The sequence below is a fragment of the Streptomyces sp. NBC_00557 genome (assembly GCF_036345995.1).
In the GTDB taxonomy this organism is placed as follows: domain Bacteria; phylum Actinomycetota; class Actinomycetes; order Streptomycetales; family Streptomycetaceae; genus Streptomyces.
In genome coordinates this window covers 2,402,848-2,633,533 of the sequence record NZ_CP107796.1, presented here as the reverse complement: position 1 = coordinate 2,633,533, position 230,686 = coordinate 2,402,848, and the positions used below count along the sequence as shown (strand labels likewise).

Genomic DNA, 230,686 nt, shown 5'->3' with positions numbered 1-230,686 from the left:
CGCGCGGATCCATGCCGACGGCGCGGGCGACGTCCTCCGCCGCGACGGCCCGGGCGACGCGGTGCTCGCGCAGGGTCTGCGGCCGGCCGAGGAGTTCGCCCGGGGAACACCACAACACCCCGGCCAGCGCGGTCAGTTCCGGGTGGCTGGGGGTGTCGGTGCCGCGTTCCCAGGCGATCACCAGATCCGGGGTCGCGTAGGGCAGCCCGTACGAGGCCCGCAGACCGTAGGCGACGTGCTCGGGTCCCATGCCGAGCGCGGCGCGCAGCCTGCGGGCCGCCGGGGCGTTGAAGGGGGGAGCTGAGGGTTGGCGCACCCCGCACAAGCTAGGCGCGCCGTGACGGGATGGCTACGGTCGGTTCGGACAGGATCACGGATTGTCGGAACGCACAGGTCCGGCCGTTCGGTATGCAACGGACGCATCACCCTTGCGGCACCCCCCGTGACCGCCTCTCCCGCGCGTCCCTCGATCGCCTCCCGCTCACCCCTTGACCGCCCCGCCGAGGGCGAAGCCGCCGCCCAGCCGCCGCGCCACCAGCACGTACAGCAGGATCACCGGAGTCGAGTAGATGACGGAGAACGCGGCGAGCTGGCCGTACGCCACCATGCCCCGGTTGCCGAAGAAGTCGTTGATGCTGACCGAGGCCGGCATCTGGTCCGGGGTGAGCAGCAGCATGAACGGGACGAAGAAGTTCCCCCACATCATCACGAACGAGAAGACCGTGACGACCGCGAGCCCCGGGCCCATCAGCGGCAGCACGATCCGCACCAGGGACTGCGCCGAGGACGCCCCGTCCGTCCAGGCCGCCTCCTCCAGCTCCTTCGGCACCCCGTCCATGAAGTTCTTCATCAGCCAGATGGCGAAGGGAAGCTGGGAGGCCGCGAAGAACAGGATGGTGCCCTGGACGGTGTCGATCAGGTTCACCCGCACGAACAGCGCGTACACCGGCACCATGATCGCGGTGATCGGCAGGCTCGTCGCGAACAGGATCGTCAGCAGGAACGGCCGGTTGAGCCGGGACCGGAACCGGGAGAGCGGATAGGCGGCGAGAGCCGCGCAGGCGACGGTCAGCGCGGTGGCGCCGCCGCACAGGATCAGGCTGTTGAGCAGCGGGGTGTAGGTGATGTCCGGGGTGAGGATCGCGTCGAAGTTGCCCAGGGTGACCCCGTCCGGGATCCTCACCCGCAGGTCCGCGTGCGGATCCACGGAGGACAGCACCACCCAGGCGAGGGGCAGCGCGAAGGCGGCGGCCACCAGCAGCAGTGCCGCGTCGGCGGCGAGCCGCCGCGAGGTGCGTGCACGGGCCATCAGACCTCCGTCCGCAGCAGCCGGAGATACACCACGGAGAACAGGGCCCCGACGATCAGCAGGAGCAGGGCGACCGCGGTGCCGTACCCGATCATGCTGTTCTGGAAGGCCTGTTCGTACATGAACAGCGGCAGGGTCTGGCTCCTGTTCCCGGGGCCGCCCCGGGTCATCACCCAGATCAGCCCGAAGACGGACAGCGTCTGCAGGGTGTTGAGCATGAGGTTGGTGCCGATGGAGCGCCGGATCATCGGCAGGGTGATGTGCCACATCCGCCGCCAGCCGCCGGCCCCGTCCACCTCGGCGGCCTCCGTGATCTCCGCCGGTATCTCGTCCAGCGCGGCGGAGTAGACGAGCATCGAGAACGCCGTGCCGCGCCAGACGTTGGCGAAGGACACCGCCAGGATGGGCAGCGTGAACAGCCAGTTCTGGCGCGGCAGATGGAGCCAGTCCAGGATCGCGTTCAGCGTGCCCTCGCGCCGGAAGAACGCGTACAGCAGGAACCCGGCGACCACTTCCGGCAGCACCCAGGCGGTGACGACGATCCCGCCGGTGAGCGTGCGCACGGGTTTCGATGCCCGTTTCATCAGCGCGGCCAGCGCGAGCCCCAGGGTGTTCTGCCCGACGAGCGAGGACAGCACGGTGAACACCAGGGTCAGCCATACGGCGTTCAGGAACGCGTCGTCGCGGAAGGCCCGCCGGAAGTTGGCGAACCCCACGAACGACGCGTGCGCCTGACCGGTCAGCTGCAGGTCGGTGAAGGCGATATAGGCGCAGTAGGCGATCGGGCCGGCCAGGAAGAGCAGGATCAGCACCACGGCCGGGGTGAGGGGCAGCGCCCGGGTGATCCCGCGCCGGGCGTTCACTTGCGGACCACTTGGCCGCCGGTGACGTCCTTGAGCGTCGAGTCGTAGGTGCGCGCCGCCTGCTGCGCGGACGCGTCGCCCGTGGTGACGCTCTCCATGGCCTCCTGGATGGCCGTCGACACCTTCGGGTACGCCGGGTACGCGGGCCGGTAGTGGGTGCTGGAGACCAGGTCGGTGAAGAACTTGATGCCGGGCTGGGCGGTGGCGTACGACGGGTCGGCGGCGACGTCCTTGCGGACCGAGATGCCGGAGTTGGCGATGTACCACTTCTTGGCGTTCGCCTCGGTCTGCAGGGTCCTGATGAAGTCGAAGGCGAGATCGGGATGGGCGGCCTTGGCCGGGACGGCCCAGGTCCAGCCGCCGGACATGCTCACCTTGCCGGGCGCCTGCCCGTTCTGGGTGGGCATGTACGCCAGCCCCAGCTGCTTGGACCAGTCGGGCCACTCGTGTCCGCTGCCCGGCAGCCAGGCCTGCGGCAGCCACGAGCCGTCGAGGTCGATGCCGAGCTTGCCCTGGGGGAGCAGCTCGCCGTTGACGGCCGTGGCGAAGTTGGGGTCGAGGGCGTCGGAGACGTCCGGGCCCAGCTTCTCCTTGTAGACGGTCTCGACGAACTTCAGCGAGTCGGTGAAACCCCGGCTCCCCGCGATCCACTTCTTGCTGCCGCTGTCGTACAGGGGATCGCTCCTGCCGTCGCCGGTGCCGTACAGCAGCATCTCCATGCCCTGCATGGTGGCCCGCTCGCCCGCCGGCTTGCCGGTGTAGACGTTGAGCGGGGTGACGCCGGGGACCTTCCGCTTGATGGTCCGGGCGGCGGCGAGGATGTCGTTCCAGTTCCGCGGCTGCCAGTTCAGCGGCAGCCCGGCCTTCTTGAACACCCGCTTGTCGAACCACAGCCCGCGGGTGTCGGTCCCGTCCGGCACGCCGTACGTCTTCCCGTCCTGGCCCTGGGCGGCGGCCTTCGCGGTGCCGATGAACCGGCTCCAGTCCGGCCACTTGGCCAGATACGGGTCGAGCGGTTTCAGGTAGCCGCTGGTGATGTCGGAGTTGATGAGGAAGGTGTCCTCGTAGACCAGGTCCGGCGCGGTCCTCGGGGAGCGCAGCATCTGCTGGAGCTTGGTGTAGTACTCGGAGTCCGGGGCCTTGATGGGCACGAACTGGACCTTCTTCCCCGGGTGCTTCTTCTCGAAGTCCTTCTTGATCCCGGCGAGGTAGGTGTCCATCACCTTGACCGAGTTGTCGGTCGACTGCTTGTAGGAGACCTTCACGGTGTTCGGGTCGCTGCCGGAGCCCGAGCCGCACGCGGTGAGCGCGCTTGCGGCGAGAGCGGCGGTCAGGAGGGCGGAGAGAGCGGCGGTGGGGCGCACGGGCATGACCTCCTGCGGGCGCACGTGGGGGTGGCCTTGGGTGGTTGCCGTGCGAAGGTAAGAGGAGTGGTCTAGTCAGGTCAATGCGTGTGCGCGGGATTGGTCGATGCGGGTTGGCGGGTCGGCGGGTCCTGAAGTCAGCCCGCGGGCCGGGCAGTTCGGCGGGCGCCGCCGAGGCCGGCTTGGCCCGGCGGCTTCCGCGGGGCGTTGGCGCGGGTGAGGGCGAGACCGAGGCCGTGCGACTCCGTGGCGGCCTCGCTCGACGCGTGCGGGAAGCGGTCGCCGCCTGCCTGGACGCCCTGGCCGCGGCAGGACGCCCGCCGCACTCGGCCCGAGTCATCACGGCGCAGGCGAACCCGAGCGGGCGTGGTCGCACTGGCCGCGCGCCGCCGGGGCCTAGGACCGTGCGCGCGCCGCCCGGGACGCGGCGCATGTCCGCCGCACGGCCCGTATCCCCGCCGGTGTGCCGTCACGGGGCCCGGACTCCGCAGACCTCAGCGCCCCTGTGACACCCACCGGTACACCAGCTCCGGCCGGCCCACCTGGCCGTACAGCGGGCTCCGGGCGGCGCGGGACGTGTCGACCAGGTGCTCCAGATAGCGGCGGGCGGTGATCCGCGAGATGCCCACGGCCTCGGCGAGGGCGGCCGCCGTCAGTCCGTCGCCGGCGTCCCGCAGCGCGGTCGTCACCCGCTCCATCGTGGGTGCGCTCAGGCCCTTGGGGAGGGCCGCGGGCGAGGGGGCGCGCAGGGTGGCCAGCGCCCGGTCCACCTCGTCCTGGCCGCTCGCCTCGCCCGCCGCCGCGTGGAACTCCGCGTAGCGCACGAGCCGGTCCCGCAGCGTGGCGAAGGTGAACGGCTTCAGCACGTACTGGACGACGCCCAGGGACACGCCCTCGCGGACCACCGCCAGGTCCCGCGCCGACGTCACCGCTATCACGTCCGCGTGATGGCCGGCCGCGCGCAGCGAGCGCGCGAACTGCAGGCCGTGCACGTCCGGCAGGTTCAGGTCCAGCAGGAGCAGGTCCACGGCCGTGCGGTCCAGGACCCGGCGCGCCTGAGCGCCCGAGTGCGCCTTGCCGACCGCGACGAATCCCGGCACCCGGCCGACGTACATCACATGCGCGTCGGCGGCCACCGGGTCGTCCTCGACCACCAGGACGCGAATGGGCTGCCGTTCGTCCGTCATCTGCGCCCGCCCGCGGCCGTGCGCAGCGGCAACCGCACCTCGAACACCGCTCCGCACTCGCCGTCCTCGTCCGACTCCGCCACCGTCAGCACACCCTCGTGGCGGGTCACCGCCTGCCGGACCAGGGCCAGCCCGAGCCCCCGTCCGCCGGGCCCGGCCGGCTTCGTGGAGAACCCCCGCTGGAATACCAGGCCGGCATGGGCCGGGTCGAGGCCGGGGCCCGTGTCGGACACCCGCAGCACCACCTCGCCGTCCGCGGCGTACGCCGTCACCGTCACCCGTGCCCGGACGCTGCCCTGCGCCGCGTCCACCGCGTTGTCGATCAGGTTGCCGAGGATGGTGACGAGGTCCCGCGCGGACAGGTCGTCCGGGAGCAGGCCGTCGTCGAGGCGGCTGTCCGGGGACACCACCAGCTCCACGCCCCGCTCGTTGGCCTGGGCGGTCTTGCCCAGCAGCAGGGCCGCCAGCACCGGTTCGCTCACCGCCGCGACCACCTGGTCGGTGAGGGCCTGGGCCAGCTCCAGTTCCGCCGTGGCGAACTCCACCGCCTCCTCGGCCCGGCCCAGCTCGATCAGCGACACCACCGTGTGCAGCCGGTTCGCGGCCTCGTGCGCCTGGGAGCGCAGCGCCTGGGTGAAGCCCCGCTCCGAGTCCAACTCGCCCATCAGGGACTGCAGTTCGGTCACATCGCGGAGGGTGACCACCGTGCCGCGGCGCTCTCCGCCCGACACCGGCGAGGTGTTCACCACCAGCACCCGGGACTCCGTGAGGTGCACCTCGTCCACCCGGGGTTCGGAGGACAGCAGCGCGCCGGTCAGCGGGGCGGGCAGGCCCAGGCCGGCGACCGAGCGGCCGACCACGTCCTCCTCGCCGCCGACGCCCAGCAGCTCCCGGCCGCCGTCGTTGATGAGGGCCACCCTGAACTGCCCGTCCAGCATCAGCAGGCCCTCGCGGACCGCGTGCAGCGCCGCCTGGTGGTAGTCGTGCATCCGGCTCAGCTCGGCGGCGTTCATGCCGTGGGTGTGGCGGCGCAGCCGCGCGTTGATCACATACGTGCCCACCGCGCCCAGCAGCAGGGTGGCGCCGGCCACCCCGAGCAGCGCGGTGACCTGGTCCTGGACCCGGGCGCTGATCTCCTCCACCTTGATGCCGGCGCTGACCAGGCCGATGACGCGGCCGTTCTCCTCGATCGGGGTCACCGCGCGGACGGAGGGGCCGAGGGTGCCGGTGTAGGTCTCGGTGAAGGTGCGACCGTGCAGCGCCGGGCCGATGCGGCCGAGGAAGCGTTTGCCGATCTCCTTCCGGACGGGGTGGGTCCAGCGGATGCCCGCCGGGTTCATGATCGTGACGAAGTCGACGTCCGCGTCCCGCATGACCGTGAGCGCGTACGGCTCCAGGGCGGCCGTGGGATGGGGGGTGTGGATCGCGGAGCGGACCGAGGGGGCGTCCGCGATCGACCGGGCCACCGCGGTGACCTGCCGGACCGCCGCGTCCTGGGCCTGCCGCTGGTCGCTGACGTAGGTGAACAGCGCGTACCCGGCGACGACCACCGCTATCAGCACGGCCTGCATGGCGAACAGCTGGCCGGCGAGGCTGCGGGGCCGGGGGAGGGACGGGAAGCGCATGTCAGCAGTGTGCCTCTCCGGTTAAGTGTGAACTAAATGAACGGAAGGGTGACCGCCCTCACAGGGCGGGAGATAGTCACGGCATTCCCCGAACAGAGCCCGGACGTGAGCCGCACGCCGGTTGTTCACCGACGAAGACGTCAAGGAGGGCAGTCGTGGCCGCCAGCACCCCCGACACGGCACCTGCCGCACCCCGCGTGAAGCGGGACCGCACCCACTACCTGTACATCGCCGTGATCGTGGCCGTCGCGCTCGGCATCGCGGTGGGATTCGCCGCGCCGGACTTCGCCAAGGAGCTCAAGCCGCTCGGCACGGGCTTCGTGAACCTGATCAAGATGATGATCACGCCGGTCATCTTCTGCACGATCGTCACCGGCGTCGGTTCCATCCGCAGCGCCGCGAAGGTCGGCAAGCTGGGCGGTCTCGCGCTGACCTACTTCATCGCCATGTCGTTCGTGGCCCTGGCCATCGGCCTGGTGGTGGGCAACGTCCTGCACCCCGGTGCGGGCATGCACCTCACCGAGGCGGCGAAGCAGGCGGGCCACACCCAGGCCGCGAGCGGCAGCGAGGGGCTCGTCGACTTCCTGATGGGCATCATTCCGACGACCTTCGTCTCCGCCTTCACCGGCGGTGTGGTGCTGCAGACGCTCCTCGTCGCACTGCTGGTCGGCTTCGCCGTGCAGGCGATGGGCACGTCGGGCGAGCCGGTCCTGCGCGGTATCGGGCACATCCAGAAGCTGGTCTTCCGGGTCCTGTCGATGATCATGTGGGCGGCGCCGGTCGGCGCGTTCGGCGCGATCGCGGCGGTCGTCGGCGAGACCGGCGTCGAGGCACTGAAGGCCCTCGGCACGATCATGCTGGCCTTCTACATCACCTGTGTGCTCTTCGTCGGCCTGGTGCTCGGCCCGGTGCTCTGGTTCGTCGCCAAGGTCAACATCCTGAAGCTGCTGAGGTACCTGGGTCGCGAGTTCCTGCTGATCCTGTCGACCTCGTCCTCGGACACCGCCCTGCCGCGCCTGATCGCCAAGATGGAGCATCTGGGCGTGAGCCGCCCGGTCGTCGGCATCACCGTGCCGACCGGCTACTCCTTCAACCTCGACGGCACCATGATCTACCTGACCATGGCGTCCCTGTTCATCGCCGAGGCCCTGGGGCAGCCGCTGCACCTGGGCGAGCAGGTCACCCTGCTGCTGTTCATGATGGTCGCCTCCAAGGGCGCCGCGGGCGTCTCCGGCGCCGGGCTCGCCACCCTCGCCGGCGCGCTCCAGTCGCACCGGCCCGCCCTGGTCGACGGCGTCGGCCTGATCGTCGGCATCGACCGCTTCATGAGCGAGGCGCGCGCCCTGACGAACTTCGCGGGCAACGCGGTGGCCACGGTGCTGATCGGCTCCTGGACCAAGGAGATCGACAGGGCCCGCGTGGAGCGCGTCCTGGCCGGCGAGCTGCCGTTCGACGAGACGACGCTGGTGGACGACCACCAGGCCCCGGTCCCCGGGATGCCCGGACCGAGGGACGGGGAACTGGCCAAGGCCTGATCCCGCCCCCAGAAACTCCGGAGGCCCGGCCCCGCCTGAACCCGGGCCGGGCCTCCGGGCAGCCCGGCCCGGCGCGCTGACCGCCCCGCGCCGCCATGCACTAACGTGCCGCTCCGGATCGATACGGAACGGCACGTTCGCGCGTGGCGTCCGTATGTCCGTACGAACGAGTCGGCATCTGTTGGGAGGCACGGGGGATGAGCATCGACTGGGACCGGCGGACCTGCGCGCGCAAGGGGCATGTGACCTACGCGCCCGACGACCCCCGGCTGCGGATCCGGCTGCACGCCGAGACCGCGCTCGGGGACGTCTGGCGCTGTCTGCGCTGCGGTGACTTCGTGCTCGGCGAGCCGCACGGCTCGGGCCCGGCCGCGGACGCGCCGCTCGTGCCGCGCGGCAAGGTCCTCCGCGACCTGTTCATCCTCCGCTTCCTGGCGGTCGAGCGGGCCGTGCGGGGCGTGTTCATCGTGCTGGTCGCGGTGGCGGTGTGGAAGTTCAGCAACAGCCAGGACGCGGTGCGGCGGCTGTTCAACGAGAACCTGGACGTCTTCCGCCCGGTCTTCCGGCACTTCCACTACGACCTCGACCACTCGCCGGTCGTCGGCTCCCTCCAGAAGGCGTTCGGCTACAAGCACTCCACGCTGCTGCTGGTCGCCGCCCTGCTCCTCGCCTACGCGCTGATCGAGCTGGTGGAGGCGGTCGGCCTGTGGTACGCCAAGCGCTGGGCCGAGTACCTGACGGTCGTGGCGACCGCCGCCTTCCTCCCGCTGGAGATCTACGAACTCACCGAGAAGATCAGCTACCTGAAGATCGCCACGCTCGTCCTCAACATCCTCGCCGTGCTCTACATCGCCCTGGCCAAGCGCCTCTTCGGGCTGCGCGGCGGCCGTCGCAGGTTCGAGGAGGAGCGGCACAGCGCCTCCCTGCTGGAGGTGGAGGAGTCGGCCGGGGTGGTGCACGCGTAGGGCCGCCCGCCCCGGCCGCCGGTCCGGCGCGCTTGCCTTGACGCCGACGTCAACGCCTACGGTCGTAGGCATGCGAATCGGCGAGCTGGCCGCGCGGGCCGGGACCACGACCCGCACCCTGCGGTACTACGAGGCGCGCGGGCTGCTGCCGGCCCGGCGGGACGACAAGGGTCACCGCACGTACGACGAGGGCGACCTCAGGCTGCTGGAGCAGATCCGGACGCTGCAGGACTTCGGGTTCGAGCTCGAGGAGACCCGGCCCTTCGTGGAGTGCCTGCGCGCCGGGCATCCCGAGGGCGACTCCTGCCCGGCCTCGCTCCAGGTCTACCGGCGCAAGCTGGCGGAGCTGGACGCGCTCATCGGGCAGCTGTCGGCGGTGCGGGAGACGGTCGCCGGGCAGTTGCGGCGGGCCGAGCTGGCCCGGGACGCACTGGCCGCCGAGGCGCTGGTTCCGGGGGGTCCGGAGCCCGTGTGCGAGCTGGGAGGGCCTGCACGATGAGTCTGGTGAGCGGACTGACCGAGGTGACGGACGCGGATTTCGGCACGGAGGTGAAGGACTCGGACCTGCCGGTGCTGGTGCAGTTCACAGCCGACTGGTGCGGGCCGTGCCGGCAGCTGGCGCCGGTGCTGAAGGACATCGCCTTCGAGGAGGGTGACCGGCTGAAGGTCGTGCAGATCGACGTGGACCGCAATCCGGAGACGACCGTCGCCTACGGCGTGCTGTCGACGCCGACGCTGATGGTCTTCCGCGGCGGCGAGCCCGTGCGGTCGATGGTGGGCGCACGGCCCAAGCGGCGGCTGCTTCAGGAGCTGGCCGACGTGCTGTAAAGCGCGTCCGCGCACGAAAAAAATCCCCTGAGCAATTGCGCTCGGGGGATTTCTGTGCGTATATTCAGTGGTTCGCGACTTCTATTTGGATGGTCGCGGAGAACTCCACTGAGCACACTATATCCGGGCGGGAGCGGAATTGTCAAACGCGGAGTGGTCGAACAGCGAATTTCCAGACGATGAATTGCGTCGCGAGCAGGAATTCATCGACGGACTGTACGCGCGCGTGGACGTGCTGCGCGGCGAGGCCGAGTCCTCGGTCGCCGACGCGCTCGCCCAGGGCGACAAGCCCATGCAGGCCCGGCTCGAGCGGGACATCCTGGTCGCCGAGCGCTCGGGGCTGCTGGCCGCGCTGAACGCCGTCGACGGCTCGCTGTGCTTCGGCCGGATCGACCTCGCCGACGGCACCGGCCACCACATCGGCCGGATCGGGCTGCGCGAGGACGACGCCGAGCGCACCCCCATCCTGATCGACTGGCGGGCCGACGTCGCCCGCCCCTTCTACCTGGCCACCGGCCACACCCCGATGGGCCTGCGCCGCCGCCGGCACATCAGCACCGAGGGCCGGACCGTGACCTCGCTGCACGACGAGATCCTCGACCTCGGCGACACCACCCGCACCGGGTACGAGGACCCGAGCGGCGACGCCGTGCTGCTGGCCGCGCTGAACTCGGCGCGCACCGGCCGCATGAGCGACATCGTGCAGACCATCCAGGCCGAGCAGGACGAGATCATCCGGGCGCCGCACCGCGGGGTGCTGGTGGTCGAGGGCGGCCCCGGCACCGGCAAGACGGCGGTCGCCCTGCACCGGGCCGCCTACCTGCTGTACGAGCACCGGGAGCTGCTGGCCCGCCGGGCCGTGCTGATCGTCGGCCCCAACCCGGCGTTCCTCGGCTACATCGGCGAGGTGCTGCCCTCGCTCGGCGAGACCGGCGTGCTGCTGGCCACGGTCGGCGAGCTGTTCCCCGGCGTCAGGGCGACGGCCGCCGACACCCCCGAGGCCGCGGCGGTCAAGGGCCGCGCCGGCATGGCCGACGTGCTCGCCGCCGTCGTACGCGACCGGCAGGCCCTGCCCGACCCGGTGATCGCGATCGAGCACGACCGCGAGGTGCTGATGCTGGACGACGGCCTGGTGAGCGTCGCCCGCGAGCGCACCCGCGCCGCCAAGCTGCCGCACAACGCGGCCCGCGAGCACTTCGAGGGCCACATCCTCAACACCCTCACCGAGCTGTACGCCGAGCGCGTGGGCACCGACCCGTACGACGGCTCCAGCCTGCTCGACGCCGCCGACATCACCCAGATCCGCGACGAACTCGCCGAGAACCCCGAGGTCTGGTCCGCCATCGACCGGCTGTGGCCCCGGATCACCCCGCAGCGCCTGGTCGCCGACTTCCTCGCGGAGCCCGACGGCTACCTCCCCGCGGAGGACGCCGACGCGATCCGGCGCCCGGTGACCCGCGCCTGGACCGTCGCCGACGTGCCGCTGCTGGACGAGGCCGCCGAACTCCTCGGCGAGGACGACCGGATGACGCGGGCCCGCGCGGAACGCGAGCGCGAGACCCAGATCGCCTACGCGCAGGGCGTGCTGGACGTGTCGTACGCCTCCCGGACCTATGAGTTCGAGGACAAGGACGACGAGGAGTCGGAGGTGCTGTCGGCGCACGACATCATCGACGCCGAACGGTTCGCCGAACGGCACGAGGAGGCCGACCACCGCAGCGCCGCCGAGCGGGCCGCCGCCGACCGCACCTGGGCGTTCGGGCACATCATCGTGGACGAGGCGCAGGAGCTGTCGCCGATGGCCTGGCGGCTGCTGATGCGGCGCTGCCCGACCCGCTCGATGACCCTCGTCGGCGACCCCGCGCAGACCGCCGAGGCCGCGGGTGCCGGTTCCTGGGCGGACATCCTCGCCCCCTTTGTCGAGGACCGCTGGGAGCACACCCGGCTCGGCGTGAACTACCGCACCCCGGCCGAGATCATGGAGCTGGCCGCCGCCGTGGTCCGCGCCGAGCACCCGGACTTCGAGCCGCCCAGCTCGGTCCGCTCCACGGGGGTGCGGCCCTGGGTGCGGCGGGCGGACGGCGGCCTGCCCGAGGCCGTCGCCAAGGCGGTCGCCGAACTCACCCCGGCCGAGGGCCGACTCGCGGTCATCGCCCCGCGCGGGCTGCACCGCTCGCTGGCGGCCCGGCTGGACGGCGTCACGGCCGGCGCCGAGCCCGACCTGACCCGCACGGTCGTCCTGCTCGACCCCCGCCAGGCCAAGGGCCTCGAATTCGACTCCGTGCTGGTGGTGGAGCCCGGCGACTACGGCACGAGCGACCTGTACGTCGCCCTGACACGGGCCACCCAGCGGCTCGGGGTGCTGTACACGCGGCGGCTGCCCGAGGCGCTGGCCGGGGCGGTCACCGGGGCGTAGCGGTGGGCGAGGCGGACGGCGGCGGGTAGCTCGGGTGCAGCGAGGAGGGCAGCGGGGCCAGTTCCTCGCACAGCTCGGCCGGGAAGGCGGGCTCCCTGCGCCGCACCGCCGCGCATCCGCCGGCCGCGCTCTCGAAGAACGGCTTCCAGCCGGAGCGCTCCGCCCGGAAGAAGACACGGTCGCCGAGGGCGGCGGTGCAGGCGGGGTCCTTGGTGTCGTCGCCGCACGCCGGTCCCGTGCGCCAGGAGAAGTCCAGCACCAGCCACGTGCCGTCGCAGTGCTCGGCGTCGCGGTAGGTGTGCGCGGGCGCGCCGGCCGCCTTCAGGGCCTGGTCGTAGGAGGCGGGGCTGCAGCCGGTGCGCGGCGGGGTGCAGCCCAGCTCGCCGCACAGGCGCAGCGCGGGCGGCCTGGCGCCGTCGGCGGTGAAGACCGTGGAGTTGTCGACCACCAGCTTCCGCTTGCCCAGCGGCTCGGGCAGCCGCACCCGGACCGTGCCCGTGCGCTCCCTGACGCATCCGGAACGCCGGTCGCCGGACGGGGAGGTGAAGGTGATCTGCACATGGACGGCGCCCGGCACGGAGCCGTACCTGGCGTCGGTGTCCTCCGCCTTCAGGTTCCGCACGCAGGGGCGCTCGCCGCTGGGCAGGTCGGCGTCCAGGCTCACCGTGCGCCGGTCGGCGGCGAGCCGGGCCGCGGTGACCCCGGACGGCTCGGCGAGGGTCCACGGGATCGGCCCGGTCTCCGTGGCGGACACTCCGCCGGCTCCGCCTGCCACGCGTGTGCCGCAGCCGCCCAGCAGCAGGACGGCGGCGGCACACAGCAGGACGGTCACTGGTCTCCAGGGTCGCACGTGCCTCAATCCCCCCGTGTTGCACGCAGGTTGACCCGGACACTCTACCTACGCCGGCCGCAGCCACACCGTGGCGAGCGGGGGCAGGGTCAGCCGGATGCTCGCCGGGCGGCCGTGCCATCCCTGGGGTTCCGGCTTGATGATGTCGGGGGTGGTGACATCGCTGCCGCCGTACCGCCCGGCGTCCGTGTTCAGGCACTCGTGCCAGGCCGGGACGTCGTCGGGGACACCGAGCCGGTAGTCGTGCCGGACCACCGGCGAGAAGTGCGACACCGCGAGCAGCGGGGAGCCGGCGGCGTCCAGCCGCAGGAAGGCGAAGACGTTGTCGTCCGCCGCGTCCCCGGTGATCCACTGGAAGCCCGCCGGGTCGGTGTCCCGCTGCCACAGCGCCGGCGTCGCCCGGTACCGCCCGTTCAGGTCCCGTACGAGGTTCAGCACGCCCCGGTGATCGGCCTCGGCGCCGTAGGACGGGTCGAGCAGCCACCAGTCGGGCCCGTACGCCTCCGACCACTCCGAGCCCTGCGCGAACTCCTGCCCCATGAAGAGGAGCTGCTTGCCCGGGTGGGCCCACATGAAGCCCAGATAGGCGCGGTGGTTGGCGCGCTGCTGCCACCAGTCGCCCGGCATCTTCGAGACCAGGGACCGCTTGCCGTGCACGACCTCGTCGTGGGAGATCGGCAGGACGTAGTTCTCGCTGTAGGCGTACACCATCGAGAACGTCATCTCGTGGTGGTGGTACTTGCGGTGGATCGGCTCGTGGCTCATGTACTGCAGCGAGTCGTGCATCCACCCCATGTTCCACTTCAGCCCGAAACCGAGCCCGCCGAAGCCGCTGGGCCCCTTGTGGTGCGTGGGGCGGGTGACGCCGTCCCAGGCGGTGGACTCCTCGGCGATGGTCACCACCCCCGGGCAGCGCCGGTAGACGGTGGCGTTCATCTCCTGCAGGAACGCCACCGCGTCCAGGTTCTCCCGGCCGCCGTGCTCGTTCGGCGTCCACTGGCCCGGCTCGCGCGAGTAGTCCAGGTACAGCATGGAGGCCACCGCGTCCACGCGCAGCCCGTCGATGTGGAACTCCTCGCACCAGTACACGGCGTTCGCCACCAGGAAGTTGCGCACCTCCCGGCGCCCGAAGTCGAACTCCAGGGTGCCCCAGTCCGGATGCGCGGCCCGCAGCGGATCGTGGTGCTCGTACAGCGGACGCCCGTCGAACTCGGCCAGCGCCCAGTCGTCGCGCGGGAAGTGCGCCGGCACCCAGTCCATCAGCACCCCGATGCCGGCCTGGTGCAGCCGGTCCACCAGGTACTTGAAGTCGTCCGGGGTGCCGAGCCGGGCCGTCGGCGCGTAGAAGCCGGTGACCTGGTAGCCCCAGGAGCCGCCGAAGGGGTGCTCGGCGACCGGCATCAGCTCCACGTGCGTGAAGCCCAGGTCGCCGACGTACTGCGGGAGCTGCTCGGCCAGCTCGCGGTAGGTCAGGCCGGGCCGCCAGGAGGGCAGGTGCACCTCGTACACGGAGAAGGGCGCCTCGTGCACCGGGGTGTCCGCGCGGTGCGCCATCCACTCCGCGTCCGCCCACTCGTGCTCCGAGACGTCCACGATCGACGCGGTCGCGGGCGGCACCTCGGTACGGCGGGCCAGCGGATCGGCGCGCAGGGTGCGCGAGCCGTCCGGGCGGGTGATCTCGAACTTGTACGCCTCGCCCGCGCCGATCCCCGGCACGAACAGCTCCCACACCCCGGTGGAGCCCAGCGAGCGCATCGGGAAGCCGGTCCCGTCCCAGAAGTTGAAGGTCCCCGCGATCCGCACGCCCCGCGCGTTTGGCGCCCACACCGCGAACCGGGTGCCGGGCACGCCCTGATGGGTGGTGACATGCGCGCCGAGCGCCTGCCACAGCTGCTCGTGCCGGCCCTCGCCGATCAGGTGCAGGTCCAGCTCGCCGAGGGTGGGCAGGAACCGGTAGGGGTCCTCCGTCTCGTGGACCGTGCCGTCGTACGCGACGAGCAGCCGGTACCCGGGCACCTCGGTGAGCGGCGCCAGCCCGGAGAAGAAGCCGTCGCCGTCGTCGTGCAGCTCGGCCCGCAGCCCGTCGGCGACCACGGTGACGGCCCGGGCGAACGGGCGGAAGGCGCGGAAGGCGACCCCGCCCGGCACCGGGTGCGCGCCCAGCACCGCGTGCGGAGCGTGGTGGGTGCCGTGCAGCAGGCGGTCGCGGTCGGCGGCGTCCACGGGAGCGGGGACGACGGCCCGCGCGGCCGGGGCCGGCTCGGGTGCGCGCGCCGGGGGGACCCGCGCGGGCGCGGTCGCGGGAGCGGCCTTCTGCTCGGCCCTGCCCGTGCCGGACGTGTGCTTCGGCGTGGCTGACTTGTTGCGTGTCACGGACGAGCCTCCTGGTCTTCACACGGCGTCTTCACACGGCGTCTTCACACGCCGTCTTCCCACGGCGATGGGGTCTTCGCGCGGCGAGCCGGCCGTCACGCGGCGAGGCGACGGATCGCCGAGAGCGGTACGGGCAGCCAGTCGGGCCGGTGCCGGGCCTCGTAGACGACCTCGTAGACCGCCTTGTCGGTCTCGAAGGCCCGCAGCAGCACCGCGTCGGTACGCGGATCGCGGCCGGCCACCTCCGCGTACCCGCAGCAGTAGGCGGCCCGGCACGCGTGCGCCCAGTCCGGCGCGGGCGGGTTCACGGAGTGGGCGGCGTAGTCGAAGGAGCGGAGCATCCCCGCGATGTCCCGCACCGGCGGCTGCGGCATCCGCCGTTCGGCCGGCGGCCGGGCCGGCTCGCCCTCGAAGTCGATCAGCGACCACTCGCCGGACGGCGAGCGCAGGCACTGGCCCAGGTGCAGATCGCCGTGGATGCGCTGCGCGGTCCAGGTGTGGCCCTCGGCGGCGAGGTCGCCCAGCGCCCGGTAGGCGGAGCGCAGCCCGGCCTCGAACGGCCGCAGCGCCGGCACCGCCTGCACGGCCGCCTGAAGCCGCTCGGTCATCCCGCCGACCAGCGCCTCCATCTGCGCATGGCCGAGGGTGACCGTCGGCAGCGCCCGGGCCAGCGCGGTGTGCACCTCGGCCGTGGCCCGGCCCAGCGCCCGCGCCTCGGCCGCGAAGTCCTCGCCCTTGGCCAGCTCGCGCAGCGCCAGCTCCCAGCCGTCGCTCGCCCCGCTGACGAAGGGCTGGAGCACCGCCAGCACATACGACTCGGCGTCGATCTCGGCGTGCAGCCAGGCCGTCGGCGCGGGCACCCGGGGGCAGCCCTCCCGGGCCAGCGCCAGCGGCAGCTCCAGGTCGGGATTGATGCCGGGCTCCACCCGGCGCAGCAGCTTCAGGATGAACGTATCGCCGTAGACCACCGATGAGTTGGACTGCTCGGCGGTCATCAGCCGCGCCACCAGCCCCTCGCGTATCTCCTGGCGCGGATCCCGCTCGAAACACAGCCCGCCGACGCGGGCCCGGGTGCGCAGGGCCTCCAGGAGCACTTCGGCGGGCCGGGGATCGTACAGGGCCTCGTACACCGTGCGTCCGGCGAGCGGGCCGTCCTCGACGTGTCCGATCAGCGCGGGCGCCAGCCGGGGCGGCAGCGCCTCGCGCACGCCTATGAGCAGCTGGTAGCAGTCGCCCGGGTGCGGCGCGGCGCCCAGCACGGACGGCTGGTGGACGCGCAGCAGCAGGTGGTACAGGCCGAGCCGGCCGTCGGGCGGCAGCAGTTCGGTGACGGCGACGGGGGTGAACCCGGTGACCGGGCGGCCCTTGCCGGCGAACCAGCGCTGCCGCGGCAGCCACTCGCGCAGCAGGGGGTCCAGGGAGGCCAGGAGCGGGGTGGTGGTGCCGGACGAGGTGACCGTTTCCGCCATGGGCGTCACGTCCTTTTCCGGAAGCGCGAGGGGTATCACTGTTGCGTGCCCCGGGTGGGGCGGGGGAAACCGCCCCACCACAGGGGGTTCTACGCGGCGTCCTGCCGCAGCCGGAACCAGTAGAAGCCGTGCCCCGCGAGGGTGAGCAGGTACGGCAGCTCGCCGACCGCCGGGAAGCGGACCCCGCCGAACAGCTCGACGGGATGCCGCCCGTTGAACCGGCTCAGGTCCAGCTCCGTGGGCTGCGCGAAGCGGGAGAAGTTGTGGACGCACAGCACCAGGTCGTCCTCGTACTCCCGCAGGAAGGCGAGCACCGCCGGATTGGTGGACTGCAGCTCGGTGTAGGACCCCAGTCCGAAGGCGGGGTTCTGCTTGCGGATCTCGATCATGCGCCGGGTCCAGTGCAGCAGCGACGAGGGCGAGGACATCGACGCCTCGACGTTGGTGACCTGGTAGCCGTAGACCGGGTCCATGATCGTCGGCAGGAACAGGCGTCCCGGGTCACAGGACGAGAAACCCGCGTTCCGGTCGGGGGTCCACTGCATCGGCGTCCGTACGGCGTCGCGGTCGCCGAGCCAGATGTTGTCGCCCATGCCGATCTCGTCGCCGTAGTACAGGATCGGCGAGCCGGGCAGGGACAGCAGCAGGGCGGTGAACAGCTCGATCTGGTTGCGGTCGTTGTCGAGCAGGGGCGCGAGGCGCCGGCGGATGCCGATGTTGGCGCGCATCCGCGGGTCTTTCGCGTACTCGGCCCACATGTAGTCGCGCTCTTCGTCGGTGACCATCTCCAGGGTCAGCTCGTCGTGGTTGCGCAGGAAGATGCCCCACTGGCAGCCGGAGGGGATGGCCGGCGTCTTGGCGAGGATCTCGGAGACGGGGTAGCGGGACTCGCGGCGCACCGCCATGAAGATGCGCGGCATGACCGGGAAGTGGAAGGCCATGTGGCACTCGTCGCCGCCCGACTGGTAGTCGCCGAAGTAGTCGACGACGTCCTCCGGCCACTGGTTGGCCTCGGCGAGGAGCACCTTGTCCGGGTACTGGGCGTCGATCTCCTTGCGGACCCGCTTCAGGAAGGCGTGGGTGGCCGGCAGGTTCTCGCAGTTGGTGCCCTCCTGCTGGTACAGGTACGGCACCGCGTCCAGCCGGAACCCGTCGATGCCGAGATCCAGCCAGAACTTCAGCGCGGAGATCATCTCCTCCTGCACCGCCGGGTTCTCGTAGTTCAGGTCCGGCTGGTGCGAGAAGAAGCGATGCCAGTAGTACTGCTTGCGTACCGGGTCGTACGTCCAGTTGGAGGCCTCGGTGTCGACGAAGATGATCCGGGCGTCCTGGAACTGCTTGTCGTCGTCGGCCCAGACGTAGTAGTCGCCGTACGGACCGTCCGGATCGCGTCTCGACTCCTGGAACCACGGATGCTGGTCACTGGTGTGGTTCATGACGAAGTCGATGATCACGCGCATGCCCCGTTGGTGGGCGGAGTCCACGAACTCCACGAAGTCGGCCAGGTCGCCGAAGTCCGGGAGCACCGCGGTGTAGTCGGAGACGTCGTAACCGCCGTCCCTGAGCGGCGACTTGAAGAACGGCGGCAGCCACAGGCAGTCGACCCCGAGCCACTGCAGATAGTCGAGCTTGGCCGTCAGGCCCTTCAGGTCGCCGATGCCGTCGCCGTTGCTGTCCTGGAAGGAGCGGACCAGGACCTCGTAGAAGACGGCGCGCTTGAACCACTCCGGATCCCGGTCCTTCGCGGGCGTGTCCTCGAAGGTGTCCGGGACGGGCTCATTGACGATCATATTGTGGGTGACCCTCCGATCTGCGGGTTGGACGGTCGCAGGACGGTGAAGACATGCGCGGGCCTATGGCCCGGTTCGAGGCGCACATAGTTGGCCCTGCCCCAGTAGTAGGTCTCGCCGGTGAGCTCGTCGCGCACCGGCACCGACTCGTGCCAGTCCAGGCCGAGTTGCGGCATGTCCAACGAGACCGTGGCCTCCTGGGTGTTGTGCGGGTCGAGGTTGGCCACCACCAGAACCGTGTTCGACCCGCTCCGCTTCGAGTAGGCGATCACCGCGTCCTTGTCGGCGTGGTGGAAGTGCAGATCGCGCAGTTGGCGCAGGGCCGGGCTGCGGCGCCTGATGTCGTTGAGCCGGGTGATGAGCGGTGCGATGGTACGGCCCTCGCGCGCCGCCGCCTCCCAGTCGCGGGGCCTGAGCTGGTACTTCTCCGAGTCGAGGTACTCCTCGCTGCCCTCCCTGAGCGGGGTGTTCTCGCACAGTTCGTAGCCGCTGTAGATGCCCCAGGAGGGGGAGAGGGTGGCGGCGAGCACGGCCCGGACCTCGAAGGCGGGCCGGCCGCCGTGCTGGAGGTAGGCGTGCAGGATGTCGGGGGTGTTGGCGAAGAAGTTCGGCCGCATGTAGGCCGCCGCCTGCCCCGACAGCTCGGTGAGGTACTCGGTCAGTTCCTGCTTGCTGTTGCGCCAGGTGAAGTAGGTGTAGGACTGCTGGAAGCCGATCTGGGCGAGGGTGTGCATCATCGCCGGGCGGGTGAACGCCTCCGCCAGGAAGATCACGTCGGGGTCGCGGTCGTTGACCTCGGCGATGACGCGTTCCCAGAAGACGACCGGTTTGGTGTGCGGGTTGTCCACGCGGAAGATCCGCACCCCGTGGTCCATCCAGTGCCGCAGGATCCGCACGGTCTCGGCGACCAGGCCGTCCATGTCCGCGTCGAAGGCGATGGGGTAGATGTCCTGGTACTTCTTCGGCGGGTTCTCGGCGTAGGCGATCGTGCCGTCGGGCCGGTGGTGGAACCACTCCGGGTGCTTTTCCACCCAGGGATGGTCCGGCGAGCACTGCAGCGCGAAGTCCAGCGCGACTTCCAGGCCGTGGGAGCGTGCCTGGGCGACGAAGAAGTCGAAGTCCTCCAGGGTGCCCAGAGCGGGGTGGACGGCGTCGTGGCCGCCCTCGGGGGAGCCGATGGCCCAGGGCACGCCGACGTCGTCGGGGCCGGCGGTGAGGGTGTTGTTGGGGCCCTTGCGGAAGGTCGTGCCGATGGGGTGGACGGGCGGCAGGTAGACGACGTCGAAGCCCATGTCGGCGATCGGCTTCAGCCGGCGCGCGGCGGTGCGGAAGGTGCCGTGGGGGCGTTCGGCGGTGCCCTCGGAGCGGGGGAAGAACTCGTACCAGGAGCCGTACAGGGCCCGCTCCCGCTCCACCAGCAGCGGCATCGGGTCGGAGGCGGTCACCAGCTCCCGCAGCGGATGACGGGCCAGCACGTCCGTCACCTCCGGCGCCAGCGCCGCCGCGAGCCGCCAGGCGGCCGGGCGTTCCTCGTCCCGCAGGGCGCGCACGACGTCCAGGACGACCTGCCGCTCGGCCTCCGGCACCCCGGCCGCCGCCCGCTCGTACAGCCGGGCGCCCTCCTCCAGGACCAGCCCCGTGTCGATGCCCGCGGGGATCTTGATGCCGGCGTGGTGCCGCCAGGTGGTGACCGGGTCGGACCAGGCCTCCACCGTGTAGGTCCAGCGGCCCGGTTCACCTGCGGTGACGGTGGCGCCCCAGCGGTCGGTGCCCGGGGCCAGTTCGCGCATCGGCGTCCACGGCCCGGGCCGGCCGGCCGGGTCGCGCAGCACCACGTTCGCCGCGACGGCGTCGTGCCCCTCCCGGAAGACGGTGGCGGACACCTCGAACGACTCGCCGGTGACCGCCTTGGCCGGCCTGCGCCCGTGCTGGACCACGGGCCGTACGTCGAGGATCGGGATGCGGCCGAGGGTGGTGCCCCGGTGCCGGGGTACGGCGCCGCCCGGACCCGGCGAGGTCCCGGGGGAGCCGGTGACGCCGGCGGCGGCCTTTACGGACTTCTTGCCGAGAGTTTTCCCGGCCGTTTTCCCGACCGCCTTCTGAGCAGGCTTCGTGGCCGCCTTCTTGGCCGGTACTGCCTTCTTGGCCGTCTTCTGGGCCGTCTTCCTGGCCGGTTTCGCAGCCGTCTTCCCGGCCGTGTTCCCGGGCGTCTTCGAGGCCGTCCTGGTGGCCGCCTTCGTGGCCGTCTTCGTGACTGCCCTGGTGACTGCCTTCTTGGCCGCCTTCTTGGCCGCCTTCCTGGCCGGGCTGCCGGCCGGTTCGCCGGCCGGTTTCTTCGCCGCCGACGGGGCTGCCGGCTCTGCCGCTGCCGTGTCCTTGCTGCTTGTCGGGGGTGATGACGAGTCGTGCGTGGCGGGCATGACCGCTCCTGTCCGCGTCAACGAGGGTGTGGGCGGATGGATATGGGGAGGTGGGTCCTGCGGTGGTGCTGTGGGACGGCTGTGGGGTGTGTACCGGAGGAGCCTTCCCACCCTGTTCGGGTGGGCAATCCGGATACTTTGTTAACTACTCACGCGTATGTCCACCCGCAAGACCGGTCCCTTTCACCGGGTGCCCGCCGACCGCCCCTTAACGCCCCGACACCCCCGCCGTGCGCGTCCCCACCGACCCCCGGGTAACAACTACCGTCGAAGGTGACGACGAGACGTACAGCGCCGTGCGTCTCACTCCGCGACGCGTCCGAGGTGGAAGTGTGAAGGCGATCCGTCGGTTCACCGTCCGTCCCGTTCTCCCCGAACCTCTCCGGCCGCTGAGCGACCTGGCGCGCAATCTGCGCTGGTCCTGGCATGCGGAAACGCGCGACCTGTTCCAGTCCGTCGATCCCGAGGCCTGGGCCGCGGCCGGGGGTGACCCGGTGCGGACCCTGGGCCGGGTGCGCCCGGCCCGGCTGGCCGAGCTGGCCGGGGACCGGCGCTTCCTGCGCCGCCTCGGCGCGGTCGCCGACGACCTCGACGACTATCTGACCGGCGACCGCTGGTACCAGACCCAGGCGGCCGGGATGCCCGCCGCCATCGCCTACTTCTCCCCGGAGTTCGGCATCACGGCCGCCCTGCCCCAGTACTCCGGCGGCCTCGGCATCCTCGCGGGCGACCACCTCAAGGCCGCCAGCGACCTCGGCGTACCCCTGATCGGCGTAGGCCTCCTCTACCGGCACGGGTACTTCCGGCAGACCCTGTCCCGCGACGGCTGGCAGCAGGAGCACTACCCGGTGCTCGACCCCAACGAGCTGCCTCTCACCCAGCTGAAGGAGCCCGACGGCACCCTCGCACAGGTCTCGCTCGTGCTGCCCGGCGGCAAGGCGCTGCGCGCCCGGATCTGGCTGGCCCAGGTCGGCCGGGTGCCGCTGCTGCTGCTCGACTCGGACGTGGAGGAGAACGACCTAGGCGAACGCGGCGTCACCGACCGGCTCTACGGCGGCGGCAGCGAGCACCGGCTGCTGCAGGAGATGCTGCTGGGCATAGGAGGAGTCCGGGCGGTACGGACGTACTGCAGGCTGACCGGGCACCCCGAGCCGGAGGTGTTCCACACCAACGAGGGACACGCGGGTTTCCTCGGCCTGGAACGCATCGCCGAACTGTGCGCGCAGGGCCTGGACTTCGACTCGGCCCTGGAGGCGGTGCGCGGCGGCACCGTCTTCACCACCCACACCCCCGTCCCGGCCGGCATCGACCGCTTCGACCGGGAACTGGTCGCCAGGCACTTCGGCCCGGACGCCGAACTCCCCGGCATCGACGTGCAGCGGATCCTGACCCTCGGCATGGAGACGTACCCGGGCGGCGAGCCCAACCTGTTCAACATGGCCGTCATGGGACTCCGGCTGGCCCAGCGGGCGAACGGGGTCTCCCTGCTGCACGGCCAGGTCAGCCGGGAGATGTTCGCGGGCCTGTGGCCGGGATTCGACCCCGAGGAGGTGCCGATCACCTCCGTGACCAACGGGGTGCACGCCCCGACCTGGGTGGCCCCCGAGGTGCTGGGCCTCGGCGCCCGCCAGGTCGGTTCCGAGCGGGCCGAGGACGCGCTGACCGTCGGCGGCACCGACCGCTGGGACTCGGTCGCGGACATCGACGACCAGGAGATCTGGGAACTGCGCCGCACCCTGCGCGAACAACTGGTGCAGGAGGTACGGGAGCGGCTGCGGGCGTCCTGGCGGCAACGCGGCGCCGGAGACGCCGAGTTGGGCTGGATCGACGGAGTGCTGGACCCGGACGTCCTGACGATCGGCTTCGCCCGCAGGGTCCCGTCGTACAAGCGCCTGACGCTGATGCTCCGCGACCGCGACCGCCTGATGGAGCTGCTGCTGCACCCGGACCGCCCGATCCAGATCGTGGTCGCGGGCAAGGCCCACCCCGCGGACGACAGCGGCAAGCGCCTGGTCCAGGAACTGGTCCGCTTCGCCGACGACCCCCGGGTGCGCCACCGCATCGTCTTCCTCCCCGACTACGGCATGGCGATGGCGCAGAAGCTCTACCCCGGCTGCGACGTCTGGCTGAACAACCCCCTGCGCCCGCTGGAGGCCTGCGGCACGAGCGGCATGAAGGCGGCCCTGAACGGCTGCCTGAACCTGTCCGTCCTCGACGGCTGGTGGGACGAGTGGTTCCAGCCGGACTTCGGCTGGGCCATCCCGACGGCGGACGGCGCGGGCACCGACCAGGACCGCCGTGACGACATCGAGGCGGCGGCCCTGTACGACCTGCTGGAGCAACGGGTCACCCCGCGCTTCTACGAGCAGGGCCGCGCCGGCCTCCCCGACCGCTGGATCCAGATGGTGCGCCAGACCCTCACCCTGCTCGGCCCCAAGGTGCTGGCCGGCCGCATGGTCCGCGAGTACGTCGACCGCCTCTACGTCCCCGCCGCCCAGGCCCACCGCGCGCTGACCCCCGACACCGCGAGCGACCTGGCCGCCTGGAAGGCGCGGGTGCGTGCGGCCTGGTCCGCGGTGAGCGTCGACCACGTGGAGACGACGGCGCCGACGGCCACGGCGGAACTGGGGTCGACGGTGGGCCTGCGGGTGCGGGTGGCCCTCGGCTCGTTGTCCCCCGACGACGTCGAGGTCCAGGCGGTGTCGGGCAGGGTGGACGCGGAGGACCGCATCACGGACGCGACGGTGGTCCCCCTGAAGCCGACGGCAGCCCCCGACCTGGAGGGCCGCCTGCTGTACGAGGGCCCCCTGTCCCTGGACCGCACCGGCCCCTACGGCTACACGGTCCGCATCCTCCCGGCCCACCGCCTGCTGGCGTCGAGCGCGGAGATGGGGCTGGTGGCGGTGCCGTCGGAGGACGGGGTGGAGGGGGCGGGGGTGTTGTTGCGGTAGGCCGGGCGCGGCGGGTCCTCGGATCCGCCGCGCACCCGCGACCGTAAGTCGCCGTGCCGAAGGCACCGGAGCCGAACCCGCTCCGTACCCGCTCCCGCGGAGGACTGCTGATGCGCAGCGTGACCTATTCGATGGGCGTCTCGCTCGACGGCTACATCGCGGGGCCGGACGGCGACTTTCGCTGGACGGCGCCCGACGAGGAGGTCTTCCGCTTCGCCACCGGCGAGGTGCGGGCGCTCGGCGTCCACCTGATGGGGCGACGGCTGTACGAGACGATGCTGTACTGGGAGACCGCCGACCAGGACCCATCGCTCGACGACCCGATGCGCGAGTTCGCCGCGATCTGGAAGCGGCTCCCCAAGGTGGTGTTCTCCACCACGCTGCCGGCGGTCCAGGGCAACGCCCGCCTGGCCGCCGGCGGCCTGGCGGAGGAGATCGAGCGCCTGCGAGCGGAGCCGGGGGAGGGCCCCATCGCGATCGGCGGCGCGACGCTCGCCGCCGAGGCGGCCGCGCTGGATCTGATCGACGAGTACCGGCCGAGGGTCTACCCGGTACTGGTCGGCGGCGGCATTCCGTTCTTTCCCCGGCGGGAGCGCCGGGTGGATCTCGAACTCGCGGAGAGCCGCACCTTCGACTCGAGAGTGGTGTATCTGCGGTATCGGGTGGTGCGTTAGTGCGCTCTGAACTGCGATGTGGTCGGCGAAGCGCCCGCTTGTCAGTGGTGATCGCCATCATGGGGGACATGGCCCACCCGAACCTGACCACCGGCAGTATCTGGCGGCTCCACCACGGCGACCAGGAGTGGGAACAGGCACACACCCGCTGCGCCCAGATCCGCAGTGCGCTCCCCATGACGTTTCCCGACGGCAGCCAGGTCGCCGAGTTCATGCTGCACATCCACGACGACGGCACCGCCGGCTGGCGCCGGCACGACGAGCCCTTCGACACGGTGAACCAGTGACACGCTGGGCTCGCTGCTTCTGGGACGAGGAAGCCGTCTGGTTCTACTTCGAGCTGGACACCGACGGGCACGTGATCCGGCAGGTCGAGTTGCAGGAGCCCGGGGGCAAGGCTTTGGCCGCCGCATCGCTGGCCGAGTGGCAAGAAGCCCAGCGGGCCGGACGGCTGGCTGAATACGAGGGCGTCTACGGCCTGACCGCGGAGCTGCCCATCTCCGAGTGGGAGGGGCACGACCCGCAGTGGCTGTCGGCCGACGAGTTCGACATCGTTTGGTCGACGGCCCGCCGGCAGCTCCAGGATCGGCAGCGGTGACGTCTTTCCAGGCATTCACTGCTGCGGCGCCGTCCTGGCGAGACGAGGGTTCCCCGTCCCCGCTACGGCGTCTTCTTCAGTGCCTCGATGAAGAGGGTGAAGGATCCGGCCGGGACGGTGAGGGGGCCGGCGGCCGGGTTCTTGGAGTCGCGGATGGATATGTGGGTGGGGGTGGGGGCTATTTCCACGCAGTTGTTGCCGTCGTCGGGGCCCGAGTAGGACGACTTCCGCCAGTCGCCGGGGATGTCCATGGGATGCCTCACAGCTCTTGCGCCAGCTTGTGGATGAAGTCGCGCGACCGGTCGGGATCGAGCGCGACGGCCTCCACCTTACGGAAACGCGTTCGAAAGGCGCTGAGCTGGGCTTCGGAGTCGATGAAGGCCGAGCCGTGGGGTACGTCACGCACGACCGTGTCCAGCTTGGGAACAGAGCCGCCGACGTACGTCATGGAGCTGGCGGCCCTGGCGAAGCCGTCCAGGTCGAAGGGGATGACGCGTAGGGTGACGCCGTCCGCCGCGGAGCGTTCCAGCAGCTTGCTCAGCTGGGCCCGGGAGGTGGCACGGTCGCTGACTCTGATGCGTAGGGCGGCCTCATGGATGACCAGCTCGTACGGAACGGTGAGCTGCTGACGCCTCATGCGGTGCCGGACGCGCAACTCGAGCTCATCGCGAGTCAGTTCGGGAACTCGAGCGGAGAACACCGCGCGAGCGTAGTCCTCTGTCTGCAGCAAGCCCGGCACGTACAGGATGGCCACCTCACGGAGGAACGTGGCGTGGTGTTCCAGTTCGGCCAGGTCCAGGAACGAGTTGGGCAGCGAACCCCGGAACTCCTCCCACCAGCCGTGCGTCCGGTCGGTGGCCAGTGCCGCCAGGGCATCGACGAACTCGTCGTCGGTGCAGGCGTAGTGCGAGGCGAGACGACGTAGTCGCTGCTCGCTGACGCCCGCGAGCGCCGACTCGATATGGGTGATCTGGGCTGGGGCGACGCCGAGCAATGCGGCCGCCTGGCGGGAGTTGAGGCCCGCCGCCTCGCGGAGTCTGCGCAGCTCAGTCGCCAGGCGCAGCTGGCGTGCCGTTGGCTCGCGCCTCTTCACCATCGACTGGCTCTCCTCACAGGGCTGTTGGCGCAACTCGTTCGGCGTCAGGTTACGCGGTCGACTTGCCGCGTCCCTAGATTTAGATCTACCGTCGGTGACGCATCGCACACGCTGCGGAAGCGCACCGCTTCGTCCTGCCATGACGGCTGCGGCAGGCCACCGCCCCCGAAATCCTTATTCACTCACTGGAGTTGATGACGCATGCCCATGCCCGAAATCGAACCCGTCGAGTCCTGGGACTACACCCTCTGCATCCCCAACGACCTCAGAGCCGTGACGGTGTGCCGCCGCACGCTGCGGCTGATCCTGACGGTGCACGGTCTGATCGGCCTGGTGGACACCGCGGAGCTGCTGGCGGCGGAGCTGGTCTCGAACGCCGTACGGCACACGAAGGGGCCGGCCGCGTTGAGGGTGCGCCGTACGGCGGAGGGGATGGTGTGGATCGGGGCGTGGGACACCGACCCGGCGCCGCCGGACCCGCCGCGTCCGCTGGAGCAGGTGGCCGGGCTGGAGCTGGAAGACGGTCGGGGGCTGGGGCTGGTGCGGGCGTGCGCGCAGTACTGGGGGTGGCGGCCGGCGGCGCGGTTCGGGGACCGGGGCAAGTACGTGTGGTGCGAACTTGCGGCGGCCTAGCTCGTTGATCACGTCGTACAGAGAGGAGAGCTGATGGTCGGCTCGTCGCATGAGGCGCTGCACCGGATCTTCCAGAAGGATCCGGCGTTGCTGACGCGGGCGTTACAGCGGGTGCTGCACGTGCCCTTTCCCGAACCGAGGGAGATCGCGGCGCTGAACATCGATCTGACCGAGATCGAGCCGGTCGAGCGCCGGGTGGACACCCTGCTGCGGGCGGAGACGGACGAGGGCACGTATCTGCTGGTGGTGGAGTCGCAGGGGAAGGTGGACGAGCGCAAGCGGGGGAGCTGGCCGTACTACCTGTCGTACCTGTATGAGAAGTACCGCTGTGAGCCGGTGCTCATCGTGATCACTCAGAGCAGTGCTACGGAGCGGTGGGCCTCGCGCCCGATCCGGCTCGGTTTCCCGGGCTGGGAGTCGCTGACGGTACGGCCGCTGGTGCTGGGGCCGGACAACGTGCCGGTGATCGCGGACGAGCGGCAGGCGGAGAAGGACGTCCCCCTTGCGGTGCTGTCGGCCATGACGCACGGGCGGGGGCCGCGGGCTGCGGCCATACTGGAATCCCTGGCCGCCGCCCTGCGGACCATCGACCCCGACAGTGCCGCAGTCTTCGTGCAGTTCGTCGACTCCTGCCTGGTTGACCCCCAGGCGAAGCAGATGTGGAGGGACCTGATGACGGCGATCCAGTACTTCTGGCGACACCCGCTGGCGGAGCAGGTGCGAGAGGAGGGCCGGATCCAGGACCGCCAGGAGATGACCCTGCGCATCCTGGAATGGCGGGGCATCCCCGTGCCCGACTCCGTCCGTGAGCGAGTCATGCACTGCTCGGATCTGGACCAACTGGAGGTCTGGGCTCAGCGGGCGGTCCACGCCTCGCAGGCGACGGAGCTGTTCGCCGACGAGTGAGCAAGTGACCCTTGGGCCGCTCGCTTCCCCGTGAGCATCGTGCCTCCGCGAGGTGCGTCAAGGGCGCTCCGCGTCGCCTCCGGCGATGGCTCTCGGGGCCACCCTTGACCCACCTCGCTGCAGCACGGGGGAGAAGCGAGCGGGCGGGCCGGAAAGCGGTGGCTCTACCACGGGCTACTCCGGTGATGTGGCGTTCAGCCAGCGGTCCACGGCGTCGCGTGTCTCCTCGGGGATTGACTTGTCCTTGGCGAGTTTGACTCCCGTTTCTCTGAAGGACTGGATTCTGTGCGCCTCACGCAGGCAGACAATATCCGTCCAGACCTGACCTTGTGAGCCTTGAATGATGGTATTCCCGTCGGTAGACAGCATCACAAATTCTGGATGCCCCCAGCCGTACCCCGTAACGCCGAGTTGGGCGCCGGTTCCTGCGAGGTCCCACTCGGTCTGCAATGCTACGTGCGCCCACCACGAGGTGTTGGAATGCCTGGCTTCCAGGTCCCTGACAGCGATGAGGAACTGCGGATCTCCGGCCGCGAAGAAGCCTTGATCGGAGCAGAGCATGTATCATTGGTGATTCACTCGTTCCCGAAAATCTGTGACCTCATTGTCGATACTGGCAGCCCACTCCTGGCCATCGGCAGCGGTCGAGTTCGAAAAGGCCGCAAGACATGGTGGAACGAGTGGAGCGGAGCGGTCCGCCATGCCCAGATACTTGAGCCCCGCCGAGGCCAGGCTAGTGCTCAGTTCCGCTTCCTGCAGGGACCCCTCGGGTTGTCTAGTGCTGGACTATCGTCTCTTGACGTGGAGTGGGAGTCGGCGGACGGATCACGGCAACCCGTCAGTCGATGTAGAGAAGCGTTGTCTATACGTAGAGCAGTCGGCCCTGAATGCAGAGCTTCGGGAGTACCTGGATTTCCATCCGGCCAGTACATTCGCCCATGTGAAACTCGATCAAGATATGCGTTGCGGATGGAACGGAAGAGACGGTCAATCGAGTCGCGCCCTCACGGTGGACGTCAGACAAAACATCCCAGTTGGTGTCGGTCCAACGTATTCTGACCGACCTGCAGAAGATGTCGTAGGACAGAGTGACTGAATCGCCTTCCTTTCCTTGCCATGTGAGTGTGCGTGAGCCGCTTTCGTCTATCTCTGGCAACTTACCGAGTACGTCCAGGATCTCCTCGTCGCCCGGGACGACAAATTCCCGATACATCTCCTCATTCTCCCTCTTGCCGCACTCTCGGCAATGGCACTCGGCGGCGGATCGCACGCTGGGACCATGCTGAACTCCTGGCCGGTGCTGGCGGGGCGGCGGCCCCCTCGCGCTGTTCTTCCACCGAGTGGATCTGCAACTTGGCCGGCTGAAGTGCGTCCATGGTTGAGGTCACGGCGTGAAGAGGCCCAGGCCCGAGCAGTCGTCGCCGCCGGACGGGTCCGGGGCGTACAGCCAGTAGACGGTCAGGAGCAGGACGGCAGCCAGCAGCATGCCGAGCACGGCTGACACCGCTGCCATTCCGCGCCGTTCGCTGCGGGGGAGGGCGGCGAATGCCACTACCGCAGCGACGGCGCACGCGAGGCCGGCCCAGGACGTGATGTACATGCGGGCGGAGGGGCCCAGGTACCGGCAGTTCTGGAACGTGTCGGAGGCCCAGGCCAGGCGTGCGGCCAGCAGGACGGCGGAGACGGCCGCCAGCACGGGGACGAGCAGGGCGCGCCGGCGTCGGGGGGCGGAGCCCGTCGACCGGGTGGGCGAGGGCGCGTGGAGAGGGGGTGTCATCAGGGCCAATCCGGGTTGGGGCGGACGAACCGCAGGTGTTGTGCGCCTTCTCGCTTCCAGTGCCTTACAAGAGGTGGCCTGCTGTCAGCGGAACGGAATGGTCAGCCAGGGACTCTCGGGGTCGGACATCAGGATCTGGTGGGCGCTGACCATGTCCTCGTACCAGGGGCCGAACTCCTCCTCGTCGAAGTGGAGGGAGCGGCCGAGGATGTAGCCGGCGGAGAAGTCCCGCCATGACTTGTAGGACAGAGCGGCTGCGCGGCCGGCCTGGATGACGGCGGACTCGGCTTCCTTGAGCGTTCCGAACCGGGCTCCGAGCCCCCACCGGGCCATCTTCGAGGCGCGACCGAGGTCCCAGGCATCGACGGAGGAGACGTACCCGTTCTCGTCGAGCACGCCGTCCGCGCGCATGCGGGCCTCGTAGCGGGTGATGCGTCCGATGAGCCGGTGCACGCCCTCGATCCGGGCCTGGACCTCTGACTCGGGGCGGGGCTCCGTCTTCGTGACGCCCTCTTCGCTGACGACGACCGACCCTTCGGAGTTCGCCCGGATGACGTTGGCGGCGGCCTGCTTCCAGTAGCCCACGTCGACGTAGCCGCCGAAGTCCCGGGCGATCGTCCGGCGCAGGCGGAGGGCGAAGTCCCAGACCGAGCTGTGCTGTTCGCAGGCGAGGAGGTCGCGGAGGTAGTACTGCCACTCCTCGCGGCTGGTGATGCCCCACCACTCGCGGAGCCGGTTGCGCTCACCCGGGTATCCCGTGCCGTGCCACGCCATGGCGTTCCAGAAGGAGCCGTTGTGGACGCACAGGAGGGCACCGCAGGCGAGGCCGTGGGCGACGGCGCCCTGGAGGGGGCCGCCGAAGCGGAGGGTGCGCAGCTGCAGCGAACGCTTCCGGGGGGAGGCCTGTTGCCCGTACTGGGCCCAGGCCGACGAGTGCGGGGGCGCGGAGGGGAGGAACGCCTCGCACGGGCTGCCCGGGTTGACGACGATCTGGGGCGGGTCGGTCGGCTGCCACACCTTGGGGAACCACTCGAGGTACTTCCAGTCGAAGACGCGGTGGGGCTCCGGCGCGGGGAGCATGCCCTCGGTGTACACGGCCCAGATCCGGCCGCCGGCGACACGGGGATCGTGTCCGAAGACGACGTGCGTGGCGCTGGGCGTGGCATCCGCCTTGTCCTTCTGTATCTCGAAGAACAGCCGGCACTGCGCGAGCGTCCGGAAGTACGCCGCCCAGTCCTCACGCCGCTTGGCCTCGAACAACGCCTGCTCGATCTGCGACGGTGGTGTCCAGGCAGGGGGCGCCGCAGCCTCGAATCCAGCGGGTGGCGGACCGAACGACATGAGACTCGTTGACCTTTCTTGTACTCAAGTTCTGTTGAGCACCGTACCTACCAGATCCACGAAGCCATGGGAGGACCGAGGCCCCCCGAGTCGGCAGTGGTTCGCAGAGTTGTCGGGGCCCGCAACCAGTACGTCTAGAGAAAAGGGTCCGCATGACCCTGGGCTCCGTGCCGCTGGTGAATTGAGTTTCGGGTGTCACCACCTGATCGCGGGAGATCCCGCAACGAGGCTTTTGACCCGATGACATGCGAGGGACTTAATCAAGTATCGGGCTGAACGTCGACAAGTACGGCGCTGAGAGATCCGTCGCCCGCTAGATGGATTTGAGAATATTCGCACACCAATACTTGCGCGGTCTGCTTTGCGGGAAAGAACAATTTCGCCGTCCCGTGTTCCCGGGAAAAAGCAATTACCTCATTGGATGTGATGACTCTTGATTGAAATGTGGAATAATCGGGGTTGGTGGAGATTCCCCACGGGGAACGATCGAATGCAGGGATTCCTGTATCCGTCTTGGGAAGTGATAGAGGTGGGCTTGTGTCGGCTCTTCCGGGCGGTTCGTCGATGATCACTAGTTCCCGCATCATCCCGGATTGAGGGTCTATCTTGATCTCGACCTCCCCGCCGTTGCTGCCGCTGATCCTCCAGTACAAGGGCTGCAACCTACTGTCAGTGCCCCAAGTAATTGTCAAGGGCACATATGCATCACTCTCTACCTCGACCGTAGTGCACGTCAGCACGTCAACAGCCTTGAGCATTTGGTTTCCCTTCATCCTTTGTAAAGAGCGTGCACCAGCGCCGGGAGCGGGTCCTCCGGCCGCTTGCTGAACTTCAGTTCCCAGCCGCCTGCCTCCACCATCTTCCCCAACGGAATGCCGTCCTTCGTGGCGGCAACCACCGCTTGTTGGAGACTCTTGATCTGCACTTGGTTGATGAGGCCAATTTTATCGCGGGTTGCTAGTTCGGCAATCCTTCCTTGGGCGTACTCGTTCAGATGTTTCGTCGCGTTGGGGTGCACCCATACACGTTGATCCCCGGCCTGCATCTCGAAAGACTTCGGAATATCGGTCCCTGGGTAGTTCGACTGGGTAGGTTTCACGTCCTCCCAGACAGGCCTTTGATCGCAGTCCGGAGCCAGGCCGAGCACGTCGGTCCATGTGTGGGGATTATGGACGTATGCAGCGGGATTGGGGGCCGGTGTGAGACCAAGTGGATCAAGGATCAGATAATGGGCCGTTTCCGGGTCGTAGTGGCGAAAGTAGTTGTAATGGAGGCCGGTTTCGGGGTCGTAGTACTGGCCCGGGAAGCGTAGAGGGGTGTACGTCGTGCTGTTCGTCGACCACGCCGTCGTTCCCCACAGGGTGCTTCTGGTGCGCCAGGCTATGTCGCCCTGTTCGTCTATGAGTTCGTTCGGGGTGCCGACCAGGTCGGTGACTATGGCGAAGAAGCGGGAATCGATCTCCTCCTGGGGTGCGTCGGCCGCGGTGATGCGTTCCGTTTGGGTCAGGGGGCGCAGGCCTTGGTGGTCCCAGGTGAGGGTGACCGGGTGGGGGAGGTCGGAAGAGGTTGTGGTCTGTTCGCAGAGGGTGGTGCCGTCCCAGGTGAAGTCCACCCTCTCTACGACCGTTTCGCCGTCGGCCGCCATGCGGAGTTTGGCGGTGCGGCGGCCCAGGGGGTCGTAGGTGTAGCGCCAGCGGGTGCCGTCCGGGGTCACGACCGAGGTGAGGCGGTCCTCGGCGTCCCATTCGTAGCGCCAGGTGTCCGGCTTGCGGGAGAGGCGGGTTTTCTGGCGGAGGGTGATGCGGCCGAGTGCGTCGTGTTCGTAGCGGACGTTGCCGGCTCGGGTGATGCGGGTGCCCGCATAGGAGCGGGGGCCGGTTGCCTCGGCGCCCGGGTGGTCCGACGGCCAGGACGCCTGGGTCTGGTTGCCTGCCTCGTCGTACGCGTAGCGTTCCGTCCAGCCTGCCGCGTGCACTGCCGTCACCCGGCCCGTCGCGTCCAGGTCGAAGCGGCGCTCGCCGTTCAAGTGGTCGGCGATACCGATCACGTTGCCGTCGGCCCGGTAGGAGTACGACCGGTGCTGGATCAGACCGCCCTCGGCGCCGGTCACCGACTGGCCTGTCAGGCGGCCCAGCGTGTCGAAGGTGTGCTCGAGAGTGATCGTTGTGCCGACGCGGCGCGCCAGTTCGCGACCCGCTTCGTCGTACGTGAAGTCGATCGCCCGGCCGGACGCCACCATGTTCGTACGGTGACCTGCCGCGTCGTACGACCAAGTGGAGACCGCGCCTGTTGGCGTCGTGCGGCCCGTGCGGCGGCCCAGGGGGTCGTACGTGTACCTCACCGTGCGGTCATTGACCGTCTCCGAGACCAGGCGGCCGTGGCGGTCGCGCAGCAGGGTCAGGGTCGTGCCGTCCGGGCCGACAGCCTGGGCCAGTTGGTCCGTGAAGTCGTAGGCGTAGGTCGTCACCTGGCCTGCCGCGTCCTTGCGGAGCACCTGGCCCAGTTCGTTGCGTTCGAAGGACGTGACCTGGCCGAGGGCGTTGCGGCGGGAGAGCAGGCGACCCGCGGCGTCGTACTCGTACGTCAGTGTGCGGTCGTCGAAGTCCTTCTCGGACAGCAGGCGGCCGGCCGGGTCGTACGTGTACTCCCACGTCAGACCCTGCGGGTTGGTGACCTTCGTCAGACGCAGCTCCGCGTCGTGGGCGAACTCGTAGCGGACGCCGTCCGGGCCCGTGCGGGCCGTCAGCAGGTCGAAGTGGGTGTACTCGAAGTACGAGACGCCGCCCAAAGCATCCGTGTGGCTGGTGCAGTTGCCCTCGCCGTCGTACGTCCACGTCTCCGTCGTGCCATCGGGGGCCGTGCGGCGGGTCAGGTGGCCCTCGAGTGACCATTCCAGGCGGGTTGTCGCGCCGGTGGGGTCGGTGATCGTGGTCGGGCGGCCGAGGGCGTCTCGTTCGTAGCGGGTCACCGCGCCCAGCGGGTCCGTCACCTGCACGGGCAGGCCCGCGCGGTCGCAGACCACCGTGGTCGTGTGGCCCAGCGGGTCCGTGATCGATGTCAGGTGTCCGGCCTCGTCGTACGTGAACCGGGTCGTCTGGCCCGCCGGGTCCGTCACCGAGGTGCGGTTGCCCCGCTCGTCGTACGTCTGGCGGATCACCGTGCCGTCCGGGTTCACCACCTTCACCGGCAGGCCCAGGGAGTTGTACTCCGCCCGGGCCTCGCGGCCGTCCGGGCGGACCAGGCGGGTGAGGTTGCCCGCCTCGTCGTACTCGAAGGTGATCGTGTGGCCCAGCGGGTTCGTCGTGGAGAGCAGGCGGTGGTGACGGTCGCGGACGTAGCGGGTCGTCGCGCCCAGGGCGTCCGTCTCCGCGACCACCTGCCAGGTGCCGTTGACCAGGTAACGAGTGACGTGTCCCTCGGCCGTCGTCGCGGTCGTGGTCCGCAGGCCGGTTTCAGGGTCCCGTTCCCCGTAAGAGAAGCGGTGCGTCATATGGCCTGCTGTGCCGCCCTGCGCGATACAGCGGTCCTGGTCGTCGTACTCGTAGCTGTAGCTGCGGTCGTTCGTGTCCGTCCAGGACGTGACCCGGCCTCGGTCGTCGTAGGTGAAGCGGAGGGGCAGGCCGGAGGAGTTGTAGACCTCGGTGAGGTTGCCGTCCGTGTAGGCGAAGCGTTTCAGTTCCTCGCCGGTCGCGGTCAGGTGGTACGCCGTGATGCGGCCCGCGTCCGTGGTGATGCGGACGCCCTGGCCGGAGCCGGTGAACACGCCCACAGGGGTGCCCTCGGCGTCGTACTCGAACGAGATCCAGTTGCCGTTGCGGTCGTCTATCTGTTCCAGGACGGCCAGGCTGTCGCTTCGGTCGGCGAAGTGCCGCACCTGCCCGGTGTGCGGGTCGGTGATCGTGTAGCCGCCGTCAACCCGGTCCAGGGGCAGGCGCGGGCCGTGGCTCGCCACGGTGGGCACGCCGGGTGCCGGGTGCGGGTACGACAGAAGGAGGCCGTCCTCCGTGACGTAGACGACGCCCTCCGCGTCGATCTCGAGGCGCTGGTCCAGGGTGGAGGACCAGGACGGGCCGAACCAGCGGCCGAGGCGGTAGCCGGACTCCACGCGGCGGGTGAGGAGCAAGGGCAGCGTGCCGGGGAGGGTGACGTCCGTCTGCGGCAGGTACATCTTGCCGGTGGCCACGTTGACCGGGTCGCCGCATTTTTTCGTACTGCTCTCGTCGTGAGAGTGCTGCGGTGGGTCCTCGTGCACCGTCTCCCGGGGGGTCTTCCCGGCCGCGCTCTCCGCGCCCTCTCGGCCTGCCACCCCTTCCGCCGCCTCTCGTGCGAGGCCCGCTTCCGCCGCGTCCCGGGCCAGACCCGCTTCCACGCCGAGGCCGTCGGTGCCGAGGAACTGAGGGATGAGACGGCCGCCGAACTCGGACGGGTCCTTGCGGAACTCGGTCCACATGTTCTTCAGCGTGCGTTCGGGGTGGGCGGAGCTGGAGACCAGGCCGGAGAGCGTCATGCTGACGTTCTGCATGTAGGCCGCGGGGTGCGTGAGGTTGTAGGGATCCATCGGGTTCAGGCCGCGGGCGAAGTTGAGCAGGCCCGCGGTGCCCTTGAGGATGCCTCCCCCGACGTGGGCGAGTTCGGTGTTGACAGCCTGGTAGCCGTCGAGGAGGTCGTTGCCCAGGCGTTTCAGCGGGGGCGGTTCGGCCGGGGCGTGTGCGACGGCGGCCTTGACTTTGGCCTGTGCCTCCGAGGCGGCGGTGTTGCGCTGTTTGCGGGCCGCGGCGAGTTTGTGGGCGGCGGCCTGGATGTCGGCCTTGCCGGGGTCGTGGAACGGCTCCGGCTTCGGACCCGGGTCCTGGTTGGCCTTGACCTTGGCGTTGTAGGCGTCGACCTTCTTGTTGTAGGCGTCGGCCGCCGCCTTCGAGGCCTTCACGCCCTTGTCGTAGAGGGCGATCGCCTCCTTGGCCTCGCTCTGTGCCCACTTGACGGTGCCCGCGTACGACTCCAGGGCGCCGGCGGCCGCGTCGCAGGACTCGGCCGCCTGCGCCCACTTGGCGGGGTGCACGCCGAACTTCTTGCGGAAGGCGTCGCCGGCCTGCCCCTTCCAGCCCGAGGAGTCGACCTTCCGCATCCCCTGGCTGACCTTGTCGAAAGCGGCGTGGAAGTCCCTGAGGTGCTTGACGCTCTCGTGGATCTTCGCCGGGTCGCCGTGGACCAGGTCCGTGGGGTCGTCGCTCTGGCCGAGTTGCTGCTCGCCCGGTGTGGCGCCCAGGTCGGAGGCGATCCCGTCACCCCAGTGCTCCACGTCGTGGGCCCAGTCGTGTGCACCGACGTAGTCCAGCGCCTCGCCGAGCTTGTTGGTGGCGTAGTCGACGCCCTCGCCGACCTTCTTCTTGCCTTCGTCCCAGAGGTGCTCGCCCTCGCCCAGGAGCGAGTTGGTCAGGTCTCCCAGTCCCATCAGCCCTCACCGCCCTGCTGTCCGGCCGCCTTGGCGCGGGCCTCGGGAGAGGGGCCGAAGGTGTCGTCCAGGTAGTGGTTGTACTCCTGGTCGGAGACGCCGAACGCGCTGTGCAGGTTCTCCGGGTTCATGCCGGGCACGAGTCCGATGGTGTGCGAGGTCATCACGTCGCGGCCGGCGTCCTTCCAGCCCTGCGCGCTGTTGGCCAGGGCCTTGTCGAAGGAGGCCTGGCTGAAGTCGACGTTGCCGCCGTACACACCGGAGGTGGCGATGTCGCCCCAGCCCTTCTTCTCCACGTCCGCCTCGGAGGCGTACGGATTGCCGACGGCCGCGTTCTCGACGACCTTGAAACTGCCCTTCACGTACTGCTCGGTCTCGTAGTAGGTGCCCGCCGACAGGCCGGTCTTCAGCGCGAATCCGTTGCCCTCGTCGATCAGTGCTCGCACCCCCCACTCCCAGCGTTCGCAGAAGGACTTGAACTCGCTCGTCAGCCCCTCGTGGCCGAGTTCAAGTCCGGACAGGGCGATGTCACCGAAGCCGCGCCCGACCCCGGCCTCGCCGACCATGCCGAGTTCCTTCAGCTCTGCCAGTGCTTCGGTCAGGCCCTTGGCGATCAGGTTCAGACCGTCTGTGGACAGGTCCTTGCCGCTCCCGGTCACTGCACACCCCCCGTTCCACTGTCGATGTCCACGGCCGCCGCATCCGGCACGATCCCCGCCACCGGCGGGAACAGCACACCCTCGCCCTGGCTGCCTGCGTCCAGTGCGACCCCGCACGGCACCCCGACCGCCGGGACGGCGGCGTCCAGCAGCCGGGCGCCCAGCCACCGCTGGTACGGCCACGCCCGGTCTCCCTCGCCCCGCGCGACCGCGTAACGGGCCAGGGATGCCTCGTTCGAGAAGGCGAGGATCCAGCGGATGCCGCCGAGGTCGGCCACCAGGGGCGCGTCCTGCCCGTCCACCGGCACCAGCACGGGCGTACGCCGGAAGCGGCCGAGCAGGATGGCGAATTCGCGGCGTCTGCGACGGACTTCGTCCACCTCCAGGTGGGTGTCCTGGGCGTCGGCCGGAGTAAAGGAAAGTGAATGCTCCGGCAAAGACGGGGTGTTCGGGCTGCTCGGTGCGGGCGCCCCCGTGTCCTCGCACCCCGCCATCTCCGCGTACTCCGCCAGCTTTGACCTGCGTATACCTGCGGCCAGGCCGGCGTCACCCCCGTGTTCAGCCATACGCCGGATCATCACATTCGGGTGTTGCCGAGAGCAACGCGGCACAGCGGTCGGTGCACGGGTTGGCGGGAATACGACCCCTGCCCTCCCGCTGCCTCAGGCCTCGGACGTCCCCTCGCACAACCTCCGCAGTACCGTCCCGCAGCGGCGGGCGTACGCGTGCTGGAAGCCCCGGGTCGCCGGGCCGCCCGCCTTCGCGTACCACTTGGCCGGTCTGCTGAAGGCCGCAACCGTGAGCCAGACGGTGCCGTCGCCGGTGCGGTCGACCACGAAGGCCTCCTCGCCGCACTCGGGATGGCCCTCCAGGGTGCCGTAGGCCCAGCCGGCGCGGCGGGGTTCCTCCACCGTCCAGATGATGCGGCAGGGGGCCTTGACGAACCCGGCCAGGGTGATCGTGACGTCGACGCCGGGGGCGGCGCGGTCGGCGGCGGCGTCGACGCGCACGCCCAGGGCGCGGTGCATCTCCCAGGTGAGGAGCGCCTCGGCCGCCCGTTGGAAGAGCTTCTGGCCCTCGCCGAGCCGGGTGCGGACCAGCATGGGGCGGAAGCCGGGCGGGCAGAACGCCGGGTCGTCGCGGGTCGCGCCGACCGGCTCGTAGGTGAAGGGCGCCGAGGACATGGGTCACAAGGGTAGGGCGGCACCCGGAAGGGGTTCCTCCCGGGTGCCGCCCCGCCTCGGCTACGCCCGCACTGGCTCTCGGTCAAGCCCGCACTAGTTGACGTTGACCGCCGTCCAGGCCGCCGCCACCGCCTTGTACTCGGTGCTGGTGGAGCCGTACAGCGCCGCCGCCGCGCTCAGGGTGCCCGTGCGGGCCGCCTTGTAGTTCGTCGTCGACGTGAAGTACGTGGTCAGCGCCTTGTACCAGATCTGCAGCGCCTTGTCCCGGCCGATGCCGGTGACCGTGGAGCCGTTGGAGGTGGGCGAGTTGTACGTCACTCCGTTGATCGTCTTCGAACCGCTGCCCTCCGAGAGGAGGTAGAAGAAGTGGTTCGCGACGCCGGACGAGTAGTGCACGTCCAGGTTGCCGACCGACGAGGACCAGTAGTCGGCGCTGCCGCCGTCCTTGCTGGGCTTGTCCATGTAGCGCAGCGGGGTGCCGTCGCCGTTGATGTTGATCTTCTCGCCGATGAGGTAGTCACCGGGGTCCTTGGCGTTGTTGGCGTAGAACTCCACGCCGGTGCCCATGATGTCGCTGGTGGCCTCGTTCAGGCCGCCGGACTCGCCGCTGTAGTCCAGGCCCGCGGTGTTGGCGGTGACACCGTGGCTCATCTCGTGACCGGCCACGTCCAGCGAGGTCAGCGGGTCGGCGTTGCCCTCGCCGTCGCCGTACGTCATGCAGAAGCAGCTGTCGTCCCAGAAGGCGTTGACGTAGCTGCTGCCGTAGTGGACGCGGGAGTAGGCGCCGACGCCGTCGTTCTTGATGCCGCTGCGGCCGAACGTGGACTTGTAGAAGTCCCAGGTCTCCTGCGCGCCGTAGGCGGCGTCGGCGGCCGCGGTCTGGTCGGAGGAGGAGGTGGAGGCGGTGCCGGTGCCGAAGGTGTTGGTCGAGTTGCTGACCAGCGTGCCCTTGCCGGACGTCTTGCGGGCCAGGTTGTAGGTCTTGTGGCCGCCGCGCGTGGCGTCGGTCAGGTTGTACGACGAGCCCGACTGCGTGGTGGTGAGGCTGACGGTGCCGGAGTACAGGGTCTTGCCGGTGCCGGTCGCGTTCTCGACGCCCTGGTACTCGAAGAGCTTCTTGCCGGTGGCGGCGTCGGTGATGACGTGCAGCTGGTTCGGGGTGCCGTCGTCCTGCAGGCCGCCCACGACGGTCTCGTAGGCGAGGACGGGCTTGCCGGAGCCGGCCCAGATCACCTTGCGGGCGCCGTCGGCCGCGGACTTGGCCGAGCCCAGGGTCTTCGCGGCGGACACCGCCTGCTTCTCGGCCTTGGCGGCGGAGATCTGCGGCTTGAGCGAGGCCACCTTGATGGCCGCCTTGGCCGCCTTGGTGACACCCTCCGTCTTGCCCGACTTGGCGGTGTGGACGATCAGGTCGCCGCCGAGCACCGGCAGGCCCGCGTAGGTGCGCTCGTAGCGGGTGTGCACGGTGCCGTCGTTGTCTCTCACGACGTCCTTGACGATCAGCTGCTCCTTGGCGCCGAGGCCCAGCTGCCGCGCGGTGTCGGCGGCGCCGGCCTGCGCCTGCTGTATCAGGGAGGTGCGGGCGGCCGCGGACAGCGCGGTGGGCGCGGCGGCGAGGGCGTGGGTGCTGCCGGCGGCGGTCGCCGTCGTGGTCAGACCGGTGGCGAGCAGGGCTCCGGCGGCGACGGCGGTGGCGATGGCCAGAGTGGTGCGCTTGTGGCGCGCGTAGCGGGGAGTCACGCAAGCTCCTTCAAGTGGGGGAGTCCGGGCCAGCGTGGGGTTACTGGCCGGAGTTGTGGGGTGAAGCTGAAGCTGTGCGGCGGGTGAGGGAAGAGTGACATTAAGGGCGCGTACATGTCAGGACCCTCAAGTGATGTTGGCCGAAAACCGACTGTCCGAGAAACGTTGCGGGCGTGTTAACCGGTGCGGTCCAGAGGTGCCGGATGCTCGAACTGGGCCCTGTTTCCTGGACTTTCGCGGTCGGTTTACGGGAACGTCAGCTTCCAGCCGTTGATCGTTCCGGTGTCGTAGGTGGCCTGATCCTGCACCCTCAACGTCCACGTTCCGTCGGCCGGTTCGGCGGAGGCGTCGACCGTGTAGGTCTGCTTGACGTCGTCCGCCGAGTCGGAGGAGCTGAAGCTCTTCAGACGGTGGGCGGTGCCCGACGGGCCGACGAGGTCGATCACCAGGTCACCCCGCCAGGTGTGGGAGATGTCGACGCCGACCCGGAGGTTGGCCGGCGCGTTCCCGCTCCTGCCGGAAACCGTGATGGTGGAGGTGACGGCCGGTCCGTTGTCCGGGATGGCGACCGGGGTGCTGCTCTCGTACGTCGTACCGCCGCCGCCCCCTCCGCCGTCGGAGCGCGACCCCACCGCCACGGCCGCCCAGGCGTCCTGCACCGCCTTGTACTCGGCGCTGGAGGCGCCGTACAGCTCGCCGGCCGCCGCGAGGGTGCCGGTGCGGGCGCCGGCGTAGTCGGTGGTGGAGGTGAACTCGGTGGTCAGCGCCCGGTACCAGATCTGCAGCGCCTTGTCCCGGCCGATGCCGGTGACCGGAAGGCCGTCCGCCGTGGGCGAGTCGTAGCCGACGCCGTTGATCACCTTGGCGCCGCTGCCCTCGCTCAGCAGATAGAAGAAGTGGTTGGCGACGCCGGAGGAGTAGTGCACGTCGAGGTCGCCTACGCCGTCGTACCAGCTGTCCGCCGACGAGCCGTCCTTGCTGGGCTTGTCCATGTAGCGCAGCGGGGTGCCGTCGCCGTTGATGTCGATCTTCTCGCCGATGAGGTAGTCGCCGGGGTCCTTGGCGTTGTTGGCGTAGAACTCCACGCCGGTGCCCATGATATCGCTGGTGGCCTCGTTCAGGCCGCCGGACTCGCCGCTGTACTCCAGGCCCGCGGTGTTGGAGGTGACGCCGTGGCTCATCTCGTGTCCCGCGACGTCCAGGGAGGTCAGCGGGTCGTTGTTGCCGGAGCCGTCGCCGTAGGTCATGCAGAAGCAGCTGTCGTCCCAGAACGCGTTCACGTACGAACTGCCGTAGTGGACGCGGGAGTAGGCACCGACGCCGTCGTTGCGGATGCCCGAGCGGCCGAAGGCGTTCTTGTACAAGTCCCAGGTCTCCTGTGCGCCGTAGTGCGCGTCCGCGCCCGCGGTGGCGGCGTTGGAGTTGGTGCCGTCGCCCCAGGTGTCGCTGCTCTGCGAGAACAGCGTGCCGGTGCCGCTGGTGCGGTGGCTGAGGTTGTACGTCTTGTGCCCGCCGCGGGTGCCGTCGGTCAGCGTGTACGCCGAGCCCGACTGCGTCGTCGTCAGCGAGACCTGGCCGCTGTAGCGGGTGTTGCCCACGCCGGTCTCGATGCCCTGGTACTCGTACAGCTTCTTGCCGGTGGTGGCGTCGGTGATGACGTGCAGCCGGTTCGGGGTGCCGTCGTCCTGGAGCCCGCCGATCACGGTCTCCCAGGCGAGCACGGGCCTGCCGCTCGCCGCCCAGATCACCGTGCGCACGCTGTCCGCCGCGGACCGGGCGCCGCCCAGGGCCTTCGCCCGCCGCACGGCCTGCTTCTCTGCGGCGGCCCTCGGCACGGCCGGGGTGAGGCGTCCCACCTTCAGGGCGGCGTGCGTGGCCTTGACGGCCTCCATGGTCTTGCCGGCCTTGTCGCTGTCGACGATCAGGTCGCCGCCGAGCACCGGAAGACCGGCGTAGGTGCGCTCGTAACGGGTGTGCAGGGTGCCGTCATTGTCCTTGACCACGTCCTTGACGACCAGCTTCTCCTTGGCGCCGAGGCCGAGGGAGCGGGCGGTGGCGGCCTTGGCTGCGTCGGCGCGGCGGATCAGCGCGACGCGCTGCGAGGGCGTGAGCACGGCCGCCGTGTGGGCCCTGTCGATCCCGCCGGGCCGGGGCTTCGCCGGTGCGGCCTGCGCCGCGCCCGACTGGACGGCGGCGGCGACCAGGGCAGCGACGCCGGCGAGGGCGACGGCGGCGGTGCGACGCGGGGTGTGGGGGGTGCGTCTGCGAGAGGATCTGCTTCTCAACACTGACTCCTTCTGCGGGCCGCTGGTCGCGCGGCCGGGGAGACCGGACGGTGGGTCGGGGGCGTCCGGGCAGAGCAGGGCGGTACGCGGAACCATGTGCAGGCCGGCTCGCACGGAGCGGGTGGGGCTGTGGGGTTGCTGTGAGCCGGCTTTGGCAGCGTGACAGGGGATCGGCAGACCTGTCAGGAGCGCGTCACGAATATGGCCGGAAATGGTTCGTTGACCGGATGTTCATGTTCGGTATACGAACGTCCTCTTGCGGTACGGGAAAACGCCCCCCAGCGGTACGGGGATACGCCCCCTGGCGGTACGGGAAGAACGTCCCCCAGCGGTGCGGGAAAGGGACCGGGCCTACTTCTCCGCCGTGTCCCCGTGCCAGGTCCGCCACAGTGCCGCGTACGCGCCGCCGGCCGTCACCAGGTCCTCGTGCGTGCCCAGTTCCGTCAGGCGGCCGTCCTCCATGACCGCCACCCGGTCGGCGTCGTGGGCCGTGTGCAGGCGGTGCGCGATGGCGATCACCGTACGACCCTCCAGGACGGCGGCGAGGGCGCGTTCGGTGTGCCGGGCCGTGGTGGGATCCAGCAGCGCGGTCGCCTCGTCCAGGATCAGGGTGTGCGGGTCGGCGAGCACCACGCGGGCCAAGGCGAGTTGCTGGGCCTGGGAGCCGTCGGTGGACCGGCCGCCCGCGCCCAGCCGGGTGTCGAGGCCGTCCGGCAGCTCGCGTACCCAGTCGTCGGCGCCGACCGCCGACAGCGCCGCCCACAGATCGGCGTCCGTGGCCTCCGGCTCGGCGATCAGCAGGTTGTCGCGGACCGTGCCGAGGAACACGTGGTGCTCCTGCGTCACCAGGACCACCTGGCGGCGCAGCACCTCCGGCTCCAGATCGGCGACCGGCACCCCGCCCACCGTGACCGTACCGGCCCCGGGGCGGTCGACGCCCGCGAGGAGCCTGCTCAGCGTGGTCTTGCCGGCCCCGGACGGGCCCACCACCGCGAGCCGTTCCCCGGGCCGCACCGTCAGGTCCACGCCGCGCAGCACCTCACCGCCGCGCTCGTAGGCGTACCGGACCCCGCACACGTCGATGCGGTCGTCCACCGGCACGGGGGAGCGGGACGCGGCGGTGTCGCGGGGCGCCTGCGCCAGCCCCTCCACCCGGGCGAACGAGGCGCTGCTGCTCTGCAGTTCCTCGACCCGCATCAGGATCTGGTCCAGCGGCTCGGTGAACTGCCGCAGGTACAGCGCCGCGGCCACCACCGCCCCGACCCCGACCGCGCCCCGCTGGTGCAGCCAGCCGCCGAGCAGCAGCACGCCCGCCACCGGCACGGTGTACGTCACGTCGACCGCCGGGAAGAACACCGTCCGCAGGAACAGCGTGTAGAAGCGGGTACGGCGGGCGGCCTCCAGCACGTCCCGGCTCGCCGCGATCCGCCGCTGCCGCAGCCCGAACGCCTCGACGGTCCGGGCCCCGGCCGCCGTGGCGGCGACGACCTCCGCGACCTGGGAGGTGGCCGCGCCCTCGGCGAGATAGCCGTCCCGGGCCCGCCGCAGATACCAGCGCAGCGCCACCCAGATCGGGGTCAGCCCGAGCACCCCGAACGCCCCGAGCAGCGGGTCGAGCGCGAACACCGCCACCAGCACGAACAGCGCCTGCACGGTGTTGACCAGCAGCTCCGGGCCGACGTCCCGCAGGGTGGTGCCGACGATCGCCACGTCCGCCGTGCCCCGCGCGGTCAGGTCACCGGTGCCGGCCCGCTCCACCACGGACGCGGGCAGCGCCAGCACCCGCTCGACGTACTCCTCGCGCACCCGGGCCAGCGTCCGCTCCCCGAACCGGTAGCCCACGTACCGCGCCCAGCGGGCCAGCAGCAGCTGCGCCAGCGCGCACAGCAGGATCCACGGCGCGAGCCGGTCCACCGCGCCGACGCCCTGCCCGGCCCGCACGTCGTCCACGATCCGCCCGACCAGCCACGGCCCGACCAGTCCCGCGCCCGCCGCCAGCGCGTTCAGCAGCAGCGCGGCGGTGAACGCCCGCCCGTCGGCCCGCACCAGCCGCAGCGCGGCCCGCCGCACCCCCACCCGGTCCGCGACCGGCAGCAGCCCTTCCCCCGCCGTCACCGCGCGACCCCCTCCGTGTCGACGGCCTCCCCCGCGTCCGCGTTCCCTTCCGCGTCCGCGACTTCTTCCGTGTCCCGTGCCACCAGTGCCCGGTAACCCGGTTCCGTCGCGAGCAGCCGGCGGTGCGGGCCGCTCGCCGCGGCCTTGCCGTCGACCAGGAAGATCACCGTGTCCGCGCGGTCCAGCACCAGCGGCGACGTGGAGGTCACCAGCGTCGTACGGCCCTCCCGTGCCTCGCGCAGGCGGTGCGCGACCGTCGCCTCGGTGTGCGCGTCCAGCGCCGAGGTCGGCTCCACCGCCAGCAGCACCTCCGGGTCGGCGAGCAACGCCCGGACCAGCCGCACCCGTTGGCGCTGGCCGCCCGAGAGGCTGCGGCCCTGCCCGGACACCGGCGAGTCGGGGCCGTCCGGCAGCCCGCGTACGACATCCTCGGCGGCGGCCGCGTACAGGGCCCGGCCGAGCGCCGCCTCGTCGACGGGGCGCCCGGTCGCCACGACCTCCCGGAGCGGCCCCGCGAACAGGTCGGCCTCGTTGTCCGCGACCAGGATCCGCCCGCGCACGTCCGCCAGCGGCACCGCGTCCAGCCGTACCCCGCCCCAGGTGGCGTCGGTCGGCCCGAAGCGGCCCAGCCGGTCGACCACGGCGGCGGCCTCGGCGGGCCGGGCGGCGGCCAGCGCGGTCAGCCGGCCCGGCGCCACCCGCACCCCGGACGCCGGGTCGTGCAGTTCGGCCGGTCCCCCGGGCGCCGGCAGGGTGCCCTCGTCGGGTTCCGGCTCCAGCGCCAGCAGCCGTACCACCCGGCGGGCGGCCACCACGCCCCGGTTCAGGTCGTAGGCCATCTGCACGAAGAACGCCACCGGCCCGATCAGCACGGCGACATAGCCGTACACCGAGACCAGCTCGCCCACGGTGAGGGACCCCTGGGCCGTGAGCCGGGCGGCGAGCCAGGTCACCACGGCCAGGAACAGGGTGGGCAGGCCCACGCCGAGCGCCTGCACCCAGCCGGCCACCGCGCCCACCCGGTAGCCCTGGGCGCGCAGCCGCTGCGAGTCCTGCCGGAAGGCGTCCGCGAACAGCCGCTTGCCGCCGAGGCCGTTGAGGACGCGCAGCCCGCCCGCGAGGTCGCCGATGCGCGCGGTGAGCACGCCCTGCCGGTCCCGGTAGACGCTCTCCTCACTCTGCAGCCGTAACGTGAGCGGGCCGGTGACCAGCGCGAGCACCGGCAGCCCGAGCAGGACGACGGCGGCGAGCGGCGCCGAGACCGTCAGCAGCAGCCCGGCCACCACCACGTACACCACGGCGGAGCCGACGCCCGGCCCGATCACGGTCAGCGCCTGGGAGATGGTCTTCACGTCGCCGACCCCGATGGTCACCACCTCACCGGCCCCGGCCCGGCGCGGCAGCGCGGCCCCGAGCCGCACCACCTGCCCCATGACCACCTTCACCGTGCGGAAGTAGGAGTCCATCCGCACCCGGGTCATCGTGCGGTGCCGCATGGTGCCCAGCCAGGCGTTCACCGACCCGACCGCGAACATCACCGCGGACCAGGCGGCCAGCACCCCCGGCCGCCCCGGTACCAGCCCCTCGTCCACGGCCCGCGCCATCAGATACGGCTGCGCGGCCAGCAGCACCATCCACCCGCTGCCCAGCAGCGCCCCGGCCAGCGACCGGCCCGGCTGGCGCAGCACCAGCCACCACAGATAGCGCCAGCCGCCGCGCGCGTCGGGCGTGCCCGGATCCTCGTACGCGTCGATCATCCATCCCCCGATGGCTCGCCCCGCTGGGAGACGCCGAACCTATCGGGAACGGGCAAGCGCTTCCACGGAATATCGGCCGCCCGGGGCCTGTCCGGCCACGCGCCCCTAGGTCCTGTCGTCAAACTCCCGCCGTCCGCCCGGAGGGCGGGCCTCGCGGCGTCAGGTGCGTGCTCTGGGGGTCCCACCGGCGACGGGCCGGACGCGCAGGTCGTAGGACCAGCGACCGAGCCCGGCCCGGCCGAAACTCGGTGGGCGATGTCAGTGCCGGTCCGTACGCTCGCCAGTGATGCCCACGACACGTGCAACCACCGAGGACCGCTCCGCCGTTCGCACCCTGCTGCGGCTGTGGCCGTACGTCCGCCCCGTGCGGGTACGGCTGTTCACGGCCGCGTTCGTCGCGATCGTCGCCTCCTGCACCGGGCTGGTGATCCCGCTCGTGCTGAAGTGGATCGTGGACGGGCCGGTCGCCGGCCGGGACCCGGCCGGAGTCTGGCTCGGCGCGCTGTATCTGCTCCTGCTCGGGATCGCCGAGGCGATGCTGTTCGGCATACGGCGCTGGCTGGTCGCCCGCCCGCTGTCGCACGTCGAGGCGGAGATGCGGGCGGCCCTGTACGGCCGGCTGCAGCGGCTGCCCGTCGCCTTCCACGACCGCTGGGCCTCCGGCCAGCTGCTGTCGCGCGGCACCACCGATCTGATGCTGGTGCGCATGTTCCTGGCCTTCCCGCTGACGTTCCTGCTGGTCAACGGGGTCACCATCCTCGTCGGCGTGGTGATCATGCTGATGCAGGACTGGGTGCTGGGCCTGGTCATCCTCGGTCCCGCGGTCCCCGTGATGTGGACCTGCGCGATCTTCGAGCGGCGGTACGCGCTGGTGGCGCGGCGCGCCCAGGACCAGGTGGGCGACCTGACGACGGTCGTCGAGGAGAGCGTGCTCGGCATCCGCATCATCAAGGGCTTCGGCCGGCACCGCAGCCAGGCCCGGGCGTTCCGCGAACTGGCCCACACCCTGCGCGGCACGGAGCTGCACAAGGCGCGGCTGCTGGCGGTGATCTGGGGCGTCATCGTGACCCTGCCGGAGCTGGCCATCGGGGCGGCGCTGGTGCTCGGCGCGGTCCGGGTGGCCGACGGCGGGCTGTCGGCGGGCACCCTGGTCGCCTTCCTGAGCACCGCCCTCGCGCTGCGCTGGCCGGTGGACTCCATCGGGTTCCTGCTGGCGATGAGCCAGGAGGCGGCGACGGCGACGGAGCGGTACTTCGAGGTGATGGACGAGGTGCCGGAGGACGACGCGGCGCCATCCGGCAGGCGCGGGCCCGCCCGACCCGCCGGCTCCGGACTCCGCTTCGAGAACGTCTCGTTCCGCTACCCCGACGCACCCCCCGGCTCCCCGCCCCTGCTCACCGGCATCGACCTGCACATCCGCCCCGGCGAGTCCATGGCCCTCGTCGGGGCCACCGGCAGCGGGAAGACGACGCTCACCGCCCTCGTCCCCCGTCTGCACGAGGTCACCTCCGGCCGGATCACCCTCGACGGCGTCGACATCACGGCGATGCCCCGTGAGGAACTGCGCGCCAAGGTCGCCGTCGCCTTCGAGGAACCCACCCTGTTCTCCACGAGCGTCGGCGAGAACGTCCTCATGGGCGCCCCGGACGGCGCCGGGAAGCCGGACCTGGACCGGGCGCTCGCCGTCGCGCAGGCCGAGTTCGCGCACGCCCTCCCGCAGGGCACCGACACCCGCGTCGGCGAACAGGGCCTGAGCCTCTCCGGCGGCCAGCGGCAGCGCCTCGCACTGGCCCGCGCGGTGGTCGGCAGACCGGAGTTCCTGGTGCTGGACGACCCGCTGTCCGCCCTGGACGTGCACACGGAGGCCGCCGTGGAGGCCGCGCTGCGCCAGGTCCTCGCCGACACCACCGCGCTGATCGTGGCCCACCGCCCGTCGACGGTGCTGCTCGCCGACCGGGTCGCCCTGCTCTCCGGCGGCCGGATCGCCGCCGTCGGCACCCACCAGGAACTGCTGCGCACCAACGCCGAGTACGCGCATCTGATGTCCGGCGAACCCGCGTACGCCGGGGACACGGAGGACTCCCGTTGACGACCACGACCGCCTCCACCCCCACCGCCGAGGACGACGAACTCCCCGGCCCGCACCGGGACGGCGACGGCGGCGGTGACGTCTTCGACCGGGACGTCCTGCCCGCCCCGCCCGGCGCCACCGCCGCCCTGCTGCGCTCCCTGCTCGCACCGCTGAAGGCGCGGGTGGCGGTGACCACGCTGCTGCTGCTGTTGCAGCAGGCGGCGGTGCAGGCCGGCCCGCTGCTGGTGGCGTACGCCATCGACAACGCCGTACCGGCGTTCCGGGACCGCCGGCACGGCCCGCTGTTCGCGGTGGCGGCCGGCTATCTGCTGTGCGCGCTGCTCTCCGGCACCCTGCAGTTCGCGTTCATCCGGGCGTCCGCGCGGGTCAGCCAGGACGTGCTGCTGGACCTGCGGGACCGGATCTTCCGGCACGCGCAGGCGCTGAGCATCGACTTCCACGAGCGGTACACGTCCGGACGGCTGATCTCCCGCTCCACCACGGACGTGGAGTCGCTGCGCGAACTGCTCGACGACGGCCTCCAGGAACTGGTGACCGTCGTGCTGTCCTTCGTCTACATCTCGGCGATGCTGCTCTGGCTGGACCTCGGCCTGGGCGCGGTGGCGGTGGCGTCCTTCGTGCCGCTGTACCTGCTGGTCAGGCTCTACCAGCGCCGGGCGGCCCGGGTGTACGGGGCGCGGTCCACGGCGATCGCCAAGGTGATCGTGAAGTTCGTGGAGACGATGAACGGCATCCGCCCGGTGCGCGCCTTCCGCCGGGAGGCCGCCAACGACGCCGAGTTCGCCGTGCTCAACCGGCGGCACGAACGCACGAACGGCGACGCCCTGCTGGAGATGGCCCGCTATGTGGTGGGTTCCCGGCTGGTGGCGAACACGGCGGTCGCGGGGATCGTGCTGTGGGGCGCCTACCGGGTGGCGTCCGGCTCGCTGGAGCTGGGCGTGCTGGCGGCGTCGGTGCTGTACCTGCGGCGGCTGTACGACCCGATCGACCGGCTGGGGATGTTCCTGAACTCCTACCAGTCGGCGGCCGCCTCCCTGGAGAAGATCGCCGGGCTGCTGGCGCAGACCCCGTCCGTGCCGGAGCCGGCCACGCCGCGTGAACTCCCTCCGTCGAAGGGAGACTTCCCGGGCCGCGAGGTCGTCTTCGAGGGCGTCCGGTTCTCCTACCGCACCGGCGGCGAGGTGCTGCCCCGCTTCGACCTGACCCTGCCCGCCGGGCAGACGGTCGCCGTGGTCGGCTCCACGGGCGCCGGCAAGTCCACGCTCGCCAAGCTGCTGGCCCGCTTCTACGACCCCACCGAGGGCCGGGTCCTGCTCGACGGGGTCGATCTGCGCGAGCTGCCCGTGCCGGAACTGCGGCGCGGGGTGGTCATGGTGACCCAGGAGGCGTTCCTGTTCTCCGGCACGGTCGCCGACAACATCGCGATCGGCCGGCCCGACGCGAGCCGGGAGGAGATCGAGCGGGCGGCGAAGGCGATCGGCGCGCACGAGTTCATCAGCGCGCTGCCCGACGGCTACGACACCGACGTGCGCAAGCGCGGCGGCCGCATCTCGGCCGGGCAGCGCCAGCTGGTCGCCTTCGCCCGGGCGTTGCTCGCCGATCCGGCGGTGCTGATCCTGGACGAGGCGACCAGCTCGCTGGACATCCCCGGCGAACGGGCCGTGCAGCGGGCGATGGCGACCGTGCTGCGGGGCCGTACGGCGGTGGTGATCGCCCACCGGCTGTCGACCGTGGAGATCGCCGACCGGGTGCTGGTGATGGAGCACGGCCGGATCGTGGAGGACGGCCGCCCCGAGGAACTGATCGCCGGCACGGGCCGGTTCGCGGACCTGCACCGGGCGTGGCGGGACAGCCTGGCCTGACGGCCGCAGGCCGCCGCAGGCCGCGGGGCCGTCAGACCACGCGCAGCAGCAGCACCGACCGCTCCGGCACCGAGATCCGCGTCCCCGCCGGACGGACCGTGCCCGGCGCCTCCGCCTGGTCCTCGCGGGCGGTGTCCACGACCACCTCGTACCCGTCCGCCCAGGGCCGCCCCGGCAGGACGAAACCCGTCGGCTCCTCGCCCGCGTGCAGGATCGCGAGGAAGCTGTCGTCGGTGACCGGCGCGCCCCGCTCGTCGCGGCCCGGGATGTCCCGGCCGGAGAGGTACATGCCGAGCGTGGCGGCGGGGGCGTACCAGTCGCCCTCGGTCATCTCCTCCCCCCGCGCGGTGAACCAGGCCAGGTCGCGCAGCCCGTCCGCCGAGTGGGCGCGGCCCGAGAAGAAGGCGCGGCGGCGCAGCACCGGATGCCGGTGGCGCAGGGCGATCAGCCGGGAGGTGAGGTCGAACAGGGGCCGCCACGCGGGGTCGTCCAGCAGCGACCAGTCCAGCCAGCTCACCTCGTTGTCCTGGCAGTAGGCGTTGTTGTTGCCGCGCTGGGTGCGGCCGAGTTCGTCACCGGCCACCAGCATGGGCACACCCGTGGACAGCAGGAGCGTCGTCAGCAGGTTCCGCAGCTGGCGGCGGCGCAGCGCCCGCACCCCCTCGTCGTCCGTCTCGCCCTCCGCCCCGCAGTTCCAGGAGCGGTTGTCGTCGGTGCCGTCGCGGTTGTCCTCGCCGTTGGCCTCGTTGTGCTTGCGCTCGTACGACACCAGGTCGCGCAGCGTGAACCCGTCGTGCGCGGTGACGAAGTTGACCGAGGCGTACGGGCGCCGGCCGCCCCAGGCGTACAGGTCGCTGGAGCCGGACAGGCGGTAGCCCATCTCGCGGACGTCCGGCAGGGCGTGCCGCCAGAAGTCCCGTACGGCGTTGCGGTAGCGGTCGTTCCACTCCGTCCACAGCGGAGGGAACGCGCCGACCTGGTAGCCGCCCGAGCCGATGTCCCACGGCTCGGCGATCAGCTTCACCCGGCGCAGCACGGGGTCCTGGGCGATGACCGCCAGAAAGGGCGAGAGCATGTCGACGTCGTGCATCGAGCGGGCCAGCGCCGCCGCGAGGTCGAAGCGGAAGCCGTCCACGCCCATCTCGGTCACCCAGTAGCGCAGCGAGTCGGTGATCAGGCGCAGCACCTGCGGCTGCACGACGTGCAGGGTGTTGCCGCAGCCGGTGTAGTCGGCGTACCGGCGGGGGTCGTCCTGCAGGCGGTAGTAGCCGCGGTTGTCGATGCCCTTCAACGACAGCGTGGGGCCCAGCTCGTTCGCCTCCGCCGTGTGGTTGTAGACCACGTCGAGGATCACCTCGATGCCGGCCGCGTGCAGCGCGCGCACCATCCGCTTGAACTCGCCGACCTGCTGGCCCGTCGTACCCGAGGCGGCGTAGGCGGCGTGCGGGGCGAAGTAGCCGATGGAGTTGTAGCCCCAGTAGTTGGTCAGGCCCCGGCGCAGCAGGTGGTCCTCGTGCGCGAACTGGTGGACCGGGAGCAGTTCCACGGCGGTGACGCCCAGCCTCACCAGGTGCTCGATCGCCGCCGGGTGCGCCAGGCCCGCGTACGTGCCGCGCAGCTCCGGCGGAATCCCCGGGTGCAGCCTGGTGAAGCCGCGCACGTGCAGTTCGTAGATCACCGAGTCCGCCCAGGGCGTCTTGGGCCGCCGGTCGTCGGACCAGTCGTCGTCATCGTGGACGACGACGCCCTTGGGGACGTACGGCGCCGAGTCCCGGTCGTCGCGCACGGTGTCGGCGACGTACTGCTCGGGCCAGTCCCTGACATGCCCGTACACCTCCGGCGGCAGGCCGAACTCGCCGTCCACGGCGCGCGCGTAGGGGTCCAGCAGCAGCTTGGCCGGGTTCCAGCGGGCGCCGGTCCACGGGTCCCAGCGGCCGTCCACCCGGTAGCCGTACCGCTGACCCGGCATCACGCCGGGCACGAAGCCGTGCCAGATCTCGTGCGTCAGTTCGGTCAGCGGGATCTGCGTCTCCCGCCCCCGTTCGTCGAACAGGCAGACCCGGACCCCCTCCGCCCCGCCCGCCCACAGCGCGAAGTTGGTGCCCGCGACCCCGTCCGGGCCGACCCGGAACCGGGCCCCCAGGGGCGTGGGGGCGCCCGGCCACACCACGGGGGCCGGCACCGCGGCGCGCCGGGCGCCGTTCGCCACGGCCGGCCGCTGCCCGGTCCCGGCGGCCGGTTCCCCGGCCGGTGCCCGCTGCTCGGCTGCGCTCGTCACCTGTCGGCCCCTCTTTCAGTGGCTCGGCCCCGGGGCGGCGCGGGCGGGCCGGGCGCGTCCCACGGCGCCCGGCCCGCCCGGTACGGCTGCGCCCCGACGGCCGGGGCGCCCTCCGGATCGTGCCCTTTCAGCCGATCTGATCCGAAGGGCGCCCCTTCCGCACGGGCGCGGCGGCTCCCCAGCGTGTCGTCCTTCCCTCTGTTCTGCCCAGTGCGTGGGTCGCACTCACGTTTCCCCGGAGCGTGCGTGGTCGTTGAGTCCGCGTGAGGCATCGAGAAGGACGCGCGCGGCGCGCGGGAGCCGCGCTGGCCGCCGTACTGACATGGACGGCACTGCTGACAGGATGCTCGTCGGGCGGCTCGGGACCGCTCGGTCTCGACGCGGCGCCCGGCAAGCACCCGGCACCCGAGGACGTCATCCACATCACCCCCGACGACGGCAGCAGGGCCGTGCGCCCCGGCCGGCCGCTGCGGATCCGGGTCCCCGGCGGCCGACTGCAGAAGGTGACCGTCGTCCGGTCGCAGGACGCGCGGGACGCGCAGGCCGTGCCGGTCCCCGGGCGGATCAGCGCGGACGGCACGACGTGGCGGCCGGACGCGGACCGGCTGGTGCTCGCCGCCGAGTACACCGTCGACGTGGTGGCGCTGGACTCCGTGGGCCGCCGCTCGGCCCGGCACAGCACCTTCACCACGTTCGTCCCCGACGCGCGGTTCATCGGCTACGTCACCCCCGAGAACCACGCCGTGGTCGGCACCGGCATGATCGTCTCCCTGAGGTTCAGCCGGGAGATCGCCGACCGCGCCGCCGTCGAACGGGCCGTACGCGTCACCGCACGGCCCGGTGTGGAGATCCGCCCGCACTGGTTCGGCCGCAGCCGGCTCGACTTCCGCCCCGAGCGGTACTGGAGGCCCGGCACCGAGGTCACCGTCGACCTCAACCTGCGCGACGTCCAAGGGGCGCCCGGCGTCTACGGGCTGCAGGACAAGACGTTCTCGTTCACGATCGGCCGCAGCCAGGTCTCCCGGGTCGACGCGGCCCGGCACACCATGCAGGTGCTCCGGGACGGGCGGCTGCTCGCCACCGTGCCGATCACCGCGGGCGCCCCCGAGAACCCCACGTACAACGGCAGGATGGTGGTGATGGACATGCTGGAGGTCACCCGCATGGACAGCCGCACGGTCGGGTTCGGCGGCGAGTACGACATCCCCGACGTCCCGCACGCCCTCCGGCTCACCGACTCCGGGACCTTCGTGCACGGCAACTACTGGTCGCCGGACGCCCCGGGGCACGCCAACGTCAGCCACGGCTGCGTGGGCCTCAGGGACGTCAAGGGCGGCGGAGCGGACACCCCGGCCGGCTGGTTCTTCGACCGCAGTCTCGTCGGCGACGTCGTCGAGGTCGTGCACAGCGACGAGCGGACCGTCGACCCCGACAACGGGCTGGGCGGGTGGAACATGAGCTGGAAGGAGTGGAAGGCGGGCAGCGCGGAGAAGTAACCGTTGAGGGGCCCCGGTTCGGGCGGCGGCGCGGCGGCGGAAGTTGCGACGGAACGGTGACATTCGCCTGACACCCCGCCCATAACCAGGCGGTTAATATGCGCGCACCAGTGTGGCGGGGAGCGGACCTGACCAGGTCCGGCGAGGGGAGACAACTTGAACATGCGGCCTGTACGGGGGGCGTCGAGAGTGGGGCCGATGAGGGAGCCGCAGGGGCGCGCCGGTGTCGGGAGGGCGGCCGCGCGGAGGCCCGAAGGGGTGAGCACGGGCGGCCTCCCGACACCGGCTGAAGCGCCCCGGAGGCGAGCGACCGGAAAAGAGGGGCGGGGCCGTGGGGGAGTGGCGCTGATATCCGGGGCCCTCGTGCTCGCCCTCGCCGCGTGTGGCGGTGGCGGCGGCACGGGGGCCGACGGCAAGGGGAAGGACTCCAGCACCCAGCAGGGCAAGCAGCAGTCCGCCGCCGCCGTCACCATCTCGCCCAGGTCCGGCGCCACCGGCGTCGACACCAGCGGCGCGCTCAAGGTGAGCGTCGCGAAGGGCAAGCTGACCGAGGTCACCGTCAAGGACGCCAAGGGTCACACGGTCGCCGGCACCCTCACCGGCGGTGGCGCCTCCTGGACGCCCTCCACCCATCTCGCCGCGTCCACCACGTACACGGTGCACGCGGTCGCCAAGGACTCCGCGGGCCGCGAGGCCGCCGAGGACTCCCGGTTCACCACCCTGACCCCGAAGAACACCTTCCTCGGCTACTTCACCCCGGAGGACGGCTCCACCGTCGGCGTCGGCATGCCGTTCTCCGTGAACTTCACCCGGGGCATCACGCACCCGGACGCCGTCGAGAAGGCCATAAAGATCAGGACCGAGCCGGCCGTGGACGTCGAGGGCCACTGGTTCGGCAACGACCGCCTGGACTTCCGCCCGGAGAAGTACTGGAAGGAAGGCACCAAGGTCACCGTCGACCTCGACCTCGACGGTGTCGAGGGCCGCGACGGCGTCTACGGCAAGCAGCACAAGACGATCAGCTTCACGATAGGCCGCAACCAGGTCTCGATCGTGGACGCCAAGAAGCACACGATGAAGGTCACCCAGGACGGCAAGGTCGTCAGGACCCTTCCGGTCACCACCGGCAAGCCCGGCTACGACACCTGGAACGGCCAGATGGTCATCAGCGAGAAGCTGACCGTCACCCGGATGAACGGCGAGACGGTCGGCTACGGCGGCGAGTACGACATCAAGGACGTCCCGCACGCCATGCGCCTGACCACCTCCGGCACCTTCCTGCACGGCAACTACTGGGGCGGCGGCGCCTTCGGCAACTACAACGCCAGCCACGGCTGCGTCGGCCTGCGCGACGTGCGCGGCGGCTACGACGGCTCCACCCCGGCGGCCTGGATGTTCAACCACTCGATCATCGGCGACGTGGTGATCGTGAAGAACTCCCACGACCGCACGGTGGACCCGGCGAACGGCCTCAACGGCTGGAACATGCCGTGGGCGGACTGGACGAAGTAGGACCCGACCGACGTAAGGGGCCCGGTGCTGTGATCCACGGCACCGGGCTCACTGGCGTTAATCCCCGTTAACCTGCCTTCATGACCGTCTCTCTCGAAGTCGCCGAAGGCGTCGGAACCCTGCGTCTGGACCGTCCGCCGATGAACGCGCTGGACATCGCCACCCAGGACCGGCTGAAGGAACTCGCCGAGGAGGCCACGCGCCGCGACGACGTGCGCGCCGTGGTGATCTACGGCGGCGAGCGGGTGTTCGCGGCGGGCGCGGACATCAAGGAGATGCAGAACATGGACCACACCGCGATGGTCCTGCGCGCCCGCGCCCTGCAGGACTCCTTCACGGCCGTGGCCCGCATCCCCAAGCCCGTCGTCGCCGCCATCACCGGCTACGCCCTCGGCGGCGGCTGCGAACTGGCCCTGTGCGCCGACTACCGCATCGCCGCCGAGAACGCCAAGCTCGGCCAGCCCGAGATCCTGCTCGGCCTGATCCCGGGCGCCGGCGGCACTCAGCGGCTGCCCCGGCTGGTCGGCCCCTCCAAGGCCAAGGACCTCATCTTCACCGGCCGCCAGGTCAAGGCCGACGAGGCCCTCGCGATCGGCCTGGTCGACCGCGTCGTCCCGGCCGCCGAGGTCTACGAGCAGGCGCACGCCTGGGCCGCGAGGCTCGCTCAGGGCCCGGCGATCGCCCTGCGCGCGGCGAAGGAGTCCGTGGACACCGGGCTGGAGACCGACATCGACACCGGACTCGCCGTCGAACGCAACTGGTTCGCGGGCCTGTTCGCCACCGAGGACCGCGAGACCGGCATGCGCAGCTTCGTGGAGGAGGGCCCGGGCAAGGCCAAGTTCCGCTAGCAGGGGTGGTGTGATCTTTTCGCCAACTCCTCCGGGCGGCCTTGCAGTTGACGCGTCGTCTGGTCCGTGTCCCTCGATGGGGCGGTTTATGGGAGCCTTAACGCAGCCTTAAACCCGCGTTGTCGAGGGAGACCGACGATTGCCCGGAAGCGAGCCGTCTTCGCAGGTCAATCCGGCCCTACCGGTCGGTGACATGACGTCGGCATATGCCGGACGCCTGGCGGAGAGCGGGGGCGCGCAGGGGGCGTATTCCCCCGGAACGGCCCCGAAGACGGCTCCGGGCCGCCATCATGTTGGCATGGCGGGGCTGGAGGGCATCGAACAGCCGCGGGGACACAGCCGTGCGGCCGCGGCGCGCTGGTCGCCCACGGTCGAGGACGAACAGGCGCTCAAGGCGCTCGAACTGTTCGGCAACCCGACGGAGGCGGAGGTGCCGCTGCCGTCCCGCCCGGAGTCCGCGGCCACCGCCCGCCGGCTCGCCCAGGTCGTCGTACTGCGCACCTGGCGGCTCACCCCCAAGCTCACCGAGGACTGCGTGCTGCTCGTGTCCGAGCTGGTCGGCAACGCCGTACGGCACACCGGCGCCCGGGTCTTCGGCCTGCGGATGCGCCGCCGCCCCGGCTGGATCCGGGTGGAGGTCAGCGACCCCTCGCGCGGCCTGCCCTGCCTGATGCCGGTGCAGGAGATGGACACCAGCGGCCGGGGGCTGTTCCTCGTCGACCGGCTCTCCGACCGCTGGGGAGTGGACCTGCTGCCGAGGGGCAAGACGACGTGGTTCGAGATGCGGGTGGCCGACCGGTGACGCCGGCGTGACCTCCTCGCGGACACGACCCGAAATCATCCTTCTTTCGGGGCAATCGACGGTTTTCTTACCTGACGCCCCTTAAATGGTGCGGGTGACCACGACCAACCGACGCGAAGTGCTGCGCGCGGGCGCCGGGCTCGTCGCCGGCGGCGCGCTCGCCGCCGGTTGCGGCGCGGACCAGACCGCCCGGCCCGGTACCCCCGGCCCCACGTCCCCTTCCGCGTCCCCGTCCGGTACCCCCTCCGCCCCCCGCCAGGCCGGCGCCCACGCCGCGCCCGCCCCCCGCGCCTACCCCGGGCAGCCCGCCCAGATCACCCACGGCCCGCGCACCCGGCCCCAAGTCGCCCTCACCTTCCACGGCCAGGGCGATCCGAAGCTCGCCCACTCCCTGCTCACCGAGGCCGAGAAGGCCGGCGCCCGCCTCACCGTGCTCGCCGTCGGAACCTGGCTGGACGAACACCCCGACATCGCCCGCCGGATCCTCGACGGCGGCCACGACCTCGGCAACCACACGCAGCGCCACATCGCGGTCAACACCCTGCCCGAGGCGGACGCCCGCAGGGAGATCACCGACTGCGCGGACCGGTTGAAGCGGCTCACCGGGTCCATCGGCACCTGGTTCCGCCCCTCCCGCGCACCGACCGCCTCCCCGCTGGTCGCCCGGCTCGCCCGCGCCGCCGGCTACCCGCACGTGCTGTCGTACGACGTCGACTCGCTCGACTACACCCGGCCCGGCGCCGCCGCCGTCACCCGCAAGGTTCTCGCCGACGTGCGCGCCGGGTCGGTGGTGAGCATGCATTTCGGGTACCCGGACACGGTCGCCGCCCTCCCCGACCTCCTCCACGAACTCGGCCGCCGCGGACTGCGCGCGGTCACCACCACGGAGCTGCTGAGCTGATGCGAACCACGAAAGCCGCCCGCCTGCTGGCGGCCGGCGCCGTCCTCACCGCCCTGACACTGCTGTCCGCGTGCAGTACGGGTGCTCAGCACCACGGCAACGACGCCCTCGGCAGCAAGGCGCCGGCCCGCCCGGGCAACGGCAAGCGGCAGGTCGACGTGCTGCCCGGGATGCCGCCGGTCGACAACCCCAGGGACCTCTACGCGGCCGACCGCCCGAACCAACTCTCCCCGGTCGTCAAGGACTTCCCGTCCCGGGTGTACGTCCCCAACACCAACTCCAACACCGTCACCGTCATCGACCCCAAGACGTACGAGGTCATCGACACGCTCCGGGTCGGCCGCCAGCCCCAGCACGTCGTGCCGTCCTGGGACCTGAAGACCCTCTGGGTCAACAACGACCTCGGCAACAGCCTCACCCCGATCGACCCGCGGACCGGCAAGGCGGGCAAGCCGGTCGCCGTGCACGACCCGTACAACCTGTACTTCACGCCCGACGGCAGGTACGCCGTCGTGATGGCCTCCCGGGACCGCGAGCTGGTCTTCCGCGACGCGCACACCATGAAGGTCGTCAAGGCCGTGCCGGTCAGCTGCTACGGCGTCAACCACGCCGACTTCTCGCCCGACGGGCGCTACTTCATCGTCTCCTGCGAGTTCAGCGGCGAGATCCTCAAGGTCGACACCGCGAAGATGAAGGTCGTACGCCAGGAGAAGCTGCCGCACCCCGGAGCGATGCCGCAGGACGTCAAGATCTCCCCGGACGGCAAGCTGTTCTACATCGCCGACATGGTGGCGAACGGCCTGTGGATCCTGGACGGCGACAAGTTCACCCGGCCGAGGTTCCTCTACACCGGCAAGGGCGCCCACGGCCTCTACATCAGCCGCGACTCCCGCGAGATGTACATCTCCAACCGGGGCGAGGGCACCATCTCCGTCTTCGACTTCGCCAGGAACCGGCTCACCAAGAAGTGGCACCTGCCGGGCGGCGGCAGCCCCGACATGGGCGGCGTCTCCGCCGACGGCACCGTCCTGTGGCTGTCCGGCCGCTACAACGCGGAGGTGTACGCCATCGACACCCGCACCGGGAAGGAACTGGCCCGCATCAAGGTCGGCAGCGGCCCGCACGGCCTGGCCGTCTACCCGCAGCCGGGCCGCTACTCGCTCGGCCACACCGGCATCTTCCGCTGACCCCGGACCGGGCGGACACGCCGTCTCCGCGCACGAGGAGGACTTCGCCTGGGTGGTCGCCGCACTCCGTGCTCGTGCGGGCCGTTAATCTGACCTGCGTCAGTACGCCAGCACGGCATGAGAAACACAACCAAAAGGGGCGGATCGGTGGCGGACATCGAGGAAGCACGCAAGCAGTTCCAGCGGATCGACGCGGACGGTGACGGATTCATCACGGCCGCGGAGTTCAAGAGCGCCCTCGCGCAGGGCGGTGACTGGAACGTCACCGAGACCGTCGCGGAGGCCATCATCAAGCAGCGCGACCTCAACGGCGACAAGGTCCTGTCGTTCGACGAGTTCTGGGCGTACCTGAACAAGTGAGGCCTGAACGACCAAGGCCTGAGCACGTGACGCACGGCACCGCGTGACGCAGGGCGCAGGGGGCTCTCCCGGCGGGAGGGCCCCTTCGTCATGCCGTCACGCCCGTCACGCCCGTCATGCCCCGTGCTCGCCGACCTGTTCGCCGAGTTCGCGCCTGTCCTGTGGGAGGGCCCGCTGACCCTGCTCGACCTCACCCGCCTGCGCGAGCACGACGCCACCACCCACGACACCCCGCCTGATGGAGCCGAACCGCCACACCGGCAACATCGTCGTACGGTCGTGAGGACGTTCGGCCGATCGCCGCGGCGGCGGAATAGCGGCCGTACCGACGAGGTTGTCGCCGGACAGACGCATGCACACGCATGCAACGATCCCGGAAGGCGTGTCATGAAGATCGGCATCATCGGCGCGGGGAACATCGGCGGCAACCTCACCCGGCGGCTCACCGCCCTCGGCCACGACGTCACCGTGGCCAACTCCCGCGGCCCCGAGACACTCAGGGAACTGGCCGAGGAGACCGGAGCGACCCCGGTCCGGGCGGAGGACGCGGCAAACGGCGCCGAGGTCGTGGTCGTCACCGTCCCCCTCAAGGCCGTACCCGACCTCCCCTCCGGCCTGCTGGACGGCGCCGCCGAGGGGGCCGCGGTGATCGACACCGGCAACTACTACCCGCAGCAGCGCGACGGCCGGATCGCGGCCATCGAGGACGAGGGCCTCACCGAGAGCCGCTGGACCGAGCAGCACCTGGGGCACCCTGTGATCAAGGCCTTCAACGGCACCTACGCCCAGGACATCCTGGACCGCCCCCGCCCCGCGGGTGACCCCGAGCGCATGGCCCTCCCGGTCGCCGGCGACGACGAGGCGGCCAAGACCAAGGTCCGCGCCCTGATCGACGAACTCGGCTTCGACACGGTCGACGCGGGCGGCATCGACGACTCCTGGCGCCAGCAGCCGGGCACCCCGGTCTACGGCCTCCGCGGAAACAAGGAAGCCGTCAGGAAGGCCCTCGCCGAAGCCACCCCCGACCGCCCGGCAGACTTCCGCGGCTGACCCGCACTACGGCGTGGCCCACTCCTTCAGCGCGGCCTTGCTGGAGAAGTTGGCCACGTCCTTGTCGTGCGGGGTGCTGGTGTACTGGTGGAAGCGCCACTTGGCCTTGATGCGGGGGTGGCCGGCGGTGACGTAGTCGGCGATCCAGAGGCCGTCGCCGGCGTAGGAGGTCGTGTCGACCGTCAGCCAGAAATCGCGATTGCAGTAGAGCACGACCCGGTTGTGCGGCCGCAGGCTCTTCAGGGTGCGGATGAAGTGGTCCTTCTCCGCGTTGCTCGCGTGGGTGCCGTCGCCGGTGGTCTCCCAGTCGACCGCGAGGATGTCGCCGGCGCGCTCGGGGGCGTGCTGGACGAAGTACTCGGCCTGGGCGGTGATGTTGCCGGGCCACAGGAAGTGGTAGAAGCCGACGACCAGTCCGGCGTCGCGGCCTCTTTTGGTCTGGGCGCCGAGCCGCGGATTGACGTACGAACGGCCTTCCGTCGCCTTGATGAAGACGAAGGAGAGGCCGTCCGTGTCGTACGCGGAGGACTGGAAGGCGCTTACGTCGATGCCGTGCAACATGTAGGGGTTCTGCCCCTTGCGTCCCTGTCCGGAACCTCAGCTTCGGGTGGTCACCTCGCTGAGCACCGACGGTGACTTCGCCGACCAGTCGGAGGTGATGATGCTCGCGTGGTCCTTGGCCAACAGGGCGAGCCGTGCGGCTACTTCGGCGTCCGTGGGGTTGGTGGAGGAGATGGCGGGGGAGACGCCGGCGGCGTCGGTCATGATCGAAATGTAGTGGTTCGCGGAGTAGAACGACGTGTCGTACCCGTTGTTGACGTACGTCGCCGCGTCGCCGTCGAAGAACACGAACCAGGGGCGGATCGAGGGGTCGGAGGTCCAGCGGGCCGCCCGCGGGTCGCCGTTCGCCGCGCCCAGCACCGCCGGGAAGGCCTGGGCCTGTGCGATGTTCCCGGCGGCGTACAGGTCGCGCAGGTGGTCGCCGTACTCCTGGTCGGTCCAGTAGTGGTCGAAGGGGTTCTTCATCTCCACGGTGCCGGGGATGACCTCGAAGAGGAACTTGCCCTTGAGGGCGTCGCGGGAGGGCCAGGCGTCGGCCTTGGCGGCCGCGTCCAGGGTGCTGTGGGCGCCGCCCAGCAGGTCGGCCGGCTTGTAGACGCTGCTGCCGAGCTTCTGGCTGATCAGCGTGTCGAACTCGTCCGGGCCGAGCCCGGCGTTGTTGTTGAAGCCGACCTTCATCTCGATCTTGAAGACGATCGGCGGGTGGTCGGGGTGGAGCTGGTTCCAGGCCGCGATGTTGTCGAGGCAGCTGCCGAAGTCCTGGTCGCGGCTGGTGCTGTACAGCTGGCTCGGGGTCTTCGCGGTCTCGCAGTTGTTGTCGTCGCCCCACGGGTTGCTGTGGCTCACCCGCCAGCGCTTGGTGATGCTGTCCGCGTAGATGTCGATCTCGAGCAGCGAGGCGCCCGAGTCCAACGCCTGTGCGAAGTAGGTGTACTTGGACTTGTCGTACGCGTTGTGCGTGCCGATCGCTGTCGTCCCGGAGAACTTCGGCGCCGCCGCGTGGGCGTTGCCCGCCCCCGCCACCAGCAGTCCGGCGGCCCCCACGAGTGCCGCCAGTCGTCTCACCGCACCCATAGCTCAACTCCCCTTTGCTGTCGCCGAGTTGACGGCAGCGTAGGGGTGATCGGTTACTGCGCGGTAGCCCCTGGAGGAACATCAGCCACTCTCGAGCGGCGCGGGGCCGCTCTCCGCTGGCGGCTAGATTGCTAGCATGCTAGCCTCGCGGGTGTGGGTGATGAGGAAGTCAAGCAGTTCAACGTGTACCTGCCGATCGGGCTGATCAAGCAGGTCAAGTACCGCGCCATCGAGTCGGGCATGTCGTTGTCGGCGCTGGTCGCAGAAGCGCTGCGCGCCTACCTCGACGACGCCCATGGACCACGACAGCAGTCGACCGGGAAGGAAACCTGACATGGCGACCGAGGGCATCGAGGCCGTGTTCCTGGAGACCCACAACTGGGGGAAGGCGGCGAAGTTCTTCCAGTCGCTGGGCTACGAACTGGAGTTCGCGACGGATCACAACTCGGGCCAGTTCCGCAACGGTGAAGGCCCGTACGTGTTCATCGCCGAGGTCCCCGAGGACCAGGAGCCGCGCACGCAGATCGTGTTCAAGGTGCCGGACGCCGACGCCTTCCACGCCGGTCCCGGCGTCGAACTGGTCGCGCCGTTCGAGGACACCCACTTCGGCACCCGGATGACGACGGTCCGCGACCCCGACGGACGCCTGTGGAGCCTGCAGGCCCCGGCGGCGAAGTGACCCCGGCGGGAGGCGACGCGATGACGCACGAGACGCCGGACAACACCGCCGTGCGGTGCGCCCTGTGGCGGGCGATGCACGTGCTGGCCGACCCGCCGCCGCATGTGCTGGAGGACGAGATCGGCCTGCGGCTCGTGGCCCCCGGCGACGGCTGGCGCGACCGTCCGGACATGGACCCCGAGGCCACCCGCGGATTCCGGGCCGCCATGGTGGCCCGTGCGCGGTTCCTCGAGGACCTGGTCGCCGAGCAGGCGGACCGGGGCGTGGACCAGTACGTCCTCCTCGGCGCCGGCCTGGACACCTTCGCCCAGCGCGGACAGGGGGCCGCGTCCCGGGTGCACGTCTTCGAGGTCGACCAGCCCGGCACACAGATCTGGAAACGCCGGCGCCTGGTCGAACTCGGCTACGGCATCCCCGACCGGCTGCACCTGGTGCCGGTCGACTTCGAGACGGACGCCGGCAGCTGGCCCGACCGGCTCGTCGCGGCCGGATTCGACCCCGGCCGGCCCGCGGTCGTCGCCTCCGCGGGCGTCAGCATGTACCTCACCAAGGAGGCCACGGCGGCCACCCTGCGCCGGATCGCGGGCTTCGCACCGGGCTCGACCCTCGCCATGACCTTCCTGCTCCCGGAGGATCTGGTGGCCGAGCCCGACCGCCCCGGCCTGCGGGCGAGCCAGGAGGGCGCCCGGGCCTCCGGCACGCCGTTCCTCAGCTTCTACGCCCCGGACGAGATGCTCGCCCTGGCCCGCTCGGCCGGCTTCGAGGAGGCCCGGCACGTCCCGGGCACCGCGCTCGCCGACCGCTACTTCACCGGCCGCCCCGACGGCCTGCGCCCGTCGACCGGGGAGGACCTGCTGCTGGCCGGCACCTGAGCGCGGTCCGGCTCAGCACTCGATGATGTTGACCGCCAGCCCGCCCCGCGCCGTCTCCTTGTACTTGACGGACATGTCCGCGCCGGTGTCCTTCATGGTCTTGATGACCTTGTCCAGGGACACCTTGTGGGAGCCGTCGCCGCGCATGGCCATCTTCGCCGCGGTGACCGCCTTCACCGCGGCCATGCCGTTGCGCTCGATGCACGGGATCTGGACCAGGCCGCCGACCGGGTCGCAGGTCAGGCCGAGGTTGTGCTCCATGCCGATCTCGGCGGCGTTCTCCACCTGCTCGGGGGAGCCGCCGAGGACCTCGGCGAGCGCGCCCGCGGCCATGGAGCAGGCGGAGCCGACCTCGCCCTGGCAGCCGACCTCGGCGCCGGAGATGGAGGCGTTCTCCTTGAAGAGCATGCCGATCGCGCCGGCGGCCAGCAGGAAGCGGACCACGCCGTCCTCGTCGGCGCCGGGCACGAAGTTGATGTAGTAGTGCAGGACGGCCGGGATGATGCCGGCCGCGCCGTTCGTGGGGGCGGTCACCACGCGGCCGCCGGCCGCGTTCTCCTCGTTCACGGCCATCGCGTAGAGGGTGATCCACTCCATGGCGTGGGCCAGCGGGTCGCCCTCGGCGCGCAGCTGGCGGGCGGAGACGGCGGCGCGGCGGCGGACCTTCAGGCCGCCGGGCAGGATGCCCTCGCGGGACAGGCCGCGCTGGACGCACTCGCGCATCACCCGCCAGATCTCCAGCAGGCCCGCGCGGATCTCGTCCTCGGTGCGCCAGGCCCGCTCGTTCTCCAGCATCAGGGAGGAGATCGACAGACCCGTCTCCTTCGTCAGGCGCAGCAGCTCGTCGCCCGTGCGGAAGGGGTACTTCAGGACCGTGTCGTCCAGCTTGATCCGGTCCGCGCCGACCGCGTCCTCGTCCACGACGAAGCCGCCGCCGACCGAGTAGTACGTCTTCGTCAGCAGTTCGGCGCCGGAGGCGTCGTACGCCCACAGGGTCATGCCGTTGGCGTGGTACGGCAGGGCCTTGCGGCGGTGCAGCACGAGGTCCTTGCCGAAGTCGAAGGCGATCTCGTGCTCGGCCAGGAGCGAGATCCGGCCCGCCTGCCTGATCTTCTCCACTCGCTCGTCCGCCGTCTCCACGTCCACCGTGCGCGGGGACGCGCCCTCCAGGCCGAGCAGGACCGCCTTCGGGGTGCCGTGGCCGTGGCCGGTCGCGCCGAGGGAGCCGTACAGCTCGCAGCGCACGGAGGCCACCGAGGGCAGCAGGTCCTCGTTGCGCAGCCGGCGGGCGAACATGCGCGCCGCCCGCATCGGGCCGACCGTGTGGGAGCTGGACGGGCCGATGCCGATCGAGAACAGGTCGAAGACCGAGATGGCCACGGTCACTCCTCAGGAACAGGGGGATGGCGGGGCGCCCTCGCCGGTCCGGCCTCGGGCGCCCCACCGGGGACTTGCTTCGCCGGGACTACTTGTTCAGGCCCGGGTACAGCGGGTGCTTGTCGGCGAGCGCCTTCACGCGCGCCTTGAGGGCCTCCGCGTCGTACGACGGCTTCAGCGCCTCGGCGATCACGTCCGCGACCTCGGCGAAGTCCTCGGCCGTGAAGCCGCGGGTCGCGAGGGCGGGCGTGCCGATCCGCAGCCCGGACGTCACCATCGGGGGCCGCGGGTCGTTCGGGACCGCGTTGCGGTTGACCGTGATCCCGACCTCGTGGAGGCGGTCCTCGGCCTGCTGCCCGTCCAGCTCCGAGGCGCGCAGGTCGACGAGGATGAGGTGCACGTCGGTGCCGCCGGACAGCACGTTCACCCCGGCCTCACGGGCGTCCGCCGCCGTCAGGCGCTCGGCGAGGATGCGGGCACCCTCCACGGTACGACGCTGGCGCTCCTTGAACTCCTCCGAGGCGGCGACCTTGAAGGAGACCGCCTTGGCGGCGATCACGTGCTCCAGGGGGCCGCCCTGGAAGCCGGGGAAGACGGAGGAGTTCAGCTTCTTCGCGAAGTCCTTGCTGCGGGCGAGGATGATGCCGCCGCGCGGACCGCCGAGCGTCTTGTGCGTGGTGGAGGTCACCACGTCGGCGTACGGCACCGGGTTCGCGTGCAGGCCGGCCGCGACCAGGCCCGCGAAGTGCGCCATGTCGACCCACAGGTAGGCGCCGGCCTCGTCGGCGATCCGGCGGAACGCGGCGAAGTCCAGCTCGCGCGGGTACGCCGACCAGCCGGCGATGATCACCTTCGGGCGGTGCTCCTTGGCGAGCCGCTCGACCTCCGCCATGTCGACCAGGCCGGTCTCGGCGTCCACGTGGTAGGCGACCACGTCGAACTGCTTGCCGGAGAAGTTCAGGCGCATGCCGTGGGTGAGGTGGCCGCCGTGCGCCAGGTCCAGGCCGAGGATGGTGTCCCCGGGCTGGGCGAGGGCGAACAGGGCCGCCTGGTTGGCGGAGGCGCCGGAGTGGGGCTGGACGTTGGCGTACTCGGCGCCGAACAGCTCCTTGACCCGGTCGATGGCGATCTGCTCGGCGACGTCGACGTGCTCGCAGCCGCCGTAGTAGCGGCGGCCCGGGTAGCCCTCGGCGTACTTGTTGGTGAGGACGGAGCCCTGCGCCTCCATCACCGCGAGCGGCGCGAAGTTCTCGGAGGCGATCATCTCCAGCGTGGACTGCTGGCGGCCGAGCTCGGCGTCGACCGCGGCGGCGATCTCCGGGTCCAGCTCGTGCAGGGACGTGTTCAGGACGGTCATACGGCTACGACTCCTCAGCCGGCGTTCTGGGCGGTGTACTCGTCGGCGGAGAGCAGGTCGGCCGGCTCCTCCGTGACGCGCACCTTGAACAGCCAGCCGCCCTCGAAGGGGGCCGAGTTCACCAGCGACGGGTCGTTGACGACGTCCTCGTTGATCTCGACGACCTCACCGGTGACCGGCGAGTACAGGTCGGAGACCGACTTGGTGGACTCCAGCTCGCCGCAGGTCTCGCCCGCGGACACCGTGGAGCCGACCTCGGGGAGCTGGGCGTAGACGACGTCGCCGAGCGCGTTCGCCGCGAACTCGGTGATGCCGACCGTCGACACGCCGTCCTCGGCGGGCGACAGCCACTCGTGCTCCTTGCTGTAGCGCAGCTGCTGGGGGTTGCTCATGGCCTGAATTCTCCTGTACGCGCGGGAGTGATGATGAAGGGGGGACTGCTGGAGCCGCTGTGGGCGGCGGTGACGTGCGCGGGGTCACACAGTGGCCGCGCCCGGTGTCTACTTCTGGCGCTTGTAGAACGGCAGCGCCACGACCTCGTACGGCTCGTGGCTGCCGCGGATGTCCACGCCGACGCCCTCGGTGCCCGGCGCCGCGTGCGCCGCGTCGACGTACGCCATGGCGATCGGCTTGCCCAGGGTGGGGGAGGGGGCGCCGGAGGTGACCTCGCCGATCACCTCGCCGCCGGCGACGACGGCGTACCCGGCGCGCGGGACGCGGCGGCCCTGGGCGACCAGGCCGACGAGGACCCGTGGCGGGTTCTGCTCAGCCCTGGCCGCGGCCTCCCGGAGCGCCTCGCGCCCCACGAAGTCGCCCTCCTTGTCGAACTTCACCACGCGGCCGAGCCCGGCGTCGAAGGGGGTCAGCTCGGTGGTCAGCTCGTGCCCGTACAGCGGCATGCCCGCCTCCAGGCGCAGGGTGTCCCGGCAGGACAGGCCGCAGGGGACGAGGCCGGCGCCCTCGCCGGCCTTGGTCAGCGCCTGCCACAGCTCGACGGCGTGCTCGGGCTTCACGAACAGCTCGAAGCCGTCCTCGCCGGTGTAGCCGGTGCGGGCGATCAGGGCCGGGACGCCGGCGACGGTGCCGGGCAGGCCGGCGTAGTACTTCAGGCCGTCGAGGTCGGCGTCGGTGAGGGACTTCAGGATGCCGGGGGACTCGGGGCCCTGGACGGCGATCAGCGCGTAGGCGTCCCGGTCGTCGCGGACCTCGGCGTCGAAGCCGGCGGCGCGCTCGGTGAGGGCGTCCAGCACGACCTGGGCGTTGGAGGCGTTGGCGACGACCATGTACTCGGTCTCGGCGAGCCGGTAGACGATCAGGTCGTCCAGGATGCCGCCGTCGGCCCGGCAGATCATGGTGTAGCGGGCGCGGCCCACGCCGACGGAGGCGATGTTGCCGACCAGGGCGTGGTTCAGGAACGCGGCGGCCTGGGCGCCGGTGACGGTGATCTCGCCCATGTGGGAGAGGTCGAACAGACCCGCCTTCGTCCGCACGGCGATGTGCTCGTCGCGCTCGGAGCCGTAGCGCAGCGGCATGTCCCAGCCGGCGAAGTCGGTCATCGTCGCACCGAGCGCGCGATGCACGGCATCGAGCGCGGTGTGGCGGAGTTCAGTGCTGCTCATCGGTCGGTCGTCTCCCAGGGCAAAGCAGAACGGGCGAGGAACGTTCCTCCCCATCTGTCATCGGAACCTGAGAGGTTCGCCGGAACCGCCACGGGGGCGATCACGGCTTGCACCTTGGGTGGAGCCACTGGCGTAGAGCGGCCCGCTTTTCAGATGTGCCTCGCCCGCGCGGTAACGGGGCCTGAGAGATTCAAGGGAGGGACTTGCTCCTTCGGCGCCCCGGCATCGGTGCTGCCAGGGACTCTCCCGCGCGGATTCAAGCGGCCGGTATGCAGTTGGCGGCCACATCATCGCACGCCGAGCGGGCTTTTGTAACCGACCTGTGGCAGGCCACGGACGACGCCGACGACATCGCCCATTACCTTCCCTTTACGCACTGCGGGCAGGAAGATTACCGGACCGACAGGGGAGGACGATCACTGTGAACAGGACCCCGGTGTACGCCACCGCCACCACCGGCATCACTGTGCCGAGGCAGCGCCCCGCCCCGGCCCCCGTCGTCCGCGACCTGCGCGACCGCGCCGGCCACGGCCCGCGCACCCTGCGCTTCGGACCCCGCGACCTGGTCGTGATCACCGGCCTGCCCGGCAGCGGCAAGTCCACTCTGATGCGGCGCGCGGTCACCGGCCCCCGCGTCGACTCCCAGGACACCCGTGACCGCTGGGACGCCCGCACCCCCCGTCTCCTGCCGTACGCCCTCTACCGCCCGCTGGTCCGCCTCGCCCACTACGCGGGCCTGCGCCGCGCGCTGCGCACCGGCGAGGGCGTCGTCGTGCACGACTGCGGCACCCAGCCCTGGGTGCGCCGCTGGCTCGCCCGCGAGGCCCGCCGCCGCGGCGCCGCCCTCCACCTGCTGCTGCTCGACGTGGCCCCCGAGACCGCCCGCGAGGGCCAGCGCGAGCGCGGCCGGGGCGTCTCCGCGTACGCCTTCCGCCGCCACCGCCGTACGACCGCCCGGCTGGTCGCCGCGGTCGAGGCGGGCGAGCCGCCCGCCGGCTGCGGCTCGGCGACCCTGCTGGACCGGCCCGCGGCGGACGCCCTGCGCCGGATCGCCTTCACCGCATGAGGCCGCGAACGGATGTCCGAAGGTGAGGAACTGTCACAGCCACCCGCTAGCCTTCATGGCACAGCAGTGGTTCCCAGCAGGCGGTAGGCAGATGGACTTCCCGGCGGACTTTCCCGCGGACTTCCCGGCACAGGCGCACCCCCAGCCGCACGGCGGCTGGCCGGGCAACGAACTGGAGGAGGTGCTCTCGGCCTCCCTCGGCATGCCCGCCGCGGCCGGCCGGATCATCGAGGTGCTGGGCCGCAGCCTGCTGTGGGTCCCGCTGCCCAACGGCGGCGGCCCGGACAGCGGCCCGCTGGACCTGCCCTCGCTGGACATCGACGGCCAGGCCTACGTCCCGGTGTTCAGCTCCGAGGAGCAGCTGCGCCAGGCGGCCGGCTCCCACATGGCGTACGCCATCGCGCCCGCCGTGGAGTTCGCCCGCGGCCTGCCCCCGCAGATCGGCATCGCCGTGAACCCCGACGCGCTGATCGGCATCCCGCTGCCGCCCGCGGCGGTGGCCGAGCTGTGCCGGATCGGCCGCACCCCGCTGGACGGCCCGAACACCGGCGGCCGGGTCCGGCTCTTCGAGCCCGACTGGCAGGACGACCCGGTCGACTTCCTCTCCACCGCGTCCGCCGAGTTCGCCGAGACCGGCGTGGTCCGCACCGCCCGCCGCTGCCTGGCCGCGATCGAGACCGACGAGCCGGTCATGTTCGTGGGCGTCGAGCTCTCCCAGTGGGAGGGCGACCTGCGCGCCCTCCCCCTCCAGGCCCTCGGCAGAGCCCTCGGCAAAGTCCCGGTCAAGTGGCCGGTCAACCTGGTCCTCCTGGACGTCACGGACGACCCGGTGGCGGAGTGGATGAGGGAGAGGGTCCGCCCCTTCTATCAGTACGGCCACTGAGGCGCCCCGAAGGGGCGCGGGGCCGTGTCCGATATGCGGCTCCGCCGCGGGGCGCGCCGAGCCACCACGCACCCGCACCCGCGTACGCACCGGGGCGGCACCCCGGTGGGCGCTTAAGCTGTCCCCGAACGCGGGGCACAGAAAAGAGAAGGGCACGACAGGTGAGCGCGAGCCACAGCGGCAGCGTCAGCGTGGAACACGCGCTGCGCCAGGTCACCCCCGGCCGCTACGACGCCTACGAGGCCCTGCTCCGCGCCCTCGCCACGCCCTCCGCCGGCCAGATCTGGATGCTGCTGTGGCACGGCCATGCCGGCTCCCCGGACGCCCAGTACGGAAACATGGAGGTCGAGGGCTTCCAGTACGCCCCCTGCGTCACCTCCGCCCAGGAGCTGTCGGCCAGCGGCTGGAACCGGTCGTACGAGGTCGTCGACGGGCTCGACGTGGCCCGCACCCTCTACCCCGACCACTACGGCCTCTGGCTGAACCCGCACGCCCCGGGCGGCGGCGTCGGCATCCCCTGGCTGGACCTGCGCCGGATCGCCACCGGGCTGGACCGCCAGCCCGCCGGCCCCCTCCGGCTGAGCGAGCCCGGTATCGAGATCCCGCAGTTCTACGCCCTTCTCACGCAGAACGCCCACCGCACCCCGGCCCTGCGCTCCCTGCGCCGCGCCTGGGTGCAGCCGGCGCTCGGCGCGCCGTACCTCGCCATCGGCCTGGACGTGTACGACACCTCCCCGGCCGCCGTGGACTCGGTGCGCGCGATGATGCAGCAGTCCATCGGGGCGGTCCCGGAGGGCCTGCCGGTGTCGACGGTCGTGATGACCGACGACTACGACCCGGTCGTGATGTGGATGCGGGCCAACGCCCGCCCCTTCTACGACCGCGAGGCGCACGCGGCGCCGGCGCCCGCGGCCGGCCCCGGGTACGGCTACACCGGACCCCGGTCCTACTGAGCACCCGGATGCTGTGACGTCGGCCACAACGGTGCGCGCGCCCTCAACTACCCTTGATGTCCGCCCGATTCGGGCGAGGTGGCCGGTGATGCCCGGCGTCCGGCAGCCGATCTTCCCTGTTCGGATAACGGATTCCCCTAGGCGGCATCACGTTTACGCATACTTTCTCCGTCAGACCTGGCGCGTGATCGAGAGCCCGTTGAAGACTCGCCTCTCAAGACGCGAGGCCATCGATCCTGTGCTCGAACCAGGCACGGGACCAGCTGGCTCTCCAGGGCCGTCACCCATCGTGCGGCCGGCGCAGGTAAGTGAACCAAGCCGCCCACAGCGGCGGACAAAGGCCGGTCACCACCGGCGAGAGGGGTCAGGTCAACTGTGACCGCACCGATCGAGACCACCGGGGAAGAGGCTGCAGCGCCTCCCGAGTCCGTGCTCGCCGGGGCCAAGAAGAGCCAGATCGAAGGGCGTTCACTCAGCCAGATCGCCTGGACCCGGTTCAAGCGGGACAAGGTGGCCGTGGCGGGCGGCGTCGTCGTCATCCTGCTCGTGCTGATGGCGGTGCTCGCCAAGCCGATCGAGTGGATCTTCGGGCTCGACCCGGACAAGTTCCACCAGGACCTCATCGACCCGGCACTGCTCGCTCCCAAGGGCGGCTGGGGCGGCATGAGCCTCTCCCACCCGCTGGGCGTGGACCCGCAGTACGGCCGCGACATGCTCGCCCGGATCATCGACGGCTCCTGGGTCTCCCTCCTGGTCGCGGGCGGCGCCACCCTCCTCTCGGTGGTCATCGGAACCGTGCTGGGCGTCATCGCCGGCTACTACGGCGGCTGGGTCGACAGCCTCATCAGCAAGCTCATGGACACCTTCCTGGCGTTCCCGCTGCTGCTGTTCGCCATCGCCATCTCCGCCTCGGTGCAGGACGGCTTCTTCGGGCTCAACGGCCTGCCGCTGCGGATCTGCGTGCTGATCTTCGTGATCGGCTTCTTCAGCTGGCCCTACATCGGCCGCATCGTGCGCGCCCAGACGATGACCCTGCGCAGGCGGGAGTTCGTCGAGGCCGCCACCAGCCTGGGCGCCCGCGGCCCGTACATCCTGTTCCGCGAGCTGCTCCCCAACCTCGTCGCGCCGATCCTCGTCTACTCGACGCTGATCATCCCGACCAACATCCTCTTCGAGGCCGCGTTGAGCTTCCTCGGAGTCGGTATCGCTCCGCCGCAGGCCTCCTGGGGCGGCATGCTCAGCAACGCCGTGGACCTGTACACCGCAGATCCGCAGTACATGTTCGTGCCCGGACTGGCGATCTTCATCACCGTCCTGGCCTTCAACCTGCTGGGTGACGGGCTGCGTGACGCGCTCGACCCTCGCAGCAAGTGATCCATCGATAGAGGGGGCTTTCCTCAACGTGAAGACCAGAAGGGTTATCGCCGCCGTGGCGTCGGTCACGGCGCTCTCCCTGGGCGCGGCCGCCTGTGGCGGCGGGGGCGGCAAGAGCAGCAGTGGCGGCAGCGGCAGCAAGGACGCGGCGCTCAGCTCCATCGTCAACGCCTCGAGCAAGAAGGGAGGCACGGTCACGCTGGAGGACTCCGACGTGCCGGACTCCCTGGACCCGGGCAACACCTACTACGGCTTCGTGCAGAACTTCTCGCGCCTGTACGCGCGGACGCTCGTCACGTTCAAGCCGGCCGCCGGCAAGGACGGCCTCACGGTCGTCCCGGACCTCGCCGAGTCCCTGGGCACGCCCAGCAAGGACGCCAAGACCTGGACGTACCACCTGCGTCCGGGCCTGAAGTTCGAGGACGGCACCCCGATCACGTCCAAGGACGTCAAGTACGCGATCGAGCGCTCCAACTTCGCGCCCGAGGCCCTGTCCAACGGCCCGACGTACTTCAAGGCGTACCTGCAGGGCGGTGACAAGTACAAGGGCCCCTACAAGGACAAGAAGGGCCTGGACTCCATCGCCACCCCGGACGACCGCACGATCGTCTTCCACCTGAACCAGCCGTTCGCCGACTTCGACTACCTGGCGACCTTCTCCCAGACGGCCCCCGTGCCGCAGGCGAAGGACGACGGCGCGAAGTACGTCCAGCACATCGTGTCCTCCGGCCCCTACAAGTTCTCGTCGTACGAGGAGGGCGCCGGCGCCACCCTCGTCCGCAACTCGAACTGGGACCCGAAGACGGACCCGATCCGCAAGGCGCTGCCGGACAAGATCGTCGTCAAGTTCAAGGTCAACCCGGTCTCGATCGACAACGACCTGATGGCCGACAAGATCACGGCCGACATCGCCGGCGCCGGTGTGCAGCCGCAGACCCAGCCGAAGGTCCTCAGCGGCAAGTACGCCAAGCAGACGGACAACTCCTACGCCGGCGCCACCGGCTACATGGCGCTGAACCTGCACGTCGCGCCGTTCGACAACGTGCACTGCCGCAAGGCCGTGCAGTGGGCGGTCGACAAGCAGTCGGTGATCGACGCCATGGGCGGTGCGCCGAAGGGCGACGTGGCCACCACGCTGCTGCCGCCGTCGGTCAACGGCTACACCAAGTTCGACAAGTACCCGACCGCCGGTCACAAGGGTGACGTCGCCAAGGCCAAGGCCGAGCTGAAGCTGTGCGGCAAGCCGAACGGCTTCTCCACCACCCTGACGGCCCGCTCGGACCGCGCCTCCGAGGTCGCGGGCGCCACGGCCATCCAGAACTCCCTGAAGGCCGTCGGCATCAAGGTCGACATCAAGCAGTTCCCGTCCGGCAAGTACTTCTCGAACTTCGCCGGTGTCCCGAGCTACGTCCACCAGCACAAGCTCGGCATGATGATGATGGCGTGGGGCGCCGACTGGCCGACCGGCTACGGCTTCCTGGACCAGATCATCGACGGCAGCGCCATCAAGCCCTCGGGCGGCAACAACCTGATGGAGCTGAACGACCCGAAGATCAACGCCGCGCTCAAGGCGGCCATCGGCAACACCGACTCCGCGGCCCGCACCAAGGCCTGGGGCGACATCGACAAGATGGTCGCCGACAACGCCTCGGTCGTCCCGCTGATCTACCGCAAGAACCTGCTGATCAGGCCCACGTCCGCGACCAACGTCACGGTCACGCAGGCGTACCTCGGCATGTACGACTACCTGCTGCTGAGCTCCTCGAAGTAACAGCAGGCCGGATACCCCTGAAAGGCAGGTGAAGGCACCGGGTGGCCGGGGCGGACAGACCCCGCCCCGGCCACCCGGAGCCGCACAGCTGTGGCTGCGTACATCATCCGACGCGTCTTCGGCGCATTGGTACTGCTGCTGGTGGTCAGCGCAGTCACCTTCGCCATCTTCTTCCTGGTCCCCCGCCTGGGCGGCCAGACAGCCACCCAGCTGGCCACCCAGTACGTCGGCAAGGACGCCAACCGCGCGTCCGTCGCCGCGATCAAGCACAACCTGGGACTCGACCAGCCCATCTACATCCAGTACTGGCACTACATCAAGGGCCTGTTCGCAGGCGCCGACTACAAGTTCGGCCCCGATGCGACGCACTGCAACGCCCCCTGCTTCGGGTACTCCTTCAAGAGTCACGTCGAGGTGTGGCCCCAGCTCAAGGAGCGGATCCCCGTCTCCTTCTCGCTGGCCGTCGGCGCGGCGGTGATCTGGCTGATCTTCGGTGTGACGACCGGTGTCGTCTCGGCGCTGCGCAAGGGCAAGCCGGTGGACCGCATCTCGATGTTCATCGCGCTCGCCGGCGTCTCGCTGCCGATCTTCTTCACCGGCCAGGTGATCAACGCGCTCTTCGTCTACCAGTGGCCCATCTGGGACAGCACCGACTACGTGCCGTTCACCCAGAACCCGGCCGACTGGGCCTGGCACCTGCTGCTGCCCTGGATCAGCCTCGCGTTCCTCTTCTCCGCCACCTACGCCCGGCTCACCCGGGCGGGCATGCTGGAGACGATGAGCGAGGACTACATCCGCACGGCTCGCGCCAAGGGCCTCAAGGAGTCGGTGGTCGTCACCAAGCACGGGCTGCGCTCCACGCTCACCCCGATCGTGACCATCTTCGGCATGGACTTCGGCACCCTCGTGGGCACCGCGGTGCTCACCGAGACCGTGTTCTCCCTGCAGGGCGTCGGCGCGTACTCGATCCAGGCCATCAAGGACAACGACCTGCCCATCGTGATGGGCGTGACCCTGGTCGCCGCGTTCTTCATCGTCTTCTGCAATCTCGTCGTCGACCTGGTGTACGCAGCCATCGACCCCCGCGTGAGGTACTCGTGAGCAAGCTCGACAAGGCGGCGCTCGGCGAACCGGCCGGCACCGCCCCCTCCGACGCCGACGACGCGTTCCTCTCCGTTCGCGATCTGCGTATCCACTTCAACACCGACGACGGCCTGGTCAAGTCGGTGGACGGCGTCAGCTTCGACGTCAAGCGGGGCAAGACCCTGGGCATCGTCGGCGAGTCCGGTTCCGGCAAGTCCGTCACCTCGCTCGGCGTGATGGGCCTGCACCGCGCCGCCAACGCCCGCGTCTCCGGCGAGGTGTGGCTGGACGGCCAGGAACTGATCGCCGCCGACCCGGACGAGGTCCGGCGGATGCGCGGCCGCAAGATGGCGATGATCTTCCAGGACCCGCTGTCCGCGATGCACCCCTACTACACGGTCGGGGCGCAGATCGTCGAGGCCTACCGGGTCCACCACCAGGTCAGCAAGAAGGTCGCCAAGCAGCGGGCGATCGAGATGCTGGACCGCGTGGGCATCCCGGAGCCGGCCAAGCGCGTCGACAGCTACCCGCACGAGTTCTCCGGCGGTATGCGCCAGCGCGCCATGATCGCGATGGCGCTGGTGAACAACCCCGAGCTGCTCATCGCGGACGAGCCGACCACCGCCCTGGACGTCACCGTGCAGGCGCAGATCCTGGACCTCATCCGGGACCTGCAGAAGGAGTTCGGCTCCGCCGTCATCATGATCACGCACGACCTCGGCGTGGTCGCCGAGATGGCCGACGACCTGCTGGTCATGTACGGCGGCCGGTGCGTGGAGCGCGGTCCGGCCGACGAGGTGTTCGAGGCGCCCCGGCACCCCTACACCTGGGGTCTGCTGGGCTCGATGCCGCGGCTGGACCGGGAGGAGACCGAGCGGCTCATCCCGATCAAGGGCTCCCCGCCCTCCCTCATCAACGTCCCGTCCGGCTGCGCCTTCAACCCGCGCTGCCCGTACGCGGACATCCCGAAGGACAACGTCACCCGCACGGTCCGCCCCGAGCTGACCGAGGTCGGCAGCGGGCACTGGGCGGCCTGCCACATGACGCAGGAGCAGCGGGAGCGTATCTGGACCGAAGAGATTGCGCCGAAGCTGTGAGCGACGAAAAAGTGAGCATCCCCGCGCAGAGTGACGGTGCCGACGTGACCAAGGACGAGGCCGTCTCCGACGGCGAGATCCTGCTGAAGGTGACCGGGCTCCAGAAGCACTTCCCGATCCGCAAGGGCCTGCTGCAGCGGCAGGTCGGGGCGGTGCGCGCCGTCGACGGCATCGACTTCGAGGTGCGCAAGGGCGAGACCCTGGGCGTCGTGGGCGAGTCCGGCTGCGGCAAGTCGACCATGGGCCGGCTGATCACCCGGCTGCTCGAACCGACCGCCGGCACGGTGGAGTTCGAGGGCAAGGACATCACGCACCTCGGCGTCGGCGGCATGCGCCCCATGCGCCGCGACGTGCAGATGATCTTCCAGGACCCGTACTCGTCGCTGAACCCGCGCCACACCATCGGCACGATCGTCGGCGCGCCCTTCAAGCTCCAGGGCGTCGAGCCCGAGGGCGGCATCAAGAAGGAAGTGCAGCGGCTGCTGTCGGTGGTCGGCCTCAACCCCGAGCACTACAACCGCTATCCGCACGAGTTCTCCGGCGGCCAGCGCCAGCGCATCGGCATCGCCCGCGCGCTGGCCCTGAAGCCGAAGCTCGTGGTCGCCGACGAGCCGGTCTCCGCGCTGGACGTGTCGATCCAGGCGCAGGTCGTGAACCTGCTGGACGACCTCCAGGAGGAGCTGGGCCTGACCTACGTGATCATCGCGCACGACCTCTCGGTCGTCCGGCACGTCTCGGACCGGATCGCGGTGATGTACCTCGGCAAGGTCGTGGAACTCGCCGACCGGGACTCGCTGTACAAGGCGCCGATGCACCCGTACACCAAGGCGCTGATGTCGGCGGTGCCGATCCCGGACCCGAAGCGGAAGCACACGAAGAGCGAGCGCATCCTGCTCAAGGGCGACGTGCCCTCGCCGATCGCCCCGCCGAGCGGCTGCCGCTTCCACACCCGGTGCTGGAAGGCGACGGAGATCTGCCGGACCACCGAGCCGGCGCTCCTGGAGCTGCGGCCCGGCCAGCGGGTCGCGTGCCACCACCCGGAGAACTTCGAGGACCAGGCCCCGCAGGACACGGTTCTGCTCTCCGCGGCCAAGGAGGCGGCCGAGCTGGTCTCCGAGGAGGTCCTCGCGGAGTCGGCGGAGACGTCGGCGGCGGTGGCGGCGGAACTCTCCGAGGGTTCCGCCGGGGAGACCGCCTCCGAGGAGACCGCGTCCGAGGAGACCGCGTCCGAAGAGACCGCCCCCGAAGAGAACGCCGACGAGGGCGACTCCCAGGAGTCAACGGACAAGTAGTACATGACCGGTAAGGTCATGTACATGCCCGAGCGGGAGAGTGCAGGGTACGACCCATGGCATTCTCCCGTTCGGCACGTCTGGGGGCCCTCGCGACCGCGGCGGTCTCCCTCCTCGTCATCGGAGCCTCTCCCGCCCCCACTCCGGGCACCCCCGGCATCGGCGACGCCTACTTCCCGAACCTCGGCAACGGCGGATTCGACGCCCTGCACTACGACCTCGACGTCGCCTACGCGCCCGGCACCGGCCGCCTCGACGGCCGTACGACCCTCACCGCGCGCGCCACCCGGAACCTCTCCTCCTTCGACCTCGACCTCCAGCAGCTGCGGATCACCCGGGTCGACGTGAACGGCAGACGTGCGCGGTTCACCCGCGACGGCGACGAGATCACCGTCACCCCGCGCCAAAGCCTGCACCGGGGGCGGAAGTTCACCGTCACCGTCACCTACGGCGGCGTACCCCAGCCCCTCGGCGGACCCATCGTCTTCGGCTCCAAGTACGGCTGGATGAAGACCCCCGACGGCGTCTTCGTCGCCTGCGAGCCCAACGCGGCCTCCACCTGGTTCCCGTCCAGCGACCACCCCTCCGACAAGGCCACCTACGACATCCGGATCAGGGCGCCGAAGGGATTGACCGCCGTCTCCAACGGCCGGCTGCTCTCGACGTACGACAAGGGCGGCTCGACGTACACCCGCTGGCGCGAGTCGCGGCCGATGGCGACCTACCTCGCCACCGCCACCATCGGGAAGTTCGACGTGCGCACCGGCCGCACCCCGGGCGGCATCCCGGTCTACGTCGCCATCGACCCGGTGCTGAAGAACAGCAACGGCGTGGACGTGTACGCCGTCACCGCCGCCGCCACCGACTACTGGTCGAAGGTCTTCGGGCCGTACCCCTTCGAGGAGACCGGCGCGATCGTGGACGACATGCCCGAGGCCGGGTTCTCGCTGGAGGTGCAGAGCAAGCCCGCCTATTCGGCGGTGCGCAACGAGACGACCATCGTGCACGAACTGGCCCACCAGTGGTTCGGCGACTCGGTGAGCGTGGCGCGGTGGAAGGACATCTGGCTCAACGAGGGCTTCGCCACCTACGCCCAGTGGCTGTGGGCCGAGCACCAGGGCACCCGCTCCGCCCACGACTCCTTCCTCGCGGCGTACAACGCGCTGCCCGCCACCTCGTCGTTCTGGCAGATCAAGGTCGCCGACCCGCAGCGGGACACGATGTTCGCCTCCGCCGTCTACGAGCGCGGCGCGATGACGCTCCAGATGCTCCGCGAGCGCATCGGCGACAAGGCCTTCTTCCGGCTCCTGCCCGCCTGGACCGGACTCCACCGGTACGGCAACGCGGACACCGCCGGCTTCGTCCGCCTCGCCGAGCGGGTCAGCGGGCAGCGGCTGGACGACCTCTTCCGCACCTGGCTCTTCACCACAGGGAAACCCGCCCTGTGAGCCTGGCTTTGTAAGGTTCACAGCCCACGCCGGGTGAGAATGTAGGGGTGCAGCTCCAGCCCCTCTTCAGTCACTCCGTCCAGCACACGCTCGATGTCATCGGCATCTTCGTGTTCGCGATCTCCGGCGCGCTGCTGGCCGTCCGGAAGAACTTCGACGTCTTCGGCATCGCCGTCCTCGCCGAGGTGACCGCCCTGGGCGGAGGGCTGTTCCGCGACCTGATCATCGGAGCCGTGCCGCCGGCCGCCTTCACCGACCTCGGGTACTTCCTGACCCCGCTGCTGGCGGCGCTGGTCGTCTTCTTCCTGCACCCGCACGTGGAGCGCATCCAGACGGCGGTGCTGGTCTTCGACGCGGCCGGCCTCGGCCTGTTCTGCGTCAGCGGTACGACGAAGGCGTACGGCTACGGCCTCGGCCTGACCGCGTCGGCGACCCTGGGCCTCGCCACCGCCGTCGGCGGCGGCGTGCTGCGGGACGTGCTCGCCAACGAGGTGCCCTCACTGCTGCGCTGGGACCGCGACCTGTACGCGGTCCCGGCGATCGTCGGCGCCACGATGGTGGTGCTGTGCATCCGCTACGACGTGCTGACCCCGTTCACCAGCGGGCTGGCCGTCGTCACCGCTTTTGTGCTGCGCCTGCTCGCGATGCGGTTCCACTGGCGAGCTCCGCGCGCGTGGAACCGCCGGTCGACGGTGACCGAGGATTAGTCCCCGTGGTGCCGGTGGTCCCCGTGGTCCCGGTGGGTCCGGCGGCGGATCCGGTAAGAGAACCCGTGGATCCGGTAAGAGACCGGTCCTGGCCCCGGGCGCGGTTCTGGCCCATCTGGAGGGTCAGCCAGCGGAACACCGTGTCGACCTGGGGCCGCCACAGCGCCATGTTGTGGCCGCCCGCGCTGTGCGGCAGGAACACCACGTGCACGGTCGTGGGCGCCTTGGCGATGGCCTCGAGGGCCACGCCCGCCTGGTAGCCGTCCCCGGACTCGCCGGAGATGTAGAGCGCGATCCTGGGCGGTACCGGGGCCTTCTTCAGCAGCAGGTAGGGGTTGTTCTCGGCGCGCAGCACCGGGTTCTGCGCGGCGAGGGAGTTGCGCTCGCCGATCGGGTCGTTGTAGCCGGACAGGCTCACGGCGGCCCGGTAGCGGTCCGGGTGCGCCACGGCCAGCTTGACCGCGCAGTGCGCGCCCGCCGAGTACCCGGCCACGGCCCAGCCCTGCGGCGCCGGCTCGGCCCGGAAGTTGTCCATGACCATCTTCGGCACGTCGATGCTGAGCCAGCTGTCCGCGTTGACCTGGCCGGGGATGTTGGCGCAGCCGGTGTCGACGCCGGCCAGCAGGTTGGTGCGCGGGGCGACCAGGATGAACGGCGCCACCTGGCCGCTCCTCATCAGCGGCAGCAGCTGCTCATGGGCCTTCAGCGACCCGAACCACGCCTTCGCCGAACCGGGGTAGCCCGGCAGCAGCTCCACCACCGGGAACTTCCTGGTGCGGTAGGCCGGCTCGTCGTACTGCGGCGGCAGCCAGACGTAGACCTCGGCGTTCACCCCGGAGACCCGGCCCTTGAGCTGGGTGACCCGCACTCCGCCGGCCGCACGCATGCCGGGCCCGCCGGCCGCCGTGAAGGTCTGCCTGACCTTGGGCAACCGTTTCACCGCTATGCCGCCGGTCCCGTCGCTGCCCAGGTCCTGGGCCTGCTGGACGTGGTTGCCGGTGCCGAGCAGGTCGGCCCAGTTGTCGTACAGGTTGTTCTGGTTGTTGACCAGGACGAAGATCAGCGTGACGGCGGTGCCCTGGGCGAACAGCAGCATCGCCAGGCGGGCCGCGGCGCGCAGGGGCTTGGGCCCGCGCACCCGCGACCACAGGACGAGCGGCAGTATCAGTGCGACGACCGCCAGCACGACGGTCGTGTAGAGGAACGGAGTCCCGGTGAGGCTCATGTCCCCATAGAGGGAAAACGGAGGCCCGAGGTTGTGGACGTCTCCGGACACTTACTTAGAAATTGCCGGAACCTCACCCGGCAGGCGCAGCCCGGCTTGCGCGGTTCCGAGGCGTGGCTCCGGCCGCCATCCGCAGAAAGCTACCGCTTAGTAGTTACCTGTTGTACCGTTCACCCATGCCAGAAGCAGCTTCCGCAGCCTCCCCGTCGCGGGCCGTGATCGGCGACAGCGAGTTCGACCGCGACACCGCGGTCACCCGGCGCGGGCCAGGCGTCTACGACATCGACCTCTCGGCCGGCTGGACCATCATCAACGCCGTGAACGGCGGGTATCTGCTGGCCGTGCTGGGCCGGGCCCTCGCGGACACGCTCCCGCACCCGGACCCCTTCACCATCACCGCGCACTACCTGACCGCCTCCCAGCCCGGCCCGGCGGTGGTCCGCACCGAGACGGTCCGCACCGGCCGCACCCTGTCCACCGGCCAGGCCTCCCTCCTCCAGTACGACGACGAGGGCCGCGAGGTGGAGCGGATCCGCGTCCTCGCCTCCTACGGTGACCTCACCGCCCTGCCCGACGACGTCCGTACGACGGCGACGCCGCCGCCGATCCCGCCGCTGGACCAGTGCCTCGGCCCCGAGGACGGCCCCGCCCCCGTCGAGGGCAGTTCGGCAATCACCGACCGCCTGATGCTCAAGCTGGACCCGGCGACCCTCGGCTGGGCCCTGGGCGCGCCCTCCGGCAACGGCGAGATGCGCGCCTGGTTCGGCCTGGCCGACGGCCGCGACGCCGACCCGCTGTCCCTGCTGCTGGCGGTGGACGCCCTGCCGCCCACGGCCTTCGAACTCGGCCTGAAGGGCTGGGTCCCCACCGTCGAACTCACCGTCCACGTCCGCCGCCGCCCCGCCCCCGGCCCGCTGCGCGTGTCCATCACCACCCGCAACCTGGCCGGCGGCTTCCTGGAGGAGGACGCCGAGATCTGGGACAGCACCGACCACCTGGTCGCCCAGTCCAGGCAACTGGCCAGGGTCAGACTCGGCTGAGCGGCGAGGGCCGCCGGGCGTGCCGTGCGGCAGCGACCGCCGCCCCGTCCGCCACGCCGGCCACCCGGGGGCGGGCGGCGGGGGCCGCCGACGAGGCGGGCGGTGCGGCGGCGGCTGACCCGTGCACCCCATCACTTCGGCCGTGCGGATGCCGGGGCCTGGCCGGACCGGTGCGGTGCCCGAGCCCGTCCGGCGTGCCGGTGGCCCCGGGGGCGGGCGGCGGAGGACGTCGGCGAGGTGGGCCATGGGGTGGCGGCTTACCGGTGGCCGCCGTCACTTCGGCCGCAGCGGATGCCGAGGTCAGACCGGACGGTGCGGCGCCCGGGCCCGTCCGGCGTGCCGGGGGCGCGGGCCGGGCGGTCAGGGCGTCAGGCACGCTCCAGCGGGGTGCGGCCCAGCCAGGCGGCCAGCTGCTCGTAGACGTCCGCCTTCTCGCCGGCCTCGCGGGGGGCGTCGAAGGGGGTCTCGGCGTCGCGGGGCCGGGAGGCCGGGAGGACCCGGTGGGCGGTGGTGAGGGCGAACTCGGCGAGCTCCGGGTCGAGTTCGAGGGGGTGGCCGAGGGCTTCGGCGAGGTCCCAGGTGTGGGTCACGATCTCCATCACATAGCCGGACAGCGCCGCATGGCCCGGCACCTCGCCCCACGGCACCCGCACCGGGGACGTCATCCGCTCGTCGCTCTCCCACGCCTTCAGCACCCGGACGCGCACCTCGTCGTAGGCCGCGGGCCAGCCGTCGTCCGCGACCCCGTGGGCGACCGGCTCCACCGCCAGTCCGTCGCCGCCCTCGCCGACCACCGCGATCCGCCGGGTGCCGCCGACCATGTGGCTCAGCAGGGCCCGTACGTCGAACTCCGAACAGGGCGTCGGCGCGGTCAGCTGTTCGGGGCGCACCGTCTTGATCAGGGCCGCGGCCTGCTCGGTGGCGCGGGCGTAGACGGGGCGCGGGTCGGTGAAGCCGGTGGTGGTCATGGGATGCCTCCGTGTCCGTGCTCTTGCGTGAATCGGTGAGACCAGGATGGCGGGATAACCTGACAACTTCCGTCAACATTTGCCGGACGCCCGAACCCGGGCGATCCTGGGCCGCGTGAAGTCCGACCGGCTGCTGTCGATCCTGCTGCTCCTGCAGACCCGGGGCCGCGTCCCGGCGCGTGAACTCGCCGACCGGCTGGAGGTGTCGGTCCGCACCGTCTACCGGGACATCGAGGCGCTGTCGGCCTCCGGCGTCCCGGTGTACGCCGAGCGCGGCCGGCACGGCGGCATCGAACTCCTCGCCGGTTTCCGCACCGACGTCACCGGACTGACCGCCGACGAGTCCCGCGCCCTGTTCATCCTCGCCGCCCAGGGCGCCCACGCCGCCCTCGGCCTGGACGCGGCCCTCGGCTCGGCTCTGCGCAAGGTGATGGCCGCGCTGCCGGCGCCGTACCGGCCCGCCGCCGAGGTCACCAGCCGCCGCATCCTGGTCGACGCCACCCGCTGGAAGAGCGGCCCGCAGCAGGCCGTCGACCTGCAGGTCCTCCAGGACGCGGTGTTCTCCGACCGGCGCCTGAGGCTGCGCTACCGGCACAGCGGGTCGCGGGAGGCGCGGACGTACACCGTGGACCCGTACGGCCTGGTCGCCAAGGCCGGGACCTGGTATCTGGTCGCCGACCGGCGCGCGGCGCCCCGGCTGTTCCGGGCCGACCGGATCCGCTCGGCCCGGCCGCTGGACGAGCCCGTACGGCGCCGGCCGGGCGTCGAACTCGCCGACGTCTGGGAGGTGTTGCGCCGGCAGGTGGAGGAGATGCCGCACGGGATCGAGGTCACCGTGCGGGTACGGCGCGAGCGGCTGGACATGTTCCAGCGGATCACGGCCGCCCACCTGACCGCCCTGCCCGACGACGACGGCGAGAGCGACTGGGTGACCGCCCGGCTGGCCTACCCGATGCTGCGGGCGGTCCGCCAACTCCTGGTCTTCTCCGACCAGGTGGAGCTGCTGGACCCGCCCGAGGCGCGCGCGGAACTGCTGGCGGCGGCCCGCTGCGTCGCGGCCCTGTACCAGGGCGGTCCCGGCACCGGGGACTGACAGCGGCGGGCTCAGTCCAGCCAGTGGCCGCGGCCGATGGAGATGAGCCGCAACTGCCGGGCGGCGAGCCGGGTGACGCGCTCGCGTTCCTCCGGCGGGCCGTCCAGGGCCTCCAGGAACAGGGAGGCGGTGATGAGCATCTGGTCGACGTAGAGATGCGCGAGCATCAGCAGGTCGTCGTCGCTCCAGCCCGCGGCCTCGGGGTCCTTGGCCAGCTCGGCCTTCACCTCCTCGGCGAACCGGACCAGTTGGGCCTTGATGGCCTCCCGCACCGGCTGCACACCGCCGTGCCGTTCCCGGGCGATGAACCGGACATGGGCGGGGTACTCGTCCACGTGACGGGCGATCAGCCCGATGGCGCGCGCGATGCGCTCCTCGCTGTCGCCCGCCGTGGACACCGTCGTCCGCACCATCGGATGCAGGCTGCCCAGCGCCTCGTCGACCAGCGCCACCCCGAGGTCGGCGGTCGAGCGGAAGTGCCGGTAGAAGGCCGTCGGGGCGACGCCGACGGCCCGGGTGACCTCGCGCAGGCCCAGGCTGCTCAGGCTCTGCTCCTCCAGCAGCGCGAGCGCCGCGTCGAGGAACGCCTGGCGGGTCTTCTGCTTCTGGGCCTGCCGGATGCCGAGGGTGTGACTCATGTCATCCAGTTAACAACTGTTCTCCGGAATTGGAAACCGCTGAGCGCGGTACAGTAGAAGTCAGTGAACAACTGTTACTACAACTGTTCACCCAAACTTCACACCGGCTCGATTCACGAGGCAACTCGGAGGGGGGACCCGTTCCCATGCTGTTCCTCGTCGCCGCACTCATGCTGCTCGGTGTCGTACTGGGCACCGTCGCTCACGCACCGCTGACCGTCACCGCCGTCATCGCCGCCGGCATCGCCGTCTGGCTCGGCGCCTTCGCGATCCGCGAGCGCCTCGGCCGCCGACGCCGTACGTCGGCCAACTGACCGTCCGCACCGACTTCCAGGAGCTGAGCACCATGCATCTCACCGCACCGGTCACGAGCGGCAGCGAAACCCGTCCGGCCGCGCGGGACGCCGACGGCATGGCCGTGGCGTCCTTCATCCTCGGCCTGCTCGGCCTGCTCGTCCTCAACATCTTCCTCGGCCCGATCGCCATCGTGCTGGCCGCGGTCTCCCTCTGGCGCGGCACCACCCGCCGCGGCCGGGCCCTGCTGGGCCTGACCCTGGGCGTGGCCGACCTGGCCGTCCTGGCCATCGCGATGGAGGTCTCCCACACGCTGTCGTGGAGCCTGTGAGCCACGCTGTCGTGGAGCCTGTGAGCCCGGCACGACCCGTCTGACGCAGAGGGTGCCCCCGAGGACGACGGGGCAGCCGGCCCGCATACGGCGCGGAGGCGAGCGCGGGCACCCCCCGGGGCCACGGCGACCTCGCAGCCGAGGCAGGCGGCGGGGGAGCCGTAGAATCGGGACACCATGGCTTACCTCGACCACGCCGCGACCACCCCGATGCTCCCGGAGGCGGCGGAGGCACTCACCGCCCTGTTGAGCATCACGGGCAACGCCTCGTCCCTTCACGCATCCGGCCGGCAGGCACGCCGCACGGTCGAGGAATCCCGCGAGACCCTCGCCGAAGCGCTCGGCGCCCGCCCCAGCGAGGTCGTCTTCACCTCCGGCGGCACCGAGGCCGACAACCTCGCCGTCAAGGGCCTGTACTGGGCCCGCCGCGACGCCGACCCGGCCCGCACCCGCGTGCTGTCCAGCCCCGTCGAGCACCACGCCGTCCTCGACGCCGTCCACTGGCTCGCCGAGCACGAGGGCGCGACGGTGGAGTACCTCCCCGTCGACCCGTACGGCCGCGTCCACCCCGAGACCCTGCGCGAGGCCATCGCCCGCAACCCCGACGACGTCGCGCTGGTCACCGTGATGTGGGCCAACAACGAGATCGGCACCGTGCTGCCGATCCGTGAACTCGTCGAGACCGCCGCCGAGTTCGGCATCCCGGTGCACTCGGACGCGGTCCAGGCCTTCGGCCAGGTCCCGGTCGACTTCGCCGCCTCCGGCCTCGCCGCGATGACCGTGTCGGGCCACAAGATCGGCGGTCCCTACGGCATCGGCGCGCTGCTGCTCGGCCGCGACCAGAACCCCGTACCCGTCCTGCACGGCGGCGGCCAGGAGCGGCACGTGCGCTCCGGCACCCTCGACGTCCCCGCCGTCGCCTCCTTCGCCGTCGCCGGCCGGATCGCCACGGAGCGCCGCGCGTGGTTCGCCCGGGAGATCGGCGCCCTGCGCGACCGGCTGATCGACGCCGTCCTGAGCGCCGTCCCGGACGCGATCCTCGGCGGCGACCCGGCACCGGAGGGCCGCCTGCCGGCCAACGCGCACTTCACCTTCCCCGGCTGCGAGGGCGACTCCCTGCTGCTCCTGCTGGACGCCCAAGGCATCGAGTGCTCGACCGGCTCCGCGTGCACCGCGGGCGTCGCCCAGCCCAGCCACGTCCTGCTCGCCACCGGCACCGACCCGGAGCTGGCCCGCGGCACCCTGCGCTTCTCCCTCGGCCACACCTCCACGCAGGCGGACGTCGAGGCGGTCGCCAAGGCGATCGGCCCGGCGGTGGAGCGCGCCCGCGCGGCGGGCCTCACCTGAGACGCCGCACACAGCGAAACGGCCTACGAGGCGGGTTCCCTTCGCCGGTATTGTCCGGATCAGGTTCTGGGGGTCGCCGTCCGGTCCTTGCGGACCTTCCGGCCTCTCAGCCCGAGCGTCGATGTCGGCACCAGCGGAGATTTCCTGTACCTCTCCTTGAAGAGATCGTTCTTTCTCTCGCTGAAGTCGGCTACTCCGCTTGGGCTCCCTCACTCGTCTCGTAGACCTGTAAACAGGATAGAACCGCTCATACCGGATGAAAAAGGGCCTTGGCCTTGATTTTTTTCACCGATTCCCGGTCCCGCGGCCCCGTACCCTGAAAGGGTTATGACTGAGACCCCGCAGCGCCCCCTCCGCGTCCTCGCCGCCATGTCCGGCGGAGTCGACTCCGCCGTCGCCGCCGCGCGCGCCGCGGAAGCCGGCCACGACGTCACCGGCGTCCACCTCGCGCTCTCCGCGAACCCGCAGTCCTTCCGGACCGGCGCGCGGGGCTGTTGCACCATCGAGGACTCGCGCGACGCCCGCCGCGCGGCCGACGTCATCGGCATCCCCTTCTACGTCTGGGACCTCGCCGACCGCTTCCGCGAGGACGTGGTCGAGGACTTCATCGCCGAGTACGAGGCCGGCCGCACCCCGAACCCGTGCCTGCGCTGCAACGAGAAGATCAAGTTCGCCGCGCTGCTCGACAAGGCGCTGGCGCTCGGCTTCGACGCGGTGTGCACCGGGCACTACGCGAAGATCGTGCGCAACCAGGACGGCACCCGCGAGCTGCACCGCGCCTCCGACATGGCGAAGGACCAGTCGTACGTCCTCGGCGTGCTCGACGAGAAGCAGCTCGCGCACGCCATGTTCCCGCTCGGCGACACGGTCACCACCAAGGAGGAGATCCGCGCCGAGGCCGAGCGCCGGGGACTGGCGGTCGCCAAGAAGCCCGACTCGCACGACATCTGCTTCATCGCCGACGGCGACACCCAGGGCTTCCTGGCCCGGCGGCTGGGCAGGGCGGAGGGCGACATCGTCGACGAGTCCGGCGCGAAGCTGGGCACGCACGACGGCGCGTACGGCTTCACCATCGGCCAGCGCAAGGGCCTCCGGATCGGCACCCCGGCCCCCGACGGCAAGCCCCGCTACGTCCTGGACATCTCCCCGGTGAACAACACCGTCACCGTCGGTCCCGCCGAGGCCCTGGACGTCTCGGCGCTCACCGCGATCCGGCCCCGCTGGTGCGGCGCCGCCCCCACCGGCCCCGGCACCTACACCGCCCAGCTGCGCGCGCACGGCGGCGAGACCGAGGTCACCGCGGAGCTGGTCGGCGGTGAACTGCGCGTCACCTTCGCCGAGCCGGTCCGCGGCGTCGCCCCCGGCCAGGCGATCGTCCTGTACGACGGCACGCGCGTGGTCGGCTCGGCGACGATCGCGGCGACCACGCGCGCGACCGCCGCCGCGGTGCGGACCGCGTAGGGCTTCGCGGGCCGGGCTACTTGTCCCCGCCCGCGAAGAACTCCGTCAGCACCGGCCCCAGCACGTCCGGTTCCACCATGTGCGTCTGCCCCGGAAGCACCCGGTAGGTGCCCTGGGGCACCGCCTCGGCGACGGCCTGGTTCGCGCGGTGCATCCACTCCGGGCTCGCGCCGCCCGCGACCGCCAGCACGGGGACGGAGATCGCGGCCAGCCGGTCCCGGGGGAGCAGGCCGTCGCCCATGACCGCGTCGTCGTGCGCGAGGCTCGGCGCGACGGCCTCCATGCCGGCCCACATCGGCGACTGGCGGGCGCCCCGGATCACCTCCTCGCCGAGGCCGGTGAGCCGCAGGAACAGCTCCACCGCGTCGCCGCGCCGGCCCTCCGACAGGGCCTTGTTCAGCTGCTCCTTGTAGACGGCCTCCCGCTCGGCGCCGCCCTGGAGGAAGTCCGCGTACGGCACCTCGTACACGGCGGCCCGGCCGGCCGGCAGCCCGCTCGCCAACGCCTGCAGCACCAGCGCGCCGCCCGAGGAGACCCCGAACAGCGCCGCCTCGCCTCCCACCGCGTCGATCAGCGCGGCCAGGTCCTCGACCTCCCGCTCGACCGCGTAGGGCTCCGTGTCGCCGCTCCCGCCGCGGCCGCGGCGGTCGTAGACGACGGCAGTGCAGTGGCCCGCGAGCCGCTCGGCAAGGGGCGCGAGGGTGCCGCCGGTGGACATCGCGCCGCTCACGAGGACCACCGTCGGCCCCTGACCGGTCACTCGGTACGCGAGCGCGGTTCCGTCCCGCGAAGTCGTCTTCTTGTCCATGTCGGCTGAGACTGCCGTACCGGCACGGACTCATCGGTCACGACACGTCGACGTCGTAGAAGCAGAAGTGGTCCTTGATCTGCGCGACGCCCGGCTTCGGGTCCGGGTACGCCCACACCAGGTCCGGTGCGTCCGGCAGCGACCAGTAGGACGCCGTGCCCTTGAAGGGGCACACGGTGTGCGTCTCGGACGGGGTCAGCAGGTCCAGGCGCACGTCCTCGGCGGGGATGTAGTAACGGTCCGGACAGCCGGTCTCCCGGAGCACCAGCGGCCGGTCGGTCTCCGCGAGCACCTGGCCGCCGCGCACCACGCGCACGTGCCGCTCGCTCTCGTCGACGGTGATCGTGTGTCCTTGGGTCATACCTGGACAGCACCGGCGGGACCGCGCTTCTTCCCGCTTTCGGCGGGGACCGTACGGTAGGGGCCATGAACATCTGCGTCTTCCTGTCCGCCGCCGACCTCGACGAGCGTTACACGCGCCCCGCGCGCGAGTTCGCGGAACTGATCGGCAAGGCCGGTCACACGCTGGTGTGGGGCGGTTCCGACGTGGGCCTGATGAAGGTCGTCGCGGACGGGGTGCAGGACGCGGGCGGCAGGCTGCTGGGCGTCTCGGTGGAGTTCCTCGCCAACAAGGCGCGGCCCGGCGCCGACGAGATGATCGTCGCCGCGGACCTCGCCGAGCGCAAGAGGCTGCTGCTGGAGAAGGCCGACGCCGTGGTGATCATGGTGGGCGGGACCGGCACCCTGGACGAGGCCACCGAGATCCTGGAGCTGAAGAAGCACGGCCGCACCGGCAAGCCGGTCGTCCTGCTGAACACGGCGGGCTTCTACGACGGCCTCAAGCAGCAGTTCCGCCGCATGGAGGACGAGGGCTTCCTGCCCCGTCCGCTGTCCGAGCTGGTGTTCTTCGCGGAGGAGCCGGTCGGGGCGCTGGCCTACCTGGAGGAGCAGTTCGGCGTGCAGTGATGCGAGCATGGCGGGCATGGCTACTCATGTGATCACCGGGGCCGGTTCCGGCATCGGCGCGGCCGTCGCCCGCCGTCTGCACGCGCGCGGGGAGGATCTCGTGCTGCACGCGCGTGACGCGGGCCGCGCGAAGGAACTGGCGGCCGAGTTCCCCGGCGCGCGCACGCTGGTGGGCGACCTGGCCGACCCGGACCGGCTCTCCTGGGCGTTCTCCCACCAGAGCCTGCCGGACCGGGTGGACTCCCTGCTGCACATCGCCGGCGTCGTCGACCTGGGCGAGGTCGGCGAGCTGACCACCAGGTCCTGGCACCACCAGCTCAACGTCAACCTGATCGCCCCCGCCGAGCTGACCCGGCACTTCCTGCCCCAGCTCCGCGCGGCCCGCGGCCATGTGATCTTCGTCAACTCCGGCGCCGGCCTGAACGCCCACGCCGGCTGGTCCGCGTACGCCGCCTCCAAGCACGGCCTGAAGGCCCTCGCCGACTCCCTGCGCCACGAGGAGCACGCGAACGGCGTCCGGGTCACCTCCGTCTACCCCGGCCGCACGGCGAGCCCCATGCAGGCCAAGGTCCACCGGCAGGAGGGCAAGGAGTACGACGCCTCCCGGTGGATCGACCCCGAGTCGGTCGCCACGACGATCCTCATGTCCCTGGACCTCCCCAGGGACGCGGAGGTCAACGACCTGACGGTACGGCCGGGACGGTGATCTCGCTGCGGGTGGGGAGGGGCGCCGGTGTTCGGCATACGCTGCCGGGGTGAGTGAGAAGAGCCAGTTCACCTTCCCGGGGGCCACCGGTGTCGGGTCCATGCCCGGTGTCGATGCCAGGGAAGCCGCCAAGACAGTCACCGGCAGCTTCGAGGACTTCCCCTTCCTGCCCGAGCTGCCCGCACGCGGGCCCGGCGCCGACATGATCGGCCGTACCGCGGGCATGCTCGTCGAGCTGTACGCGCGCGTGGAGCCCAGCGGCTGGCGCGTCGGGGACCGGCCGGGCCGGGACACCAAGCGGGCGCGGTCCTGGCTGGGGGAGGACCTGGACGCCCTGGAGGAGTTCACGCAAGGGTACGAGGGCGACCTGAAGGTGCAGGCGGTCGGCCCGTGGACGCTGGCCGCCTCCCTGGAGCTGAAGAACGGCGAGGCCGCCCTCTCCGACGCCGGCGCCTGCCGGGACCTCGCCGCCTCCCTCGCCGAGGGACTGCGGCTGCACCTCGCCGAGGTACGGCGCCGCGTCCCCGGCGCCCGGCTCGTGCTCCAGCTCGACGAACCCTCCCTCACCGCCGTGCTGCGCGGGCAGGTCCGCACCGCCAGCGGCTACCGCACGCACCGCGCCGTCGACCGGCAGGTCGTGGAGGCCACCCTGCGGGACGTGGTCGGGGCGCACGGCGACGGGCCGGTGATCGTCCACTCCTGCGCCCCCGACGTGCCGTTCGCGCTGCTGCGGCGGGCCGGCGCGGCCGGTGTCTCCTTCGACGCCTCGCTGCTCACCGAGCGTGACGACGAGGCGATCGGCGAGGCCGCCGAAGGGGGCACCCGGCTGTTCGCCGGCGTCGTGCCGGGCACCGACGGCCCATTGTCAGACCCTGCCGGTAGCGTCATGGGTGTCAGGACGCTGTGGCGCAGGCTGGGCCTGCATCCGGGACTGCTCACCGAGGCGGTCACGGTCACCCCGGCGTGCGGACTGGCGGGCGCTTCCCCCGCCTACGCACGCCAGGCGCTCGCCCACTGCGTCCGGGCGGCGAGATCCCTCGCGGACAACCCAGAGTAACGGGAGGAAACACGGTGGCCGGCGACAAGCAGCAGGCGGAGACGGCAGTGCCCGCCGAGGCACGTGACAGGCACGCGCAGCTCGCTGAGCAGATCGAGGAGCACCGCTTCCGGTACTACGTGAAGGACGCTCCCGTCATCAGCGACGCCGAGTTCGACCAGCTCCTGAAGACTCTGGAGGCGCTGGAGGAGCAGTATCCGGAGCTGCGCAGCCCGGACTCCCCGACCCAGAAGGTCGCGGGGTCGTACGAGACGGAGTTCACCGCGGTCGAGCACCGCCAGCGCATGCTCTCGCTCGACAACACCTTCAACGACGAGGAACTGGCCGCCTGGACCGAGCGGATCGCGCGCGAACTCGGCGACCAGGAGTACCACTTCCTGTGCGAGCTGAAGGTGGACGGCCTCGCCGTCAACCTCACCTACGAGAAGGGCCGCCTCACGCGCGCGGCCACCCGGGGCGACGGCCGCACCGGCGAGGACATCACCCCCAACGTCCGCACCATCGCCGAGATCCCGGACCGTCTGCGGGGCGACAAGGTGCCCGACCTGGTGGAGATCCGCGGCGAGGTCTACTTCCCGATGGAGAAGTTCCTCGAGCTGAACGAACGCCTGGTCGCCGCCGGCGACAAGCCGTTCGCCAACCCCCGCAACGCCGCCGCCGGTTCGCTGCGCCAGAAGGACCCCCGGGTCACCGCCACCCGCCCGCTGCACATGGTGGTCCACGGCATCGGCGCCCTCGAGGGCTTCACGGGCCTGACCCGCCTCTCCCAGGCCTACGACCTGCTGAAGACCTGGGGCCTGCCCACCTCCCCGCACAACAGGGTGGTCGACGACCTCGACGGCGTGCGCGCGTTCATCGCCCACTACGGCGAGAACCGCCACTCCGTGGAGCACGAGATCGACGGCGTCGTCGTCAAGCTGGACGAGATCCGCCTCCAGGGCCGCCTCGGCTCCACCGCGCGTGCGCCGCGCTGGGCGATCGCCTACAAGTACGCGCCGGAAGAGGTCAACACCAAGCTCGTCGACATCAAGGTGGGCGTCGGCCGCACCGGCCGGGTCACGCCGTACGCCCAGGTCGAGCCGGTCACGGTGGCGGGCAGCGAGGTGGAGTTCGCCACCCTGCACAACCAGGAGGTCGTCAAGGCCAAGGGCGTCCTCATCGGCGACACGGTCGTGCTGCGCAAGGCCGGTGACGTCATCCCGGAGATCCTCGGCCCGGTGGTCGACCTCAGGGACGGCAGCGAGCGGGAGTTCGTGATGCCGGGCGAGTGCCCCGAGTGCGGCACCCCGCTGCGGCCCATGAAGGAGGGCGACGTCGACCTGCGCTGCCCCAACGCCCGCACCTGCCCTGCCCAGTTGCGCGAGCGCGTGTCGTACCTCGCGGGCCGTGAGTGCCTGGACATCGAGCACTTCGGCGCGGTGGCCGCCGCCGCGCTCACCCGCCCGCTGGAGCCGGCCGACCCGCCGCTGGTGGACGAGGGCGACCTGTTCGACCTGACGGTGGAGAAGCTGCTGCCCATCAAGGCCTATGTCCTCGACCCCGACAGCGGCCTGCCCAAGCGGGACCCCAAGACGGGCGAGGAGAAGGTGGTCACGGTCTTCGCCAACCAGAAGGGCGAACCGAAGAAGAACACCCTCGCCCTGCTGGCGAACATCGAGGCGGCCAAGCAGCGCCCGCTGGCCCGGTTCCTGAACGGCCTGTCCATCCGGCACGTCGGACCGGTCGCCGCGCAGGCCCTCGCGCGCGAGTTCCGCTCCATCGACCGCATCGAACAGGCCACGGAGGAGGAGCTGGCCACCACCGACGGCGTCGGCCCGATCATCGCGGCCGCGCTCAAGGAGTGGTTCGCCGAGGACTGGCATCGCGAGATCATCCGCAAGTGGAAGGCCGCCGGAGTCCCGCTGGAGGACGCCTCGACCGGCGAGGACGAGGGCCCGCGCCCGCTGGAGGGGCTCACGGTCGTCGTCACCGGCACCCTGGAGCACCACACACGGGACGGCGCCAAGGAGGCACTGCAGAGCCGGGGCGCGAAAGTGACCGGATCGGTGTCGAAGAAGACCTCGTTCGTCGTGGTGGGTGACAACCCCGGATCGAAGTACGACAAAGCCGTGCAATTGAAGGTTCCGGTGCTGAACGAGGACGGTTTCGGCGTCCTCTTGGAGCAGGGCCCCGAAGCGGCGGCCGAAGTCGCGCTTTCGACCGGGGAGTAGCGGTTGAAGGCCACCCGATCGGCGCATATCAGTTGCATACGGGTGGCCCGGGCGCTTTCGGGCGACCGTCGACGACCGGTGCCCGTGGAAGCCTTCCGCGGCCTACTGTTGAGATGTGCACCTGCCGTGCCCGGCTGCGGTTGGGGCATCCCCGTGCGCTTCCGGCGTGCGGGGAAGGGTTCTTCAACGCGGAGCTGCTGATGGCTGTCGGACATCGGGCCGCGTGGCGTGGGCACCGCCGGCTGTGAGAGGGACGGGAATGGAACCGACCGAGAGCGTCGCCCCTGACTCACGGCTGCGCCTGCGCCGTCGCGCGGGCACAGGGCGGACGACCCGATGGACGGGCACCCGGTGGGCGGGAGCCCGGTGGACGACAGGGACCCGGTGGACACCGCGGACCCACGGACGCACCCCCGGCCAGGCCCGTACGGCCCGGCCGGTCGCCGCCGCCGACATCCACCCGCCGATACCCGTGGCCCTCGAGCCCGCCCCCGGCCTGAGCGGTGCCGCGCCCGGACGCCGCCTGTCCTGGCCCACCCTGCCCGCGGCCGTCACGGCCGCCGCCGCGCTCGTCCTCGGCGCCGGTTTCTACCGCGCCTTCACCGGCCACCACGCCCTCTTCCCGAGCGGCACCGCCGGCTGGTCGCTGGCCCTGCTCACCGGTGTCATCGTCGGCCACCTCGTCATGCTGGGCCGCGCCCGCTGGTGGGGCGGCACCGGCTCCGGTGCCGCCCTCACCCTCGCCGTGCTGCTGCTGTACGGCTGGGTGCCCGCCGGCATGGTCAGCCTCACCGTCGTCGTCCTGGTCGGCATCGCCCGCCGCCACCGCTGGCGGCAAGGAGTGCTGCACGGCGCGGTGGACATCCTCGGCATCGGCGCCGGCGCGCTGCTGCTCCGCGCGTTCGGCCGCGTCCCGAGCGTCGAGACGCCCTGGCGGCCGGACGGCTGGAGCGTCGCCGCCGCGCTCGAGATCGCCCTCGCCGCGGGCGTCTACCTCGCGGTCAGCCGCGGCCTGCAGTGGTACCTGCACGCCCCGCCCGGCGGCAGAATGCCCACCGTGGCCCGCACCGCCGTGGTCAGACACGGCCTCGTCGCCGTCGCGCTGCTCGGCATCGCACCGCTGCTGTGCGTCGTCGCCGTCGCCCAGCCGATCCTGCTCCCGCTGTTCGCCATCCCCCTCATCGCCCTGGACTCCACGCTGTGGATCGCACGCGCGCGTGCCGAGGAGCAGCTGCGCGACCCGCTCACCGGGCTGCCCAACCGGCAGTGGCTGCTGGAGCGGATCTGGACGGCCCTCGACGACGCCGAACGCATCGATGCTCGCTCCGCGCTCATGCTGATCGACCTCGACCGTTTCCGGTCGGTGAACGACACCCTCGGTCATCTCGCCGGTGACCGGCTGCTGCTCCAGATCGCCGACCGGCTGCGGCTCGCCCTGCCCCGCGGAGCGGAGGCCGCGCGGCTCGGCGGGGACGAGTTCGCGGTGTTACTGCCCGTCGCCGACTCCACGACCTCCGCCACCCGCATCGCCCGCGGCCTGGTCGCCGCGCTCAGCTCGCCGCTGGACCTCGACGGGCTCACGCTCGTCCTGGAGGCCAGCGCCGGCGTCGCCGTCTTCCCCGACCACGCGCTGGACGCCGAAGGGCTGCTGCGCCGCGCCGACGTGGCGATGTACCAGGCGAAGAGGGACCGTACCGGCGTCGAGGTGTACGAGTCCAAGCGGGACTCCAACACCCCGGACCGGCTCGGCCTCCTCGGGGACCTGCGCCGGGCGCTGGACGCGCACGAGGTGCAGCTGCACTACCAGCCCAAGGTCCGCTTCGACGGACAGGTCGCCGGCCTGGAGGCGCTGGTCCGCTGGGTGCACCCCGAGCGCGGGAAGGTTCCGCCGGACGAGTTCATCGCGATCGCCGAGTCCTCCGGGCTGATGCCCCATCTCACCGAGTACGTGCTGGAGACCGCGCTCGGGCAGGTCGCCCAGTGGCGCGCGCAGGGGCTGCGGGTCCCGGTCGCCGTCAACGTCTCCCCGCGCGACGTCCACACGCCCGGGTTCGCGGGCTCGGTCGCCGCGCGGCTGGCCCGGCACGGGGTGCCCGCGGGGGCCCTGCAGCTGGAGATCACCGAGCATGTGCTGCTGGAGGACCCGCAGCGGGCCGCCGACACCCTGGCCGCGCTGACCGGGCACGGCGTGAAGATGTCCCTGGACGACTTCGGCACCGGGTACTCGTCGCTGGTGCATCTGCGGCGGCTGCCGGTGAGCGAGCTGAAGATCGACCGGTCGTTCGTGGCGCGGCTCGCGGTCGACGCCGAGGACGCGGAGATCGTGCGGTGCACCGTGGACCTGGCGCACTCGCTGGGGCTTCTCGTCGTCGCCGAAGGGGTGGAGGACGACGAGACGTGGGAGCGGCTGCGGGACCTGAGGTGCGACGCCGTGCAGGGCTGGCTGGTCGCCGCGGCGATGCCGCCGGACGAGACGACGGCGTGGCTGCGGGCGCGGGGTTCCCGGGGATGGCAGCGGCCGCGGGCCGCGTTGCCCGCCGCCGAGTAGTCCTCCCACCGCGGCTCGGCGCCGTCGGCGTCGTGTCCGGGATGCGTCCCGCCCCTTTGATCGTTGTACTGATCGGCGGCGGACTCGTCGGGGTCCGGCCGGTACTCGAGGGCTCAAGGGGGACCCCAGCCATGTCACTGTTCGTGCCGAAGTTCGAAGACTCCGTGATCGTCCGGGAGGCCGAGGCCGAAGTCGTCGGCGCCGCGCCCACCACCATCCGCCTGCTGGCCGACAGCAGTGCCACCGGCGGCGCCCTGTCCACCCAGCGCGTCACCCTCAGGGCCGGCGCGGACGGCGCCAAGCCGCACTGGCACGACAACTCCGCCGAGATGTTCTTCCTGCTCGACGGCGCCGCCGACATCCTCTCCGGCGAGGACGTCGTCACCGCCGGGGCCGGCGACCTCGTCATCGTCCCGCCCGGCAAGCCGCATGCCTTCGCGGCCGTACCGGGGGCCGACGCCGACCTGCTCATCGTCATCACCCCCGGCGTCGAGCGCTTCGAGTACTTCCGGCACCTGCAGCGCATCCGCCTGGGCGAGGCGACTCCGGAGAGCATCCTGGAGGTCCAGGACCTGTACGACAACCACTTCCTGCACAGCGAAGCCTGGGCGACGCGCCGGAGCTGACGGGGCGGGACCGGGCCGGCACGCCGGAGCTGACGGGCGGGACCGGGGAAACCGTTTCACGGCCACCCCAGCCCGCCCCATAGGATTGAGCCCAAACCACACACACTCACCCCAGAGGATCGCTGCATGCCTGGCATCACGCGCGAGGAGGTCGCCCACCTCGCCCGGCTGGCGCGTCTGGAGCTGAAGCCCGAAGAACTCGACCACTTCGCGGGACAGCTGGACGACATCATCGGCGCGGTCGCCCGCGTCAGCGAGGTCGCCGACCAAGACGTACCGCCGACCTCGCACCCGCTCCCGCTGACGAACGTCATGCGCCCGGACGAGGTCCGTCCCTCGCTCACCCCCGAGCAGGCGCTCTCCGGCGCCCCCGCCCAGGAGCAGCAGCGTTTCAAGGTGCCGCAGATCCTGGGGGAGGAGTGACCGCCATGACCGACAGCAACATCATCAGGCTCACGGCCGCGCAGATCGCCGAGAAGATCGCCTCCGGCGAGCTGACGGCCGTCGAGGTCACCGAGGCCCACCTCGCCCGGATCGAGGCCGTCGACGAGAAGGTGCACGCCTTCCTGCACGTCGACCGCGAGGGCGCCCTCGCCCAGGCCCGCGCCGTGGACGAGAAGCGGGCCCGCGGCGAGAAGCTCGGCCCGCTGGCCGGCGTCCCGCTCGCGCTCAAGGACATCTTCACCACCGAGGGCGTGCCCACGACCGTCGGCTCGAAGATCCTCGAGGGCTGGATCCCGCCGTACGACGCGACGGTCACCAAGAAGCTGAAGGCCGCCGACGTCGTCATCCTCGGCAAGACCAACATGGACGAGTTCGCCATGGGGTCGTCGACGGAGAACAGCGCCTACGGCCCGACCGGCAACCCCTGGGACCTCACGAAGATCCCCGGCGGCTCCGGCGGCGGTTCCTCCGCCGCGCTCGCCGCCTTCGAGGCCCCGCTCGCCATCGGCACCGACACCGGCGGCTCCATCCGCCAGCCGGCCGCCGTCACCGGCACCGTCGGCGTGAAGCCGACGTACGGCGGGGTGTCGCGGTACGGCATGGTGGCCTTCTCCTCGTCCCTCGACCAGGGCGGCCCCTGCGCCCGTACGGTCCTGGACGCGGCCCTGCTGCACGAGGTCATCGCCGGGCACGACCCGCTGGACTCCACCTCCATCGACGCCCCGGTCCCGCCGGTCGTCGAGGCGGCCCGCAACGGCAGCGTCGCGGGCATGCGGGTCGGCGTGGTCAAGCAGTTCCGCGGCGAGGGCTACCAGGCCGGTGTCATCCAGCGCTTCGACGAGTCGGTCGAGCTACTGAAGGAGCTGGGCGCCGAGATCGTCGAGCTGGACTGCCCGTCCTTCGACCTCGCCCTGTCGGCGTACTACCTGATCGCGCCGTCCGAGTGCTCCTCCAACCTCGCCCGCTTCGACGGCCTGCGCTACGGCCTGCGGGTCGGCGACGACGGCGGCCACTCGGCGGAGGAGGTCACCTCCCTGACCCGCGAGGCCGGCTTCGGCCCCGAGGTCAAGCGCCGCATCATGCTCGGCACGTACGCCCTGTCGAGCGGCTACTACGACGCGTACTACGGCTCCGCGCAGAAGGTCCGCACGCTCATCACGCGTGACTTCGAGAAGGCCTTCGAGCAGGTCGACGTGATCGTCTCGCCGACGACCCCGACCACCGCCTTCCCGATCGGCGAGCGCGCCGACGACCCGATGGCGATGTACCTCGCGGACCTGTGCACCATCCCGACCAACCTGGCGGGCAACGCGGCCATGTCCCTGCCCTGCGGTCTCGCCCCGGAGGACAACCTCCCGGTGGGCCTGCAGATCATCGCCCCCGCGCTGAAGGACGACCGGCTGTACAAGGTGGGCGCCGCCGTCGAGGCCGCCTTCGTGGAAAAGTGGGGTCACCCGCTGCTGGAGGAGGCACCGTCGCTGTGAGCAAGCTGTCGAAGGCCAAGGACTTCAAGAAGTCCAAGTCCGGTACGTACCTGTCCATGGCCACCACCGCGTTCGGCGCGATCGGTGTCGCCAAGCAGATCAAGAAGGCCCGCGCCGAGCACGACACGCTGCGGCTGATCGACGCCACGGTCTCCGCCGTGGCGATCGTGACCGGTCTCGCGATCCTCTGCCGCGAGCTGAAGCGGCTGGGCGACGACGACGTCCTGCTGGGCTGAGAGGGAAGTTTTCACCGTGACCACCACGACCGACCTGGTGTCGTACGAGGACGCGCTGGCGTCGTACGACCCCGTCATGGGCCTCGAGGTCCATGTCGAACTCGGCACCAAGACCAAGATGTTCTGCGGCTGTTCGACCGCGCTCGGCGCCGAGCCGAACACCCAGACCTGCCCCACCTGCCTCGGCCTGCCCGGCGCGCTCCCGGTCGTGAACAAGACCGGCGTCGAGTCGGCGATCAAGATCGGTCTCGCGCTGAACTGCGAGATCGCCGAGTGGTGCCGCTTCGCCCGGAAGAACTACTTCTATCCGGACATGCCGAAGAACTTCCAGACCTCCCAGTACGACGAGCCGATCGCCTTCAACGGCTACCTCGACGTGCAGCTGGAGGACGGCGAGACCTTCCGCGTGGAGATCGAGCGCGCCCACATGGAGGAGGACACCGGCAAGTCCACCCACGTGGGCGGCGCGACCGGCCGTATCCACGGCGCCTCGCACTCGCTGCTGGACTACAACCGCGCGGGCATTCCGCTCATCGAGATCGTCACCAAGCCGATCACCGGGGCCGGCGAGCGCGCCCCCGAGGTCGCCAAGGCGTACGTCCGTGAGCTGCGCGAGGTCATCCGTGCCCTCGGCGTGTCCGAGGCCCGCATGGAGATGGGCCAGATGCGCTGCGACGTGAACCTGTCGCTGATGCCCAAGGGCGCCGACAAGTTCGGCACCCGCTCGGAGACCAAGAACGTCAACTCGCTGCGCTCGGTGGAGCGCGCGGTGCGCTTCGAGGTCATGCGCCACGCCGCCGTGCTGAACGGCGGCGGCACGGTCGTGCAGGAGACCCGCCACTTCCACGAGGACACCGGCTCCACCACCTCCGGCCGTACGAAGGAGGAGGCCGAGGACTACCGGTACTTCCCGGAGCCCGACCTGGTCCCGGTCGCGCCCTCGCGCGAGTGGGTCGAGGAGATCCGCGCGGCCCTGCCCGAGCTGCCCCTGGTGCGCCGCAACCGGCTGCGCGAGGAGTGGGGCGTCTCCGGCACCGACATGCAGGCGATCCTCAACGCGGGAGCGCTGGACCCGATCGTCGCCACGATCGAGGCCGGCGCCGACGCCGCCTCCGCCCGCAAGTGGTGGATGGGCGAACTGGCGCGCAGCGCCAACGAGTCCGGCAAGGCGCTGGACGAGCTGCCGATCACCCCGGCGCAGGTCGCCCGGGTCGCCGAGCTGGTCGCGAAGGGCGACCTGAACGACAAGCTGGCCCGGCAGGTCATCGAGGGCGTCCTCGCGGGCGAGGGCACCCCGGACGAGGTCGTCGACAAGCGCGGCCTGAAGGTCGTCTCCGACGAGGGCGCGCTGACCGCCGCCGTCGACGAGGCCATCGCCGGCAACCCGGCCGTCGCCGACAAGATCCGCGGCGGCAAGGTGGCCGCGGCCGGCGCCCTGGTCGGCGCGGTCATGAAGGCGACGCGGGGCCAGGCCGACGCGGCCCGCGTGAAGGAACTGATCCTGCAGAAGCTGGGCGTGAGCGAGGGCTGAGCCCCCGCCGGCCCGTTCGTACGGCCCCGGAGGGCGAGACCTCCGGGGCCGTACGCATGCCCCAAGTCACTCGCGCGGCGACAGAGTTCGCGGATCTGTCCTGTGATGTCGCTCCCAGCGCTGTGAATAAGCCCACGAACGCGTCAAACGATCATGTTCACCTGCAAGAGTGTCCTCTGATTGCACATGCGTTCTTTGCGGGCTGTTCAGTTTATGGATGATCGTTCCCGGCCAAAGATCCACAAATCGTACTTCTGGGAGCTCGTCCGTGGCAGACCTCGCGCGTTGGTGTGTCCGGCATCGGCTGATCGTCGTGCTGCTGTGGCTGCTCGCCTTCGGCGGGGTTACCGCGGGCGCCGCCGTGGCCGGTTCGCCGTACTCGAACGCCTATGACGTTCCCGGCACCGAGGCCGGCCGCGCGACCCAGCTGCTCAAGGAGGGCTTCCCCGGCCTGGGCGGGGACAGCGACACCGTCGTCTGGCACACCGGCTCCGGCAGCGTCCGCGCCGCCGGCGTCGAGCAGACCATGACCCGCACCCTGGACCGGATCGCCGCGCTGCCCGGCATCGCCTCGGTGGACGGCCCGTACGGCCGCCAGGGCGCCCACCGGATCAGCGCCGACGGCCACACGGCCTACGCCACCGTCACCTTCACACAGGAGGCCGAGCACATCGGCAAGGCGGAGGCGGAGGCCGTGGTGCACACCGCCAAGGCCGCCGAGGGCCACGGGCTGCAGGTGGAGCTGGGCGGCAGCGCGATAGGCCTCACCGCGTCCCCGCGCGAGCACACCGCCGAGATGGTCGGCGTCCTCGTCGCCGCCGTCGTGCTGTTCCTCGCCTTCGGCTCGCTCGCCGCCTCGGCCCTGCCCATCGCCACCGCGCTGGTCGGCGTCGGCACCGCCTACTCCGGCATCGGACTGCTCGGGCACGCCATGACGGTCGCCGACTTCGCGCCCATGCTCGGCATGCTCATCGGCCTCGGCGTCGGCATCGACTACGCGCTGTTCATCGTGACCAGACACCGGCGCGGACTCAAACGCGGCCTGGGCGTCACCGAGGCCGCCGTGAACTCCGTCGCCACCACCGGACGCGCGGTGGTGTTCGCGGGCGCGACGGTGTGCATCGCGCTGATGGGCATGCTGATCCTGCGCCTGAGCTTCCTCAACGGGGTCGCCGTGGCCGCCTCGTTGACCGTGGTGCTCACGGTCGCGGCCTCGGTCACCCTGCTGCCCGCCCTGCTGTCGTACATCGGCTCCCGGGCCCTCAGCCGCCGCGAGCGGCGCCGGCTCGTCGAGCACGGGCCGCGCCCGGAACTGCCCACCGGCTTCGCCGCCCGCTGGTCGGCGCTGGTCGAACGCCGCCCCAAGCTGCTCGGCTCGCTCGCCGTGGTCGTCATCGCCGTACTCGCCCTGCCGACCTTCTCCCTGCACCTCGGCACCTCCGACCAGGGCAACGACCCGAGCACCTCCACCACCCGCAAGGCCTACGACCTGCTCGCCGAGGGCTTCGGGCCCGGGGTGAACGGACCGCTCACCCTGGTCACCCGGGTGGACGGCGCCGACGGCGGGCTGGCCCTGGACAACCTCGACACGACCCTGCGCGCCACCCCGGGCGTCGCCTCCGTCACCCCGGCCACCTTCGACGCCGGCGGCACCACCGCCTACCTCACCGTCGTCCCCACCTCGGCGCCGCAGTCCCAGCAGACCAGCGACCTCGTGCACCGGCTGCGCACCAAGGTGCTGCCGCGGGCCGAGACCGGCACCTCCCTGCACATCCAGGTCGGCGGGGTCACCGCCGGCTACGACGACTTCGCGGCCGTGATCGTCGGCAAGCTGCCGCTGTTCGTCGGCGCGGTCATCGGGCTCGGCTGTCTGCTGCTGCTCGTCGCCTTCCGGTCGCTCGGCATCCCGCTGAAGGCCGCGGCGATGAACATCGCCGCCGTGGCCGCCGCGTTCGGGATCGTGGTCGCCGTCTTCCAGTGGGGCTGGGGCAGTGAACTGCTCGGCCTCGGCCGGGCCGGCCCGATCGAGCCCTTCCTGCCGGTGATCATGGTCTCGGTCCTCTTCGGGCTGTCCATGGACTACCAGGTCTTCCTGGTCAGCCGGATGTACGAGGAGTGGCTGGAGACCGGCGACAACCGGCGCGCCGTCCGCGTGGGCCTCGCCGAGACCAGCCGGGTCATCAACTCCGCGGCGGTCATCATGATCTCCGTCTTCCTCGCCTTCGTGCTCAGCGGCGACCGCGTGATCGCCATGTTCGGCATCGCGCTCGCCTCCGCCGTCGCCCTGGACGCCTTCGTCCTGCGCACCCTGCTCGTGCCCGCGCTGATGCATCTGCTGGGCGCCGCGAACTGGTGGCTGCCCGCCTGGCTGGAGCGCCGCCTGCCGCATCTGAGCATCGAGCCGCCCGAGTGCCGTGCCGCCCATGAGAGGCTCGAGGGCGTTTCTGTGGCGGATCTGCGGGAGGACGATCAGCGCGATGTACGCGATATCCCTGGGTGACGACGGCGCGGAACTGCGGCCCCTGGAGGTGTGGCACGCCGAGGAGGTGCTCGCAGGCATCGACCGCGGACGGGAGTTCATCGGCCGGCACATCGGGCTGGCCGGCGTGGTGCACGATCTGGACGGCGCGCGTTCCTGGCTGAAGTCGTACGCCGACAAACGCGCCGCCGACGCCGGCAGCGTGCACGGGATCTGGCTGGACGGGACGCTGGTCGGCGGTGTGCTGTTCCGGGTGTGGGACACGCCGAGCGGGGTGTGCGAGGCCGGGTGCTGGCTGGAGCCCGCGGCGACCGGGCGCGGACTGGTCACCCGGGCCATGCGGGTGCTGCTGGACTGGGCCTTCGACCAGCGCGGCATGCACCGCGTGGAGTGGCACGTCTCCTCCGCCAACGAGCCGAGCATCAACGTGGCGCGCCGGCTCGGCATGACGCGCGACGGCGTGCTCCGCGAGAACCACCCGCACCACGGGGTGCGCGCGAGCACCGAGATCTGGTCGCTGCTCGCCCGCGAGTGGCGCGCGGCACACGCGCGTGGCGTGCCCGACGATCATTAAGGGGGCTCTCAGACAGGGTCCGTACGGTGCCCGGCATGGCTACGAAGACACAGGAAGGCGCCACGGCCGGCACCGAGGCGCAGGACGACGACACGGCGGTGGAGGCCGCCGGTACCGAGGAGGGGACCGCGCGGGCGCAGTCCCGTGAGGACGGCTCCGGGCAGCCGGACGCCGCCGAGGACGCGACCGCGGAGGCGAAGGCCGCCGAGGCGAAGGCCGCGGAGGAGAAGCCCGCCGAGGGGAAGGCCGCCGGGGAAGGGGCCCTCGAGGGGGACGCCGCGGGGGAGGAGGCCGCCGCGGACGTGGCCGCCGCTGAAGGGGCCGCCGAGGAGGCGGCCGGGCGGGAGAAGGCGCCCTCCGGGGTCGGGCAGGGCGCCGGTGCCGTCGTCTCCGCCGCGCTGGGGTTCGTCTCGCTCAGCGGCGGCTGGATCGGCACCGTCGCGGGCGCCCGCGAACAGCTCGTCGGCCAGCTGCGGACGTCGTCCACCGCGAGCGTCGCCACCCAGATCAAGGCGGTGTACGGCAACGCCTGGCACAGCACCGCCCTGTGGGCCGGGCTGTTCGCGCTGGCCGCGCTGCTCACCGGTGTCGTCGTGCTGGCCCGGCCCGCCTTCGGCACCCCCGGGCACCCGCAGGCCCACTGGATCAAGTCGGTCGCCTGGGGCGGTGTCTCGCTCGGTGTCATCGGCCTGCTGCTCGCGGTCCTGAAGTACTCCGACGCCCTGCTCGCCCTGCCCTCGACAAGCTGAGCAAGCCGCAGGTCCCCAGGGGCGCCTCAGGGAATCCATGAGCACCTTACGGACTCCCTGAGGCCCCTTACGCGCGCGTGCCGCCCGTACGCGGTCCCGAAGATGCGGAACTCTCCCGATGCGGCGCACCCGGCTGGGAGACGAAGGTGAAGGCATCGCAGAACGCGACGCACCACACCGGCTCTCCGCGAAGGGACACGCCATGATCGAGTTCGACTACCACAAGGTGCGCTCCGCCGAGCTGATCCGCGAGGCCGAGCAGGCACGGCTGGCCCGCGCGGTCGCCCGGGCGCAGCGCGCCGCCCGCCGCGCGGGCTCGGCCGGCTCCGAGGGCGCGGCCGCCGAGTCCCATACCGGCCGGCCCCGCCGGCACCGGCTCCCACGCACCGCGTGACCGCCACGGCGGCGGAGGGGGCCGGGACGGAGGGCGGCCGCACGGGGGTCGGCCGCCTTCCGGACCGCCCGGGCCCGGGTCGTACGACCGTCCACCCCGGTCGTACGACCCGTCCGTCCGGGACTACGACCCTTCCGACCATTGGTACGACGATCGCACCGGACTTGTGGAAAACCGCTGCCCCGCCGTCCCGGTCCCGTGCGATGCTCGGGCCCGTGGAGACCAGGTCCGTCAGTCCCGTGTTCGTCGGCCGCACCGACGAGCTGGGCATCCTGAACGACGCGCTCGCCCGCGCCCGCGCCGGCGAGCCCCAGGCGCTGCTGCTCGGCGGTGAGGCGGGAGTCGGCAAGACCCGCCTCGTCGAGGAGTTCGCCGCGCTCGCCGGCCGGCACGCGGTCGTCGCCGTCGGCGGCTGTGTCGAGATCGGCGCCGACGGGCTGCCGTTCGCGCCCTTCGCCGCCGTGCTGCGCACCCTGCGGGACGCCCTGCCCGAGGAGTTCGCCGCCGCCGCGCGCGGCCAGGAGGAGGAGCTGGCCCGCCTGCTGCCCGACCTCGGCGAGGCCGGCGCCGGCCACCACGACGAGCAGGGCATGACCCGCCTGTTCGAGCTCACCGTCCGGCTGCTGGAGCGGGTCGCGGCCGAGCGGCCGGTGGTGCTCGTCCTGGAGGACCTGCACTGGGCCGACGCCTCCACCCGCCACCTCCTCGCCTACCTCTTCCGCACGCTGCGCACGGGCAGGCTCCTCGTCCTCGCCAGCTACCGCTCCGACGACATCCACCGCCGCCACCCGCTGCGCCCCCTGCTCGCCGAGCTCGACCGGCTGCGCACCGTCCGCCGCATCGAACTGGCCCGCTTCACCCGCGAGGAGGTCGGCGGCCAGATCGCCGGCATCCTCGCCGCCGAACCCGACCCCGCCCAGGTCGACGAGATCTTCGAACGCTCCGACGGCAACGCCTTCTTCGTGGAGGAACTCGCCGTCGCCGCCCGCGACGGCTGCTGCGCCGGCCTCACCGACTCCCTGCGCGACCTGCTCCTGGTCCGGGTCGAGGCGCTGCCCGAGAGCGCTCAGCGGGTCGCCCGTATCGTCGCCGAGGGCGGCTCCACCGTGGAGTACCGGCTGATCGCCGCCGTCGCCCAGCTCGGCGAGGACGACCTCATCGAGGCGCTGCGGGCCGCCGTCGGCGCCAACATCCTCACCGTCACCCCGGACGGCGACGGCTACCGCTTCCGGCACTCCCTGGTCCGCGAGGCCGTCGCCGACGACCTGCTGCCCGGCGAACGCTCCCGCCTCAACCGCCGCTACGCCGAAGCACTGGAGGCCGACCCCACGCTCGTCCCGGCCGACGCGCGCGTGATGCGCCTGGCCAGCTACTGGTACCACGCCCACGACCCCGCCAAGGCCCTCCCGCCGTCCTCGACGCCTCCGTCGTGGCCCGCCGCCGGCACGCCTACACCGAGCAACTCCGGCTGCTGGAGCGGGCGATGGAGCTGTGGGACAGCGTCCCGGAGGAGGTGCGCTCGGCCCTGCGCCCGGTCGACTACACCGAGGTCTATCCCCCCTGCGGCTGCGACCCGGCCACCACCCCGCTGCGCTACCTGGACCTGATGGCCGAGGCCGCCGTCGCGGGCCGCTTCGGCGGTGAACGGGAACGCGCGTTGAAGATCACCAAGCGTGCGCTGCGCCTCCTGGAGGACGAGCCGGACCCCCTGCGCGCCGCCTGGTTCTGGATCCAGCGCTCCCGCCTGGTGCAGGCCCAGGCCCGCGGCGACGGCCGGCAGGAACTGGCCACCGCCCAGGACCTGGTGCGCGGCCTGCCGCCGTCCGAGGTGCACGCCGAGGTGCTGGCCCTCGCCGCCAACTGGTCCATGCTGCACCGCCCCGGACCCGAGGCCTTCGCCGCCGCCCAGCGTGCCGTTGAGTACGCGCGCATGGTCGGCGCCCGCGAGATCGAACTGCACGCCCGCCTCACCCTGGGCTGTCTGGAGGTCGACTCCGGCGACACGAAGACGGGCCTGGCCCGGATGCGGCAGGTGCTGCGGGACACCCTCGCCGAAGGCGTGCACCAGGTGGCGGGCCGCGCCTACGTCAACCTGCCCTCCCAGTTGCAGGGCATCGGCCGCGACCGGGAGGCCGTCGTCCTCATGCGCGAGGGCATCGCCTTCGCCCGCGCCCAGGGGCTGCTGGACTCCGAGTCCTGGATACGCGGCAACCTGGCCGAGGCCCTGTACGCGCTCGGCGACTGGGCGGAGGCCGCCGAGGCCGCCGCCCACGCCTCCCGGGCCGGGCACAGCGCCAAGACCCGCGGCACCGGCGCCCTGCACCTGGCCCACCTCGCCCTGGCCCGGGGCGACCTCGCCGAGGCCGGCCGCCAGCTCGCCGCCGCCCGCGCCCACTACGGCACGCACGACCCCATGCCCCAGCAGTCCCTGCCGCTGGCCCGGGTCGCCCTCGGGCTCGCCGCCGAGGAGGGCCGCACGGCCGACGCCCGCGCCGAGCTGCTCCGGGCCCTGGACGACGGCTTCCCGCCCGGCACCCAGCGCTACGCCTGGCCGCTGCTGCGGGCCGCCGCCGGAGCCGAGGCCGAGGCCCGCGCCCTGCCCGCCGCCGAGCCCGGCCGCGCCGAGACCCTCGACCGCCTCGGTGAGGCCGTACGGCACCTCGCCACCGGCGCCCCGCTCTGGCGGGCCTACGAACAGTGGACCCGCGCCGAGCTGCGCCGCGCGCAGGGCACGGACACCGCCGACGACTGGTCGCCGGTCGTCACCGCCTTCGAGTGCCTGGACCGCCCCTACGACCTCGCCCGGGTCCGCCACCGCCTCGCCGCGGCCCTCCTGACCGACGGCGGTGACGACGAACGCGATCGCGCGCTGGAACTGCTCCGGCTCGCCGCGGCGGTCGCCGCCCACCTCGACGCCCGTCTGCTCGCCGACGCCGTCGCCCGGCTCGCCCAGCGGGCCCGCCTCACCCTGACCCGCCCGCCCCGGCAGGCCCTCGCCCCGGCCGACCCGGCCGCGGCCCTCGGGCTCACCAGCCGGGAGCGGGACGTGCTGCGCCTGGTCTCGGCGGGCCGCACCAACCGCCAGATCGCCGAGGAGCTGTTCATCTCCCCGAAGACAGCGAGCGTCCACGTCTCCAACATCCTGAGCAAGCTCGGCGTCTCCGGCCGGGGCGAGGCGGCTGCACTGGCCCACCGGCTGGGGCTGTTCCCGCTGGGGGACGAGGAGCGGCTGGTCGCGGGATGAGGACGGCAGGCCGTGAGCGGCGGGGACATCCGTATCCACGTCTCCGTGGCGGTCCTCGGTCAGTCGCTCACGGACGACGAGCAGCGGCTCACCGCACCCGCACTTCCAGCACCCGGTCGTCGCCCTTCGCGGGCCGGCCCCGGCCGTCGGTGTTGCTCGTCACCAGCCACAGCCTGTCGCCGCCCGCCGCGACCACCGTGCGCAGCCGGCCGTACCTGCCGGTCAGGAAGGCCTGCGGCGGCGCCGAGGCCCGGATGCCGTCGAGCGGGACGCGCCACAGCCGCTCGCCCTTGAGGGCCGCCATCCAGATCACGCCGTTCACGTAGGCGATGCCGCTGGGGGAGGCGTCGTCGGTGTGCCACTGGGCCAGCGGGTTCTGGAAGGCGGGGTCGGAGGACCTGCCCTCGGCCTTCGGCCAGCCGTAGTCGCCGCCCGGCTTGATGGCGTTCAGCTCGTCCCAGGTGTCCTGGCCGAACTCCGAGGCGAACAGGCGCTGCCGGCCGTCCCAGGCCAGGCCCTGGACGTTGCGGTGCCCGTACGAGTACACCGGCGAGCCGGGGAACGGGTTGCCCGGAGCCGGCTCGCCCTCCGGGGTCAGGCGCAGGATCTTGCCGCCGAGCGACTTCCTGTCCTGGGCCAGGCCCCGCTCGCCGCTCTCCCCGGTGCCCGCGTACAGCATGCCGTCCGGTCCGAACGCGATCCGGCCGCCGTTGTGGATGAAGCCCTTGGGAATGCCCTTGAACACCGTGTCCGGGGCGCCCAGTTGCTCGCCGGCCGGCTTGTGCTCGTCGTACAGCATGCGGACGATGCGGTTGTCCGAGGCCGAGGTGAAGTAGGCGTAGATCATGTGGTCCGAGGCGAAGCCGGGGGAGAGGGCGATGCCCAGCAGACCGCCCTCGCCGGCCGGGGCCACCCCGGAGACCGTGCCCAGCTCGGTCGTACGGCCCGTCCTGTCGTCGATCCGGACGATCGTGCCGTCGTCGCGGGACGACACCAGCAGCCCGCCGCCGGGCAGCGCGGCCAGCCCCCACGGTGTCTTCAGGTCCCTGGCCACGGTGCGCAGCACCTTCACCGAGCCCTTGGCCGGCGGGGGCGGGGCGGTGGCCCGGCCGGAGGGGGCCGTGCCCGGTGCCGTACCCGCGGCCGGCGTGCGTCCGGCGCCGGACGAGGGCCCCGGGCCGTCGGAGGAGCAGCCGGCCGCCAGCAGCAGGGCGGCCGCGGCCAGCACGGCCGGCACAGCGCGTCGTCGCACGATCATGGTCCCTTCGAGGCGGTGGTCCAGCGGCGGGTGCCCGCTTGCGTACACCGCCAGCCTCCCCGGGTTCCCGCTCCGGCACCACCGGTCCCGCGAACCCGTCAGTCCCAGGACCCCTGCGCCGCCGGCAGCCGCGCTATCTCCGCCAAGTCCTCCTCGGTCAGCCGCAGTTCGCTCGCCGCCGCGTTCTCCGCCGCCCACCGTTCCCGCTTGGCGCCGGGCAGGGCGATCACATGGCGGCCCTGTGCCAGGACCCAGGCCAGCGCCACCTGGGCCGGGGTGACGTGCTCGCCGTGCCGGCGGGCGATGCGGCGCAGGCCGGCGACGATCGGCTGGTTCGCCGCCATCATCTCCGCCGTGAAACGGGGATGCCGGGCGCGGACGTCGTCCGGCTCGAAGCCCTCGCCGGGAGTCAGCGTGCCGGTCAGGAAGCCGTTGCCCAGCGGCATCGCCGCGAGGAAACCCACGCCCCGCGCCTCGCACCACGGCAGCAGCGCCCGCAGCGCCTCCGGCGACCACACCGACAGCTCCGCCTCCACCGCGGCCACCGGGAACACCTGCTGCACCCGCTGCAACTGGCGCAGGGTGCCGTCGTGCAGCCCGGCCTCCGAGCGGCGCCCGCCGCGCGCCCCCACCGCGCACAGGCCCAGCGCCCGCACCTTGCCGGCCCGCACCAGGTCGGCCATCGCGCCCCAGGTCTCCTCCACCGGCACCTCCGGGTCGGCGCGGTGCAGCTGGTAGAGGTCGATCACGTCGGTCTGCAGGCGCCGCAGCGAGGCGTCGCAGGCCCGCTTCACATATCCGGGGCGGCCGTTGGCCACGATGTGCTGCTCGCCCACCAGCAGCCCCACCTTCGTGGACACGAAGGCCTCCGCGCGCCGCTCCTTCAGCACCCGGCCCAGCAGCAGCTCATTGGTGAACGGGCCGTACATGTCCGCCGTGTCCAGCAGGGTCGAGCCCAGGTCCAGCGCCCGGTGCACGCATCTGAGCGACTCGTCGCCGCGCTGCCGGGAGGTGCTGTACGCCCAGCTCATCGGCATGCACCCGAGTCCGACGGCCCCCACCGCGAGCGCCCCCGCGCCGATCGTCCTGCGCTCCACCTGCTCGTGAACCTCCCTCAGCCCGGCCCCCAACCTAACCTCTGCACGCGCGCGTGCCTGACATAGCCTCCTTGCCATGAGTGCTGACGTCTGGATTCCCATCGCGCCCGAGGAGATCGAGGGACTTCCCGCCGGGCCCCGGTACCTGTTCTGGGACGGGGGCGAGGACGGCGAGCAGCCCTTTCCCGGCGACCCGGCGGACTGCGTCGTGTACGTGGTGCCCTACATGAAGCGGTGGCAGGTCAAGGTGCGCCCGCTGGAGCATCTGACGAACGTCAGGGTGGTCCAGACGCTGACGGCCGGGGTGGACGACGTCACCGCCCGGCTGTCCGTCATCCGGCCGGGCGTGCAGCTGTGCAACGCCCGCGGCGTGCACGAGGCGAGCACCGCCGAACTCGCGCTGGCCCTGACGCTCGCCTCCCTGCGCGGCATCCCCGGCTTCGTCCGCGCCCAGCAGCAGGAGCGCTGGCAGAGCGCGTTTCATCCCTCGCTCGCCGACAAGTCCGTCCTCATCGTCGGCTACGGCGCCATCGGCGCTGCCATCGAGGACCGGCTCGCGCCCTTCGAGGTCGCGCGGGTGGCGCGCGTCGCGCGCTCTGAGCGCACCACGGCGCGCGGTCCGGTGCATCCGCTCACCGAATTGCCCTCTCTGCTTCCACACGCCGATGTCGTGATCCTCTCCACGCCCTTGACGGAGCAGACGCGTGGCCTGGTGGACGCCCAGTTCCTGGGGCGGATGAAGGACGGCGCGCTGCTCGTCAACGTCGCCCGCGGCCCGGTCGTCGACACCAAGGCGCTGCTCGCGGAGCTGGAGAGCGGCCGGATCACCGCGGCCCTCGACGTCACCGACCCCGAGCCGCTGCCGCCGGGACACCCGCTCTGGCAGGCCCCCGGCGTGCTCATCAGCCCGCACGTGGGCGGGCCCACCTCGGCGTTCCTGCCCCGCGCGAAGCGGCTGCTCGTGGACCAGCTGACCCGGTTCGTGAACCGGGAGCCGCTGCGCAACGTGATCCTGACGACAGGGGTCTGATCCGCTTCCGGCACCCTGCGCAACCCCCCGGACGCGGGCCGTACCCGCATCCGCGCTGGTCGTCACGGAGCGTAGAGAAGCTATGTCCCTGAGTGACGATCCTGGTGTATCGTCCCGGAAGGGGCAGCGCCGCCGACCGTTGGGCGCCGGGGATGGACATTTCAGATTTGTGAGGGGGGCGACGGGCGATGCACGGCCTATGGACGAGCGATCCGACGCGGCGGAGCCGCCGACGGCGACCCTGGCGCACGGCCGCGCGCAGACGCGGCCACCACACGGGCCACCACAGCCATCACCAGCGCCGGCACAGCGGCCGCAGGAGGCACGCGCACCCGGCGCACCGGCACCGGGACCCGGGAGCGGCGCGGACCGGGAGGCCCCGGTGAGTGCGCCGCCCTCGCTGACGACCGCCCTCGACCCAGCGGTGCGCGCACCGCACCCGCAGCCGGCCCCGCCGCCGGGCCGCCCGCCCGCCGGGGAGGGCGCCCGCACGCGGGAGCAACTCGTCCTCGCCCTCGTCTGCGCGGCCTACGCCGTCGGGGCCGCGTTCGACTGGGGCACGGACGAACTGGCGTTGATCATGGGCGACTTCGGACTGAGCGCCGCGGCCGGCGCCGCCGCCGTGTCCTGCTTCGTGTACGCCCGCAGTCCGCGCGTCCGCTTCCGCTCGGCCTGGCTGCTGTTCGCCCTCTCCTCGATGATGGCGTCCCTCGGCAACGCCGTCTGGGGGTGGTACGAGGTCGTCCTCGGGCAGTCCGTGCCCAGCCCCAGCTATGCCGACCTGTTCTTCCTGTGCTTCGCGCCGCCCGCCATCGTGGGCCTGCTGGTGCTCGCCAAACGGCCGGTGACCAAGGCCGGCTGGATCTGCCTGGCGCTGGACGCCTGGCTGATCGGCGGCTCGCTGCTCACGCTGTCGTGGAGCCTGGCGCTCGCCCAGGCGGCCCGGTTCGACGGACCGAGCGTGGCGCACACCGCGCTGTCGCTGGCGTACCCGCTGATGGACATCGCGCTCGTCAGCATGGTGCTCGCGCTGCACTTCCGCCGCTCCCCGGGCAACCGCACGGCGGTGAACACCGCGATCGGCGCCCTCGCGCTGACCGTGATGTGCGACGCGCTGTTCACCTCGCCCCTGCTGCACAGCAGCTACCACTCCGGGCAGCTGCTGGACGCCGGCTGGTTCTCCGGTTCGCTGCTGCTCGCCTACGCCCCCTGGGCGGCGACCCGCCGCAAGGGCGCGCGGACGGCGCACGTACCGGACGGGCACACGCGCGTGGTCCACGAGCACCTGCCCGGACAGCGCGGCACCGGCCACCACCACGTGTCCGTGCCCACCCCGGGAGGCGAGCACAGCCGCTATCCGGCCGGCCGGCCGCTCGCCGGCTCCCTGGCCGCCCTCACCCCGTACCTCGCCGCAGCCGTGTGCACCCTGGGCATCCTGTACAACGTCCTCAACGGGCGCCGGCCCGACCACGTCGTGCTGATCACCGCGGGCGCCGTGGTGCTCGCGCTCGTCATCCGGCAGGGCATCATGCTGCTGGACAACATCACCCTGACCCAGGAACTGGCCCAGAAGGAGAACCACTTCCGCTCCCTGGTGCAGGGCTCCAGCGACGTCATCATGATCGCCGCGCCCAACGGCGTCCTGCGGTACGTCTCCCCGGCCGCCGCCGGGGTCTACGGCCGCCCCGCCGAGGAACTGGTGGGCACCGAGCTGGCCGCCCTCATCCACCCGGAGGACCTGGGCTGCGTGGTGCACGAGGTGCGCCGCTTCCTCGCCGCCAGCCCGCTGGAGGAGCCCACCACCCGGATCGAATGCCGCTTCCGGTCCGGCGACGGCGGCTGGCTCAACGTGGAGTCGACCGTCAACCGCCACCACGGCGGCCTGATCTTCAACAGCCGGGACGTGACCGAGCGGGTCCGCCTGCAGGCGCAGTTGCAGCACAACGCCGAGCACGACCCGCTGACCGACCTGCCCAACCGCGCCCTGTTCACCAAGCGCGTCCAGCAGGCCCTGTCCGGCCGCCGCGCGACCGACCGGGGCACCGCCCTGCGCGGTACGGCCGTGCTCTTCATCGACCTGGACGGTTTCAAGGCCGTCAACGACACGATCGGACACCAGGCCGGCGACGAACTGCTCGTCCAGGCCGCCCGCAGACTCCAGGACGCGGTCCGGCACGGGGACACCGCCTCCCGGCTGGGCGGCGACGAGTTCGCGGCGCTGATCGTCGGGGACGGCACCCGGGAGAGTGCCGCCCGGGAGCGGAACATCCTGGAGCTCGCCGACCGCCTCAGGGTGACCCTCTCCCAGCCCTACGCCATCGAGGGCCGGGACGTCCGGGTCAACGCCTCCATCGGCGTCGCCTTCGCCGAACCGGGCCTCGGCGCGGGCGAGCTGCTGCGCAACGCCGACCTCGCGATGTACCGCGCCAAAGCGGCCGGAAAGGGCCGGGTGGAGCTGTACCGGCCGCAGATGCAGCAGGACGTCGTACGCAAGGCGGAGCTGGCCACCCGGCTGCGCGCCGCGCTGCACGACGGCGAGTTCGCACTGCTGCACCAGCCGGTGGTGCGCCTCGGCGACGGCCGGATCACGGCGGTCTCGGCGCAGGCGCGCTGGCGCTCCTCGCAGGGGGTGCTGTTCACCCCGGCCGAGTTCCTGCGGATGGCGGAGGACGGCGACAAGACGGCCGAGCTGGACCGCTGGATCCTGCGGGAGGCGATCGAGCAGGCCGCCGAGCGGGCGGCGAGCGGGACCGTCGTCCCGGTGGCGGTGCGCACCAGCGCCCGGCGGCTGCTGGACCGCTCGATGCCGCCCGGCTCCGTGGAGGCGCTGCTGACCCGGCACGGGCTGCCGCCCGGCGCGCTGGTGCTGGAGCTGTCCGACATCGATCCGCGGGTCGGCCTGGACGAGCTGGAGCGCCGGCTGACCGCGCTGAGCCGGCTCGGGGTGCGGATCGCGCTGGACGGCTTCGGCAGCGGCCACGCGGCCATCACCGCCCTCAGAAGGCTGCCCGTGGACATCCTGAAACTCGACCGCAGCCTGGTCGAGGGCGTCGTGGAGTCCGCGCGGCTGTACAAGATCACCAGTGGTCTGCTGCGGATCGCCGGCGATCTCGGGCTGCAGTCCGTGGCCGAGGGCGTGGACCTGCCGGAGCAGGTCGTCGCGCTGCGCGCGATGGGCTGCACCCACGGGCAGGGCATGGTCTTCGCCGGCCCGCTGGACGAGTACCGGCTGCGCCGGGCGCTCGGATCCGGCCACTACCCGGTGCCGCACCCGCCGGCCGAGCCGGCGTTCGCGGGCGCCGCGGAGGTGAACACGCCATGGAAAGGGGTGAGTGAACCGCAGGGGCGCTCCAACGTGTACACAGGAGGCGTGACGGCCGTCGTCGGAGGCGGTGGCGCCCTTCGTTCACATCCTGAGACTCCCGTCCCACCTACTTGACATGTGGTGCGCGTCGGGGGGAGGGTCAGTGCCATGCGCACCCGAATTCTCGTACTTGGACAGCGCGTCGGCTGAGCTGGGACCCACCGGAGGACCTTCCGGAATCCCCAGCGACCTCACCGGCGCGCTCCCCTCGCTTGCCTTGCGGCACGAGGGGTTTTTTGTTGCACGAGTGCCGTTCGTGCAGCGCTTGAACTCCGCCCAAACCTCGCAAAAACCCTCAGCATCGAGAAGAGAATGCCGATGACCGAGCAGGCCACCGGGGCCCATCCGCAGCCGCGGCCCCGATCCGGAGGACAGCAGTCCGCCCCCGTCGAGCACGTCACGGGTGCGCAGTCCCTCATCCGCTCCCTCGAGGAGGTCGGCGCTGACACGGTATTCGGCATTCCCGGCGGCGCGATCCTGCCGGCGTACGACCCGCTGATGGACTCCACCCGGGTGCGCCACGTGCTGGTCCGCCACGAGCAGGGCGCCGGCCACGCGGCCACCGGCTACGCCCAGGCCACCGGCAAGGTCGGCGTCTGCATGGCCACCAGCGGCCCCGGCGCCACCAACCTGGTCACGCCGATCGCCGACGCCCACATGGACTCCGTGCCGCTGGTCGCGATCACCGGCCAGGTGGCGTCCTCGTCCATCGGCACGGACGCCTTCCAGGAGGCGGACATCGTCGGCATCACCATGCCGATCACCAAGCACAACTTCCTCGTCACCAAGGCCGAGGACATCCCGCGGGTCATCGCGCAGGCCTTCCACATCGCCTCCACCGGCCGCCCGGGCCCGGTCCTGGTCGACATCTCCAAGGACGCCCTCCAGGCGAAGACCACCTTCACCTGGCCGCCCACCATGGACCTGCCCGGCTACCGGCCGGTGACCAAGCCGCACGCCAAGCAGATCCGCGAGGCGGCCAAGCTGATCACCTCCGCCAGGCGGCCGGTCCTCTACGTCGGCGGCGGCGTCCTCAAGGCGCGGGCCACCGCCGAGCTGAAGGTCCTCGCCGAACTCACCGGAGCGCCCGTCACCACCACCCTGATGGCGCTCGGCGCGTTCCCCGACAGCCACCCGCTGCACGTGGGAATGCCGGGCATGCACGGTGCGGTCACCGCCGTCACCGCGCTGCAGAAGGCCGACCTGATCGTCGCCCTCGGAGCCCGCTTCGACGACCGCGTCACCGGCAGGCTGGACAGCTTCGCCCCGTACGCCAAGATCGTCCACGCCGACATCGACCCGGCCGAGATCGGCAAGAACCGCGCCGCCGACGTGCCGATCGTCGGCGACGCCCGCGAGGTCATCGCCGACCTGATCCAGGCCGTGCAGAAGGAGCACAGCGAGGGCCACAAGGGCGACTACACCGCCTGGTGGAGCGACCTGAACCGCTGGCGCGAGACCTACCCGCTCGGCTATGACCAGCCCGAGGACGGCTCCCTGTCCCCGCAGGCGGTCATCGAGCGCATCGGGCAACTGGCGCCCGAGGGCACGATCTTCGCCGCGGGCGTCGGCCAGCACCAGATGTGGGCCGCGCACTTCATCCAGTACGACAGGCCCGCCACCTGGCTGAACTCCGGCGGCGCCGGAACCATGGGCTACGCCGTCCCGGCCGCGATGGGCGCCAAGGCCGGCCGGCCGGAGCAGACCGTCTGGGCGATCGACGGCGACGGCTGCTTCCAGATGACCAATCAGGAACTGACCACCTGCGCGCTGAACAACATCCCGATCAAGGTCGCCATCATCAACAACGGCGCCCTCGGCATGGTCCGCCAGTGGCAGACCCTGTTCTACAACCAGCGCTACTCCAACACCGTGCTGCACTCCGGCCCCGACGACATCAACCCGGAGGCGAAGGGCACGCGCGTGCCGGACTTCGTGAAGCTGTCCGAGGCGATGGGCTGCGTGGGCCTGCGCTGCGAGCGCCCGGAGGACCTGGACAAGGTCATCCAGGAGGCGAACTCCATCAACGACCGCCCCGTCGTCGTCGACTTCATCGTCCACGAGGACGCGATGGTGTGGCCGATGGTCGCCGCCGGCACCTCCAACGACGAGATCATGGCCGCCCGGGACGTCCGCCCCGACTTCGGCGACAACGAAGACGACTGAGCGAGAGAGACGTAAAAGACCATGTCCAAGCACACGCTCTCCGTCCTGGTGGAGAACACCCCGGGCATCCTGGCCAGGATCGCGGCCCTGTTCTCGCGGCGCGGCTTCAACATCGACTCGCTCGCGGTCGGCGTCACCGAGCACCCCGACATCTCCCGCATCACCATCGTGGTCGGCGTCGAGGACCTGCCGCTGGAGCAGGTGACCAAGCAGCTCAACAAGCTCGTCAACGTGCTGAAGATCGTCGAGCTGGAGCCGGGTCAGGCCGTGCAGCGCGAACTCGTCCTCGTGAAGGTCCGCGCCGACAACGAGACCCGCTCCCAGATCGTGGAGATCGTCCAGCTGTTCCGCGCCAAGACCGTCGACGTCTCCCCGGAGGCCGTCACCATCGAGGCCACCGGCTCCAGCGAGAAGCTGTCCGCCATGCTGAAGATGCTCGAGCCGTTCGGCATCAAGGAACTCGTCCAGTCGGGCACGATCGCGATCGGCCGCGGCGCCCGTTCGATCACGGACCGTTCGCTGCGCGCGCTCGACCGATCGGCATAAGGCTGGAAACGGGCGGTCGGCGCGCCGCCGCCCGCCCGTATGCCGAGACCCCCAGACTTCCTTCCCACCCACCGTCATACGGTGGGACGCACAACCTGCACACCAAGGAGAGAACCCAAAGTGGCCGAGCTGTTCTACGACGCTGACGCCGACCTGTCCATCATCCAGGGCCGCAAGGTCGCGGTCATCGGCTACGGCAGCCAGGGCCACGCCCACGCGCTGTCGCTGCGCGACTCCGGCGTCGACGTGCGTGTCGGTCTGCACGAGGGCTCCAAGTCCAAGGCCAAGGCCGAGGAGCAGGGCCTGCGCGTGGTCACGCCGGCGGAGGCCGCCGCCGAGGCCGACGTCATCATGATCCTCGTCCCGGACCCGATCCAGGCCCAGGTCTACGAGGAGTCCATCGCGCCGAACCTGAAGGACGGCGACGCGCTGTTCTTCGGCCACGGCTTCAACATCCGCTTCGGCTTCATCAAGCCCCCGGCCGGCGTCGACGTCTGCATGGTCGCCCCCAAGGGCCCGGGCCACCTGGTGCGCCGTCAGTACGAGGAGGGCCGCGGCGTTCCGTGCATCGCCGCGGTGGAGCAGGACGCCTCCGGCAACGCCTTCGCGCTCGCCCTGTCGTACGCCAAGGGCATCGGCGGCACCCGCGCCGGCGTCATCAAGACCACCTTCACCGAGGAGACCGAGACCGACCTGTTCGGCGAGCAGGCCGTCCTGTGCGGTGGTACGGCCGCGCTGGTGAAGGCGGGCTTCGAGACCCTGACCGAGGCCGGCTACCAGCCCGAGATCGCCTACTTCGAGTGCCTGCACGAGCTGAAGCTGATCGTGGACCTCATGTACGAGGGCGGCCTGGAGAAGATGCGCTGGTCCATCTCCGAGACCGCCGAGTGGGGCGACTACGTCACCGGCCCGCGCATCATCACCGACGCCACCAAGGCGGAGATGAAGAAGGTCCTCGCCGAGATCCAGGACGGCTCCTTCGCGAGGCAGTGGATGGACGAGTACCACGGCGGCCTGAAGAAGTACAACGAGTACAAGCAGCAGGACTCCGAGCACCTGCTGGAGACCACCGGCAAGCAGCTGCGCAAGCTGATGAGCTGGGTGAACGAGGAGGCGTAAGCCTCATGTCAGGGGGCCGGGGCAAGCTGCTCCGGCCCCCTTTCGGTCACCCCGGGCGGCGCCGGGTCGAGGGCGACCCCGAGCGTTGTCCACCCCGTCCAGCCCCGGACGGGTGATACTTCCGCAGCGGCGCAAACCGACGCCCGCGGCGCAACTAGACTGCTGCACAACATACGCGTCAGGCCCACAGCGTCGTGCGTCTTCCGCGGCTAGCCCCCCTCCTCCGCCTGCGGCCGTCGGGACGGCCGTCCGCATGCTCTGGACTTGTGAGGACCTCACGTGAGCTCGAAACCCGTCGTACTCATCGCTGAAGAGCTGTCGCCCGCGACCGTGGACGCACTCGGCCCGGACTTCGAGATCCGGCACTGCAACGGAGCGGACCGAGCCGAGCTGCTCCCCGCCATCGCCGACGTCGACGCGATCCTGATCCGTTCCGCCACCAAGGTCGACGCCGAGGCCATCGCCGCGGCGAAGAAGCTCAAGGTCGTCGCCCGCGCCGGCGTCGGCCTGGACAACGTCGACGTCTCCGCCGCCACCAAGGCCGGCGTGATGGTCGTCAACGCCCCGACCTCCAACATCGTGACCGCCGCCGAGCTGGCCTGCGGTCTGATCCTCTCCACCGCCCGCAACATCCCGCAGGCCAACGCCGCGCTGAAGAACGGCGAGTGGAAGCGCAGCAAGTACACGGGCGTGGAGCTGGCCGAGAAGACCCTCGGCGTCGTCGGTCTCGGCCGCATCGGCGCCCTGGTCGCCCAGCGCATGTCCGCCTTCGGCATGAAGGTCGTCGCCTACGACCCCTACGTGCAGCCCGCGCGGGCCGCGCAGATGGGCGTGAAGGTGCTGTCCCTGGACGAGCTGCTGGAGGTCTCCGACTTCATCACCGTCCACCTGCCCAAGACCCCCGAGACCCTCGGCCTGATCGGCGACGAGGCGCTGCGCAAGGTCAAGCCGAGCGTGCGCATCGTCAACGCCGCGCGCGGCGGCATCGTCGACGAGGAGGCGCTGTACGCGGCGCTGAAGGAGGGCCGGGTCGCCGGCGCCGGCCTCGACGTGTACGCCAAGGAGCCGTGCACCGACTCCCCGCTGTTCGAGCTGGACCAGGTCGTGTGCACCCCGCACCTGGGCGCCTCCACCGACGAGGCTCAGGAGAAGGCGGGCATCGCCGTCGCCAAGTCCGTGCGCCTCGCCCTCGCCGGCGAGCTGGTGCCGGACGCGGTGAACGTCCAGGGCGGTGTCATCGCCGAGGACGTCAAGCCGGGGCTGCCGCTCGCCGAGCGCCTCGGCCGGATCTTCACCGCGCTCGCCGGTGAGGTCGCCGTACGCCTCGACGTCGAGGTCTACGGCGAGATCACCCAGCACGACGTGAAGGTGCTGGAGCTGTCCGCGCTCAAGGGCGTCTTCGAGGACGTCGTCGACGAGACCGTGTCGTACGTCAACGCGCCGCTGTTCGCGCAGGAGCGCGGCGTCGAGGTGCGGCTGACCACCAGCTCCGAGTCGAGCGAGCACCGCAACGTGGTCACCGTGCGCGGCACGCTCGCCGACGGCGAGGAGGTGTCGGTCTCCGGCACGCTGGCCGGCCCCAAGCACCTGCAGAAGATCGTCGCGGTCGGCGACTACGACGTCGACCTCGCCCTCGCCGACCACATGGTGGTGCTGCGCTACGAGGACCGTCCCGGTGTCGTCGGCACCGTCGGCCGCATCCTCGGCGAGGCGGGCATCAACATCGCCGGCATGCAGGTCGCCCGTGCCGCGCAGGGCGGCGAGGCGCTGGCGGTGCTCACCGTCGACGACACGGTGTCCCCCGGCGTGCTGGCCGAGGTCGCCTCCGAGATCGGCGCCACGTCGGCCCGGTCGGTGAACCTCGTCTGACACTGCTGTGCAACGCCGGGCGGGCTGACGAAGGTCAGCCCGCCCGGCGTTCTGTTCCGCCCTACTTCTCCCCGGCCGCGATCCTGCGCAGGCTCACCGCCGCGCCCACCGCCGCCAGGGCCAGTACCACCGCTCCGGCGACCGCCGCGCCGTGCATCCCGGTGGTGAACGCCTCCCGGGCGGTGGCGAGCAGGGCCGCACCGGCCGGGCCGGGCAGGTGGGCGGCCGCGGCGAGGGCGTCGCCCAGGGTCTCGCGGGCCCCGGCCGGGGCACCGGCCGGCATCTCGTGGCGGTAGATCGCCGTACCGATCGAGCCGAGGACCGCCATGCCGAGCGCCCCGCCGAACTCGGCGCTGGTCTCCAGCAGGGAGGAGGCGGTGCCCGCCCGCTCCACCGGGGCGGCGCCCAGGGCCAGGTCGGTCAGCTGGGACATGATCGCGACGACCCCGCAGGCGAGGACGCCGGCCCCGGCCAGGGCGAGCCAGAGCGCGTCGGTGCCGACGAGGGCGAGCATCGCGTAACCGGCCGCCATGGCCGCGAAGCCGCCGGCGACGACGTATCCGCGGTTCACGCCCCGCTGGACGAGCTGTGCGGTGACCGGGCCGGCGAAGCCGATGAACACCGAGGGCAGCAGGCTCCACAGGGCCGCCGCGAGCGGGCTGTAGCCGAGGACCGACTGCAGGTACTGCGTGGTGAAGACGGCCGACCCCATCATGCCGAGGCTGCCGATCAGGTTGAGGACCAGCGCCGGGCCGAAGCCGCGGCCCCTCAGCAGGGCCGGCGGGATGAGCGGCGAGGCGGCCGTGCGCTGCCGCTGGACGAACAGGCCGGTGAAGAGCAGGCCGACGGCCACGGAGACGACGTACAGCGGGTGCCAGCCCTCGGACGGGATCTCCTTCAGGCCGTAGATCACCGGGAGCACGGCGGCCATCGACAGCGGAACGCTCGGCCAGTCGAAACGACCGGGGTCCGGATTCCTGGACTCCGGCAGCAGCACCGGGCCGAGGAGCAGCAGCAGGGCCATCGCGGGCAGGTTGACCAGGAACACCGAGCCCCACCAGAAGTTCTCGACGAGGATGCCGCTCATCACCGAGCCGAGCGCGATGCCGCCGGTCATCACCCCGGACCACAGGCCGATCGCCTTCGCCCGCTGGGCGGGGTCGGTGAACATCGTGCGCAGCAGGGCCATCGTGGACGGCATCAGGGTCGCGCCGCCGATGCCGAGGACCGCGCGGGCCGCGATGAGGGTCCCGGCGCTGTCGGCGTAGGCCGCGAGGAGCGAGGCGCCGCCGAAGGCCGCGGCGCCCGTCAGCAGGAGCTTGCGGCGGCCGACGCGGTCGCCGAGGGAGCCCATCGTCATCAGCAGGCCGGCCAGGACGAAGCCGTAGATGTCGTAGATCCACAGCTGCTGGGTGCCGCTCGGGTGCAGGTCCGCGCTGATCGCGGGAGTGGCGAAGTACAGGACGGACACGTCCATCGAGACCAGCAGGAGCGGAAGCATCAGCACGCCGAGAGCGGTCCACTCGCGGCGCCCGGCGCGGACGGGGGCGGCGCTGTCGGCGCCGACCGGGACGTTCGTGCTCGTCGAGTTCGTCATGCCGAGGACTATACGAGCGTCTTAAACGCTTGTCTAGGACGAATGTATAGGTCATGCGTCTGGGACAGCTGTATGGACGGGCGGTAGGGTGAGCGTATGGGACACCGTGAGGATCTGCTCGAGGGCGCCAAGCGCTGCCTGCTGGAGAAGGGCTTCCTGCGCACGACGGCGCGGGACATCGTCAAGGAGTCGGGCACCAACCTCGCCTCGATCGGCTACCACTACGGCTCGAAGGCCGAGCTGCTGGTGCAGGCCTACATCTCGCTGATCGAAGGCGTGGGGGAGCAGTTCGACCCCGGGCTCGGCGGAACGGTGACGCAGCCCCCGCGATCGCTCGAGCGCTTCCGGGAGGTCTGGACGAGCATCATCCGCACGGTCCCCGAATCGCGGCCGGTCTGGCTGCTCAGCTTCGAGCTGATGTTCCAGGACGATCGACTGGACCAGGTGCGCAAGCTCCTCGCCGAGGCGCAGAAGGAGAGCCGGGCCGGACTCGCCGCCCTGTTCAGCGGCGTCCCCGAGGCGGACCTCGACCAGGAGGCCGTGGAGACCGAGGGCCGCCTCTACCAGACCCTGCTCAACGGCCTCATGGTCCAGTGGCTCTTCGACCCGGACTCGGCGACCACCGCGGAGCAGCTGACGGAGGGCCTGCGGCGGGTGATCGAGGGAGCCGGCCCCGGCTGACCGCCGTCAGCGCCGCCCAGGGCGTCGGTCGCGCACCGCGGGCCCCAGTGCGGCCAGCATCAGCACCGCGGTCAGGACGAACCCCCGGGAGTACCCCGTGCACGCCGCGAGGAGGCCGAACCCCGCGGCGCCCACACCCATGCCGCCGTCGTAGGCGAGGTTCCACAGCGCGGTGACCGTGCCGTACGACGGGCGGGTCACGCGGCTGTACATGAGGGCGAGAGTGGCGTTCTGGGCGATGCCGAAGCCGGTGCCGAAGACCGCCGCCCCCGCCAGTACGGCGACCGGGCTGGAGGTCGCCGCCAGCGCCGCCAGCCCGGCCGCCGACACCACCAGACCCGGAAGGATCAGCCGCGCGGAGCCCCGCCGGTCGCCGTACCGCCCCGCCGCCCACCGGGCCCCGGTCGAGGCGCCGCTCTGCACCAGCAGCGCCGCCGTCGCGAGCCCGGCCGACCCGCGCGGAACCGCCAGCGGCAGAAACGTGACCAGGATTCCGGCGGCGAGCGCGGTGGCCGCGAACACCACGGTGGGCCGCCGCAGCCCGCCGGCCCTCAGGGCCTCCAAGACGCCGAGCGCCTCGGCCTCACGGACCCGCGTCCCGCTGCCGGGTGGGCCGGCCTCGCCGGAGACGGCCCGGCCCTCGCCGCCGAGCGCCGCCTCCTCCTCCTGCTGCTCCTGCGCGCGGGTGCACGTCCCCTCGCCGTGGGGCACTTCCCCCTGATCTCCGGTACCGCCTGCCGCGCCGGCGAGCGGTGCGCCCTTCGCCGTGTCCGGTTCCCGGAGGCCCGGCACCGTCGGGATCGTCACCAGGGCCGCCAGGGCCGCGGCCGTGGTGACCGGGGTGTAGCCGACGTGGACGGTCAGCCACACGCCCAGCGGGAGGGCGACGAGGGACGGCACGCCGCCGACCACGCCGACGAGGGCGAGCCCCTCGGCCCTGCGCCGCGCCGGGATCAGGGCCGCGGTCAGGGCGCCGCCGGCGACGAGCGTGAGGGCGAAGCCGAGGCCGCGCACCAGACAGACCGCCGCGGTCCACAGCGGGCCGGGGGAGAGGGGCAGCGCCAGGGCGGGCGCGCCGAGCAGGAGGAGCCCGGCCGCCAACGGGCCCCGGTTGCCGTACCGGCGCAGGATCCGGGGTCCGGACAGTTCGCCGAGCACCGTCGACAGCATCATCGCGCCGGTCGCGAGACCCGCCCCGCCCCGGCCGGCATGCGCGGGCACCGCCGACAGCAGCAGGAAGAAGCTCACCGTGGCGCCCACCATGCTCACGAACCGCAGCAGCAGGGCACGGTTCAGCAGGGGCGGCCGCTCGGGGCAAGTCCCGGTCCGGATCAGGGAGTTCGTCATGCCGCCGACGCTAGGCGGCGACCGGCCCCCCGGTAAGCTCCAATTCCATGGCTGTGCAGTGGGCCGGTCGGTCCCCCGAGTTGCTGCTGACCGTCGACCGGAGCAGCGGTGAGCAGCTGCGCGTCCAGCTGGAGCGGCAACTGCGCGACGCGATCCGCACCGGCCGGCTGCACACCGGCGAACGCCTCCCCTCCTCCCGCGAACTGGCCCGCTCGCTCGGCCTGTCCCGCGGCCTGGTCCAGGACTGCTACGCCCAGCTGCAGGCCGAGGGCTACCTGGTCACCCGAGCCGGCTCGGCCACCCGGGTGGCCCCCTGCGGCCCCGCCGCCCCGGCTGTACCGCCGCCGGCGCCGGTCCCCGAACGGCCCCGCCTCATCGCCGACTTCCGGCACGGCGTACCCGACCTCGCCTCCTTTCCCCGCGCCGACTGGCTGTGGGCGGTCCGGGAGGCGGCCCGCCGGATGCCGACCGCCGACCTGGACTACGGCGACCCGCTCGGCAGCCGGGAGCTGCGCACGGTCGTCGCCGCCTACCTGCGCCGGATCCGCGCGGCCGCCGCCGACCCGGACCACACCCTCGTCTGCTCCGGCTACGCCCAAGGGCTCGCCCTCACCCTCCAGGCGCTGGCCGGCGCGGGCGTCCGCACCGTCGCCCACGAGGACCCCGGCAGCCCTGCCACCGCGACCGCGGCCATCCGCGCGGCCGGCCTCACCCCGGTCCCCGTCCCGGTCGACGCGCACGGCGTCGACGTGGCGGCCCTGGCGGCGACCGGCGCCCGCGCGGTGATCGTCACCCCCGCCCACCAGTGGCCCACCGGAGTCCTCCTCGCCCCGGAACGCCGGCACGCGCTGCTCGCCTGGGCGCGGCACCGCGACGCGTACGTCATCGAGGACGACTACGACGCCGAGTTCCGCTACGACCGCGAACCGGTGGGCGCACTCCAGGGCCTCGCGGCCGACCGGGTCGTGTCGATCGGCACGGTCAGCAAGTCCCTGGCCCCCGCCCTGCGGATCGGCTGGCTGCTGTCCCCGCCCGCGCTCACCGCCCGGCTCGCCGAGCTGAAGCGGATCGCCGACCGCGGCACCCCCACGCTCGACCAGCTGGCCCTCGCCCTGCTGATCGAGTCCGGCCGCCACGACCGTCATCTGCGCCGGATGCGCCCCCTGTACGCGGCCCGCTGCAGGGCGCTGCGGGCCGCCCTCGCCGAGCACGCGCCGAAGGTGCGCCTGACCGGCCTCGCGGCGGGATTCCACGCGGTGGCCCACCTTCCCGCGGGGGCCGACGAAGAGACGGTGGTCGCGCAGGCGCGCGCCCGCCGCGTCGGCCTCTACGGCATGAGCGCGAACCGCGCTTCCCGCGCCACCGAGCCGCCTCGACTGGTCCTCGGCTTCGGCAACGTGCCCGAGCGGGCGATCGCGGAGGGGATCGCCGTGGTGGGAGACCTGCTCGGCTGAGGGCCGCCCGAGGCGGTCGTGAGGCGGGCCTCCCAGCGGTCTCCGCGGAGGGCTCCGGGGCCGCTACAGCCGGGCCCGCTTCAGGGCCATGTGCAGCAGGAGCCGGTCCTCGCCGTCGTCCAGGTCCAGGCCGGTCAGCTGCTCGACGCGGGACAGCCGGTAGTACAGGGTCTGGCGGTGGATGCCGAGTTCGGCGGCGGTGCGGCCGGCCTGCCCCGCGCAGTCGAGGAAGACCTCGGCGGTGCGGGCCAGTTCACGATGGGCGGGGACGAGGAGCGGGCCGACCACGGGATCGTGCGCGGCCTGCGCCGGCAGCGCGGTCAGCAGCCGGTACGGCCCGATGCGCGCCCACTGGGCGACCGGCCCGAACCGGGGCTCGGCCAGCGCGGCACGCGCCGCGGCGGCGGCCTCCTGCCAGACCGTCCCCAACTCCGCCAGCCCGACGCGGGGTTCCCCGATGCCGGCGGCGCACCGGGGGACTGCGGCCTGCCGCATCGCCGCCGCCCCGGCGAGTCCGGCGGCGGCCGCGGCCGCCGCCCGGGCCCCGGCCCCGCGCGCGGCGCCGTCCGGCACGCCCCCCGCGCTCCCCGGCACCCCGCGCACCGCTTCGGCCTCCTTCAGCAGCCGCGCGGCCGCCGCCGTCGCGGGCGCGCTCACCTCCGTCGCCCGCAGGCGCACCAGCAGCGCCAGACTCTGCGCCGCCGCTCCCCAGGGCAGCGTGCACAGCGCCGTGGCGTGCGGGATCGTCCGGGCGGCGGGGGCGTCGTCCGGGTCGGCCGACGGCCAGGGGGCGACGCACACCAGGGTCACGGGGCCGTCGGCACGGGGGCCGAGCGCGGTGCGCAGTTCGGCCACCGCCATGTCCTGCTGCCAGCCGCGCTCGGCGGTGAGCACCGCCCGCAGCTCCCGGCTCAGCCCGGCCCCGGCCTCCGCCTCGTCCGCGAGCAGCGCGCCGATCCGGCCGGCCACCTCCATCGCGGCGGCCAGCTGGGCGTCCGTCGGCCCGGGGTCGCCGTCCAGCAGCCAGACGTAGCCGAGGACGACACCCCGATGGCGCACCGGCAGGCAGATCCGGCCGCGGTAGACCCCGGCCTCCGGGCTCGGCGGGATCCGCACCGGGCCGGTCGCGCGGGTGATGCCGAAGCCCTCGAACCACGCGCGCACGGTCGCGGTGGAGCGCCGGGTCAGGATCGAGCGGGTGCGCACCGGGTCCAGCGCGGAGGGGTCCAGCTCGTCGTCGCTGTCGTACGCGCCGAAGGCGATCAGCTCGAAGTCGCGGTTCTCCAGGGTCGCCGGGACCCCCAGCAGCTCGGAGATCTCGTCGACCAGCTCCTGGTAGTCGCCCTTGAGGCCCTTGAAATCCGCCGCCACCCGGCTATTCTCCCTCATTTTCCGGCGGCCTTCATACATCTGTCTGAGATCCCGTGCACGGATGCGTGACAGCTGTCGATGGCCCAGGATCGAAGAGATCCTTAGGTTTCACGGTGGTTCTCCGTGCCGTACCCGAAACGTCGGGTAATGGCTTATTTGATGCTTGTCTGTGGAGGTGCCCCGTGCTGGGTCCCGTGATTCTCGCCGCGTCGCGCAGCGACCGGATGCGACGCCTGATCTCGGCGGCCCCGGTGACCAAGCAGGTCGTCGACCGCTTCATCCCCGGCGAGACCGTCGACGACATCGTGCCGATCATCGAGGACCTCACGGGCCGGGGCCTGGAGCTGACGATGGACGTCGTCGGCGAGGACATCACCACCCCCGAGCAGGCCACCGCCGCCCGGGACGCCTACCTGCAGCTGATCGACCGCCTCAAGCCGCTGGGACTGGGCGAGAAGGTCGAGATGTCGGTGAAGCTGTCCATGTTCGGCCAAGCGCTGGAGGGCGGCCACGAGCTGGCCCTCGCCAACGTCCGCCCGGTCGTCGAGGCCGCGGCCGCCATCGGTACGACCGTGACGCTGGACGCCGAGGACCACACCACCCTCGACTCGATGTTCGCCATCCACGAGGAGCTGCGGAAGGACTTCCCGAAGACGGGCTGCGTCATCCAGGCCTACCTCTTCCGCACCGAGGACGACGCGCGCCGGCTCGCCGCCTCCGGCAGCCGCGTCCGCCTGGTGAAGGGCGCCTACAAGGAGCCCGCCGAGGTCGCGTACCAGCAGAAGCACGAGATCGACAAGGCGTACGTCCGCATCCTGCGGATCCTGATGGAGGGCGAGGGCTACCCGATGATCGGGTCCCACGACCCGCGCCTCATCGCCATCGCCCAGGAGCTGGCCCACCGGGCCGGCCGCAAGCTCGACGAGTACGAGTTCCAGATGCTGTACGGCATCCGCGGCGAGGAGCACCTGCGGCTGGCCGCCGAGGGCCACCGCATGCGCGTCTACACCGCCTACGGCACCGACTGGTACGGCTACTTCATGCGCAGGCTCGCGGAGAAGCCGGCGAACCTGCGGTTCTTCCTCCGCTCCATGGTCAGCAAGGGCTGAGCCAGCCAACACCCGCTCACGCACAAGGAGTTACCGATCTCATGGACGCTGTGACCCAGGTCCCCACCCCGGTCAACGAGCCGGTGCACGGCTACGCCCCCGGTTCGCCCGAGCGCGCCCGGCTGGAGGCCAGGCTCAAGGAGCTGGCCGAGAACCCGATCGACCTGCCGATGACCATCGGCGGCGAGAAGCGGATGGGCGGCGGCGAGCCGTTCCAGGTGGTCCAGCCGCACAACCACAAGTCCGTCATCGGCACCGGCCGGCACGCCACCCAGCAGGACGCGCGGGACGCCATCGACGCGGCGCTCGCCGCCGCCCCGGCCTGGCGCGCGATGTCCTTCGACGACCGGGCCGCGATCATCCTGCGCGCGGCCGAGCTGCTCGCCGGCCCCTGGCGTGAGACGCTCGCCGCCTCCACCATGCTCGGCCAGTCGAAGACCGCCCAGCAGGCGGAGATCGACACGCCCTGCGAGCTGGTCGACTTCTGGCGCTTCAACGTCCACTACGCCCGCCAGATCCTCGCGGAGCAGCCGCCGGCGAACTCCCCGGGCGTGTGGAACCGCCTCGACCACCGTCCGCTCGAGGGCTTCGTCTACGCGATCACGCCGTTCAACTTCTCGGCGATCGCCGGCAACCTGCCCACCGCCCCGGCCCTCATGGGCAACGTCGTCGTGTGGAAGCCGTCCCCGACGCAGACCCACGCCGCCGTCCTGCTGATGCAGCTGCTGGAGGAGGCCGGGCTGCCCAAGGGCGTCATCAACCTCGTCACCGGCGACGGCATCGAGGTCTCCAAGGTCGCCCTGGAGCACCGCGACCTCGCGGGCATCCACTTCACCGGCTCGACCAAGACCTTCCAGTACCTGTGGAAGACGGTCGGCAACAACATCGAGAAGTACCGCTCCTACCCGCGGCTCGTCGGCGAGACCGGCGGCAAGGACTTCCTGGTCGCCCACCCGAGCGCCGACCGCGCGGTGCTGAAGACCGCCCTGACCCGCGGCGCCTTCGAGTACCAGGGCCAGAAGTGCAGCGCGACCTCCCGGGCGTACATCCCGGCGTCGATCTGGAACTCCGGCTTCAAGGAGGAGTTCGCCGCCGAGGTCGACGGGCTCACCATGGGCGACGTCACCGACCTGTCGAACTTCATCGGCGCCGTCATCGACGACCGCGCGTTCGAGAAGAACAAGGCCGCGATCGACCGCGCCAAGTCCGACCCGGCCTGCGAGATCATCGCGGGCGGCAGCTACGACGACTCGGTCGGCTACTTCGTCCGCCCGACGGTGATCGTCTCCACCGACCCGGAGAACGAGATCTTCCGTACCGAGTACTTCGGTCCGATCCTCGGCGTCTACGTCTACGAGGACGACAAGTACGACGAGATGCTGACGCAGATGGAGTCGGTGTCCGACTACGCGCTCACCGGGTCGGTCATCGCCAACGACCGCGCCGCGGCGGCGTACACGATGGAGAAGCTCCGCTACGCCGCGGGCAACTTCTACATCAACGACAAGTCGACCGGCGCCGTCGTCGGCCAGCAGCCCTTCGGCGGCGGCCGCGCCTCCGGCACCAACGACAAGGCCGGCGCCCCGCAGAACCTGCTGCGGTGGACCCTGACCCGGGCCATCAAGGAGACCCTGGTCCCGCCGACCGACTACACCTACCCGCACATGGGCTGATCCTCCGCCCTCCCCGAACACGGGCCGGGAAGCCTGCCACCGAGCAGGCTTCCCGGCCCGTTTCCATGAACCGCCGGTCACCGGGCGCGGACCGCGGGACAGTGGGCCCATGACGGTCCGACTGCGCCTCGCCCACACCGCCGACCTCGAACCCGGCGAACTCGACGCCGCCCGCGCCCTGCTGGAAGAGTCGTTCGGCGGGGACTTCTCCGACGCCGACTGGGACCACGGGCTCGGCGGGATGCATGTGCTGGTCCAGGACGGGAGCGGGCTCGCCGCGCACGGGTCCGTGGTGATGCGGCGCGTCCGGCACCGGGGCCGCTGGCTGCGCACCGGGTACGTCGAGGCCGTCGCCGTACGGCCGGACGCGCGGCGCACCGGACTCGGCCGGCGGGTGATGGCCGAGCTGGAGCGGATCATCGACCGGGCGTACGAGCTGGGCGCGCTCTCGGCGAGCGAGGACGGGGCCCGGCTCTACACCGCCCGGGGCTGGCTGCGCTGGCCCGGCCGGGTGCACGCCCTCTCCCCGGACGGGATCGTCCGGCTGCCGGACGAGGAGGGAGACGTGTTCGTCCGGCCCGCGCTCGCCGGCCCCCTCAACCCGGCCGGCGAGCTGGTCCTCGACTGGCGGGACGGAGACGTCGCCTGACCGGACGTCAGCCGGCCGCCCGCACCAGGACCTCGCCCGTGTTGCCGCCGCGCAGCATCAGCAGGACTGCGGTTCGTGCACGCGCGCCTGGTGGGCCGCCCAGGACTGGATCCCGGCGGCCAGGGTCAGCGCTGGGGGACGACGGGGCGGTGCTGTCCATGGCGGGCAGCGGCCTTTCGCGCGAAAGCGCAGGTCAGGGCGGTGTGACGGGGAGCGCCGTCTCAGATAGTAGGAAGTCCGAGTAATTGTGCAGACAGAACCGGGTCGCTCCCTTACGTTTGTAGAAGCCGAACGTCTCGCTCGATCCAGCGAATGGCGGTCGTGAGCCGGGCACCCGTGCAGGCAACCCCTGCGGCCCGTGCGCTCCCCGCCCCTTCCGGCAGCTCGTCAACCCTCATCGCCGTGCTCCGTGTTTGCCGAAGGAGTCGATTTCCATGGCCGAGACGACCGTCCGCCGCCGAGTCCGCCACGTGACCCGCACGAGTGAGTCCGACCGCAAGAACGCCGCCGCCGCCCTCCAGCGCGCCCTCGACCGCCGCGACAACGGCGGCGAGACCGGACACTGAGCACGCGTCCGGTGCCGTCCGCGCTCGTCCACATGATGGACGGAGCGTGTCATCACCTGGGACGAGGAGTAGGGTGCCCGCATGTCTCGCAGCATCGATCTCGCAGTGATCCCCGGGGACGGCATCGGACAGGAAGTCGTGTCCGAGGGTCTCAAGGTCCTCTCCGCCGTCCTGCCGCAGGATGTGAAGCTGGAGACCAAGGAGTACGACTTCGGCGCCAGGCGCTACCACGCCACCGGTGAGACCCTCACCGACGCCGACCTGGAGCAGCTGAAGCAGCACGACGCCATCCTGCTCGGCGCCATCGGCGACCCGTCGGTGCCGTCCGGCGTTCTGGAGCGGGGCTTCCTGCTCAAGCTGCGCTTCGCCTTCGACCACCACGTCAACCTGCGGCCGAGCAAGCTGCTCCCCGGCGTCGCCACCCCGCTCGCCGGCCAGCCGGAGATCGACTTCGTCGTCGTCCGTGAGGGCACCGAGGGCCCCTACACGGGCAACGGCGGCACCATCCGCAAGGGCACCGAGCACGAGGTCGCCACCGAGGTCTCCGTCAACACGGCCTTCGGCGTCGAGCGCGTGGTCCGCGACGCCTTCGCCCGCGCCCAGGCCCGCCCGCGCAAGAAGCTCACCCTCGTCCACAAGAACAACGTGCTGACCTTCGCCGGTCACCTGTGGACGAACATCTTCAACAAGGTGGCCGAGGAGTTCCCCGAGGTCACCACCGACTACGTGCACGTCGACGCGGCCACCATCTACCTGGTCACCGACCCGGCCCGGTTCGACGTCATCGTCACCGACAACCTCTTCGGCGACATCATCACCGACCTCGCCGCGGCCGTCTCCGGCGGCATCGGCGTCGCGGCGAGCGGCAACATCAACCCCTCCCGCGAGTTCCCCTCGATGTTCGAGCCGGTCCACGGCTCCGCGCCGGACATCGCGGGCCAGGGCAAGGCCGACCCCACCGCCACGGTCCTGTCCGTCGCCCTGCTGCTGCGCCACCTCGGGTACGACGCCGAGGCCGACCGCGTCGACGCCGCGGTCGCCGCGGACCTCACCGAGCGCGCCTCGCTGGGCGCCCGCAGCACCTCCGAGATCGGCGACGCGCTCGCCACCCGAGTAGCCGGCTGACCCGGCGCTCCCACGCAGAAGCCGCCGGGTCGGACGACCGCCCGGCGGCTTTCCCCTGTCCCCGCCGGGTGCCACCATCGACCCCGGGCCGCTTTCACCCCCGTTCCTTCGGCCGCCGGCCCCGCGCGATAATCGAACGCGGAGCCGCGGTATGAGGGAAAGCTCGGACGTCCTAACACCGGTCTGACCAGGCCGATGACGGGCGTGAGCGCGGCCCGTCACTACAACCGGTGAAGGACAACCACTCATGACGACGCCCACGATCGAGCTCAAGCCCTCCGCCAGCCCCCTCGCCGCCGCCGAGCGCGAGGCGATCCTGGCCGACCCCGGGTTCGGCCGCCACTTCACCGACCACATGGTGACGATCAGGTGGACCGAGGGCCGCGGCTGGCACGACGCCCAGCTCGTCCCGTACGGCCCGATCTCCCTCGACCCGTCCACCCACGTCCTGCACTACGGCCAGGAGATCTTCGAGGGCCTCAAGGCCTACCGCCAGCCCGACGGCTCGATCGCGCTGTTCCGCCCCGAGGCGAACGCCCGCCGCTTCCGCAACTCCGCCCGCCGCATGGCCATGGCCGAGCTGCCCGAGGAGCTGTTCATCGCCGCGCTGGACGCGCTGCTCACCCAGGACGCCGACTGGGTCCCGCCGCACGGCGGCGAGCAGTCGCTGTACCTGCGTCCGTTCATGTTCGCCACCGAGGCCGCGCTCGGTGTGCACCCGGCGAACGAGTACCTGTTCATGCTCATCGCCTCGCCCTCCGGCTCCTACTTCGCCGGCGGCGTCAAGCCCGTCACCATCTGGGTCTCCGAGGACCACGTCCGCGCCGTCCCCGGCGGCACCGGCGACGCCAAGACCGGCGGCAACTACGCGGCGTCCCTGCTGCCGCAGGCCGAGGCCGCCGCGCACGGCTGCGACCAGGTCGTCTACCTCGACGCGGTCACCCGCACCAAGGTCGAGGAGAGCGGCAGCATGAACGTCGCCTTCGTCTACGGCGACCGGATCGTCACCCCCGCCCTGACCGGCTCGATCCTGGAGGGCATCACCCGCGACTCCCTGCTCCAGGTCGCCCGCGACCTCGGCTACACCGCAGAGGAGGGCGTGATCACGCTGGAGCAGTGGCGCGCGGACGCGGCCTCCGGCGCCCTCACCGAGGTCTTCGCCTGCGGCACGGCCGCGGTGGTCACGCCGATCGGCCACGTCAAGACCAAGACCGACCAGTGGACCCACGGCGACGGCACCCCCGGCGAGGTCACCCTCCGGCTGCGCGAGGCCCTCCTCGGCATCCAGCGCGGCGTGACCGAGGACAAGCACGGCTGGATGCACCGGATCGGCTGACCGGAGGACCGGCTCGTTCCCCCGCCGCACCCCTGCTCCCGCCACGGCCGGGGAACAGGGGTGCGGTTGGCGGGCGGGGCACCTGGGTATCTCACCCATCCCACGGGGGGTCGCGCGGCCCCCGCGTGCACGGGTCCGGGGGGAGACGCCGCAGGGTGAACGCATGGTCGCCGATACCTAGGCTGCGCTGGTTATGGCGGGCGTTTCGCACCCCGCGCCGCCCGCAGAGCCTCACGGCGCTGCTCGCGCTGGCCGGCTGTGCCGCCCTGCTGCTGTGGCGGGCCTCCGCCATGGACGCCTACGAGCAGAACCTCGCCCTCAACCTGGGCACCGACCTCGTCGGCGTGGTCATCACCGTCTTCGTGATCGGCCCGCTGATCTCCCGTGCCCAGGAGGGCCGGGTCCGTGAGCACACCCGGCTCGACTACGAGTGGTTCGCCTCCCAGGTGCACGGCGCGACGGCGTGCGTGAAGGTGCTCGACACCTTCTCCAACCTGTTCGGGCCGCAGTTCTCCGAACGCCTGTTCCGCGGCGTCAAGGCGGCCACCGCGCACGGCGCACGGGTGCAGATCCTGCTGCTGGACCCCGACTCGCTCGCTGTCATCCTGCGCGGCCGGGAACTCGGCGAGCAGAGCGCCGACATCCGCCGCGACATCATGCGCAACCTGCGCACCCTGGACCGCTTCGCGCGCCGCCTGGACGAGGGTTCCCGGGCCCTGCTCGAGGTCCGCCTGTGCCAGACGTCCCCCGGTGTCACGCTCTACCGCTGGGACGAGCGCTGCCTGGTCTCCTTCCTGACGGTGGGCCGGCTCTCCGGCGAGGGCGTCCAGCTGGAGGTCGCCGTCCGCTCCCCGCTCGGCACCTTCGTGGAGCAGCGCTTCGACGAGCTGTGGGGGCAGAGCAAGCCGATGGAGCACTTCACCCGGCTGCCGCTCACCCTGGTCGACGCCACCGACGGCCGCAGGGAGTTCCGCTGCCCCTTCGTGTCCGTCGAGGACCGGCTGTACGTCGCCGGGTCCGACCTGGTGTCGTACCTGGCCCGGCACCGCCTCGACCAACTCTCCGCGCACAGCGAGGCCTTCACCGTGCGGGGCGGCCACGAGCTGATCGTGGTCGACGACGAAAGTCCCCTGCACGCGTTGCTCCTCCAGAAATTCGCGGAGAAGTACGATGCGTCGGCGGCCGCCTTCGTGGAGTTGCGACCGCCGGTCCTGGTCACGGAATAGAGGCCCTGGCACACATGAGTTCAGCGCACCACCCTGCTCCGCACGCGAACCCCCGGTTCCGCGCCTTCACCCCCCGTGACCTGGACGGCCTGCTGGACCGGGTGTCGCTGACGCCCGCCGAACGGCTCGCCCTGCGGGCCGTGTCCGCGGTCCTGCCGTTCCGCACCAACTCCTACGTGGTGGACGAGCTGATCGACTGGTCGGCCGCTCCCGACGACCCCGTCTTCCGGCTGACGTTCCCGCAGAGCGGCATGCTGCCCGCGCACGACCTGCGCCGGATGGCGGACCTGCTGGCGCGGGACGCTCCCCAGGCCGAGGTCCGGCGGGCCGCGCACGAGATCCGGATGCGGCTCAATCCGCACCCCTCCGGCCAGCTCGACGCCAACGTCCCCGTGCACGACGGCCGCCGCCTGACGGGGCTTCAGCACAAGTACGCCGAGACCGTGCTGATCTTCCCGCGGCAGGGCCAGACCTGCCACGCCTACTGCACGTACTGCTTCCGCTGGCCGCAGTTCGTCGGGGAGTCCGAGCTGCGGATCGCCACCGACGACATCGCCGCCACCGGCGCCTATCTGCGCGCCCACCCGGAGGTGAGCAGCACGCTCGTCACCGGCGGCGACCCGCTGGTGATGAGCACCGAGGTGCTGCGCCGCTACGTGGAGCCGCTGCTGGAGATCGACACCGTCCGCTCGGTGCGGATCGGCACCAAGTCCCTGGCCTTCTGGCCGTACCGTTTCCTCACCGACCGGGACGCCGACGACCTGCTCCGGCTCTTCGAGAAGGTGGTGGCGAGCGGCCGCCATCTGGCGCTCATGGCCCACTTCACCCATCCGAGGGAACTGCGCCCGGCGGTGGTGCGGGAGGCGATGCGCCGGGTGCGGGACACCGGCGCGGTGATCCGCTGCCAGGGGCCGCTGGTGGCCGGGATCAACGACAGCGCCGACGTGTGGGCCGAGCTGTGGGAGGAGACGACCGCGCTGGGGGCGGTGCCGTACTACCAGTTCGTGGAGCGGGACACCGGCCCGCAGGGCTACTTCGCGGTGCCGCTGGCCCGCGGGTACACGATCTTCCGGGACGCCCACGCCCGGGTCTCCGGGCTCGCCCGCACGGTGCGCGGGCCGGTGATGTCCGCGATGCCGGGCAAGGTCTGCGTGGACGGCGTCGCCGAGGTCGCGGGCGAGAAGGTCTTCGTGCTCCACCTCATCCAGGCCCGCGACCCCGAACTGGTCGACCGGCCGTTCTTCGCCGCGTACGACGAGGGAGCGACCTGGTTCACCGACCTGAAACCGGCGTTCGGCGCGGAACGGTTCCTGCCGGGGCTGGAGGTGGGGTGACATGGGGACCTCGTCGGACCAGCCGACAGCCACGGTCGCCGGGCTGGCACTCGCCGTTGCGATCTTGCTCGCGACGGTGGCCGGCCTCTCCGCGGTGATCCTCAAGATGGTCACCGGAAACCGGCTCGTCGAGGCAGTGACCGCTGGCGGGCTGACCTTTTCCACTGCCCTCGCAGTCACACTCCCGTCGCTCACAGCACTTGGCCTGCTGCAGCACTGACCGCGTCCGGCTCGCCCTCGCCGCGCATCGAGGCCGGGCGGGAGCCGAGTGACAGGTACACCAGTCCGCCCACCGCGCCGGACAGCAGGAAGCCACGACGTCATCGCGGACTGCGCGTTCCAGGCGAGGGGGGTCCCCCGGGCGCGGGCGAAGCCGAGCGTTGGCCGACGACCGAGCCGACCAGCCGGCCCCGGACCCCGGCCGTGCCGACCACCGTGCCGGCGATGATCGCGCTCACCGACGCCCACCAGCCGAGCCCGCTGTTCCATCGGCACGGCCGGTCCCCTTCGACCGCTGCCTGCCGGTTTGAGCGACGTTCAATGTGATGTGATGCCCTGTCCCCGGTCAGTGCTTCTGTTTCACGAATTCGGCGTTTAGAGTGTCGCTCTAAAGTATGGAAGGCAAGGAGGTGCCGCCTCGTGAGACTGACCCCCACGGAACGCGACCGGCTGCTGCTCTTCGGGGCCGCCGAGCTGGCCCGTGCCCGCCGGGCCCGCGGGCTGAGGCTGAACGTGCCGGAGGCGACCGCACTGATCGCGGACACCGTGTGCGAGGCGGCGCGCGACGGCAGGCGGCTCGCCGAGGCCATCGAGGCGGCCCGGTCCGTGCTCGGCCCCGACGACGTGCTGCCGGGCGTCGCCGACGTCGTCACCGAGGTGATGGTCGAGGCGGTCTTCGACGACGGCTCCCGGCTCGCGGTGGTCTCCGACCCCATCGGCGGTGGCCTCGGACCGGACGCCCCGGGCGCGCTGCTGCCCGGACCCCGGCACGCCGACCCCGAGCCGGCGCTGCGGCTCACGGTCACCAACACCGCGACCGTGCCGGTCTCCGTCACCTCCCACTTCCACTTCTTCGAGGCCAACCCGCGCCTCGACTTCGACCGCGCCGCCGCCTACGGCATGCGCCTCGCCGTGCCCGCCGGGTCGTCCGTGCGGTTCGGGCCGGGGGAGAGCGAGGAGGTCGGTCTCGTGCCGATCGGCGGCGAGCGGATCGCGACCGGCTTCGCCGGACTGGTCGACGGGCCGCTGGACGCGCCCGGCGCCAAGGAGGAGGCCCTGCGCCGGGCCGCCGCCTGCGGATACCTCGGTGTCACGGAAGGAGACCAGGAGCGATGAGCCGCTCGAAGGGACGCGAGGTGAGCCGGGCGATCCACATCGACCCGCACGCCTACGCCGCCACCCACGGCCCCCGCGCCGGCGACCGCATCCGCCTCGGCGACTCCGGGCTCACCGTGCGGGTGGAGTCCGACTCCCAGCGCCACGGCGACGAGTTCCTGGCCGGTTTCGGCAAGACCGCCCGCGACGGACTGCACCTGAAGGCCGCCGCCGTCCGCGAGACCTGCGACGTCGTCATCAGCAACGTGGTGGTGATCGACGCCGTGCAGGGCATCCGGAAGGTCTCCATCGGCATCCGGGAAGGCCGGATCCACGCCATCGGCCGCGCCGGCAACCCGGACACGCTCGACGGCGTCGACGTCGTCGTCGGCACCGGCACCTCGATCGTCTCCGGCGAGGGACTGATCGCCACCGCCGGGGCCGTCGACACCCACGTCCACCTGCTGTCGCCGCGCATCATGGAGGCGTCCCTCGCCTCCGGCGTCACCACGATCATCGGGCAGGAGTTCGGCCCGGTCTGGGGCGTCGGCGTCAACTCGCCCTGGGCGCTGCGCCACGCCTTCAACGCCTTCGACGCCTGGCCGGTCAACATCGGCTTCCTGGGCCGGGGTTCGTCGTCGCACGACGCACCGCTGGTGGAGGCGCTGGCCGAGGGCGGCGCCTGCGGGTTCAAGGTGCACGAGGACATGGGCGCCCACACCCGTGCCCTGGACACCGCCCTGCGGGTCGCCGAGGAGCACGACGTCCAGGTCGCCCTGCACAGCGACGGGCTGAACGAGTGCCTGTCCGTGGAGGACACCCTGAGGGTGCTGGAGGGCCGGACCATCCACGCCTTCCACATCGAGGGCTGCGGCGGCGGACACGTCCCCAACGTGCTGAAGATGGCCGGCGTCCCCAACGTCATCGGCTCCTCCACCAACCCCACCCTGCCCTTCGGCCGGGACGCGGTCGCCGAGCACTACGGCATGATCGTCTCCGTCCACGACCTCAAGCCCGACCTGCCCGGCGACGCCGCCATGGCCCGCGACCGCATCCGCGCCGGCACCATGGGCGCCGAGGACGTGCTGCACGACCTGGGCGCGATCGGCATCACCTCCTCCGACGCCCAGGGCATGGGCCGGGCCGGCGAGACCGTGCGCCGCACCTTCGCCATGGCCGGCAAGATGAAGGCCGAGCTGGGCCCGCTGGAGGGCGACGGCGACGGCGACGACAACGCGCGCGTGCTGCGCTACATGGCCAAGCTGACCATCAACCCGGCCATCGCGCACGGCCTCTCCCACGAGGTCGGCTCGCTCGAGGCCGGCAAGCTCGCCGACATCGTGCTGTGGCGCCCGGAGTACTTCGGCGCCAAGCCGCAGCTCGTCCTCAAGTCCGGCTTCCCGGCGTACGGCGTGACCGGCGACCCCAACGCGGCCACCGACACCTGCGAACCCCTGGTGCTGGGCCCGCAGTTCGGGGCGTACGGCGCCACGGCCGCCGACATCTCGGTCGCCTTCGTCGCCCGGGCCGCCGCCGACCAGGGAGGCGACACGCTGCCGACGCGGCGCAGAAGGGTCGCTGTGCGCGGCACCCGGGGCATCGGCCCGGCCGACCTGCGGCTGAACTCCCGTCTCGGAGCCGTCGACGTCGACCGGCGCACCGGCCTGGTCACCCTCGACGGCGACCCGCTCAGCTCCGAGCCCGCCGACTCCGTCTCCCTCAACCGCCTGTACTTCCTGTGAGGATCACCATGTCCGCTGCCGCCGACGGCTTCCGCATGCCCGCCGAGTGGACCCCGCACGAACGCACCTGGATGGCCTGGCCGGGCCCCAACCCCACCTTCGACGACCCGGACGACCTCGCCGCTTCCCGGAATGCCTGGGCTGCCGTGGCCCGCGCGATCCGCCGCTTCGAACCGGTGACCGTGGTCTGCGGCCCCGGCCAGTCCGCCGAGGCGCAGGCGCTGCTCGGACCGGACGTCGAGACCGTCGAGCGGGAGCTGGACGACGCCTGGATGCGGGACATCGGTCCCACCTTCCTCACCAACGGGCGCGGCGAACTCGCCGCCGTGGACTGGACGTTCAACGGCTGGGGCGCCCAGGGCTGGGCCCGCTGGGAGCACGACGCCAAGATCGCCGCGTATGTCTCCGACCTCGCGGGCGCGAAGAGCTACAGCAGCGCACTTGTCAACGAGGGCGGCGCGATCCACGTGGACGGCGAGGGCACCGTGCTGCTCACCGAGACCGTGCAGCTCGGCCCCGAGCGCAACCCGCACTGGTCGAAGGAGGAGGCCGAGGCCGAGATCCACGCCCAGCTCGGCACGAGCAAGGCGATCTGGCTGCCGCGCGGCCTGACCGCCGACTATCCCCCCTGCGGCTTCGGCACCCTCGGCCACGTCGACATCGTGGCCGCCTTCGCCCGGCCGGGCGTCGTGGTGGCGCACTCCCAGCCGGACCCGGCCCACCCCGACCACGAGGTCACCCGGGAGGTCATCGGCATCCTGCGCTCCCAGACCGACGCCCGGGGCCGCGCTCTGGAGGTCGTGGAGGTCCCCGCCCCCACCGTGCTGGAGGCCGACGGCCACTGGGCCGACTACTCCTACATCAACCACTACCTCTGCAACGGCGGCGTCGTGCTGTGCGGCTTCGACGACCCGCGCGACGAGATCGCCGCCGGGATCTTCCGCCGCCTCTTCCCCGAGCGGACGGTGACCCTGGTGGACGCGCGTACGATCTTCGCGGGTGGGGGCGGCATCCACTGCATCACCCAGCAGCAGCCGAAGGTCTGAGCGCGTAGGAGACATCGATGGCCGGTGCGGCACGGGCGCGGAGGAACGCGCCGCCGCGCGAGGAGGTCCTCGCGGCCGCCATGGACATGATCGCCGACCGTGGTCTGGAGAAGCTCACCATGGCGGCGCTCGGCCGCGAGGTCGGCATGAGCAGCGGCCACCTCCTGTACTACTTCCGCTCCAAGGACGAGCTGCTGCTGCGGACCCTGGAGTGGAGCGAGGGCCGGCTCGGCGCGGAGCGGGGCCGGCTGCTCACCGGCCCCGGCACCGCCCGCGAGCGCCTCGCCGCCTACGTCGACCTGTACGTCCCCGACGGCCACCGCGACCCGCACTGGACCCTCTGGCTGGAGGTCTGGAACCGCTCGCAGAACGCCGACGACGACGCACGCGCCCGCCAGTCCGCCATCGAGGGCGCCTGGCACCGCGACCTGGTCGCCCTGATCGCCGAGGGGATCTCACGCGGCGAGTTCCGCCAGGTCGACGCCGACCGCTTCGCGACGAGGCTGCGCGCGCTGCTGGACGGGTTCTCCATCCATGTGGCCATCGGGCTGCGCGGCGCCGACCGGGACCAAGTGCTCGCGCACGTGCGGGAGTTCATCGAGGAAGGGCTCACAGCGGTTCCCTGAGGGGCGCGGGGCCGCGTGGAATCGTTTCCTCCGCGGGCGGGCATGTACCGGCCCATGGGACCACAACACTGGAAGAAGATCTGGGTCGGTTCGGCGGGGAACATGGTCGAGTGGTTCGACTGGTTCGTGTACGCGAGCTTCGCCACCTACTTCGCCGGCGCGTTCTTCCCGAAGGGGAATCCCACCGCCCAGCTGATGAACACCGCCGGCATCTTCGCCGTCGGCTTCTTCATGCGCCCCGTCGGCGGCTGGCTGCTGGGCCGGGTCGGGGACCGCAGAGGCCGCAAGGCGGCGCTGACGCTGACCGTGACGCTGATGTCGGCGTCGGCGATCCTGATCGCCGTCGCCCCGACCTACGCGGTGGCCGGCTACGGCGGCGCGCTCGTCCTGCTCGTCGCCCGCCTGCTGCAGGGCCTGTCCGTGGGCGGCGAGTACGCGGCCAGCGCCACGTACCTGACCGAAGCCTCCGACCCCAGGCGGCGCGGCTTCGCCTCCAGCTTCCAGTACGTCTCCATGACCGCCGGACAGATCGTCGGCCTCGGACTGCAGATCATCCTCCAGCGGACCATGTCGGACGGCGCCCTGCACAGCTACGGCTGGCGGATCCCGTTCGTCGTCGGCGCGTTCGGCGCGGCCGTCGTCTTCTATCTGCGGCGCAGCATGCTGGAGACCGAGGTCTACGAGGAGGACACCTCGCGCACCGAGGAGCGCGGCACCCTGCGCGCCCTGTGGCGGCACCGCCGGGAGGCGCTCCTGGTCATGGCCCTCACCATGGGCGGCACGGTCGCGTACTACACGTACACCACCTATCTGACCAAGTACCTGTCCAACTCCGCGGGCCTGTCCAAGCAGACGGCCACGCTCGTCTCCTTCACCGCCCTGATCGTCTTCGCCGCCCTCCAGCCCCTCGCGGGCGCCCTGTCCGACCGGATCGGCCGCCGCCCGCTGCTCATCACCTTCGCCGTCGGCTCCACCGTCCTGACCGTGCCGATCATGACGTTGCTGCGGCACGCCGGCGGCTTCTGGCCGGCCCTCGGGCTCGCCCTGCTCGCGCTGGTCGTCGTCACCGGCTACACCTCCATCAACGCCTGCGTGAAGGCCGAGCTGTTCCCGACCGGCGTCCGCGCCCTCGGCGTGGCCCTGCCGTACGCCCTGGCCAACGCCCTCTTCGGCGGTACGGCGGAGTACATCGCCCTGTGGTTCAAGAGCGCCGGAATCGAGTCCGGCTTCTACTGGTACGTGGCGGGCTGCGCCGCCGTGTCCCTGGTGGTCTACGTCACCATGCGGGAGACGAAGGACCTGGACCTCGCCCGAATGAGGGACCGTACGGATACCAGTCTGACGCCCGCATCCTGAGACGGACGGCGAGCCGGGGGCGGGACTGTGCCAGACTGCCCCCGTGCTCTCGTTCGCCATGATTATTGGCAGCAGGCGCGCCGGTCCGCAGTGACCACCTCGTACGACCAGGTGCGGGTGGCCACCGTCGTCCTCGACCCGCGCGCAGACCTCTCGCACCCGCGAGGGGTTTTTTCGTTTTCCGGCCCCACCCACGGCCGGAAGCGGTGCGCGAGGGACCATTGGGGGGACGGTGGAGCCGGTCATTCCGGTAAGACCGAAGATCCACAACAGGAGCCTTGAGACCATGACCGAGACGGCAACCAGCGAGCTCGACGACTCGTTCCACGTCTTCGACACGACGCTGCGCGACGGGGCGCAGCGCGAGGGCATCAACCTCACCGTCGCGGACAAGCTCGCCATCGCACGGCACCTGGACGACTTCGGCGTCGGCTTCATCGAGGGCGGCTGGCCCGGCGCGAACCCCCGTGACACCGAGTTCTTCGCCCGCGCGCAGGCGGAGATCGACTTCCGTCACGCCCGGCTCGTCGCGTTCGGCGCCACCCGCCGCGCCGGCGCGAAAGCCGCCGAGGACCCCCAGGTGAAGGCGCTGCTCGACTCGGGCGCCCCGGTGATCACGCTGGTCGCCAAGTCGCACGACCGGCACGTGGAGCTGGCGCTGCGCACCACGCTGGACGAGAACCTGGAGATGGTCCGCGACACGGTGTCGTACCTGCGGGGGCAGGGCCGTCGGGTGTTCGTGGACTGCGAGCACTTCTTCGACGGCTACCGTGCCAACGCCGAGTACGCCAAGGCCGTCGTCCGCACGGCCGCCGAGGCGGGCGCCGACGTGGTGATCCTGTGCGACACCAACGGCGGCATGCTGCCTGCCCAGATCCACGCGGTCGTCGCGACGGTCCTGGCCGACACCGGGGCCCGGCTGGGCATCCACGCCCAGGACGACACCGGCTGCGCGGTGGCCAACACGCTCGCGGCGGTGGACGCGGGCGCCACGCACGTGCAGTGCACGGCCAACGGCTACGGCGAGCGCGTGGGCAACGCCAACCTCTTCCCGGTGGTGGCCGCGCTGGAGCTGAAGTACGGCAAGAAGGTGCTGCCCGAGGGCAGGCTGCGGGAGATGACCCGGATCTCCCATGCCATCGCCGAGGTCGTCAACCTCACTCCCTCCACGCACCAGCCGTACGTGGGGGTGTCGGCGTTCGCGCACAAGGCGGGTCTGCACGCCTCCGCGATCAAGGTCGACCCGGACCTGTACCAGCACGTCGACCCCGAACTGGTCGGCAACACCATGCGCATGCTGGTCTCCGACATGGCGGGCCGGGCCTCGGTGGAGCTGAAGGGCAAGGAGCTGGGCATCGACCTGGGCGGCGACCGGGAACTGGTCGGCCGGGTCGTCGAGCGGGTCAAGGAACGCGAACTCAAGGGCTACACCTACGAGGCGGCGGACGCGAGCTTCGAGCTGCTGCTGCGCGCCGAGGTCGAGGGCCGCCCGCTGAAGTACTTCGACGTGGAGTCCTGGCGGGCCATCGTGGAGGACCGCCCCGACGGCACCCACGCCAACGAGGCGACGGTCAAGCTGTGGGCCAAGAGCGAGCGGATCGTCGCCACGGCGGAGGGCAACGGCCCGGTCAACGCCCTCGACCGCGCGCTGCGCGTCGCCCTGGAGAAGATCTACCCGCAGCTCGCCAAGCTGGACCTGGTCGACTACAAGGTCCGCATCCTGGAGGGCGTGCACGGCACCTCCTCCACCACCCGCGTCCTGATCTCCACCTCGGACGGCGCCGGCGAGTGGTCCACGGTCGGCGTGGCGGACAACGTCATCGCCGCGTCCTGGCAGGCGCTGGAGGACGCGTACACCTATGGCCTGCTGCGGGCGGGCGTCGAGCCTGCCGAGTAGTCATAGTGGAGGCATGACCCACGCTGACGTGCTGTCCCGGGCCCGTGCCGCGACCCGGCTGCCCGCCCGGGACCTGGAGCGGGCACGGCGCTTCTACGCCGACGTACTCGGCCTCGAACCCGTCGACGAACGCCCCGGCGGGCTGCTGTACCGGTGCGGCGGGACCGAGTTCGTCGTGTTCCGCTCCACCGGCGCGTCGCCCGGCACCTTCACCCAGATGGGCTTCGAGGTCGACGACCTGGAAGCGGTCGTGGCCGAGCTGAGGCGGCGCGGGGTGGTCTTCGAGGACGTGGACGCGCCCGGCTTCCGCACCCGCGGCGGCATCGCCGAGATCGAGGGCAACTACCCCAGCAAGGGCGCCCGCGGCGAGCGGGCCGCGTGGTTCCGGGACAGCGAGGGCAACCTGCTCGGGATCGGCCAGCCGGTCCGGTAGACGTCGGCGGGCCCGGCCCGGTGGCGTCGGCGGGCCGGTCTGGTGGGCGTGATGGGCCTGGCTCGGTGGCGTCGGTGGGCCCGGCTCGGTGGCGTCGGCGGGCCGGTCCGGTAGGCGTCAGTAGGCCCCGCCTGGCGGTCTCGGCGGGCAGGTCCGGTAGACGTCAGTGGGCCCGGCCCGGTGACCTCGGCGGGCCGGTCTTGGGGGCGTCGGTGGGCCGGTTGGGTGGGCGTCGGCCGGTCTGGTGGACGTCGGTGGCCTGGCTCGGTGGCGTCGGTGGGCCGCGTCCGGCGGGCGTCAGCAGGCCCTGCCCGGCGGGCGTCGGTGGGCCCGGTCCGGTAGGCGTCAGTAGGCCCCGCCCGGCGGTCTCGGCGGGCCGGTCCGGTAGACGTCAGTGGTCCCGTCCGGCGCGCGTCAGAGGGCCGGTCGCCCGGTTCTCAGGGTGCCCGCCAGATGTTGTCGAAGGCCGCGTTCTCGATGCGGCGCCGCTCGCGTACGGCCCCCAGCTCGGTCACCGCGTCGCCGACCGCGACCAGGACGGTGACGACGGACTCGTCGCCCGGTTCCTCCTCGGGCGGCCGCTCGCCCTGGATGCCCAGGGTGGCGGCGAGCCCGGCGAGGACGGGCTCGCGGGACCACCAGCGGTCGGCGGCGTGCCGGCGGGCCGGGGTGTCGGCGGCCGCGGCCTTGTCCGCCCGGTGCGGCCAGCGGTGCGACTTGCCGGACAGCTGCCCGCCTGCGTCGAGCACGTCCCGGTAGGCCGTGGCCAGCCCCTCGCCCCGGCGCCAGAGCCAGTCCTCGACCGTCTCGTACGGCTCCGCGCGCCGCAGCGCGGCCCCGGCCTCGTCCAGCATCCGGTCACCCGTGGTCAGCACCGGGCCGGGCACGATCCGCTCACCGTCCAGGGTGAGCGCCCGCGCCCCGAGAAGGTCGATCAGCTCGGCCCCCGCCAGCGCCAGCGACAGATCACCCGCCTCGACGGGATGGTCGCCGGGCACGTCGAGACTGACGAGGAACAGATCCTGCGGTGTGGTCATACCCACCACCATGGTCCGTGGGCGCCCGATGCGCACCACGCCACACCCGTCCCGCTCAGCAGGACTCCTCGGCGAGCCGCTCGAAGGAGCGCCGGCTCATCGCCCGCCCGTCCGCCCACACCTGGCCGGGCCGCAGCCGGGCGATCCGCTCGGCGGTGAACTCCACGACCGCGTTGTAGGAGTCACCGGTGACGTAGTGCCCGAAGCCCAGGGTGTAGTGGTGCCCGGGCAGCAGCTCCTGCCGGCCGCGGTGCCGGGCGTGCCAGTCCCCGGGCGGGGCGAAGAGCGGGAACTCGGTGTCCCCGTGCAGCCCCTCGCTCCGCGAGTCCCACCCGGTGGTCACGGGCCCGTCCCCGCCGCCGCGCGGCCGCCCCTCGAGGGACGGGCCCTGGTAGGCGTCGTCGCCGCACGGACGGAACACCGCGTACGGCGTCCCGTCCGCGCCGACGCGCACGCCCGCGAGCGGCAGGTCGACGGCTCCGCAGCCGCTCAGCAGCAGCATCCCGCCGGCGATCCCCGCCGCCACGGCCCCCGTGCGCCTCATGCGTCTCCTACCGCAGTGTCCACTTCTGGTTGGCGGCCCCGGTGCACGACCAGATCTGGGCCCGCGCCCCGTTCGCCGACGAGTTGTCGGTGACGTCGAGGCACTTGTCCGCCGCAGTGTTGACCACGTCACCGGTCGAAGAGTTGTACGACCACTGCTGGGCGCCGGTGCCGTTGCAGTCGTACAGCTGCACCTTCGCCCCGTCCGCCGTCGAACCCGAGGTCACGTCCAGGCACTTGCCGAGCGCCTGGACCGACCCGTCGGGCTGGACCGTCCACTGCTGGGCCGCCGTGCCGTTGCAGTCGTAGAGCTGCACCGCCGTGCCGTTGGCGCTCGAACCGCCCGCCACGTCGAGGCACTTGCCGGCCAGGCCGACGAAGGAGCCGGTGCGGGCGCCGCCGCCGGACTGGGTGCCGGACCAGGTGAAGGTGGCCGAGGTTTTGCCGGGCAGCGAGTAGGTCGCGTGTTCGGAACCCCAGTCGATGGTGACGGTCTGCGCCGAGGAGGAGCCGTTGTAGGCGATCAGCGCCTTGCTGCCGTCGGGGTTGCGCCAGGCCACGTTCGGCACGGTGGTGGACGCCGTCGAGGCGATGCGCTGGGCGCCCGGCCGGACGAACTTGGTCAGGTGCCCCATGTCGTAGTACTCGACGGTGTAGTCGACCGTTCCGCTCGCGCCGTCGCCGTTGTGCACGGTGATCAGCCCGGTGCAGGTGCCGCAGCCGCCGTTGTGCGGGCCCATGTTCTGGTCCACGGCCAGCGACCACTTGGTCACCGACTTCGCCCAGTTGCGGGTGTAGTCGATGATGTTGGACATGTCCTCGCGCTGCTGGTCGGCGATCCAGGTGCCGCCGGAGTGCTCGGTGCCGAACGCGTCCAGCGACGGGTACTTGTCGTGGATCGTGGTCTGCTCGGCGACGTCACCGCCGTAGCCGTGCCAGGCGATCCCGGCGAAGTTGGGGTGGTTGCGGATCGCCGGGTCGTCCACGGACAGGGCCGCGTAGGAGTCGTAGGTGTCCCAGTTCCAGTCGTGCGCCAGGACCTTGGTCGACAGGCCCGCCGACTGCAGCTGCGGCAGCAGGTCGTTCTTGAGGAAGTACTGGATGCCGGAGGCGTTCCAGCTCATCGACGGGTAGCCGGAACAGCACGTGGGCTCGTTCTGCGGGGTGACGTACGAGACGTTGATCCCCTGGTTCTTGTACGCCTGGAGGTACTTCACGAAGTACGAGGCGTACGCGCCGTAGTCCTCGGCCTTGAGCCAGCCGCCGTTGAGGGAGCCGCTGTCCTTCATCCAGGCCGGCGCGGTCCACGGCGAGGCCATCACGGTCAGGGACGGGTTGAGCTGGAGCGCCTGCTTCGTGAGCGGCACGACGTCGGCGAGGTCATGGGCGATCGAGAACTTCGCGAGGGACGGGTCCGTCTGGCCGGACGGCACGTCGTCGTACGTGTAGCCGTACCGCGCGAGGTCCGAGGCGCCCATCGGGTTGCGCAGGAACGACAGCCCGATGCCGTCGGTCGGCGAGAACAGCTTGCGCATGGTCGCGTCCCGGGTCGCCTGGGACAGCGCCCCGCTGCTGTTCATCAGCCAGGCCGCGGTGTCCGTGAAGGACGCTCCGCCGCCGGTGAAGGTCTGGTAGCGGGTGTTCTCGTCCACGGTGATGTTCGTGCCGCTGCCGCCGGCGCCGGACTGGAAGGCGAACGGCGTCTGGGCCTGCAGGCCGCGGACGACATGCCGGCCGGCGGAGTCGTCGGTGGTGGTGAGCCAGGCCGTGACCTGCTCACCGGCCGCGTGCGCGGGGGGTACGGCGGCCGTGAAGCCGGCTGCGGAGAGCAGCCCGGCCAGCAGCAGCCGGACCGTGCGGGGGGTTCTCCTCATGGTGCGTCGCCCTTCCTCTCGGGTCGACTGTGGGGGTCGCCGCAAGGGACAACTGCCGCGCCGTCTTGACGGGTTGGCGAGCCGTTAGTTAACTCACGGCGTGATCTAAGTCATGAGTGAACCATGAGAGCCGAGGGAAGGTCCATGCCGAGAACCGCCCTGCTCGTCTCCGGGGCTCTGCTCGCCGCCCTGTTGCCCCTGTCCGCCGCGGCGCACGCCGCCGACGACCCCGCGCCGACCCCCGTCGACCGCTTCGAGGGCGAGGTGCCCTTCGCCTCCCAGCCCGCCGACGGCATCTTCACCTGGGGAAGCGACGCCGACGACCCGCCCGCCCTGCGCCTCGCCGACCGCGCCGACGCCCCGGAGGGCGCCAAGGTCCTCACCGGCGCCTACGACATCAGCGGCTACGGCGGGTTCACCCATGACTTCGCCGCGGACCAGCCGGCCCACGACTGGTCCGCCCACCAGGGCATCCGCTTCTGGTGGGAGGGCCGGGACAACGGCCGCAAGATCTCCTTCGAGATCAAGGACGGCGGCGCGAACGGCGAGGCCTCCGAGCTGTGGACGACCTCCTTCACCGATGACTTCACCGGCTGGAAGCAGATCGAGATCCCCTTCACCCACTTCCAGTACCGCACCGACTACCAGCCCGTCGGCGGCATCGACCACGTCCTCGGCCTGACGCGGATGTGGGGGTACGCCGTCACCCTTCCGGCCGGCACCAAGGGCGACTTCGCCATGGACGACGTCGAGCTGTACGGCAGGGCCGACCAGGCCCTGCACGCCTCCGTCACCACCGACGCGCCCGTCTACCCCGTCAGGGCGGGCGGCACCGCCGAGGTCAGGGTCACCCTGGCCACGACCGGCGACCGGCCCGTGGACGACCCGGTGACGGTCGCCTACGCCACCGGGGACGGCACCGCCACCGCCGGCCGGGACTACACCCCGGTCGAGGGCACCGTCACCTTCCCGGCCGGCACCGCCTCGGGCGCCACGCGGACCATCGAGGTGCCCACCCGGCACGACCGGGTCCCCTCGGCCGCGAGGACGATCCCGCTGAAGCTCACGGTCACCGGCGCCAAGGCGCCCGCCGAGACCCCGCAGGTCGTGATCGACGCGCACGGACTGCCGTACCTCAACGCCAAGTTGCCCGTGAAGAAGCGGGTCGCGGATCTGCTGTCCCGCATGTCCCTTCAGGAGAAGGCCGGGCAGATGACCCAGGCCGAGCGCGGCGCGGTCGGCGGCGGCGCGGACATCGCGGCGTACTCCCTCGGCTCGCTCCTGTCCGGCGGCGGCTCCACGCCCACGCCGAACACCCCCCAGGCCTGGGCCCGGATGATCGACGGGTTCCAGCTCCGGACGCGGGCCACCCGGTTCCAGGTCCCGCTGATCTACGGCGTCGACGCGGTCCACGGCCACAACAACCTGGCCGGCGCCACGATCATGCCGCACAACATCGGCATCGGCGCCGCACGGGACCCCCGGCTCGCGTACGAGACGGGCTCGGTGACGGCCGCCGAGGTGCGCGCCACCGGCATCCCGTGGGACTTCGCGCCCTGCCTGTGCGTGAGCCGCGACGAACGCTGGGGCCGCTCCTACGAGTCCTTCGGCGAGGACCCGGCCCTCGTGCAGTCCACGGAGACCATGATCCAGGGCCTCCAGGGCCGCGCCGACGGCCGTGACCTGAGCCGGAACGACAAGGTGCTGGCCACCGCCAAGCACTTCGCCGGCGACGGCGGCACCGCCTACGGCTCCTCCACCACCGGCACCTACACCATCGACCAGGGCGTCACCACGGTCACCCGGCAGCAGCTTCAGGACATCCACCTCGCGCCGTACCAGACCGCCGTCCGGCGGGGCATCGGCACGGTCATGCCGTCGTACTCCTCCCTCGACATCGCCGGCGACGGCAAGGGCGCGGTGAAGATGCACGCCCGCGGCGACATGATCAACGGCGTGCTCAAGGACCGGATGGGCTTCGGCGGCTTCGTCATCAGCGACTGGAACGCCATCGACCAGCTCCCCGGCGACTACGCCGCGCACGTCCGCACGGCGGTGAACGCGGGCGTCGACATGATGATGGTGCCGTACTCCTACAAGGACTTCACCGCCACGCTCGTCGACGAGGTGAAGGCGGGCCGGATCAGCGAGAAGCGGATCGACGACGCGGTCTCCCGCATCCTCACCCAGAAGTTCAGGCTGGGCCTCTTCGAGCACCCCTACGCCGACACCTCCGGCGCCGCCGCCATCGGCTCCCCGGCACACCGCGCGGTCGCCCGCCGGGCGGCGGCCGAGTCGCAGGTGCTGCTGAAGAACAGCGGCGGGCTGCTGCCGCTGAAGAAGAGCGAGAAGGTGTACGTCGCCGGGTCCAACGCCGACGACCTCGGCAACCAGACCGGCGGCTGGACCATCACCTGGCAGGGCGCCTCCGGCACCCACACCCAGGGCACGACCATCCTGCAGGGCATGCGCGACGCCGGCGGGAACGTCACCTACTCCAAGGACGCCTCCGCCCCGACCGGCGGCTACGACGTGGGCGTGGTCGTCGTCGGCGAGACCCCGTACGCCGAGGGCGTCGGCGACGTCGGCAACGGGCACAGCCTCCGGCTGTCGGCGGCCGACCAGGCCGCCGTGGACAAGGTGTGCGCGGCCATGAAGTGCGTGGTGCTGATCGTCTCCGGCCGCCCGCAGCTCGTCGGCGACCGGCTCGGCGAGATCGACGCACTCGTGGCGTCCTGGCTGCCCGGCACCGAGGGCGAGGGCGTCGCCGACGTCCTCTACGGCAAGCGGCCCTTCACCGGGCAGCTCCCCGTCACCTGGCCGAAGTCCGAGTCCCAGCTGCCGATCAACGTGGGCGACGCGTCGTACGACCCGCAGTTCCCCTACGGCTGGGGCCTGACCACCCTCACCGACGTACCCAGGGGCGGTGCGGCCACCCTGAAGGCGCTGGGCGCAGCGGCGACGGCCGCCGAGCGCAGGGGCGACGACCGGGCCGGACGCGAGCTGGTGACCACGGCGCGGCTGCTCGTGCAGAACCGGGTGGGAGAGCGGATGACGCAGGCGGTGGCCAAGCCGTTCGCCGACGCCGATCACCTGCTGCTGACCGGGCGGTACGGGAAGGCGGTGGAGAAGCTGAGCGAGGCGTACCGGGCGGCGTAGCCCTGCCCCTATGACCGAGTATGGGAGGCTTCGGGTAGCGTCGAAGGATGAAGGCCGTCCTGCGGAACCGAAGCCTCCCCGCACTGCTGCTCGCCGTCCTCGCCCTGGTGGTGGCGACCGCCTTCGCCCCCGGGGCGAGCGCGGACACGAGCGTCTCCACCGTCGCCCAGGCCCTTCGCAAGAGCCCGGTCTACGTCGACCCGGCCGCCTCGGGCCAGTTGTCGAAGGCCGACGCCGACGCCCTCGCGAAACGCATCGAGGACGCCGACAAGCCGCTGTTCATCGCGGTCCTCCCGGCCGGCTACCCGACCGCGAACCTCTTCTCCGGCCTGCGCGCGGCCACCGGCATCACCGGCCTGTACGGCATCCGCCTCGGCGACCGCTTCGACGCCCGCGCCGACTCCTCCGTGATGTCGGCGACGGCCCGGCAGAACCTGGTGAGCAGCGTCCAGGGCGAGTCCGCCAAGGCCCAGCTCACCGACTTCACCGACCGGGCGCTGGCCCACATGGGCGGCCACGCCCCGAAGAGCTGGGGCGGCAGCGGCGGCGGATCCTCGGCCGCGGCGCTGATCGCGGTCGCCGCGGTGCTGGTGGCGGGCGGCGCCGGCGCCTACGCGCTGGTGCGCCGCAACCGCCGCAGGCGCGACGAGGAGCAGCGGGCCGCGCTCGACCGGCTGCGGGTGGTGGTGGACGAGGACATCACCGCCTTCGGCGAGGAACTGGACCGGCTCGACTTCCAGCCGGGCGAGCCCGGCGCCGACGACGCGATGCGCGCCGACTACGCACACGCGCTGGACGCCTACGAGACGGCGAAACAGCGCATGGCCGCCGCGCGGCGGCCCGAGGACGTCCGGACCGTCACCGAGGCGCTGGAGGACGGCCGGTTCTCCCTGGCCTGCCTCGCCGCCCGCCGCGCGGGCCGCCCGCTGCCCGAGCGCCGCCCGCCCTGCTTCTTCGACCCGCGCCACGGCCCCTCGGTGACCGACGCCACCTGGACCCCGCCCGGCGGGGCGCCGCGCCAGGTCCCCGTCTGCGCCGCCGACGCCACCCGGCTGGCCGACGGCCGCGACCCCGTCGTCCGCGAGGTCGACACGGACTACGGCCGCCGCCCCTACTGGGACGCGGGCCCCGCCTACGGCCCCTGGGCGGGCGGCTACTTCGGTGGCGGCATCCTCCCCGGCCTCCTCGTCGGCACGCTGCTGGGCAGCATCATGGCCACCCCGTCGTACGGGGCCGACTACGGCTACGGCTACGGGGACTTCGGGGACGGGTACGGCGGTGACTTCGGCGGCGACTACCAGGGCGGCGACGTGTCCGGCACCGACTTCGACGCGGGCGACTTCGGGGGCGGGTTCGGCGACGGCGGAGGGTTCGGCGGCGGTGACGGAGGCGGCGACTTCGGCGGAGGGTTCTAGGGCGCGGTCCGGCCCCGGCTGTCCGTCTCCGGCGTCTCCAGCGACCCCAGCCGCTCCATCACCGCCGCCGCGAGGGCCAGCACGCCGCGCTCGGTCTCGCCCAGGGTGCCGAGCGCCCCGGCCAGCCAGGCGTCGCGGTCGGCCATGTCCTGCTCCAGGGCCGCACGGCCGGCCTCGGTGAGCGACAGCACGGACCGGCGCCGGTCGTCCGTGCCGCGCTCCCGCACGATCAGCCCCTCGGCCTCCAGCTCGGCGTAGACCCGGGTCAGCGACTGCGGCCGCTGCCGCTCCGCCGCCGCGATCTCGCCGGGCGTCGCGGGCCCGTACCGGTGGAGGTACCCGAGCACCGCGAGCTGGTTGGGGCTGAGGCTCCCTTCCCCGCGCTCCTGCCGCAGACGCCGGTTGAGCCGGACGACGGCACGGCGCAGACGGGCCGCTTCGGAGAGGTGATCCATGCCGAGATAGTACGCGCAAGCTTACTATTAGGTGGCTCGGAGTGGCTGTATCGTCGGGGAGTGCGCGAAAAACTCATACGCAATGCGTACGAATCTCTGCTGGCGATGACGGCGGTCCTGCTGTGCTGGGGAACCGTCCTGTGGCTGGAGGGCGCGGCCGGGCTGCACACCGACGTGCTCGTCCTGGCGGTCGCCCTGACCCTGACCCTGTTCTCGACCCAGCGCACCGCGTCCCCGCGCCGCAGGCTGGCGGCGCTCGTGCTGCTGCCGGCCACGGCCGCCGGCGCCCAGTTGCTGGGCCGCCTGATCATGCACCACTACGCCCTCGGCGCCGCCGTCTACACGGCGGGCATCTCCCTGTGCATCTGGATCCGCCGCTACGGCCCCGCCGCCACCAGGGCGGGCACGCTGCTGACCCTGCCGTTCGTGGCCCTGCTGGTCGTCCCCGGCCCTGCCCTGCCGCCCGGGACCGAGAGCGGGCTGGTGAGCTGGTTCTGGTCGGCCGTGGTCGGCGTGCTGGCGTGCCTCAGCGTCTGGCTGGTCCAGGGGCTCGGCGACCGCTACGGCCCCTGCAGCCCGGAGCCCGAGCGGGCCGCACCTCGCCGGGTGTCGCGCCTGCACCCTCGCCCCAGCACACGGATGGCGCTGCAGATGGCGGCGGGTGCCGCGGCGGCGTTCGGCTGCGGCCGGCTGTTCTTCGACGACCACTGGCCGTGGGCGGTGCTGACGGCCTACGTCGCCGCGAGCGGCAACCGGGGCCGAACCGATGTACTGCGCAAGGGAATCGAGCGGTTCGCCGGTGCGTCCGTGGGCACGCTGCTGGCCACCGGCGTGGCGGCCGTCGACGTCACCGGGCACGCGGCGATGGCGGTGATGTTCGCGGTCCTGGCCGTCACCCTGTGGCTGCGCCCGCTCAACTACGGCTACTGGGCAGCCGGAATGACGACCGCCCTGTCCCTGCTCCTCGGCTACTTCGGCCAGGACGCGGTGAGCCTGCTGCCGACCCGGCTGGCCGCGATCGCGCTCGGCGCCGGCCTGTCCGTGGCAGCGGCGTGGTGGCTACTTCCCGACCAGCGCCGCCGCCCGCAGGAACTCGCTCCACGTCGCGGGAGAGAGAGTGAGGACAGGGCCGGCCGGCCGCTTTGAGTCACGGATGTGGATGGTGGTGGGGGTGGTGGCCACTTCGAGGCAGTTGCCGCCTTCACTGCTGCTGTAGCTGGACTTGCGCCACACGAAGGCGAGTTCGACACAGTTGCCGCCCTCGTTGCTGCTGTAGCTGGACTTGAACCAAGCGAGTGCTGCGGTGTTCATAGCTCTTCTAGCAGTCCCTTCAGGAGGCGCTCACTCTCGCCCGTAGAGAGTGCCTGTGACCGCAGCATTCCATACTTGAGGTGGTAATCGCTGACCTCCTCGGGATCGTCGATCATGAAGCTCGCGCGCTGCACCTCCAGGTAGACGAGGCGTTCGTGCTCGGGTGTCTCCAGCAGCGTCATGGGCCCCGCCAGTCCGGCGTGGGGCATGCGGTCCATGGGCATGATCTGCACACTCATGTGGATGGGCTCGGTGTACTCCAGGATCTGCCGGATCTGGGCCCGCATCACGTCCGGGCCGCCAACCTGCCGACGCAGGATGCTCTCCTCCATGATGAAGTGACCGACAGGTGGCCGCTCGCGCTGCCAGATCAACTGCCGTTCCATGCGGGCCTGCACCCATTGCTCGGCCGTCTCGCTCACCAGCGCCGGGTAGCGGGAGTCGAAGGCGGCGAGGCAGTACTCCCTGGTCTGAAGCAATCCAGGCACCATCTGGGTCTCGTAGGCCAGGATGTTCACGGCCTCCTGCTCGTGATCCACCAGCCCCTGCGCGAACTGAACCACCCGATCCCGAACCGGCAGCTTCTCCAGCAGCACCGCCAACGCCCCGCCCGTGTCCAGCACTTCGTCGAACTGCTCGGCGCGGTGCGGCTGCAGCGCGAGCCGCCCCTGCTCGATGGACGCCACGGTGTCGACGTGGAGGTTGACCTGCTCGGCCAAACCCTCCTGTGAGAGGCGGGCGTTCTTTCGGTAGTGGGCGACCAGCGCGCCCACCGCTTGCCAGGTACCGACCTTCTTGGGCATGCGTGTGCCATTCCCCGGTGCCGTACGGAAGTCCTCGTAGTGGAGCCGTAGAGAAAAGCTCTACGACCTCACTCAGTGGTCCAATCTAGTCACGGACGGTGACGCTCGTCCCGTGAACGAGGAAACTCAACTGGGCGAGATGCGCGTGGCGTTCTTCCGGCGGGACCGCAGGTCGGTAGGTGCGGCAAGGGAGTTCACGCGGACGGTGATGAAGGACTGGCGGAGGCGGGCGCGCGAGGACGATGTGCTGTTGTGCGTCAGCGAGTTGGCCACCAACGCCCTGCTGTACGGCGTGCCGCCCGGCCGGGGTTTCTCCGTGCGGCTGTGCCTCCTGGACGGCGTGCTGAGGCTGGAGGTGCATGACAGCGGGCCCGGCGCGGTGCGCCCGAGGGAGCCGGACCCGGAGTCGGAGGGCGGCCGGGGTCTGGTGCTGGTGTCGGCGCTGGCCGACAAGTGGGGCGTGGGGGAGCGGAACCCCGGGAAGTCCGTGTGGTGCGAGTTCGCGGGGTGACCGCATCCGGGCCGGCGGCGCTCAGGCCTGCTTGATGGCGGAGATCTCGAAGTTCAGCTTGATCTTGTCGGAGATCAGGACACCACCGGTCTCCAGGGCCGCGTTCCAGGTCAGGCCCCACTCCGAGCGCAGGATCTCCGCCTTGCCCTCGAAGCCGACACGCTCGTTGCCGAACGGGTCCTTCGCGGCGCCGTTGAACTCCAGGTCGATGGTGATCGGCTTGGTCACCCCGAGCAGGGAGAGGTCGCCGGTGATGCGGTACTCGTCGCCGCCCAGGGCCTCCGCCTTCGTGGAGCGGAACGTCATGACCGGGAACTCGTCGATCTTGAAGAAGTCGGCGGACTTCAGGTGGCCGTCCCGGTCGGCGTTGCCCGTCTCGATGCTCGCCATCTGGACGTCGATCGTGGCGGTGGACCGGCTCGGGTCCGCGCCGTCCAGGTGCAGCGTTCCGGTGAAGTCGTGGAAGGCGCCCTTGACGTTGGTGACCATGGCGTGCCGGGCGGTGAAGCCGATCGTGGTGTGCGCCGGGTCGATCGTGTAGTCGCCGGTCAGCGCGGAAAGGTCGGTGCTCGTGGCGGTCGGCGCGGCCGGGGCCGCGGCGGTGCTGTCCTTGCGGCTGAAGATGCCCATGTCGTACTCCCAGATCAGTTGAACGTTAAACCAAGTCGGTAGGTACGACGGTAGACCCATCCGGTTCGGTTTTCAACATCATCCGCAGGGTGATTTCGCCGTCGCGCGGAGTGATCTCGTGCGCCCTCTGGCGGACGCGCGTAGAACTCGGGCACCATCTGCGTGCACCACCTGCACAGCCGCCCCACTGGAAGCACGGCCCGACGCAGGAAAGGTCCCCCATGAAACTCGCCAGACCCATGCGGCTCCGCTCCGTCCTGACCGCGCTCGCCCTGGTCGTCGCCCCCGGTGTCGCCGTCGTCGGCACCGCCACCGACGCCTTCGCCGTCACCAAGATCAGCCAGGCCACCGCCGAGTCGATGTTCCGGCAGGTCGGCATCACCTGGTCGTCCTCCGGCAACTGCACCGACCGCTACAACTCCACGTGCACGTCCTTCGAGCAGCTCAACCTCGCCACCGCCCAGGGCGCCCAGACCCTGAAGCGGGCCAGCGGCTGCGCCCTCAACATCACCGGCGGCACCGAGACCGGCCATGCCTCCGGCACCTACTCGCACTGGAACGGCTACAAGCTGGACTACAGCAAGAACACCTGCGTGACGTCGTACATCAAGAACAACTTCAGCTACATCGGCCTGCGCGGCGACGGCTACCCGATGTGGCAGTCCGCCTCCGGCAACGTCTACGCCGACGAGGGCACCCACTGGGACGCCCTGTACTACAACTGCGGCGGCTGCTGAGCGGAGCGAGGAAGATGGCGGCCGGTCCCGTCCTGCGGTGGCCGGCCGCCGGTCTTTTGTCCGGTATCGTCGGTGCGCCGGGCCGGTGTGCTCCGTTCGGAGGACCGCCGTCCGGGGTCCCCTGTCACCCCGGCGATGGCATGCCAGGGCCACGAATGTGAGGTGGCTCTCCGGTGACGTCTTTGTGGCCCCTCTACAACACCGACGCCCTGTGAGCAGTCGGAACGGCTGCATGCGGCCGTGGTTCTGTTCACTGCTACCAGGAAAACGGGCCGGAGACTGTACGGAGTCGACGGCTCGCTTTCCTTGGTGTCCTTCGTAAGGTCGCTACATGACCGTTTTGGAAGAGACGACGGGTGAGCCGACCGGCGAGCCGACGGACGCGCGCGGGCGGGTCGCCGAGCTGCACGAGATCCGTGCGCGGGCCGTGGCCGGCCCCAGCGAGAAGGCGACCGAGGCGCAGCACGCCAAGGGCAAGCTGACGGCACGGGAGCGGATCGAGCTGCTCCTGGACCCGGGGTCCTTCCAGGAGGTCGAGCAACTGCGCCGGCACCGGGCGACCGGGTTCGGGCTGGAGGCGAAGAAGCCGTACACCGACGGTGTCATCACCGGCTGGGGCACGGTCGAGGGCCGTACCGTCTTCGTCTACGCGCACGACTTCCGGATCTTCGGCGGCGCGCTGGGCGAGGCCCACGCCACCAAGATCCACAAGATCATGGACATGGCCATCGCGGCCGGCGCGCCCCTGGTGTCGCTCAACGACGGCGCGGGCGCCCGCATCCAGGAGGGCGTCTCGGCCCTCGCCGGCTACGGCGGCATCTTCCAGCGCAACACCAAGGCCTCCGGCGTCATCCCGCAGATCTCGGTGATGCTGGGCCCGTGCGCGGGCGGCGCGGCCTACAGCCCCGCCCTGACGGACTTCGTCTTCATGGTCCGCGAGACCTCGCAGATGTTCATCACCGGCCCGGACGTGGTCAAGGCGGTCACCGGCGAGGAGATCACGCAGAACGGGCTCGGCGGCGCGGACGTGCACGCGGAGACCTCCGGCGTGTGCCACTTCGCGTACGACGACGAGGAGACCTGCATCGCCGAGGTGCGCTACCTCCTGTCGCTGCTCCCGCAGAACAACCGCGAGAACCCGCCCCGGGTGGACTCCTCCGACCCGGTCGACCGCCGCTCCGACGTCCTGCTGGACCTGGTCCCGGCCGACGGCAACCGGCCGTACGACATGGCCAAGGTCATCGAGGAGATCGTCGACGACGGCGAGTACCTCGAGGTCCACGAGCGCTGGGCCCGCAACATCATCTGCGCCCTCGCCCGCCTCGACGGCCAGGTGGTCGGCATCATCGCCAACCAGCCGCAGGTACTGGCGGGCGTCCTGGACATCGAGGCGAGCGAAAAAGCTGCGCGCTTTGTCCAGATGTGTGACGCTTTCAATATCCCGATCGTCACCTTCCTGGACGTGCCGGGGTTCCTTCCCGGTGTCGACCAGGAGCACGGCGGAATCATCCGCCACGGCGCGAAGCTGCTCTACGCCTACTGCAACGCGACCGTGCCGAGGATTTCGCTGATCCTGCGCAAGGCGTACGGAGGTGCCTACATCGTCATGGACTCCCAGTCGATCGGCGCCGACCTCACCTACGCCTGGCCCACCAACGAGATCGCCGTCATGGGCGCCGAGGGCGCCGCGAACGTCATCTTCCGCCGCCAGATCGCCGAGGCGCCGGACCCCGAGGCCATGCGGGCGCGGATGGTCAAGGAGTACAAGGCCGAGCTGATGCACCCGTACTACGCGGCCGAGCGCGGCCTCGTGGACGACGTCATCGACCCCGCCGAGACCCGTGAGGTCCTGGTCAAGTCGCTGGCGATGCTGCAGTCCAAGCACGCCGACCTGCCCTCCCGCAAGCACGGCAACCCCCCGCAGTAACCGAGCGGACCCGCCGCGGCAACCCCGCGGACCCCTCTCTCACGGAGACTGAGACCCATGAGCACTCCCGACATCCGCGTCGAGAAGGGCCACGCCGAGCCCGAGGAGGTCGCCGCCATCACGGCCGTCCTCCTGGCCCGCGCGGCCGCCCGCCCCGCCCCCACGGCCCACCCCCACCGAGCCCGCGCCAGGGCCGCCTGGCGCCGCCTCGAACGCGAGCCCGGCTTCCGAGCCCCGCACAGCTGGCGCTGAACCCCGGCCCCGCACTGACGAGAGCCGCCGACTCCGGTCCCCGGAGCCGGCGGCTCTCGCCGTGCACTAGGCCGGCACGGTCCAGAACCCCGAATCCTCTGCCGGCGGGGGCTTGGGGACCCAGCTGCTGCGATCCGCCCCCGGCCTCCAGTCCGGAACGTTCCCGCCGAAATGGATCATGAAGGCCCAGTAGCGCTCTTCCTCGTGCAGGACGAGGCTGTCCTCGTCCGACAGGTCCTGCCCGTGCCACTGCGCATTGATCCGGGCCACGGCCTCCGCGCGCGAGATCCCGAACTCCGAGACCATCTCATCCGCGATCCCGTCCAGGAACTCGAGAGTCTCGGGCGAGGCGGGCATGGTGAACGTCGTAGAACCCTTTTCGTGCAGGCACCTCAACTACTGAGGGGCGGCAACCTCAAGGTTGCCGCCCCTCAGATGCACAACATGACCGGTAGGTTACCGAAGCCGCGCCATCAGCGCGTGCTCGACCAGGGTGATCAGCGTCGACTTGGCGTCGGCGCGGTGGCGGGCGTCTGTGGTGATGATCGGGGTGTCGGGGCCGATCTGGAGGGCCTCGCGGACCTCGTCGGGGCTGTAGGGCTGCTGGCCGTCGAAGCCGTTGAGCGCGATGACGAAGGGCAGGCCGCTGTTCTCGAAGTAGTCGACGGCCGGGAAGCAGTCGGCGAGGCGCCGGGTGTCCACGAGCACCACCGCGCCGATCGCACCGCGGACCAGGTCGTCCCACATGAACCAGAAGCGGTCCTGACCGGGGGTACCGAAGAGGTAGAGGATCAGGTCCTGGTCCAGGGTGATGCGGCCGAAGTCCATGGCGACGGTGGTCGTCGTCTTGTCTCCGGTGTGGGTGAGGTCGTCGATGCCGGCCGAAGCGGACGTCATGACGGCCTCTGTGCGCAGCGGGTTGATCTCCGAGACGGCGCCGACGAACGTGGTCTTGCCCACGCCGAAGCCGCCCGCCACCACGATCTTCGCGGAGGTGGTGGAGCGGGAAGGACCGCCGCTAGAGCTTGCGAAGTCCACTGAGCACCCTTTCGAGCAGTGTCACGTCTGGCTGGCCACCGGCGTTCTCGTCGCCGCCGGGCTGATGGATGGCGACCAGGCCCGCCTCCGCCAAGTCGGCGACGAGGATCCTGGCCACGCCGAGGGGGATTGTCAGGAGCGCGGAGATTTCCGCTACCGACTTGATCTCTCGGCAGAGGTTGCAGATCCGCTGATGCTCGGGCAGCTGGCCCTGCATCTGGTGCGGAGCGGCGGTGGTGTGCACCAGCGCCTCGATGGCGAGCTGGTAGCGCGGGCGGGTCCGGCCGCCGGTCATGGCGTACGGACGCACCAAGGGGTTGTTGGCCGCCGTGGCCGGCGCCGGCTCGGGGCGGCGCTGCGGCTGCACCGGCTGGATGCGCGGGGCCGGCGGCTGGTCGTACGGAGAAGGGCCGGGGCCCTGCGGGGCGTACGGCTGGCGGTGGCTGGGAGCGGAGGGGAAGTTGTACCGGTTCGCCGAGCCGTCGCCCTGGCCCTGGGCAGGGCCGTACGACCAGTTGCCCGGATGCGAACCGCCTGGGGGTGTTGCCACTTTCTCCTCCTCCGACTGTGCCTGGCGCCCATCGCTGTGCACCGCGTCCCGAAACCTTACGGCCCCGGGACGCGAATACGCACCGTCCGATTCCTAGTTGAGAAGGCTGCCCTGGAGCTCGGCGCGCAGATCCGGGGTCAGAACCGTGCCCGCGCGGTCCACCAGAAGGGCCATCTCGTACCCGATGAGGCCGATGTCCGCCTCCGGGTGGGCCAGCACAGCGAGGGACGACCCGTCGGAGATGGACATGATGAAGAGAAATCCCCGCTCCATCTCCACAACCGTCTGGTTCACGTTGCCGCCCTCGAAGATGCGCGAGGCACCGGCGGTCAGCGAGGTCAGACCGGAGGCGACGGCCGCGAGCTGGTCGGCGCGGTCGCGGGGGAAGCCTTCGGACATCGCCAGAAGGAGTCCGTCGGCGGAGACCACCACCGTGTGGGACACCCCCGGGGTGTTGTCCACGAAGTTGGTGATCAACCAGTTCAGGTTCTGTGCCGCCTGGCTCATCGGGCTCACACTAACGCTCCTGGTTGTAGGTGCTGTCAGGACCGAAGCCCTGGCCGTTCGTTTCACTGCCTGCGCTGCGTCCGCGCTGGACGCCCCTGCGCAGGTTGCTCAGCCTGCCCCGGACGTCCTCCGGGGCACGGGAGACCTGTGGGCCCCCCTGGGGGGTGGATTCGGCGGAACCCGAGACCAGGTTGGCCTTGGGCACCCGCCTGGGCAGTCCGGAGGCGGTGACCCCGCCTGCCTTGGGCTTCCGGAGCTGCGCCGCCTGCTGCCACCGCTCGTCGTTCTGCGAGCGCCAGCCGCTGTCGCCGCCTGCCTCCGGAGCGGGAGCCGGCGTTTCCTGCTGCACGCGCGCCCTGCCGGCCGCGGTACCCGAGCCGTTGGAACCGCTCGCGACGGATCCGCGGCGGGGCAGCCCGGCGTCGGTCAGCTCGTGTGCGGCGGGAGATGCCGTTCCCGGACGGTCGAAGCCTACGCGGTCCGGCTCACTCGCGTCAGCAGCCTGCGAGGACTCCGTTTCCGGAGCGTACTGGGACGGATAGCCGTTCTGGTAGCCGTCCTGCTGAGGCTGCTGCGGCCAGTCGTCCTGGTACGACGGGCTCGCGGCCGGCTCGGCGTACGCCGGCTCCGGGTAGCCGCCGTTCGCGGAGTAGCCGTCGTTCGAGGAGAAACCGTCGTTCGAGGAGTAGCCGTCGGTCTGCGGCAGCTCGCCGCCCGGGGCGTAGTACTGCTCCTCGTAGGGCTTGTCGTACGACGTCGCCTGCGGCGCCGCGTGGGCGCCCGTGGACGACTCGGAGTACGGCTCCTGGTACGCGGCCTGCTGCTCCTGGTACGAGGGCTCCTCGTACGCCTGCTGCTGCTCCTGGTAGGCGCTCTGCCCGTCGAACAGCGGGTCCTCGTAGGCGGGCGTCTCGGCGGACTCCTCCTGCGGCCCGCCGGGCTGCCGGTCGTGCGACTGGGCCTCCAGGGCCGCCCGGCGCTCCTCGCGCATCAGGGAGCGGCCGACGGGGTCCAGTTCACGGATGTCGTCGGGGACGTCGGCGTACCGGCTGTCGTCGAAGCCGAGTTCCGCGGCGGTGCGCATCGGCTGCAGCTGGCTGAAGTTCTCACCCTGGAACTGCTGCTCCGGGATGATCTGCGAGACGGTGAACTCCTCGCGGTCCAGCGGGGTCTCGCCGCCACCGCCGTGCGTGATCGCGTCCGGCAGCATGACCAGCGAGGTGGTGCCGGCCTGCTCGCCCGAGGGACGCAGCTGGACGCGGATGCCGTGCCGGTCGGACAGCCGGCCGACCACGAACAGGCCCATGCGCTGGGAGATCGCGGCGTCCACGGTCGGCGGGTTGGCCAGCTTGTGGTTGATGTCCGCGAAGTCCTCGGCCGTCAGGCCGATGCCCTTGTCGTGGATCTCGATCATGATGCGGCCGTCGGGGAGACGGGTCGCGGTGACGCGGACCTTGGTCTGCGGGGAGGAGAACGTGGTGGCGTTCTCCAGCAGCTCGGCCAGCAGGTGCACCAGGTCGGTGACCGCGCGGCCGTGGATCTCGGCCTCGGGGACGCCGGACAGCTCGATGCGCTCGTACTGCTCCACCTCGGAGGAGGCGGCGCGCAGCACGTCGATGAGGGGGACCGGCTGGTCCCAGCGGCGGCCGGGCTCCTCGCCGGCGAGGACCAGGAGGTTCTCGCCGTTGCGGCGCATACGGGTCGCCAGGTGGTCCAGCTTGAAGAGGTTCTCCAGCTGGTCCGGGTCGGCCTCGTTGTTCTCCAGCTCGGTGATCAGGGTCAGCTGGCCCTCGATCAGCGACTGGTTGCGGCGCGAGAGGTTGGTGAAGATCGCGTTGATGTTGCCCCGCAGCAGGGCCTGCTCGGAGGCGAGCCGGACCGCCTCGCGGTGGACCTGGTCGAAGGCGCGGGCGACCTCGCCGATCTCGTCCTTGGTGGTGATCGGGATCGGGGCGACCCGGGTGTCGACCCGGCCGGGGTCGGTGCGGGAGAGCTGGTCGACCAGCATCGGCAGGCGCTGCTCGGCGATGCCGAAGGCGGCGTTGCGCAGCTGGCGCATCGAGCGGCTCATCTGGCGGGCCACGGCGCCGGCCAGGATGAAGGCGAGCAGCAGGGCGACCACGACGACGGCGCCGGTGGTGATGGCGGAGGTCTTGGCGTCGTCGGCGATGCCGGAGGCCTCGTTCACCGCCTTGTCGGCCATGTCCGACTCGATCTTGCGGTACGCGTCGAACTTGAGGGTGTTGGCCGCCCACCAGTTCTCGGGGGTGATGCCCCTGGCGGCGAGCTGCTGACGCGCGGCCGGGCTGGTGGAGTCCAGCGTGGCGAGGGCCGCGACCATGTCCTTCGCGTCGGGCGGCGCCACGTAGTTCGGGTTCTTGGCCTTGGCCTCCTGGACCATCGCCTTGGCCTTGGCCTGGATGTCCGCCTTCTCCGCGTCCAGCCGGTCCGCGTCGGCCTGGGTGCCGCCGCCGAGGTACTCCTCGACGGCGATGCCCTCCAGGTAGGCGTAGGAGGAGAGGGCGACGCGCTGGCTCGCCAGGTTCCCGGCGTCCGGGCCCGGCTTGACCAGCATGTGCATGCCGATGGAGCGCTCCAGCGACAGCGCCGCCTTGGTCAGCGAGATGGCGTAGACGGTACGGCCGTAGGAGGTGATGTTGCCGGTGCCCAGGCCCAGCTCGTTGGCGAACTCCATCAGCGGGTGGGCGACCCTGACGTAGCCCTCCTCGGTCTGCACGCCCGGGAACGACTTGGAGGTGTACGCCCCGGCGCGCAGTGTCTGCAGAAACGGCTCGGCCTGGCGGAACAGCTTCAGCCGGCGCTCCAGGCCGGACTTGTGCGGCATGCTCTGCGTGGCCTGGTCGAAGGCGTCGGCCGCCTTGTCGGTCTGGTTGCGGGCCTGCGCGACGATCGCCTTGTCCGTGGCGGTCTCGGTGCCCTTCAGCAGGGGGGCGGCGGTGACGTCCCGCTCGTTGTAGAGGGCGTCGGCGTACGACAGCGACGCGCGTACCAGACGCGCGGTGTTCTCGGCGTCGCGTGCCTGCTGCCAGGTGTCGATCGAGGTCTTCACCTGGAATCCGCCCATGACGAGGCCGACCGCCACGGGTATCAGCAGAATGGCGTTCAGCCTGGTCGGCACCCGCCAGTTGCGCGGAGAGAACCGGCCGCCGCTCGGCGCGGGAGTGGCCGCCGGCTCCGCACCGGTTACCGGGCTGGGAGCCGCAGCGCGCGGCGGCGGGGTGAAGTTGCCCCGTGCCGACGGCTCGGGACCGTTCTTGCTTCGCCTCACTCGACCAACAACCTCTCGGCGGTCGGCACCTACGTCGTGCCGCAGTCTCTCAGAGCCCGTTTCGTCGTCGACAGTTGAGTACGTCTTTGACTATTGGGCAGTTCAGGCATTCCAGCACGCGGACCAGCGCTCTTCCAAACAGTGGAAACCCCGCCGTGATGCTCTTGTAAGGCCCAGATAAAACGGTCATAAAGAGCGAGCCCCAGCAAAATGCGGGGGGATTGTGAGCGCAGCGACACGGCCCGACCGCGCGGCGTGCTGATGCCGGGGGATTCCTCTGCCGAACTGTTATGAACACCGGAGCCGACCGTGTCAAAGGCCACAGTCGGCTCCGAGGTTCCTTTACGACAACTGCCGTATGTGACGTCGCACTTGAGTGCGGACGCCGGTGCTTACTTGAGCCGCGCCATCAGCGCGTGCTCGACCAGCGTGATCAGCGCGCTCTTGGCGTCGGCCCGGTGCCGGGCGTCCGTGGTGATGATCGGCGTGTCCGGACCGATCTGCAGCGCCTCCCGCACCTCCTCCGGAGCGTACGGCTGCTGGCCGTCGAAGCCGTTGAGCGCGACGACGAAGGGCAGGCCGCTGTTCTCGAAGTAGTCGACGGCCGGGAAGCAGTCGGCGAGGCGCCGGGTGTCCACGAGCACCACCGCGCCGATCGCACCGCGGACCAGGTCGTCCCACATGAACCAGAAGCGGTCCTGACCGGGGGTACCGAAGAGGTAGAGGATCAGGTCCTGGTCGAGGGTGATACGGCCGAAGTCCATGGCCACCGTGGTGGTGGTCTTGTCCCCGGTGTGGGTGAGGTCGTCGATGCCGGCCGAAGCGGACGTCATGACGGCCTCTGTGCGCAGCGGGTTGATCTCCGAGACGGCGCCGACGAACGTGGTCTTGCCCACGCCGAAGCCGCCCGCCACCACGATCTTCGCGGAGGTGGTGGCCCGGCCCCCGTCAGAGCTTGCGAAGTCCACTGAGCACCCTTTCGAGCAGCGTCACGTCCGGTGCGCCGCCGTTGTTCTCGTCGCCACCCGGCTGGTGGATGGCGACCAGGCCGGCCTCGGCGAGGTCGGCGACCAGGATCCGGGCCACCCCGAGCGGCATGGCCAGCAGTGCGGAGACCTCCGCGACCGACTTGACCTCACGGCACAGGTGGCAGATGCGCTGGTGCTCCGGGAGCAGCCCCATGAGCGCTGCGGGGTCCGCGGTGGTGCTGATCAGCGCCTCGATCGCGAGCTGATAGCGCGGCCGGGTCCGGCCGCCGGTCATCGCGTACGGACGGACCAGCGGCTGGTCGCCCTCGTCCCCGTACGGCTCCGCGTACGGATCATGATGGGCGGTGGGCGGGGTCATCGAATCCTCCGGGCGGGACAGCAAGTCGGTCAGTCAAGCCGTCGGACGGGGCCGGTGGGGGGATTGTGGCGGCCGGACGGTGTTTTGGTGAGGTGGGTGGTGCCGGGGCCGTTCAGTGGAGCAAACTGCCCTGCAGTTCGGCGCGCAGGTCCGGGGTGAGTACCGCCCCTGCGCGGTCGACGAGCAGTGCCATCTCGTAGCCGACAAGGCCGATGTCGCACTCGGGGTGGGCCAGGACCGCGAGGGACGACCCGTCCGAGATGGACATCAGGAAGAGGAAACCGCGCTCCATCTCGACGACCGTCTGCGCCACGTCGCCGCCCTCGAAGATCCGGGATGCCCCGGCGGTCAGCGAGGTCAGGCCGGAGGCGACGGCCGCGAGCTGGTCGGCGCGGTCGCGCGGAAAGCCTTCGGACAGTGCCAGCAGAAGGCCGTCGGCGGAGACCACCACCGTGTGCGACACCCCGGGGGTGTTGTCCACGAAGTTGGTGATCAACCAGTTCAGGTTCTGTGCCGCCTGGCTCATCGCTCTCAACTAACGCTCCTGCTGGTGAGTGGGGCTCGGGAAGCTGCCGGTCTGGCCGCTGCCGGCCTGACGGCCCTGAGCGATGCCCCGACGGAGGTTGGTCAGCCGTCCGCGCACGTCGTCAGGCGCACGCGAGACCTGCGGACCGCTTTGGTGCTGTTGCTGCTGAGCCGTGCCCGGGACGAGGTTCGCCCGGGGCACCCGGCGCGGCAGGCCGGAGGTGGTGACACCGCCCGACGCGGGCTGCCGTACGCGCTCGGCCTGGCGGACGAGTTCGTCGTTCGGCGAGGTGCGCCAGGAGCCGGTGGTGGAGGAGCCGTTGGCAGTGCCGTTGGCGCCGCCGTTGCCGTTCGTGCCGCGCTGCGGGGCCGACGCCTGCTGCTGCGGCGCGGACGACGCCTGCGAACCGCCGTGGAACCAGTTGGTCTCCAGCGTGTCGTACAGCGGCGTACGGCCGTCGCCCGGGCCGGTGGCCGGCGGCAGCGCCTCCGGCTCACGGTGCTGCGGCTGCGGGGCGGGCGGGCGCGGGGCGCCGAAGCCGTCCCGGCCGGCCGGCTGCGGACGCTCGAACTGGCCGGTGTGGGCCGGGTCCTGGCGTCCGGGCAGGGCGTGCCGGCCGGTGGAGCTGCCGTCGTAACCGCCGTCGAAGCCCTGCGCGGCCGGGAACTGGCCGGTGCCGCGCGCCGGGTCGTCCTGGCGGGGCGCCGGCGTGCCGAAGACGTCGGGGCGGACGAACTGACCCGAGCCGGAGTCCTGCCGGTTGCCGGGCCGCTCGAACCCGCCGGGCAGCTGCGGGGCCTCGGGACGCTCGAACTGCCCGGTCTGCTGCGGGTTTCCGGGGCGCGGGAACTGGCCGGTCTGACCGGGGCCGTCCGGGCGGGCGTACTGGCCCGTCTGCTGCGGGCCCTCCGGCAGGGCGTACTGACCCGTCTGCCGGGGGCTGTCCGGGCGGGCGTACTGGCCGGTGTTCTGCGGGCTGTTGAAGTCCGGGCGCGGGAACTCGCCGGTGGCGGACGGACCCTGGGCGTCGATCCGGGGTATCTCCGCGGTCGAGCCCGGACCCTGCCGGTCGTCGACGCGCGGCATGCGCGCGGTGTGCGCCGGGTCCTGCTCGTCGTGGCCGCGCGGCGCGTCCAGCGAGGCACGCGACAGCGGCGCCTGGGCGTCGCCCCAGTCCGGGGTGCGCTGGTCGCCGCCGGGCAGTTCGCCCCGCGCGCCGCCACGCGGCGGCAGCTGCGGCTGGCGGCCCTGGTCGGAACCGGCACCGGGCCGCTGCGGGCCACGGCCGCCGAAGGCGTCCTGCTGCGGGCCGCCCGGGTTCGCCGTCTGGAGGTTCTGCGGCGCGCCGGGCGCCTGGCCGCCGAAGCCGCCGGCACCGGAACCCGCGGGCACCGGCCGGCCCTGCGGGCCACCGAGGCCGGGACCGCCGGGGCCGCCCTGAGGACCGCGGGCGCCGGGACGGCCGCCCTGGCCGGTGCCGGGCAGCGCCGCCCGGGGTCCCTGGCCGGCGCCCACCTGGCCGCGCGGACCGGAACCGGCGCCGAGGGCGCCGCTGTTGTTGCCGGCCGCCTGACGGCGGGCCGCGGCCGCGCCGGCGGCGGCCTGCGCGGCGGCCGGGCCACCGGTGCCGACGGGCGCGCCCGGCTTGCCCGGAGCGGGCTTCCTGCCGCCCTGGGCCACGTCGACGGGCAGCATGACCAGCGCGGTCGTACCGCCGGAGTCGGACGGGCGCAGCTGGATGCGGATGCCGTGCCGCTGGGACAGACGGCCGACCACGAAGAGGCCCATGCGGCGGGAGACGGAGACGTCCACGGTGGGCGGCGAGGCCAGCCGCTCGTTGATCGCCGCGAGGTCCTCGGGGGACAGGCCGATGCCGGTGTCGTGGATCTCGATCAGCACGCGGCCGTCGGGCAGCGCGTGACCGGTGACCTTGACCTTGGTCTGCGGCGAGGAGAACGAGGTCGCGTTCTCCAGCAGCTCGGCGAGCAGGTGCACGAGGTCGTTGACGACGCGGCCCGCGACCTCGGTGGTGGGGACGGAGGCCAGCTCGATGCGCTCGTACTGCTCCACCTCGGACGCGGCGGCGCGGAGCACGTCGACCAGCGGGACCGGCCGGGTCCAGCGGCGGCCGGGCTCCTCACCGGCGAGGACGAGGAGGTTCTCGCCGTTACGGCGCATACGGGTGGCGAGGTGGTCGAGCTTGAACAGCGAGGACAGCTGGTCCGGGTCGGCCTCGCGGGACTCCAGTTCGGAGATCAGCGACAGCTGGCGCTGGATCAGACCCTGGGAACGGCGCGAGAGGTTGGTGAACATCGCGTTGACGTTGCCCCGCAGCAGGGCCTGCTCGGCGGCGAGGCGGACCGCCTCGCGGTGCACGTCGTCGAAGGCCGCGGCCACCTGGCCGATCTCGTCCCGGGAGTGCACACCGACCGACTCCACGGAGGTGTCGACGTCCTGCGGGTCGGACTCCGACAGCTGCTTGACCAGCTCGGGCAGCCGGTCCTGGGCGACCTTGGTCGCGGTCTCCTGCAGCCGGCGCAGCGAGCGGATCATCGACCGGGCCACGACGAAGGCGCCGACCAGCGACACGCCGAGCACGAGGAGGATCAGCGCACCGGAGATGATGGCGTCACGCTGGGTGGCGCTCTTCAGCTCGCGGGCCTTCTGCTCCATCTCCTCGAGCAGCGTGTGCTCGATCTTCTTCATCTGCTCGATCTTGGTCGAGCTGTCGTCCACCCAGTCGCGGTAGGAGCGCGCGTTCAGGCTCTGCAGGCCGTCGGAGGAGTCGAAGACGCGCTTGGCGTAGGTGTCCGCCGCCTCGATCGTCGGGTTGCCCTCGTCGATCGGCTTGAGGAGTTCCTCGGCGTTGTTGTTCGCGTAGATCTTCCGGAAGATCGCGATCTCGGAGTTCTCGCTCTGGTACGCCGACTGGCCGTAGAGGCGGTCGTTCGTCGACAGGTCGCCCTTGGTGGTCGTGGTCGCGGGCAGCGCGGCGGCGATCGTGGCGCGCTGCACGGAGGCGTACTCCTTGGCGGTGGAGAAGGCCGCCAGGGCGCGGGTGCGCGAGATCATCTCCGGGTTGCTGGACGCCTGGGCCATGTCCTGGGACAGGTCGATCAGCTGGGTGATCAGCCGGTGGTAGGCCTCGATCGTCTGGGTCGAGTTGCCGTGCTGCTGATACGCGCCCTTGCGGATCTTGGCCAGCTGGTCGAGCTGGTTGAAGATGCCGACGAGGTTGTCGCGGACGCCCTGGAGCTGGCCGTCCTTGCTGGCGTCGTCGATCTCCTGGGTGGAGTTCTCGAAGTTCGCCAGAGCACGGTCGGTCTTGTCCCGGTAGCCCTTGACCGTGTAGTCGCTCGCGTTGAGGCCGTGCGCCAGCGGGCCGGCCGACTGGTCGCGCTCCTCCTGGAGCGCGGCGGCGAGTTCGGTGGCCTGCTTGGTCATGTCCGTCAGCAGCTTCATGTTGTCGAGCTGCTGGATGTCGGTGATGTTCTGGTCGATGCGCAGCGCGCCCAGCGAGGTCGCCGCGACCACGGGCAGCGCGAGCAGCGACACCAGGCGCGTGGAGATGCGCCAGTTGCGCAGGGCCAGGCGCGAGCCGGGACCGCTCGGGCCCTTGGCGGGCTTGATGGCCGGCGTGGGGGCGGCACCGGAGCCGCCGGCCGCCGTGGCCGTCGACGAGGACGACACGCCGGGGCGTCCGGGGCGGTCACCTCCGTCCGCCGTAGGGGCCGGGCCCGGGTTCTGGGCGTGCTGGGGCGAGGAGCTGCCCTTCATGGGGCCAGTTCCGTCGTGCGACTCCGGCTCCGCCGAAGCGCTGCCATCCCTCTTGAAACGTCCCTGCACTAGCGTCGCAACCTCTGGACCAGGCACCCCCCCGCGTGAACGGAGGGACACGGTGTCGGCGTTGTGGAGAGCGCCCTGAATACGCCCCCCGATGGTCTTGAGTGACCGGCGCGTTCCCCCTGTCTCGCCCGCCACTCGGCGCGGCTTCGCGCCCCCTGTGCGCCGGCTCGATCCCGCGGCGGTCCGTGGAATTCCAGCACAGTGCCGGATCTCCAACAAGGGCCGTGCCCCTAGCTGTGACCTAGGTGACGGGCTGTGAGTGCGGTGTCACCTGCCGTGGAGGCTTATCCCGGATGTAACGGACATATCTCTGCGAGTCGGCGGCGGCTCCCGAGTGTCTGAGTCGCCATGATCAGGAGCGGAATGATGGCTTCAGGGGGTCAATGTCCGTTTCACTGGACCGGATTGCCGGTCGGGTTTGACCGGTTTGTCCGCGAGGTCGTGAGCAAACTCACACGCAGACGGTGAACAGTTGGCGCCTTCGGCGGGGAATCCGCTGTTTAGCCTGACGCTTTACAAGAGGGACGCATCTGTAAGCCCGCCGACACAGAACTAGGACTCGTACAACCGTGAAGACGACGATGATGTTCCACAAGATCGCCAACCCGCGTCGCACGACCCTGGCGCATCTGAAGGACGCCGGCGAACTCGAGACCCCCGACCTGCCGGAGCACTCCGTCGATCTCCCGACCCAGACGGCCAACCCCCGGCGCACGGTGCTGGTGGACGTCCCCGCCGGCGCGTCGGCCCCGGCAGAGTAGCCGAGGGGCCGCCCCGGCCCCCGGCGGGGGCCGCCGCGCCCACTTGTCCACGCCACGTACGGGCCGCCGGTGCACACCGGCGGCCCACCCGTATGACCGCTCCTTTTCGGCGGAAGTGCGCGGTCCGACCGGTTAACCTGGGGCGACAGCACGCCGGTTCTCTAGTCAAGGGGCGCAAGCATCCCGTGCGCATCGCCAGGTTCTCCATCGACGGGAACGTCGCCTTCGGCGCGGTCGAGGGCGACAAGCAGGACGAACTCGTCCTCGACATCATCAAGGGCATCCCGTTCGCGGACTTCGAGCTGTCCGGTACGAAGGTGCCGCTGAGCAAGGTCAGGCTGCTTCCGCCGGTGCTCCCCAACAAGGTCGTCGCGTTCGGCCGCAACTACTCCGAGCACGCGCGCGAGCTGGGCAACGAGGTCCCGGACGCCCCCTTCGCCTTCTTCAAGCCCTCCACCTCGGTGATCGGCACCGGCGACGAGATCCAGTACCCGCCCTTCTCCGAGGAGCTGCACCACGAGGCCGAGCTGGCCGTCGTGATCGGCCGCATGTGCCGCGAGGTGCCGCGCGAGCGCGTCAAGGACGTGATCTTCGGCTACACCTGCGCCAACGACATCACCGCCCGCGACGTGCAGAAGCGCGAGAAGCAGTGGGCCCGGGCCAAGGGCTTCGACACCTCCTGCCCGCTCGGCCCCTGGGTGGAGACGGACCTCGACCTCGAGCGCGCCAACGACCTGACCGTCCAGCTGACCGTCAACGGACAGCAGCGCCAGCTCGGCCGCACCAGCGAGATGATCCACCCCATCGAGGACCTGGTCGTCAACATCTCCGAGGCCATGACCCTGCTGCCCGGCGACGTCATCCTCACCGGCACCCCCGCGGGGGTCGGCCCCCTGAACGTCGGCGACGAGGTCGCCGTCACCATCGAAGGCATCGGCACTCTCACCAACAAGGTTGTCAAGCGTGGCTAGCGCACCCGGCTCACCCGTACGCGTCCGTTTCTGCCCCTCGCCCACCGGTAACCCGCACGTGGGCCTGGTCCGCACCGCCCTGTTCAACTGGGCGTTCGCCCGGCACCACCAGGGCACCCTGGTCTTCCGCATCGAGGACACCGACGCGGCCCGCGACTCGGAGGAGTCGTACCGGCAGCTGCTCGACGCGATGCGCTGGCTCGGCTTCGACTGGGACGAGGGCCCCGAGGTCGGCGGCCCGCACGCGCCGTACCGGCAGTCGCAGCGCATGGACATCTACGCCGACGTCGCCCGGAAGCTCCTGGACGGCGGCTACGCCTACCACTGCTACTGCTCCCAGGAGGAGCTGGACACCCGCCGCGAGGCCGCCCGCGCCGCCGGCCGGCCCTCCGGCTACGACGGCCACTGCCGCGAGCTGAGCGCCGAGCAGGTCGAGGAGTACCAGGCCCAGGGCCGCACCCCGATCGTCCGGTTCCGGATGCCCGACGAGACGATCACCTTCACCGACCTGGTGCGCGGCGAGCTGACCTTCACGCCGGAGAACGTGCCGGACTACGGCATCGTGCGCGCCAACGGCGCCCCGCTGTACACGCTGGTCAACCCGGTCGACGACGCGCTGATGGAGATCACCCACGTGCTGCGCGGCGAGGACCTGCTGTCCTCCACCCCGCGCCAGATCGCGCTCTACAAGGCGTTGATCGAGCTGGGCATCGCCAAGCAGGTCCCGCAGTTCGGCCACCTGCCCTACGTCATGGGCGAGGGCAACAAGAAGCTGTCCAAGCGCGACCCGCAGTCCTCGCTGAACCTCTACCGCGAGCAGGGCTTCCTGCCCGAGGGCCTGCTCAACTACCTGTCGCTGCTGGGCTGGTCGCTCTCCGCGGACCAGGACATCTTCACGATCGACGAGATGGTCGCCGCCTTCGACATCTCCGACGTCAACCCCAACCCGGCCCGCTTCGACCTCAAGAAGTGCGAGGCGATCAACGGCGACCACATCCGCATGCTGGATGTGAAGGACTTCACCGAGCGCTGCCGCCCCTGGCTGAGGGCCCCCTTCGCGCCCTGGGCGCCGGAGGACTTCGACGAGGCGAAGTGGCAGGCGATCGCGCCGCACGCCCAGACCCGGCTGAAGGTGCTGTCGGAGATCACCGACAACGTCGACTTCCTCTTCCTGCCCGAGCCGGTCTTCGACGAGGCGTCGTGGACGAAGGCGATGAAGGAGGGCAGCGACGCCCTGCTCCGCACGGCGAAGGAGAAGCTGGAGGCGGCCGACTGGACCTCCGCGGAGTCCCTGAAGGAGGCCGTCCTGGCCGCCGGCGAGGCCCACGGCCTCAAGCTCGGCAAGGCCCAGGCCCCGGTCCGTGTCGCCGTCACCGGCCGTACCGTCGGCCTGCCCCTCTTCGAGTCCCTGGAGGTCCTGGGCAAGGAGAAGACCCTGGCCAGGATCGACGCGGCCCTCGCGAGGCTGAGCGCCTAGCCGGCGCACACGCCAGGGGCGGCATCCGGTGTGTTCCGGGTGCCGCCCTTCGCCGTCCCCGCTGCGGACACGTAGGGTGTGACATCCATCACGCGCTGCGACCGGCCCGGCGGCCCGGTTCCCCGGACGCGCCCGGCGGCCGCGGGTTACGGTCGGACCGTGAGCATCAGAGCCGTGGTCTGGGACGTGGACGACACGCTGTTCGACTACACGACCGCCGACCGGGAGGGCATGCGGGCGCACCTGGCCGCGGAAGGGCTGCTCGCCCGGTACGCGACCGCGGAGCAGGCCCTCGCCCGGTGGCGGGAGGCCACCGACGCCCAGTGGGCCCGGTTCTCGGCGGGGGAGGTCAGCTTCGAGGGGCAGCGGCGCGACCGGGTGCGGGTGTTCCTCGGCGAGGCGGCGCTGACCGACGCGGAGGCCGACGCCTGGTTCCAGCGCTACCTCGGGCACTACGAGGCCGCCTGGAGCCTCTTCCCGGACGTCCTGCCCGCCCTGGAGGCCCTCTCCGCCAGCCACCGGCACGCGGTGCTGTCCAACTCCAGCCTCGCGGTCCAGGAGCACAAGCTGCGCACCCTCGGCCTGCTCCACCGCTTCGAGGCCGTCCTGTGCGCCGCCGAGCTGGGCGTCTCCAAGCCCGAGGCCGGCGCCTTCCTGGCGGTCTGCGACGCCCTCCGGCTGCCTCCGCACGAGGTGGCGTACGTCGGCGACCACCCGGAGATCGACGGGCGGGGCGCCGCCGAGGCCGGGCTGCTGTCCGTGTGGATCGATCGCGGAACGGTCTCCGTCAGGGGCGCGGGAGAGGCCGTGGCGCACCGGATCTCGTCCCTCGCCGAACTCCCGGCGCTCGTCCGCGCGGATACCCGTTTTGGAGCCCCGTCCACCTTCGGGTAATGTTCTTCCTGCGCCGAGGGGAGCGGGCCGGAAGGCCGGAGCCCCGAGGAGCAAGCTAGAACGAGACCCCGCAGGGGCTTGAGTTCCAGTGGCCTATGGTGTAATTGGCAGCACGACTGATTCTGGTTCAGTTAGTCTTGGTTCGAGTCCAGGTAGGCCAGCTCGCAGAGCTTATCTGCAAAGCCCCCGTTGTGTAGCGGCCTAGCACGCTGCCCTCTCAAGGCGGTAGCGCCGGTTCGAATCCGGTCGGGGGTACTGATCCTGATCTTGTCGGGATCGCTAGGGCCCCCGTTGTGTAGCGGCCTAGCACGCCGCCCTCTCAAGGCGGTAGCGCCGGTTCGAATCCGGTCGGGGGTACTGACTGGTCTAAACCATCATTGGTCTATGGTGTAATTGGCAGCACGACTGATTCTGGTTCAGTTAGTCTTGGTTCGAGTCCAGGTAGACCAGCTCGGACCTGCGGAAACGCAGCGTCCACGCCCCCGTTGTGTAGCGGCCTAGCACGCCGCCCTCTCAAGGCGGTAGCGCCGGTTCGAATCCGGTCGGGGGTACGCACAGGGAAGGCCCTCCACCTCGGTGGGGGGCCTTCGCCGTGCCCGGCGCCGGTCACTCGAAGCCGTAGCGGCGCCCCGACTCCTCCTCCTGGGCCAGCCGGCGCAGGGCCTGCAGCATCGGCTCGGTCAGCACCGAGCCGAGCACCGCCGTCTCGGCCTTCTCCGCCTCCGAGGGGTGCGTCTCCACGAAGTCCAGATCGAGTTTGGCCACCTGGTGCATCAACTTGGCGTAGGACAGGAGCAGTTCATGCCCCCACTCGTAGCCGAGCCGGCGGAACGCGGCCACCGCCACCACCAGGGAGCGGTACGAGGGGGAGATCGTCGTCAGCAGCTTCGCGTTCGACCAGCCCAGCTGGTCCAGCAGCTCGTCCACCTCCCGGTGCGCCGCCTGCACGAACACGTCGTTCTCGTCCGGCTCCGGCACCTGCGGCAGCGCCCACAGGGCCGCGCCCAGCCGGATCGTGCGGCCCAGGGCGTAGTCGTCGACGTGGCGCAGCACCTCCCGGACCGTGGCCACCGGAAGCCCGCCGACCTGGATCATCGCGCGTACCAGCCGCAGCCGGCGCAGGTGCCCGTCGTCGTACTCCGCCGTCGTGGGGTTGACCTGGCGGCCCGGCGGCAACAGGCCCTCGCGCAGGTAGTACTTGATCGTCGCGGTGGACACACCGCTGCGTCTGCTCAGTTCGGCCAGCCGCATGTCTTGCGCTCCTTCTTGGATAACGGCACTATCCAAGCACTGGCACTTGGATAGCGCCGCTCGCCAACGAGGGGGAACAGTCATGGTGTCCCGTACGACCGCCGACGCGAAGGGCGAGGTCGTCGTCCTGCTGATCGGCATGCGCATCAACCGCTTCTGGGCCGTACATCTGTGGCTGCCGGTGATGCTCGCGATGTTCCGGATGCTGCGGGAGCTGGAGAAGGACCCCGCGCGGGGCCTGCGCGGCCGCGTCATGCTGACGGCGTCGCCGCGCACGTACTACGTCGTGCAGTACTGGGAGTCCAAGGAGAAGCTGTACGGCTACGCGACCGCGCCGGACGCCTTCCACCACACGGCCTGGGCCCGGCTCAACCGCATGGAGCGGACCGGAAAGCTGCGCGGGCAGGTCGGGATCTGGCACGAGGCGTACGTCGTGCCGGAGGGCTCGTACGAGGCGGTCTACGGGGACATGCCGGCGTTCGGGCTGGCGGCCGCGCACGGGCAGATCCCGTTGGAGAAGCGGGGGCGGTACGCGAAGGACCGGTTCGCCCACCGGTCCCAGCAGCCGCCGGTGGCCGAGAAGACCGGCTGAACCGGAGGACCGGGGGGATCGGGGGAGCGAGGAGGGCCTGCCGCGGCGTTGAGGCAGGCCCTCCCCGGCGTTTCCGGCGGGCCGGGGTCAGCCCGAGCGGCGCAGGGCCTCCGAGAGGCGGGCCGCGGCGTCGATGACCGCCTGGGCGTGCATACGGCCGGGGTGGCGGGTCAGGCGCTCGATGGGGCCGGAGACCGACACGGCGGCCACCACGCGGTTGGACGGGCCGCGCACCGGCGCGGAGACGGACGCGACGCCCGGCTCGCGCTCGCCGATGGACTGGGCCCAGCCGCGCCGCCGTACGCCCGACAGGGCCGTCGCCGTGAAGCGGGCGCCCTGCAGGCCGCGGTGCAGGCGCTCGGGCTCCTCCCAGGCGAGCAGGATCTGCGCCGAGGAACCGGCCTTCATCGTGAGCGTGGATCCGACCGGGACGGTGTCCCGAAGGCCGGACAGGCGTTCCGCCGCGGCCACACAGATCCGCATGTCACCCTGGCGACGGTAGAGCTGCGCGCTCTCGCCGGTGACATCGCGGAGGTGGGTGAGCACGGGGCCCGCCGTCGCGAGCAGGCGGTCCTCGCCGGCCGCCGCCGCCAGTTCCGCGAGGCGCGGGCCGAGGATGAAACGGCCCTGCATGTCGCGTGCCACCATGCGGTGGTGTTCCAGGGCCACGGCCAGGCGGTGAGCCGTGGGTCGTGCCAGTCCGGTGGCGCCGACCAGGCCCGCGAGGGTGGCCGGACCGGACTCCAGAGCGCTCAGGACGAGGGCCGCCTTGTCCAGAACGCCGACGCCGCTACTGTTGTCCATGCAACGATACTCGCGTCTCACTCTGTGAAACGCAAGTTCAATTTTCCGTGGAACGCGCCACTCTTGAATCACACAGCGGCCCGCGGACCAACGGGCCCGGCGGTGGACGCCCGGAATCACGACTTTCAGGGGCCCCTCAAGGGCAGTCGCCGCCTCCCCAGGATCTCTAGTTGGGCCGGTGGCCGTATGCCGGCCGGAGGGAAAGCGATGGGTAGGACACTCGCGGAGAAGGTCTGGGACGACCATGTCGTCCGGCGCGCCGAGGGCGAGCCCGACCTTCTCTACATCGATCTGCACCTGCTGCACGAGGTGACCAGCCCGCAGGCCTTCGACGGGCTGCGCAAGAACGGCCGCACGGTCCGCCGCCTCGACCTCACCATCGCCACCGAGGACCACAACACCCCGACCCTCGACATCGACAAGCCCATCGCCGACCCCGTCTCCCGGGCCCAGCTGGAGACGCTGCGCAAGAACTGCGCCGAGTTCGGCGTGCGCCTGCACCCGCTGGGCGACGTCGAGCAGGGCGTCGTGCACGTGGTCGGCCCGCAGCTGGGCCTGACCCAGCCCGGCACGACGGTCGTCTGCGGCGACTCGCACACCTCCACGCACGGCGCCTTCGGCGCGCTGGCGTTCGGTATCGGTACCTCCCAGGTCGAGCACGTGCTGGCCACCCAGACGCTCCCGATGGCCCGCCCCAAGACCATGGCCATCACGGTCGAGGGCGAGCTGCCCGAGGGCGTCACCGCGAAGGACCTGATCCTCGCCATCATCGCGAAGATCGGCACCGGCGGCGGCCAGGGCTACATCCTGGAGTACCGCGGCTCCGCCATCGAGAAGCTCTCGATGGAGGCCCGGATGACCATCTGCAACATGTCGATCGAGGCCGGCGCCCGCGCGGGCATGATCGCCCCGGACGAGACCACCTTCGCGTACCTCAAGGGCCGCCCGCACGCCCCCGAGGGCGCCGAGTGGGACGCGGCCGTCGCGTACTGGAAGACGCTGAGGACGGACGACGACGCCGAGTTCGACGCCGAGGTCGTGATCAACGCCGACGAGCTGTCGCCGTTCGTCACCTGGGGTACCAACCCGGGCCAGGGCGCGCCGCTTTCGGCGTCCGTCCCCGACCCGGCTTCGTACGAAGACGCTTCGGAGCGCCTCGCCGCCGAAAAGGCCCTGGAGTACATGGGGTTGGAGGCCGGCCAGCCGCTGCGCTCCATCAAGGTGGACACCGTCTTCGTAGGCTCCTGCACCAACGGCCGCATCGAGGACCTGCGCGCCGCCGCCGCGATCCTGAAGGACCGCAAAGTCGCCGACGGCGTACGGATGCTGGTCGTCCCGGGCTCCGCGCGGGTGGGTCTGCAGGCGGTCTCCGAGGGCCTGGACGTGGTCTTCAAGGAGGCCGGCGCCGAATGGCGGCACGCGGGCTGCTCGATGTGCCTGGGCATGAACCCCGACCAGCTGGCCCCGGGTGAGCGCTCCGCGTCCACCTCCAACCGCAACTTCGAGGGCCGGCAGGGCAAGGGCGGCCGTACCCACCTGGTGTCGCCGCAGGTCGCGGCGGCCACCGCCGTCCTGGGCCACCTGGCCTCCCCGGCCGACCTGTCCGACACCTCTGTGCCCGCTGGAGTCTGATCAGTCATGGAAGCATTCACCACGCACACCGGCCGGGCCGTCCCGCTGCGCCGCTCCAACGTCGACACCGACCAGATCATCCCTGCTCACTGGCTCAAGAAGGTCACCAGGGACGGTTTCGAGGACGGGCTGTTCGAGGCCTGGCGCAAGGACCCCGAGTTCGTCCTCAACCGCCCCGAGCGGCAGGGTGCGACCGTCCTGGTCGCCGGCCCCGACTTCGGCACCGGCTCCTCCCGCGAGCACGCCGTCTGGGCGCTGCAGAACTACGGCTTCAAGGCCGTGATCTCCTCCCGCTTCGCCGACATCTTCCGGGGCAACTCGCTGAAGAACGGCCTGCTCACGGTCGTGCTGGACCAGAAGATCGTGGACGCGCTGTGGGAACTCACGGAACAGGACCCCACTGCTGAGGTCACTGTGGACCTTGAGGCTCGTGAGGTGCGAGCCGAGGGCATCACCGCCGCCTTCGAGCTGGACGAGAACTCCCGCTGGCGGCTGCTGAACGGCCTGGACGACATCTCCCTCACGCTCCGGAACGAGCCCGACATCGCCGCCTACGAGGCCAAGCGGCCGTCGTTCAAGCCGAGGACGCTCCAGGTCTGATCCACCCCGCCCACGGGTCGCGTTTCGGCCACTCCGACATCCCTTCCGTACCCCCGGTCGCCACGATCGGGGGTACGGCCGTGTCTGCACCCGAACGGCCCCCTGAGCTTCTCACCCCGCCCTCAACTTGCCACGTTACGAAGGTCGTTGACTGGGTACGTGAGTGCTGGGACCGCGTCCTTCGCAAGTGCCTGGAAGGCCATTCGAGGCGGGAGTTGCCCCCTGCGCAGGCGACAACTCGCCCCAGATGGCACAATCTGTGCATGGGACACGACGGCCAACTCCAGCTCTATACGGCGGTCGCGAACCAACTCAAGGAAGCGCACGCAAGGGTGCGCGCACTGCAAGTCCCGGAGGGCGTACGGATGGCGCTGACCCGGAAGCTGCTGGTCATTACGGCCGCGGCCAAGCACGATCTCGCCGCGGCGGCAAGGCGGCTCGAGCGGTTCAACGCGGACCTCGACGAGGGTCGGATCCCCGACGAGGACCGCTGACCGGCCCGAGATCGCCGAGTCCGCTGCGGCACGAGGGTGATAAGCCCGTTTCGTGTTTGATTTGCGGTATATATCTGCCTAACGTGCGAAAAAGCTTGAACACTTTCGTTCTGGCGATGTCTCCGAAGGGGAAGACGTGAACAAGGCGCAGCTCGTAGAAGCGATTGCCGACAAGCTGGGTGGCCGCCAGCAGGCCGCCGACGCTGTCGATCATGTCCTGGACGCCATCGTCCGCGCGGTCGTCGCGGGCGAGCGGGTCTCGGTCACCGGCTTCGGGTCCTTCGAGAAGGTGGACCGCCCCGCCCGCTACGCCCGCAACCCTCAGACGGGCGAGCGGGTTCGGGTCAAGAAGACCTCCGTCCCGCGGTTCCGCGCCGGCCAGGGGTTCAAGGACCTGGTGAGCGGCTCGAAGAAGCTGCCGCGCGGTGGCGAGGTCGCCGTCAAGAAGGCGCCCAAGGGCAGCCTGTCCGGCCCGCCGCCCACCATCTCCAAGGCCGCGGGCAAGAAGGCCGCCGCCAAGAAGGCGGGCGCGGCGAAGACCACCGCCGCGAAGAAGACGACCGCCAAGAAGACGACGGCCGCCGCCAAGAAGACGACGGCGAAGAAGGCGCCCGCCAAGAAGACCACGGCGACCGCCAAGACCACCGCCGCGAAGAAGACCACCGCCAAGAAGGCGACGGCCAAGAAGGCCCCGGCGAAGAAGGTCACCGCGAAGAAGGCCCCGGCCAAGAAGTCGACGGCCCGCAAGACCACCGCCAAGAAGGCCACCGCTCGCAAGGCGACGTCGTAAGACGCCGAGGCACTCACGCGCCGGGCCGGACTCCTCCGGGGAGTCCGGCCCGCGGCGTGTGTAAGGGCGGTTACAGCGTTTGAAGGGTTACGAGAGTGATCCGCAGGGCGTCCCCCCGCCCCTCGGTCTCGATCCGCACGCGCTGCCCGGGACGCAGCAGGCGCAGGCCGCCCTTGTCGAACGCCGCGGCGTCGAAGGGCACGGGGGTGCCGTCGTCGAGCAGCACCTGCCCGCTGCGGGTTTCGGGGTCGTACGTGTATGCGGTGGCTTGCATGGCAGCAGCGTAGTGCTCGTGGCGGGCACGGGTTTCGCCGCAGGGGTGCGGCCGGCCGCGGGCCTCGGGCGCCCTCACGGCTCCGGGATCAGCAGCCCCGCCGACACCGCCGCCGTGTACGGTCCGACACCCAGCGCCAGCGCCGCCCGCAAGTCGTCGCCGGTGTCCACGTCCTGCCGTACCGAATCGACGCCGGACAGCAACAGTTCCGCCGCACCCGAGGCCCGGTGCCGGGAGCGGGAATCCACCCCGAAATCCGGCTGCAATTCCGCGTCCGGCCCCGCGGCCAGCAACGTCGTGCCAACCCCCGCGGCATCCGGGAGAAAGGCCCGCGGGAAATGCGCCGCCGCGCCGAGTACGACGGCCAGTTCCGCCGGACGCAGCGCGGGCAGATCCGCGTTCAGGGCCGCGACGGGCGCGCGCGGACGCGACTGCCGTACGACCGCCGCCCCGTGCGCCAGGGCGGCGTTCAGACCGCTCGCCGGCGCGTCCGGGACGATCCGCGCGCCCAGTGCCGCCAGCTCGCGCCCCGCCAGCTCGTCGTCCGTGACGACCGACACATCCGCCACCGCCGCGCACGCCAGCGCCGCGCTCACCGTGTCCTGCGCGAACGCCAGGGCCAGCCCCGGCCGCACGCCGTCCGCCGCGGTGTCCGAGAGCCTGCTCTTGGCCCGGGACAGGGGTTTCAGGGGGATGACCAAGGTCCACTGCACCGGCGTACCGTCCCTTACTCGTCACGATCATTGTCCCCGGGCCCTGAGGCCGTCCGACGCTCGGGGCGTACGGTGTCCTCGACAGACCGGCGGCTCGGAGCGACACTTGTGCGGCCCCCCGCCGGGGTGACAGCCCTAGAGGAAGGTGTCCTTGTGCCCCGCCGCAGAATCGGCTTCTGGTACCGCTTCGCCGCGGTGATCTGCAAACCGCCGCTGGTGGTTCTGATCAAGCGGGACTGGCGTGGAATGGAGCACATTCCGGCCGAGGGCGGATTTATCACCGTGGTGAACCACAATTCCCACGTGGATCCCTTCGCGTACGCGCACTATCAGTACAACACCGGACGGGTTCCGCGATTCCTGGCGAAGAGCGGGCTTTTCAAGAAGGGATTCGTCGGCGCCGCCATGCGCGGCACCGGGCAGATCCCCGTCTACCGCGAGTCCACCGACGCGCTCAGCGCCTTCCGCGCCGCGATCGACGCCGTGGAGCGCGGCGAGTGCGTCGCCTTCTACCCCGAGGGCACCCTCACCCGCGACCCGAACGGCTGGCCCATGACCGGCAAGACCGGCGCCGCCCGGGTCGCCCTGCAGACCAAGTGCCCGGTCATCCCGGTCGCCCAGTGGGGCGCCAACGAACTGCTGCCGCCGTACGCGAAGAAGCCCAACCTCTTCCCGCGCAAGACGCACCACGTGCTCGCGGGCCCGCCCGTGGACCTCTCCCGCTTCTACGACAAGGAGATGACCCCGGAGCTGCTCAAGGAGGCCACCGAGGTCATCATGGCGGCCATCACCCGCCTGCTGGAGGAGATCCGCGGCGAGAAGGCGCCCGAGACCCGTTACGACCCGCGCCGCGAGCGGATCGAGCAGCGGCGCCGCACCCAGGCGCAGACGGCGCAGATCAGGGGCAAGGAACCGGAGGGGCAGGGCAAGTGAGCAAGGCGGTCAAGGCGGCGGTCATGGGCACCGGCTCATGGGGCACCGCCTTCGGTATGGTCCTCGCCGACGCGGGCTGCGAGGTGACCCTGTGGGCCCGCCGCCCCGAGCTGGCCGAGGCCGTCAACTCGACCCGGACCAACCCCGACTACCTGCCCGGTGTCGAACTCCCGGAGAACCTCCGGGCCACCTCCGAGGCCGCCGACGCCCTGCGGGACGCGGACTTCACCGTCCTCGCCGTTCCCTCCCAGACCCTGCGGGCCAACCTCGCCGAGTGGGCCCCGCTGCTCGCCCCGCACACCGTGCTCGTCTCCCTGATGAAGGGCGTCGAACTCGGCTCGGCCATGCGGATGAGCGAGGTCGTCGAGGACGTCGCCAAGGTCGGCGCCGAGCGCATCGCGGTCGTCACCGGGCCCAACCTGGCCCGGGAGATCGCCGCCCGCATGCCGGCCGCCGCCGTCGTCGCCTGCACCGACGAGGCCGTCGCCCGGCGCCTGCAGGCCGCCTGCCACACGCCGTACTTCCGGCCGTACACCAACACCGACGTCATCGGCTGCGAACTGAGCGGCGCGGTCAAGAACGTCATCGGCCTCGCGGTCGGCATCGCCGACGGCATGGGCCTCGGCGACAACGCCAAGGGCTCGCTCATCACCCGCGGCCTGGCGGAGACCACCCGGCTCGGCATGGCCCTCGGCGCCGACCCGCTGACCTTCTCCGGACTCGCCGGGCTCGGCGACCTGGTGGCGACCTGCTCCTCGCCGCTGTCCCGGAACCACACCTTCGGCACCAACCTCGGCAAGGGCATGACCCTCGAGGAGACCATCGCGGTCACCAAGCAGACCGCCGAGGGCGTCAAGTCCTGCGAGTCCGTGCTGGATCTGGCCCGCCGGCACGGCGTCGACATGCCCCTCACCGAGACGGTCGTCGCCATCGTCCACGAGGGCAAGTCGCCGGTGGTCGCCGTCAAGGAGCTGATGTCGCGCACCGCCAAGCCCGAGCGGCACTGAAACGGCCTGGTCCACGACGCTGAGCGACCGGCCCGGGGACACGCAGTCACGGCGGCCGAGCGGGCGCTGACTCGGGGGATACCACCGGGTACTCTCAACGCGATATGAGCACCGAGAACCTTCCCCACAGCCCCGAGCAGCCGTCGCGCAAGCCGCGCGTGGCCGTCGTGTTCGGCGGGCGCAGCTCCGAACACGGGATCTCCATGGTCACCGCCGGCGCGGTCCTCAAGGCCATCGACCGGTCGAAGTACGACGTCCTGCCGATCGGCATCACGCGGGAGGGCCGTTGGGTGCTCACCGCCGACGAGCCGGAGCGGATGGCCATCACCGACCGCCGGCTGCCCGCGGTCGAGGAACTGGCGGAGTCCGCCGACGGCGGCGTGGTGCTCCCGGTCGACCCGGCCAGCCGCGAGGTCGTCTACAGCGAGCCCGGCGCGGTGCCCAAGGCGCTCGGCGAGGTCGACGTCGTCTTCCCGGTGCTGCACGGCCCGTACGGCGAGGACGGCACCCTCCAGGGCCTGCTGGAGCTGTCCGGGGTGCCGTACGTGGGCGCCGGTGTGCTCGCCTCGGCCGTCGGCCAGGACAAGGAGTACATGAAGCGGATCTTCACCTCCTACGGGCTCAAGGTCGGCCCCTACGTGGTGATCCGGCCGCGCGAGTGGGAGCGGGACGAGTCCGCCGCCCGCAAGAAGATCATCGACTTCGCCGGCGAGCACGGCTGGCCGCTGTTCGTGAAGCCCGCGCGCGCGGGCTCGTCCATCGGCATCACCAAGGTCGACGACCTGTCCGGCCTGGACGAGGCGATCGCCACCGCGCAGGCCCACGACCCGAAGATCCTGGTCGAGGCCGCCGTGCGGGGCCGCGAGATCGAGTGCGGCGTCCTGGAGTTCGAGGACGGGCCACGCGCCTCCGTGCCGGCCGAGATCCCGCCGCCGGACGCGCACGCGTACTACGACTTCGAGGCCAAGTACATCGACTCCACGCCCGGCATCGTCCCCGCGCCGCTCACCGAGGAGCAGACCGACGAGGTGCGCGAGCTCGCCGTGCAGGCCTTCGAGGCCGTCTCCTGCGAGGGCCTGGTCCGCGCGGACTTCTTCCTCACCGAGGACGGCGAGTTCGTGATCAACGAGATCAACACCCTGCCCGGCTTCACGCCGATCTCGATGTACCCGCAGATGTGGCAGGCCAGCGGCGTCAGCTACCCGGAGCTGATCGACCGCCTGGTGCAGGCCGCGCTGCGGCGCCCGACCGGGCTTCGCTGAGCCCGCGCGCTCACTTCATGGAGGCGATCCCCTCGGGGATCGCCTTCTTCACTGCCGGGGCGAGACCGGTGAGGACCGCCGTGCCCTCGTCCTGCGCGGACATCCCCTGGGGCAGGGTGATCTGCGCATAGGCGACGCGGTTGGCGGTGGTGAACCGCCAGGTGCCGTCTCCCTGCTTCTCCATCAGCCAGTCGACGCCGTCGACGCCGCCCGCGATCGCGTCGGGGTCGCCGCCCTCGGCCACCTTCGGGTCGATCATCTTCGGCGGCCGTACGACACCGCAGCGCAGTATGATCGCCGGGTTTCCCCAGCCCGCCGTGTAGGCGGACCGGGGTGCGGGGTCGTCGCGGCGTCGCCCGTCGAGCTGGTCCGGCAGGATCCGGTGCAGATCCCGGCACACCGCCGCCGTCCTCGCGTCGGGGCTGGGAACCGCGACGGTGGCGCTGTCGTCTGCTGAGGAGCAGCCCGCGACCGCGATCAGCAGCGAGGGCGCGAGCAGGGCGAACGGCCGGTGACGGAAGATGTTCACCGGCCAAGCGTAGACGGGGGCTACAGATGCACGACCGGACAGGTCAGGGTGCGGGTGATGCCGTCCACTTGCTGGACCTTGGCGACCACCATGCGGCCGAGGTCGTCGACCGTGTCGGCCTGAGCGCGCACGATGACGTCGTACGGTCCCGTCACGTCCTCGGCCTGGATGACTCCAGGGATCTTGCTGATCGTCTCGGCGACGGTCGACGCCTTGCCGACCTCCGTCTGGATCAGGATGTACGCCTGTACCACGGAACCTCCAGGGCGGCCACGAGGATCATGTGGGGAAAAGGAACGCCACGGTATCGCGTCGCCGCTCCCCGCGGGGAGACCTGCGGGAACCGGGCTTGCGCGCCAGGGTGCAGGCACGACCGAAGTTGACGGTCCCGCGATCGTCTCCACGGCCGGGCGGACCGTGTCGGCGGTCAACGGGACCGTAACGACAGTCACCTCGACCGTATCGGGGACACTGATGACGCGCGAGTGGACACGGCATGGCAGAGAAGGGGAGCAAGGGCGATGAAGGGCACTGTTGGTGAGCTCGGGGAGTTCGGGCTCATCAGGGAGCTCACCTCCCGTCTCACCACCACCCCGGCGGTCCGGATCGGGCCCGGCGACGACGCCGCGGTGGTCGCCGCTCCCGACCGGCGGGTGGTGGCGAGCACCGACATCCTGCTGGAGGGCCGGCACTTCCGCCGCGACTGGTCCACGGCGTACGACGTCGGGCGCAAGGCGGCGGCCCAGAACCTCGCGGACATCGCCGCCATGGGCGCCGTACCCACCGCCCTGCTGCTCGGCCTCGTCGTCCCCGCCGAACTGCCGGTGACGTGGCCGAGTGAGCTGATGGACGGTCTGCGCGACGAGTGCCAGGTCGCGGGCGCCTCCGTGGTCGGCGGCGACGTGGTGCGGGGCGACACGATCATGGTGTCGATCACCGCGCTCGGCGATCTGCGCAACCAGGAGCCCGTCACGCGCGCGGGGGCCCAGCCCGGCGACCTGGTGGCCGTCACGGGCTGGCTGGGCTGGTCCGCGGCCGGTTACGCGGTCCTCTCCCGCGGTTTCCGCTCCCCGCGCGCCTTCGTCGAGGCCCACCGGCGCCCCGAGCCGCCGTACCACGCGGGCCCGGCGGCGGCCGGGCTCGGCGCGACCGCGATGTGCGACGTCAGCGACGGGCTGATCGCCGACCTCGGGCACATCGCCGAGGCCAGCAAGGTCCGCATCGACATCCGCTCCGGCGCGATCGACATCCCCTCGCAGATGAACGACATCGGGCAGGCCGTCGGCGTGGATCCGCTCCAGTGGGTGCTGACCGGGGGAGAGGACCACGCGATCGTGGCGACCTTCCCGCCGGACACCAAGCTCCCGGCCCGCTGGAAGGTCATCGGCGAGGTCCTCAACCCCTCCGCGCTGCCCCAGGTCACCGTCGACGGGGCGCCCTGGACCAGCAAGGGCGGCTGGGACCACTTCGGGGACATCGAGTCATGAGCCTGCCGAGGGTGCTGACCGTGGCCGGCTCCGACTCCGGCGGCGGCGCCGGCATCCAGGCCGACCTGAAGACGATGCTCGCGCTCGGCGTGCACGGGATGAGCGTGATCACCGCCGTGACCGCGCAGAACTCGCTGGGCGTCCAGGGCGCCTGGGAGCTGCCCGTGGAAGCGGTGCGGGCCCAGTACCGCAGCGTGGTGGACGACATCGGGGTCCAGGCCGTGAAGACCGGGATGCTGGCCTCGGCGGAACTGGTCGAGGCGGTCGCCGAGTTGATCTCCGGCACGGACGCGCCGGCCGTGGTCGACCCGGTGGGCGTCTCCAAGCACGGCGACCCGCTGCTCGCCGCCTCCGCGCTGGACTCCGTGCGCACCAGGCTGCTCCCGGCGGCCACGGTGGCGACGCCGAACCTGGACGAGGTGGCCCAACTCACGAGGGTCCGCGTGGAGTCGGAGGGCGATCTGCGCCGGGCCGCGGCGGCCGTGCTGGAGTACGGGCCGCGGTGGGTGCTGATCAAGGGCGGCCATCTGTCCGGCGATGCCGTGGACCTGCTCACGGACGGCTCGGCGGAGCACTGGCTGCGCGCCCCGCGCCACGACAACCGGCACACGCACGGCACGGGCTGCACGCTGGCCTCCGCGATCGCGTCGGGGCTGGCGAAGGGCCTGAGCGTGCCGGAGGCGGCCCGTGAGGCCAAGGAGTACGTCACGCGGGCCATCGCGGCCGGCTTCGCGCTCGGAGCGGGGATCGGGCCGGTGGACCACGGGTGGCGGCTGCGGGAGTGACCGCGGGTTGCGGCTACGGCAGGGACCGCCGCGCGTACGGCGGATCCGGGTACGGCAAAAAGCCGGCCCACCGTGAGGTGGACCGGCTCAGTGCAGCGAACCAGGCAATGGCCGCGCGCGGATGGGGGTCCCCCCGCTCGAGCGGAGTCGAGAGTGGGGGATGTAGCGTCAGCGCCCGACCTTGCCGGCCTTGATGCACGAGGTGCAAGCGTTCACGCGCTTCGGCGTCCCGCCGACCACGGTACGCACACGCTGGATGTTCGGGTTCCAGCGGCGGGACGTACGGCGGTGCGAGTGCGAGATGTTGTTGCCGAAGCCCGGCCCCTTGCCGCAGACGTCGCAGTTGGCAGCCACGGGTCACTCCAAAGACTTCAGATGCACTTACGGTTAATCCCGGCATGCCGGGATCGAGATCCTAAGACCTGAGATCTTGAGTGGCGCTGCCAGGGGAATGGCCCGATCAGGATCGGGCAACCGGAGCAGCATACAACGGCTGCGCCCGTACAACGAAACTACCATGGCAGCTCAGGGCCGGCTCACGGCCCTCTTCCGGTGGACGCCCGTACGGGGTCTACGCTGCGTCCCACGTACGGCCGGCTCAGGGAGGCGCAGGTGGCGCAGGTGCCGCAGACATTCTTCGATGCTCTCGCGGTGCGCACCTGGTGCGGTCGGGCGCTCGGGGCTCTGGGGCGCGCGCGTGAGGAGATCGACGCGATCAACGTCTATCCGGTGGCCGACGGCGACACCGGAACGAACCTCTACCTCACCGTGGAGTCGGCGGCGACGGCCGTGGAGGCGGTCTTCGCCGGGTACGAGACGGGCGCCGGGGAGCCCTCGCTGGCGGACACCGTGCAGGCGATGGCCCACGGGGCGCTGATCGGGGCCCGCGGCAACTCGGGGACGATCCTGGCGCAGCTGCTGCGCGGCATGGCGCAGGTGCTCGGCGACGAGGGGGAGGGGGCGCGCGGCGACGGCGCGGGGCTGCGGCTGGCGCTGCGGCGGGCCGCCGACTCCGCCCGGCAGGCCGTGGCCCATCCCGTCGAGGGCACGGTGCTCACCGTCGCCTCGGCCGCCGCGGACGCCGCCGAGGAGGCGGACGGCGACTGCCGGACGGTCGCGCGAGCGGCTTACGACGGCGCGTGCACGGCCCTGGCGGCCACCCCGGCCCAGCTCGCCGTGCTCGGCCGTGCCGGAGTGGTCGACGCGGGCGGCCGGGGCCTGGTGACGGTGCTGGGCGCGCTGGTGGAGACGCTCACGGGCGAGACGGTACGGGAGGCTCCCGCGGCGGCACGGGAGGCGTCCGCGTCGGAGGCCTGCTCGGCGTCGGAGGCCTGCTCGGCGTCGCGGGAGGGTGCGGCGGCGCGGGAAGGTGCGGCAGCAGGGGAAGGGGCGGCGGTACGCGGTGCGGCGGCGGTTCCGGGGAGCCGGGCGGAGGGCGGGACGCCGGCCGTGGGGGACGCGCCCGCGGTTCCGGAGAGCCGGGCCGCGGGCGGGACGGCTGCCGCGGGGGAGGCGTCGGGGGTGCCGGGGTGCCGGGCCGCGGGTGAGCTCTCCGCCGTGCGGGAGATTCCTGCCGTGCGGGAGGCGGCCGAGGCTCCGGGCGCCGTTTCCGGTGGGCCCGCGCGCGTGGGCAGCGCGTCCGGTGCGGACGTGTGCGCGGATGACGCCGGCACCAACGGGCCCGCCTACGAGGTGATCTATCTCCTGGAGGCCGACGACACGGCCGTGGCCCGGCTCCGGGACCGCCTCGACGCCCTCGGCGACTCCCTGGTCGTGGTGGGCGGCGACGGGCTGTGGAACGTCCATGTGCACGTCGACGACGCCGGCGCCGCCGTGGAGGCGGGCGTGGAGGCCGGGCGGCCGTACCGGATCCGGATCACCCACTTCGGACTCGGGGACGTGCACACCGGCGGCGAGCGGCCGCCGCGCGAGCGTGCCCAGCGAGCCGTCGTCGCCGTCGTACCGGGCGAGGGCCTGGCCGGGCTCTACACCGAGGCGGGCGCCACGACCGTGCTCGCGCGCCCCGGGGAGCCGCCCGCGAGCGGGGAGCTGGTGCAGGCCGTACGACGGGCGCACGCGCGCGAGGTCGTCCTGCTGCCCAACGACGCCGAGCTGCGTCACACGGCCGCGGCGGCCGCCGAGCAGGCCCGCACCGAGGGCATCCGGGTGGCCCTCATCCCGACCCGCTCGGCGGTCCAGGGCATCGCCGCGCTCGCCGTGCACGAGCCGCAGCGCCGGTTCGACGAGGACGTCGTCCAGATGACCGCGGCGGCGGGCGCCACCCGCTACGCGGAAGTCGTCGTGGCCGAACGCCAGTCCTGGACGACGGCCGGCATCTGCCAGGCCGGGGACGTGCTGGGGCTCATCGACGGCGACGTCGCGGTGATCGGCGCCGATGTCACCGCCATCGCCCGGACCGTCCTGGACCGCATGCTCCAGGCCGGCGGCGAACTGGTCACCCTGGTCGTCGGCGACGAGGCCCCGGAGACCGTCGCCGACCAGCTCCAGGCCCGGGTACGGGAGTCCTACCTCGCCGTGGACACGGTGGTGTACCGGGGCGGCCGCCAGGGGACGCTGCTGCTCATCGGCGTGGAGTGACGGCGTGGAGCGACCCACCGCCACCGCCCGCCCCCTGCGCCCGTCTCATCCGCCGGGCCCCAGCAGCTCCGTGGCCTCCGCTCGCCGTGCCCGGGCGGTCTCGTTGTCGTCGCCGGCGTTCTCGTAGGCCGCGAGCACCGCACGCGCGCGTGCCGCCGCCTCGGCCGGGCGGCCCAGCGCGGCCGCCAGTCGTCCGGCGGCGATGTCGGCTCCGGTGCGGTCGTCCAGCCCGCTCGCGCCCAGGTCGCCGAACAGCGCGGCCGCCCGGTCCAGCTGGACCAGGGCCGCCTCGAACACGGCCCGCACCGCCTCGTCCTCGGTGTCCCCCGGACAGGCCGGCATCTCCGGCTTCCCGGCCTCCTCGGGTTGCTCCACCGCCGAGCGGACCAGCAGTTCGCCGAACTGGCGGTGGGTGTTTGCCAGTTCGTCCGTCAGCTGTTCCCGGCTCACCGGGTCGGCCGCCGCCCGGACCGCTCGCTCGCACTCCCGCACCGCCTCCGCCATCCGCTCCCGGGCGTCCTCCGCTCCGCCCTCCCGGCGCAGCGCCAGCCAGCCGCGGGCCCGCAGCGAGCGGACGAGGAAGGCCCGATTGCCCAGCGCCCGCCACAGTCCGCCCGCCCGCGCGTACGCCTGGTCGGCCTCTTCCAGCAGACCGGCCCTGCCCAGGGACTCGGCGGCGAGATGGGCGAGCGTGGCGTGGTCCTGCTGCTCGGGCCAGTGCCGGGCGATCCCGGCCGCGCGCAGCCGGCGTTCGGCCGCCGCGCGATGGTCGCCCAGCTCGTCCAGGCAGTCGCCGAGCCACCACAGCGCCTGTACGACGGCCCCGTCGCCGTGCGTCTCGGCGGACAGGTCGGCCAGCGCCGACTCCAGCACCTCGGCGGCCTCCGCGCAGCGGCCCCGGCGGAGCAGGTACCCGCCCAGCGCCTGCCGCGCCCAGGCGCCCAGCGTGCCGCTCTCGCCCGCCTCGTCGGCCCAGTGCGCCGCCTGGAGCGCGTGCTCGGCGGCCTCGGCGACCGCACCGCGCGCGCCGGTCACCTCGGCGAGCTGCAGATGCAGCTGGGCCCGCCCGACCGGCTCCACGTACGGCCCGCCGTGCTCCAGCGCGGAGCGCAGCGCCCGCTCCGCCCCGGCCGCGTCACCGGCCTGATGGGCCAGCGCGGCGATCTGGGCCTCGTACTCCACCGCGAACCACGGCAGCCCGGCGCTCACGTACTCCTCGGCCGTCCGCCGGAACAGCTCCGCGGCCCGCCTGCCGTCCCCGCGCAACACGGCCAGCTCGGCGAGCATCCCCCGCGCCTCCGCGGCCCGGGCGGCCAGCCGTACGTCCTCCCCGGTCCGCCCGCCGACCAGCGCGAGCACCTCCCGCGCGGCCTGTTCGGCCCGGGTGAACGTCTCCGGGGCGGGGGTCCCCCCGGCTCCCTCGTGCGCACACCGCATCAGCACCCGCGCCCGGCTCATCACCACCGACGCCGTCTGGCGTACGCCGGTCGCCTCCTCGGCGTACAGGGCGAGGGCCTCGTCGTACAGGGCGTCGACCGTGTCCAGGGCGGCGGCCGGGTCGCCCGCGAGGGCGCGGACGTACGCTCCACGCGCGCGTGCCGCCAGGGCCTCGCCGGGATCGCCCGCCTCCGCGTACAGGGCCGCCGCCCGCTCGAACAGGCCGATGCCCTCGGGGCCGCGGGCCATCGCCTCGTGGTCGGCGATCTCCGCGCGGTCCCGCGGCTCCAGCTCCACGCCCTGCGCGGCCCGCGCCACCGCCGCCCAGGCCTCCAGGGCGTGCGGACGCAGCGTCCGGGACAGCCGCCGGGCCTCGGCGAGCAGGGCCGCGAGGCCGGGCTCGTCCCGCGCCTCGGGTGCCGGGGGCGCGGCCACCGGGGCCGGGGCCGGGCGCACCGTACGCACGCCCAGCGGCAGCCGGTCCACCAGCGGCCGCTGCGCCATACGCGCGCGTGCCCGGTCGCCGACGTACGACGTGCCGTTGCGCCGGTCGAACCGCTCGGCCAGGGCCAGCGTCTCCACGCGCGCGTGGGCGGCGAGTTCGCCCGCCGTCCAGGTCCGCCCGGCCGGCCCCGGCACCCGCTGTGCGCCCAGCCCCAGCTCGGTCAGCCGGTCCATCAGCAGCGTCACCACGGCCAGGAAGTCCAGCCGGCTGCGCGGATGCCCGGTGTCCGTGAAGTACGCGGGCCGTTCGGCGAGCAGCTCCAGACCCCGCGCCTCGTTGCCGGTCAGCGCGCAGAACTCCACGTGGTCGGCGTACGCGGCGCGCATCGACTCCATCGGGCGGACGAGCCGGAAGCCCCGCAGATGGTTCGCGCGGGCCTCGTCCTGCCGGCCCAGGCGCAGCAGCGGGGCCAGCGAGGAGGCCAGCACGGTGTGCGGCTCGTGGGCGCAGGCGAACTCGCCCTCCAGCACCGGCGCCCACAGCCCGAGCGCCTGTGCGTCCCGGCCGCGCTCGGCCTGCCAGGCGCCCTGCCCGTGCAGCTCGCACGCGGGGCAGTCGGCCATCTCGTCGCGGTCCGCGGCGAGCCACGCCGCGTACGCCCGCTCCGCCCGCGCCAGGTCCCCGATGTGCGCGGCCACGCTGAACTCGGCGCCGCGCACGGCCCGTTCGGAGTACCCGGCGAGCCGGTAGCGGTGCTCCATCTCGCCGAGCCACTCCTCGACGGAGGCCAGCGGGATGTGCGGCTGGTCCAGCATGCCCGCCGACATCCACTTGAAGACCCAGTGCAGCGCGTGCGCCTCGTACGCGTCGAAGTCCTCGGGCCGTTCGTCCCACATGCGCAGCAGGCGCGCGAACGGGACGAACATCTTGTCCTTCTCGGAGCTGTAGTTGTAGACCTTCAGCTGGTGCCCGAGCGCCTCGACGACGGCGGCCGGGACGCCGAGCGACTCGGCCTCGGCGAGCAGCCGCTCCGCGCGCGCGTTGCGGGCCGGGCCCTCCGGTTCCTCGGCGTTCTCCGCCATCGCCCGGCGCAGCGCGTCGAAGTCCGTGATCTCCCCCATCAGCGGTCGCCCTCCCCGTGTGTGGCCCACTCCAGCAGGCCGATGAACGCCCGGTTCAGCAGCGCCGAGTCGGCGGGCCTGAGCGGTCGCTGCGCCATCAGCAGGGCCTGCCCGTACAGCGCTTCGGCCGCCGTGCCGATCAGCTCGGGGTCCTGCAGCGAACTGATCCTGCGCACCAGGGGATTGAGGTGGTTGAGCACCAGACGCGCGCGCGGGGCGCTGCCGCGCAGCGAGCCGAGGATGCCCGCCCACAGGTCGTCGGACCGCTCCTCGGCCGCCGCGCGGGCCTGTTCGTGCCGCGCGGCCCGGTCGTCCAGGTGCAGCGCGGGCACGGAGAGCGGATGGAAGGCCCGCAGGGCGACGTCACAGCCCAGGGGGCCGAGTTTCGCCCGCGCGGCCGCGAGGAAGCCGGACAGGGCCGGCTCCTCGCCCGGATCGACCGCGTCGAGGTGCGCGGTCACGGTGTCCGCGTCCAGCTCGGCGACCACCGTCCCCGGCCGCACCGACGGCAGCGCCTCGACCAGGTCGCCGTCGTAGGTGTAGCCGCCGTTGACCACCCCGATGCCCTGCGCGGAGGCGATCGGCGCGACCTGCCGGTACTCCTCGACGGTCCGGGTGAAGTGCACCACCGGGTGCCGCCGCGCGAACTCCTCCAGGGACAGCTGCCCGTCGGTCGTCTCGAAGGGCAGCCAGGGCAGCATCGTGCGCAGCATGCCGCGGTCGTGCCGGGCGAGGGACTTCACCCCCAGGTGGTGCACGGAAAGGAACGCCGTGAGCCGCTCCGGATCGCCGGCGGCGAGCCCCGTCAGCCAGGAGCGGATCCGCTCGCCGAGCGCCTCCCGCACGGCGGCCAGCGTCTCGTCCTCGTACAGCGACTCGCGCGAGGCCGTGGGCCGCAGACTGTCGGTGTCCAGCACGCAGCGCACGAAGAACGCCCAGTCGGGCAGCAGCTGTTCGGCCCGGTCGGTCAGCAGCATGCCCTTCAGGTGCACCCGGTGGCCCGCCCGCCGGGCCGGGCTCACGGCCGCAGGCAGCACGTACGCCACCCCGCGGATCCCGGCCAGCGGCACGTCCAGATCGATCGAGTCCAGCGGCCTGAACCCGAACAGCTCGTGGCAGTGCCGGGCCAGCGCCGCCCTTCTGCCCGCCGGGCTCGGATACGGCCGGTCCCAGGGCGCGGGCAGACCGGTGACCGGCTCCTCGCCCACCCGGACGTCGTACGGCAGCAGCGAGCCGAAGTCGCGGGCCAGACTCAGCACCCGCTCCGGCGCCAGCCACTCGGCCGCCCCGGGCCGTGCGGTCAGGTGGACGGTCGTACCCGGCTCGGGCCGCGCGGCGTCGGGCAGGGTGCGCACGGTGTACGAGCCGTCGTCGCACGCCGTCCACTCCACCGGTGGTGCGCCGGGCGTACGGGCGCTGCGGCTGACCACCCGGATCCGCTCGGCGACCAGGAAACAGGCGAGCAGGCCGATGCCGAACTGGCCGAGGAAGCCCGAACGCGCCTCCTCCAGGCCCTCGGCGCGCTTGGAACTGCGCCCGATGGTCGCCAGCAGATCGTGCACGTCCGCCTCGGTGAGCCCGATCCCGCTGTCCTCCACGCGAAGGCCGCCACCGTCCGCGTGCAGCCGGACCAGCGCCGGGGCGCCGGGCTGCTCGGCCCGCCGGGCGGTGACGGCGTCCACGGCGTTCTGCAGCAGCTCGCGCAGATAGACCCTGGGGCTGGAGTACAGGTGATGGGAGAGCAGGTCCACCAGACCGCGCAGGTCGACCTGGAACATGTGAGGTGGGTGAGGTGAGGGGGATGCCTGGGCTGACTGTGAGGTCTGGGAGTCCATCGTCACTGCGCCGGAGGGGGAGGTCGTACGGCGCGGGGTCGGGCGGTCCCGGCGGGGCGGTGACCGCGAAAGGATGGCCGGAGCGCGCCATCCTAGGCCCGGAAGAGCCACCTGACCAGGAGATTCCCGGATCCGTCCGGCAACGCGCGCCGCGTCCCGGCAGGCCGTGCGCGGCACATCCGCAGGTCGGCGCTACGGCATTGTCGGTGCCGTGGTGTGCAATGGATCTCGTGCCCGCACTGCGAGAACCACTGAAGCAGCCACTGAAGTCGGTGCTCGGCCCCGCCACCGCGAAGGTGATGGCCGAGCACCTCGGCCTGCACACCGTCGGCGACCTCCTCCACCACTACCCGCGCAGATACGAGGAGCGCGGCCGGCTCACCCGGCTCGCCGACCTGCCCATGGACGAGCACGTCACGGTGGTCGCCCAGGTGGCCGACGCCCGCCTGCACAGCTTCGCCTCCGCCAAGGCGCCCCGCGGCAAGGGCCAGCGCCTGGAGGTCACGATCACCGACGGCAGCGGCCGGCTCCAGCTGGTCTTCTTCGGCAACGGCGTCCACAAGCCCCACAAGGAGCTGCTGCCGGGCACCCGCGCGCTGTTCGCGGGGAAGGTCTCCGTCTTCAACCGCCGCCTGCAACTCGCCCATCCGGCCTACGAGTTGCTGCGCGGCGACGGCGAGGACACCGTCGAGGCCTGGGCCGGCGCCCTGATCCCGATCTATCCGGCGACCGCCAAACTGGAGTCCTGGAAGATCGCCAAGGCGGTCCAGACGGTGCTTCCCACCGCCCAGGAGGCACTGGACCCGCTCCCCGCCGCCCTCCGTGAGGGCCGGGGCCTGGTGCCCCTGCCCGAGGCGCTGCTCAAGATCCACCGCCCGCACACCAAGGCCGACATCGCCGACGCCCGCGCCCGCCTGAAGTGGGACGAGGCCTTCGTCCTCCAGGTGGCCCTGGCCCGCCGCCGCCACGCCGACACCCAGCTCCCCGCCGTCCCCCGCAAGCCCAGGCCCGACGGCCTCCTGGCCGCCTTCGACGACCGCCTGCCCTTCACCCTCACCGAGGGCCAGCGGAAGGTCTCCGAGGAGATCTTCGACGACCTCGCCACCGAACATCCGATGCACCGCCTGCTCCAGGGCGAGGTGGGCAGCGGGAAGACGCTGGTCGCCCTGCGCGCCATGCTCGCCGTGGTCGACGCGGGCGGGCAGGCCGCCATGCTCGCGCCCACCGAGGTGCTCGCCCAGCAGCACCACCGCTCGATCACCGAGATGATGGGCGAGCTGGCCGAGGGAGGCATGCTGGGCGGCGCCGAGCACGCCACCAAGGTCGTCCTGCTCACCGGCTCCATGGGGGCCGCCGCCCGCCGCCAGGCCCTGCTCGACCTGGTCACCGGCGAGGCCGGCATCGTCATCGGCACCCACGCCCTGATCGAGGACAAGGTCCAGTTCCACGACCTCGGCCTGGTCGTGGTCGACGAGCAGCACCGCTTCGGCGTCGAGCAGCGCGACGCCCTGCGCGGCAAGGGGAAACAGCCCCCGCACCTGCTGGTGATGACGGCCACCCCGATCCCGCGCACGGTCGCCATGACGGTCTTCGGCGACCTGGAGACCTCCGTCCTCGACCAGCTGCCCGCGGGCCGCTCGCCGATCGCCAGCCATGTGGTCCCGGCCGCCGACAAGCCCCACTTCCTCGCCCGCGCCTGGGAGCGGGTCCGTGAGGAGGCGGCGAACGGCCACCAGGCGTACGTCGTCTGCCCGCGCATCGGCGACGACGTCGACGAGGCGGCCGACCAGAAGAAGTCCGGCGGGAAGAAGTCCCCCGAGGACGAGGCGGAGAAGCGCCCGCCGCTGGCCGTCCTCGACGTGGCGGACCAGCTGGGCCGCGGCCCCCTGCAGGGCCTGAGGGTGGAGGTCCTCCACGGCCGTATGCACCCCGACGACAAGGACGCGGTGATGCGCCGCTTCGCGGCCGGCGAGACCGACGTCCTGGTCGCCACCACGGTCATCGAGGTGGGTGTGAACGTCCCCAACGCCACGGTCATGGTCATCATGGACGCCGACCGCTTCGGCGTCTCCCAGCTCCACCAGCTGCGCGGCCGCGTCGGCCGGGGCTCGGCGCCCGGCCTGTGCCTGCTGGTCACCGAGATGCCCGAGGCCAGCGCCGCCCGCCAGCGGCTGAACGCGGTCGCCGCCACCCTCGACGGCTTCGAGCTCTCCCGCATCGACCTGGAACAGCGCCGCGAGGGCGACGTCCTCGGCCAGGCCCAGTCCGGTGCCCGCTCCTCGCTGCGCGTCCTCGAGGTCATCGAGGACGAGGAGGTCATCGCGGAGGCCAGAGCGGAGGCGACGGCCCTGGTGGCGGCGGACCCGGAGCTGGAGGGCCTGCCGGGCCTCCGTACGGCGCTGGACGCGCTGTTGGACGAGGAGAGGGAGCAGTACCTGGAGAAGGGGTGAGGCGCAGGCGTCCCGGCAGGGGCGCGGGGAGCCGCACGGCAGCCACAATGGACGTAAAGCCGCCCACGAAGAAGGACCCCACATGACCCGCGTGATCGCCGGCCGGGCCGGCGGACGGCGCCTCTCAGTACCCCCTGGCACCGGAACCAGGCCGACCTCGGACCGCGCACGCGAGGGCCTCTTCTCCACCTGGCAGTCCCTCCTGGGCGGCCCCCTCGACGGCGAACGGGTCCTGGACCTCTACGCCGGCTCGGGCGCCGTGGGCCTGGAGGCCCTGTCCCGGGGAGCGAGCCACACACTCCTCGTCGAGGCCGACGCCCGCGCAGCGAGAATCGTCCGCGAGAACGTGCGAAACCTGGGTCTTCCCGGTGCCGAAGTGCGAGCGGGCAAAGCGGAACAGATCATCCGGCAACCGGCGCCGGAAGAGCCGTACGACCTCGTCTTCCTCGACCCGCCGTACGTGGTCGCAGATCACGATCTTCGCGAGATTCTCCTCACACTCCGCTCGGGAGGCTGGCTCGCTGAGCAAGCGCTCGTCACCGTGGAGCGCAGCACCAGAGGCGGCGAATTCCGGTGGCCGGACGGCTTCGAGCCGATCCGGTCCCGTCGCTACGGCGAGGGAACGTTTTGGTACGGTCGCGCCGCCTCTACGTGCGAAGACGCACGATGACCGGACCGGAGAGCGAGGGATCACAAGTGCGCCGCGCCGTCTGTCCCGGGTCGTTCGACCCGATCACCAACGGACACCTCGACATCATCGCCCGCGCCTCCCGCCTGTACGACGAGGTGTACGTCGCGGTGATGATCAACAAGTCCAAGAAGGGCCTGTTCGACATCGAGGAGCGGATCGAGCTGATCCGCGAGGTCACCGCCGACTACGCCAACGTCCGGGTCGAGGCCTTCCACGGCCTCCTCGTGGACTTCTGCAAGCAGCGCGACATCCCCGCCATCGTCAAGGGCCTGCGCGCCGTCAGCGACTTCGACTACGAGCTGCAGATGGCCCAGATGAACAACGGCCTCACCGGCGTCGAGACGCTGTTCGTGCCCACCAACCCCACCTACAGCTTCCTGTCCTCCTCCCTGGTCAAGGAGGTCGCGGCCTGGGGCGGCGACGTCTCCCACCTGGTGCCCGCGCCGGTGCTCGAGGCCCTGAACAAGCGCCTGCGCAAGCCCTGATGGGACCGATGGGACTACAGTCGTCCCGTCCGTCTCCATCCCGGCTGTAGAGAGTGGCGAGCACAGGTGGACGTGCAGAAGAAGCTCGACGAGATCGTCTCCGCGGTCGCCGGCGCCCGGGCCATGCCCATGTCGGCGTCCTGTGTGATCAACCGCGCCGAGCTGCTCGCGATGCTGGAAGAGGTGCGCCAGGCGCTGCCCGGCTCCCTCGCGCAGGCGCAGGAGCTGATCGGCGACCGTGAGCAGATGGTCGAGGAGGCCCGCCGGGAGGCCGAGCGGATCATCGAGAGCGCGCACGCCGAGCGCGGCTCGCTGATCGCAGGCACCGAGATCGTCCGCCGCTCCCAGGCCGAGGCCGACCGGATCCTCGCCGAGGCCCGCAAGGAGGCCGAGGAGATCCGCGCCGAGGCCGACGACTACGTCGACTCCAAGCTCGCCAACTTCGAGGTCGTCCTCACCAAGACGCTCGGCTCGGTCGGCCGCGGCCGCGAGAAGCTGCTCGGCACCGGCCCCGGCCTGGACGAGAACGGCTACGAGGACGAGGACGCCCCCGAGCGCAGCCACGACCCGGAGACCCTGCGCCACAACGCCGACCAGTACGTCGACGCCAAGCTCGGCGCCTTCGAGGCGGTGCTGGCCAAGACCCTGGATGCGGTCGGCCGCGGCCGGCAGAAGCTGCAGGGCCGGATCGCCACGGACGACCTCGGCGCCCTCGCCGACGACACCTCCACCTTCCAGCACTCCAGCGACGCCGACTACCTCGCCGACCTCGCCGCGCTCGCCGAGCAGGACACCCCGGCCGAGCGCCCGGACCGGCCGCAGCAGGCGCCGCAGCAGCCGTCGTACGACCCGCAGCCCGCGTACGCGTCGTACGAGCAGCCCGACCCCTACGGCGGCTTCCCGCAGCAGGCCGGCTACGGCCGGCAGGACCCCTACGGCTACCAGCAGGCCGACCCCTACGCCGCCTACCAGGGCTACGATCCCCAGCAGGCCGCCTACGACCCCCAGCAGGTCCAGCAGACCCACCAGCAGCCCCCGCAGCACCAGCCGCAGCAGGGCTACGCCCTGGACGAGACCAGCCTGTTCGACACCAGCATGATCAGCGCGGAGCAGCTCAGGGCGTACGAGCAGGGCCGGGGCCTGTAGCGGCGGGCGCGGCCCGCCGACCACCGGATTGGGCCGTGAGCGAAAGGTCCAGTATCCTGGCTCTTCGGTCGCGCGTACGTCCGCGATCTCCGCTGCCCGCGGCACCGACGGGCGGCGGCCCTCCGAGTTCGAAGATCGAAAGCAGGAATGGCTTCCAACGCCCGCCTCGACCACCGCAACCCCCTCGTGTTCGACACGCACGAGCTGGGCCGGCGGCCTGGCGCGCTGCAGCGCCTGACCCGCACGATCGACGCTCCCGCCGATCTCGGCATCCAGGGAGTCATCGGAGTGCCGGAAGGCACCCCGGTGGAGCTCGAACTCCGCCTCGAGTCGGTCATGGAAGGGGTGCTCGTCACAGGCACCGCCCGTGCACGGGCCGAGGGGGAGTGCGTAAGGTGTCTGGAGCCGGTCGAGCTGGAGCTCGAAGCGGACTTCCAGGAGCTGTTCTCGTACCCTGACGCCGACGACCGGGGCCGCGTGATCGCGGAACCGGGCGACGACGCCGAGGACGACGAGGACAGGTTCTTCCTCGAGGACGGACTCTTCGACCTCGAACCTCTGCTGCGCGATGCGGTGGTGCTCGCACTGCCGATGCAGCCGGTGTGCCGGGAGGACTGCCCGGGCCTGTGCTCCGAGTGCGGGGCGCGGCTCGCGGACGACCCGGACCACCACCACGACGCCGTCGACATCCGTTGGGCGGCTTTGCAGGGACTCGCCGGTTCACTCGAAGACGGCGAGAAGGACGAGATGAGCGGCGCCGAAGCGGGCGTCGACGAGAAGCAGGAGAAGTAGCCGTGGCTGTTCCGAAGCGGAAGATGTCGCGCAGCAACACGCGCCACCGCCGGTCGCAGTGGAAGGCTGCGGTCCCCACCCTGGTTGCGTGCGAGCGCTGCCACGAGCCCAAGCAGCAGCACATCGCGTGCCCGTCTTGCGGCACCTACAACAAGCGCCAGGTCCTCGAAGTCTGAGCGGGCTGGTGAGAGGCACTGTGTCCAGTCCCAAGAAGGCGGAAGACGCCAAGGCGGACGCACCCGCCAAGAAGAAGGCGGACAACCAGGCCTCGTCCCACACGCTTCTGGAAGGGCGGCTCGGCTACAAGGTCGAGTCCGCCCTTCTGGTGCGCGCGCTGACCCACCGTTCCTACGCGTACGAGAACGGCGGTCTGCCGACGAACGAGCGGCTGGAGTTCCTCGGGGACTCCGTGCTCGGCCTCGTCGTCACGGACACGCTGTACCGCACCCACCCCGACCTGCCCGAGGGCCAGCTGGCCAAGCTGCGGGCCGCGGTGGTCAACTCGCGCGCGCTGGCGGAGGTCGGCCGCGGGCTCGACCTGGGCTCCTTCATCCGGCTCGGCCGCGGTGAAGAGGGCACGGGCGGCCGGGACAAGGCGTCCATCCTCGCCGACACCCTGGAAGCGGTGATCGGCGCGGTCTATCTCGACCAGGGCCTCGACTCGGCGTCCGAGCTGGTGCACCGGCTCTTCGACCCGCTGATCGAGAAGTCCTCCAACCTCGGCGCCGGCCTGGACTGGAAGACCTCCCTCCAGGAGCTGACCGCGACCGAAGGACTCGGCGTGCCCGAGTACCTGGTCACGGAGACCGGCCCCGACCACGAGAAGACCTTCACTGCTGCCGCCCGCGTCGGAGGCGTCTCGTACGGCACCGGCACCGGCCGCAGCAAGAAGGAGGCGGAGCAGCAGGCCGCCGAGTCCGCCTGGCGGGCCATCAAGGCCGCCGCGGACGAGCGCGCCAAGGCGGCCAGGGAGGCCCAGGAGGCCGACGAGGCCGCCAAGGAGGCCGTCAAGGACGGCGAGTCGTCGTCCGCTCCCGCCTGACCCACGGCAGTACCGAGCGCCCGTCCCCTCGTCCGCGAAGGGGCGGGCGCTTCCATCGTCCACCGCTTCGCACGGGGGGTCCCATGCCCGAGTTGCCCGAGGTCGAGGTCGTCCGGCGCGGCCTGGAGCGCTGGGTCGCCCACCGCACCGTCGCCGAGGCCGAGGTGCTGCACCCGCGCGCCGTACGCCGGCACATCGCGGGCGCCGACGACTTCGCGCACCGGCTCAAGGGCCACCACATCGGCACCCCCAGCCGCCGCGGCAAGTACCTGTGGCTGCCGCTGGAGGAGACCAACCAGTCCGTCCTCGCCCACCTCGGCATGAGCGGCCAGCTGCTGGTGCAGCCGCACGAGGCGCCGGACGAGAAGCACCTGCGCGTCCGGATCCGGTTCGCCGACTCGCTCGGCACCGAACTGCGCTTCGTCGATCAGCGCACCTTCGGCGGGCTCTCGTTGCACGACAACACCCTCGAGGGCCTGCCCGACGTCATCGCGCACATCGCCCGCGACCCCCTGGACCCGCTCTTCGACGACGAGGCCTTCCACCTGGCGCTGCGCCGCAAGCGGACCACCATCAAGCGGGCCCTGCTGGACCAGTCGCTGATCAGCGGGGTCGGCAACATCTACGCGGACGAGGCCCTGTGGCGCGCCCGCATCCACTACGAACGCCCCACGGCGAACTTCACCCGCCCCGTCACCGCCGGACTCCTCGGCCACGTCCGGGACGTGATGAACGCGGCCCTCGCCGTCGGCGGCACCAGCTTCGACAGCCTGTACGTCAACGTCAACGGCGAGTCGGGCTACTTCGACCGGTCCCTGGACGCGTACGGCCGCGAGGGCGAGCCCTGCAAGCGGTGCGGCACCCCGATCCGCCGCCGGCCCTGGATGAACCGCTCCAGCTACTTCTGCCCGAGGTGTCAGCGGGCGCCGCGCGTCTCGTCGTAACGCGCGCGTGCCGCGAGGACGTCGTCCATGGCGCCCTCCACGCAGTGGATGAGCGCCAGCAGCCGCTCGGCCACCTGGCGGCCCAGGGGGGTCAGTTCGTAGTCCACGCGCGGCGGGTTGGTCGGCTGCGCCTCGCGGTGCACCAGGCCGTCGCGTTCCAGCGCGTGCAGCGTCTGGGACAGCATCTTCTCGCTCACGCCGTCGACGCGCCGGCGCAGCTCGTTGAAGCGCAGCGAGCCCTCGTACAGCGCGCCGAGCGTCAGCCCGCCCCAGCGGCCCGTGACGTGCTCCAGCGTGCCGCGCGACGGGCACGCCTTGGCGAAGACGTTGTACGCGAGGTCCTCGTGGTCCTGGGTGCTGGCGGTCATGACACCAGGGTACGCACGCGCAGCGCTGACCACCAGGTTGCACTAACTGAAGGTTAGTGCTTTCCTTTGGTTATTGCTTCCGAGCTGGCCCTCCGCTGCCGGACGGCTCAGCCCTGCTGCCATTCGAGGAGACCCCGTGACCACCCCTGTCGTTTCCATCGCCTACCACTCCGGCTACGGCCACACCGCCGTCCTCGCCGAGGCCGTCCGCACCGGCGCCGCCGGGGCGGGCGCCCAGGTGCACCTGATCAAGGTCGACGAGATCACCGACGCCCAGTGGGAGACGCTGGACCGCTCCGACGCGATCGTCTTCGGCTCGCCCACCTACATGGGCACCGCCTCCGGCGCCTTCCACGTGTTCGCCGAGGCCACCTCCAAGCGCTGGTTCGGCCAGGACTGGAAGGACAAGCTGGCCGCCGGCTTCACCAACTCCGGTTCCAAGAGCGGCGACAAGCTGCACACCCTGCAGTTCTTCCAGATCCTCGCCGCGCAGCACGGGATGAACTGGATCAACCTCGGCCTGCACCCCGGCTGGAACAGCAGCGCGGGCTCCGAGAACGACCTCAACCGCCTCGGCGTCTTCGCCGGCGCGGCCGCCCAGACCAACGTGGACGAGGGCCCGGACGCCGTGCACAAGTCCGACATCGCCACCGCCGAGCATCTGGGCCGCCGGGTGGCGGAGGCGGCCCGGGCGTTCACGCGCGGCCGCGCCGCCGCGTAACGGCCTGCCGGGTCCGGCGGAGCGGCCTTCGGCCCGGGGCAGGGTTCAGTAGCCGAAGAAGTGTCCCTGCGACTCTCCCGGCTACGCTCGCGCGGGAGCGCCCCGCAGTGCGTGGCTGCGGGGCGCTCCTAGCGCCTAGTGGGGTTTAGTCGACCGGCTGCCCGTTACCCGTGCCGCCCCTGCAGGTCCCGGGAGCGCCCGCGGTCGGTTTCGACCAATCGACCGTTCCGCCGCCCTTCTCGCACTCACCCGGGGTGAGGGCGGTGCGGCCGCCCTGACTCGGGGTGAGGCTGGTGGCGGTGGCGGTGGCGGCGCCTGTGAGGCCGAGTCCGGCGAGGGCTGCCGTGGCGATGCCGGCGGCGAGGATGCGTCGAATGCGCATTCGATTCCCCTTTCATGGATTGCCTTGATTGGGGCACTAATCAGCTTGATGTTCCTCCATGTGGGTGGCGCGTCATGTTGCGCCGTTCGGGTGACAGGGCTGTCGGATGCGGGGCCGGCGGGGCGACCCGCCGGACAGCGCACCTAGGTCGGCGTAGCGACTTTGGCCGGGAGCTGCTTTGCGCTGGCCGGTCACCTCAAGCGCCATCCGGACACGAAGATCACGCTGCCGTGGAAGACGCTCGACGGTCCTCCGGTCACGGCGTCACTGATTTTCACCAGCCCGACGGGGCTGCCGCTGGATCGGACTCGCTTCAACGACCGTGTATGGCGGCCGGCACTTCGGGCCGCGCACGTCAAGACCGAGCGGGACAACGGCATGCACGCGCTGCGGCACTTCTACGCCTCGGTGCTGCTGGATGCGGCGAGAGCATCAAAGCTCTGAGTGAGTACCCGGGCCATCACGACCCGGCTTCACGCTGCGCACGTACACGCACCTGATGCCGTCGGGCGGGACCCGGACGCGCGCCGCCGTGGATCGCGTCTTCGCGGACGAGGAACCAACGGTTGACGGCCCGGACACGGCCCTGGAGGGTGCTTAGGCCGCCTGACCTGCGGTTGTCTCAGTAGCCGAAGTCCTGTGTCCACCAGGGGCCGCCCGGGCCGAAGTGGACGCCGACGCCCAGGGTCTTGAAGTCGCAGTTCAGTATGTTGGCGCGGTGGCCGGGGCTGTTCATCCAGGCCTGCATCACGGCCGCCGCGTCGGACTGGCCGCGCGCTATGTTCTCGCCGCCGAGGTTGGCTATGCCCGCCGCGGCCGCCCGGTCCCACGGCGACTTGCCGTCGGGGTCGGTGTGGTCGAAGAAGCCCCGCGCCGCCATGTCGTCGCTGAACGACTCGGCCAGCCGGCTCAGCGAGGAGCTCGCCGTCAGCGGGCTGCAGCCGACCTTCGCCCGCTCCTCGTTGACGAGCTTCAGCACCTGCGCCTCGGCGGCGCTCGCCGCCGACGCCGTCCCCGGAGCGCCGGCCGCGGGCGACTTGCTCGCCTTACGCGACGGGGTGGTCCGGGTCTTGCCGGCCGGCGTCGCCGTAGCCGGCTTCCTGCTCGCCGTCTTCGAGGGGGCGGGCGTGGGGGAGGCCGACGTCGACGCCGACGGCGAAGGCGACGCCGACGCCGACGAGGAAGCCGACCGGCTCGGCGAGCCGGGGGCCGTGGAGGCCGGGCCGGCGCCGGCCGCGCCCCCGGGACTGTCGGCGCTGCCCGAGCTGCCGCCCTGCTCGGCGGCCGTGTTGCCCGGCGCGTTCGCCGCCTGCACCCGGTCCCCGCCGGTGGTCTGCGTGCCGCCGCCGAGCTTGTAGTTCTGCAGGCCCGGCACCACCCCCGTCGCCACCGCGGCCGTACCGAGGGCGACGGCCGCGGACACCCCGAGCAGGCCCGTGCGGACTGGCCGCGCGCTCTTCTTGCGGCGCCGGTGGCCGGGGGAGTGGGCGCTCGCCGGGGCGACGTCATCGCCTCCGGGTCCGCCCGGGCCGCCGTCCGGGTCCGCGAACAGGTGGGCGTGCGCCTGCGTGGTCGCGTCGGCGTCGTCCAGCGGCCGCAGACCGCTCGCCGGGGTGTAGGTCTCCGGGTTCAGATACGGCGCGATGCCCCGGGGGGCCGCCTGGCGGCCGGCGGACGGCGCGAGGTTGCGAGGCGCGCGGTCGCCTGCGTAAGGCGAGATGTTCCGGCCCATGCGGTCGCCTGCGTAGGGCGTGAGGTCCCAGGGCTCCGGCTCGCTCGGGTACGGGCTCCGGGGCGCCGGTCCGCTCACGTACGGGTCCCAGGGCTCCGGCTCGCTCGCGTAGGGGGCCGCGTAGGAGTGCCCGGAGAAGTCCCTGCGTGCCCGCGCATCCGCGTACGGTGCGGGGTCGTCCCACGGCTCCGGTGCGCGGCCGACGGTCTCACCCGCGAACCCGTCCCACGGGCCCGCGCTTCCGCTCGGGGAGTGCTCCGCCAGGGTTACCCCCGTGGCCCGGCCCGTGGTGGCGCGGCCGGCGTCGGTGCGTCGGTGGCGTCCCATGTCCTTGCCCTCTTTCGCGTCCTCGCGGGCGACCGGCGCCTGCGCGGCGAGTGGCACCGCTTGGCCGACCCGGCTCACTCGATCGAGTGAGTTTCATATGAGATTCATCGGATCGGGACGGTACCGCATGGCGCACGGGCGCGATGTGTGCCGAGCAACATCGGCTGGTTAGGTTGCCTCCATGAGCGAAGACGTACGGCTGGTCGCCTGGGTGCGGGGACGCGTCCAAGGTGTGGGTTTCCGCTGGTTCACACGCGCCAAGGCGCTGGAGATCGGCGGCCTGAGTGGTTTTGCTCTCAATCTGGCCGACGGCCGGGTCCAGGTGGTCGCGGAGGGCTCGCGCGAGAACTGCGAGGACCTCCTGGACTGGCTCCAGGGCGACGACACGCCCGGGCGCGTGGACGGAGTCACCGAGATCTGGGACACACCCCGCGGCGGCTACGACGGCTTCGCCATCCGCTGAGCCGGTTTCTGTAAAGGCGCACAGGCCGGCGCACGGGGACATGCCGGGGGCACATGCGGGAAGCAGAAACGACCTGGTGGTTGCCAAGAACGGCCCGGCGTGGCAGGCTCCGCAGGTATCAGCTGATCGCCACGCCCCGAGGGCACCGGATGACATGCGGCGCCGCCGATTCTCCCGGCCGCGCGCCCGGTTTGCCCGCCAATACAGGGCGTGATCGTGTTGACCGTCAAACTTTTTGGTGAGACGCTGAAAGCCCCGCGCACCTTAGCTGTTTGGCATGGAGCAACACCAGATCCACACCTGGATGTGCCAAGCACCGCGGGTGCGATCCCTCACGACCCACACCGCATCGGTCGGTCACTCATTGTGGAGGACCATCCATCATGGCAAAGGCGCTTCTCGGTTACGTCGGCGGCTCCGACCCTCGACTCCTCGCCGAGATGCGACGGCTGCAGCAGCGCGTGCAGGACCTGGAGTCCGAGCTCGTACGGATCCAGGCGGAGAACGAAGCGCTGTCGGCTGCCGCCTCTCAGGACAGGATCATGGAGAGCATCGACGCACACCAGGCGGAGCCTGCGCTCACCTGATCGCTGCATCAGCTCCACAACAGCAGTCGCAGTGATCGGGCTGCCGTATCAACCGCTCAGTTGATCGACGGCCGCAACCCGGTCGTCAGAGTTGCAAGGGACGCTTCGGCGTCCCTTCTTTCTTTGCCACGCATCCTTTCACTGTCTTTAACGTACGGTGTGCCCTGCATGTTCAACGGCGAAACCGCGCGGTTGCGAGGGTTCATGGAGTGAGATAGCGGCGCCCGGTAGAGTCCGGCGGCGTGCACCTCAAGGCCCTGACCCTCCGCGGGTTCAAGTCGTTCGCCTCGGCGACCACGCTCCGGTTCGAACCGGGGATCACGTGTGTCGTCGGCCCGAACGGCTCGGGCAAGTCCAACGTCGTGGACGCGCTCAGCTGGGTCATGGGCGAGCAGGGCGCCAAGTCGCTGCGCGGCGGCAAGATGGAGGACGTCATCTTCGCCGGCACCACCGGCCGCCCCCCGCTGGGCCGCGCCGAGGTGTCCCTGACCATCGACAACTCCGACGGCGCGCTGCCCATCGAGTACGCCGAGGTCACCATCACGCGGATCATGTTCCGCAACGGCGGCAGCGAGTACCAGATCAACGGCGACACCTGCCGCCTCCTCGACATCCAGGAACTCCTGTCCGACTCCGGCATCGGCCGGGAGATGCACGTCATCGTGGGCCAGGGCCAGCTGGACTCCGTCCTGCACGCCGACCCCATGGGCCGCCGCGCCTTCATCGAGGAGGCCGCCGGCGTCCTCAAGCACCGCAAGCGCAAGGAGAAGGCGCTGCGCAAGCTGGACGCGATGCAGGCCAACCTCGCGCGCGTGCAGGACCTCACCGACGAACTGCGCCGCCAGCTCAAGCCGCTCGGCCGCCAGGCCGCGGTCGCCCGCCGGGCCGCCGTCATCCAGGCGGACCTGCGGGACGCCCGCCTGCGCCTGCTCGCCGACGACCTCGTACGCCTGCGGGAGGCCCTCAAGGCCGAGATCGCCGACGAGGCCGCCCTGAAGGAGCGCAAGGAGGCCGCCGAGCAGGAGCTGAAGAAGGCCCTGCAGCGCGAGGCCCTCCTGGAGGACGAGGTACGGCAGCTCTCGCCCCGCCTCCAGCGCGCCCAGCAGACCTGGTACGAGCTGTCCCAGCTGGCCGAGCGCGTCCGCGGCACCATCTCGCTCGCCGACGCGCGGGTGAAGAGCGCCACCTCCGCTCCGGTGGACGAACGCCGTGGCCGCGACCCCGAGGATCTGGAGCGCGAGGCCGCCCGCATCCGCGAGCAGGAGGCCGAGCTGGAGGCGGCCCTGGAGGCGGCACAGCGCGCCCTCGACGACACCGTCGCCCACCGGGCCGAACTGGAGCGGGAGCTGGCGGCCGAGGAACGCCGCCTGAAGGACGTCGCCCGCGCCATCGCCGACCGCCGCGAGGGCCTGGCCCGGCTGTCCGGGCAGGTCAACGCGGCCCGCTCCCGCGCGGCTTCGGCCCAGGCCGAGATCGACCGCCTGGCCACGGCCCGGGACGAGGCCCAGGAGCGCGCCGCGCGGGCCCAGGAGGAGTACGAGACCCTGAAGGCCGAGGTCGACGGCCTCGACGCGGGCGACGCGGACCTGGCCGAACGCCACGAGGCGGCCAAGCGCCGGCTCGCCGAGGCGGACACCGCCCTGAGCGCCGCCCGCGAGGCCCTCACCACGGCCGAACGCACCCGCGCCGCCACCCAGGCCCGCCACGAGGCACTGGCCCTCGGCCTGCGCCGCAAGGACGGCACCGGCGTACTCCTCGACGCCCGCGACCGCCTCACCGGAATCCTGGGCCCGGCGGCGGAACTCCTCACGGTCACCCCGGGCTACGAGGTTCCCCTGGCAGCCGCTTTCGGCGCGGCCGCGGACGCCATCGCCGTCTCGAGCCCGGCAGCGGCAGCGGAGGCCATCCGCCTGCTCCGCAAACAGGACGCGGGCCGCGCAGCCCTCCTGCTGGCACGCCCCACACCCACCCGAGCACCCGCACCCGCCGACGGCGACCGGGCCCCCGAAGGGGGCGCGGGGAACGGCGCGCTCAGCCACGACGCACCCGCAGCCGACAACGGCGATCGGGCCCCGGAAGGGGGCGCGGGGAACGGCGCGCTCAGCCACGACGCTTCCGCACCCGCCGAACCGACTGCCACCCCCCTCCCCGGACTGCGCTTCGCCGCCGACCTGGTCCAGGGCCCCGCCCACCTCCTCCCCGCCGCCCGCCGCCTCCTGCAAGGAATCGTGGTGGTCGGCACCCTCGAAGACGCCGAAGACCTCGTCGCCACCCACCCGCACCTCACCGCCGTCACCGCCGAAGGCGACCTCCTCGGCGCCCACTTCGCCCACGGCGGCTCCGCCGGCGCCCCCAGCCTGCTGGAGGTGCAGGCCTCCGTCGACGAGGCCGCGGCCGAGCTCGCGGAGCTGGCGGTGCGCTGCGACGCACTGGCCGACGAGCAGCGCGCGGCGGCCGAACGGCGTGCCGAGGCCGCCGCCCTCGTCGAAGAGCTCGCGGAGCGGCGCCGGGCCGCCGACCGGGAGAAGTCGGCCGTGGCCCAGCAGCTCGGCCGGCTCGCCGGCCAGGCGCGCGGCGCCGCCGGGGAGGCCGAGCGGTCGGCCGCCGCCGCGGCACGTGCCCAGGAGGCCCTGGAGAAGGCCGTACAGGAGGCCGAGGAGCTGGCCGAACGGCTGGCCGTCGCCGAGGAGATGCCGGTGGAGGAGGAGCCGGACACCTCCGTGCGCGACCGGCTCGCCGCCGACGGCGCCAACGCCCGGCAGACCGAGATGGAGGCCCGGCTCCAGGTCCGTACGCACGAGGAGCGGGTGAAGGGGCTCGCCGGGCGCGCCGACGCGCTGGACCGGGCCGCCCGCGCGGAACGCGAGGCACGCGTGCGTGCCGAGCAGCGCCGCGCCCGACTGCGGCACGAGGCGGCCGTCGCGGAGGCCGTCGCCTCGGGCGCCCGGCAGCTGCTCGCGCACATCGAGGTCTCCCTCGCCCGCGCCGAGCGGGAGCGCGCCGCCGCCGAGGCCGCGAAGGCCCGCCGGGAACAGGAGCTGGCCGCCGCCCGGGCCCAGGGCCGCGACCTCAAGGCCGAGCTGGACAAGCTCACCGACTCCGTCCACCGCGGCGAGGTGCTCGGCGCCGAGAAGCGGCTGCGCATAGAGCAGCTGGAGACCAAGGCGCTGGAGGAACTGGGCGTCGAGCCGGAGGGGCTGGTGGCCGAGTACGGCCCGCACCAGCTCGTACCGCCCTCGCCCCCCGCCGAGGGCGAGGTCCTGCCGGACGACCCCGAGCACCCCCGCAACCAGCCGAAGCCCTTCCACCGCGCCGAACAGGAGCGGCGGCTCAAGGCCGCCGAGCGCGCCTACCAGCAGCTCGGCAAGGTCAACCCGCTGGCGCTGGAGGAGTTCGCGGCGCTGGAGGAGCGGCACAAGTTCCTCAGCGAGCAGCTGGAGGACCTGAAGAAGACCCGCGCCGACCTGCTGCAGGTGGTGAAGGAGGTCGACGAGCGGGTCGAGCAGGTCTTCACCGAGGCCTACCGGGACACCGCCCGCGAGTTCGAGGGCGTCTTCAGCCGCCTCTTCCCGGGCGGCGAGGGCCGGCTCGTGCTCACCGACCCCGGCAACATGCTCACCACCGGCGTGGACGTCGAGGCGCGTCCGCCGGGCAAGAAGGTCAAGCGGCTCAGCCTCCTCTCCGGCGGCGAGCGCTCGCTGACCGCCGTCGCGCTGCTGGTGTCGATCTTCAAGGCCCGGCCGAGCCCCTTCTACGTCATGGACGAGGTCGAGGCTGCCCTGGACGACACCAACCTGCAGCGGCTGATCCGGATCATGCAGGAGCTGCAGGAGACCTCGCAGCTGATCGTGATCACGCACCAGAAGCGCACGATGGAGGTCGCCGACGCGCTCTACGGCGTCTCGATGCAGGGTGACGGGGTGTCAAAGGTCATTTCTCAGCGCCTTCGTTAGCGCCCACCCCAAGATCAACTTCACTCTACGTTCAAGAAGTGAACACCCCACCCTCGCGCCGTTGCTCCCTCCTCCCTAAAAAGTCACAGCCGTCGCCTATTGACTTCGAAACTTGAAGGCATAGTCTCTGCAACGTTGCTTTTACCTTCAGGTCTCACCTGCATCAGGTTTCGCCTGTAAGGGCTCGCCCCCCACGCGGCAGCGTTGCCGCGCCCGAGGAGATTCACGTGACCAGCACTACGCAGGCACCTCAGTCAGGAGTCAGGACGGCTCAACCCGAGCATCTCGGGCACGTCATCTTCATCGCGGCCGCCGCCGCCATGGGCGGTTTCCTCTTCGGTTACGACAGCTCCGTCATCAACGGCGCGGTCGAGGCCATCCGCACCAAGTACGACATCGGCTCCGCGGCCCTCGCCCAGGTCATCGCGATCGCCCTGATCGGCTGTGCCGTCGGCGCCGCGACCGCCGGCCGCATAGCCGACCGGATCGGCCGTATCCGCTGCATGCAGATCGCCGCCGTCCTCTTCACGATCAGCGCCGTCGGCTCCGCGCTGCCCTTCGCGCTGTGGGACCTCGCCCTCTGGCGCATCGTCGGCGGCTTCGCCATCGGCATGGCCTCCGTCATCGGCCCCGCCTACATCGCCGAGGTCGCCCCGCCCGCCTACCGCGGCCGGCTCGGCTCCTTCCAGCAGGCCGCGATCGTCGTCGGCATCGCCGTCTCCCAGCTGGTCAACTGGGGCCTGCTCAACGCCGCGGGCGGCGACCAGCGCGGTCACCTGATGGGTCTGGAGGCCTGGCAGGTCATGCTCGGCGTGATGGTCGTCCCGGCCGTCCTCTACGGCCTGCTCTCCTTCGCGATCCCCGAGTCCCCGCGCTTCCTGATCTCGGTCGGCAAGCACGAGCGCGCCCGTGAGATCCTCGCCGAGGTCGAGGGCGAGAGCACCGACCTGAACGCCCGCGTCGCCGAGATCGAACTGGCGATGAAGAGCGAGCACAAGTCCACGTTCAAGGACCTGCTCGGCGGTGGCTTCTTCTTCAAGCCGATCGTCTGGATCGGCATCGGCCTCTCGGTCTTCCAGCAGTTCGTCGGCATCAACGTCGCGTTCTACTACTCCTCCACCCTGTGGCAGTCGGTGGGCGTCGACCCGACGGACTCGTTCTTCTACTCCTTCACGACGTCGATCATCAACATCGTCGGCACCGTGATCGCGATGATCTTCGTCGACCGCGTCGGCCGCAAGCCGCTCGCACTCATCGGCTCGATCGGCATGGCCGTCGGCCTGGCGCTGGAGGCCTGGGCGTTCTCGTCCCACCTGGTCGACGGCAAGCTCCCCGCCACCCAGGGCTGGGTCGCGCTGATCGCCGCCCACGTCTTCGTCCTCTTCTTCGCCCTCTCCTGGGGCGTGGTGGTCTGGGTCATGCTCGGCGAGATGTTCCCGAACAAGATCCGCGCCGCCGCCCTGGGCGTGGCCGCCGCCGCGCAGTGGATCGCCAACTGGGCCATCACCGCGAGCTTCCCGTCCCTGGCCGACTGGAACCTCTCCGGCACCTACGTGATCTACACGGTCTGCGCCGCGCTCTCCGTCCCCTTCGTCCTGAAGTTCGTCAAGGAGACGAAGGGCAAGTCCCTGGAGGAGATGGGCTGACCGGCCCCCGCGAACCCGAGGAGAAGGGCCAAGTCCCCGCTGCCCCTCTCCTCGCACCCTCCGCCGCCCCCGCTCCGGCCACTGCCCGGACCGGGGGCGGCGGTGTCGTACGGCACCGCAGCGCGTTCCCGTCGCCGGCACGCCCCCGCGCCACGAAGGCCCCGGGACCGTGCGCCCTCTCCTCCACGGCATCCCGCCCACCAGCAGGTGCCGTACGAGCCTGCCGGCGCCCGACACGCCGGCCGACTCCGCGAGGGATCCGGTACACGCCGCGGCGAAGCGCAGGGCTTCAGCAGGTTCTCCGGCAGCTTGTCTGGCGCCGGGTGCAAGCAGCTTGTCCTGGAGCCGGGTGCAGTCAGCTTGTCCTGGAGCCGGTGTCCACGCCGAGGGCGGTCACGGCGATGCCCCCACGGGCATGAGAAAGTCCCCCTCCGGTGCTTTTGCGGTGGAGGGGGACGAACTCGGGCGGGAGAAACCGTTCCCGCGGGCCGGTCGGCCGGATCCGTCAGGCGTTGACGGTCGCGCGCTCCTCGGCCGGCGCCGGCGCCGGCGCCGGCCCCGCGGCCTCGGGCCGCTTCACCGCCGGCTTCGGCAGCGCCAGGTACAGCACGCCCGAGAGCACGATCGTGGCCACCCAGCCGAGGCCGTACTCGCCGACGACGTTGTTCTTCGCGAGGGGACCGGTGAACCAGTCGGAGGTGGTGAACATCAGGCCCGAGACCAGGCCGATCGCCCAGGCGGCCACGGCCGCGGGGGAGAAGCCGCCCTTGTACCAGTAGGCGCCGGCGCGGGTGGTGTCGGCCATCGCGGCGCCGTCGTACTCGGTGCGGCGCAGCATGTCCGCGCCGAACACGCCGACCCACGCGGAGAACGCGACCGCGAGCAGCGACAGGAAGGCGATGAACGAACCCATGAAGCTCGTCGCCACCAGCATCAGCACACCGCCGAAGGCCAGCGAGATCACGGCGTTGACCGAGACCGCCCAGTGCCGCGGCACCTTGAAGCCGAGGGTCTGCGCGGTGAAGCCCGCCGAGTACATCGACATCGAGTTGATCAGCAGCATGCCGATCAGCGCGATGAACAAGTACGGCACCGCGATCCACGTCGGGAGGATCTCGCCGAGGAAGGACACCGGGTCGGTGGCCTCGGCCAGGTCCGGTGTGGACACCGCCATCACCGCGCCCATGAGCACCATGGGGAGCACGACGACACCGGCGCCGCCCACCGCCGTGCCGACGATCGCCTTCGAGGACGCCGTGCGCGGGAGGTAGCGGGTGAAGTCGGGGGCGGACGGGATCCAGCTGACACCGCCGGCCGCGATCATGCCGACACCGGTGATCACCGCCGCCGTCGAGCCGCCGCCCTGGTGCACCACCTTCGACCAGTCGGTGTTCGCCACCAGGTAGACCAGCACCAGGACCGAGAAGACGCCGAAGAGGTAGGTGGCGTACTTGTTGCACTTCTGCACGGCGTTGATGCCGAGCCCGGAGATCGCGAAGGTCGCGGCCACGAAGGCGAGCAGCATCACCATGTCCAGCACGCTGTTCGCCTTCAGGCCGAACAGGATGTCCAGGATGGTGAGCATCGCGTAGGCGCCGGTGACCGCGTTGATCGTCTCCCATCCCCAGCGCGCGACCCAGATCAGCGAACCGGGCAGCAGATTGCCGCGCTGGCCGAAGACCGCGCGCGAGAGCGCCATGCCGGGCGCGCCGCCGCGCTTGCCCGCGATGCCGATCAGACCGACCAGGCCGTACGACACGACCGGCGCGGCCACCGCGACGACGAGCGCCTGCCAGATGTCCAGGTGGTACGCCACGACCAGGCTCGCGCCCATCGTCAGCAGCAGCACGCTGATGTTGGCGCCCACCCAGGTGGGGAACAGTTCACGGGTCCTGGCGGTGCGTTCGTGATCCGGGACCTGCTCGATGCCTCGGGTCTCGAGAGCACCTTCGGTCTCGACGGTTTTGCTCATCAAAAAGGGGCCAGACGTGGGGGGACAGGGAACGGTCGGGACTCTACGCGCGTGGACGGAGCCGTCACCATCGTACTTTGCTCCGAGTCCGGGCAATAAGTGGCGTTTGTCTCTGGGAGGAAGCCACAAACCGGCTCCCGCCCCACCCCATGGCTGATACTGGAGCCGTTATGGAAACCGTCATCCTTGCTGTAGTCATCGCCGTGGTCGTGATCGCGGCGCTCGGCGGGCTGGTGATCGGCACCCGGCGCAAGAAGCCGCTGCCTCCGCCGCCCCCGAAGGCGCCCGACATCACCGCGCCCCCGGCCGAGCCGCACGTCGGCGACGAGGCCGAGACACCGCGCGAAGAACCGCGCCGGACCATCGAGGAGGTGGACCTCCCCGGCGGCCCCGCACCGGTCGTCGTGGAGGAGCCTCCCGCCGTCCCGCCTCTCGAAAAGGCGCCCGAGCTCGAGATCCCCGAGCCCACCGCAGGCCGGCTGGTCCGGCTGCGCGCCCGCCTGTCCCGCTCCCAGACCGCCCTCGGCAAGGGCCTGCTCACGCTGCTCTCGCGCGAGCACCTGGACGACGAGACCTGGGAGGAGATCGAGGACACGCTGCTCACCGCCGACGTCGGCGTGCAGCCCACCCAGGAGCTGGTCGAGGGCCTGCGCGAGCGTGTGAAGGTGCTCGGCACCCGCACCCCCGCGGAGCTGCGCGGCCTGCTCCGCGACGAACTGCTCAAGCTGGTCGGCACCGACATCGACCGCACCGTGAAGACGGAGCCCGCCGACCGCAAGCCCGGCATCGTGATGGTCGTCGGCGTCAACGGCACCGGCAAGACCACCACCACCGGCAAGCTCGCCCGCGTCCTCGTCGCCGACGGCCGTACGGTCGTGCTCGGCGCCGCCGACACCTTCCGCGCCGCCGCCGCGGACCAGCTGCAGACCTGGGGCGAGCGGGTCGGCGCCTACACCGTGCGCGGGCCCGAGGGCGGCGACCCCGCCTCCGTCGCGTTCGACGCGGTGAAGGAAGGCAAGGAGATGGGGGTCGACGTCGTCCTCATCGACACCGCCGGCCGGCTGCACACCAAGACCGGCCTCATGGACGAGCTGGGCAAGGTCAAGCGCGTCGTGGAGAAGCACGCGCCGCTCGACGAGGTGCTGCTCGTCCTGGACGCCACCACCGGCCAGAACGGCCTGGTGCAGGCCCGCGTCTTCGCGGAGGTCGTGGACATCACCGGCATCGTGCTGACCAAGCTGGACGGCACCGCCAAGGGCGGCATCGTCATCGCGGTCCAGCGCGAGCTGGGCGTGCCGGTCAAGCTGGTCGGACTCGGCGAGGGCGCGGACGACCTGGCGCCCTTCGAGCCGGAGGCCTTCGTGGACGCCCTCATCGGCGACTGAGCAGCCGGTGCGGTGACGACCCCCGCGTCAGGAAGCGCCCGCCCCAAGGTGCAGTTGGGTGCGGGCGCCGGCCTTTTTTGCGCCTGAGCCGGCGGCGCTCTCGCGGAGGTGGCGACTCACCGTCGTGGTGACTCGATTTGAGGGTCGCGCTGCCTGGGGGCGGGTTGCTTGGTGGTGGTGCTGCCTGGAGGGCTGGGGTTGCTTGCTGGTGGTGCTGCCTGGGGGCTGGGGTTGATTGATGGTGCAGCGAGGTTGCTCTGGCGGCGCTGCCCCGGCGCCGAGTGGTCGTGGGGTGCTGTGCCGGCCCGGGTGTTACGCCCGGGCCCGTGACCGGTGTGCCACGTACGCCAGCGTGCCCAGCAGCAGCCGGGCCGCCGGCGGGTGGGTCGCCGAGTCCAGCGCGGGCGGGCGCAGCCAGCGCACCGGACCGAGGCCGCCCCGGTCGGAGGGCGGCGCGGTGATGTGCGCGCCGGGGCCGAGGCCGCGCAGGTCCAGGGCCGAGGGATCGTCCCAGCCCATGCGGTAGAGCAGCCGGGGCAACTCCGCGGCGGCGCCGGGGGCGACGAAGAAGTGGGCGCGGCCGTCCGGGGTCGCGGTCACCGGGCCGAGGGGGAGTCCCATCCGCTCCAGGCGGACCAGGGCGCGGCGGCCGGCGGCCTCGGAGACCTCGATGACGTCGAACGCCCGGCCCACCGGGAGCATCACCGCGGCGCCCGGGAACTCCGCCCAGGCCTTGCTCGCCTCGTCGAGCGTGGCCCCGGCCGGCACCGGGGGAGCGAAGTTGAGCGGGTGTGCGCCGGGCGCCGTGCAGTCCGCGCGTCCGCACGAGCACGCGCCCGCCGCGGCCCGCGCACCCGGCACCACGTCCCAGCCCCACAGCCCGGTGAACTCGGCAACGGCGGTGCACTCCGACGAACGGCCGCGCCGACGCGTGCCGGAACGAATCTCGCGAATGCCGCCGATCGTGAAGCCCATGCCCCCTCCAACGGGTCCAGCGCGCCTATGGTCACGCCACGGAACGAGACGGAAGCGGAACGTAACACTACGGCTCCGCCTTCCCCTGCCGACGCGAACGCAAGGCGGCGCCTTGAGGCACAACAGGTGGCGCGCCGGAGGCTTCACGCCCCCCGTGCGCACCACTCCGCCCACTTCCGGCCGTCCTATGTCAAGTGAATCGCGTGGCGGCCATCGTGAGTTCATTCGAAGGGGTGGCGAATGGTGGCGATTCTGGGATCCCCGTGGCTGGACGGGTGATCGTAGGATTACGGTGAGTGCGCGAGTCGGATCGGCATATGCGTCCATGGGTATGCCGGAGGCGAGTCGTCAGCTCGTTCGAAGGGTGAGAACCGGCGGACAGCGGCCGTATTCACCGGCATTCTGATAGGGCTTGGCGCACTCGACGACAAGTGGTCTCAGGGATGGGGGCGTTCCAGTGGGCGGCAACGGCGGTAGCGGGACGAACGCTGACAAGCGCCCCAACGAGCTGCTCGGGTCGTGGTTCGTGCGCAGCGGCTGGTCCAAGGGCGAGCTGGCTCGCCAGGTGAACCGCCGGGCGCGCCAGTTGGGCGCCAACCACATCTCCACCGACACCTCGCGCGTGCGCCGCTGGCTGGACGGGGAGAATCCGCGCGAGCCGATCCCGCGCATCCTCTCGGAGCTGTTCTCCGAGCGCTTCGGCTGCGTGGTCTCCATCGAGGACCTCGGCCTGCGCGCCGCCCGCCCCACGCCCTCCGCGTCCGGAGTCGACCTGCCCTGGACGGCCCCGCAGACGATCGCCCTGCTCGGCGAGTTCTCGCGCAGCGACCTGATGCTGGCCCGGCGGGGCTTCCTAGGCGCCTCGCTGGCGCTGTCCGCCGGCCCGTCCCTCATCGAGCCCATGCAGCGCTGGCTCGTGCCGAGCCCCGCCTCCCCGGTCCCCGCCGAGCCCGAGCCCGTCCTCGACGCGCGCCGGCCCGGCCGGCTGTCCAAGCCCGAGCTGGAGCTGCTGGAGCACACCACGCGGATGTTCCGCCAGTGGGACGCCCAGTGCGGCGGCGGTCTGCGCCGCAAGGCGGTCGTCGGCCAGCTGCACGAGGTCACCGACCTGCTCCAGGAGCCGCAGCCGGAGGCCACCACCCGCAAGCTCTTCAAGGTCGCGGCCGAACTCGCCGAACTGGCGGGCTGGATGAGCTACGACGTCGGGCTCCAGCCCACCGCGCAGAAGTACTTCGTCCTCGCCCTGCACGCGGCCAAGGAGGCCGGCGACCGGCCGCTGGGGTCGTACATCCTCTCCAGCATGAGCCGCCAGATGATCCATCTCGGCCGGCCCGACGACGCCCTGGAGCTGATCCACCTCGCCCAGTACGGCAGCCGGGACTGCGCGAGCCCGCGCACCCTGTCCATGCTGTATGCGATGGAGGCCCGCGCCTACGCCAACATGGGCCAGCCCGGCAAGACCAAGCGCGCGGTCCGCATGGCGGAGGACACCTTCGCCGAGGCCGACGAGTGGGACGAGCCGGACCCCGACTGGATCCGCTTCTTCTCCGAGGCCGAGCTGTACGGCGAGAACTCCCACTCCTTCCGCGACCTCGCCTACGTCGCCGGACGCAGCCCGACCTACGCCTCCCTCGCCGAGCCGCTCATGCAGAAGGCGGTGCGGCTGTTCGCCGAGGACGGCGAGCACCAGCGGTCGTACGCGCTGAACCTGATCGGCATGGCCACCGTGCACCTGCTGAGGCGCGAGCCCGAGCAGAGCACGGCCTACGCCGCGCAGGCCATGGACATCGCCAGGAAGGTCCGCTCCGAGCGTGTGAACACTCGTATCCGAAAGACGGTCGACGCGGCCGTCCGCGACTACGGCGACCTCGCGGCCGTGGTCGACCTCACCGATCGGCTCGCCGCCGCTCTGCCGGAGGCCGCTGAAGCGGTCTGATCACCCGGCACCCCCGCCCCGGCCGCGGCCGGTCCTCCCGAACTGCCCGACTCGGCTCCCCCACGCCAGGTCATCGGAGAGGCCGCCGCGGCCGGCCTGTGTGTCCGGCGCGATCTCCGGAAGCAGGTTGCGTCACGATAACGGTCGGCACGGCCGGGATCCGGCAGTTCATGGAGGCGTAACACGCCCGGCGCCTTCGTCACGCCGGTGAAACAACGAGGGGCTTCGACCGAAACCGCGCTGCGCCACTCTCATGGCGCATAACCGGCCCACCCCCACGACCCGCCGGACCGCTCAGGCACCGCCCGCACGGGGCCGTACCAACCGACGAGGAGACGCCGATGGCACCAGCCATCACGCTTGCCGCGGAGGCACCCAAGCTGTCTGCCGCGAACACAGGCTTCATGCTCATTGCTTCCGCCCTGGTCCTGATCATGACGCCGGGTCTCGCCTTCTTCTACGGAGGCATGGTCCGCGTCAAGAGCACGCTGAACATGCTGATGATGAGCTTCATCAGCATGGGCATCGTCACCATCCTCTGGGTGCTCTACGGCTTCTCCCTCGCCTTCGGCACGAACAACAGTTTCATCGGCTGGGACTCCGACTGGTTCGGCCTGCGCAAGATCGGCCTGACCGAGCTGTGGCCCGGTTACACCATCCCGATCTTCGTGTTCATGGTCTTCCAGATGATGTTCGCGATCATCACGCCGGCCCTGATCAGCGGCGCCCTCGCGGACCGCGTGAAGTTCTCGGCCTGGGCGCTGTTCATCGCCCTGTGGCTCACGATCGTCTACGTCCCGGTCGCCCACTGGGTCTGGGGCGCCGACGGCTGGGCCTACAAGCTCGGTGTGATCGACTTCGCGGGTGGTACGGCGGTCCACATCAACGCGGGCGCCGGCGCCCTCGGCGTCATCCTCGTCATCGGCAAGCGCGTCGGCTTCAAGAAGGACCCGATGCGCCCGCACAGCCTTCCGCTGGTCATGCTCGGCGCGGGCCTGCTGTGGTTCGGCTGGTTCGGCTTCAACGCGGGCTCCTGGCTCGGCAACGACGACGGCGTCGGCGCGCTGATGTTCGTCAACACGCAGGTCGCGACCGCCGCCGCCATGCTGGCCTGGCTCGCCTACGAGAAGATCCGCCACGGCGCGTTCACCACGCTGGGCGCCGCCTCCGGCGCGGTCGCCGGTCTGGTGGCGATCACCCCGTCCGGCGGCGCGGTCTCCCCGCTCGGCGCGATCGCGGTCGGCGCCATCGCCGGTGTCGCCTGCGCCGCGGCCGTGGGCCTGAAGTTCCGGTTCGGCTACGACGACTCCCTCGACGTCGTCGGCGTCCACATGGTCGGCGGCATCATCGGCTCCCTGCTGATCGGCTTCTTCGCCACCGGCAAGGGCCAGTCCACCGCGACCGGCGTCTTCTACGGCGACCACTCCTGGACCCAGCTGTGGAAGCAGTGCGCCGGTGTCGGCGCGGTCCTCGCCTACTCCCTGGTCGTCTCCGCGGTCCTCGCCTTCCTGCTCGACAAGACGATCGGCATGCGGGTCACCGAGGACCAGGAGATCTCCGGCATCGACCAGGCCGAGCACGCCGAGACCGCCTACGACTTCAGCGGCGCCGGCGGCGGCGTCCTCGGTTCCGTCGCCGCCCACGCCCCGTCCCTGGCCGCCGCCCAGACCAAGAAGGTGGACGCATGAAGCTCATCACCGCCGTCGTCAAGCCGCACCGGCTGGACGAGATCAAGGAGGCCCTGCAGGCGTTCGGCGTGCACGGCCTGACGGTCACCGAGGCGAGCGGTTACGGTCGTCAGCGGGGCCACACCGAGGTCTACCGCGGCGCCGAGTACACCGTCGACCTGGTCCCCAAGATCCGCATCGAGGTGCTGGCCGAGGACGACGACGCCGAGCAGCTGATCGAGGTCATCGTGAAAGCCGCCCGCACCGGCAAGATCGGTGACGGCAAGGTCTGGTCCCTGCCGGTCGACACGGCCGTACGGGTCCGCACCGGCGAGCGCGGCCCGGACGCGCTCTGAGCACCGCTGTCGAGAACGGAGTCGCTGGGTGACGGGAACGGACGAGCGCATGGCAGAGGACTCGGGACCCAGCGGCTACGCGGCGGCCCGGCTGCGCCTCCTCACCGAGGGGGCGCGGTCCGGGCCGCCGCGCCGTTCGGCCCTCGCCGAGCTGACCGACGACTGGCTCGCCGGACTGTTCACGGCGGCGGCCGCGGGACGCGCGGGAGTCTCCCTGGTCGCCGTCGGCGGCTACGGCCGGGGCGAGCTGTCCCCGCGCAGCGACCTCGACCTCCTGCTGCTGCACGACGGCTCCGACCCCGGTGCGGTCGCCGCCCTCGCCGACCGCCTCTGGTACCCCGTGTGGGACCTCGGCATCGCCCTCGACCACTCCGTACGGACCCCGGCCGAGGCCCGCAAGACCGCCGGGGACGATCTGAAGGTCCACCTCGGTCTCCTGGACGCCCGCCATCTCGCCGGCGACCTGGGGCTCACCGCCGGCCTGCGCACGGCCGTCCTCGCCGACTGGCGCAACCAGGCCCCCAAACGCCTGCCCGAACTGCAGGAACTGTGCGCCGAGCGCGCCGTACGGCAGGGCGAACTGCGGTACCTGCTGGAACCCGACCTCAAGGAAGCGCGCGGCGGCCTCAGGGACGCCACCGCCCTGCGCGCCGTCGCCGCCTCCTGGCTGGCCGACGCCCCGCGCGAGGGCCTCGCCGACGCGCGCCGGCGGCTGCTCGACGTACGGGACGCGCTGCATCTGGTGACGGGCCGCGCCACCGACCGGCTCGCGCTCCAGGAGCAGGACCAGGTGGCGGCCGAACTGGGGCTGCTGGACGCCGACACCCTGCTCCGGCAGGTCTACGAGGCCGCCGGCATCGTGTCGTACGCCAGCGACGTCACCTGGCGCGAGGTGGGGCGCGTGCTCCGGTCGCGCGCCGTACGGCCGCGTCTGCGCAAACTGGCAAGGGAGCGAAGCGACTTCCTCAGAAGGGCGGTGGCGGGAGACGGGAGGGCGCTGGGCGGCGGCAAGCCCGTCGCCGAGCGGTCGCCGCTCGCCGAGGGCGTGGTGGAGCAGGACGGCGAGGTGGTGCTCGCCCGCACCGCGCGCCCCGAACGCGACCCCGTTCTTCCGCTGCGTGCCGCAGCCGCCGCAGCGCAGGCCGGCCTCCCGCTCTCCCTGCACGCCGTACGGCGCATGGCCGCCACCGCGCGCCCCCTGCCCACGCCCTGGCCCGCCGAGGCCCGCGAGCAGCTGGTCACCCTGCTCGGCTCCGGCCGCCCGACCGTGGAGGTCTGGGAGGCGCTGGAGGCCGAGGGACTGATCAGCCGCATGCTGCCGGACTGGGAGCGGGTCCGCTGCCGCCCGCAGCGCAACGCCGTCCACATCTGGACCGTCGACCGCCATCTGATCGAGACGGCCGTCCGCGCCTCCGAGCTCACCCGCCGCGTCAGCCGCCCCGACCTGCTCCTCGTCGCCGCCCTGCTGCACGACATCGGCAAGGGCTGGCCCGGCGACCACTCGGTGGCCGGCGAGATCATCGCCAAGGACGTGGCCGCACGGATCGGCTTCGACAGCGCGGATGTGGCCGTGCTGTCCCTGCTGGTCCGCCACCACCTGCTCCTGATCGAGACGGCCACCCGCCGCGACCTGGACGACCCGGCCACCGTCCGCTCGGTCGCCGAGGCCGTCGGCACCCAGAGCACCCTGGAGCTGCTGCACGCCCTCACCGAGGCCGACGCCCTCGCCACCGGACCCGCGGCCTGGTCCTCCTGGCGCGGCTCCCTCGTCGCCGACCTCGTCCGGCGCGTCGGTGCCGTGCTCGCGGGCGACGCCCCCGGCGAGCCGGAACCCGCCGCGCCCACCGCCGAACAGGAGCGGCTCGCGATCGAGGCGTTCCGCACGGGCAGCCCGGTCCTCGCACTGCGCGCCCAGACGGAACCGGTCACCGGGGCCGAGGCCTCCGGCGAACCCCTCGGCGTGGAGCTGCTCATCGCCGTACCCGACCAGCCGGCCGTCCTCCCCGCCGTCGCCGGCGTCCTGGCCGTCCACCGCCTCACCGTCCGTACGGCGGAACTCCGCGCCGTGCGCCTGCCCGACGACGTCGACGACGGTTCGGTGCTGCTGCTCAACTGGCGGGTGGCCGCCGAGTACGGCTCCCTGCCCCAGGCCACCCGGCTGCGCGCCGACCTCGTCCGCGCCCTGGACGGCAGCCTGGACATCGCCGGGCGGCTCGCCGAACGGGACGCGGCCTATCCGAGGCGCCGCGGCTGGATCGCCCCGCCGCCCCGGGTCACGGTGGCCCCGGCCGCCTCCCACCACGCCACGGTGATCGAGGTCCGCGCCCAGGACGCCCCCGGCCTGCTGCACCGCATCGGCATGGCCCTGGAGAAGGCGGGCGTGCGAGTGCGCAGCATGCACGTGTCGACCCTGGGCTCCAACGCGGTGGACGCCTTCTACGTGACGACCGGTGCCGGGGAGCCGCTGCCGACTCAGGATGCGGGGTCACTGGCCCGCGCACTGGAGGAGGCGCTGCGGGCGTGAACCCCGGGCCGGCGGGTGCGGGCAGCAGGCATCCCCGGCACCCCGTCCGCACGCCCGCACAGCCGGTGCCGGCCGCCGGTGTCCCGCTCCCGCGCTCACCGGTGCGGGCGGGCGCGGACGGATTGGTTGCGCGGGCGGATACCCTGGAGGGCAGCCCGAACCGACCCCGACCTCGAGGACCGACGCCACCGTGTTCGATACCCTCTCCGACCGCCTCAGCGCGACTTTCAAAAATCTCCGCGGCAAGGGGCGCCTCAGCGAGGCGGACATCGACGCCACGGCACGCGAGATCCGCATCGCGCTCCTCGAGGCGGACGTGGCCCTGCCTGTCGTCCGCACCTTCATCAAGAACGTCAAGGAGCGTGCCCTCGGCGCCGAGGTCTCCAAGGCGCTGAACCCGGCCCAGCAGGTCCTGAAGATCGTCAACGACGAGCTCGTCACGATCCTCGGCGGTGAGACCCGGCGCCTGCGCTTCGCCAAGCAGCCGCCCACCGTGATCATGCTGGCGGGTCTGCAGGGTGCCGGTAAGACCACCCTCGCGGGCAAGCTCGGCAAGTGGCTCAAGGAGCAGGGCCACTCCCCGCTGCTGGTCGCCGCCGACCTGCAGCGCCCGAACGCCGTCAACCAGCTGAGCGTCGTCGCCGAGCGCGCCGGTGTCGCGGTGTACGCGCCCGAGCCGGGCAACGGCGTCGGTGACCCGGTCAAGGTCGCCAAGGACTCCATCGACTACGCGAAGTCCAAGGTCCACGACATCGTGATCGTGGACACCGCCGGCCGCCTGGGCATCGACCAGGAGATGATGCAGCAGGCCGCGGACATCCGGGACGCCGTCAGTCCCGACGAGATCCTGTTCGTCGTCGACGCGATGATCGGTCAGGACGCGGTCAACACCGCCGAGGCCTTCCGCGACGGCGTCGGCTTCGACGGCGTGGTGCTCTCCAAGCTCGACGGCGACGCCCGCGGCGGCGCCGCCCTGTCGATCCGGCAGATCACCGGCAAGCCGATCATGTTCGCGTCGAACGGCGAGAAGCTCGACGACTTCGACGCCTTCCACCCGGACCGGATGGCCTCCCGCATCCTCGACATGGGTGACCTGCTCACCCTGATCGAGCAGGCGGAGAAGACCTTCAGCCAGGAAGAGGCCGCCAAGATGGCCTCGAAGCTGGCGTCCAAGAAGGGCCAGGACTTCACCCTGGACGACTTCCTGGCCCAGATGGAGCAGGTCCGGAAGATGGGCAGCATCTCCAAGCTGCTCGGCATGCTCCCGGGCATGGGCCAGATCAAGGACCAGATCAACAACATCGACGAGCGCGACGTCGACCGCACCGCGGCGATCATCAAGTCGATGACCCCGGCCGAGCGCCAGGACCCGACGATCATCAACGGCTCCCGCCGCGCCCGTATCGCCAAGGGCTCCGGCGTCGAGGTCAGCGCGGTGAAGAACCTGGTCGAGCGGTTCTTCGAGGCCCGCAAGATGATGTCCCGCATGGCGCAGGGCGGCGGTATGCCGGGCATGCCGGGGATCCCGGGCATGGGCGGCGGCCCCGGACGGCAGAAGAAGCAGCAGAAGAAGGCCAAGGGCAAGCAGCGCTCCGGCAACCCGATGAAGCGCAAGCAGCAGGAGCTGGAGGCGGCCCAGCGCCGCGAGGCCGCCGCGCAGGGCGGGAACGCCTTCGGGCTGCCGCAGCAGGGCGGCCAGGACTTCGAACTGCCGGACGAGTTCAAGAAGTTCATGGGCTGAGCAGCCCCGCGTCCACCTCCGCGCGTGCCAGGGCCGGCCCCTGCCGTACCGTCCGCATACGGCCGGCCCCGCGCCGCCGCACGCGTCACACGCCCAGCCCCGGCGAGCGGCGTGACCAAGGCGACCGGGCGGGGGCTAGGGCACGCGCGCGACGAGGTAACGGAAGACGTTCGGCATCCACACGGTCCCGTCGGCGCGCCGGTACGGGTGCAGGGCCTCCGTCAGCTCCTTGTCGACCTGCTTGGCGTCCGTGGCCGCGATCGCCGCGTCGAACAGGCCGGTCGACAGCAGCCCCCGTACCGCGCTGTCGGTGTCGGCGTACCCGAACGGACAGGCCACCCGCCCCGAGCCGTCCGGTTTCAGCCCCGCCCGCTGCGCGACCTCCTCCAGATCGTCCCGCCGGGCGGGCCGCCAGCTGCGCGCGCTGCGCAAGGGATCGGCCAGTTTCGTCGCCACCCGCAGCACCGAGGAGGTGGCGCAGCGCTCCGGCGGCCCCCAGCCGGCCAGCACCACGGCGGCCCCGCGCGCGGCCAGCGGCAGCGCGTCGGCCAGCAGCTCACCGAGCCCCTCGGAGTCGCCCGCGAGGCAGCCGATCGGCTCGAAGACGGTCACCAGGGTGTAGGGGGAGTCCTCCGGGCCGGCCGCGTCACGGGGCGAGCCGCCGACGAGCTGCGCGGCACGCGCGCGTGTACGGCCGTCCGCACCGCTCCCGTTCCCGCCCCGCGGACCGGACTCACCGCCCGCACCGGCCCCGCTCCCGCCGCGCGGCTCCCGCCCGCGCCCGCCGTCGTCCCCGGGCCGCCCAGCGGCCGTGCTCCCGCCCGCGCCGTGCGGCACGTGCCGGCGTCCGTCGTCCTTCCCGCGCCCGGTGACAGTGTTCCCGTGCGCGCCGCGCGAGGCGCCCGGCAGCAGCCGCTCGCGGGCGAGGGCGAGCCGCTCGGGGGAGGCGGCGTCGACACCGGTGACCTCGGCCCCTCTGCCGGCCGCCAGCAGCAGGGCGAGCCCGGCGCCGCAGCGCAGGCCCAGCAGCCGGGTGCCGGGGCCCACTTCGAGTCGTTCGTGGACGGCTTCGTAGAGCGGAACCAGCATCCGCTCCTGGATCTCGGACCAGTCACGCGCGCGAGCGCACAGGTCCACGCGGGGTGCCGCGTGGGCCACGTGCTGTCGCACGAGCGTAGGTGTCATAGGTAAGCGCCCCAATCCGCCGACAGTTCACCGCTGTGTCCGGTTGCGTGGCCCCCGTGCCGTGCGCGCACTTCCCACGTATGCCAGGTAACTCCCGGCTCGCTGCCCCGTCCAGGGGGCGTGGGGCCCGGCTTGGGGTCCGGGCGCCGGTGTGGCGAGATTTCACATCCCGGCAACGTGGACGGCCGTACGGTGTCCGCCCCGGGGAACAGGCCGGTTCCGGGAGGCCGGGGCGCGCAGTAACGTCACGCGCGTCACGGACGCTGAGCGAGGTGAGGCCTCGCGACCAGAGCGGCCGAAACACCTCTTGCGCACCTGCCGGCCCCTGTCGCACCGGGCACTACGTGCCGCGGCGTACGGCGGACTACGCACCAGCTTGGTAGGAGCTGTGAGGCTTCTCCGCAGATCAGCGCACCCGCCCTCGTCCGGACGCATCAGCGGCAACTGACGGGTAAGTGCAAATTATTTGAGATGGCCCCGGAATAGGAACACATTCGAGATCCCGCTCGTTGTCATTACGTGAGCACGACACAGACACCACCTGTTCTCGCCGCGGAGCTGGCACAGGCGTGGGCCGACATTCAGCGGTACCACCCCGAGCTGCCGGATCTCGCCGCGCCGGAGTCCCTGATCGGAGAGTCGTCGTCCGCCTGCGGCCACGAGCTCTCCTTCGAGCGCCTGCTGCACGAGGCAGTCCACGGCATCGCCGCCGCCCGCGGCATCCGCGACACCTCCCGCGCCGGCCGCTACCACAACCGCCGTTTCCTGGCCATCGCCGAGGAACTGGGCCTCGACCACCCGGAGGAGCCGCACCCGAGCAGCGGTTTCTCCCTGGTCACGCTCAACCCCGAGGCCAAGCGCCGCTACCGCTCGACGATCGAGCGGCTCCAGCGCGCGCTGAAGGCCCACACGGCGGCCACCTCCTCGGACACCAGCCGCACCTTCCGGGGCCCGGCCGCCCGGCACGGCTCCTCCGGGGGCGGCGTCCGGGTCAAGGCGGTGTGCGACTGCGGCCGCAACGTCCGGGTGGTCCCCTCGGTCCTGGCCCAGGCCCCGATCGTCTGCGGCGGCTGCGGCAAGCCGTTCCGGATCCCGGAGGTCGCGGGAGCGGCGTGACCGCGAGGCCGCGGACACCGGCATCTCGTGGGTGCCGGACAGCTGCCGACGACGGGCCGGGCCGCACCGTGCCGCCCATCCGCGCGCAGTCGTGCCGCGGGGGGCGATGGGGGCGCCCCCGCGCGAGCGAAGCCGAGCGCGGGGAAGGCGGGCGTGGGGGAAGGCGGCCGCTGCCGACAACAGCACAGCACCGGCCGGGCGCACCCGACGTGACTCTCACCTCCACGCCGGGTGCCGACCGGGCATGCCCGAGCACGGGCACCGACCCTCGGCCGAAAGCGACCCGCCGGGTATGGCACAATGGCTAGCTGTACTCGACAGCCGCACAGGACCCCTCTCTCCTCCGGCTGACGCGTCCATCGGGCACTCGGGTACCGCAACCCCACGCGGCTCTCCCGCCGTGCCCAACCACGTCAAATCCAGGAGAACCCACTCCCGTGGCAGTCAAGATCAAGCTGAAGCGTCTGGGCAAGATCCGTTCGCCTCACTACCGCATCGTCGTCGCCGACTCCCGCACCCGCCGTGACGGCCGGGCGATCGAGGAGATCGGCAAGTACCACCCGACCTACAACCCGTCGGTCATCGAGGTGGACGCCGAGCGTGTGGCGTACTGGCTCGGTGTCGGCGCTCAGCCGACGGAGCCCGTGCTCGCCATTCTGAAGAAGACCGGCGACTGGCAGAAGTTCAAGGGCGAGCCGGCCCCCGCGCCGCTGCTCACCGCCGAGCCGAAGCCGGCCCGTCCGTCGTTCGAGGCGCTCGGCGGTGACGACGAGGGCAAGGGTGAGGCGATCACCCAGAAGAAGAAGGCTGAGAAGAAGGACGAGGCGGCTGCCGAGTCCGAGTCGACCGAGGCCTGAGCAGCATGCTCGAAGAGGCGCTTGAGCACCTCGTGAAGGGCATCGTCGACAACCCTGACGATGTGCAGGTCGCCTCGCGCAACCTGCGCCGCGGGCGCGTGCTCGAGGTCCGGGTCCACCCGGACGACCTCGGCAAGGTGATCGGCCGCAACGGCCGTACCGCGCGCGCTCTGCGCACCGTCGTGGGCGCCATCGGCGGTCGCGGCGTCCGTGTCGACCTCGTCGACGTGGACCACGTCCGCTGACGCTTCAACGCAACCGGCTCGGGCCGGGGAGGGCCACTGGCCGTCCCCGGCCCGCAGTCGTATGAGCAGGACGCCGGCAGGAGATGACAGGAGAATTGGACACGTGCAGCTGGTAGTCGCACGGATCGGCCGTGCCCATGGCATCAAGGGCGAGGTCACCGTCGAGGTACGCACCGACGAGCCGGAACTCCGGCTCGCGCCCGGCGCCGTACTCGCCACGGACCCCGCCTCCGCGGGACCGCTGACCATCGAGACGGGACGCGTCCACAGCGGCCGCCTCCTGCTGCGCTTCGAGGGCGTCACCGACCGCAACGCGGCCGAGGCCCTGCGCAACACCCTCCTGATCGCCGACGTCGATCCCGAGGAGCTTCCCGAGGGCGAGGACGAGTACTACGACCACCAGCTCATCGACCTCGACGTGGTCACCGAGGACGGCGAGGAGGTCGGCCGCATCACCGAGATCTCGCACCTGCCCTCCCAGGACCTGTTCATCGTGGAGCGGCCGGACGGCACCGAGGTCATGATCCCCTTCGTCGAGGAGATCGTCACCGACATCGACCTGGCGGAGCAGAAGGCGGTCATCGCCCCGCCGCCGGGCCTGATCGACGACCGCGCCGAGATCGCGTCCGCGAGGGAAGACAGCGAATGAGGCTCGACGTCGTCACGATCTTCCCCGAGTACCTGGAACCCCTGAACGTCTCCCTCGTCGGCAAGGCACGCGCGCGTGGACAGCTCGACGTACGGGTGCACGACCTGCGGGACTGGACGTACGACCGGCACCACACGGTCGACGACACACCGTACGGAGGCGGCCCCGGCATGGTCATGAAGACCGAGCCCTGGGGCGACGCCCTGGACACGATCCTCGCCGACGGCTACGAGAGCGGCGACCGGGCCCCCGCGCTGATCGTGCCCACCCCGAGCGGCCGGCCCTTCACCCAGGAACTCGCCGTGGAGCTCTCCGAGCGCCCCTGGCTGATCTTCACACCCGCCCGCTACGAGGGCATCGACCGGCGCGTCATGGACGAGTACGCCACGCGCGTGCCCGTCTACGAGGTCTCCATCGGCGACTACGTCCTCGCCGGCGGAGAGGCGGCCGTCCTGGTCATCACGGAGGCCGTGGCGCGGCTGCTGCCCGGCGTCCTCGGCAACGCCGACTCCCACCGCGACGACTCCTTCGCGCCCGGCGCGATGGCGAGCCTCCTCGAAGGCCCCGTCTACACCAAGCCGCCCGTGTGGCGCGGCCGGGACATCCCCGAGGTGCTGCTCAGCGGCCACCACGGCAGGATCGCCCGCTGGCGCCGCGACGAGGCCCTCAGGCGTACGACCGCCAACCGGCCGGACCTGATCGAGCGCTGCGACCCCAAGGCCTTCGACAAGAAGGACCGCGAGATGCTCTCCATCCTGGGCTGGGAGCCGGACCCGGCGGGCGAGCCGTACGGGCGATTTTGGCGGCGGGCCGAGGGCGTGGAAGAATAGGCCGCTGTTGTGCGCCCGTCCGGCGTGCGCCCCTGCCACAGGGGGACACGACGCCCGCCCCGACCCGCACACGGCTTCGTGCAAACACCTAGTTTCCGTTGATGACCTGTGGCATCAGCGAAGAAAGCAGACGAAATGTCTCACCTGCTCGACTCCGTCGACGCCGCGTCGCTGCGCAGCGACATCCCGGCCTTCCGCCCGGGCGACACCGTCAACGTCCACGTCCGCGTCATCGAGGGCAACCGCTCCCGTGTGCAGCAGTTCAAGGGCGTGGTGATCCGTCGCCAGGGCTCCGGTGTCCGCGAGACCTTCACGGTCCGCAAGGTCTCGTTCTCCGTCGGCGTCGAGCGCACCTTCCCGGTGCACACCCCGATCGTCGAGAAGATCGAGCTGGTCACCAAGGGTGACGTGCGCCGCGCCAAGCTGTACTACCTCCGTGACCTGCGCGGCAAGGCCGCCAAGATCAAGGAGAAGCGCGAGAGCTGAGCGCTTCACCGGCGTCACAGCGGAGCCGGATAGCATC

General features: G+C 71.5%; 200 protein-coding genes, 5 tRNA genes, 1 pseudogene and 2 riboswitches (1 of these 208 cut by a window edge). Of the genes and pseudogenes, 132 read left to right on the top strand and 74 right to left on the bottom strand.

Annotated features, from left to right (window positions below; all coding sequences use genetic code 11):
* The 6 genes from OG956_RS10840 to OG956_RS10815 all read right to left on the bottom strand — a co-directional run.
* Positions 1-316, bottom strand: partial view of a helix-turn-helix domain-containing protein gene (locus OG956_RS10840; protein ID WP_330337746.1) — the 5' portion only. It extends 383 nt beyond the left edge of the window; only the first 316 of its 699 coding nucleotides appear in the window; the start codon lies at positions 314-316; the stop codon falls past the left edge of the window.
* Between the two features lie 165 nt (positions 317-481).
* On the bottom strand, positions 482-1,309 hold the full coding sequence (locus OG956_RS10835; RefSeq protein WP_330337745.1) for a carbohydrate ABC transporter permease: 828 nt from the start codon (positions 1,307-1,309) through the stop codon (positions 482-484).
* Positions 1,309-2,172, bottom strand: coding sequence for a carbohydrate ABC transporter permease (locus tag OG956_RS10830; protein ID WP_330337744.1), 864 nt, complete (start codon positions 2,170-2,172; stop codon positions 1,309-1,311). The genes OG956_RS10835 and OG956_RS10830 overlap by 1 nt, the downstream gene beginning before the upstream one ends.
* On the bottom strand, positions 2,169-3,542 hold the full coding sequence (locus OG956_RS10825; RefSeq protein ID WP_330337743.1) for an extracellular solute-binding protein: 1,374 nt from the start codon (positions 3,540-3,542) through the stop codon (positions 2,169-2,171). Before OG956_RS10825 ends, OG956_RS10830 begins: the two co-directional genes overlap by 4 nt.
* A gap of 488 nt (positions 3,543-4,030) precedes the next feature.
* The gene (locus OG956_RS10820) at positions 4,031-4,723 is read right to left on the bottom strand and encodes a response regulator (RefSeq protein WP_330337742.1); all 693 of its coding nucleotides are present in this window, start codon (positions 4,721-4,723) and stop codon (positions 4,031-4,033) included.
* Positions 4,720-6,348, bottom strand: a complete 1,629-nt coding sequence (locus OG956_RS10815; RefSeq protein WP_330337741.1) for a sensor histidine kinase — start codon at positions 6,346-6,348, stop codon at positions 4,720-4,722. The genes OG956_RS10820 and OG956_RS10815 overlap by 4 nt, the downstream gene beginning before the upstream one ends.
* Positions 6,349-6,503: 155 nt before the next feature.
* Here OG956_RS10815 and OG956_RS10810 point away from each other — a divergent pair, with 155 nt between their 5' ends.
* The 5 genes from OG956_RS10810 to OG956_RS10790 all read left to right on the top strand — a co-directional run bounded on the left by OG956_RS10810 (position 6,504) and on the right by OG956_RS10790 (position 12,092).
* A complete protein-coding gene (locus tag OG956_RS10810; protein ID WP_330337740.1) occupies positions 6,504-7,883 on the top strand; it encodes a cation:dicarboxylate symporter family transporter in 1,380 nt (459 codons plus the stop codon).
* Between the two features lie 197 nt (positions 7,884-8,080).
* Entirely contained in the window at positions 8,081-8,848 is a 768-nt protein-coding gene (locus OG956_RS10805) for a DUF2127 domain-containing protein (RefSeq protein ID WP_330337739.1), read from the top strand.
* A 70-nt stretch (positions 8,849-8,918) separates the two neighbouring features.
* Entirely contained in the window at positions 8,919-9,347 is a 429-nt protein-coding gene (locus OG956_RS10800) for a MerR family transcriptional regulator (RefSeq protein WP_330337738.1), read from the top strand.
* A complete protein-coding gene (gene trxA / locus OG956_RS10795; protein WP_330337737.1) occupies positions 9,344-9,676 on the top strand; it encodes a thioredoxin in 333 nt (110 codons plus the stop codon). The genes OG956_RS10800 and trxA overlap by 4 nt, the downstream gene beginning before the upstream one ends.
* A gap of 184 nt (positions 9,677-9,860) precedes the next feature.
* Positions 9,861-12,092: a HelD family protein gene (locus OG956_RS10790; protein WP_330337736.1), complete on the top strand. Its 2,232-nt coding sequence runs from the start codon at positions 9,861-9,863 to the stop codon at positions 12,090-12,092.
* On the opposite strand, the gene OG956_RS10785 is transcribed toward OG956_RS10790, so the two are convergent.
* From OG956_RS10785 to OG956_RS10765, 5 genes are all read right to left on the bottom strand, one after another.
* The gene (locus tag OG956_RS10785) at positions 12,079-12,924 is read right to left on the bottom strand and encodes a hypothetical protein (RefSeq protein ID WP_330337735.1); all 846 of its coding nucleotides are present in this window, start codon (positions 12,922-12,924) and stop codon (positions 12,079-12,081) included. The genes OG956_RS10790 and OG956_RS10785 overlap by 14 nt on opposite strands.
* A gap of 66 nt (positions 12,925-12,990) precedes the next feature.
* Entirely contained in the window at positions 12,991-15,165 is a 2,175-nt protein-coding gene (gene glgB / locus OG956_RS10780) for a 1,4-alpha-glucan branching enzyme (protein WP_330342799.1), read from the bottom strand.
* Positions 15,166-15,410: 245 nt separating this feature from the next.
* Positions 15,411-16,784 (bottom strand): maltokinase N-terminal cap-like domain-containing protein, encoded by a 1,374-nt coding sequence (locus tag OG956_RS10775; protein WP_330337734.1) that lies wholly within the window; start codon positions 16,782-16,784, stop codon positions 15,411-15,413.
* Positions 16,785-16,873: 89 nt separating this feature from the next.
* Positions 16,874-18,574 carry a maltose alpha-D-glucosyltransferase gene (gene treS, locus OG956_RS10770; RefSeq protein WP_330337733.1) on the bottom strand — a complete coding sequence of 567 codons (1,701 nt, stop codon included), beginning with the start codon at positions 18,572-18,574 and terminating at the stop codon, positions 16,874-16,876.
* Positions 18,571-20,994, bottom strand: coding sequence for an alpha-1,4-glucan--maltose-1-phosphate maltosyltransferase (locus tag OG956_RS10765; RefSeq protein WP_330337732.1), 2,424 nt, complete (start codon positions 20,992-20,994; stop codon positions 18,571-18,573). The genes treS and OG956_RS10765 overlap by 4 nt, the downstream gene beginning before the upstream one ends.
* 332 nt (positions 20,995-21,326) lie before the next feature.
* Between OG956_RS10765 and OG956_RS10760 the strand changes: the two genes are divergently transcribed.
* The 4 genes from OG956_RS10760 to OG956_RS10745 all read left to right on the top strand — a co-directional run bounded on the left by OG956_RS10760 (position 21,327) and on the right by OG956_RS10745 (position 25,217).
* The gene (locus OG956_RS10760; RefSeq protein WP_330337731.1) at positions 21,327-23,945 is read left to right on the top strand and encodes a glycosyltransferase family 1 protein; all 2,619 of its coding nucleotides are present in this window, start codon (positions 21,327-21,329) and stop codon (positions 23,943-23,945) included.
* 110 nt (positions 23,946-24,055) lie between these two features.
* Positions 24,056-24,619, top strand: a complete 564-nt coding sequence (locus OG956_RS10755; protein ID WP_330337730.1) for a dihydrofolate reductase family protein — start codon at positions 24,056-24,058, stop codon at positions 24,617-24,619.
* Positions 24,620-24,687: 68 nt separating this feature from the next.
* Positions 24,688-24,906 carry a hypothetical protein gene (locus OG956_RS10750; RefSeq protein ID WP_330337729.1) on the top strand — a complete coding sequence of 73 codons (219 nt, stop codon included), beginning with the start codon at positions 24,688-24,690 and terminating at the stop codon, positions 24,904-24,906.
* Entirely contained in the window at positions 24,903-25,217 is a 315-nt protein-coding gene (locus OG956_RS10745) for a hypothetical protein (RefSeq protein WP_330337728.1), read from the top strand. The genes OG956_RS10750 and OG956_RS10745 overlap by 4 nt, the downstream gene beginning before the upstream one ends.
* Positions 25,218-25,279: 62 nt before the next feature.
* On the opposite strand, the gene OG956_RS10740 is transcribed toward OG956_RS10745, so the two are convergent.
* On the bottom strand, positions 25,280-25,468 hold the full coding sequence (locus OG956_RS10740) for a DUF397 domain-containing protein (RefSeq protein ID WP_330337727.1): 189 nt from the start codon (positions 25,466-25,468) through the stop codon (positions 25,280-25,282).
* Positions 25,469-25,476: 8 nt separating this feature from the next.
* Complete coding sequence (locus tag OG956_RS10735) at positions 25,477-26,313, bottom strand: helix-turn-helix domain-containing protein (protein WP_330337726.1); 837 nt, start codon at positions 26,311-26,313, stop codon at positions 25,477-25,479.
* A gap of 207 nt (positions 26,314-26,520) precedes the next feature.
* On the opposite strand from OG956_RS10735, the gene OG956_RS10730 reads away from it, so the two are divergent.
* A complete protein-coding gene (locus OG956_RS10730; protein WP_330342798.1) occupies positions 26,521-26,946 on the top strand; it encodes an ATP-binding protein in 426 nt (141 codons plus the stop codon).
* Between the two features lie 33 nt (positions 26,947-26,979).
* Positions 26,980-27,852 carry a hypothetical protein gene (locus OG956_RS10725; protein ID WP_330337725.1) on the top strand — a complete coding sequence of 291 codons (873 nt, stop codon included), beginning with the start codon at positions 26,980-26,982 and terminating at the stop codon, positions 27,850-27,852.
* Positions 27,853-28,026: 174 nt separating this feature from the next.
* On the opposite strand, the gene OG956_RS10720 is transcribed toward OG956_RS10725, so the two are convergent.
* The 12 genes from OG956_RS10720 to OG956_RS10665 form a co-directional block, all read right to left on the bottom strand.
* Positions 28,027-28,413, bottom strand: coding sequence for a hypothetical protein (locus OG956_RS10720; RefSeq protein ID WP_330337724.1), 387 nt, complete (start codon positions 28,411-28,413; stop codon positions 28,027-28,029).
* An 823-nt stretch (positions 28,414-29,236) separates the two neighbouring features.
* Positions 29,237-29,629 carry a hypothetical protein gene (locus OG956_RS10715; RefSeq protein ID WP_330337723.1) on the bottom strand — a complete coding sequence of 131 codons (393 nt, stop codon included), beginning with the start codon at positions 29,627-29,629 and terminating at the stop codon, positions 29,237-29,239.
* Positions 29,630-29,713: 84 nt separating this feature from the next.
* A complete protein-coding gene (locus tag OG956_RS10710; RefSeq protein ID WP_330337722.1) occupies positions 29,714-30,970 on the bottom strand; it encodes a DUF1266 domain-containing protein in 1,257 nt (418 codons plus the stop codon).
* Between the two features lie 260 nt (positions 30,971-31,230).
* Positions 31,231-31,728 carry a hypothetical protein gene (locus OG956_RS10705; RefSeq protein WP_330337721.1) on the bottom strand — a complete coding sequence of 166 codons (498 nt, stop codon included), beginning with the start codon at positions 31,726-31,728 and terminating at the stop codon, positions 31,231-31,233.
* 11 nt (positions 31,729-31,739) lie between these two features.
* Positions 31,740-36,422 (bottom strand): putative T7SS-secreted protein, encoded by a 4,683-nt coding sequence (locus OG956_RS10700; protein ID WP_330337720.1) that lies wholly within the window; start codon positions 36,420-36,422, stop codon positions 31,740-31,742.
* Entirely contained in the window at positions 36,422-37,081 is a 660-nt protein-coding gene (locus OG956_RS10695; RefSeq protein ID WP_330337719.1) for a hypothetical protein, read from the bottom strand. The genes OG956_RS10700 and OG956_RS10695 overlap by 1 nt, the downstream gene beginning before the upstream one ends.
* Positions 37,078-37,647, bottom strand: coding sequence for a hypothetical protein (locus OG956_RS10690; RefSeq protein ID WP_330337718.1), 570 nt, complete (start codon positions 37,645-37,647; stop codon positions 37,078-37,080). Before OG956_RS10690 ends, OG956_RS10695 begins: the two co-directional genes overlap by 4 nt.
* Positions 37,648-37,743: 96 nt before the next feature.
* Positions 37,744-38,265: a DUF1990 family protein gene (locus OG956_RS10685; RefSeq protein ID WP_330337717.1), complete on the bottom strand. Its 522-nt coding sequence runs from the start codon at positions 38,263-38,265 to the stop codon at positions 37,744-37,746.
* A 93-nt stretch (positions 38,266-38,358) separates the two neighbouring features.
* The gene (locus tag OG956_RS10680) at positions 38,359-40,005 is read right to left on the bottom strand and encodes a M4 family metallopeptidase (protein WP_330337716.1); all 1,647 of its coding nucleotides are present in this window, start codon (positions 40,003-40,005) and stop codon (positions 38,359-38,361) included.
* A 245-nt stretch (positions 40,006-40,250) separates the two neighbouring features.
* Positions 40,251-42,290, bottom strand: coding sequence for a M4 family metallopeptidase (locus OG956_RS10675; protein ID WP_330337715.1), 2,040 nt, complete (start codon positions 42,288-42,290; stop codon positions 40,251-40,253).
* A 351-nt stretch (positions 42,291-42,641) separates the two neighbouring features.
* Complete coding sequence (locus OG956_RS10670; protein WP_330337714.1) at positions 42,642-44,405, bottom strand: ABC transporter ATP-binding protein; 1,764 nt, start codon at positions 44,403-44,405, stop codon at positions 42,642-42,644.
* Positions 44,402-46,162, bottom strand: a complete 1,761-nt coding sequence (locus tag OG956_RS10665; protein ID WP_330337713.1) for an ABC transporter ATP-binding protein — start codon at positions 46,160-46,162, stop codon at positions 44,402-44,404. The genes OG956_RS10670 and OG956_RS10665 overlap by 4 nt, the downstream gene beginning before the upstream one ends.
* Before the next feature lie 286 nt (positions 46,163-46,448).
* Between OG956_RS10665 and OG956_RS10660 the strand changes: the two genes are divergently transcribed.
* Together OG956_RS10660 and OG956_RS10655 are read left to right on the top strand one after the other, a co-directional pair.
* A complete protein-coding gene (locus OG956_RS10660; protein WP_330337712.1) occupies positions 46,449-48,251 on the top strand; it encodes an ABC transporter ATP-binding protein in 1,803 nt (600 codons plus the stop codon).
* Positions 48,248-50,116 (top strand): ABC transporter ATP-binding protein, encoded by a 1,869-nt coding sequence (locus OG956_RS10655; RefSeq protein WP_330337711.1) that lies wholly within the window; start codon positions 48,248-48,250, stop codon positions 50,114-50,116. Before OG956_RS10660 ends, OG956_RS10655 begins: the two co-directional genes overlap by 4 nt.
* 31 nt (positions 50,117-50,147) lie before the next feature.
* Here OG956_RS10655 and glgX read toward each other — a convergent pair whose 3' ends face one another.
* Positions 50,148-52,394, bottom strand: a complete 2,247-nt coding sequence (gene glgX, locus OG956_RS10650; RefSeq protein WP_330337710.1) for a glycogen debranching protein GlgX — start codon at positions 52,392-52,394, stop codon at positions 50,148-50,150.
* 263 nt (positions 52,395-52,657) lie between these two features.
* On the opposite strand from glgX, the gene OG956_RS10645 reads away from it, so the two are divergent.
* The 7 genes from OG956_RS10645 to OG956_RS10615 all read left to right on the top strand — a co-directional run bounded on the left by OG956_RS10645 (position 52,658) and on the right by OG956_RS10615 (position 59,500).
* Positions 52,658-53,890, top strand: coding sequence for a L,D-transpeptidase (locus OG956_RS10645; RefSeq protein ID WP_330337709.1), 1,233 nt, complete (start codon positions 52,658-52,660; stop codon positions 53,888-53,890).
* A gap of 339 nt (positions 53,891-54,229) precedes the next feature.
* Entirely contained in the window at positions 54,230-55,402 is a 1,173-nt protein-coding gene (locus tag OG956_RS10640; protein WP_443065549.1) for a L,D-transpeptidase, read from the top strand.
* Between the two features lie 80 nt (positions 55,403-55,482).
* Positions 55,483-56,250, top strand: coding sequence for an enoyl-CoA hydratase/isomerase family protein (locus tag OG956_RS10635; protein WP_330337708.1), 768 nt, complete (start codon positions 55,483-55,485; stop codon positions 56,248-56,250).
* Between the two features lie 298 nt (positions 56,251-56,548).
* The gene (locus tag OG956_RS10630; RefSeq protein ID WP_330337707.1) at positions 56,549-57,052 is read left to right on the top strand and encodes an ATP-binding protein; all 504 of its coding nucleotides are present in this window, start codon (positions 56,549-56,551) and stop codon (positions 57,050-57,052) included.
* Between the two features lie 85 nt (positions 57,053-57,137).
* Positions 57,138-57,953, top strand: coding sequence for a polysaccharide deacetylase family protein (locus tag OG956_RS10625; protein WP_330337706.1), 816 nt, complete (start codon positions 57,138-57,140; stop codon positions 57,951-57,953).
* Positions 57,953-59,140 carry a YVTN family beta-propeller repeat protein gene (locus tag OG956_RS10620; RefSeq protein ID WP_330337705.1) on the top strand — a complete coding sequence of 396 codons (1,188 nt, stop codon included), beginning with the start codon at positions 57,953-57,955 and terminating at the stop codon, positions 59,138-59,140. Before OG956_RS10625 ends, OG956_RS10620 begins: the two co-directional genes overlap by 1 nt.
* Before the next feature lie 147 nt (positions 59,141-59,287).
* Complete coding sequence (locus tag OG956_RS10615; RefSeq protein WP_330337704.1) at positions 59,288-59,500, top strand: EF-hand domain-containing protein; 213 nt, start codon at positions 59,288-59,290, stop codon at positions 59,498-59,500.
* Positions 59,501-59,614: 114 nt separating this feature from the next.
* On the opposite strand, the gene OG956_RS10610 is transcribed toward OG956_RS10615, so the two are convergent.
* A complete protein-coding gene (locus tag OG956_RS10610) occupies positions 59,615-59,854 on the bottom strand; it encodes a hypothetical protein (protein WP_330337703.1) in 240 nt (79 codons plus the stop codon).
* 33 nt (positions 59,855-59,887) lie between these two features.
* On the opposite strand from OG956_RS10610, the gene OG956_RS10605 reads away from it, so the two are divergent.
* Positions 59,888-60,550 carry an NADPH-dependent F420 reductase gene (locus OG956_RS10605; RefSeq protein ID WP_330337702.1) on the top strand — a complete coding sequence of 221 codons (663 nt, stop codon included), beginning with the start codon at positions 59,888-59,890 and terminating at the stop codon, positions 60,548-60,550.
* 6 nt (positions 60,551-60,556) lie between these two features.
* Here the strand turns inward: OG956_RS10605 and OG956_RS10600 are convergent, their stop codons facing one another.
* Positions 60,557-61,111 (bottom strand): glycoside hydrolase family 25 protein, encoded by a 555-nt coding sequence (locus OG956_RS10600; RefSeq protein ID WP_330337701.1) that lies wholly within the window; start codon positions 61,109-61,111, stop codon positions 60,557-60,559.
* 36 nt (positions 61,112-61,147) lie between these two features.
* Positions 61,148-62,185: a phosphatidylinositol-specific phospholipase C domain-containing protein gene (locus OG956_RS10595; protein ID WP_330337700.1), complete on the bottom strand. Its 1,038-nt coding sequence runs from the start codon at positions 62,183-62,185 to the stop codon at positions 61,148-61,150.
* Positions 62,186-62,338: 153 nt separating this feature from the next.
* Between OG956_RS10595 and OG956_RS10590 the strand changes: the two genes are divergently transcribed.
* From OG956_RS10590 to OG956_RS10580, 3 genes are read left to right on the top strand one after another with little or no spacing between them, the layout of a single operon-like run.
* A complete protein-coding gene (locus OG956_RS10590) occupies positions 62,339-62,518 on the top strand; it encodes a CopG family transcriptional regulator (RefSeq protein ID WP_330337699.1) in 180 nt (59 codons plus the stop codon).
* A gap of 1 nt (position 62,519) precedes the next feature.
* The gene (locus tag OG956_RS10585; protein WP_330337698.1) at positions 62,520-62,864 is read left to right on the top strand and encodes a VOC family protein; all 345 of its coding nucleotides are present in this window, start codon (positions 62,520-62,522) and stop codon (positions 62,862-62,864) included.
* Between the two features lie 20 nt (positions 62,865-62,884).
* A complete protein-coding gene (locus OG956_RS10580; protein ID WP_330337697.1) occupies positions 62,885-63,736 on the top strand; it encodes a class I SAM-dependent methyltransferase in 852 nt (283 codons plus the stop codon).
* Between the two features lie 12 nt (positions 63,737-63,748).
* Here the strand turns inward: OG956_RS10580 and OG956_RS10575 are convergent, their stop codons facing one another.
* From OG956_RS10575 to gcvT, 4 genes are all read right to left on the bottom strand, one after another.
* A complete protein-coding gene (locus OG956_RS10575) occupies positions 63,749-65,116 on the bottom strand; it encodes an L-serine ammonia-lyase (RefSeq protein WP_330337696.1) in 1,368 nt (455 codons plus the stop codon).
* 85 nt (positions 65,117-65,201) lie between these two features.
* Positions 65,202-66,470 carry a serine hydroxymethyltransferase gene (gene glyA / locus OG956_RS10570; protein WP_330337695.1) on the bottom strand — a complete coding sequence of 423 codons (1,269 nt, stop codon included), beginning with the start codon at positions 66,468-66,470 and terminating at the stop codon, positions 65,202-65,204.
* Positions 66,471-66,484: 14 nt separating this feature from the next.
* A complete protein-coding gene (gcvH, locus tag OG956_RS10565; RefSeq protein WP_330337694.1) occupies positions 66,485-66,862 on the bottom strand; it encodes a glycine cleavage system protein GcvH in 378 nt (125 codons plus the stop codon).
* A gap of 108 nt (positions 66,863-66,970) precedes the next feature.
* On the bottom strand, positions 66,971-68,089 hold the full coding sequence (gcvT, locus tag OG956_RS10560) for a glycine cleavage system aminomethyltransferase GcvT (RefSeq protein WP_330337693.1): 1,119 nt from the start codon (positions 68,087-68,089) through the stop codon (positions 66,971-66,973).
* A 44-nt stretch (positions 68,090-68,133) separates the two neighbouring features.
* A riboswitch (glycine riboswitch) is annotated at positions 68,134-68,248 on the bottom strand.
* Positions 68,249-68,348, bottom strand: a riboswitch (glycine riboswitch). It lies immediately after the preceding riboswitch.
* A gap of 162 nt (positions 68,349-68,510) precedes the next feature.
* Here gcvT and OG956_RS10555 point away from each other — a divergent pair.
* The 10 genes from OG956_RS10555 (at position 68,511) to OG956_RS10510 (ending at position 79,763) form a co-directional block, all read left to right on the top strand.
* The gene (locus OG956_RS10555) at positions 68,511-69,155 is read left to right on the top strand and encodes an AAA family ATPase (protein ID WP_443065548.1); all 645 of its coding nucleotides are present in this window, start codon (positions 68,511-68,513) and stop codon (positions 69,153-69,155) included.
* Between the two features lie 91 nt (positions 69,156-69,246).
* Complete coding sequence (locus OG956_RS10550) at positions 69,247-70,038, top strand: enhanced serine sensitivity protein SseB (RefSeq protein WP_330337692.1); 792 nt, start codon at positions 69,247-69,249, stop codon at positions 70,036-70,038.
* 161 nt (positions 70,039-70,199) lie between these two features.
* Positions 70,200-70,991, top strand: a complete 792-nt coding sequence (locus OG956_RS10545; RefSeq protein WP_330337691.1) for an enhanced serine sensitivity protein SseB C-terminal domain-containing protein — start codon at positions 70,200-70,202, stop codon at positions 70,989-70,991.
* A gap of 375 nt (positions 70,992-71,366) precedes the next feature.
* Entirely contained in the window at positions 71,367-72,365 is a 999-nt protein-coding gene (locus tag OG956_RS10540) for an ABC transporter permease (RefSeq protein ID WP_330337690.1), read from the top strand.
* A 28-nt stretch (positions 72,366-72,393) separates the two neighbouring features.
* Positions 72,394-74,136 carry an ABC transporter substrate-binding protein gene (locus OG956_RS10535; RefSeq protein WP_330337689.1) on the top strand — a complete coding sequence of 581 codons (1,743 nt, stop codon included), beginning with the start codon at positions 72,394-72,396 and terminating at the stop codon, positions 74,134-74,136.
* A gap of 90 nt (positions 74,137-74,226) precedes the next feature.
* Positions 74,227-75,237, top strand: coding sequence for an ABC transporter permease (locus OG956_RS10530; RefSeq protein ID WP_330337688.1), 1,011 nt, complete (start codon positions 74,227-74,229; stop codon positions 75,235-75,237).
* Positions 75,234-76,316, top strand: coding sequence for an ABC transporter ATP-binding protein (locus tag OG956_RS10525; protein WP_330337687.1), 1,083 nt, complete (start codon positions 75,234-75,236; stop codon positions 76,314-76,316). The genes OG956_RS10530 and OG956_RS10525 overlap by 4 nt, the downstream gene beginning before the upstream one ends.
* A gap of 11 nt (positions 76,317-76,327) precedes the next feature.
* Positions 76,328-77,608 (top strand): ABC transporter ATP-binding protein, encoded by a 1,281-nt coding sequence (locus OG956_RS10520; protein WP_330337686.1) that lies wholly within the window; start codon positions 76,328-76,330, stop codon positions 77,606-77,608.
* Positions 77,609-77,664: 56 nt separating this feature from the next.
* Positions 77,665-79,056 (top strand): M1 family metallopeptidase, encoded by a 1,392-nt coding sequence (locus OG956_RS10515; protein WP_330337685.1) that lies wholly within the window; start codon positions 77,665-77,667, stop codon positions 79,054-79,056.
* Positions 79,057-79,103: 47 nt separating this feature from the next.
* Positions 79,104-79,763: a trimeric intracellular cation channel family protein gene (locus tag OG956_RS10510; protein ID WP_330337684.1), complete on the top strand. Its 660-nt coding sequence runs from the start codon at positions 79,104-79,106 to the stop codon at positions 79,761-79,763.
* On the opposite strand, the gene OG956_RS10505 is transcribed toward OG956_RS10510, so the two are convergent.
* The gene (locus OG956_RS10505) at positions 79,672-80,988 is read right to left on the bottom strand and encodes an alpha/beta hydrolase (protein WP_330337683.1); all 1,317 of its coding nucleotides are present in this window, start codon (positions 80,986-80,988) and stop codon (positions 79,672-79,674) included. The two genes, OG956_RS10510 and OG956_RS10505, sit on opposite strands and share 92 nt — an antisense overlap.
* Before the next feature lie 176 nt (positions 80,989-81,164).
* Here OG956_RS10505 and OG956_RS10500 point away from each other — a divergent pair, with 176 nt between their 5' ends.
* Positions 81,165-82,028, top strand: coding sequence for a thioesterase family protein (locus tag OG956_RS10500; RefSeq protein WP_330337682.1), 864 nt, complete (start codon positions 81,165-81,167; stop codon positions 82,026-82,028).
* Positions 82,029-82,396: 368 nt separating this feature from the next.
* Here the strand turns inward: OG956_RS10500 and OG956_RS10495 are convergent, their stop codons facing one another.
* Positions 82,397-82,996, bottom strand: a complete 600-nt coding sequence (locus tag OG956_RS10495) for a TIGR03086 family metal-binding protein (protein WP_330337681.1) — start codon at positions 82,994-82,996, stop codon at positions 82,397-82,399.
* Between the two features lie 115 nt (positions 82,997-83,111).
* Here OG956_RS10495 and OG956_RS10490 point away from each other — a divergent pair, with 115 nt between their 5' ends.
* Complete coding sequence (locus tag OG956_RS10490) at positions 83,112-84,089, top strand: helix-turn-helix transcriptional regulator (protein WP_330337680.1); 978 nt, start codon at positions 83,112-83,114, stop codon at positions 84,087-84,089.
* A gap of 11 nt (positions 84,090-84,100) precedes the next feature.
* Here OG956_RS10490 and OG956_RS10485 read toward each other — a convergent pair whose 3' ends face one another.
* The gene (locus OG956_RS10485; protein WP_330337679.1) at positions 84,101-84,727 is read right to left on the bottom strand and encodes a TetR family transcriptional regulator; all 627 of its coding nucleotides are present in this window, start codon (positions 84,725-84,727) and stop codon (positions 84,101-84,103) included.
* Between the two features lie 146 nt (positions 84,728-84,873).
* Between OG956_RS10485 and OG956_RS10480 the strand changes: the two genes are divergently transcribed.
* The 4 genes from OG956_RS10480 to mnmA all read left to right on the top strand — a co-directional run bounded on the left by OG956_RS10480 (position 84,874) and on the right by mnmA (position 88,160).
* Complete coding sequence (locus OG956_RS10480; RefSeq protein WP_330337678.1) at positions 84,874-85,041, top strand: hypothetical protein; 168 nt, start codon at positions 84,874-84,876, stop codon at positions 85,039-85,041.
* Between the two features lie 32 nt (positions 85,042-85,073).
* On the top strand, positions 85,074-85,352 hold the full coding sequence (locus tag OG956_RS10475; RefSeq protein WP_330337677.1) for a DUF4190 domain-containing protein: 279 nt from the start codon (positions 85,074-85,076) through the stop codon (positions 85,350-85,352).
* A gap of 177 nt (positions 85,353-85,529) precedes the next feature.
* On the top strand, positions 85,530-86,699 hold the full coding sequence (locus tag OG956_RS10470; protein WP_330337676.1) for a cysteine desulfurase family protein: 1,170 nt from the start codon (positions 85,530-85,532) through the stop codon (positions 86,697-86,699).
* Between the two features lie 327 nt (positions 86,700-87,026).
* A complete protein-coding gene (gene mnmA / locus OG956_RS10465) occupies positions 87,027-88,160 on the top strand; it encodes a tRNA 2-thiouridine(34) synthase MnmA (RefSeq protein ID WP_330337675.1) in 1,134 nt (377 codons plus the stop codon).
* A 16-nt stretch (positions 88,161-88,176) separates the two neighbouring features.
* Here the strand turns inward: mnmA and OG956_RS10460 are convergent, their stop codons facing one another.
* On the bottom strand, positions 88,177-88,968 hold the full coding sequence (locus tag OG956_RS10460) for an alpha/beta fold hydrolase (RefSeq protein ID WP_330337674.1): 792 nt from the start codon (positions 88,966-88,968) through the stop codon (positions 88,177-88,179).
* A 37-nt stretch (positions 88,969-89,005) separates the two neighbouring features.
* Complete coding sequence (locus OG956_RS10455; RefSeq protein WP_330337673.1) at positions 89,006-89,329, bottom strand: DUF427 domain-containing protein; 324 nt, start codon at positions 89,327-89,329, stop codon at positions 89,006-89,008.
* A gap of 65 nt (positions 89,330-89,394) precedes the next feature.
* On the opposite strand from OG956_RS10455, the gene OG956_RS10450 reads away from it, so the two are divergent.
* The 15 genes and pseudogenes from OG956_RS10450 (at position 89,395) to OG956_RS10380 (ending at position 108,216) form a co-directional block, all read left to right on the top strand.
* Positions 89,395-89,934: a TIGR00730 family Rossman fold protein gene (locus OG956_RS10450; RefSeq protein WP_330337672.1), complete on the top strand. Its 540-nt coding sequence runs from the start codon at positions 89,395-89,397 to the stop codon at positions 89,932-89,934.
* 7 nt (positions 89,935-89,941) lie between these two features.
* Positions 89,942-90,640 (top strand): SDR family oxidoreductase, encoded by a 699-nt coding sequence (locus OG956_RS10445; protein ID WP_330337671.1) that lies wholly within the window; start codon positions 89,942-89,944, stop codon positions 90,638-90,640.
* A 49-nt stretch (positions 90,641-90,689) separates the two neighbouring features.
* Positions 90,690-91,697, top strand: coding sequence for a methionine synthase (locus tag OG956_RS10440; RefSeq protein WP_330337670.1), 1,008 nt, complete (start codon positions 90,690-90,692; stop codon positions 91,695-91,697).
* Between the two features lie 14 nt (positions 91,698-91,711).
* On the top strand, positions 91,712-93,907 hold the full coding sequence (gene ligA, locus OG956_RS10435; protein WP_330337669.1) for an NAD-dependent DNA ligase LigA: 2,196 nt from the start codon (positions 91,712-91,714) through the stop codon (positions 93,905-93,907).
* Positions 93,908-94,166: 259 nt separating this feature from the next.
* A complete protein-coding gene (locus OG956_RS10430) occupies positions 94,167-96,455 on the top strand; it encodes a putative bifunctional diguanylate cyclase/phosphodiesterase (RefSeq protein WP_330337668.1) in 2,289 nt (762 codons plus the stop codon).
* A gap of 131 nt (positions 96,456-96,586) precedes the next feature.
* A complete protein-coding gene (locus tag OG956_RS10425) occupies positions 96,587-97,081 on the top strand; it encodes a cupin domain-containing protein (RefSeq protein ID WP_330337667.1) in 495 nt (164 codons plus the stop codon).
* A 126-nt stretch (positions 97,082-97,207) separates the two neighbouring features.
* A complete protein-coding gene (gene gatC / locus OG956_RS10420) occupies positions 97,208-97,504 on the top strand; it encodes an Asp-tRNA(Asn)/Glu-tRNA(Gln) amidotransferase subunit GatC (RefSeq protein WP_004925108.1) in 297 nt (98 codons plus the stop codon).
* A gap of 5 nt (positions 97,505-97,509) precedes the next feature.
* On the top strand, positions 97,510-99,009 hold the full coding sequence (gene gatA, locus OG956_RS10415; protein WP_330337666.1) for an Asp-tRNA(Asn)/Glu-tRNA(Gln) amidotransferase subunit GatA: 1,500 nt from the start codon (positions 97,510-97,512) through the stop codon (positions 99,007-99,009).
* On the top strand, positions 99,006-99,245 hold the full coding sequence (locus tag OG956_RS10410; RefSeq protein WP_330337665.1) for a hypothetical protein: 240 nt from the start codon (positions 99,006-99,008) through the stop codon (positions 99,243-99,245). The genes gatA and OG956_RS10410 overlap by 4 nt, the downstream gene beginning before the upstream one ends.
* 16 nt (positions 99,246-99,261) lie before the next feature.
* Complete coding sequence (gene gatB / locus OG956_RS10405) at positions 99,262-100,776, top strand: Asp-tRNA(Asn)/Glu-tRNA(Gln) amidotransferase subunit GatB (protein WP_330337664.1); 1,515 nt, start codon at positions 99,262-99,264, stop codon at positions 100,774-100,776.
* Positions 100,777-101,044: 268 nt separating this feature from the next.
* Positions 101,045-103,276: an MMPL family transporter gene (locus OG956_RS10400; RefSeq protein WP_330337663.1), complete on the top strand. Its 2,232-nt coding sequence runs from the start codon at positions 101,045-101,047 to the stop codon at positions 103,274-103,276.
* The gene (locus tag OG956_RS10395; protein WP_330337662.1) at positions 103,254-103,829 is read left to right on the top strand and encodes a GNAT family N-acetyltransferase; all 576 of its coding nucleotides are present in this window, start codon (positions 103,254-103,256) and stop codon (positions 103,827-103,829) included. The genes OG956_RS10400 and OG956_RS10395 overlap by 23 nt, the downstream gene beginning before the upstream one ends.
* Before the next feature lie 35 nt (positions 103,830-103,864).
* Complete coding sequence (locus tag OG956_RS10390) at positions 103,865-104,578, top strand: hypothetical protein (protein ID WP_330337661.1); 714 nt, start codon at positions 103,865-103,867, stop codon at positions 104,576-104,578.
* Positions 104,579-104,780: 202 nt separating this feature from the next.
* Complete coding sequence (locus tag OG956_RS10385) at positions 104,781-104,972, top strand: hypothetical protein (RefSeq protein ID WP_330337660.1); 192 nt, start codon at positions 104,781-104,783, stop codon at positions 104,970-104,972.
* Between the two features lie 203 nt (positions 104,973-105,175).
* A pseudogene (locus tag OG956_RS10380) lies at positions 105,176-108,216 on the top strand (helix-turn-helix transcriptional regulator).
* Between the two features lie 88 nt (positions 108,217-108,304).
* Here OG956_RS10380 and OG956_RS10375 read toward each other — a convergent pair.
* Together OG956_RS10375 and OG956_RS10370 are read right to left on the bottom strand one after the other, a co-directional pair.
* Positions 108,305-109,474, bottom strand: coding sequence for a PQQ-dependent sugar dehydrogenase (locus tag OG956_RS10375; RefSeq protein WP_330342795.1), 1,170 nt, complete (start codon positions 109,472-109,474; stop codon positions 108,305-108,307).
* A 98-nt stretch (positions 109,475-109,572) separates the two neighbouring features.
* Entirely contained in the window at positions 109,573-110,571 is a 999-nt protein-coding gene (locus tag OG956_RS10370; protein WP_330337659.1) for an aldo/keto reductase, read from the bottom strand.
* A gap of 76 nt (positions 110,572-110,647) precedes the next feature.
* On the opposite strand from OG956_RS10370, the gene OG956_RS10365 reads away from it, so the two are divergent.
* The 6 genes from OG956_RS10365 (at position 110,648) to serA (ending at position 120,665) form a co-directional block, all read left to right on the top strand.
* A complete protein-coding gene (locus OG956_RS10365; RefSeq protein ID WP_330337658.1) occupies positions 110,648-111,601 on the top strand; it encodes a 2-hydroxyacid dehydrogenase in 954 nt (317 codons plus the stop codon).
* 382 nt (positions 111,602-111,983) lie between these two features.
* Positions 111,984-115,040, top strand: a complete 3,057-nt coding sequence (locus OG956_RS10360) for a putative bifunctional diguanylate cyclase/phosphodiesterase (protein ID WP_330337657.1) — start codon at positions 111,984-111,986, stop codon at positions 115,038-115,040.
* Positions 115,041-115,283: 243 nt separating this feature from the next.
* The gene (locus tag OG956_RS10355; RefSeq protein ID WP_330337656.1) at positions 115,284-117,131 is read left to right on the top strand and encodes an acetolactate synthase large subunit; all 1,848 of its coding nucleotides are present in this window, start codon (positions 115,284-115,286) and stop codon (positions 117,129-117,131) included.
* Positions 117,132-117,152: 21 nt separating this feature from the next.
* Complete coding sequence (gene ilvN / locus OG956_RS10350; protein WP_055708145.1) at positions 117,153-117,677, top strand: acetolactate synthase small subunit; 525 nt, start codon at positions 117,153-117,155, stop codon at positions 117,675-117,677.
* A 120-nt stretch (positions 117,678-117,797) separates the two neighbouring features.
* The gene (gene ilvC, locus OG956_RS10345; RefSeq protein ID WP_330337655.1) at positions 117,798-118,796 is read left to right on the top strand and encodes a ketol-acid reductoisomerase; all 999 of its coding nucleotides are present in this window, start codon (positions 117,798-117,800) and stop codon (positions 118,794-118,796) included.
* A 279-nt stretch (positions 118,797-119,075) separates the two neighbouring features.
* Entirely contained in the window at positions 119,076-120,665 is a 1,590-nt protein-coding gene (gene serA / locus OG956_RS10340; RefSeq protein ID WP_330337654.1) for a phosphoglycerate dehydrogenase, read from the top strand.
* A gap of 61 nt (positions 120,666-120,726) precedes the next feature.
* On the opposite strand, the gene OG956_RS10335 is transcribed toward serA, so the two are convergent.
* Positions 120,727-122,262, bottom strand: a complete 1,536-nt coding sequence (locus OG956_RS10335) for an MFS transporter (protein WP_330337653.1) — start codon at positions 122,260-122,262, stop codon at positions 120,727-120,729.
* A 96-nt stretch (positions 122,263-122,358) separates the two neighbouring features.
* Between OG956_RS10335 and OG956_RS10330 the strand changes: the two genes are divergently transcribed.
* Positions 122,359-122,943, top strand: a complete 585-nt coding sequence (locus OG956_RS10330) for a TetR/AcrR family transcriptional regulator (protein WP_330337652.1) — start codon at positions 122,359-122,361, stop codon at positions 122,941-122,943.
* 6 nt (positions 122,944-122,949) lie between these two features.
* On the opposite strand, the gene OG956_RS10325 is transcribed toward OG956_RS10330, so the two are convergent.
* The gene (locus tag OG956_RS10325) at positions 122,950-124,290 is read right to left on the bottom strand and encodes an MFS transporter (protein WP_330337651.1); all 1,341 of its coding nucleotides are present in this window, start codon (positions 124,288-124,290) and stop codon (positions 122,950-122,952) included.
* A gap of 47 nt (positions 124,291-124,337) precedes the next feature.
* Between OG956_RS10325 and pdxR the strand changes: the two genes are divergently transcribed.
* A complete protein-coding gene (gene pdxR / locus OG956_RS10320) occupies positions 124,338-125,744 on the top strand; it encodes a MocR-like pyridoxine biosynthesis transcription factor PdxR (RefSeq protein WP_330337650.1) in 1,407 nt (468 codons plus the stop codon).
* A 63-nt stretch (positions 125,745-125,807) separates the two neighbouring features.
* Here pdxR and OG956_RS10315 read toward each other — a convergent pair whose 3' ends face one another.
* Positions 125,808-127,133 carry a PucR family transcriptional regulator gene (locus tag OG956_RS10315; protein ID WP_330337649.1) on the bottom strand — a complete coding sequence of 442 codons (1,326 nt, stop codon included), beginning with the start codon at positions 127,131-127,133 and terminating at the stop codon, positions 125,808-125,810.
* Between the two features lie 164 nt (positions 127,134-127,297).
* On the opposite strand from OG956_RS10315, the gene OG956_RS10310 reads away from it, so the two are divergent.
* The 16 genes from OG956_RS10310 (at position 127,298) to OG956_RS10230 (ending at position 144,547) form a co-directional block, all read left to right on the top strand.
* Positions 127,298-128,224, top strand: a complete 927-nt coding sequence (locus tag OG956_RS10310) for a proline dehydrogenase family protein (protein WP_330337648.1) — start codon at positions 127,298-127,300, stop codon at positions 128,222-128,224.
* Between the two features lie 41 nt (positions 128,225-128,265).
* On the top strand, positions 128,266-129,897 hold the full coding sequence (pruA, locus tag OG956_RS10305; protein ID WP_330337647.1) for an L-glutamate gamma-semialdehyde dehydrogenase: 1,632 nt from the start codon (positions 128,266-128,268) through the stop codon (positions 129,895-129,897).
* A gap of 109 nt (positions 129,898-130,006) precedes the next feature.
* Positions 130,007-130,546 carry a GNAT family N-acetyltransferase gene (locus tag OG956_RS10300; protein WP_330337646.1) on the top strand — a complete coding sequence of 180 codons (540 nt, stop codon included), beginning with the start codon at positions 130,007-130,009 and terminating at the stop codon, positions 130,544-130,546.
* 434 nt (positions 130,547-130,980) lie between these two features.
* Positions 130,981-131,112 carry a hypothetical protein gene (locus OG956_RS10290; RefSeq protein WP_153545374.1) on the top strand — a complete coding sequence of 44 codons (132 nt, stop codon included), beginning with the start codon at positions 130,981-130,983 and terminating at the stop codon, positions 131,110-131,112.
* 81 nt (positions 131,113-131,193) lie between these two features.
* Entirely contained in the window at positions 131,194-132,237 is a 1,044-nt protein-coding gene (locus OG956_RS10285; RefSeq protein WP_330337645.1) for a 3-isopropylmalate dehydrogenase, read from the top strand.
* Positions 132,238-132,484: 247 nt separating this feature from the next.
* Positions 132,485-133,573 carry a branched-chain amino acid aminotransferase gene (locus OG956_RS10280; RefSeq protein WP_330337644.1) on the top strand — a complete coding sequence of 363 codons (1,089 nt, stop codon included), beginning with the start codon at positions 132,485-132,487 and terminating at the stop codon, positions 133,571-133,573.
* Positions 133,574-133,728: 155 nt separating this feature from the next.
* Complete coding sequence (locus OG956_RS10275; RefSeq protein ID WP_330337643.1) at positions 133,729-134,799, top strand: hypothetical protein; 1,071 nt, start codon at positions 133,729-133,731, stop codon at positions 134,797-134,799.
* A gap of 14 nt (positions 134,800-134,813) precedes the next feature.
* Positions 134,814-136,133 carry a KamA family radical SAM protein gene (locus OG956_RS10270; RefSeq protein ID WP_330337642.1) on the top strand — a complete coding sequence of 440 codons (1,320 nt, stop codon included), beginning with the start codon at positions 134,814-134,816 and terminating at the stop codon, positions 136,131-136,133.
* 1 nt (position 136,134) lies between these two features.
* A complete protein-coding gene (locus OG956_RS10265) occupies positions 136,135-136,353 on the top strand; it encodes a hypothetical protein (RefSeq protein WP_330337641.1) in 219 nt (72 codons plus the stop codon).
* Positions 136,354-136,772: 419 nt separating this feature from the next.
* Positions 136,773-137,468: an urease subunit gamma gene (gene ureA / locus OG956_RS10260; RefSeq protein ID WP_330337640.1), complete on the top strand. Its 696-nt coding sequence runs from the start codon at positions 136,773-136,775 to the stop codon at positions 137,466-137,468.
* Positions 137,465-139,189, top strand: a complete 1,725-nt coding sequence (locus OG956_RS10255; protein WP_330337639.1) for an urease subunit alpha — start codon at positions 137,465-137,467, stop codon at positions 139,187-139,189. Before ureA ends, OG956_RS10255 begins: the two co-directional genes overlap by 4 nt.
* An 8-nt stretch (positions 139,190-139,197) precedes the next feature.
* The gene (locus tag OG956_RS10250) at positions 139,198-140,235 is read left to right on the top strand and encodes an agmatine deiminase family protein (protein ID WP_330337638.1); all 1,038 of its coding nucleotides are present in this window, start codon (positions 139,198-139,200) and stop codon (positions 140,233-140,235) included.
* Between the two features lie 17 nt (positions 140,236-140,252).
* Positions 140,253-140,861: a TetR/AcrR family transcriptional regulator gene (locus OG956_RS10245; protein WP_330337637.1), complete on the top strand. Its 609-nt coding sequence runs from the start codon at positions 140,253-140,255 to the stop codon at positions 140,859-140,861.
* 54 nt (positions 140,862-140,915) lie between these two features.
* Entirely contained in the window at positions 140,916-142,217 is a 1,302-nt protein-coding gene (locus tag OG956_RS10240; RefSeq protein WP_330337636.1) for an MFS transporter, read from the top strand.
* Between the two features lie 286 nt (positions 142,218-142,503).
* Complete coding sequence (gene cimA / locus OG956_RS10235) at positions 142,504-144,114, top strand: citramalate synthase (RefSeq protein WP_330337635.1); 1,611 nt, start codon at positions 142,504-142,506, stop codon at positions 144,112-144,114.
* 13 nt (positions 144,115-144,127) lie between these two features.
* Complete coding sequence (locus tag OG956_RS10230) at positions 144,128-144,547, top strand: VOC family protein (RefSeq protein ID WP_330337634.1); 420 nt, start codon at positions 144,128-144,130, stop codon at positions 144,545-144,547.
* A 437-nt stretch (positions 144,548-144,984) separates the two neighbouring features.
* Here the strand turns inward: OG956_RS10230 and OG956_RS10225 are convergent, their stop codons facing one another.
* The 3 genes from OG956_RS10225 to OG956_RS10215 are packed head-to-tail and all read right to left on the bottom strand — an operon-like array spanning position 144,985 to position 148,001.
* Positions 144,985-145,584 carry a GOLPH3/VPS74 family protein gene (locus OG956_RS10225; RefSeq protein ID WP_330337633.1) on the bottom strand — a complete coding sequence of 200 codons (600 nt, stop codon included), beginning with the start codon at positions 145,582-145,584 and terminating at the stop codon, positions 144,985-144,987.
* A gap of 55 nt (positions 145,585-145,639) precedes the next feature.
* Complete coding sequence (locus OG956_RS10220) at positions 145,640-146,128, bottom strand: hypothetical protein (RefSeq protein ID WP_330337632.1); 489 nt, start codon at positions 146,126-146,128, stop codon at positions 145,640-145,642.
* Positions 146,129-146,135: 7 nt separating this feature from the next.
* Positions 146,136-148,001 (bottom strand): ricin-type beta-trefoil lectin domain protein, encoded by a 1,866-nt coding sequence (locus OG956_RS10215; protein ID WP_330337631.1) that lies wholly within the window; start codon positions 147,999-148,001, stop codon positions 146,136-146,138.
* A gap of 144 nt (positions 148,002-148,145) precedes the next feature.
* Between OG956_RS10215 and OG956_RS10210 the strand changes: the two genes are divergently transcribed.
* Both OG956_RS10210 and OG956_RS10205 read left to right on the top strand, forming a co-directional pair.
* Complete coding sequence (locus OG956_RS10210) at positions 148,146-151,160, top strand: glycoside hydrolase family 3 protein (RefSeq protein ID WP_330337630.1); 3,015 nt, start codon at positions 148,146-148,148, stop codon at positions 151,158-151,160.
* 47 nt (positions 151,161-151,207) lie between these two features.
* A complete protein-coding gene (locus tag OG956_RS10205) occupies positions 151,208-152,575 on the top strand; it encodes a hypothetical protein (RefSeq protein ID WP_330337629.1) in 1,368 nt (455 codons plus the stop codon).
* On the opposite strand, the gene OG956_RS10200 is transcribed toward OG956_RS10205, so the two are convergent.
* The gene (locus tag OG956_RS10200; RefSeq protein WP_330337628.1) at positions 152,572-153,030 is read right to left on the bottom strand and encodes a MarR family winged helix-turn-helix transcriptional regulator; all 459 of its coding nucleotides are present in this window, start codon (positions 153,028-153,030) and stop codon (positions 152,572-152,574) included. The genes OG956_RS10205 and OG956_RS10200 overlap by 4 nt on opposite strands.
* Before the next feature lie 60 nt (positions 153,031-153,090).
* Between OG956_RS10200 and OG956_RS10195 the strand changes: the two genes are divergently transcribed.
* Complete coding sequence (locus OG956_RS10195; protein ID WP_330337627.1) at positions 153,091-154,176, top strand: FUSC family protein; 1,086 nt, start codon at positions 153,091-153,093, stop codon at positions 154,174-154,176.
* Here OG956_RS10195 and OG956_RS10190 read toward each other — a convergent pair.
* Both OG956_RS10190 and OG956_RS10185 read right to left on the bottom strand, forming a co-directional pair.
* Positions 154,090-154,341: a DUF397 domain-containing protein gene (locus tag OG956_RS10190; protein WP_330337626.1), complete on the bottom strand. Its 252-nt coding sequence runs from the start codon at positions 154,339-154,341 to the stop codon at positions 154,090-154,092. The two genes, OG956_RS10195 and OG956_RS10190, sit on opposite strands and share 87 nt — an antisense overlap.
* Positions 154,338-155,144, bottom strand: a complete 807-nt coding sequence (locus OG956_RS10185; protein ID WP_330337625.1) for a helix-turn-helix domain-containing protein — start codon at positions 155,142-155,144, stop codon at positions 154,338-154,340. Before OG956_RS10185 ends, OG956_RS10190 begins: the two co-directional genes overlap by 4 nt.
* Positions 155,145-155,256: 112 nt before the next feature.
* Between OG956_RS10185 and OG956_RS10180 the strand changes: the two genes are divergently transcribed.
* The gene (locus OG956_RS10180) at positions 155,257-155,655 is read left to right on the top strand and encodes an ATP-binding protein (protein WP_330337624.1); all 399 of its coding nucleotides are present in this window, start codon (positions 155,257-155,259) and stop codon (positions 155,653-155,655) included.
* A 21-nt stretch (positions 155,656-155,676) separates the two neighbouring features.
* Here OG956_RS10180 and OG956_RS10175 read toward each other — a convergent pair whose 3' ends face one another.
* On the bottom strand, positions 155,677-156,285 hold the full coding sequence (locus OG956_RS10175; protein WP_330337623.1) for a YceI family protein: 609 nt from the start codon (positions 156,283-156,285) through the stop codon (positions 155,677-155,679).
* Between the two features lie 239 nt (positions 156,286-156,524).
* Here OG956_RS10175 and OG956_RS10170 point away from each other — a divergent pair, with 239 nt between their 5' ends.
* The 3 genes from OG956_RS10170 (at position 156,525) to OG956_RS10160 (ending at position 159,201) form a co-directional block, all read left to right on the top strand.
* Positions 156,525-157,022 carry a hypothetical protein gene (locus tag OG956_RS10170; protein ID WP_330342794.1) on the top strand — a complete coding sequence of 166 codons (498 nt, stop codon included), beginning with the start codon at positions 156,525-156,527 and terminating at the stop codon, positions 157,020-157,022.
* Positions 157,023-157,353: 331 nt separating this feature from the next.
* Entirely contained in the window at positions 157,354-158,949 is a 1,596-nt protein-coding gene (locus tag OG956_RS10165) for an acyl-CoA carboxylase subunit beta (protein ID WP_330337622.1), read from the top strand.
* A 57-nt stretch (positions 158,950-159,006) separates the two neighbouring features.
* Positions 159,007-159,201: an acyl-CoA carboxylase subunit epsilon gene (locus tag OG956_RS10160; RefSeq protein WP_330337621.1), complete on the top strand. Its 195-nt coding sequence runs from the start codon at positions 159,007-159,009 to the stop codon at positions 159,199-159,201.
* A gap of 66 nt (positions 159,202-159,267) precedes the next feature.
* On the opposite strand, the gene OG956_RS10155 is transcribed toward OG956_RS10160, so the two are convergent.
* The 9 genes from OG956_RS10155 to OG956_RS10115 form a co-directional block, all read right to left on the bottom strand.
* On the bottom strand, positions 159,268-159,558 hold the full coding sequence (locus tag OG956_RS10155; protein ID WP_330337620.1) for a hypothetical protein: 291 nt from the start codon (positions 159,556-159,558) through the stop codon (positions 159,268-159,270).
* Between the two features lie 99 nt (positions 159,559-159,657).
* The gene (locus OG956_RS10150; RefSeq protein WP_044384251.1) at positions 159,658-160,239 is read right to left on the bottom strand and encodes a GTP-binding protein; all 582 of its coding nucleotides are present in this window, start codon (positions 160,237-160,239) and stop codon (positions 159,658-159,660) included.
* A complete protein-coding gene (locus OG956_RS10145) occupies positions 160,220-160,789 on the bottom strand; it encodes a DUF742 domain-containing protein (protein WP_330337619.1) in 570 nt (189 codons plus the stop codon). The genes OG956_RS10150 and OG956_RS10145 overlap by 20 nt, the downstream gene beginning before the upstream one ends.
* Positions 160,790-160,882: 93 nt before the next feature.
* On the bottom strand, positions 160,883-161,296 hold the full coding sequence (locus tag OG956_RS10140; RefSeq protein ID WP_029385896.1) for a roadblock/LC7 domain-containing protein: 414 nt from the start codon (positions 161,294-161,296) through the stop codon (positions 160,883-160,885).
* A 10-nt stretch (positions 161,297-161,306) separates the two neighbouring features.
* A complete protein-coding gene (locus OG956_RS10135; protein ID WP_330337618.1) occupies positions 161,307-164,585 on the bottom strand; it encodes a nitrate- and nitrite sensing domain-containing protein in 3,279 nt (1,092 codons plus the stop codon).
* 392 nt (positions 164,586-164,977) lie between these two features.
* On the bottom strand, positions 164,978-165,553 hold the full coding sequence (locus OG956_RS10130; protein WP_069778535.1) for a GTP-binding protein: 576 nt from the start codon (positions 165,551-165,553) through the stop codon (positions 164,978-164,980).
* On the bottom strand, positions 165,534-165,932 hold the full coding sequence (locus OG956_RS10125; protein WP_009190816.1) for a DUF742 domain-containing protein: 399 nt from the start codon (positions 165,930-165,932) through the stop codon (positions 165,534-165,536). Before OG956_RS10125 ends, OG956_RS10130 begins: the two co-directional genes overlap by 20 nt.
* A gap of 112 nt (positions 165,933-166,044) precedes the next feature.
* Positions 166,045-166,458: a roadblock/LC7 domain-containing protein gene (locus tag OG956_RS10120; RefSeq protein WP_261720658.1), complete on the bottom strand. Its 414-nt coding sequence runs from the start codon at positions 166,456-166,458 to the stop codon at positions 166,045-166,047.
* A gap of 9 nt (positions 166,459-166,467) precedes the next feature.
* Positions 166,468-170,304 carry a sensor histidine kinase gene (locus tag OG956_RS10115; protein ID WP_330337617.1) on the bottom strand — a complete coding sequence of 1,279 codons (3,837 nt, stop codon included), beginning with the start codon at positions 170,302-170,304 and terminating at the stop codon, positions 166,468-166,470.
* Positions 170,305-170,873: 569 nt separating this feature from the next.
* Here OG956_RS10115 and OG956_RS10110 point away from each other — a divergent pair.
* From OG956_RS10110 to OG956_RS10070, 9 genes are all read left to right on the top strand, one after another.
* On the top strand, positions 170,874-171,065 hold the full coding sequence (locus OG956_RS10110; protein WP_330337616.1) for a hypothetical protein: 192 nt from the start codon (positions 170,874-170,876) through the stop codon (positions 171,063-171,065).
* A gap of 185 nt (positions 171,066-171,250) precedes the next feature.
* Positions 171,251-172,036: a fumarylacetoacetate hydrolase family protein gene (locus OG956_RS10105; RefSeq protein ID WP_330337615.1), complete on the top strand. Its 786-nt coding sequence runs from the start codon at positions 171,251-171,253 to the stop codon at positions 172,034-172,036.
* Positions 172,029-173,513: a glutamate--tRNA ligase gene (gene gltX / locus OG956_RS10100; protein ID WP_330337614.1), complete on the top strand. Its 1,485-nt coding sequence runs from the start codon at positions 172,029-172,031 to the stop codon at positions 173,511-173,513. Before OG956_RS10105 ends, gltX begins: the two co-directional genes overlap by 8 nt.
* A 159-nt stretch (positions 173,514-173,672) precedes the next feature.
* A complete protein-coding gene (locus OG956_RS10095; protein WP_330337613.1) occupies positions 173,673-174,407 on the top strand; it encodes an HAD family hydrolase in 735 nt (244 codons plus the stop codon).
* Positions 174,408-174,496: 89 nt separating this feature from the next.
* Positions 174,497-174,568, top strand: a tRNA-Gln gene (locus tag OG956_RS10090).
* 21 nt (positions 174,569-174,589) lie between these two features.
* Positions 174,590-174,662, top strand: a tRNA-Glu gene (locus tag OG956_RS10085).
* 29 nt (positions 174,663-174,691) lie between these two features.
* Positions 174,692-174,764, top strand: a tRNA-Glu gene (locus tag OG956_RS10080).
* A 21-nt stretch (positions 174,765-174,785) separates the two neighbouring features.
* Positions 174,786-174,857 (top strand) — tRNA-Gln (locus tag OG956_RS10075).
* Between the two features lie 28 nt (positions 174,858-174,885).
* A tRNA-Glu gene (locus OG956_RS10070) sits at positions 174,886-174,958 on the top strand.
* A 55-nt stretch (positions 174,959-175,013) separates the two neighbouring features.
* Here the strand turns inward: OG956_RS10070 and OG956_RS10065 are convergent.
* Positions 175,014-175,658, bottom strand: a complete 645-nt coding sequence (locus tag OG956_RS10065) for a MerR family transcriptional regulator (protein WP_330337612.1) — start codon at positions 175,656-175,658, stop codon at positions 175,014-175,016.
* An 82-nt stretch (positions 175,659-175,740) separates the two neighbouring features.
* Between OG956_RS10065 and OG956_RS10060 the strand changes: the two genes are divergently transcribed.
* Positions 175,741-176,250, top strand: a complete 510-nt coding sequence (locus tag OG956_RS10060; protein ID WP_330337611.1) for a DUF4188 domain-containing protein — start codon at positions 175,741-175,743, stop codon at positions 176,248-176,250.
* An 87-nt stretch (positions 176,251-176,337) separates the two neighbouring features.
* On the opposite strand, the gene ndgR is transcribed toward OG956_RS10060, so the two are convergent.
* A complete protein-coding gene (gene ndgR / locus OG956_RS10055; RefSeq protein WP_023546516.1) occupies positions 176,338-177,054 on the bottom strand; it encodes an IclR family transcriptional regulator NdgR in 717 nt (238 codons plus the stop codon).
* A gap of 207 nt (positions 177,055-177,261) precedes the next feature.
* On the opposite strand from ndgR, the gene leuC reads away from it, so the two are divergent.
* The 4 genes from leuC to OG956_RS10035 all read left to right on the top strand — a co-directional run bounded on the left by leuC (position 177,262) and on the right by OG956_RS10035 (position 180,570).
* Positions 177,262-178,686: a 3-isopropylmalate dehydratase large subunit gene (leuC, locus tag OG956_RS10050; protein ID WP_330337610.1), complete on the top strand. Its 1,425-nt coding sequence runs from the start codon at positions 177,262-177,264 to the stop codon at positions 178,684-178,686.
* Positions 178,687-178,692: 6 nt separating this feature from the next.
* Entirely contained in the window at positions 178,693-179,286 is a 594-nt protein-coding gene (gene leuD, locus OG956_RS10045; RefSeq protein WP_330337609.1) for a 3-isopropylmalate dehydratase small subunit, read from the top strand.
* 263 nt (positions 179,287-179,549) lie between these two features.
* Positions 179,550-179,780 carry a hypothetical protein gene (locus tag OG956_RS10040; RefSeq protein WP_330337608.1) on the top strand — a complete coding sequence of 77 codons (231 nt, stop codon included), beginning with the start codon at positions 179,550-179,552 and terminating at the stop codon, positions 179,778-179,780.
* Positions 179,781-179,916: 136 nt separating this feature from the next.
* The gene (locus OG956_RS10035) at positions 179,917-180,570 is read left to right on the top strand and encodes an HU family DNA-binding protein (protein WP_330337607.1); all 654 of its coding nucleotides are present in this window, start codon (positions 179,917-179,919) and stop codon (positions 180,568-180,570) included.
* Positions 180,571-180,640: 70 nt separating this feature from the next.
* Here the strand turns inward: OG956_RS10035 and OG956_RS10030 are convergent, their stop codons facing one another.
* Both OG956_RS10030 and cofC read right to left on the bottom strand, forming a co-directional pair.
* Positions 180,641-180,844, bottom strand: coding sequence for a hypothetical protein (locus OG956_RS10030; protein ID WP_330337606.1), 204 nt, complete (start codon positions 180,842-180,844; stop codon positions 180,641-180,643).
* A 74-nt stretch (positions 180,845-180,918) separates the two neighbouring features.
* The gene (gene cofC / locus OG956_RS10025) at positions 180,919-181,557 is read right to left on the bottom strand and encodes a 2-phospho-L-lactate guanylyltransferase (protein ID WP_330337605.1); all 639 of its coding nucleotides are present in this window, start codon (positions 181,555-181,557) and stop codon (positions 180,919-180,921) included.
* A 153-nt stretch (positions 181,558-181,710) separates the two neighbouring features.
* On the opposite strand from cofC, the gene OG956_RS10020 reads away from it, so the two are divergent.
* The 3 genes from OG956_RS10020 to OG956_RS10010 all read left to right on the top strand — a co-directional run bounded on the left by OG956_RS10020 (position 181,711) and on the right by OG956_RS10010 (position 184,759).
* Positions 181,711-182,490 carry a lysophospholipid acyltransferase family protein gene (locus tag OG956_RS10020; protein WP_330337604.1) on the top strand — a complete coding sequence of 260 codons (780 nt, stop codon included), beginning with the start codon at positions 181,711-181,713 and terminating at the stop codon, positions 182,488-182,490.
* Entirely contained in the window at positions 182,487-183,497 is a 1,011-nt protein-coding gene (locus OG956_RS10015; RefSeq protein ID WP_330337603.1) for an NAD(P)H-dependent glycerol-3-phosphate dehydrogenase, read from the top strand. The genes OG956_RS10020 and OG956_RS10015 overlap by 4 nt, the downstream gene beginning before the upstream one ends.
* A 104-nt stretch (positions 183,498-183,601) precedes the next feature.
* Complete coding sequence (locus tag OG956_RS10010; RefSeq protein WP_330337602.1) at positions 183,602-184,759, top strand: D-alanine--D-alanine ligase family protein; 1,158 nt, start codon at positions 183,602-183,604, stop codon at positions 184,757-184,759.
* A gap of 10 nt (positions 184,760-184,769) precedes the next feature.
* On the opposite strand, the gene OG956_RS10005 is transcribed toward OG956_RS10010, so the two are convergent.
* On the bottom strand, positions 184,770-185,288 hold the full coding sequence (locus tag OG956_RS10005) for a DUF3515 domain-containing protein (protein ID WP_330337601.1): 519 nt from the start codon (positions 185,286-185,288) through the stop codon (positions 184,770-184,772).
* 20 nt (positions 185,289-185,308) lie between these two features.
* Positions 185,309-185,542 carry an Lrp/AsnC family transcriptional regulator gene (locus OG956_RS10000; protein ID WP_003997603.1) on the bottom strand — a complete coding sequence of 78 codons (234 nt, stop codon included), beginning with the start codon at positions 185,540-185,542 and terminating at the stop codon, positions 185,309-185,311.
* Between the two features lie 267 nt (positions 185,543-185,809).
* Between OG956_RS10000 and OG956_RS09995 the strand changes: the two genes are divergently transcribed.
* The gene (locus OG956_RS09995; RefSeq protein ID WP_330337600.1) at positions 185,810-186,775 is read left to right on the top strand and encodes a thiamine-phosphate kinase; all 966 of its coding nucleotides are present in this window, start codon (positions 185,810-185,812) and stop codon (positions 186,773-186,775) included.
* A complete protein-coding gene (thiD, locus tag OG956_RS09990) occupies positions 186,772-187,560 on the top strand; it encodes a bifunctional hydroxymethylpyrimidine kinase/phosphomethylpyrimidine kinase (RefSeq protein ID WP_330337599.1) in 789 nt (262 codons plus the stop codon). The genes OG956_RS09995 and thiD overlap by 4 nt, the downstream gene beginning before the upstream one ends.
* Positions 187,561-187,728: 168 nt before the next feature.
* On the opposite strand, the gene rpmB is transcribed toward thiD, so the two are convergent.
* Positions 187,729-187,914, bottom strand: a complete 186-nt coding sequence (gene rpmB / locus OG956_RS09985) for a 50S ribosomal protein L28 (RefSeq protein ID WP_330337598.1) — start codon at positions 187,912-187,914, stop codon at positions 187,729-187,731.
* 258 nt (positions 187,915-188,172) lie between these two features.
* Between rpmB and OG956_RS09980 the strand changes: the two genes are divergently transcribed.
* Positions 188,173-190,158: a DAK2 domain-containing protein gene (locus tag OG956_RS09980; RefSeq protein ID WP_330337597.1), complete on the top strand. Its 1,986-nt coding sequence runs from the start codon at positions 188,173-188,175 to the stop codon at positions 190,156-190,158.
* Positions 190,159-190,203: 45 nt separating this feature from the next.
* Here OG956_RS09980 and OG956_RS09975 read toward each other — a convergent pair whose 3' ends face one another.
* Together OG956_RS09975 and OG956_RS09970 are read right to left on the bottom strand one after the other, a co-directional pair.
* Positions 190,204-193,161 (bottom strand): tetratricopeptide repeat protein, encoded by a 2,958-nt coding sequence (locus OG956_RS09975; RefSeq protein ID WP_330337596.1) that lies wholly within the window; start codon positions 193,159-193,161, stop codon positions 190,204-190,206.
* The gene (locus tag OG956_RS09970) at positions 193,161-194,996 is read right to left on the bottom strand and encodes an HSP90 family protein (protein WP_330337595.1); all 1,836 of its coding nucleotides are present in this window, start codon (positions 194,994-194,996) and stop codon (positions 193,161-193,163) included. The genes OG956_RS09975 and OG956_RS09970 overlap by 1 nt, the downstream gene beginning before the upstream one ends.
* A 221-nt stretch (positions 194,997-195,217) precedes the next feature.
* On the opposite strand from OG956_RS09970, the gene recG reads away from it, so the two are divergent.
* From recG to mutM, 8 genes are all read left to right on the top strand, one after another.
* Complete coding sequence (gene recG / locus OG956_RS09965) at positions 195,218-197,446, top strand: ATP-dependent DNA helicase RecG (protein WP_330337594.1); 2,229 nt, start codon at positions 195,218-195,220, stop codon at positions 197,444-197,446.
* Positions 197,447-197,528: 82 nt separating this feature from the next.
* On the top strand, positions 197,529-198,116 hold the full coding sequence (rsmD, locus tag OG956_RS09960) for a 16S rRNA (guanine(966)-N(2))-methyltransferase RsmD (protein ID WP_330337593.1): 588 nt from the start codon (positions 197,529-197,531) through the stop codon (positions 198,114-198,116).
* Between the two features lie 26 nt (positions 198,117-198,142).
* On the top strand, positions 198,143-198,622 hold the full coding sequence (coaD, locus tag OG956_RS09955; protein ID WP_330342793.1) for a pantetheine-phosphate adenylyltransferase: 480 nt from the start codon (positions 198,143-198,145) through the stop codon (positions 198,620-198,622).
* Positions 198,623-198,688: 66 nt separating this feature from the next.
* On the top strand, positions 198,689-199,768 hold the full coding sequence (locus OG956_RS09950) for an ATP synthase F0 subunit B (protein ID WP_330337592.1): 1,080 nt from the start codon (positions 198,689-198,691) through the stop codon (positions 199,766-199,768).
* A gap of 147 nt (positions 199,769-199,915) precedes the next feature.
* Entirely contained in the window at positions 199,916-200,560 is a 645-nt protein-coding gene (locus tag OG956_RS09945) for a YceD family protein (protein ID WP_330337591.1), read from the top strand.
* A gap of 2 nt (positions 200,561-200,562) precedes the next feature.
* Complete coding sequence (rpmF, locus tag OG956_RS09940; protein ID WP_003951102.1) at positions 200,563-200,736, top strand: 50S ribosomal protein L32; 174 nt, start codon at positions 200,563-200,565, stop codon at positions 200,734-200,736.
* Positions 200,737-200,744: 8 nt separating this feature from the next.
* On the top strand, positions 200,745-201,602 hold the full coding sequence (rnc, locus tag OG956_RS09935; protein ID WP_330337590.1) for a ribonuclease III: 858 nt from the start codon (positions 200,745-200,747) through the stop codon (positions 201,600-201,602).
* 83 nt (positions 201,603-201,685) lie between these two features.
* Entirely contained in the window at positions 201,686-202,546 is an 861-nt protein-coding gene (gene mutM, locus OG956_RS09930) for a bifunctional DNA-formamidopyrimidine glycosylase/DNA-(apurinic or apyrimidinic site) lyase (protein WP_330337589.1), read from the top strand.
* On the opposite strand, the gene OG956_RS09925 is transcribed toward mutM, so the two are convergent.
* The gene (locus OG956_RS09925; protein WP_330337588.1) at positions 202,519-202,914 is read right to left on the bottom strand and encodes a winged helix-turn-helix transcriptional regulator; all 396 of its coding nucleotides are present in this window, start codon (positions 202,912-202,914) and stop codon (positions 202,519-202,521) included. The genes mutM and OG956_RS09925 overlap by 28 nt on opposite strands.
* Positions 202,915-203,050: 136 nt before the next feature.
* On the opposite strand from OG956_RS09925, the gene OG956_RS09920 reads away from it, so the two are divergent.
* Positions 203,051-203,635 (top strand): flavodoxin family protein, encoded by a 585-nt coding sequence (locus OG956_RS09920; RefSeq protein WP_330337587.1) that lies wholly within the window; start codon positions 203,051-203,053, stop codon positions 203,633-203,635.
* 145 nt (positions 203,636-203,780) lie between these two features.
* On the opposite strand, the gene OG956_RS09915 is transcribed toward OG956_RS09920, so the two are convergent.
* Positions 203,781-204,017: a hypothetical protein gene (locus OG956_RS09915; protein WP_330337586.1), complete on the bottom strand. Its 237-nt coding sequence runs from the start codon at positions 204,015-204,017 to the stop codon at positions 203,781-203,783.
* A 162-nt stretch (positions 204,018-204,179) separates the two neighbouring features.
* On the opposite strand from OG956_RS09915, the gene OG956_RS40225 reads away from it, so the two are divergent.
* Positions 204,180-204,461 carry a hypothetical protein gene (locus OG956_RS40225; protein ID WP_443065547.1) on the top strand — a complete coding sequence of 94 codons (282 nt, stop codon included), beginning with the start codon at positions 204,180-204,182 and terminating at the stop codon, positions 204,459-204,461.
* Between the two features lie 178 nt (positions 204,462-204,639).
* Here the strand turns inward: OG956_RS40225 and OG956_RS09905 are convergent, their stop codons facing one another.
* Positions 204,640-205,749 (bottom strand): CAP domain-containing protein, encoded by a 1,110-nt coding sequence (locus tag OG956_RS09905; protein WP_443065672.1) that lies wholly within the window; start codon positions 205,747-205,749, stop codon positions 204,640-204,642.
* 508 nt (positions 205,750-206,257) lie between these two features.
* On the opposite strand from OG956_RS09905, the gene OG956_RS09900 reads away from it, so the two are divergent.
* The 4 genes from OG956_RS09900 (at position 206,258) to OG956_RS09885 (ending at position 212,725) form a co-directional block, all read left to right on the top strand.
* Entirely contained in the window at positions 206,258-206,539 is a 282-nt protein-coding gene (locus tag OG956_RS09900) for an acylphosphatase (protein ID WP_330337585.1), read from the top strand.
* 383 nt (positions 206,540-206,922) lie between these two features.
* On the top strand, positions 206,923-207,126 hold the full coding sequence (locus tag OG956_RS09895) for a hypothetical protein (protein WP_031167290.1): 204 nt from the start codon (positions 206,923-206,925) through the stop codon (positions 207,124-207,126).
* 242 nt (positions 207,127-207,368) lie between these two features.
* A complete protein-coding gene (locus tag OG956_RS09890) occupies positions 207,369-211,079 on the top strand; it encodes an AAA family ATPase (RefSeq protein WP_330337584.1) in 3,711 nt (1,236 codons plus the stop codon).
* Between the two features lie 227 nt (positions 211,080-211,306).
* Entirely contained in the window at positions 211,307-212,725 is a 1,419-nt protein-coding gene (locus tag OG956_RS09885) for a sugar porter family MFS transporter (protein WP_330337583.1), read from the top strand.
* 505 nt (positions 212,726-213,230) lie between these two features.
* Here OG956_RS09885 and OG956_RS09880 read toward each other — a convergent pair.
* Positions 213,231-214,697, bottom strand: coding sequence for a cytosine permease (locus OG956_RS09880; protein WP_330337582.1), 1,467 nt, complete (start codon positions 214,695-214,697; stop codon positions 213,231-213,233).
* A gap of 170 nt (positions 214,698-214,867) precedes the next feature.
* Here OG956_RS09880 and ftsY point away from each other — a divergent pair, with 170 nt between their 5' ends.
* The gene (ftsY, locus tag OG956_RS09875) at positions 214,868-216,082 is read left to right on the top strand and encodes a signal recognition particle-docking protein FtsY (RefSeq protein ID WP_330337581.1); all 1,215 of its coding nucleotides are present in this window, start codon (positions 214,868-214,870) and stop codon (positions 216,080-216,082) included.
* A 312-nt stretch (positions 216,083-216,394) separates the two neighbouring features.
* On the opposite strand, the gene OG956_RS09870 is transcribed toward ftsY, so the two are convergent.
* Positions 216,395-217,057, bottom strand: coding sequence for a bifunctional DNA primase/polymerase (locus tag OG956_RS09870; protein WP_330337580.1), 663 nt, complete (start codon positions 217,055-217,057; stop codon positions 216,395-216,397).
* 457 nt (positions 217,058-217,514) lie between these two features.
* Between OG956_RS09870 and nsdA the strand changes: the two genes are divergently transcribed.
* From nsdA to ffh, 5 genes are all read left to right on the top strand, one after another.
* Positions 217,515-218,993 (top strand): transcriptional repressor NsdA, encoded by a 1,479-nt coding sequence (gene nsdA, locus OG956_RS09865; protein WP_330337579.1) that lies wholly within the window; start codon positions 217,515-217,517, stop codon positions 218,991-218,993.
* 341 nt (positions 218,994-219,334) lie between these two features.
* Entirely contained in the window at positions 219,335-220,681 is a 1,347-nt protein-coding gene (locus OG956_RS09860) for an ammonium transporter (protein ID WP_330337578.1), read from the top strand.
* A complete protein-coding gene (locus tag OG956_RS09855) occupies positions 220,678-221,016 on the top strand; it encodes a P-II family nitrogen regulator (RefSeq protein ID WP_043504401.1) in 339 nt (112 codons plus the stop codon). The genes OG956_RS09860 and OG956_RS09855 overlap by 4 nt, the downstream gene beginning before the upstream one ends.
* 28 nt (positions 221,017-221,044) lie before the next feature.
* A complete protein-coding gene (locus OG956_RS09850) occupies positions 221,045-223,540 on the top strand; it encodes a [protein-PII] uridylyltransferase (protein ID WP_330337577.1) in 2,496 nt (831 codons plus the stop codon).
* Between the two features lie 190 nt (positions 223,541-223,730).
* Positions 223,731-225,281: a signal recognition particle protein gene (ffh, locus tag OG956_RS09845; protein ID WP_330337576.1), complete on the top strand. Its 1,551-nt coding sequence runs from the start codon at positions 223,731-223,733 to the stop codon at positions 225,279-225,281.
* A 135-nt stretch (positions 225,282-225,416) separates the two neighbouring features.
* Here the strand turns inward: ffh and OG956_RS09840 are convergent, their stop codons facing one another.
* Entirely contained in the window at positions 225,417-226,370 is a 954-nt protein-coding gene (locus tag OG956_RS09840) for an SAM-dependent methyltransferase (RefSeq protein ID WP_443065671.1), read from the bottom strand.
* 615 nt (positions 226,371-226,985) lie between these two features.
* Between OG956_RS09840 and OG956_RS09835 the strand changes: the two genes are divergently transcribed.
* The 6 genes from OG956_RS09835 (at position 226,986) to rplS (ending at position 230,649) form a co-directional block, all read left to right on the top strand.
* On the top strand, positions 226,986-227,582 hold the full coding sequence (locus OG956_RS09835) for a hypothetical protein (protein WP_330337574.1): 597 nt from the start codon (positions 226,986-226,988) through the stop codon (positions 227,580-227,582).
* Positions 227,583-228,019: 437 nt separating this feature from the next.
* On the top strand, positions 228,020-228,439 hold the full coding sequence (gene rpsP / locus OG956_RS09830; protein WP_208898581.1) for a 30S ribosomal protein S16: 420 nt from the start codon (positions 228,020-228,022) through the stop codon (positions 228,437-228,439).
* Positions 228,440-228,444: 5 nt separating this feature from the next.
* Positions 228,445-228,684, top strand: a complete 240-nt coding sequence (locus OG956_RS09825) for an RNA-binding protein (RefSeq protein ID WP_003973401.1) — start codon at positions 228,445-228,447, stop codon at positions 228,682-228,684.
* Between the two features lie 103 nt (positions 228,685-228,787).
* Positions 228,788-229,333 (top strand): ribosome maturation factor RimM, encoded by a 546-nt coding sequence (gene rimM, locus OG956_RS09820; RefSeq protein ID WP_330337573.1) that lies wholly within the window; start codon positions 228,788-228,790, stop codon positions 229,331-229,333.
* Positions 229,330-230,163: a tRNA (guanosine(37)-N1)-methyltransferase TrmD gene (gene trmD / locus OG956_RS09815; protein WP_330337572.1), complete on the top strand. Its 834-nt coding sequence runs from the start codon at positions 229,330-229,332 to the stop codon at positions 230,161-230,163. The genes rimM and trmD overlap by 4 nt, the downstream gene beginning before the upstream one ends.
* Before the next feature lie 135 nt (positions 230,164-230,298).
* Positions 230,299-230,649 (top strand): 50S ribosomal protein L19, encoded by a 351-nt coding sequence (rplS, locus tag OG956_RS09810; RefSeq protein WP_189818699.1) that lies wholly within the window; start codon positions 230,299-230,301, stop codon positions 230,647-230,649.
* Positions 230,650-230,686 lie beyond the last annotated feature (37 nt).

Bases quoted from the DNA above. Each gene is read 5' to 3' on its own strand.
- gcvT (WP_330337693.1), bottom strand. From the start codon at position 68,089: ATGAGCAGCACTGAACTCCGCCACACCGCGCTCGATGCCGTGCATCGC.
- OG956_RS09995 (WP_330337600.1), top strand. From the start codon at position 185,810: ATGAAGGGCACTGTTGGTGAGCTCGGGGAGTTCGGGCTCATCAGGGAG.
- OG956_RS10040 (WP_330337608.1), top strand. From the start codon at position 179,550: ATGGGACACGACGGCCAACTCCAGCTCTATACGGCGGTCGCGAACCAA.
- OG956_RS10690 (WP_330337718.1), bottom strand. From the start codon at position 37,647: ATGGCTGAACACGGGGGTGACGCCGGCCTGGCCGCAGGTATACGCAGG.
- cimA (WP_330337635.1), top strand. From the start codon at position 142,504: ATGACCGAGACGGCAACCAGCGAGCTCGACGACTCGTTCCACGTCTTC.
- OG956_RS10825 (WP_330337743.1), bottom strand. From the start codon at position 3,542: ATGCCCGTGCGCCCCACCGCCGCTCTCTCCGCCCTCCTGACCGCCGCT.
- OG956_RS10735 (WP_330337726.1), bottom strand. From the start codon at position 26,313: ATGGTGAAGAGGCGCGAGCCAACGGCACGCCAGCTGCGCCTGGCGACT.
- gatC (WP_004925108.1), top strand. From the start codon at position 97,208: ATGCCTGGCATCACGCGCGAGGAGGTCGCCCACCTCGCCCGGCTGGCG.
- OG956_RS10635 (WP_330337708.1), top strand. From the start codon at position 55,483: ATGACCGTCTCTCTCGAAGTCGCCGAAGGCGTCGGAACCCTGCGTCTG.
- OG956_RS10430 (WP_330337668.1), top strand. From the start codon at position 94,167: ATGGAACCGACCGAGAGCGTCGCCCCTGACTCACGGCTGCGCCTGCGC.
- OG956_RS10800 (WP_330337738.1), top strand. From the start codon at position 8,919: ATGCGAATCGGCGAGCTGGCCGCGCGGGCCGGGACCACGACCCGCACC.
- OG956_RS10220 (WP_330337632.1), bottom strand. From the start codon at position 146,128: ATGAGGCGCACGGGGGCCGTGGCGGCGGGGATCGCCGGCGGGATGCTG.
- OG956_RS10425 (WP_330337667.1), top strand. From the start codon at position 96,587: ATGTCACTGTTCGTGCCGAAGTTCGAAGACTCCGTGATCGTCCGGGAG.
- OG956_RS10500 (WP_330337682.1), top strand. From the start codon at position 81,165: ATGCCAGAAGCAGCTTCCGCAGCCTCCCCGTCGCGGGCCGTGATCGGC.
- OG956_RS10805 (WP_330337739.1), top strand. From the start codon at position 8,081: ATGAGCATCGACTGGGACCGGCGGACCTGCGCGCGCAAGGGGCATGTG.
- OG956_RS10480 (WP_330337678.1), top strand. From the start codon at position 84,874: ATGCTGTTCCTCGTCGCCGCACTCATGCTGCTCGGTGTCGTACTGGGC.
- OG956_RS10740 (WP_330337727.1), bottom strand. From the start codon at position 25,468: ATGGACATCCCCGGCGACTGGCGGAAGTCGTCCTACTCGGGCCCCGAC.
- OG956_RS09825 (WP_003973401.1), top strand. From the start codon at position 228,445: ATGCTCGAAGAGGCGCTTGAGCACCTCGTGAAGGGCATCGTCGACAAC.
- OG956_RS10610 (WP_330337703.1), bottom strand. From the start codon at position 59,854: ATGCGTCTGTCCGGCGACAACCTCGTCGGTACGGCCGCTATTCCGCCG.
- OG956_RS10820 (WP_330337742.1), bottom strand. From the start codon at position 4,723: ATGACGGACGAACGGCAGCCCATTCGCGTCCTGGTGGTCGAGGACGAC.
- OG956_RS10280 (WP_330337644.1), top strand. From the start codon at position 132,485: ATGACGACGCCCACGATCGAGCTCAAGCCCTCCGCCAGCCCCCTCGCC.
- mutM (WP_330337589.1), top strand. From the start codon at position 201,686: ATGCCCGAGTTGCCCGAGGTCGAGGTCGTCCGGCGCGGCCTGGAGCGC.
- OG956_RS09840 (WP_443065671.1), bottom strand. From the start codon at position 226,370: ATGCTGGTTCCGCTCTACGAAGCCGTCCACGAACGACTCGAAGTGGGC.
- OG956_RS10450 (WP_330337672.1), top strand. From the start codon at position 89,395: ATGAACATCTGCGTCTTCCTGTCCGCCGCCGACCTCGACGAGCGTTAC.
- OG956_RS10605 (WP_330337702.1), top strand. From the start codon at position 59,888: ATGAAGATCGGCATCATCGGCGCGGGGAACATCGGCGGCAACCTCACC.
- OG956_RS10355 (WP_330337656.1), top strand. From the start codon at position 115,284: ATGACCGAGCAGGCCACCGGGGCCCATCCGCAGCCGCGGCCCCGATCC.
- OG956_RS09975 (WP_330337596.1), bottom strand. From the start codon at position 193,161: ATGGGGGAGATCACGGACTTCGACGCGCTGCGCCGGGCGATGGCGGAG.
- OG956_RS10190 (WP_330337626.1), bottom strand. From the start codon at position 154,341: ATGAACACCGCAGCACTCGCTTGGTTCAAGTCCAGCTACAGCAGCAAC.
- OG956_RS09860 (WP_330337578.1), top strand. From the start codon at position 219,335: ATGGCACCAGCCATCACGCTTGCCGCGGAGGCACCCAAGCTGTCTGCC.
- OG956_RS10210 (WP_330337630.1), top strand. From the start codon at position 148,146: ATGCCGAGAACCGCCCTGCTCGTCTCCGGGGCTCTGCTCGCCGCCCTG.
- OG956_RS10730 (WP_330342798.1), top strand. From the start codon at position 26,521: ATGCCCGAAATCGAACCCGTCGAGTCCTGGGACTACACCCTCTGCATC.
- OG956_RS10225 (WP_330337633.1), bottom strand. From the start codon at position 145,584: ATGACCACACCGCAGGATCTGTTCCTCGTCAGTCTCGACGTGCCCGGC.
- OG956_RS10290 (WP_153545374.1), top strand. From the start codon at position 130,981: ATGGCCGAGACGACCGTCCGCCGCCGAGTCCGCCACGTGACCCGCACG.
- pruA (WP_330337647.1), top strand. From the start codon at position 128,266: ATGGACGCTGTGACCCAGGTCCCCACCCCGGTCAACGAGCCGGTGCAC.
- OG956_RS10365 (WP_330337658.1), top strand. From the start codon at position 110,648: ATGAGTGCTGACGTCTGGATTCCCATCGCGCCCGAGGAGATCGAGGGA.
- OG956_RS10505 (WP_330337683.1), bottom strand. From the start codon at position 80,988: ATGAGCCTCACCGGGACTCCGTTCCTCTACACGACCGTCGTGCTGGCG.
- OG956_RS10620 (WP_330337705.1), top strand. From the start codon at position 57,953: ATGCGAACCACGAAAGCCGCCCGCCTGCTGGCGGCCGGCGCCGTCCTC.
- OG956_RS10175 (WP_330337623.1), bottom strand. From the start codon at position 156,285: ATGGGCATCTTCAGCCGCAAGGACAGCACCGCCGCGGCCCCGGCCGCG.
- ndgR (WP_023546516.1), bottom strand. From the start codon at position 177,054: ATGGACAACAGTAGCGGCGTCGGCGTTCTGGACAAGGCGGCCCTCGTC.
- OG956_RS09945 (WP_330337591.1), top strand. From the start codon at position 199,916: ATGGCTTCCAACGCCCGCCTCGACCACCGCAACCCCCTCGTGTTCGAC.
- OG956_RS09915 (WP_330337586.1), bottom strand. From the start codon at position 204,017: ATGCGCATTCGACGCATCCTCGCCGCCGGCATCGCCACGGCAGCCCTC.
- OG956_RS10550 (WP_330337692.1), top strand. From the start codon at position 69,247: ATGGACTTCCCGGCGGACTTTCCCGCGGACTTCCCGGCACAGGCGCAC.
- treS (WP_330337733.1), bottom strand. From the start codon at position 18,574: ATGATCGTCAATGAGCCCGTCCCGGACACCTTCGAGGACACGCCCGCG.
- OG956_RS10270 (WP_330337642.1), top strand. From the start codon at position 134,814: ATGAGTTCAGCGCACCACCCTGCTCCGCACGCGAACCCCCGGTTCCGC.
- thiD (WP_330337599.1), top strand. From the start codon at position 186,772: ATGAGCCTGCCGAGGGTGCTGACCGTGGCCGGCTCCGACTCCGGCGGC.
- OG956_RS10700 (WP_330337720.1), bottom strand. From the start codon at position 36,422: ATGGGACTGGGAGACCTGACCAACTCGCTCCTGGGCGAGGGCGAGCAC.
- leuC (WP_330337610.1), top strand. From the start codon at position 177,262: ATGGGTAGGACACTCGCGGAGAAGGTCTGGGACGACCATGTCGTCCGG.
- OG956_RS10205 (WP_330337629.1), top strand. From the start codon at position 151,208: ATGAAGGCCGTCCTGCGGAACCGAAGCCTCCCCGCACTGCTGCTCGCC.
- leuD (WP_330337609.1), top strand. From the start codon at position 178,693: ATGGAAGCATTCACCACGCACACCGGCCGGGCCGTCCCGCTGCGCCGC.
- OG956_RS10185 (WP_330337625.1), bottom strand. From the start codon at position 155,144: ATGCCCAAGAAGGTCGGTACCTGGCAAGCGGTGGGCGCGCTGGTCGCC.
- OG956_RS10705 (WP_330337721.1), bottom strand. From the start codon at position 31,728: ATGCTCAAGGCTGTTGACGTGCTGACGTGCACTACGGTCGAGGTAGAG.
- OG956_RS10375 (WP_330342795.1), bottom strand. From the start codon at position 109,474: ATGATCGTGCGACGACGCGCTGTGCCGGCCGTGCTGGCCGCGGCCGCC.
- OG956_RS10300 (WP_330337646.1), top strand. From the start codon at position 130,007: ATGACGGTCCGACTGCGCCTCGCCCACACCGCCGACCTCGAACCCGGC.
- OG956_RS10495 (WP_330337681.1), bottom strand. From the start codon at position 82,996: ATGACCACCACCGGCTTCACCGACCCGCGCCCCGTCTACGCCCGCGCC.
- OG956_RS10010 (WP_330337602.1), top strand. From the start codon at position 183,602: ATGAGCACCGAGAACCTTCCCCACAGCCCCGAGCAGCCGTCGCGCAAG.
- rplS (WP_189818699.1), top strand. From the start codon at position 230,299: ATGTCTCACCTGCTCGACTCCGTCGACGCCGCGTCGCTGCGCAGCGAC.
- trmD (WP_330337572.1), top strand. From the start codon at position 229,330: ATGAGGCTCGACGTCGTCACGATCTTCCCCGAGTACCTGGAACCCCTG.
- OG956_RS10245 (WP_330337637.1), top strand. From the start codon at position 140,253: ATGGCCGGTGCGGCACGGGCGCGGAGGAACGCGCCGCCGCGCGAGGAG.
- OG956_RS10775 (WP_330337734.1), bottom strand. From the start codon at position 16,784: ATGGCGGAAACGGTCACCTCGTCCGGCACCACCACCCCGCTCCTGGCC.
- OG956_RS10170 (WP_330342794.1), top strand. From the start codon at position 156,525: ATGCGGCTCCGCTCCGTCCTGACCGCGCTCGCCCTGGTCGTCGCCCCC.
- OG956_RS09880 (WP_330337582.1), bottom strand. From the start codon at position 214,697: ATGAGCAAAACCGTCGAGACCGAAGGTGCTCTCGAGACCCGAGGCATC.
- recG (WP_330337594.1), top strand. From the start codon at position 195,218: ATGGATCTCGTGCCCGCACTGCGAGAACCACTGAAGCAGCCACTGAAG.
- OG956_RS10750 (WP_330337729.1), top strand. From the start codon at position 24,688: ATGGCCCACCCGAACCTGACCACCGGCAGTATCTGGCGGCTCCACCAC.
- OG956_RS09870 (WP_330337580.1), bottom strand. From the start codon at position 217,057: ATGGGCTTCACGATCGGCGGCATTCGCGAGATTCGTTCCGGCACGCGT.
- OG956_RS10030 (WP_330337606.1), bottom strand. From the start codon at position 180,844: ATGCAAGCCACCGCATACACGTACGACCCCGAAACCCGCAGCGGGCAG.
- OG956_RS10165 (WP_330337622.1), top strand. From the start codon at position 157,354: ATGACCGTTTTGGAAGAGACGACGGGTGAGCCGACCGGCGAGCCGACG.
- OG956_RS10125 (WP_009190816.1), bottom strand. From the start codon at position 165,932: ATGACCCCGCCCACCGCCCATCATGATCCGTACGCGGAGCCGTACGGG.
- OG956_RS09900 (WP_330337585.1), top strand. From the start codon at position 206,258: ATGAGCGAAGACGTACGGCTGGTCGCCTGGGTGCGGGGACGCGTCCAA.
- OG956_RS10720 (WP_330337724.1), bottom strand. From the start codon at position 28,413: ATGCTCTGCTCCGATCAAGGCTTCTTCGCGGCCGGAGATCCGCAGTTC.
- OG956_RS10060 (WP_330337611.1), top strand. From the start codon at position 175,741: ATGGTGTCCCGTACGACCGCCGACGCGAAGGGCGAGGTCGTCGTCCTG.
- OG956_RS10335 (WP_330337653.1), bottom strand. From the start codon at position 122,262: ATGACGAACTCGACGAGCACGAACGTCCCGGTCGGCGCCGACAGCGCC.
- OG956_RS10475 (WP_330337677.1), top strand. From the start codon at position 85,074: ATGCATCTCACCGCACCGGTCACGAGCGGCAGCGAAACCCGTCCGGCC.
- OG956_RS10455 (WP_330337673.1), bottom strand. From the start codon at position 89,329: ATGACCCAAGGACACACGATCACCGTCGACGAGAGCGAGCGGCACGTG.
- mnmA (WP_330337675.1), top strand. From the start codon at position 87,027: ATGACTGAGACCCCGCAGCGCCCCCTCCGCGTCCTCGCCGCCATGTCC.
- OG956_RS09855 (WP_043504401.1), top strand. From the start codon at position 220,678: ATGAAGCTCATCACCGCCGTCGTCAAGCCGCACCGGCTGGACGAGATC.
- OG956_RS10285 (WP_330337645.1), top strand. From the start codon at position 131,194: ATGTCTCGCAGCATCGATCTCGCAGTGATCCCCGGGGACGGCATCGGA.
- OG956_RS10120 (WP_261720658.1), bottom strand. From the start codon at position 166,458: ATGAGCCAGGCGGCACAGAACCTGAACTGGTTGATCACCAACTTCGTG.
- OG956_RS10200 (WP_330337628.1), bottom strand. From the start codon at position 153,030: ATGGATCACCTCTCCGAAGCGGCCCGTCTGCGCCGTGCCGTCGTCCGG.
- glyA (WP_330337695.1), bottom strand. From the start codon at position 66,470: ATGACCGTCCTGAACACGTCCCTGCACGAGCTGGACCCGGAGATCGCC.
- OG956_RS10330 (WP_330337652.1), top strand. From the start codon at position 122,359: ATGGGACACCGTGAGGATCTGCTCGAGGGCGCCAAGCGCTGCCTGCTG.
- OG956_RS10815 (WP_330337741.1), bottom strand. From the start codon at position 6,348: ATGCGCTTCCCGTCCCTCCCCCGGCCCCGCAGCCTCGCCGGCCAGCTG.
- ilvN (WP_055708145.1), top strand. From the start codon at position 117,153: ATGTCCAAGCACACGCTCTCCGTCCTGGTGGAGAACACCCCGGGCATC.
- OG956_RS10765 (WP_330337732.1), bottom strand. From the start codon at position 20,994: ATGCCCGCCACGCACGACTCGTCATCACCCCCGACAAGCAGCAAGGAC.
- trxA (WP_330337737.1), top strand. From the start codon at position 9,344: ATGAGTCTGGTGAGCGGACTGACCGAGGTGACGGACGCGGATTTCGGC.
- OG956_RS10265 (WP_330337641.1), top strand. From the start codon at position 136,135: ATGGGGACCTCGTCGGACCAGCCGACAGCCACGGTCGCCGGGCTGGCA.
- pdxR (WP_330337650.1), top strand. From the start codon at position 124,338: ATGGCTGTGCAGTGGGCCGGTCGGTCCCCCGAGTTGCTGCTGACCGTC.
- OG956_RS10255 (WP_330337639.1), top strand. From the start codon at position 137,465: ATGAGCCGCTCGAAGGGACGCGAGGTGAGCCGGGCGATCCACATCGAC.
- rsmD (WP_330337593.1), top strand. From the start codon at position 197,529: ATGACCCGCGTGATCGCCGGCCGGGCCGGCGGACGGCGCCTCTCAGTA.
- OG956_RS10385 (WP_330337660.1), top strand. From the start codon at position 104,781: ATGATCGAGTTCGACTACCACAAGGTGCGCTCCGCCGAGCTGATCCGC.
- OG956_RS10515 (WP_330337685.1), top strand. From the start codon at position 77,665: ATGGCATTCTCCCGTTCGGCACGTCTGGGGGCCCTCGCGACCGCGGCG.
- OG956_RS10715 (WP_330337723.1), bottom strand. From the start codon at position 29,629: ATGACACCCCCTCTCCACGCGCCCTCGCCCACCCGGTCGACGGGCTCC.
- OG956_RS10660 (WP_330337712.1), top strand. From the start codon at position 46,449: ATGCCCACGACACGTGCAACCACCGAGGACCGCTCCGCCGTTCGCACC.
- OG956_RS09925 (WP_330337588.1), bottom strand. From the start codon at position 202,914: ATGACCGCCAGCACCCAGGACCACGAGGACCTCGCGTACAACGTCTTC.
- OG956_RS10215 (WP_330337631.1), bottom strand. From the start codon at position 148,001: ATGAGGAGAACCCCCCGCACGGTCCGGCTGCTGCTGGCCGGGCTGCTC.
- OG956_RS10395 (WP_330337662.1), top strand. From the start codon at position 103,254: ATGTACGCGATATCCCTGGGTGACGACGGCGCGGAACTGCGGCCCCTG.
- OG956_RS10755 (WP_330337730.1), top strand. From the start codon at position 24,056: ATGCGCAGCGTGACCTATTCGATGGGCGTCTCGCTCGACGGCTACATC.
- OG956_RS10160 (WP_330337621.1), top strand. From the start codon at position 159,007: ATGAGCACTCCCGACATCCGCGTCGAGAAGGGCCACGCCGAGCCCGAG.
- ftsY (WP_330337581.1), top strand. From the start codon at position 214,868: ATGGAAACCGTCATCCTTGCTGTAGTCATCGCCGTGGTCGTGATCGCG.
- OG956_RS10230 (WP_330337634.1), top strand. From the start codon at position 144,128: ATGACCCACGCTGACGTGCTGTCCCGGGCCCGTGCCGCGACCCGGCTG.
- OG956_RS10685 (WP_330337717.1), bottom strand. From the start codon at position 38,265: ATGTCCTCGGCGCCCTTCACCTACGAGCCGGTCGGCGCGACCCGCGAC.
- gcvH (WP_330337694.1), bottom strand. From the start codon at position 66,862: ATGAGCAACCCCCAGCAGCTGCGCTACAGCAAGGAGCACGAGTGGCTG.
- OG956_RS10390 (WP_330337661.1), top strand. From the start codon at position 103,865: ATGGCTACGAAGACACAGGAAGGCGCCACGGCCGGCACCGAGGCGCAG.
- OG956_RS10325 (WP_330337651.1), bottom strand. From the start codon at position 124,290: ATGACGAACTCCCTGATCCGGACCGGGACTTGCCCCGAGCGGCCGCCC.
- OG956_RS10580 (WP_330337697.1), top strand. From the start codon at position 62,885: ATGACGCACGAGACGCCGGACAACACCGCCGTGCGGTGCGCCCTGTGG.
- OG956_RS10835 (WP_330337745.1), bottom strand. From the start codon at position 1,309: ATGGCCCGTGCACGCACCTCGCGGCGGCTCGCCGCCGACGCGGCACTG.
- OG956_RS10155 (WP_330337620.1), bottom strand. From the start codon at position 159,558: ATGCCCGCCTCGCCCGAGACTCTCGAGTTCCTGGACGGGATCGCGGAT.
- OG956_RS10630 (WP_330337707.1), top strand. From the start codon at position 56,549: ATGGCGGGGCTGGAGGGCATCGAACAGCCGCGGGGACACAGCCGTGCG.
- gatA (WP_330337666.1), top strand. From the start codon at position 97,510: ATGACCGACAGCAACATCATCAGGCTCACGGCCGCGCAGATCGCCGAG.
- OG956_RS09905 (WP_443065672.1), bottom strand. From the start codon at position 205,749: ATGGGCCGGAACATCTCGCCTTACGCAGGCGACCGCGCGCCTCGCAAC.
- OG956_RS10065 (WP_330337612.1), bottom strand. From the start codon at position 175,658: ATGCGGCTGGCCGAACTGAGCAGACGCAGCGGTGTGTCCACCGCGACG.
- OG956_RS10250 (WP_330337638.1), top strand. From the start codon at position 139,198: ATGTCCGCTGCCGCCGACGGCTTCCGCATGCCCGCCGAGTGGACCCCG.
- OG956_RS10470 (WP_330337676.1), top strand. From the start codon at position 85,530: ATGGCTTACCTCGACCACGCCGCGACCACCCCGATGCTCCCGGAGGCG.
- OG956_RS10585 (WP_330337698.1), top strand. From the start codon at position 62,520: ATGGCGACCGAGGGCATCGAGGCCGTGTTCCTGGAGACCCACAACTGG.
- OG956_RS10600 (WP_330337701.1), bottom strand. From the start codon at position 61,111: ATGTTGCACGGCATCGACGTAAGCGCCTTCCAGTCCTCCGCGTACGAC.
- OG956_RS10445 (WP_330337671.1), top strand. From the start codon at position 89,942: ATGGCGGGCATGGCTACTCATGTGATCACCGGGGCCGGTTCCGGCATC.
- OG956_RS10665 (WP_330337713.1), bottom strand. From the start codon at position 46,162: ATGATCGACGCGTACGAGGATCCGGGCACGCCCGACGCGCGCGGCGGC.
- OG956_RS09970 (WP_330337595.1), bottom strand. From the start codon at position 194,996: ATGGACTCCCAGACCTCACAGTCAGCCCAGGCATCCCCCTCACCTCAC.
- OG956_RS09895 (WP_031167290.1), top strand. From the start codon at position 206,923: ATGGCAAAGGCGCTTCTCGGTTACGTCGGCGGCTCCGACCCTCGACTC.
- OG956_RS10460 (WP_330337674.1), bottom strand. From the start codon at position 88,968: ATGGACAAGAAGACGACTTCGCGGGACGGAACCGCGCTCGCGTACCGA.
- OG956_RS10625 (WP_330337706.1), top strand. From the start codon at position 57,138: ATGGTGCGGGTGACCACGACCAACCGACGCGAAGTGCTGCGCGCGGGC.
- OG956_RS10315 (WP_330337649.1), bottom strand. From the start codon at position 127,133: ATGAGGGAGAATAGCCGGGTGGCGGCGGATTTCAAGGGCCTCAAGGGC.
- OG956_RS10595 (WP_330337700.1), bottom strand. From the start codon at position 62,185: ATGGGTGCGGTGAGACGACTGGCGGCACTCGTGGGGGCCGCCGGACTG.
- OG956_RS10725 (WP_330337725.1), top strand. From the start codon at position 26,980: ATGGTCGGCTCGTCGCATGAGGCGCTGCACCGGATCTTCCAGAAGGAT.
- OG956_RS10710 (WP_330337722.1), bottom strand. From the start codon at position 30,970: ATGTCGTTCGGTCCGCCACCCGCTGGATTCGAGGCTGCGGCGCCCCCT.
- OG956_RS10240 (WP_330337636.1), top strand. From the start codon at position 140,916: ATGGGACCACAACACTGGAAGAAGATCTGGGTCGGTTCGGCGGGGAAC.
- OG956_RS10485 (WP_330337679.1), bottom strand. From the start codon at position 84,727: ATGAGTCACACCCTCGGCATCCGGCAGGCCCAGAAGCAGAAGACCCGC.
- OG956_RS10140 (WP_029385896.1), bottom strand. From the start codon at position 161,296: ATGAGCCAGGCGGCACAGAACCTGAACTGGTTGATCACCAACTTCGTG.